Annotated in this window: 186 protein-coding genes, 1 tRNA gene, 2 pseudogenes and 1 other annotated feature; of the genes and pseudogenes, 119 read left to right on the top strand and 70 right to left on the bottom strand. The window is 42.5% G+C overall.

Features of this window, described 5'->3' with window-relative positions:
• The 18 genes from NZ900_02430 to dnaA all read right to left on the bottom strand — a co-directional run.
• Positions 1 to 545, bottom strand: a 545-nt coding sequence (locus tag NZ900_02430) for an acetyl-CoA hydrolase (protein MCS7232951.1), incomplete at its 3' end; no start/stop codon positions are given.
• Positions 546 to 695: 150 nt separating this feature from the next.
• On the bottom strand, positions 696 to 1,028 hold the full coding sequence (locus NZ900_02425) for a DUF3870 domain-containing protein (GenBank protein ID MCS7232950.1): 333 nt from the start codon (positions 1,026 to 1,028) through the stop codon (positions 696 to 698).
• Between the two features lie 3 nt (positions 1,029 to 1,031).
• The gene (locus NZ900_02420) at positions 1,032 to 1,496 is read right to left on the bottom strand and encodes a chemotaxis protein CheW (GenBank protein MCS7232949.1); all 465 of its coding nucleotides are present in this window, start codon (positions 1,494 to 1,496) and stop codon (positions 1,032 to 1,034) included.
• Positions 1,497 to 1,508: 12 nt separating this feature from the next.
• The gene (locus tag NZ900_02415) at positions 1,509 to 1,985 is read right to left on the bottom strand and encodes a ribonuclease H-like YkuK family protein (protein MCS7232948.1); all 477 of its coding nucleotides are present in this window, start codon (positions 1,983 to 1,985) and stop codon (positions 1,509 to 1,511) included.
• 24 nt (positions 1,986 to 2,009) lie between these two features.
• Complete coding sequence (locus tag NZ900_02410) at positions 2,010 to 2,576, bottom strand: hypothetical protein (GenBank protein MCS7232947.1); 567 nt, start codon at positions 2,574 to 2,576, stop codon at positions 2,010 to 2,012.
• On the bottom strand, positions 2,577 to 3,482 hold the full coding sequence (locus NZ900_02405) for a bifunctional enoyl-CoA hydratase/phosphate acetyltransferase (GenBank protein MCS7232946.1): 906 nt from the start codon (positions 3,480 to 3,482) through the stop codon (positions 2,577 to 2,579). It lies immediately after the preceding gene.
• Position 3,483: 1 nt separating this feature from the next.
• Entirely contained in the window at positions 3,484 to 4,584 is a 1,101-nt protein-coding gene (gene buk / locus NZ900_02400; protein MCS7232945.1) for a butyrate kinase, read from the bottom strand.
• On the bottom strand, positions 4,550 to 5,434 hold the full coding sequence (ilvE, locus tag NZ900_02395) for a branched-chain-amino-acid transaminase (GenBank protein ID MCS7232944.1): 885 nt from the start codon (positions 5,432 to 5,434) through the stop codon (positions 4,550 to 4,552). Before ilvE ends, buk begins: the two co-directional genes overlap by 35 nt.
• Positions 5,434 to 6,195, bottom strand: a complete 762-nt coding sequence (locus tag NZ900_02390; protein ID MCS7232943.1) for a creatininase family protein — start codon at positions 6,193 to 6,195, stop codon at positions 5,434 to 5,436. The genes ilvE and NZ900_02390 overlap by 1 nt, the downstream gene beginning before the upstream one ends.
• Positions 6,164 to 6,883, bottom strand: coding sequence for a CDP-diacylglycerol--serine O-phosphatidyltransferase (gene pssA / locus NZ900_02385; protein MCS7232942.1), 720 nt, complete (start codon positions 6,881 to 6,883; stop codon positions 6,164 to 6,166). Before pssA ends, NZ900_02390 begins: the two co-directional genes overlap by 32 nt.
• Complete coding sequence (locus NZ900_02380; protein MCS7232941.1) at positions 6,837 to 7,508, bottom strand: phosphatidylserine decarboxylase family protein; 672 nt, start codon at positions 7,506 to 7,508, stop codon at positions 6,837 to 6,839. The genes pssA and NZ900_02380 overlap by 47 nt, the downstream gene beginning before the upstream one ends.
• On the bottom strand, positions 7,489 to 9,852 hold the full coding sequence (gene gyrA / locus NZ900_02375) for a DNA gyrase subunit A (protein MCS7232940.1): 2,364 nt from the start codon (positions 9,850 to 9,852) through the stop codon (positions 7,489 to 7,491). Before gyrA ends, NZ900_02380 begins: the two co-directional genes overlap by 20 nt.
• Positions 9,849 to 11,741 (bottom strand): DNA topoisomerase (ATP-hydrolyzing) subunit B, encoded by a 1,893-nt coding sequence (gyrB, locus tag NZ900_02370; GenBank protein ID MCS7232939.1) that lies wholly within the window; start codon positions 11,739 to 11,741, stop codon positions 9,849 to 9,851. Before gyrB ends, gyrA begins: the two co-directional genes overlap by 4 nt.
• On the bottom strand, positions 11,734 to 11,970 hold the full coding sequence (locus NZ900_02365) for a hypothetical protein (protein MCS7232938.1): 237 nt from the start codon (positions 11,968 to 11,970) through the stop codon (positions 11,734 to 11,736). The genes gyrB and NZ900_02365 overlap by 8 nt, the downstream gene beginning before the upstream one ends.
• A 4-nt stretch (positions 11,971 to 11,974) precedes the next feature.
• Positions 11,975 to 12,265, bottom strand: a complete 291-nt coding sequence (locus tag NZ900_02360; protein MCS7232937.1) for a DUF721 domain-containing protein — start codon at positions 12,263 to 12,265, stop codon at positions 11,975 to 11,977.
• Positions 12,237 to 13,274, bottom strand: a complete 1,038-nt coding sequence (gene recF, locus NZ900_02355; GenBank protein MCS7232936.1) for a DNA replication and repair protein RecF — start codon at positions 13,272 to 13,274, stop codon at positions 12,237 to 12,239. Before recF ends, NZ900_02360 begins: the two co-directional genes overlap by 29 nt.
• A complete protein-coding gene (gene dnaN, locus NZ900_02350) occupies positions 13,264 to 14,370 on the bottom strand; it encodes a DNA polymerase III subunit beta (protein MCS7232935.1) in 1,107 nt (368 codons plus the stop codon). The genes recF and dnaN overlap by 11 nt, the downstream gene beginning before the upstream one ends.
• A 186-nt stretch (positions 14,371 to 14,556) precedes the next feature.
• Positions 14,557 to 15,888 (bottom strand): chromosomal replication initiator protein DnaA, encoded by a 1,332-nt coding sequence (dnaA, locus tag NZ900_02345; GenBank protein MCS7232934.1) that lies wholly within the window; start codon positions 15,886 to 15,888, stop codon positions 14,557 to 14,559.
• A gap of 210 nt (positions 15,889 to 16,098) precedes the next feature.
• On the opposite strand from dnaA, the gene rpmH reads away from it, so the two are divergent.
• The 16 genes from rpmH to NZ900_02265 all read left to right on the top strand — a co-directional run bounded on the left by rpmH (position 16,099) and on the right by NZ900_02265 (position 28,533).
• Positions 16,099 to 16,233: a 50S ribosomal protein L34 gene (rpmH, locus tag NZ900_02340; protein ID MCS7232933.1), complete on the top strand. Its 135-nt coding sequence runs from the start codon at positions 16,099 to 16,101 to the stop codon at positions 16,231 to 16,233.
• On the top strand, positions 16,223 to 16,600 hold the full coding sequence (rnpA, locus tag NZ900_02335; GenBank protein ID MCS7232932.1) for a ribonuclease P protein component: 378 nt from the start codon (positions 16,223 to 16,225) through the stop codon (positions 16,598 to 16,600). Before rpmH ends, rnpA begins: the two co-directional genes overlap by 11 nt.
• A complete protein-coding gene (gene yidD / locus NZ900_02330) occupies positions 16,572 to 16,781 on the top strand; it encodes a membrane protein insertion efficiency factor YidD (protein ID MCS7232931.1) in 210 nt (69 codons plus the stop codon). Before rnpA ends, yidD begins: the two co-directional genes overlap by 29 nt.
• A 15-nt stretch (positions 16,782 to 16,796) precedes the next feature.
• Positions 16,797 to 17,582: a YidC/Oxa1 family membrane protein insertase gene (locus NZ900_02325; GenBank protein ID MCS7232930.1), complete on the top strand. Its 786-nt coding sequence runs from the start codon at positions 16,797 to 16,799 to the stop codon at positions 17,580 to 17,582.
• Positions 17,509 to 18,081, top strand: a complete 573-nt coding sequence (locus NZ900_02320) for a KH domain-containing protein (GenBank protein MCS7232929.1) — start codon at positions 17,509 to 17,511, stop codon at positions 18,079 to 18,081. The genes NZ900_02325 and NZ900_02320 overlap by 74 nt, the downstream gene beginning before the upstream one ends.
• Positions 18,078 to 19,457, top strand: coding sequence for a tRNA uridine-5-carboxymethylaminomethyl(34) synthesis GTPase MnmE (gene mnmE, locus NZ900_02315; protein MCS7232928.1), 1,380 nt, complete (start codon positions 18,078 to 18,080; stop codon positions 19,455 to 19,457). The genes NZ900_02320 and mnmE overlap by 4 nt, the downstream gene beginning before the upstream one ends.
• Positions 19,454 to 20,152, top strand: a complete 699-nt coding sequence (gene rsmG / locus NZ900_02310) for a 16S rRNA (guanine(527)-N(7))-methyltransferase RsmG (GenBank protein MCS7232927.1) — start codon at positions 19,454 to 19,456, stop codon at positions 20,150 to 20,152. The genes mnmE and rsmG overlap by 4 nt, the downstream gene beginning before the upstream one ends.
• A 14-nt stretch (positions 20,153 to 20,166) precedes the next feature.
• Positions 20,167 to 21,051, top strand: coding sequence for a ParB/RepB/Spo0J family partition protein (locus NZ900_02305; protein ID MCS7232926.1), 885 nt, complete (start codon positions 20,167 to 20,169; stop codon positions 21,049 to 21,051).
• A complete protein-coding gene (locus NZ900_02300) occupies positions 21,020 to 21,793 on the top strand; it encodes an AAA family ATPase (GenBank protein ID MCS7232925.1) in 774 nt (257 codons plus the stop codon). The genes NZ900_02305 and NZ900_02300 overlap by 32 nt, the downstream gene beginning before the upstream one ends.
• 3 nt (positions 21,794 to 21,796) lie before the next feature.
• Entirely contained in the window at positions 21,797 to 22,642 is an 846-nt protein-coding gene (locus NZ900_02295) for a ParB/RepB/Spo0J family partition protein (protein MCS7232924.1), read from the top strand.
• Between the two features lie 64 nt (positions 22,643 to 22,706).
• Positions 22,707 to 23,144 carry a polymer-forming cytoskeletal protein gene (locus tag NZ900_02290; GenBank protein ID MCS7232923.1) on the top strand — a complete coding sequence of 146 codons (438 nt, stop codon included), beginning with the start codon at positions 22,707 to 22,709 and terminating at the stop codon, positions 23,142 to 23,144.
• A gap of 51 nt (positions 23,145 to 23,195) precedes the next feature.
• The gene (locus NZ900_02285) at positions 23,196 to 24,209 is read left to right on the top strand and encodes a DUF3084 domain-containing protein (GenBank protein MCS7232922.1); all 1,014 of its coding nucleotides are present in this window, start codon (positions 23,196 to 23,198) and stop codon (positions 24,207 to 24,209) included.
• Positions 24,210 to 24,273: 64 nt separating this feature from the next.
• On the top strand, positions 24,274 to 24,810 hold the full coding sequence (locus tag NZ900_02280; GenBank protein ID MCS7232921.1) for a sigma-70 family RNA polymerase sigma factor: 537 nt from the start codon (positions 24,274 to 24,276) through the stop codon (positions 24,808 to 24,810).
• Complete coding sequence (locus NZ900_02275; GenBank protein ID MCS7232920.1) at positions 24,785 to 26,515, top strand: cache domain-containing protein; 1,731 nt, start codon at positions 24,785 to 24,787, stop codon at positions 26,513 to 26,515. The genes NZ900_02280 and NZ900_02275 overlap by 26 nt, the downstream gene beginning before the upstream one ends.
• Positions 26,516 to 26,548: 33 nt before the next feature.
• Positions 26,549 to 27,574 carry a phosphoribosylaminoimidazolesuccinocarboxamide synthase gene (gene purC, locus NZ900_02270; GenBank protein ID MCS7232919.1) on the top strand — a complete coding sequence of 342 codons (1,026 nt, stop codon included), beginning with the start codon at positions 26,549 to 26,551 and terminating at the stop codon, positions 27,572 to 27,574.
• Entirely contained in the window at positions 27,571 to 28,533 is a 963-nt protein-coding gene (locus NZ900_02265) for an L-threonylcarbamoyladenylate synthase (protein MCS7232918.1), read from the top strand. Before purC ends, NZ900_02265 begins: the two co-directional genes overlap by 4 nt.
• A gap of 45 nt (positions 28,534 to 28,578) precedes the next feature.
• Here the strand turns inward: NZ900_02265 and NZ900_02260 are convergent, their stop codons facing one another.
• Together NZ900_02260 and NZ900_02255 are read right to left on the bottom strand one after the other, a co-directional pair.
• Complete coding sequence (locus NZ900_02260; GenBank protein ID MCS7232917.1) at positions 28,579 to 30,318, bottom strand: cache domain-containing protein; 1,740 nt, start codon at positions 30,316 to 30,318, stop codon at positions 28,579 to 28,581.
• Between the two features lie 248 nt (positions 30,319 to 30,566).
• Positions 30,567 to 31,796: a diguanylate cyclase gene (locus tag NZ900_02255; protein ID MCS7232916.1), complete on the bottom strand. Its 1,230-nt coding sequence runs from the start codon at positions 31,794 to 31,796 to the stop codon at positions 30,567 to 30,569.
• Between the two features lie 87 nt (positions 31,797 to 31,883).
• Between NZ900_02255 and dctP the strand changes: the two genes are divergently transcribed.
• Genes dctP through NZ900_02240 form a run of 3 tightly spaced genes read left to right on the top strand, consistent with a single transcriptional unit; the run spans position 31,884 to position 34,671 of the window.
• Positions 31,884 to 32,906 carry a TRAP transporter substrate-binding protein DctP gene (gene dctP / locus NZ900_02250; protein ID MCS7232915.1) on the top strand — a complete coding sequence of 341 codons (1,023 nt, stop codon included), beginning with the start codon at positions 31,884 to 31,886 and terminating at the stop codon, positions 32,904 to 32,906.
• Positions 32,907 to 32,908: 2 nt separating this feature from the next.
• Positions 32,909 to 33,382, top strand: a complete 474-nt coding sequence (locus NZ900_02245; GenBank protein ID MCS7232914.1) for a TRAP transporter small permease — start codon at positions 32,909 to 32,911, stop codon at positions 33,380 to 33,382.
• A complete protein-coding gene (locus NZ900_02240) occupies positions 33,379 to 34,671 on the top strand; it encodes a TRAP transporter large permease (protein ID MCS7232913.1) in 1,293 nt (430 codons plus the stop codon). The genes NZ900_02245 and NZ900_02240 overlap by 4 nt, the downstream gene beginning before the upstream one ends.
• On the opposite strand, the gene pdxA is transcribed toward NZ900_02240, so the two are convergent.
• Complete coding sequence (pdxA, locus tag NZ900_02235; protein MCS7232912.1) at positions 34,663 to 35,679, bottom strand: 4-hydroxythreonine-4-phosphate dehydrogenase PdxA; 1,017 nt, start codon at positions 35,677 to 35,679, stop codon at positions 34,663 to 34,665. The genes NZ900_02240 and pdxA overlap by 9 nt on opposite strands.
• 200 nt (positions 35,680 to 35,879) lie before the next feature.
• On the opposite strand from pdxA, the gene NZ900_02230 reads away from it, so the two are divergent.
• The 6 genes from NZ900_02230 to NZ900_02205 all read left to right on the top strand — a co-directional run bounded on the left by NZ900_02230 (position 35,880) and on the right by NZ900_02205 (position 40,150).
• On the top strand, positions 35,880 to 37,091 hold the full coding sequence (locus NZ900_02230; GenBank protein MCS7232911.1) for a Glu/Leu/Phe/Val dehydrogenase: 1,212 nt from the start codon (positions 35,880 to 35,882) through the stop codon (positions 37,089 to 37,091).
• Positions 37,092 to 37,239: 148 nt separating this feature from the next.
• On the top strand, positions 37,240 to 37,413 hold the full coding sequence (locus NZ900_02225; protein MCS7232910.1) for a hypothetical protein: 174 nt from the start codon (positions 37,240 to 37,242) through the stop codon (positions 37,411 to 37,413).
• A complete protein-coding gene (locus NZ900_02220; GenBank protein MCS7232909.1) occupies positions 37,410 to 38,882 on the top strand; it encodes a sodium:solute symporter family protein in 1,473 nt (490 codons plus the stop codon). Before NZ900_02225 ends, NZ900_02220 begins: the two co-directional genes overlap by 4 nt.
• Complete coding sequence (locus NZ900_02215; protein MCS7232908.1) at positions 38,851 to 39,339, top strand: transcription repressor NadR; 489 nt, start codon at positions 38,851 to 38,853, stop codon at positions 39,337 to 39,339. The genes NZ900_02220 and NZ900_02215 overlap by 32 nt, the downstream gene beginning before the upstream one ends.
• A gap of 50 nt (positions 39,340 to 39,389) precedes the next feature.
• Positions 39,390 to 39,466: transfer RNA gene (locus NZ900_02210), tRNA-Arg, on the top strand.
• A gap of 69 nt (positions 39,467 to 39,535) precedes the next feature.
• A complete protein-coding gene (locus NZ900_02205; GenBank protein ID MCS7232907.1) occupies positions 39,536 to 40,150 on the top strand; it encodes a protein-L-isoaspartate(D-aspartate) O-methyltransferase in 615 nt (204 codons plus the stop codon).
• Here NZ900_02205 and NZ900_02200 read toward each other — a convergent pair.
• The 7 genes from NZ900_02200 to NZ900_02170 are packed head-to-tail and all read right to left on the bottom strand — an operon-like array spanning position 40,147 to position 47,136.
• The gene (locus tag NZ900_02200; GenBank protein MCS7232906.1) at positions 40,147 to 40,767 is read right to left on the bottom strand and encodes a V-type ATP synthase subunit D; all 621 of its coding nucleotides are present in this window, start codon (positions 40,765 to 40,767) and stop codon (positions 40,147 to 40,149) included. The genes NZ900_02205 and NZ900_02200 overlap by 4 nt on opposite strands.
• Positions 40,764 to 42,137, bottom strand: a complete 1,374-nt coding sequence (locus NZ900_02195) for a V-type ATP synthase subunit B (GenBank protein MCS7232905.1) — start codon at positions 42,135 to 42,137, stop codon at positions 40,764 to 40,766. The genes NZ900_02200 and NZ900_02195 overlap by 4 nt, the downstream gene beginning before the upstream one ends.
• Before the next feature lie 4 nt (positions 42,138 to 42,141).
• The gene (locus NZ900_02190; GenBank protein MCS7232904.1) at positions 42,142 to 43,938 is read right to left on the bottom strand and encodes a V-type ATP synthase subunit A; all 1,797 of its coding nucleotides are present in this window, start codon (positions 43,936 to 43,938) and stop codon (positions 42,142 to 42,144) included.
• A gap of 3 nt (positions 43,939 to 43,941) precedes the next feature.
• Entirely contained in the window at positions 43,942 to 44,523 is a 582-nt protein-coding gene (locus NZ900_02185; GenBank protein MCS7232903.1) for a V-type ATP synthase subunit E family protein, read from the bottom strand.
• Positions 44,524 to 44,530: 7 nt separating this feature from the next.
• Positions 44,531 to 44,851 (bottom strand): V-type ATP synthase subunit F, encoded by a 321-nt coding sequence (locus NZ900_02180; protein ID MCS7232902.1) that lies wholly within the window; start codon positions 44,849 to 44,851, stop codon positions 44,531 to 44,533.
• Positions 44,848 to 45,288 carry an ATP synthase subunit C gene (locus NZ900_02175; GenBank protein ID MCS7232901.1) on the bottom strand — a complete coding sequence of 147 codons (441 nt, stop codon included), beginning with the start codon at positions 45,286 to 45,288 and terminating at the stop codon, positions 44,848 to 44,850. The genes NZ900_02180 and NZ900_02175 overlap by 4 nt, the downstream gene beginning before the upstream one ends.
• Positions 45,289 to 45,303: 15 nt before the next feature.
• Entirely contained in the window at positions 45,304 to 47,136 is a 1,833-nt protein-coding gene (locus tag NZ900_02170; GenBank protein ID MCS7232900.1) for a hypothetical protein, read from the bottom strand.
• 255 nt (positions 47,137 to 47,391) lie between these two features.
• On the opposite strand from NZ900_02170, the gene NZ900_02165 reads away from it, so the two are divergent.
• From NZ900_02165 to NZ900_02150, 4 genes are read left to right on the top strand one after another with little or no spacing between them, the layout of a single operon-like run.
• A complete protein-coding gene (locus NZ900_02165; protein MCS7232899.1) occupies positions 47,392 to 48,306 on the top strand; it encodes a bifunctional 3-deoxy-7-phosphoheptulonate synthase/chorismate mutase in 915 nt (304 codons plus the stop codon).
• Entirely contained in the window at positions 48,270 to 49,544 is a 1,275-nt protein-coding gene (gene aroA / locus NZ900_02160; GenBank protein MCS7232898.1) for a 3-phosphoshikimate 1-carboxyvinyltransferase, read from the top strand. The genes NZ900_02165 and aroA overlap by 37 nt, the downstream gene beginning before the upstream one ends.
• Before the next feature lie 6 nt (positions 49,545 to 49,550).
• Complete coding sequence (gene aroC / locus NZ900_02155; protein ID MCS7232897.1) at positions 49,551 to 50,666, top strand: chorismate synthase; 1,116 nt, start codon at positions 49,551 to 49,553, stop codon at positions 50,664 to 50,666.
• The gene (locus NZ900_02150; GenBank protein ID MCS7232896.1) at positions 50,642 to 52,231 is read left to right on the top strand and encodes a bifunctional shikimate kinase/3-dehydroquinate synthase; all 1,590 of its coding nucleotides are present in this window, start codon (positions 50,642 to 50,644) and stop codon (positions 52,229 to 52,231) included. Before aroC ends, NZ900_02150 begins: the two co-directional genes overlap by 25 nt.
• Here the strand turns inward: NZ900_02150 and NZ900_02145 are convergent.
• Entirely contained in the window at positions 52,134 to 52,799 is a 666-nt protein-coding gene (locus tag NZ900_02145; protein MCS7232895.1) for a ThiF family adenylyltransferase, read from the bottom strand. The two genes, NZ900_02150 and NZ900_02145, sit on opposite strands and share 98 nt — an antisense overlap.
• 1 nt (position 52,800) lies before the next feature.
• Positions 52,801 to 53,082 (bottom strand): MoaD/ThiS family protein, encoded by a 282-nt coding sequence (locus NZ900_02140; GenBank protein MCS7232894.1) that lies wholly within the window; start codon positions 53,080 to 53,082, stop codon positions 52,801 to 52,803.
• Positions 53,083 to 53,135: 53 nt separating this feature from the next.
• On the opposite strand from NZ900_02140, the gene NZ900_02135 reads away from it, so the two are divergent.
• A complete protein-coding gene (locus tag NZ900_02135; protein MCS7232893.1) occupies positions 53,136 to 53,681 on the top strand; it encodes a type 1 glutamine amidotransferase in 546 nt (181 codons plus the stop codon).
• Here NZ900_02135 and NZ900_02130 read toward each other — a convergent pair.
• From NZ900_02130 to NZ900_02070, 13 genes are all read right to left on the bottom strand, one after another.
• Positions 53,652 to 54,488 (bottom strand): ABC transporter permease subunit, encoded by an 837-nt coding sequence (locus tag NZ900_02130; GenBank protein ID MCS7232892.1) that lies wholly within the window; start codon positions 54,486 to 54,488, stop codon positions 53,652 to 53,654. The genes NZ900_02135 and NZ900_02130 overlap by 30 nt on opposite strands.
• 3 nt (positions 54,489 to 54,491) lie before the next feature.
• Positions 54,492 to 55,574, bottom strand: a complete 1,083-nt coding sequence (locus NZ900_02125) for an extracellular solute-binding protein (protein ID MCS7232891.1) — start codon at positions 55,572 to 55,574, stop codon at positions 54,492 to 54,494.
• 15 nt (positions 55,575 to 55,589) lie between these two features.
• Positions 55,590 to 56,657: an ABC transporter ATP-binding protein gene (locus tag NZ900_02120; protein ID MCS7232890.1), complete on the bottom strand. Its 1,068-nt coding sequence runs from the start codon at positions 56,655 to 56,657 to the stop codon at positions 55,590 to 55,592.
• A gap of 7 nt (positions 56,658 to 56,664) precedes the next feature.
• A complete protein-coding gene (locus NZ900_02115; protein ID MCS7232889.1) occupies positions 56,665 to 57,486 on the bottom strand; it encodes an ABC transporter permease subunit in 822 nt (273 codons plus the stop codon).
• Between the two features lie 9 nt (positions 57,487 to 57,495).
• On the bottom strand, positions 57,496 to 58,653 hold the full coding sequence (locus NZ900_02110) for a YibE/F family protein (GenBank protein MCS7232888.1): 1,158 nt from the start codon (positions 58,651 to 58,653) through the stop codon (positions 57,496 to 57,498).
• Positions 58,654 to 58,690: 37 nt separating this feature from the next.
• Positions 58,691 to 60,280, bottom strand: a complete 1,590-nt coding sequence (locus tag NZ900_02105) for an alkaline phosphatase (GenBank protein MCS7232887.1) — start codon at positions 60,278 to 60,280, stop codon at positions 58,691 to 58,693.
• A gap of 91 nt (positions 60,281 to 60,371) precedes the next feature.
• Positions 60,372 to 62,255, bottom strand: a complete 1,884-nt coding sequence (feoB, locus tag NZ900_02100; GenBank protein MCS7232886.1) for a ferrous iron transport protein B — start codon at positions 62,253 to 62,255, stop codon at positions 60,372 to 60,374.
• The gene (locus NZ900_02095) at positions 62,227 to 62,790 is read right to left on the bottom strand and encodes a FeoA domain-containing protein (GenBank protein MCS7232885.1); all 564 of its coding nucleotides are present in this window, start codon (positions 62,788 to 62,790) and stop codon (positions 62,227 to 62,229) included. Before NZ900_02095 ends, feoB begins: the two co-directional genes overlap by 29 nt.
• Before the next feature lies 1 nt (position 62,791).
• Entirely contained in the window at positions 62,792 to 63,028 is a 237-nt protein-coding gene (locus NZ900_02090; GenBank protein MCS7232884.1) for an Lrp/AsnC ligand binding domain-containing protein, read from the bottom strand.
• Between the two features lie 8 nt (positions 63,029 to 63,036).
• Positions 63,037 to 64,179: a cation:proton antiporter gene (locus NZ900_02085; protein ID MCS7232883.1), complete on the bottom strand. Its 1,143-nt coding sequence runs from the start codon at positions 64,177 to 64,179 to the stop codon at positions 63,037 to 63,039.
• Position 64,180: 1 nt separating this feature from the next.
• Entirely contained in the window at positions 64,181 to 65,347 is a 1,167-nt protein-coding gene (locus tag NZ900_02080) for a cation:proton antiporter (protein ID MCS7232882.1), read from the bottom strand.
• 6 nt (positions 65,348 to 65,353) lie between these two features.
• A complete protein-coding gene (locus NZ900_02075) occupies positions 65,354 to 65,920 on the bottom strand; it encodes a CBS domain-containing protein (protein ID MCS7232881.1) in 567 nt (188 codons plus the stop codon).
• On the bottom strand, positions 65,907 to 66,653 hold the full coding sequence (locus NZ900_02070) for a TSUP family transporter (GenBank protein ID MCS7232880.1): 747 nt from the start codon (positions 66,651 to 66,653) through the stop codon (positions 65,907 to 65,909). The genes NZ900_02075 and NZ900_02070 overlap by 14 nt, the downstream gene beginning before the upstream one ends.
• A gap of 145 nt (positions 66,654 to 66,798) precedes the next feature.
• Between NZ900_02070 and tsaA the strand changes: the two genes are divergently transcribed.
• Together tsaA and NZ900_02060 are read left to right on the top strand one after the other, a co-directional pair.
• Positions 66,799 to 67,233, top strand: coding sequence for a tRNA (N6-threonylcarbamoyladenosine(37)-N6)-methyltransferase TrmO (tsaA, locus tag NZ900_02065; protein MCS7232879.1), 435 nt, complete (start codon positions 66,799 to 66,801; stop codon positions 67,231 to 67,233).
• Between the two features lie 7 nt (positions 67,234 to 67,240).
• Positions 67,241 to 67,552, top strand: coding sequence for a divalent-cation tolerance protein CutA (locus tag NZ900_02060; protein MCS7232878.1), 312 nt, complete (start codon positions 67,241 to 67,243; stop codon positions 67,550 to 67,552).
• An 81-nt stretch (positions 67,553 to 67,633) separates the two neighbouring features.
• Here the strand turns inward: NZ900_02060 and NZ900_02055 are convergent, their stop codons facing one another.
• Complete coding sequence (locus tag NZ900_02055; protein ID MCS7232877.1) at positions 67,634 to 68,677, bottom strand: metallophosphoesterase; 1,044 nt, start codon at positions 68,675 to 68,677, stop codon at positions 67,634 to 67,636.
• A 197-nt stretch (positions 68,678 to 68,874) separates the two neighbouring features.
• Here NZ900_02055 and NZ900_02050 point away from each other — a divergent pair, with 197 nt between their 5' ends.
• The 10 genes from NZ900_02050 to NZ900_02005 all read left to right on the top strand — a co-directional run bounded on the left by NZ900_02050 (position 68,875) and on the right by NZ900_02005 (position 78,220).
• Positions 68,875 to 69,906 carry a zinc-binding alcohol dehydrogenase family protein gene (locus NZ900_02050; protein ID MCS7232876.1) on the top strand — a complete coding sequence of 344 codons (1,032 nt, stop codon included), beginning with the start codon at positions 68,875 to 68,877 and terminating at the stop codon, positions 69,904 to 69,906.
• A 25-nt stretch (positions 69,907 to 69,931) separates the two neighbouring features.
• Positions 69,932 to 70,933, top strand: coding sequence for a C4-dicarboxylate TRAP transporter substrate-binding protein (locus NZ900_02045; protein MCS7232875.1), 1,002 nt, complete (start codon positions 69,932 to 69,934; stop codon positions 70,931 to 70,933).
• 79 nt (positions 70,934 to 71,012) lie between these two features.
• Entirely contained in the window at positions 71,013 to 71,483 is a 471-nt protein-coding gene (locus tag NZ900_02040; GenBank protein MCS7232874.1) for a TRAP transporter small permease, read from the top strand.
• Complete coding sequence (locus NZ900_02035; GenBank protein ID MCS7232873.1) at positions 71,483 to 72,775, top strand: TRAP transporter large permease; 1,293 nt, start codon at positions 71,483 to 71,485, stop codon at positions 72,773 to 72,775. The genes NZ900_02040 and NZ900_02035 overlap by 1 nt, the downstream gene beginning before the upstream one ends.
• A gap of 7 nt (positions 72,776 to 72,782) precedes the next feature.
• Positions 72,783 to 73,571, top strand: a complete 789-nt coding sequence (locus tag NZ900_02030) for an IclR family transcriptional regulator (GenBank protein MCS7232872.1) — start codon at positions 72,783 to 72,785, stop codon at positions 73,569 to 73,571.
• A 69-nt stretch (positions 73,572 to 73,640) separates the two neighbouring features.
• Positions 73,641 to 74,111, top strand: coding sequence for a TRAP transporter small permease (locus NZ900_02025; protein ID MCS7232871.1), 471 nt, complete (start codon positions 73,641 to 73,643; stop codon positions 74,109 to 74,111).
• Positions 74,112 to 74,113: 2 nt separating this feature from the next.
• Positions 74,114 to 75,397 carry a TRAP transporter large permease gene (locus NZ900_02020; GenBank protein MCS7232870.1) on the top strand — a complete coding sequence of 428 codons (1,284 nt, stop codon included), beginning with the start codon at positions 74,114 to 74,116 and terminating at the stop codon, positions 75,395 to 75,397.
• 18 nt (positions 75,398 to 75,415) lie between these two features.
• Positions 75,416 to 76,405 carry a TRAP transporter substrate-binding protein gene (locus NZ900_02015; GenBank protein MCS7232869.1) on the top strand — a complete coding sequence of 330 codons (990 nt, stop codon included), beginning with the start codon at positions 75,416 to 75,418 and terminating at the stop codon, positions 76,403 to 76,405.
• A 63-nt stretch (positions 76,406 to 76,468) separates the two neighbouring features.
• A complete protein-coding gene (locus tag NZ900_02010) occupies positions 76,469 to 77,233 on the top strand; it encodes an SDR family oxidoreductase (GenBank protein MCS7232868.1) in 765 nt (254 codons plus the stop codon).
• A gap of 3 nt (positions 77,234 to 77,236) precedes the next feature.
• Complete coding sequence (locus tag NZ900_02005) at positions 77,237 to 78,220, top strand: alcohol dehydrogenase catalytic domain-containing protein (GenBank protein ID MCS7232867.1); 984 nt, start codon at positions 77,237 to 77,239, stop codon at positions 78,218 to 78,220.
• Positions 78,221 to 78,268: 48 nt separating this feature from the next.
• Here NZ900_02005 and lysA read toward each other — a convergent pair whose 3' ends face one another.
• Positions 78,269 to 79,531: a diaminopimelate decarboxylase gene (gene lysA, locus NZ900_02000; GenBank protein MCS7232866.1), complete on the bottom strand. Its 1,263-nt coding sequence runs from the start codon at positions 79,529 to 79,531 to the stop codon at positions 78,269 to 78,271.
• A gap of 127 nt (positions 79,532 to 79,658) precedes the next feature.
• Here lysA and NZ900_01995 point away from each other — a divergent pair, with 127 nt between their 5' ends.
• The 17 genes from NZ900_01995 to NZ900_01915 all read left to right on the top strand — a co-directional run bounded on the left by NZ900_01995 (position 79,659) and on the right by NZ900_01915 (position 97,384).
• Positions 79,659 to 80,219: a type II secretion system protein GspG gene (locus NZ900_01995; protein ID MCS7232865.1), complete on the top strand. Its 561-nt coding sequence runs from the start codon at positions 79,659 to 79,661 to the stop codon at positions 80,217 to 80,219.
• Between the two features lie 5 nt (positions 80,220 to 80,224).
• Complete coding sequence (locus tag NZ900_01990) at positions 80,225 to 81,481, top strand: 3-isopropylmalate dehydratase large subunit (GenBank protein ID MCS7232864.1); 1,257 nt, start codon at positions 80,225 to 80,227, stop codon at positions 81,479 to 81,481.
• A gap of 13 nt (positions 81,482 to 81,494) precedes the next feature.
• The gene (locus tag NZ900_01985) at positions 81,495 to 82,007 is read left to right on the top strand and encodes a 3-isopropylmalate dehydratase small subunit (GenBank protein MCS7232863.1); all 513 of its coding nucleotides are present in this window, start codon (positions 81,495 to 81,497) and stop codon (positions 82,005 to 82,007) included.
• Positions 82,008 to 82,091: 84 nt separating this feature from the next.
• Positions 82,092 to 82,694: a prepilin-type N-terminal cleavage/methylation domain-containing protein gene (locus tag NZ900_01980; GenBank protein ID MCS7232862.1), complete on the top strand. Its 603-nt coding sequence runs from the start codon at positions 82,092 to 82,094 to the stop codon at positions 82,692 to 82,694.
• Between the two features lie 60 nt (positions 82,695 to 82,754).
• Positions 82,755 to 83,014, top strand: a binding site (T-box leader).
• A gap of 36 nt (positions 83,015 to 83,050) precedes the next feature.
• Positions 83,051 to 84,268, top strand: a complete 1,218-nt coding sequence (locus NZ900_01975) for an argininosuccinate synthase (protein MCS7232861.1) — start codon at positions 83,051 to 83,053, stop codon at positions 84,266 to 84,268.
• Positions 84,249 to 85,643: an argininosuccinate lyase gene (argH, locus tag NZ900_01970; GenBank protein MCS7232860.1), complete on the top strand. Its 1,395-nt coding sequence runs from the start codon at positions 84,249 to 84,251 to the stop codon at positions 85,641 to 85,643. Before NZ900_01975 ends, argH begins: the two co-directional genes overlap by 20 nt.
• Before the next feature lie 38 nt (positions 85,644 to 85,681).
• Positions 85,682 to 85,852, top strand: a complete 171-nt coding sequence (locus NZ900_01965; protein MCS7232859.1) for a hypothetical protein — start codon at positions 85,682 to 85,684, stop codon at positions 85,850 to 85,852.
• Between the two features lie 96 nt (positions 85,853 to 85,948).
• Entirely contained in the window at positions 85,949 to 87,565 is a 1,617-nt protein-coding gene (locus NZ900_01960; protein ID MCS7232858.1) for an AarF/ABC1/UbiB kinase family protein, read from the top strand.
• A 6-nt stretch (positions 87,566 to 87,571) separates the two neighbouring features.
• Positions 87,572 to 88,789 carry a phenylacetate--CoA ligase gene (locus NZ900_01955; protein MCS7232857.1) on the top strand — a complete coding sequence of 406 codons (1,218 nt, stop codon included), beginning with the start codon at positions 87,572 to 87,574 and terminating at the stop codon, positions 88,787 to 88,789.
• Positions 88,786 to 90,942 (top strand): heavy metal translocating P-type ATPase, encoded by a 2,157-nt coding sequence (locus tag NZ900_01950; protein ID MCS7232856.1) that lies wholly within the window; start codon positions 88,786 to 88,788, stop codon positions 90,940 to 90,942. Before NZ900_01955 ends, NZ900_01950 begins: the two co-directional genes overlap by 4 nt.
• A gap of 1 nt (position 90,943) precedes the next feature.
• Positions 90,944 to 91,150 (top strand): heavy-metal-associated domain-containing protein, encoded by a 207-nt coding sequence (locus tag NZ900_01945; GenBank protein MCS7232855.1) that lies wholly within the window; start codon positions 90,944 to 90,946, stop codon positions 91,148 to 91,150.
• Between the two features lie 445 nt (positions 91,151 to 91,595).
• The gene (locus NZ900_01940; GenBank protein MCS7232854.1) at positions 91,596 to 91,925 is read left to right on the top strand and encodes a hypothetical protein; all 330 of its coding nucleotides are present in this window, start codon (positions 91,596 to 91,598) and stop codon (positions 91,923 to 91,925) included.
• 13 nt (positions 91,926 to 91,938) lie between these two features.
• Complete coding sequence (locus tag NZ900_01935; GenBank protein ID MCS7232853.1) at positions 91,939 to 92,940, top strand: D-glycerate dehydrogenase; 1,002 nt, start codon at positions 91,939 to 91,941, stop codon at positions 92,938 to 92,940.
• A 3-nt stretch (positions 92,941 to 92,943) separates the two neighbouring features.
• Positions 92,944 to 93,921, top strand: coding sequence for a D-glycerate dehydrogenase (locus tag NZ900_01930; GenBank protein ID MCS7232852.1), 978 nt, complete (start codon positions 92,944 to 92,946; stop codon positions 93,919 to 93,921).
• Positions 93,922 to 94,026: 105 nt separating this feature from the next.
• Positions 94,027 to 94,935 (top strand): DUF523 and DUF1722 domain-containing protein, encoded by a 909-nt coding sequence (locus tag NZ900_01925; GenBank protein ID MCS7232851.1) that lies wholly within the window; start codon positions 94,027 to 94,029, stop codon positions 94,933 to 94,935.
• A 5-nt stretch (positions 94,936 to 94,940) separates the two neighbouring features.
• Complete coding sequence (locus NZ900_01920) at positions 94,941 to 96,323, top strand: deoxyribodipyrimidine photo-lyase (GenBank protein MCS7232850.1); 1,383 nt, start codon at positions 94,941 to 94,943, stop codon at positions 96,321 to 96,323.
• Between the two features lie 5 nt (positions 96,324 to 96,328).
• Complete coding sequence (locus NZ900_01915; GenBank protein ID MCS7232849.1) at positions 96,329 to 97,384, top strand: EAL domain-containing protein; 1,056 nt, start codon at positions 96,329 to 96,331, stop codon at positions 97,382 to 97,384.
• On the opposite strand, the gene NZ900_01910 is transcribed toward NZ900_01915, so the two are convergent.
• Together NZ900_01910 and NZ900_01905 are read right to left on the bottom strand one after the other, a co-directional pair.
• Positions 97,379 to 98,128, bottom strand: coding sequence for a TIGR03915 family putative DNA repair protein (locus NZ900_01910; protein ID MCS7232848.1), 750 nt, complete (start codon positions 98,126 to 98,128; stop codon positions 97,379 to 97,381). The two genes, NZ900_01915 and NZ900_01910, sit on opposite strands and share 6 nt — an antisense overlap.
• A complete protein-coding gene (locus tag NZ900_01905; GenBank protein ID MCS7232847.1) occupies positions 98,109 to 99,380 on the bottom strand; it encodes a putative DNA modification/repair radical SAM protein in 1,272 nt (423 codons plus the stop codon). Before NZ900_01905 ends, NZ900_01910 begins: the two co-directional genes overlap by 20 nt.
• Positions 99,381 to 99,480: 100 nt before the next feature.
• Between NZ900_01905 and NZ900_01900 the strand changes: the two genes are divergently transcribed.
• From NZ900_01900 to NZ900_01870, 7 genes are read left to right on the top strand one after another with little or no spacing between them, the layout of a single operon-like run.
• Positions 99,481 to 100,155: a PAS domain-containing protein gene (locus NZ900_01900; GenBank protein ID MCS7232846.1), complete on the top strand. Its 675-nt coding sequence runs from the start codon at positions 99,481 to 99,483 to the stop codon at positions 100,153 to 100,155.
• Entirely contained in the window at positions 100,152 to 101,123 is a 972-nt protein-coding gene (locus NZ900_01895; GenBank protein ID MCS7232845.1) for a TAXI family TRAP transporter solute-binding subunit, read from the top strand. Before NZ900_01900 ends, NZ900_01895 begins: the two co-directional genes overlap by 4 nt.
• Before the next feature lie 21 nt (positions 101,124 to 101,144).
• Positions 101,145 to 102,995 (top strand): TRAP transporter fused permease subunit, encoded by a 1,851-nt coding sequence (locus NZ900_01890; GenBank protein MCS7232844.1) that lies wholly within the window; start codon positions 101,145 to 101,147, stop codon positions 102,993 to 102,995.
• A gap of 4 nt (positions 102,996 to 102,999) precedes the next feature.
• On the top strand, positions 103,000 to 103,914 hold the full coding sequence (gene dapA, locus NZ900_01885; protein ID MCS7232843.1) for a 4-hydroxy-tetrahydrodipicolinate synthase: 915 nt from the start codon (positions 103,000 to 103,002) through the stop codon (positions 103,912 to 103,914).
• 14 nt (positions 103,915 to 103,928) lie between these two features.
• Positions 103,929 to 104,306 carry a DNA-binding protein gene (locus NZ900_01880; GenBank protein MCS7232842.1) on the top strand — a complete coding sequence of 126 codons (378 nt, stop codon included), beginning with the start codon at positions 103,929 to 103,931 and terminating at the stop codon, positions 104,304 to 104,306.
• A gap of 12 nt (positions 104,307 to 104,318) precedes the next feature.
• The gene (locus NZ900_01875) at positions 104,319 to 105,464 is read left to right on the top strand and encodes a PatB family C-S lyase (GenBank protein ID MCS7232841.1); all 1,146 of its coding nucleotides are present in this window, start codon (positions 104,319 to 104,321) and stop codon (positions 105,462 to 105,464) included.
• Positions 105,465 to 105,487: 23 nt separating this feature from the next.
• Entirely contained in the window at positions 105,488 to 106,729 is a 1,242-nt protein-coding gene (locus NZ900_01870) for a dicarboxylate/amino acid:cation symporter (protein MCS7232840.1), read from the top strand.
• A gap of 19 nt (positions 106,730 to 106,748) precedes the next feature.
• Here the strand turns inward: NZ900_01870 and NZ900_01865 are convergent, their stop codons facing one another.
• The gene (locus NZ900_01865) at positions 106,749 to 108,023 is read right to left on the bottom strand and encodes a DJ-1/PfpI family protein (GenBank protein MCS7232839.1); all 1,275 of its coding nucleotides are present in this window, start codon (positions 108,021 to 108,023) and stop codon (positions 106,749 to 106,751) included.
• Positions 108,024 to 108,601: 578 nt separating this feature from the next.
• On the opposite strand from NZ900_01865, the gene NZ900_01860 reads away from it, so the two are divergent.
• From NZ900_01860 to ilvD, 25 genes are all read left to right on the top strand, one after another.
• Positions 108,602 to 109,756 carry an iron-containing alcohol dehydrogenase gene (locus tag NZ900_01860; protein MCS7232838.1) on the top strand — a complete coding sequence of 385 codons (1,155 nt, stop codon included), beginning with the start codon at positions 108,602 to 108,604 and terminating at the stop codon, positions 109,754 to 109,756.
• A 77-nt stretch (positions 109,757 to 109,833) separates the two neighbouring features.
• Complete coding sequence (locus tag NZ900_01855; GenBank protein ID MCS7232837.1) at positions 109,834 to 110,838, top strand: tripartite tricarboxylate transporter substrate binding protein; 1,005 nt, start codon at positions 109,834 to 109,836, stop codon at positions 110,836 to 110,838.
• A 92-nt stretch (positions 110,839 to 110,930) separates the two neighbouring features.
• A complete protein-coding gene (locus NZ900_01850) occupies positions 110,931 to 111,401 on the top strand; it encodes a tripartite tricarboxylate transporter TctB family protein (GenBank protein ID MCS7232836.1) in 471 nt (156 codons plus the stop codon).
• Positions 111,402 to 111,428: 27 nt separating this feature from the next.
• Positions 111,429 to 112,916: a tripartite tricarboxylate transporter permease gene (locus NZ900_01845; protein ID MCS7232835.1), complete on the top strand. Its 1,488-nt coding sequence runs from the start codon at positions 111,429 to 111,431 to the stop codon at positions 112,914 to 112,916.
• On the top strand, positions 112,903 to 113,661 hold the full coding sequence (locus tag NZ900_01840; GenBank protein MCS7232834.1) for an SDR family oxidoreductase: 759 nt from the start codon (positions 112,903 to 112,905) through the stop codon (positions 113,659 to 113,661). Before NZ900_01845 ends, NZ900_01840 begins: the two co-directional genes overlap by 14 nt.
• Positions 113,658 to 115,166 (top strand): gluconokinase, encoded by a 1,509-nt coding sequence (locus NZ900_01835; protein ID MCS7232833.1) that lies wholly within the window; start codon positions 113,658 to 113,660, stop codon positions 115,164 to 115,166. The genes NZ900_01840 and NZ900_01835 overlap by 4 nt, the downstream gene beginning before the upstream one ends.
• Before the next feature lie 12 nt (positions 115,167 to 115,178).
• The gene (locus tag NZ900_01830; GenBank protein MCS7232832.1) at positions 115,179 to 116,066 is read left to right on the top strand and encodes a dihydrodipicolinate synthase family protein; all 888 of its coding nucleotides are present in this window, start codon (positions 115,179 to 115,181) and stop codon (positions 116,064 to 116,066) included.
• A gap of 19 nt (positions 116,067 to 116,085) precedes the next feature.
• Positions 116,086 to 117,738 carry a dihydroxy-acid dehydratase gene (locus NZ900_01825; protein ID MCS7232831.1) on the top strand — a complete coding sequence of 551 codons (1,653 nt, stop codon included), beginning with the start codon at positions 116,086 to 116,088 and terminating at the stop codon, positions 117,736 to 117,738.
• 70 nt (positions 117,739 to 117,808) lie between these two features.
• A complete protein-coding gene (gene thiS / locus NZ900_01820) occupies positions 117,809 to 118,009 on the top strand; it encodes a sulfur carrier protein ThiS (GenBank protein ID MCS7232830.1) in 201 nt (66 codons plus the stop codon).
• Between the two features lie 24 nt (positions 118,010 to 118,033).
• Complete coding sequence (locus NZ900_01815; protein MCS7232829.1) at positions 118,034 to 118,237, top strand: 4Fe-4S binding protein; 204 nt, start codon at positions 118,034 to 118,036, stop codon at positions 118,235 to 118,237.
• The gene (locus NZ900_01810) at positions 118,237 to 119,382 is read left to right on the top strand and encodes a 2-oxoacid:acceptor oxidoreductase subunit alpha (GenBank protein MCS7232828.1); all 1,146 of its coding nucleotides are present in this window, start codon (positions 118,237 to 118,239) and stop codon (positions 119,380 to 119,382) included. The genes NZ900_01815 and NZ900_01810 overlap by 1 nt, the downstream gene beginning before the upstream one ends.
• Complete coding sequence (locus NZ900_01805) at positions 119,375 to 120,208, top strand: thiamine pyrophosphate-dependent enzyme (protein MCS7232827.1); 834 nt, start codon at positions 119,375 to 119,377, stop codon at positions 120,206 to 120,208. Before NZ900_01810 ends, NZ900_01805 begins: the two co-directional genes overlap by 8 nt.
• A 1-nt stretch (position 120,209) precedes the next feature.
• On the top strand, positions 120,210 to 120,767 hold the full coding sequence (locus NZ900_01800) for a 2-oxoacid:acceptor oxidoreductase family protein (protein ID MCS7232826.1): 558 nt from the start codon (positions 120,210 to 120,212) through the stop codon (positions 120,765 to 120,767).
• A gap of 3 nt (positions 120,768 to 120,770) precedes the next feature.
• Entirely contained in the window at positions 120,771 to 121,922 is a 1,152-nt protein-coding gene (locus NZ900_01795) for an acetate--CoA ligase family protein (protein ID MCS7232825.1), read from the top strand.
• Position 121,923: 1 nt separating this feature from the next.
• A complete protein-coding gene (gene sucD, locus NZ900_01790; protein MCS7232824.1) occupies positions 121,924 to 122,787 on the top strand; it encodes a succinate--CoA ligase subunit alpha in 864 nt (287 codons plus the stop codon).
• Positions 122,788 to 122,800: 13 nt separating this feature from the next.
• The gene (locus NZ900_01785) at positions 122,801 to 123,796 is read left to right on the top strand and encodes a hydroxyacid dehydrogenase (protein ID MCS7232823.1); all 996 of its coding nucleotides are present in this window, start codon (positions 122,801 to 122,803) and stop codon (positions 123,794 to 123,796) included.
• 13 nt (positions 123,797 to 123,809) lie between these two features.
• The gene (locus NZ900_01780; GenBank protein MCS7232822.1) at positions 123,810 to 125,696 is read left to right on the top strand and encodes an aldehyde ferredoxin oxidoreductase family protein; all 1,887 of its coding nucleotides are present in this window, start codon (positions 123,810 to 123,812) and stop codon (positions 125,694 to 125,696) included.
• A gap of 13 nt (positions 125,697 to 125,709) precedes the next feature.
• The gene (locus NZ900_01775) at positions 125,710 to 126,015 is read left to right on the top strand and encodes a UxaA family hydrolase (GenBank protein MCS7232821.1); all 306 of its coding nucleotides are present in this window, start codon (positions 125,710 to 125,712) and stop codon (positions 126,013 to 126,015) included.
• A 2-nt stretch (positions 126,016 to 126,017) separates the two neighbouring features.
• A complete protein-coding gene (locus tag NZ900_01770; GenBank protein ID MCS7232820.1) occupies positions 126,018 to 127,175 on the top strand; it encodes a UxaA family hydrolase in 1,158 nt (385 codons plus the stop codon).
• Between the two features lie 14 nt (positions 127,176 to 127,189).
• The gene (locus NZ900_01765) at positions 127,190 to 128,239 is read left to right on the top strand and encodes an Ldh family oxidoreductase (GenBank protein MCS7232819.1); all 1,050 of its coding nucleotides are present in this window, start codon (positions 127,190 to 127,192) and stop codon (positions 128,237 to 128,239) included.
• A 94-nt stretch (positions 128,240 to 128,333) separates the two neighbouring features.
• A complete protein-coding gene (locus tag NZ900_01760) occupies positions 128,334 to 129,347 on the top strand; it encodes a TRAP transporter substrate-binding protein (GenBank protein ID MCS7232818.1) in 1,014 nt (337 codons plus the stop codon).
• 70 nt (positions 129,348 to 129,417) lie between these two features.
• The gene (locus tag NZ900_01755; GenBank protein MCS7232817.1) at positions 129,418 to 129,924 is read left to right on the top strand and encodes a TRAP transporter small permease; all 507 of its coding nucleotides are present in this window, start codon (positions 129,418 to 129,420) and stop codon (positions 129,922 to 129,924) included.
• A gap of 29 nt (positions 129,925 to 129,953) precedes the next feature.
• On the top strand, positions 129,954 to 131,237 hold the full coding sequence (locus tag NZ900_01750) for a TRAP transporter large permease (protein MCS7232816.1): 1,284 nt from the start codon (positions 129,954 to 129,956) through the stop codon (positions 131,235 to 131,237).
• 39 nt (positions 131,238 to 131,276) lie between these two features.
• Positions 131,277 to 132,560 carry a nickel-dependent lactate racemase gene (larA, locus tag NZ900_01745; GenBank protein MCS7232815.1) on the top strand — a complete coding sequence of 428 codons (1,284 nt, stop codon included), beginning with the start codon at positions 131,277 to 131,279 and terminating at the stop codon, positions 132,558 to 132,560.
• A gap of 13 nt (positions 132,561 to 132,573) precedes the next feature.
• Positions 132,574 to 134,250: a dihydroxy-acid dehydratase gene (ilvD, locus tag NZ900_01740; protein ID MCS7232814.1), complete on the top strand. Its 1,677-nt coding sequence runs from the start codon at positions 132,574 to 132,576 to the stop codon at positions 134,248 to 134,250.
• Here ilvD and NZ900_01735 read toward each other — a convergent pair.
• Positions 134,237 to 135,400, bottom strand: coding sequence for a hypothetical protein (locus tag NZ900_01735; GenBank protein ID MCS7232813.1), 1,164 nt, complete (start codon positions 135,398 to 135,400; stop codon positions 134,237 to 134,239). The genes ilvD and NZ900_01735 overlap by 14 nt on opposite strands.
• A gap of 346 nt (positions 135,401 to 135,746) precedes the next feature.
• On the opposite strand from NZ900_01735, the gene NZ900_01730 reads away from it, so the two are divergent.
• The 5 genes from NZ900_01730 to NZ900_01710 all read left to right on the top strand — a co-directional run bounded on the left by NZ900_01730 (position 135,747) and on the right by NZ900_01710 (position 141,169).
• Positions 135,747 to 137,747, top strand: coding sequence for a methyl-accepting chemotaxis protein (locus NZ900_01730; protein ID MCS7232812.1), 2,001 nt, complete (start codon positions 135,747 to 135,749; stop codon positions 137,745 to 137,747).
• Between the two features lie 86 nt (positions 137,748 to 137,833).
• Entirely contained in the window at positions 137,834 to 138,301 is a 468-nt protein-coding gene (locus tag NZ900_01725; GenBank protein MCS7232811.1) for a cyclophilin-like fold protein, read from the top strand.
• A 47-nt stretch (positions 138,302 to 138,348) separates the two neighbouring features.
• On the top strand, positions 138,349 to 139,305 hold the full coding sequence (locus tag NZ900_01720) for a DUF362 domain-containing protein (GenBank protein ID MCS7232810.1): 957 nt from the start codon (positions 138,349 to 138,351) through the stop codon (positions 139,303 to 139,305).
• Complete coding sequence (locus NZ900_01715) at positions 139,298 to 140,206, top strand: permease (GenBank protein MCS7232809.1); 909 nt, start codon at positions 139,298 to 139,300, stop codon at positions 140,204 to 140,206. The genes NZ900_01720 and NZ900_01715 overlap by 8 nt, the downstream gene beginning before the upstream one ends.
• 135 nt (positions 140,207 to 140,341) lie before the next feature.
• Positions 140,342 to 141,169 carry a DUF4198 domain-containing protein gene (locus NZ900_01710; protein MCS7232808.1) on the top strand — a complete coding sequence of 276 codons (828 nt, stop codon included), beginning with the start codon at positions 140,342 to 140,344 and terminating at the stop codon, positions 141,167 to 141,169.
• 13 nt (positions 141,170 to 141,182) lie between these two features.
• Here NZ900_01710 and NZ900_01705 read toward each other — a convergent pair whose 3' ends face one another.
• Positions 141,183 to 142,151 (bottom strand): WD40 repeat domain-containing protein, encoded by a 969-nt coding sequence (locus NZ900_01705; protein ID MCS7232807.1) that lies wholly within the window; start codon positions 142,149 to 142,151, stop codon positions 141,183 to 141,185.
• Entirely contained in the window at positions 142,148 to 145,303 is a 3,156-nt protein-coding gene (locus tag NZ900_01700) for an EAL domain-containing protein (protein MCS7232806.1), read from the bottom strand. The genes NZ900_01705 and NZ900_01700 overlap by 4 nt, the downstream gene beginning before the upstream one ends.
• A 167-nt stretch (positions 145,304 to 145,470) precedes the next feature.
• Here NZ900_01700 and NZ900_01695 point away from each other — a divergent pair, with 167 nt between their 5' ends.
• From NZ900_01695 to NZ900_01650, 10 genes and pseudogenes are all read left to right on the top strand, one after another.
• Positions 145,471 to 145,983 carry a rubrerythrin family protein gene (locus NZ900_01695; protein MCS7232805.1) on the top strand — a complete coding sequence of 171 codons (513 nt, stop codon included), beginning with the start codon at positions 145,471 to 145,473 and terminating at the stop codon, positions 145,981 to 145,983.
• Between the two features lie 29 nt (positions 145,984 to 146,012).
• The gene (locus NZ900_01690) at positions 146,013 to 146,453 is read left to right on the top strand and encodes a ferritin-like domain-containing protein (protein ID MCS7232804.1); all 441 of its coding nucleotides are present in this window, start codon (positions 146,013 to 146,015) and stop codon (positions 146,451 to 146,453) included.
• A 215-nt stretch (positions 146,454 to 146,668) separates the two neighbouring features.
• A complete protein-coding gene (locus NZ900_01685) occupies positions 146,669 to 147,745 on the top strand; it encodes an iron ABC transporter substrate-binding protein (GenBank protein ID MCS7232803.1) in 1,077 nt (358 codons plus the stop codon).
• Positions 147,729 to 148,772 (top strand): iron ABC transporter permease, encoded by a 1,044-nt coding sequence (locus tag NZ900_01680; GenBank protein ID MCS7232802.1) that lies wholly within the window; start codon positions 147,729 to 147,731, stop codon positions 148,770 to 148,772. Before NZ900_01685 ends, NZ900_01680 begins: the two co-directional genes overlap by 17 nt.
• Positions 148,759 to 149,511 (top strand): ABC transporter ATP-binding protein, encoded by a 753-nt coding sequence (locus NZ900_01675; protein ID MCS7232801.1) that lies wholly within the window; start codon positions 148,759 to 148,761, stop codon positions 149,509 to 149,511. Before NZ900_01680 ends, NZ900_01675 begins: the two co-directional genes overlap by 14 nt.
• 86 nt (positions 149,512 to 149,597) lie before the next feature.
• Positions 149,598 to 150,188: pseudogene (gene cbiM / locus NZ900_01670) on the top strand (cobalt transporter CbiM).
• 550 nt (positions 150,189 to 150,738) lie between these two features.
• Positions 150,739 to 151,395 (top strand): cobalt ECF transporter T component CbiQ, encoded by a 657-nt coding sequence (cbiQ, locus tag NZ900_01665; protein MCS7232800.1) that lies wholly within the window; start codon positions 150,739 to 150,741, stop codon positions 151,393 to 151,395.
• Positions 151,367 to 152,026, top strand: coding sequence for an energy-coupling factor ABC transporter ATP-binding protein (locus NZ900_01660; protein ID MCS7232799.1), 660 nt, complete (start codon positions 151,367 to 151,369; stop codon positions 152,024 to 152,026). The genes cbiQ and NZ900_01660 overlap by 29 nt, the downstream gene beginning before the upstream one ends.
• Entirely contained in the window at positions 151,992 to 152,942 is a 951-nt protein-coding gene (locus NZ900_01655; protein MCS7232798.1) for a hypothetical protein, read from the top strand. Before NZ900_01660 ends, NZ900_01655 begins: the two co-directional genes overlap by 35 nt.
• Positions 152,939 to 153,511, top strand: a complete 573-nt coding sequence (locus NZ900_01650) for a DJ-1/PfpI family protein (protein ID MCS7232797.1) — start codon at positions 152,939 to 152,941, stop codon at positions 153,509 to 153,511. The genes NZ900_01655 and NZ900_01650 overlap by 4 nt, the downstream gene beginning before the upstream one ends.
• On the opposite strand, the gene NZ900_01645 is transcribed toward NZ900_01650, so the two are convergent.
• The 5 genes from NZ900_01645 to NZ900_01625 are packed head-to-tail and all read right to left on the bottom strand — an operon-like array spanning position 153,508 to position 158,887.
• The gene (locus NZ900_01645; GenBank protein ID MCS7232796.1) at positions 153,508 to 153,672 is read right to left on the bottom strand and encodes a hypothetical protein; all 165 of its coding nucleotides are present in this window, start codon (positions 153,670 to 153,672) and stop codon (positions 153,508 to 153,510) included. The two genes, NZ900_01650 and NZ900_01645, sit on opposite strands and share 4 nt — an antisense overlap.
• On the bottom strand, positions 153,669 to 155,081 hold the full coding sequence (locus NZ900_01640; GenBank protein MCS7232795.1) for a hypothetical protein: 1,413 nt from the start codon (positions 155,079 to 155,081) through the stop codon (positions 153,669 to 153,671). The genes NZ900_01645 and NZ900_01640 overlap by 4 nt, the downstream gene beginning before the upstream one ends.
• A gap of 18 nt (positions 155,082 to 155,099) precedes the next feature.
• Positions 155,100 to 155,708, bottom strand: a complete 609-nt coding sequence (locus NZ900_01635) for a class II aldolase/adducin family protein (protein ID MCS7232794.1) — start codon at positions 155,706 to 155,708, stop codon at positions 155,100 to 155,102.
• On the bottom strand, positions 155,699 to 157,438 hold the full coding sequence (locus NZ900_01630; GenBank protein MCS7232793.1) for an aldehyde ferredoxin oxidoreductase family protein: 1,740 nt from the start codon (positions 157,436 to 157,438) through the stop codon (positions 155,699 to 155,701). Before NZ900_01630 ends, NZ900_01635 begins: the two co-directional genes overlap by 10 nt.
• A gap of 3 nt (positions 157,439 to 157,441) precedes the next feature.
• Complete coding sequence (locus NZ900_01625) at positions 157,442 to 158,887, bottom strand: hypothetical protein (protein ID MCS7232792.1); 1,446 nt, start codon at positions 158,885 to 158,887, stop codon at positions 157,442 to 157,444.
• A 103-nt stretch (positions 158,888 to 158,990) separates the two neighbouring features.
• Between NZ900_01625 and pdxS the strand changes: the two genes are divergently transcribed.
• From pdxS to NZ900_01580, 9 genes and pseudogenes are all read left to right on the top strand, one after another.
• Positions 158,991 to 159,980 carry a pyridoxal 5'-phosphate synthase lyase subunit PdxS gene (gene pdxS, locus NZ900_01620; GenBank protein ID MCS7232791.1) on the top strand — a complete coding sequence of 330 codons (990 nt, stop codon included), beginning with the start codon at positions 158,991 to 158,993 and terminating at the stop codon, positions 159,978 to 159,980.
• Positions 159,977 to 160,570 carry a pyridoxal 5'-phosphate synthase glutaminase subunit PdxT gene (gene pdxT / locus NZ900_01615; GenBank protein MCS7232790.1) on the top strand — a complete coding sequence of 198 codons (594 nt, stop codon included), beginning with the start codon at positions 159,977 to 159,979 and terminating at the stop codon, positions 160,568 to 160,570. The genes pdxS and pdxT overlap by 4 nt, the downstream gene beginning before the upstream one ends.
• Before the next feature lie 75 nt (positions 160,571 to 160,645).
• Positions 160,646 to 161,623, top strand: coding sequence for a KpsF/GutQ family sugar-phosphate isomerase (locus NZ900_01610; GenBank protein MCS7232789.1), 978 nt, complete (start codon positions 160,646 to 160,648; stop codon positions 161,621 to 161,623).
• Positions 161,624 to 161,625: 2 nt separating this feature from the next.
• A complete protein-coding gene (locus NZ900_01605) occupies positions 161,626 to 162,843 on the top strand; it encodes a 3-deoxy-D-manno-octulosonic acid transferase (protein MCS7232788.1) in 1,218 nt (405 codons plus the stop codon).
• The gene (locus tag NZ900_01600) at positions 162,836 to 164,014 is read left to right on the top strand and encodes an iron-containing alcohol dehydrogenase (GenBank protein MCS7232787.1); all 1,179 of its coding nucleotides are present in this window, start codon (positions 162,836 to 162,838) and stop codon (positions 164,012 to 164,014) included. The genes NZ900_01605 and NZ900_01600 overlap by 8 nt, the downstream gene beginning before the upstream one ends.
• Positions 164,014 to 165,219, top strand: coding sequence for a DegT/DnrJ/EryC1/StrS family aminotransferase (locus NZ900_01595; protein ID MCS7232786.1), 1,206 nt, complete (start codon positions 164,014 to 164,016; stop codon positions 165,217 to 165,219). The genes NZ900_01600 and NZ900_01595 overlap by 1 nt, the downstream gene beginning before the upstream one ends.
• Positions 165,216 to 166,229 (top strand): glycosyltransferase family 9 protein, encoded by a 1,014-nt coding sequence (locus NZ900_01590; protein ID MCS7232785.1) that lies wholly within the window; start codon positions 165,216 to 165,218, stop codon positions 166,227 to 166,229. The genes NZ900_01595 and NZ900_01590 overlap by 4 nt, the downstream gene beginning before the upstream one ends.
• Positions 166,204 to 167,061, top strand: a complete 858-nt coding sequence (locus tag NZ900_01585) for a lysophospholipid acyltransferase family protein (protein ID MCS7232784.1) — start codon at positions 166,204 to 166,206, stop codon at positions 167,059 to 167,061. Before NZ900_01590 ends, NZ900_01585 begins: the two co-directional genes overlap by 26 nt.
• A 73-nt stretch (positions 167,062 to 167,134) precedes the next feature.
• Positions 167,135 to 167,926, top strand: a pseudogene (locus NZ900_01580) (hypothetical protein).
• A gap of 89 nt (positions 167,927 to 168,015) precedes the next feature.
• On the opposite strand, the gene NZ900_01575 reads toward NZ900_01580, so the two are convergent.
• From NZ900_01575 to NZ900_01560, 4 genes are read right to left on the bottom strand one after another with little or no spacing between them, the layout of a single operon-like run.
• Positions 168,016 to 168,906 carry a lysylphosphatidylglycerol synthase domain-containing protein gene (locus tag NZ900_01575; protein MCS7232783.1) on the bottom strand — a complete coding sequence of 297 codons (891 nt, stop codon included), beginning with the start codon at positions 168,904 to 168,906 and terminating at the stop codon, positions 168,016 to 168,018.
• Positions 168,882 to 169,841, bottom strand: coding sequence for a glycosyltransferase family 2 protein (locus tag NZ900_01570; GenBank protein MCS7232782.1), 960 nt, complete (start codon positions 169,839 to 169,841; stop codon positions 168,882 to 168,884). Before NZ900_01570 ends, NZ900_01575 begins: the two co-directional genes overlap by 25 nt.
• Complete coding sequence (locus NZ900_01565; GenBank protein MCS7232781.1) at positions 169,838 to 171,217, bottom strand: glycosyltransferase family 39 protein; 1,380 nt, start codon at positions 171,215 to 171,217, stop codon at positions 169,838 to 169,840. Before NZ900_01565 ends, NZ900_01570 begins: the two co-directional genes overlap by 4 nt.
• On the bottom strand, positions 171,205 to 171,714 hold the full coding sequence (locus NZ900_01560) for a phosphatase PAP2 family protein (GenBank protein MCS7232780.1): 510 nt from the start codon (positions 171,712 to 171,714) through the stop codon (positions 171,205 to 171,207). Before NZ900_01560 ends, NZ900_01565 begins: the two co-directional genes overlap by 13 nt.
• 539 nt (positions 171,715 to 172,253) lie before the next feature.
• On the opposite strand from NZ900_01560, the gene NZ900_01555 reads away from it, so the two are divergent.
• Positions 172,254 to 173,750, top strand: coding sequence for an S-layer homology domain-containing protein (locus tag NZ900_01555; protein MCS7232779.1), 1,497 nt, complete (start codon positions 172,254 to 172,256; stop codon positions 173,748 to 173,750).
• Between the two features lie 80 nt (positions 173,751 to 173,830).
• Positions 173,831 to 175,276 (top strand): S-layer homology domain-containing protein, encoded by a 1,446-nt coding sequence (locus tag NZ900_01550; protein MCS7232778.1) that lies wholly within the window; start codon positions 173,831 to 173,833, stop codon positions 175,274 to 175,276.
• 43 nt (positions 175,277 to 175,319) lie between these two features.
• Here NZ900_01550 and NZ900_01545 read toward each other — a convergent pair whose 3' ends face one another.
• The 10 genes from NZ900_01545 to NZ900_01500 are packed head-to-tail and all read right to left on the bottom strand — an operon-like array spanning position 175,320 to position 184,706.
• Positions 175,320 to 175,745 carry a prepilin-type N-terminal cleavage/methylation domain-containing protein gene (locus tag NZ900_01545; protein ID MCS7232777.1) on the bottom strand — a complete coding sequence of 142 codons (426 nt, stop codon included), beginning with the start codon at positions 175,743 to 175,745 and terminating at the stop codon, positions 175,320 to 175,322.
• A complete protein-coding gene (gspG, locus tag NZ900_01540; protein ID MCS7232776.1) occupies positions 175,742 to 176,167 on the bottom strand; it encodes a type II secretion system major pseudopilin GspG in 426 nt (141 codons plus the stop codon). Before gspG ends, NZ900_01545 begins: the two co-directional genes overlap by 4 nt.
• 28 nt (positions 176,168 to 176,195) lie before the next feature.
• Positions 176,196 to 177,389 (bottom strand): type II secretion system F family protein, encoded by a 1,194-nt coding sequence (locus tag NZ900_01535; GenBank protein ID MCS7232775.1) that lies wholly within the window; start codon positions 177,387 to 177,389, stop codon positions 176,196 to 176,198.
• Positions 177,390 to 178,874, bottom strand: a complete 1,485-nt coding sequence (gene gspE / locus NZ900_01530) for a type II secretion system ATPase GspE (GenBank protein ID MCS7232774.1) — start codon at positions 178,872 to 178,874, stop codon at positions 177,390 to 177,392.
• Positions 178,871 to 180,736: a type II secretion system secretin GspD gene (gspD, locus tag NZ900_01525; GenBank protein ID MCS7232773.1), complete on the bottom strand. Its 1,866-nt coding sequence runs from the start codon at positions 180,734 to 180,736 to the stop codon at positions 178,871 to 178,873. The genes gspE and gspD overlap by 4 nt, the downstream gene beginning before the upstream one ends.
• The gene (locus NZ900_01520) at positions 180,721 to 181,641 is read right to left on the bottom strand and encodes a PDZ domain-containing protein (GenBank protein MCS7232772.1); all 921 of its coding nucleotides are present in this window, start codon (positions 181,639 to 181,641) and stop codon (positions 180,721 to 180,723) included. The genes gspD and NZ900_01520 overlap by 16 nt, the downstream gene beginning before the upstream one ends.
• Positions 181,642 to 182,211 (bottom strand): hypothetical protein, encoded by a 570-nt coding sequence (locus NZ900_01515; protein MCS7232771.1) that lies wholly within the window; start codon positions 182,209 to 182,211, stop codon positions 181,642 to 181,644.
• Positions 182,204 to 182,665 (bottom strand): type II secretion system protein GspM, encoded by a 462-nt coding sequence (gspM, locus tag NZ900_01510; protein ID MCS7232770.1) that lies wholly within the window; start codon positions 182,663 to 182,665, stop codon positions 182,204 to 182,206. The genes NZ900_01515 and gspM overlap by 8 nt, the downstream gene beginning before the upstream one ends.
• Positions 182,665 to 183,864: a hypothetical protein gene (locus tag NZ900_01505; GenBank protein ID MCS7232769.1), complete on the bottom strand. Its 1,200-nt coding sequence runs from the start codon at positions 183,862 to 183,864 to the stop codon at positions 182,665 to 182,667. Before NZ900_01505 ends, gspM begins: the two co-directional genes overlap by 1 nt.
• A gap of 8 nt (positions 183,865 to 183,872) precedes the next feature.
• On the bottom strand, positions 183,873 to 184,706 hold the full coding sequence (locus tag NZ900_01500; protein ID MCS7232768.1) for a general secretion pathway protein GspK: 834 nt from the start codon (positions 184,704 to 184,706) through the stop codon (positions 183,873 to 183,875).
• A gap of 406 nt (positions 184,707 to 185,112) precedes the next feature.
• Between NZ900_01500 and NZ900_01495 the strand changes: the two genes are divergently transcribed.
• Both NZ900_01495 and NZ900_01490 read left to right on the top strand, forming a co-directional pair.
• Complete coding sequence (locus NZ900_01495) at positions 185,113 to 188,055, top strand: hypothetical protein (protein MCS7232767.1); 2,943 nt, start codon at positions 185,113 to 185,115, stop codon at positions 188,053 to 188,055.
• A gap of 265 nt (positions 188,056 to 188,320) precedes the next feature.
• On the top strand, positions 188,321 to 191,353 hold the full coding sequence (locus NZ900_01490) for a choice-of-anchor D domain-containing protein (protein MCS7232766.1): 3,033 nt from the start codon (positions 188,321 to 188,323) through the stop codon (positions 191,351 to 191,353).
• The last annotated feature ends 657 nt before the right edge of the window (positions 191,354 to 192,010 follow it).

The raw sequence follows: 192,010 nt of genomic DNA, 5'->3' as shown, positions 1-192,010 counted from the left end.
TATATATCATGCATGCCTTCAAGATCTAAAGGCTGAGTGATGTTAACCTCCACAATAACCCTCTTAGCCATCTTAACAAAGGTAGGAGAATTGCCAACAGAGGTAGAGGGAACTATGCCTCCACCCTCGTTTATAGCCACAGCTTCCACTATAGCGAAATCTATTTCACCAAGAAAGCCGTGCCTTATCATCTGAGGACATTGAGAAAGATGAATGTCTATGTAATCTACCTCCCCAGAGTTTATCTTGCACCTTAATAAATCATCAGTCTGATAAGGAAGCCTTCTTTTTATAGCACCAACCTCCGCTAAAGCCCCATCAAGCTCTGGCCCAACAGAAGCACCAGTCCATAGGCTGAGCCTTAAAAGCTCACCTTCCTTAACCCTTTCCGCCAAAGCCAAAGGAACCGCCTTAGGATAACCAGCAGGAGTAAAACCGCTACAGGCAATTACCATCCCATCACCTATTAAAGAAGCAGCCTCCCTAGGAGAAGTTACCTTAGAATGTAATTTTCCATCCCTTATCCTACTTTTAAGCTCAGTCAAAGCCTCCACCCCGCTTTAATAAAATAAAGGCTACCTCCCCATATTCCAGGAGGTAGCCTTTAATCTTTCACCCTAAAAAGAAGGCCACTCTCTTCCCTCTTCAACCCTCTCTCAGATGATGTAAGGGTATGTCAACAACACACCACCCTTTTAAGAGAGGGTCTCTTTCTCCACTATCTTCTTTCTATCTATGAAGCGCTGGCGGGCAGCATTTAAAGCCGCTATAACCGCCCCGCGTGCTTCACCATGATATCTTCTGTAAAGCTCCTTCTTTATCAAATCTAGCTCGTTTAACAAGCTCTTTCCTTTCATGCATTCGCTTAATATCCTTCGTCCGATGCTACTTGCCACACTAACCTCTACATCCATTATTATACCAGACTCTTCGTCAACTTCAAGAAAAAGACCTAAAACTTTATAAAGTTCATAAGCGGTTATATCTTGAGGAAGACGAGCATAAGCTGCTATAAAAAGGGTAGGCAACTTCTACTCTTTTGCCTCCTCACCCACCAGCTCTCCTAATTTAAGGGCCTTTTCAAGGTCAAGAAGGATTATCAGCTTGTTCTGAAGCTTTCCAACTCCCCTTATGTAAGCGGCCTCTATCCCACCCATAGCTATAGGTGGAGGAGGCTCTATATCGCTCTTAGAAAGCCTTATAACCTCTGAAACCGCATCCACCACTATGCCAAACTTAACCCCTTTTATATCAAAGACGATAATCCTAGATTGATCCGTTGCCTCTTTTGAAGGAAGAGAGAAACGCTTTCTTAGATCTATAACTGGTATAACGTTGCCCCTTAGATTCATGACCCCCTTTATGTAATAGGGCGCCTTTGGAACCCTCGTTATATCCCTCATCTTCACTATCTCTTGGATTTGAGAGACATCCACACCATACTCCTCATTTCCAAGCTTAAAGGCAATTATCAACTCCTCCAAGGTTGCAACCAAACTTAACACCTCCTAAACGTATTTATCAGCGACCTTAGTCGCCCCAAAGGAGTCAGGCTTAATCTTAGCTTCAAATCCATTACCAGTAACATAGGATATGACGCTTGCCACGATCTCCCTCGTCCTACCTTCAGGCCCCACATCTAAATGAATCTCCAGATGAGGATATTCCTCGAGCTCGATCTTTGAAAGCGCATGGCTTATCCTGCTTGCTACATCTAAACTTAAATGAGTTTCATAGAATATCCTTCTTTTAAAACCCTGATTACTTTCTTCCCTTAACCTTCTATAGAAATATATTCCTCCCTTTCCAACTCTATAAAGTACAACAGCGGTGACGAAAACGGTCTCCCCCTCTCCCTCCGAGGAATCTGTGCCTATTATAAGACGATAGGATCCATTATTCTGAGATATATAGTTCACTATAACGTTCATCATATCATCAAAAGTTAGAGCACCTTTTGTTGGACTATAAAAAATCTCTCCCACAAGCACATCACCATTAAGATTTTATCATTTTATTTTTTCGCTTTCAAGGATAAGGAGAAAAGAAAGGTAGTCTTTGAGCCTCTTAACAACAAAATCATGTCTAATCCATGGTCCGCCCAAAATAACGCCGTCAGGCTTACCCTTTAGAACGCCAGCCATGCCTCCAATACCTTTAGCCACCCAATAAAGAAAAACCTCTAAAGGTAATTCACCCTCTCTTTTAGAAAGCTCCTCTATATCCTGGATCCCATAATAGGCCTTTAGTCCTCCCTCACCATGAATAAGCTCCTTTATTTCCTTCAAAGACTTTCCCATCTCGTAATAAAGAGAAAGAGCTCCAGAGTTTGGAAGCCATCCTGAAGATACAACCCCCATAGGAGAATCCCCAGTCAAGTAGTTATCCGCATCTATAAGATGACCATCTCTCCAAGCGACTATAGAAGTTTCTAACCCCATGTAAACCGTTATCAACCTATTTGCCCCAGGAATCCTCTCTAATATCTCCTCATAAAGAATTAAATGCTCCCTCTCATGATAGAAAGGGCTTCTCTCTATCCAAGGCAACCCCGATAATCGAGCCTCATCTATCACTCAGTTCATCCTCCCTACTAAAAATACCCCTAAAGCTATAGAAAGAAGCCTGCTTTCCACATTCTGAGCCCTCGAAGTCATAACTATAGGCTTTAAAGCACCCATAACCACACCTGCAGCCCTTCCTCCTCCAGCTTGAATCAGAGCCTTACCCATCATATTGCCTGCCTCCACGTTTGGAACAATAAGCACATCAGCGTTACCAGCTACAGGGCTTCTAACTCCCTTTATCTTAGCACATCTTTCATCTATAGCAACATCAAGAGCCAATGGTCCATCGATAATAGCCCCTTTTATCTGACCCCTTAAGCCCATCAAGGTTATGGCAGCCGCCTCCACAGTGGTCGGCATAGCAGGATTAACGGTCTCAATCGCTGCAAGGAGAGCTACCTTTGGCTCTTTAATTCCCAAGTAATGCATTAGATCTATAGCATTCTCTATTATCTGTACCTTCTCAGGAATCCCAGGAGAAACTACTATAGCGGCATCGGTCAAAGCATACCATCTTCTTTTTCGAGGAACTTCAACCAAAAAAATATGACTCAAAAGCTTTCCAGTCCTAAGGCCGATCTCCTTATCCAAGACCACCTTAAGAAGATCCGCAGTCTTAATGAGCCCCTTCATTAAAAGGTCTACCTCGCCACTTCTAACCATCTTAACTGCCATCTGAGCCGCAGAAATAGAGTCACTTGTTCCCAAGATCTCCATTCCTTCTAGGTTAAAATTCCTTTCCTTCGATATACTCCAAATTTTATCTTGATTACCTAACAGTACAACGCTAGCGATCCCCTCTCTTACCGAAAGATATGCCGATTCAACGACATCCTCATCCTCCGCAGCAACTATAGCTATCCTTCTCTTACCGACATCTCTCGCCATGTTAAGCAATTCGCTTAAATCTTCCACTTCAGCCTACCTCCTTGTAAAGCCTCGCCTTTTCCTCCCCCTTGAGAACTCTCAAAGCCCCAAAGGCTAAAGCCTCCATCTCAAACTCTCCCTTATAAACTAAGACCTTGGAAAGCCATCCAATAAACTCCCCAAGGTCTTTTATCAGCTCTTCATCGTTAGCCATACCACCTGTTATAACTATAGCATCAATGTCTCCCTTTAAAACTGCGGTCATGGCTCCTATCTCTTTTGCTATCTGATAGACCATCCCCTTATAAACTAATTTAGCGTAATCATCCCCCTTTTTTATCCTCTCTCTTACATCCCTTAAGTCGGTAGTACCAAGATAGGCTTTAAGTCCTCCCTTGCCTCCAAGAACCCTTTTTATCTCAGACAGAGAGAGCCCGCTTTCTGAGGCATACTTAATCAGAGAAAGTGGGGGAAGGCCACCGCTTCTTTCAGGAGAGTACGGTCCCATATCGTTAGCCACATTCGCATCTATTATCCTACCGCCCTTAACTGCAGCTATAGAAAAACCTCCTCCGAGATGAGCAACAACAAAACTGGTTTCTTCAAGCTTTTTCCCTATATCCTTAGAGGCTTTTCTCGAAACAGCCTTTATATTTAAAGCATGAACAAGGCTTACCCTCCTTACGAAGGGTAAGCCTGTATAATAAGCAAGTTCTTGAAATTCATCTACAGAAACAGGATCCACTATGAAGGCAGGTTTTCCAAATTCGCTCGCAAGCTCAAAAGCTATTATTCCTCCTAAGTTAGATACGTGCTCCCATGGACCTCCTCTCTTTAAATCCTCAAGAAGCTTTGGAGTTAAAAGATAGGTTCCACCCTCTACCGGATCGATAAGACCACCTATCCCCACAAAGGCATCATAATTAGATAGGCTTTCACCCCTTCTATCCAAAAGCTTACAAATAAGATCCTTTCTAAAATCCCTTTGCTCAATAAAACCCTTAAATTGCGAAAGCTCTTCCTTAGAGTGATATATAACTTCACGCCAAGCTTCCTTCTCATCTATAAAAGATGCTATCTTTGTAGAAGTTGATCCTGGATTTACTACTAATATCTTAAAGGTATATCTCCACCCCCTCCTTAGAAACAAGCTCCCTAAATCTATTCATTATTTCCCGGGTAATAGGCCCTGGTTTTCCATCCCCTATAATCCTTCCATCTACCTTAACCACAGGAACAACCTCAGCCGCAGTACCACAAAGGAAGCACTCATCAGCCACATAAAGGTCGTACCTTGTAAAAACATCCTCTATAATGTCTTCCACTTCTTCTATATCCCATGCTATTTCAAGAACGGCTTCCCTTGTTATTCCCTCCAATATCCCTACCCAGGAAGGGGGAGTTATCAGGCATTTATCCTTAACTATAAAGATGTTTTCCGCCGAACCTTCCGTAACGTATCCCTCTCTTGAAAGGAGAATGGCTTCTGCCACACCGGCCCTCGTCGCTTCCCATTTAGCTAATATATGAGAAAGATAGTTTAAGCTCTTTATCTGAGGTGGAATAATATCCCCATAAGAGGCCCTTATGGATGAAGTTATCACCTCTATTCCCTTCTCATATATCTCCTTTGGAAAGAGAGCTATCTCATCAGCTATTATAACAACCGTAGGATTTTTGCATTTAGTTATGTCAAGCCCTAAGTCCCCTATACCTCTTGTTACGATCAGCCTTATATAAGCATCTTTTAGATTATTTCTTTTCACCGTTTCTATAACAGCAGCCCTCATCTCCTCAAAGGACAAGGGTATGTTTAAAAGAATAGCTTTAGCAGACTTATAAAGCCTAACTAGATGCTCATCAAGCCTAAAGATCCTACCATTATAAGCCCTTATTCCTTCGAATACGCCATCTCCAAAGAGAAAACCCTTATCGTAAACGGAAACCTTGGCCTCCCTTGCCGGTAAAAACTCTCCATTAACATAAACAAGTCTTTCCATCATTTCACCCCCCTTATACGCTCTATAAGCTCAACGAGCCTATTCACAAGATGTTCATGGTACTTCATCCCAATTTCCAATGAGGCCTTTGAAGGTCTACCATTAACTCCCCCAGATTCTCTTGCAAGCTCTTCCATACGCTTTCTTGAAGGAATGTAACACAAAGTATCCTTTAAAGAGGCAGGATCAAAGTGATATAAAAAGGTCTCTTTGGGAGAAGAGTCAACGATCTTGTCTTTCCTTAAAAGCTCGGGTCTTAATACCATCATGTGTGAAGTTTCTATTTCCTCCGCATGACCCAACTCTCCAATGCCTAACTCTTTAGAGACATAAGCAGGATCGAAGATGTAAACCTCAACATCGAAATCCTCCTTTACCCTGGAGGCAGCAAGCTGAATCCAAGGGACATTAACCACCCTATGTCCATTTATCACTATAAAATGCTTAAATCCGTGTTCAGAAAGAGAGGCCATTATGTCATATAAAAGCTCCTCAAGCACCTCTGGCCTCACTGTTACAGTTCCAGGTAAAACCATGTGATGAGGAGACCATCCATACCATAAGGGAGGAGCCACAGGAACGCCTGTTCTTCTAGAGGCTTCTTCCGCAAGCCCTATGGCAACCATAGAATCCGTCCCTAAGGGGAGATGCCTTCCGTGCTGTTCCACACTTCCAACAGGTATAATCACAATTCCCTCTTCTCTTTCAACATCCTCCCATGTTAACTCCTCAAGCCTCTTCGCCCTCTTCACCTTCCTCATCCCCTTCCCCTCTTTTCGCCAAGATCTTACCCCAGTTTATTCCCAAGGGACCGCTTAAAACATATATTGTCATAGCTACAAAGGGAGCTATCCGTAAGGATAAAACTGAAAGGCTACAAAATCCAAAAAGAAGGAAAAGAAAAACCCTCATATTAAGCTGATTTAACTTTGATATCTTTTTCAAGTTACCATATTTTATTTTGCTAACCATTAAATAAGAAACTGCAAGAATTATGGCAATTAAAGATTCGGCAGGAAAGGAAATGCCCGAGATAACGATGCTTGATATGAACCCACCTGCTGCAGTTATAGGTAAACCCAAAAAGTAAGGCCTAGATTTCATAAGGTTAAATCTCGCAAGCCTTAAAGCCCCACAGATAACGTAAATCACCCCTACCATAGCCCCGAATAGAGCATACATATTAAGAGAATAAACATACATTAATATTGCAGGAGCAGCTCCAAAAGAGACGATATCCGCAAGAGAGTCAAACTCCTTACCAAAATCTCCACTTACTCCCAACATCCTCGCTATCTTTCCATCGAGAAAGTCGAAAGCTATAGCGATAAGTATGAGTCCGCTAGCAGCCATAACATGCCCTTGCGTAAGCAATATCAGCGCTAAAACCCCACACATTAAGTTACCGCTCGTTAGAAAGTTCGGCCACCTTTCTTTCTTCATTTTCATCTTTATTTATCACCCCCAATATCGTTTCTCCTGCTTTTACCCTATCTCCCACTTTAACGAAAAGCTCAACAGAAGTAGGAAGATAAAGATCCACCCGGGATCCGAACTTTATTATACCTATTCTATCTCCCTTCCTTAGAAAGTCTCCTTCTTTAGGATAAGTCACTATTCTGCGAGCTACGAATCCAGCCACCTGGACCAAGAGAACCTTTATCTTTCCCTCTATTCCTAAATAGCTTCTTTCGTTTAGCTTAGAGGATTTAGAACCAAAGGCCATCTTTTTAAAGCCTCGAACGTAATCACGATAAACCACCTTTCCATCTATAGGAGAACGATTCACATGGACATTAAGTAAGCTCATAAAAATGCTTACCTTCTTTGCCTCAGATTTTAAAAATCTATTATCATAGGATTCTACTACCTCCAATACCCTTCCATCGGCAGGAGAAAGAATTAAATTGTTATCCTGAGGTATCTCTCTTTCTGGGTCCCTAAAGAAATAAACCAAAAAGAAAAAGATTACTAAAAAGGGAATAGAAAACAAAGGGTGAATAAGGGATAAAAAAACAAATATAGCAAAGCTAAAATAGATTAGCCTCCTTCCCTCAGGCGCTAAATAAAACATCAACTATCTCATCCCCCTCCTCAAGCTCAAAGAGCCTTTGACCCTTTTTCTCCCTTGTCAAAATGGGAATATCCTCAGCCTTAATCTTAAGTATAACCCCTTTTCTGCTTATTGCTAAAATTTCAGCATCGTGGCCAAAGCTCCAGCATCCTATAACCCGGCCATGCTTATCACTCGGCGGATAGATATAGGCTCCTCTTCCAGGTCCGCTTCTGAATGGTATCTCCTCAATGGGAAGCCCTTTAACATACCCGTAAGAGGTAACCACTAAAACCTTATCACCTTTTAGGATATCAGCTCCTACAAGCGCTTCTTCTTCCGATAAAACCATGGCTCTGACGCCACCAGTTGCAGGATTTGAGGCCCTTATAAAAGAAGTCCTTATCCTGAACCCTTTGCCGGCACTCGAAAGAAGCACCATCTCCTCAGAATCTCCTCCAAACCTAACTCTAACTATCTCGTCACCCTCATCAAGCCTAATTAACCTCCTTCCCGACCTTCTTTTCATATCACCAAGAAGGGTTACTTCTATCTTCTTCACCAACCCCCTTTTCGTGAAAAGATAGATATACTCTCCCTCTCTTAAAACCTTGAAAGCCACAGGTCTGTCATCCCCAAGATCGAAGAGAACCCTTAAGTTTATCCCCCTTCCACTAAACGCCTGTAAGGGAATTTTTTCATCAAGCTCAAGAGAAAACACCTTCCCCGCGGAGGTAAAGATCAAAAGCTTATCACCCGTCTCAGCGCCCGTTCCCATAAGAGGAACATCTCCCTCTATAAGCTCAAGCTTCATTCTTCCTCTTCTTTCTCCCTCTTCTCTAAACCTCAGGTACCCTTCACGAGAGAGCGTCACTATAAACTTCTTAGCGGGAATCTCCGGCTCCTCAGGAACAAATTTCAAGATCTCCGTCCTTCTTTTATCCCCATATTTACCCTTTATTTCGAGAAGCTCCTCCTTTATCAAAGAAAGAAGCTTGCTTTCGCTTTCAAGAATGCCTTTAAGCTCTGCTATAAGCTTCAGCTTCTCCTCAAGCTCCTCCTCTATCTTACTTCTTTCCAAGTTAGTCAATCTACCTAAGGGCATCTTAAGTATCTCCTCTGCCTGAAGCTCGCTCAGACTTAGACGCTCCATAAGCTTCACCTTAGCTTCCTCCTGAGTCTGAGAGCCTCTTATAAGAGAAATAACCAAGTCTATATGGTCAAGCGCTATCTTAAAACCCAAAAGTATATGGGCCCTTCTTTCCGCATTTTTGAGCCTAAAAGAGGTCCTCCTTCTTACAACCTCTTTTCTGTGATCGATATACACCTGCATCATGTCCTTTATTCCCATCACTCTTGGAGCGTTATCAACTAGAGCGAGATTTATTACTCCAAAGGTGGTCTCAAGTTGAGTATGTTTGTAGAGAAAGCCAAGAATTGCCTCAGGCGAGGCCCCCTTACTAAGCTCGATAACTATACGCATACCTCTTCTATCGCTTTCATCCCTTAGATCAGATATTCCCTCTATCTTCTTCATCTTAACTAAATCAGCAATGCTTTTTATAAGCAAAGCTTTACTTACATTGTAAGGTATCTCGGTTATGACTATCCTGTTAACTTTTCCTCTCTCTATGTGAGCTCTTCCCCTTAAAAGGATCTTCCCCCTACCCGTTTCCATGTACTCTTTAATACCCTCAACTCCACAAACTATTCCTCCCGTTGGAAAGTCCGGACCCGGAACAAATCTCATAATCTCGTTTACAGTGGCTTGGGGGTTATCTATAAGATAGATTAAAGCGTCTATAATCTCTCCCAAGTTATGAGAGGGGATGGAAGAGGCCATCCCTACCGCTATACCCGATGTACCATTGACCAAAAGATTGGGAAACTTAGCGGGTAAGACCGACGGCTCCTCCAAAGAACCATCAAAATTCGGCATCCAATCAACGGTCTCCTCCTCAAGCTCTCCTAGAAGCTCCATACCAAGGGGGGAAAGTCTCGCCTCCGTATATCTCATAGCTGCAGGAGGATCCCCATCAATCGAACCGAAGTTTCCCTGCCCATCAACAAGAGTATAACGATAAGAAAAGTCCTGGGCCATCCTCACCAAAGCCTCGTATACTGAAGCATCTCCATGAGGATGATATTTACCTAAAACCTCTCCAACTACGCGAGCGCTCTTTTTAAAGGGAGAGCCTGGCCTTAAGTTTAGCTCCTTCATAGCAAAAAGTATTCTTCTTTGAACAGGTTTAAGGCCGTCTCTCGCATCGGGGATCGCTCTCCCAACGATTACGCTCATCGCATAGTCAAGATAGCTATATTTAAGTTCATCTTCAAAACCTAAGCTTAAAACCCTCTCCATCATATGTCGAGATTCCTAACCTCCTTTGCATGCTCTTGAATAAACCTTCTCCTAGGCTCAACCCTATCCCCCATTAAGATTTCAAGAAGCCTTTCTGCCTCAATAGCATCTTTAATAGTAACCCTATATAAGGACCTCATCCCTGGATCCATCGTCGTCCTCCAGAGAGTCTCTGGGTTCATCTCTCCTAAGCCTTTGTATCTTTGAACCAGCAACTTCTCTCCATCACACTCTTTCAATAGCTTCTGAAGCTCCTCCTCTTTATATAAGAATCTCTCGCTTTTACCTAGCTTAACATAATAAAGAGGAGGCTGTGCTATATAAAGATGCCCCTTTTCTATTATCTGTCTAGCATATCTAAAGAAAAAGGTAAGTAAAAGAGCCCTTATGTGAGCACCATCTATATCCGCATCAGTCATAAGTATTATCTTGTGATATCTAAGCTTATTAATATCAAAGTTTTCTCCAATGCCCGTACCAAGAGCCGATATCAAAGCCCTTATTTCTTCGTTATTCAATATCTTAGAGAAAGTAGCCTTCTCTACATTTAAAATCTTTCCCTTTAACGGCAATATCGCTTGAAAGGCTCTATCTCTTCCCTGTTTTGCTGAACCCCCAGCAGATTCCCCTTCCACTATGAAAAGCTCAGCCTTTTCAGGATCTCTAGTCTGGCAATCAGCGAGCTTACCTGGTAAAGAGTCGCTTAAAAGTAAGCTCTTTCTTCTAACGAGATCTCTCGCCTTCTTGGCTGCCTCTCTCGCTTGATGACTTCTCAGGGCTCTTGATACGATCTCAGATAAAATCTTAAGGTTTCCCTCAAAAGCAAGGGTTAATTTATCTTTAAGAACTTCCTCAACTATTGATCTCACATTTGGGTTTCCAAGCTTAGTTTTAGTCTGCCCCTCAAACTGGGGCTCGGGTAACTTAATGGAAACTACTCCTACTATCCCCTCTTTCAGATCCTCCCAACTTAGTTTAGGATCTTTCGCCTTAAGTATCTCGTGAGTTCTCGCTAAATCGTTTACTACCTTAGTCAAAGCTGACTTAAAGCCTATAAGATGGGTTCCTCCTTCCACGTTTTTTATAAGATTAGCAAAGGCATAAATCCTCTCTTCTACGTCATCTACGTGAGTGAAAGCTACCTCTATCTCTACATCTTCCTTCTCACCAGAGAGAATCAGTGGAGCATAAATCTCCTCCTTATCCCCACATAGAAACTTTACAAAGCTATGTATTCCTTTCTCCTCATAAAAGGTTTCCTCTTTTCCTGCCCTTTCATCCTTAAGGGATATCTTAAGGCCCGGAACCAAGAAGGCTATCTCACGAATCCTTTCACTCACAATGTCATAATCGAAGCTTAATCCCCTTTCAAATATCTCCGGATCTGGCTTAAAGGTTACTTCCGTCCCTGTTTGAGCGGAGAAGCCAACCACTTTAAGCTCTTCGATCGCCTTCCCCCTTTTATACCTCTGCATAAAGACCTTTCCTTCTCTAAAAACCCTAACTTCAAGCTCCTCGCTCAAGGCGTTAACGACAGATACGCCAACGCCGTGAAGTCCTCCCGAAACCTTATAAACCTTTTTCGAAAATTTTCCTCCCGCATGAAGATAGGTTAAAACGGTCTCCAAGGCAGACTTTCCCGTCTTAGGATGTATATCTACAGGTATTCCTCTCCCATTATCAAAAACGGTTGCCTTGCCATCCTTTCTTAAAACCACTTGAATGAAACTACAATAGCCTGCCAATGCCTCATCTACAGAGTTGTCAAGAACCTCGAAGAGAAGATGATGATACCCCCTCTTACCGGTATCACCTATATACATCCCAGGACGTTTTCTTACAGCCTCTATACCCTCAAGAACATCTATCTCCTGTGCGGTATACTTAGACATTTTCCCCTTTCCTCCACTTCCTTATTCTATTTAAGATGGTCGAGGTCATGGAATTTGTATAAATACCCCTTCCATCCACAGTTATAACAAGCGTCCTTGGAATCATCCCCTCAGGGTCTTCCTCTATCTTTAACCCTTCCGGAACTACAAAATTACACCTTTTAAGATTTATTATCATCAAGATGTCATCAGAAGAAAGAACGTTTCCCCCTCCCAAAATGACATACATAGTTTTACACCTTCCTCCCTAAAAAGAGCTTAGGCATTGGGAAAAACCTTATCTTATTTATATCATATCCTTTCAGCATATCCAAGAACTTCTCCTCCCTTAATTGGAATTCCTTGGCCCATGCCCCATCAGGAACAGCAACCTCAAGACATCCATCCTTTAGCTCTAAAGGCTGCGTCCTTCTAGCAAGATCTTCTCCCACAAGCTTAGGCCATTCAATCTTAATTCTTTCTTTTTCTATTCTCTTCTTATGTTGTCTTAATATGTTATCTATTATACTTCCTAACTTCTCCATTTTCCACCTCAAACAGCTCAAAATCATCGCCTATTAGATCCTTGCTTAGGGTTGTTACGAAAATCTGAACATCTAAGGAGCTTATATCCTCTCTTAAAGCGGATATCTTAGATTGATCAAGCTCCGATATTATTTCGTCAACTAAAAATATTGGCAACCTCCTGGAACTCTTAAATAGGGCTATAACCTTATTAAAAAGCTTCCACATAAGCCATTTTTTCTCTCCCCTTGAGCTGAATCTCCTGTAAGAAAATCCCTCCTTTTTAAATATCTCAAACTCATCAAGATGAGGACCAAATAAGGCAAAACCTCTTTTAATTTCTTTCTCTCTGAGAGAGCTAAAGGCCTTTTTTAAAGCTTCGTAATCAAGCTCAAGCCTTAAGCCTGAGGGCTTATAAACTATGCTTATTTCATCATCGCTTAAACGATCAAGCAGCCTTTTTCTGCTTTCCCATATATGGAGGGAGACCTTTAAAAGCCTCTCATTTAGGAAATCCAATACCTTCGAGATCCTTTCTCCCTTAGATAATGCGGCATTTTTCTCTTTCAATATCTTTAAGTAAATCCTGTAGTTAGATAGATATCCTTCTTCTAGCTGAGATAAAACTCTGTTTAAGAAATCCCTTCTAAGCTTAGGCGGTCCATCAAGCATAGAAAGCTCATCAGGAGAGAGAAAAAAAACCGGAATTTCTCCTATAAGCTTTAAGCGAGCTATATTCTTTCCATTAACCTGAAGCTTCTTAGCAGAAGAGGAGATAGAAAGCTTTACATTAAATATCTCCTCTCCATCAAAATCCCCTTCAAGAAAGGAGGATCTTTCCCCCCATCTTATAACTTCGCTATCCCTTGAAGTTCTAAAGGATCTTCCCCAACATAGCATATACAAAGCCTCTAGGATTGTCGTTTTTCCCGACCCATTTGGACCAAAGATGAGATTCCTTTCGCCAAATTCAAGTTCGATGGTCTTAAATCTTCTAAAGTTAACTGCATTAAGAGCTTTAATCTTCATCAGGGATAGCTACTGGCATTAATATATAGAGAAAGTCATCTTTCCCCTCCCTCGTTATCAACGCCTGCTCTAAGGGCCCTCTAAAAGCCATAGAAAAATAGTCAGCATCTACATGTCTCATCATATCTAAAAAGAATCTAACATTAAAGGCGATCTTTAACGGCTCGCCATCGAACTCAACGGGAATCCTTTCCTTTCCGGAACCAAGCTCAGGTACATCTCCGCTTATTAACATCTCTCCCTTTTCTATCTCGATCTTTATTATATTTCCCCTTTCCTTAACTAAATAGCTCATCCTTTCCATAGCAGATTCGATTTCCTCAGCTGGTACTACTATTTTGGTTATCCAGCTAGTAGGTATAACTTTTTCATAGGGAGGAAACTCCGCATCGATGAGCCTGGTCCATAATACAGCATCTTCCCATTTAAATACCACTTCGCCTTTAGATTCATACATTTCTATTTTACCAAGGGTCATTATCCTTCTTAACTCTTCAAGAGTAGTTATAGGAACTAAATACTTTCCCGTTTTATACGTATTAACGGGCATCTTAGACAAAGCAAGCCTTTTAGCATCAGTAGAAACTAAACGAAGCTCTCCTTCCCTAACATCAAATAAAGTTCCTGCAAGGTACGGTGGAATTTCATCATGAGGAGAGCCAGCAAAGATCGTTTCTCTTATCATCTTAGAGAAGAGATCACATTCGGTTCTAAAGACAAGATTAGCTTGCTCTAACTTTGGAAATTCAGGATAATCCTCCAAAGAATAAGTAGAAAAGCTATACTCTATGCCATGACTTTTTAAGTAAAGAATATTATCTTTTGTTTCAAGCTCCAGGGGCTTTTCAGGAAGCCTTCTTACTATATCATAGAAGTTTTTCAAGGGTATAATAGCTTTCCCTACTTCGTCAACTCTCATAGGTCTTATGTCCGTTTGAACACCTATCTTTAAGTCAGTTCCCTTTAAGCTTATCTTATTTTCATCCGCTTCTATAAGGCTTCCAGACAGAATAGTTATTGAGCTTTTAGGATTTATAGCTCTCGCTACAAGCTGAAGCCCTCTTAAAAACTCATCCCTTTCCACAGTAACCTTCATAATCTATCCCTCCTATCTTAAAGCCTAGAATATAGAAGTAACTGTAGTAGATAAGGTGAATGATGTGAAAATAAAACTTTTTCCTTTTTTCTCTAAGATCATTTTTTCACAAGCTCTGTGAAAGACCCTGGCTGACTTATCCACATTTTACACAAAACCTTTATCTGCCCCTAATTCATCCACATCTCATATACCCAGCTTTCCACAGATTCTTTCAATCTTTCTCTTAACTTCTGGGTTACTCTTTATCAGTTGCCCGATTTTCCTATGAGCGTGTATTACAGTCGTATGATCCTTTTTTCTAAACTCTTTTCCTATTTGTTGAAGAGATAGATTCGTATACTCTCTTGCTAAGTACATCGCTATCTGTCTCGGTAAGGAAAACTCCTGGGCTTTCTTTTCGCTTACTAAATCTCCTAAGGAGATCTCAAACTCTAAGGCTACCGCATTTTTAATATCCTCAATGCTTAAGGTCTTCTTCTTAACGGGAAGTATATCTCTAAGGATTCCTGCTGCTTTTTCCACTGTAATATCCTCATCCTTATGAAGGGAGAAATGAGCTACCACTTTTATTAAGGCTCCTTCAAGCTCTCTTATGTTTGATGTAAAATTCTCTGCTATAAATATTACTACATCTTCGGGAAGATAGATCTTTTCAAGCTCCATCTTCTTTTTGAGTATTGCTACCCTCGTTTCAAATTCTGGAGGCTGTATATCAGCTAGTAATCCCCATTCAAACCTCGATACAAGCCTATCCTCTAGATCAGGGATCTCCTTAGGTGGCCTGTCACTTGATATAACGATTTGCTTATTTGCTTCATAAAGGGTGTTAAAGGTGTGGAAGAATTCCTCCTGCGTTCCCTCTTTTCCCGATAGAAATTGTATGTCATCAATAAGCAAGATATCCACATTTCTATACTTCCTTCTAAAGGTGTTGGTACTATCGTCTCTAATAGCGTTTATAAGCTCGTTTGTAAACTTCTCTGAGGAAACGTAAACGACCTTCGTTTTTGGATTTCTCTTAAGTACGTAATGGGCAATTGCATGCATTAGGTGAGTTTTCCCTAGACCTACACCCCCATAGATGAAAAGAGGATTATAAGCTCTACCAGGAGATTCTGCTACAGCTAAGGCTGCTGCATGAGCAAGCTTGTTACACTTCCCTATTACAAACGTTTCAAACACATACTTTGGATTTAAGCCATAGTACTGGTAGTCTATCTCCTCCTTGAAACTATCTTCGACTTTCGCTTCGTTTTCTTCCTGGTGCCCCTCAGCTATATGGACCTCGATGTTTACGCTCTTACCTAATAGGTCGTAAAGCACATTTTCTATTATCTTTGCAAACCTTCTTTTGACATGTTCAGCGGTAAACCTATTAGGTGCTTCCAGAATAAGAGAATCTCCTTTTAATTCTAAGGGCTTTAAGGTTTTTATCCACCCTTCAAAACTTGGTTTAGATACCACCTGTTCGATTTTTTTTAGGGACTTTTGCCATATTTCCTCTGCATCAGGCATATTCATCACCATCCACAAATTGATATCCACAATATTCACAGGGTTATGTGGATAAATTTCCTATGGAAATTAAGGAACATCCGGTTAATTTTATCCACACAGATATCCACATGTGGATAAAGCTAACCTTATCATAGCAAAAGGCTTACCTGTTGACAAGGTGCAAAGAAACATGTATAGTTTAAAAGGCAAGGAAGGAGGGAGGAAAGCATGAAGAGAACTTATCAACCCCATAATTTGCCTAGAAAAAGAACCCATGGTTTTCTTGTTAGGATGTCAACACCAAGCGGTCGTAAGATAATCAAAAGGAGAAGAAAGAAAGGCCGTTGGCGCCTTGCGGTTTAAATTTCCAAAGGAGGTGAGGCTGAACAAAACTAGAGAGATAATAGAGGTTATTAGGAAGGGGAGCGTTATTAAAGAGGAGGATTTTAATTTCTTTTATCTTTTCAAGGGTAGTGGAAGCTCTAAGTTCGGGTGTATAGTTCCCAGGAAGGTTGGAAACGCTCCAAGGAGAAACAGAATAAAGAGGATTTTAAGGGAAGTTTTCAGGTTGAATAGGTGGCGATTGAAAGAAGGTTTTTGGATGATAGTTTTAGTTAAGCAAAGTAGGGGCGATGACACTTTTAGGAACTGGTGTGATAGGCTTGAAAAGATTTGGAGAAAGGCAGGGGTGATAAGAGAGGATGAAGATAGCAATACTTCTCTTTCTTAAGTTTTATAGGAAATTTATCTCCCCTCTTTATCCTCCTGTTTGTCGATTCAGGCCTACGTGTTCCCTTTATGCCTATGAAGCTATAGGTAAATATGGGGTCTTAAAAGGGGGATATCTGGCGTTAAGAAGGCTCTTTCGCTGTCACCCCTTTCACCCAGGAGGCTATGATCCAGTTCCTTAGGAAGGAGGGAAAGCATTGGGTAGCTTATGGCAAGCTGCAAGCGACCTTGTCCGAAGCGCTCTTGTATATTTCTATAACCTTACAGGAAATGCTGGACTGGCGATAATTCTTTTAACTATAGTGGTTAGGCTCTTGTTATATCCTCTTATGCATAAGCAGCTTAAATCCATGCAGCAGATACAGAAGCTTCAACCCCGCATAAGGAGACTTCAGGAGAAGTATAAAAACGATAAGGAGAAGCTGAATCAAGAGCTTATGAAGCTTTATAGGGAAGAGGGAGTTAACCCTGCTTCAGGCTGTCTACCCCTTTTAGCTCAGATGCCTATTTTAATCCTACTTTTTAATGTTCTTATGAACCATAGGTTCGAAAACCCTTCCTTTCTGTGGATTAAAGATCTAAGTAAACCAGATATAGTTTTGCTTGTACTTGTTGTTTTGGAAACTTTCCTCCACCAGAAGTTTACAGCTACTGTTGAAGCTAATCCTCAAGCGAAGATGATGAATTGGATAATGCCTATATTTATCCTGTTAATAGCTTATAACCTTCCTGCGGGTGTTCTTCTTTACTGGCTCGTTTCAAGCCTTATAGGATTGGGGCATCAACTTTACGTTATGAGAAAATTTAGTGCTGATGAAGGTACGAAGGTTAAGCTTTATAAGGAACCGCCTCGTAAGGTGAAGGAGGGACCACAGGATGAAGGAATGGTTGGAAGCGGAGGGGAAAACTTTGGAGGAAGCGAAAAAGAAAATCTTGGAAGAGCTGAGGATGAAAGAGGAGGAGGTAGAGTGGGAAGTGGTTGAGGAGGAGAGGAAGTTTCTTGGGCTTTTAGGACAAAGAGTTAAGGTTCGTGGAAGACCTAAGTACAGCCCTCATGTGATTCAAGCGAGAAACATTCTTAAAGATTTGCTGAATCTTATGAAAGTTGATGCATCAATAAAGATAGCAGATGGTAACGTGATAACCATAGAGGGTAAGGATGCGGGCCTTCTTATAGGTAAAAGAGGAATAACCTTGCGAGCTCTTGAGGAATGGATCAATATGGCGATCTCTAAAGAGCACTACCCTAAACGGGTTGAGCTTGATGCGGGTGGATATAAGGAGAAAAGGAAAAAGAAGCTGAGGGAAGTGGCTTTGAAGATAGCGAGAAAAGTAGAAGAGGAAAAGAAACCCTTTACCTTAGAGCCCATGCCTGCATGGGAAAGAAGAATAATACATATGACTCTTAAGGATCACCCGCGAGTTTATACAATGAGCGTGGGAGGGGAACCTTATAGGAAGGTAGTGATAGCTCCGAAGTGAGAGAAGGAGACACAATAGCTGCTATAGCGACGCCATGGGGAGAAGGCGGTATCGCTATAGTTAGGCTAAGTGGCCCTCAAGCTATAGAGATAGCGGATAAGGTATTCAAAGGAAAGAGAAAGAGCTTGAAAAACATGCCAACCTATACCATGGCTTACGGGCATATAGTTAATCCGTCGACGGGTGAGGAAATAGATGAGGTAATAGTCTCTCTTATGCGGGCTCCTTATAGCTATACTAGAGAGGATGTAGTGGAGATAAACTGTCATGGTGGAACATTGGTAGCGAGCAGGGTTTTAGAGTTAGTTTTAGCGGCGGGTGCTCGCCTGGCTGAACCAGGTGAGTTTACCCGCCGTGCTTTTTTAAATGGCAGGATAGATCTAATACAAGCTGAGGCTGTCTTGGAAATAGTGAGGGCAAAAAGCGAAGAAGCGATAAAGATAGCTAGCCGTAAGCTTAAGGGAGAGTTCGGAAAGAGGCTTTCTTCCTTGAGAAATAAGCTTTTAAATTTAGCATCTTGGGTGGAGGCCTCATTGGATTTTCCTGAAGAGGATATTCCTCTCATATCTCCTGAAGATGTGGAAGAAAGGCTTAAGGAAATTTTGATCGATCTTAATAAGATAATAGCCTCTACAAAAGCTGGTTCCATATACAGGGAAGGAGTAAGGGTTGTAATATGTGGAAAACCAAATGTAGGAAAATCCTCCTTATTGAATGCTTTGCTTCAAGAAGCCAGGGCCATAGTAACCTCTATTCCTGGTACTACAAGGGATCTTATAGAAGAGGTTCTAAATATTAAAGGGGTTCCTATAAGGTTAGTAGATACAGCAGGAATAAGAAGAGCGAAGGATGAAATTGAAAGGGAAGGGATATCGAGAAGCCTTTCTCAGATAGAGAACGCAGATATAGTCCTTTTGGTTTTAGATTCAAGCGTTATCTTAGAGGAAGAGGATATATCTATAATTGAAAAATTAAATGGTAAAAGGGTTATAGTGGTTTATAATAAAAAAGATCTTCCTAAGAAGATCGATCCTGCAGAAGTAAGAGCTCTTCTCCCTTCAAGTAAGGAAGTGTGGATTTCTGCTCTTTACGAAGAAGGGATAGATCAGCTGAAAGAGATTATACTTATGGAAATTCAAGAAGGAATGGATTTAAGCGGTGAAGTTTGGATGACTTCCATGAGAAACATGGAGTATTTAGAGAGAGTTAGCTCTTCTTTAAAAGATTCCATTGAGTCTTTAAGGAAAGGGTTGCCTTATGATGTTGTCTCTGTTGGAATTCAAGAAGCTCTACGCTCTATAGGTGCAATTACGGGAGAGGAGTGGACTGAAGAGATGTTAGATATAATCTTCTCTCAGTTTTGCATAGGAAAATGATAGAGGTTTTCAAGGAGGAGGGCTTTTTTTTAACACCTCAAGAGGAGAAAAAATTCTATAGGTATTTAGAGCTGATTCTTTCAGCCCCTTTTAACATTACCTCGATTTCCTTAAGGGATCCCAAAGCTATAGCTTATAGGCACTTTATAGATTCGATTCAAATAGTTAAGTTTCTTGACCTTTCTTCACTTAATAGCCTTCTTGATGTTGGTACTGGTGGAGGTTTTCCAGGTATACCCATAAAAATATTAAAACCTCATTTAGAGCTTCTTCTCTTAGAGTCGGTGGAAAAGAAGATCTCTTTCTTAAAGGAAGTAGTTTTAGAGCTTTCGCTTCCTAATGTTAAAATTCTTTTAGGTAGGGCTGAGGAGCTTGGGAGGCAAAAACAGTTTAGGGAAAGCGTAGATATTGTAGTTTCAAGAGCAGTTGCATCGCTTAATGTTTTGCTAGAGTTAACGATTCCTTTTTTGAAAATAGGAGGCTTGCTTGTAGCTTATAAAGGGAAAAGGGTTTTTGAGGAAATTGATGAGGCTCAAAATGCTCTTAATTTGCTTAACTGTGAGTTGGAAAAGGTAGAAGAGTATTATATAAAAGCTATTGACTTTAAGGGTTATTTAGTGTTTATTAGAAAAAGGGGAGAAACTCCTGCTAAATATCCAAGGAAAACGGGGATCCCATTTAAAAGACCGTTGTAAGGAGGTGATAGTTTGTGTGGTTTGGGAAAGCCAAGGGAGAGAAAAAGGAAGATCTTAGTCAGTCGTTACAGGCTCTTAAGGTCGAAAGGACGGAGGGAGAGAAAGGGGTAAGAAGCATTTCCATCGACTCGATAGTCCTTAATCCTTATCAGCCAAGGAAGAATATAGATGCTGAGTCTTTAGAGGAGCTTGCCTCTTCGATAAAGGAAGTAGGGGTTCTTCAGCCTATTATCGTAAGGGAGATAGGGGAGAATAGATATGAGCTAATAGCTGGTGAAAGAAGATGGAGGGCTGCAAGGTTAGCCGGGCTTTCTTACATTCCTGCCATGGTGGTTGAGGCAACGGACAAGGAAGCACTCTCTTTCGCTCTTGTAGAAAACCTTCAAAGATCAGACTTAAATCCAATAGAGGAAGCTTATGGATATAAGAGGCTGATGCAAGAGTTTGACTTAACTCAAGAGGAAATAGCGCAGATGGTAGGGAAAAAGCAATCTACTATAGCAAATAAGCTTAGATTGTTAAGGCTTCCACTTGTTGTTCAGGAAAAACTGATGGATGGGACCATAACAGAGAGACATGCGAGAGCCCTGTTAAAGCTTTCCTCTGAATCAGATATGATCAAAGCGTTAAAGCAGATAGAACAGAGAAAGTTAAATGTTAATCAAACGGAAGAGTTGGTAGATAAAATGCTAGGTTTAATTTCCCGGGAAATGAAGGAGAGAGAATCTACACCTCAAACGCTGGAAGATTTGTATAGTATTATTTCTAAAACACTTTCGAAGTTTAAAAAATATGGTTTAACTTTTAACGTGATTTTGGATGAGGAAAGGAATGAGCTGAGGATTTCTTTTTTAAGGGGTGAAGGAAATGAAGAGTGGCAGGGTAGTGGCTCTCGCTAATCAAAAGGGTGGTGTTGGAAAGAGCACTACTGCAGTGAATCTATCTTCGGCGATCGCTTCCTTAGGGAAGAAGGTGCTTCTTGTAGATGTGGATCCTCAGGGAAACGCTACAAGTGGATTGGGTATAGAGAAGGAGGAGATTAAAAATAGCTTGTATGATGTCCTTCTGGGAAGGATTAAGGCGGAAGAGGCTATAATTAAGGGGGTATATAAAAACCTCGATCTTATCCCTTCCAACATAGATTTGGCGGGAGCCGAGATAGAGTTAGTTAACGCTGTTTCACGTGAAACGCGTCTAAAGAGAGGTTTGGAGGGACTAGTAGATAGGTATGATTATATATTTATGGATTGTCCTCCTTCTCTGGGGCTTTTAACTATAAACGCTTTAACGGCTGCTGATGGGGTTGTTATACCTATTCAATGTGAATATTATGCCCTTGAAGGATTGGGTCAGCTTTTAAAGACTATAGATTTGGTAAAGGAGTATCTCAATCCTAAGTTAGAGATTTATGGGGTTCTTCTAACGATGTTTGACTCGAGAACGAAACTTGCTCAGCAGGTTGCGGATGAAGTGAGAAATTATTTTAAGGATAAGGTATACAAATCTATCATACCCAGAAGCGTGAGGGTTAGCGAGGCTCCAAGTTATGGAAAGCCTGTAATATACTATGCTCCTCAATCTAATGGGGCACAAGCCTATATTTCGCTTGCGAAGGAGTTTGTAAGGGGAAGGAGAGGATAAAGGATGCCTCTTAAGCCCACAAGGGGAGGGCTAGGCAAAGGGTTAGGTGCTCTTATTCCAACCGGTCCCGAGAAGGAAAGGCTTATTGAAATTCCGATAGAGGAGATAGTTCCTAATCCTTATCAGCCTAGGAAGATTTTAGCGGAAGAGTCGCTTGAGGAGCTCGCTAACTCTATAAAACAGCATGGCCTTCTTCAACCAATAATCGTTCGTAAGGTTGATAGGGGATATGAGATAGTGGCAGGAGAAAGACGTTATAGGGCTGCCCAAAGGGCTGGTTTTCAGAAGATACCTGCTATAGTTAAGGATATTTCCGATGAGGAAAGCATGGAGTATGCCTTGATAGAAAACCTTCAGAGGGAAGACTTAAACCCTATCGAGGCTGCAAACGCTTTAAAGCTTTTGATGGAGAGATTTGGTTTAACTCAAGAGGAAGTGGCGGATAAAATAGGAAAAGATAGATCTACTGTGGCAAATTTATTAAGGCTCTTAAGGCTTCCTGAAGAGCTACAGAATATGGTTTCTGAGGGAAGGTTAACCATGGGACATGCTAGAGCCTTATTATCCTTAAATGATCCTGAGGAGCAGAAAAGACTTGCCTTAGAGGTAGTTAATCGTTCTTTAACCGTTAGAGAAGTGGAAAGGGAGGTTTCAAGAAGGGTAAAGGGGATAGAAAGGGATAGAGAAATAGAGAGAAGGTTTTTGGAGACCTATAATGCGAAAGTGAGAGTTAAAAGAGGCGTTAAGAATAGCGTTGAGCTATTGTTTGACAGCGAATCGGAGATGGAAGATTTTCTTCAGAAGTTAGAGAGACTCTTATCTCAAGATTCTAAATTGCCTGGGCAATAAGCCTAAAATTTGGCAGCAAAATTTTTTATATGCTGAGTTTTTAGTGTGTTAGGAGGTGGGCATGATGGTTTTTGGGCGGTCAGAGGTTAAGCTTGCCGAAAAGGAAAAGTCCGAGACCCTTGTAGGGGGTGGGACGGAGATAAGGGGGACCATGAGGGCAGATGGTACGGTAAGGATAGATGGCTTCTTTGAGGGGGAGATATTCGCTGAAGGGGATGTCGTGATTGGAGAAAAGGGAACCGTAAAAGCAACTCTCGTTGCCAAGAACATCCTGATAGCAGGTAAGGTAGAGGGGAATGTGGAGGCAAGGGAGAGACTCGAGCTTGTCGCTACGGGACGGTTAATAGGTGATATAAAGACACCCAATTTGGTTATAGCCGATGGGGCGATATTTATAGGGAGAAGCGAGATGGTTCTTCCTCAATCTGGTAAAGAGGAGTTCTCTTACGAGGTTGTTAAAAAGGGGGAAGGTAAGAAGGGAGAGAATCCCGAACCTAAGTAGGTTATGGGGTTATGATGTGTTCCACGTGGAACACTCCCTAGGAGGGATGGGATGGTTTTCTTTAAGGAACTTAATTGGCCGCTCTTCTTGATAATAATAGGATTAAGCGCTTTTATAGCCTTCGTGGGGGATAAGGTTGGATGGAAGCTGAGCAAGAAGAAGTTAACCATTTGGGGTTTAAGGCCACGGCATACCACAAGCTTAATAACGATATTCACTGGATTGACGGTTGCGCTTGTTACCATGATGGTCCTGTCCTTTACCGTGCCTTCCGTTTACAGGGCGCTTTTAGGCATGAGGAGCCTTCAACAGGAGATAAAGGCCTTAACCGATCTGTTGAAGGAAAAGAGCAAAGAGCTTGAGGAAAAGACACAGAGGGTGAGAGAGCTCGAAAGCAGGATAGAGGAGCTTCGAGAGATAGCAAGGAGGCTGAATCTGAGCATATCGGCTATAAGGGGTAGAACGATAATATATAGAGCGGGCGAGCTCGTTTATCAAAAGGTGATAAAGGTTAAAAATGACGAAACCTATCTTGAGCGAGAGCTTGGGAAGGCTCTAGAGGAGGCAGATCCCATAGTTAGGGAGAGAGGGGCGGAGCCGCCCCTTGCCGATATGAGAGCGATATTGGTTCATCCTGATGAGGTCGGCAAAGCGATCTCTCAGCTGAAGGAGATCAGGGAAGAAGCGGTAGTAAGGTTTATCGCTGGGGCTAACGTGGTTGTGGGAGAGTGGGTTCCCGTCAATATAGAGATCTATCCTAACAAGCTTATCTTTAAGAGGAACGAAGAGATATATTCCGAGGAGATCGATGGATCTTTGACCGAGGATCAGCTTGAGTATAAGGTTACGATGGTCCTAAGCAAGGTTAAAGAGATAGCCTTAGGTAAGGGGGTGTTGCCTGAGCCCCTCTATCATAGGGTGGGCGTTATAACTGCGGCGGAGTTTTACGATACTATCGGTAAGATAAAGGAAATAGGAAAAAAGGTGCGTTTAGAGGTGATATCTAAGAAGGATATTTACACGATCGGCCCCTTAGAGGTTTATTTTAGGATTTCTGAGGGTTGAGAGGAAACCGCTCCTAAAATATTCTATAGTAAAAATTTTTACTATAGAAAGGAGTGGTTTTCTCTTGTCCTTAGAGGAATTGGTTTTAGCGGTTCAAAGCGGGCAGACCTCCTTTTTAGTTGAGATCGTGGAAAGGTTTCGTCCCCTTGTTGAATCTCTAGCTAGAAGGTATTCTCTTAAAGGGGGAAGCTATGAGGACTTAAGACAAGAGGGCTATCTTATACTTATAGGGCTAGTTTATAGATATAGGAAAGGGACCGTTCGCCTTGAAGGCTATGTTAAGGGGAGCCTTGAGATGCATCTAAAGAGCTATTGGCTTAGGGAGCTTAACTGGAATAAAGGGGTAATCCTAAACGATGATTTGTCTTTCGAGGAAAGCTCCCTGGTGGAGGATGTGGATCTTCCTGTCTCGAGTGAGGATAAAAGCCTCCTTGAACTTTACTACCTTTGGGGTTATAATGACAAGCAAATATCGGAAAGGCTTAATAAATCAAGAAGCTGGGTGAACTTAAGGAGAAGAAGGATAGTGGATAAGCTTAAGAGGGAATTCTCTAGTAACTTTAGCTTAAGGAGGGATGAGGTTGTCTCAAATGGGGCTTAAGATTAGGATTTTTTCTCTAACTCTTTTGATTTCCATTACCATTTTAAGCTTCTTTTATATTAATAAGCTTGAAAGAGATTTAAGGGAAAGAGAGATTTTAGGTGCATCGGTTTTAGTAGATACCGTAACCTTTCTCTTTAGAAGCAGGATTCAATCCCTTACGGTCATGCTCCACTCCCTTAACTATATTCAATTGCCCGCTTTGGAGGACAATTCTTTAAGAGACTGGCTCCTTATCTTTTACAGGGCTTATGAGCCCTTTGTTTACCTGTCTGGTTTCGTAGATAGAAATGGGAAGGTATTGATGACCTACCCTAAAGATGATGCCCTTGAGGGTAAAGATATAAGCTCTTGGAGATCCTTCAAAACGGTTAAGGCTGCTAGGATAGGGTTTATAGGGGAGACCATAACTACATCTAGAGGGGATAAGGGAATAGGAATTTTCGCTCCTGTCTTTGATGAGGGCAAAGGCTTTAGGGGGGCCTTCTTTTATGTATATAATTATCAGGTTTTAATAGATGCATTAAGTAGGTATCTTAAGGCCCTTAAGGTTCCTTGGAATCCTCTTTTGGTGGATAGCGATGGCAATGTGATTCTCGGAGATGAGAAAGTAGCTAAGGTTTTACTGGAAGAAGCTATGGAAAAGGTGAAAAGTACGAAGCTTGACGGAATTGAGTATATTTCGGTTTACAGTCATGTCCCCCTAGGTGTAACATTGGATTGGCATTTTTTCCTTTACGCTCCGCTTTCCTCGTTGGGGAGGGAGTTAAGACCCTTTTCCCTTTTTCTTAAAACATCCCTTACTCTCGTTACGGCTATCATAACTGCGGTGGTTTTGATCTTCCATAGAAGAAGGGAGAGGGAAAGCGTATCCTTTCCAGAGATTGTTGAGCTTAAGGAAGAGGTTAAGCCTGTTGAGCTTGAGGAATCAAGGGATAGGGATCCTTTGGAGGAGTTAAGGGAGCTTTTCCCTGGTGTGATTATAGAGCTTGATAGGACTCTTGATGTAGTTTCTATCAAGGGGGAGCATATTCCTCCTGAGGGCCTTGATAAGGAGGAGATTAAGCGACTAGTTAAGAAGGGTGAGGGTACTCTTAGGGTTGGGGAGAGGGTTTTTCTTCTCAGGGTGGCTCCTCTTAGAAGAGGGGGCTTTCTTCTCTTCGGAGAGGATAAGACCAAGGAGGAGGCTATCTTTAAGGCGATCGAGGATAATTTGGTATACTTCCTTTCAGGAAGGTTTTTAAAGGAGGGTAAAGACTCTGAAAGGATTAAAGAGGTTATACTCTCTGAAAGGGATAGCTTTGGCAGAGTTAGCTTAAACAAGCTTCTTCTTGATCTTAAAGATAAGCTTTCTTTCGAAGAGCTTGAGCTTCGCCTTGAAGATTTTCTACCTTCTCCTTGGATAAACCCTCTTTATCTTAAGGGGGTCATTTTAGCCCTTCTTCTTAAAGTTATGGATGGTAAAGGAAAGCCCATAATAGAGACTAGGTATCTTAAGGAAAAAACTATGGTATCATTGAAGCTTTACGCTCAAGGCATCTTTAAGCTCTTTGGGGAAAGGGATCCGGAGTTTTTCATTTTAAGCAGTTTTGCTCTTAAAGGAGGAATGAAGCTCAGGCTTTTAGAGAGACCGGGGGAGGAGACATGTGTTGAGATTGAGCTACCTATATATCCTTTCTTAGATGAAGAGGGAAATGAGGGTTGATTTTAGTTATTTCCTTAAGGGAGGTAGAGGTAATTGGGAAGCGTTAAGGATTTAATTGTCTTGAGGGAAGCCAGGGTAGATGAGCCTGGTATAGGAAGGTTTGTCTTTTCAGATAGATATTCGGTTTTTGATTGGGGAGAGATGCCGGATCATATAAGGGGTAAAGGAGCATCTATTTGTATAGTTACTGCCTTTTTCTTTGAAAAGCTTGAGGAAATGGGAGTGAGGAGTCACTACTTAGGCATTGTTGAGGATGGAAGGCTTAAAAGGCTTAAGGAGCTTAAATCCCCTCAGAATACCCTTGAGTTTAAGCTTTTGAGGGTTGTAAAGCCTCGATTAGAGGGGGGTAGATACGATTACTCGGTGTATAAGGATGAGAGAGGAAACTTCCTAATTCCATTAGAAGTGATATATAGAAACTCCCTTCCAGAGGGCTCTTCCGTTTTTAAAAGGCTAAGAGAGGGAAGCCTTAGGCTTGAGGACATAGGGCTGCGCGAGATGCCTAAGCCTGGAACTATACTTGATAAACCTATACTTGATGTATCAACTAAACTTGAGGCCACGGATAGATATTTAAGTTGGGATGAGGCTAAGGAGATCTGTTTCCTAAGCGATGGGGAAGTGGAGAGGATAAGGGAGGTTACTCTTCTTATAAACGAGCTTATAACGAAAGAGGCTAAAAGGCTGGGATTGTTTAACGAGGATGGTAAGGTGGAGTATGGTTTTGATGAGGGAAGGGATATAATATTAGTTGACGCTCTTGGAACGCTTGATGAGTGTAGGTTTAGTTACGAGGGGTTACCTGTGAGTAAAGAGATAGCGAGAGTTTATTATCGTAAGACCGATTGGTATAAGGATGTAGAGGCTGCTAAGAAGAGGGATAGAGTTAATTGGAAGAGCCTTGTGACTTCTAAGCCGCCCAAGCTTCCCCCTGAGTTGGCTTCTCTTATTTCAGGGATCTATATGGCTTACGCAAATGAGATAACCGGAAGGGAGTGGTTTAAGGTTCCTTCCTTAAGGGATATACTAACCGAGCTTAAGGGGCTTTTGGGGCTATGACGGAGGTAGTTAGGGCAACGAGCGAGGGAGTTAATAAAGCTGCTGAGGTGATCAAAAAAGGGGGGCTTGTGGCCTTTCCTACAGAGACCGTTTATGGCCTTGGGGCCGATGCATTAAACCCAAAGGCAGTAGTTAAAATATTCGAGGCCAAGGAAAGACCGTTTTTTGATCCTTTAATAGTTCATATAGCTGATATCGATGAGCTTGAGAAGTTGTGCCTCTATGTAGATGAAAGGGCTAAGGCCCTAATAGAAAGGTTCTGGCCCGGCCCCTTAACTATAGTGCTTTTAAAGAGAGAGATAGTTCCAGATATAGTTACAGCTGGCTTAGATACGGTTGCGGTAAGGATGCCATCTCACCCTGTGGCCCTAAGTTTAATAAGGGCGTCTGGAACCCCTATAGCGGCTCCAAGCGCAAACCGTTTCGGACACTTAAGCCCTACTGAGCCGGAGCATGTGTTAAGTCAGCTTATGGGTAGAATAGATTTGCTTTTAGATGGAGGTAAGTGCCCTATAGGTGTTGAATCTACGATAATAGATTTAACAGGGGAGCCAACGCTCTTAAGGCCTGGTGGCCTCCCTTTAGAAGAGATAGAAAGTATAATTGGAAAGGTTAAGATCTTGCAGAAAAGTGAGAAACCCCGTTCTCCTGGGCAGCTTCCGCGTCACTATTCTCCAAGGACCCCTTTGAGAGTGATCGAGAGCAAGAATTTCAAGCCTCCTCAGGGTGTAAGGGCAGGTCTTTTGGCTTTCAATGGCCCCGCTCAGAGGGAGGGTTTTGTTATCGTTCAAGTTCTTTCGCCCTCTGGGGACTTAAGGGAAGCGGCTTGTAACCTGTTTAGCTGTTTACACAGGCTTGATAGCGCTAACCTTGATGTTATCTATGCTGAAGCTCTTCCTGAAGAGGGGCTTGGGAGGGCCATAATGGATAGGCTTCGTAGGGCTGAAGGATTAAAATAAAAGGGGCTTACCTCTTATTAAAGGGTAAGCCCCTTTTATTTTAACTTAAGCTGGAGCTATTGCAGTTACTTCCTTAGAAAGCTTGAATACGGATATAGATTCCTGAAGCCTATTTGCGATGTGAGCGAGTTCCTCAGTGTTTTTAGCGATTTCTTCCACAGCCTTGGCTTGTTCATTGAAGCTTTCATTTATCTCTCTTATGCTTTCGCTAACTTTGGTCACGGCTTTTGCTAAGTTATCTGCTCCAGCTGCCATTTGTTCCGTTGAGGCTGACTGACTCTCAACTGCTGAGGATATATCTTTCACTCTATGAACCATCATTTCTATGGATTTAACTATGCTTTCTATCTGAGAGTCTACATCCTTAGCTATGCTTACGCTTGTTTTAACGGAGTTTTGAGCCTCTTTGACGGTTTCAGCTGCTATCTTTGTCATCTCTTGAATCTTACCAACTATGGAAGCGATTCTTCTTGCTGCATTGGCGGTCTCCTCAGCGAGCTTTCTAACCTCATCCGCTACAACTGCAAAGCCTCGTCCTGCTTCGCCGGCTCTGGCGGCCTCTATAGCGGCATTAAGGGCGAGTAAGTTGGTCTGCTCTGCTATGCTCGTTATGGCGTTGGTTATCTCTCCTATCTCGCTAGAGGCTCCCTCGAGGTCCTTCATTACCTTGACGGTTTTTTCCGCTACATCCGCTACAGAGTTGATGGAGGAAACGACGCTTTGCATTCCCTTCCTTCCTTGAAGGGCGGCCGCCCTTACATCTTCAGCCTCTTTGGCTACGCTTGAGGCCTGATCTGCAACCGTTTGAGCTCCGCTTGCTATCTCCTCGATACCCGCATTAAGCTCCTCTATAGCTGCAGCTATGCTTTCGATTTCTTCCCTTATATTGGAGACAGCATTTACTATCTGAGCTGAGGTAGCGCTTGTCTGCTGAACTGATGCTGCAACCCCTTGCGCTACTACGTTTGTTTTATCTCCTTGAGCATGGATCTCCCTAATCACCCTTTCAAAGGCATCTATCATGGCATTAAACTCCCTAGCTAGCTTTTGAAACTCTTCCCCACCTTTAGCTAACGCTCTTGTGGTCAGATCCTTTGTTTTAGAGAGCCTTTCAACCGTTTGAACTAATACCGTTAGCGGCTTTCCGAAAAAGCTCTTTAAGAAGATATATAAGACCGTGGCTAAGGCGCCTATGGCTATTGCAAAGGTAGTTAACGCTTTCTTTCTCTGGGCAGCTAGAGCGGCTTCAATATCGTCGATATAAAAGCCCGTTCCTATTACCCATCCCCAAGGTTGAAAAAGCTTAACGTAAGATAGCTTTGGAATCGGTTCGTCGAAGCCTGGCTTCGGCCACATGTACTCGACGAAACCCCCTCCCGCTCTTCTACATATATCAACCATCTCTCTAAAGAGGAACTTACCCTTAGGATCCCTGTGATTGCTTAAATCAGTGCCATTAAGCTCCTTCTTTATAGGATGCATAACCATTATGAGGTTCATATCATTGATCCAGAAATAGCCATCGGATCCGTATCTTAGATCCCCTATTAGCTCTTTTGCTAATTCCTTGGCCTTTTCCTCGCTTATCTTACCTTGTTTAAAGTCCTCATAGGCTGAGCTTATTAGCGAATAAGCGGTTTCAACAAGCTCCCTCGCCTTAAGCTGTCTGTCCTCTATCAGGTTCTCTTTAAGCAAGGAGTGAGATTGATAGATAAAAAGCACGCCTGAGAGGATAAGCAGGGAGACCCCTATTAGTATCACCCTTGTCTTAACACTTCTTAACATTAACTTAACACCTCCGGTAAAGATTAACTTTAAAGAGTAGATATTTTAATCTTAGTCCAGAGATTTTCTGCTGTCAATGCCTTTAAAAGCTATTTTTTTGTATACATTAGTTTACAAATGCTTTTATGGTCGGTGCAAGCTTTTAAAGGGATTGATGTATTATGCTAAAAATTAAAACGTGGATAATACCAGGCGCGCGAACAGGTTACCGAGTGAATTTGTATACAAGGGGATGTCTGTTAATCTAGCTATTTTTCGCTTTTAAGCTTTTCCTTTTCCTCATACATTCTCTTATCCGCTATCTCTATAAGGTTTTCGAGCCTTTCTGGGTGGCTTTTGGTTGCCTCAACCGTCCCTATAGATAGGCTAACGGGGAAGCCAAACTCGTCAGAGAGCTTTGAAACGGAGCTTTTTATCCTTTCAATTATCCTTGAGGACAATTCACTGTCACAGTCTACTAAGAATATCAGAAATTCGTCTCCTCCATATCTTATTACTATATCCCCAGATCTTAAGGAGTTTCTTAAGGTTTCCCCTACTCTCCTTAACACCCTATCTCCAACCAGGTGGGAGTAGGTATCGTTTATGTTTTTAAAGTTGTCTATATCTGCCATAGCTATGGTGACCGGGACCCCATCCTTAAGAAGGTTATAAATTGTATATTTTGCCTTTTCCTCGAAAAAAGCCTTGTTGTAAACCCTAGTTAACGGATCTCTTACCGCAAATTCCTGATATTTCTTGACCTCAAGGTCGAGCTTTCTATAAAGGGTTTTAAGCGGCTCGGTTATGCTTATATTTATTATACCTACTAGTATAACTAGGTAAGATATGAACCTAAAGAGATGTCCAAGCATGTTAAAGAAGCCGTAAACATCGGTGTAAAGGGTGAAAGAGACTTCAGCTAATATCGTAAATATAATAGCTAAGATTAAAGGGCTCTTGTAAGAGGATATGTCTGGGTCCTTGGATCGATGAACGAAGATCGCAAGGGGAATTAGCAAAAATATAATAATATATTCTACAGCTATCTTAAAGAGGGTTAGCCCCTTGCCCTCTATAAAGCAGTCTGGAAAGCCGCCTCTGAAGATCAGGTAGATCCCAAGGAAGCTTACTACTGAAAAGGCTACGAGGAAGATCTTAGGGTTAATTTTTTTAGAGGCAATGGAGACGAGGCCTATCGTTTCTAAGGATCGTCCTAAGATCCAAAATTGCGTTGGATGGTTAGCGGAAAAGGATGGGAAAACTCCCATGCCTTTGAAGGCTAGCGTATGTAAGAAGTCTATAACTATTACGTTTAGGTAAGTTATGGCTAGGTTATCTAAAAAGTAGGGTCTATGACCTTTAGGGATCGAAAGGGCAAATATGGATAGGGTTGCCCCTACAACTACAGCTAACATCTCAATAATTGTATGAAAAACAAGATAGTTGAACCTTGAAAGCCCCCAAAGGGGTAAGAGGCTTATTAAGGATATAATCATTACCTTCCTCATGGTTTATATTTTATCACGTGTCTTAATTTTATTGTGATATAATTTAAATAGAGTAAAAACTAAGGGGGTGGGGTTATGTATAAGAAGCTAGCGTCAGCGGTTGCTTTGTTGGTCTTGGTTTCATCGGTCGCTTTGGCCTCTGATGTTTTTGAGCTTAAGATATCCTATAATGGGCCACCTGATCCTGAAAAGAACGCGGTTCACTCCTATGTTATAAAGCTTCAGAAGTTCATCGAAGAGGGGACACAGGGAAAGATAAAGTTCGTTCTCTTCCCTAATAGCGGGCTTGGAAAGGAAGAGGAGAGAATGGATCTAACTAGAAACATGCCCATAATGAATGTGGCTTCCTATGCGGGTATGGCTCCCATATTCCCCGAGCTTTATGCTGCTGCAATTCCCTTTATGTTTGATAGCTTTAAGGCAGCTCACCTTTTCTTCGATGAGAGCGAGTACTGGAAGAAGGCCCAGGAGTTGTTTAAGAAAAGAAGCGGAGTGGCTCTTCTTGAAGCTGTTGAGGAGGGTGGCTTTTTAGCTTTCACCAATTCTAAGAAGGAAATTCGCTCTCCCAAGGACTTTCAGGGGATGAAGTTCCGTGCTATGGATGAAGGACAGATAATAATTTACAAGGCTATGGGGGCATCTGCGGTGCCCATTCCTTGGACTGAGCTTTACATGGCCTTAAAGACGGGCGTTGTTGATGGTCAAATGAATCCCCCGATGTACATAGTTATGGGTAGCCTATATGAGGTTCAGAAGTATATGTGCATGGCAAACATTCAATACTCTGATCAGTTCCTAGTTGTTAATGCTAAGTGGTTTGATGGTCTTCCTCCAGAGACCCAGAAGCTGATCGTTGAGGCTGCGAAGAAGGCTAACGTTCTTAATAGGCAAGAGGTAGAGGCTATGGAAGATAAGCGTGTTGAGTTCCTCAAGGAGAAGGGAATGCAGGTTTATTACCCCACCAAAGAGGAGATGGAGGAGTTTAGAAAGGTCGTTCAGCCAGCCTATGTTGATTGGTTGAAGAAGAAGGTAGGAGAGGATTGGCTTAACCTTGGACTTCAGTGCGCAAAAATAGCTAACGAGAAGGCTTCCAAATAATCATGAAGGTTAGAACTCTTTCCCAGCTGCTCAGCGGCGTCTGCCTCTGGGCAGCTGGGATTATTTTAATAGCTAACGTGGGTAGCATGGCGGTTAACATATTTCTAAGATATTCTTTTAAGTATTCCTTCACCTGGGTTGAGGAGTTTGCTCGCTTTTCCCTTATATGGGTGGTGATGCTTGCAGCAACCCCCGCTTTATATTATGGAGATCACATGTTTATAGACTTCGTCGTTAAGAGATTGCCCCCCTCTTTTAGGCTTCCCATGCTCTGGTTTAAGAGGGTGGTGGTCTCTTTTATCCTTATATTAATGATATATTATGGCGTTAAGTATGCTATCGATGTTAAGATGTTTATAACCTTGGCGATGAACATATCTAAAGCTATACCTGTTTCTGCTATTCCCATTGGGAGCGCCTTGGCCCTTTTAGAGTTTATCTTGCTTGAGTTTGAAAGGAGTGTTGGAAAGCCGTGAATGCTTTAATTATGATGATCGTCTTTTTCCTCATGATGGTTAGCGGTATCCCCCTCTTTGTTTCCCTTCTTGCTGCCTCCTTTGTGGGTTTCGTTCTTTTGGGTGATATCTCCATGTTGCGTATGATGGTTCAGCAGTTCTTTTCAGGCATGGATGTTTTCTCTTTAATGGCTATACCTTTTTTTATTCTTGCTGGGACATTGATGAATTCCTCTGGGCTTACCGATAGATTGCTCGAGTTCACTCAGCTTATAGTGGGAAGGGTTAAGGGGGCTTTGGGTTACGTTAACGTAGTTGCAAGCATACTCTTTGCTGGAGTTAACGGTTCTGCCGCTGCCGATGCTTCCGCCTTGGGCTCTATACTCATACCTGCCATGAAGAAGGAAGGGTATGATCCCGTTTACTCTGCGGGTATAACTGCAGGTAGCTCCTTAGTCGGTCCTATAATACCCCCAAGCATATTCATGATTCTTTATGCTGCGATGACGAATACATCTATCGGAGGGTTGTTCGTGGCCGGCTTTATACCGGGTCTAATATTGGGAGGAGCCTTTCTTATAATGAACTACTTTTATGTGAGGAAGAGGGATTTCTTGAGGGTTGAATACAACTTGGAGGGATCTAGGCTTAAGAGGATCCTTCACTCTTCTCCTGCGCTTATAGCTCCCTTAATAATAATAGGTGGTATCGTTACTGGGGTAGTTACTCCAACCGAATCTGGGGCCCTAGCTGTAGCCTATGTGGCCTTCGCTGGCTTTTTTATAACAAGGGAGCTGACCCTTAAGGGTTTTATGAACGCTATATTTGAAACGGCACGACTAACGAGCGCCATATTCTTGATAATGGGAGCGGCCGCGGTTGTGAGCTGGATCCTAACGTGGGATAGGGTTCCTCAGAAGTTTGCGGAATTTCTGTTACATCTTGGGGTTGCTAAGGATCCTGTCGTTCTCATGCTCGTTTTAAGCGGGATAACCTTTATCGTCGGAATGTTCATGGAGGAGGTTGCAACTTTGACCCTTCTTACTCCCATATTTGTTCCCTTGGCCAAGATAGCAGGTGTGGATCCTCTTCACTTTGGAATAGTTATGACCTTAAATGTAACTATAGCCTTAATTACTCCTCCGATGGGTGCATGTATCTATATAGTATCAGCCATAGGAAGAATAGATATTGGGGAGATGTTTAAGGGCATATGGCCCTTTGTAGCTGTAGCTATGATCGTTCTTATTATAATAATTCTATTTCCTGCCCTTACTACGACCCTTCCAGCGCTTGTAGGGTTATATTAGTTTCTCTTGTTTGTAAATCTCTGCATAGCTTGCGGCAACCTTTATCGCTTCAATCATGCTTATGGCGTTTGCTATTCCCTTACCTGCTATATCCATGGCGGTGCCATGGTCAACCGAGGTTCTCAAGAAGGGTAATCCTAAGGTTACGGAAACGGTTTTGTAGAAGTCTAAGGTTTTTGCTGCGATGTGCCCTTGATCGTGATATAAAGATAAGACTGCATCGTATTTTCCTGATAGGCAGGCCCAAAATACTGAATCGGCAGGTATAGGCCCGTAAGCGTTGAAGCCCCTTTCGTTGGCCTCTTTAATCGCGGGTTCGATCTCCTTCATCTCTTCGTCTCCGAAGAGGCCGTGTTCCCCTCCATGCGGGTTTAAAGCTGCTACCGCTAAACGAGGATTCTCTAATCCCAGAGACCTTAAGGCCTTCGTGCATCTTTCTATATAATCGAGGACCCTTTCTTTCTTGATCATATCGCAAGCTTTCCTTAAAGATACGTGTCTCGTTAGAAAGAAAATCCTTAGGGAGTTTACTTGAAACATGGTTAACGGGTCGTTTATTCCGGTGAGATCACCGAGCATTTCTGTGTGACCTATGTGAGGTACTCCTGCAAGCTTCCAAGCCTCTTTGTTTATTGGCGCTGTGGCTATAGCCCTTACCTCCTTAGCTTTGGCCAGCTCTACCGCTTTCTCTATATACTTGGCGCTGGAGGACCCAGCCTTTGCGCTTATCTTTCCCGGCTCGATCTCCTTAAGATCTTCTATCTCACCAAGGTCGATGAGATCTATATTACCGTATTCAAAGATCCCATCGCTTGGTTTCGTTACCGCGTTTACTTTAACATTTAAGCCCAATAGCTTTACATAGTGCTCGATTACTACTTTATCTCCGACAAGAATGGGTTTACAAACCTCATATATCTCTAGATCGCTTAAGGCTTTAACGCTTATCTCTGGGCCTATGCTTGCGGGGTCTCCCATTGTTATTGCTATTATTGGGCGTTCTTTCATATATCCCTCACCTTAAAGAAGTATACCACTTTAAAACTCTACAGTCAACTTAGATGAGACTTTTAAGGGTTTCTTTATTTACTTTTAAATATTTTTACGTTATAATGTATACTGGGGAGTAAGTTTTTAACTCTTATAAGGAGGGGGGATGGAGCGTGTGTGAGCGTAAGCCCACCCTTTTCGATCAAGTATTGGAGTTTATGGAGGTGGCGAGGCCCTACCTTAAGGATGTTGAGGAAGGCTTATTCGAGGCTATAAAGTATCCTAGAGAGGTTCTCGTTCTTCATCTTCCTATTAGAATGGACGATGGAAGCATAAAGGTATTTAAAGCTTACCGTTCTCACCATAACAATGCCCTGGGTCCTTATAAAGGTGGAATTCGTTATCATCCTGATGTCACTCTTGAGGAAGTTATGGGGCTTTCTGCATTAATGACTTGGAAGTGCTCAGTTGTGGGTCTTCCTTACGGCGGCGGCAAAGGGGGCATAGCCTGTAATCCGAAGGAGATGTCTAAAGGTGAGATAGAGAGATTAAGTAGATCTTATGCTCTCGCTATCTCTCGCTTTACCGGTGTGGACTATGATATTCCTGCTCCCGATGTTAATACCGATGCGCAGGTTATGGCCTGGTATGTGGACACCTATGAGAAGGTCAAGGGGTGGAATGAGCCTGGAGTTTATACAGGTAAGCCTTTGATAATCGGTGGATCTGAGGGTAGGGGCGATGCGACATCGAGAGGCGGAGCTTATGTGACTAGGGAGGCAATGAAGGTTTTTGGTATAAAAGAAGGCGCTACCTGTGCCATCCAAGGTTATGGTAATGCGGGGGTCTTCGCTCATAAGCTTTACACTGAGCTTCTTAAGCTTAAGGTGGTCGCGGTGAGCGACTCTAAGGGGGGAGTATATAATCCTAACGGTCTTGATTACGAAAAGGTGATGAAGGTTAAAAGGGAAACCGGATCCGTGTTTAACTATCCTGAGGGCGATAAGATAACGAATGAGGAGCTTTTGGAGCTCGATGTTGATGTCCTTGTACCTGCGGCCCTTGAAGGCGTTATTAATGAGGGGAACGCTTCGAGGATAAAGGCAAAGATCGTCTCGGAGCTTGCTAATGGTCCTGTCACTCCCGAGGCTAATAATATACTCTTCGATAGGGGTATAATCTGTCTGCCTGATATTTTAGCTAACTCTGGTGGCGTTACTGTTTCTTACTTTGAGTGGATTCAGAACAGAATGGGGTATTATTGGACAGCTCAGAAGGTCTATGAGGAGCTTGATAGAATGATGACCAATGCCTTCTATAAGGTATATGAAACTCATAAGAAGTTTAACATAGATCTTAGGACTGCCGCTTTCGTGGTCGCTATTGGTAGAGTAGCTGAAGCTACAAGAGTTAAGGGGATTTGGCCTTAAAGGTTAATTGGCGCTTAGCTTAACATTTAACCTTAGGAGGGAGCCCCTCCATATGGAAGGGCTCCCTTAAGTTTTTTATTTTCTTGACATCTTTTTACAGAGCGAGTAAAATCTTGTAAGAAATCGGTCTTTGGAAGGGGGAAGAATCATGAAGGGCTTGCTTTGGTTTATCTTTTTGCTGATTCTTGATATAGTTATCCCTTATGGTTTTCTCTCCAATGTTCATAAGATAACAGGGGCTTTTACCTTTTGGGTGGTATGGGGGATTATAGCGGTGATCTCCATCTTCTGGATGAGCAGAAAGTGGGGTGAGGAAGGATGAAGTTTTGGGTCATCTTTGCTGTATCGCTTTATCTTTTGGTTGGTACTCTTCTTGCCTTCGTATCTAAGAAGGGTAAGAGCATGGCGGATCTTGAGGAGTTTTTCTTAGCTAAAAGGACATTGGGTGGAATTTTATCTGCTTTAACCTATAGCGCAACCACATACAGCGCTTTCATGATGATAGGGCTCGCGGGATTAACCTATACAGGTGGGGTAGGAAGCTTGGGATTTGAGCTTACCTATCTTGCGGGTCTGGTTTTAGTGGTTTGGTTTGGACCGAAGTTTTGGAGCTTCGGTAAGAGATATGGAGTGATATCTCCCGCTGAGATGCTTGGAAAGATATACGAAAGTAAGAGGGTGTCCATTGCCTTTGCCTTAGTTTGCCTTGTCTTTCTCGTTCCTTATTCTGCTGTTCAGCTTATGGGCATAGGATACTCCCTTGAGGTGATGACTAAGGGGATCATACCCTTCACGGTAGGGATAATCATAGCCGCTATTGTCGCCATAACATGGTCTTTTACAGGGGGTATGCGCTCTGTTGCATGGACTGATGCCTTTCAAGCAGGGATAATGCTTTTCTCTTCCTTGGTCGCTCTTTTGTTTATAGTCTATAAGGGGTTTTGCGGCTTTGGAGAGTTCTTCTCGATCCTTGAGACTAAATATCCTCATTATCTTTCCGTTCCAGGGCCGGGCTTCTTTAAGTTAAGTAATTTTCTTGGTTTAACTATTCCCTGGTTTTTCTTCTCCATATCTAATCCTCAGGTTAGTCAGAGGCTTTTTGTCCCTAAAAATTTAAAAAGCTTAAGAAACATGCTTTGGGGATTTTTAGTGTTCGGCTTTCTTTACACTGTCATAGTGATTCTCTGGGGTTTTGCTGCTCGTGCTTTAATCCCTTCCTTGGATAAGCCTGATTTAGCTACTCCCACCTTACTTTCTCTTCCTATAGTACCTGTTCCCATAGCGGTGTTGGTGATGCTGGGGGTCATGTCTGCTGCCATATCTACGATCGATTCAGTCCTTTTAACCCTTTCCTCTATGGTTAGTAAGGATCTCTTTGGAGGTTTTCCTGAGAAAAGGCAGGTTTTCATAGGGAAGCTTTCTCTATTTGTTTTAACTGGGGCTGTTCTTGCTTTCGCCTATATGAGGCCTAGCATGATAGTTATCCTCTCCGTTTCCTCTTCAGCCGGGCTTTTAGTTTTGGTCCCATCTATAGTTGGGGCTTTCTATTGGAGGAGATCTAATGAGAGAGGCGCGTTTTGGAGCATAACCTTGGGGGCAATTATTACTGGGCTTCTTTTTGCCTTTAAAATTAATCCTTTGGGTTTGATGCCGGGTATATGGAGTATTATAATAGCAAGTGGAATATTTGTGATCCTGAGTTTAGCATCTTCTTCAGGAGGGGAAAGGGAATTAGGCTATGGACCCGATAGGGAAAAAGGTGCTAGAGATCTTAGAGGAGGCTTATCCTGAGCCGGTTAGGGGTGGAGATATAGCTGCTCGTTTAGGCTTAAGCAGACAAACCATCGTGAAGATTATCGCTGTTTTGAGATCCAGAGGGGAGAAAATTTTGGCGACGCCAAGGGGCTATGTGCTTGATAGGGGTGAGATGGTGGAGGAGATTATAGCGGTAAAGCATGGTGAATTTGATATCGAGGAGGAGATATCTATAATAGTTGAAGAGGGGTGTATAGTAGCTGATGTTATAGTGGAGCATCCCGTTTATGGGGAGTTAAGGGGAATTTTGGATATAAGAAGCAAGGGGGATCTAACGAGGTTTTTGGCAAGGATGAGGAGCTTTGGAGCGAAGCCTCTTTTAACTCTTTCCGAGGGAATCCATCTTCACACTATAAGGGGATTAAATAGGGAAAACATAGAGAACGTTAAGAGGCGTTTAAGGGAGAGGGGCTTTCTCCTGGAGTTGGTTTGAGGGTATTGCATTCGGTATCGTTTTTTGATAATATTATCTTGAAAGAGGGTGCGGTTGTAGCTCAAGAGGACAGAGCGCTGGCCTCCTAAGCCGGAGGCTGCGGGTTCGAGTCCCGCCAACCGCGCCATTTTTAATTTTGGGGGGATGCGTCCTTTTGAGGAGGGAAGAACCTAATTGGGATTTGTTAAGGGAGAGGATGATAAAGGAACAGATAGAGGCTCGCGGACTCAAGGATGAAAAGATCCTTAACGTAATGAGGAAGGTTCCCCGTCATCTTTTCGTCCCACAAGCCTATCTTAGCGAATCTTATGATGATCATCCTTTACCTATAGGGGAGGGACAGACCATATCTCAGCCTTACATGGTAGCTCTGATGACTAGCTTACTTGATCTTAAGGGAGATGAGAGGGTTTTGGAGATAGGAACTGGATCGGGCTATCAGACAGCTATCTTAGCGGAGCTTGCAAAGGAGGTTTTCTCTATAGAGAGGATCGAGTCGCTGGCGAAAAGCGCTGAAGAGAGGTTAAAGGCTCTAGGCTATAAAAACGTTAGGATCAAGGTTGGTGATGGTAGTCTAGGCTGGGAGGAGTATGCCCCCTATGATGCTATCATAGTTACCGCTGCTGCTCCTAAGGTTCCAAGCCCTCTTACGAAACAGCTTAAAGTGGGAGGAAGGATAGTGATCCCTATAGGGGATAGGTTCTTTCAGAACCTTCATAGGTATGTTAAAAAGGGTGAGGAGACTCTTGAGGGACACGACTTTGGTGGATGCGTTTTTGTCCCCTTAAGGGGTAAGGAAGGTTGGGATTAACGGCCTTTTTTGAGCCTCTTTAACTTGAAAAACTCTTCCCTCTCTCTTTCCTCTAAGTGGCTTTCTATTCGTTTCTTAGTTTTCTCAAGGTCAGGAATTATAACCTGTTCCAAGGCGTTTGCTCTTTTTCTAGTGATGTTTATCTCCTTAGCTAGCCTATATATGGTTGTTTCAACCTCAGCAAGGAAGGTTATAAGCTTAAGAAGCTTTCTAAAGCTAAGGACCGCATTATCAAGGGCCATATTGGTCCTATATGCGCTATAAAAGGGGGTGAATTTTTCGCTTTCCAGGTCATCTCCCTCGATCGCTAGTGTGGGTATGGGGACACCTAAGACTCCCCTTTCGAATATCTCTACGCTTATTTTCTCCTCAGCGCCCTTGGCAATCTCCTCTATGCTTTCGATACCAAGGAGGGTTGCTGCTAATGTTAAAGCTTCGTAGGCTCTTTGGGATTCTCTAACTATCCTTTCCTGGAGCTCCCTTGCATTTTCAAAGTACTTCATTATTTCGGAGATTAGTATGCTTCTTTTTTGATCCATAAGTTTATATCCCTGTCGAGCTAGTGAGAGAAGCTCTTTAACTTGGAGGAGTCCGCTTTTGGTTAGCTCTATGTTCAAGATCTCTTAAACCTCCTGTAATAGCTTTCTATCTCTTCGCTTGTTACTCTGTGTAGCTCCTCTTCTGGAAGTATCGTTAATACCTCCCAGCCGAGATTTAAGCTTTCCTCTATGCTCCGTTCCTCATCGAAGCCTTGCCTTATAAATTTATTTTCAAACTCATCAGCGAACCTTAGATAGAGCCTCTCAAGGCTTGATAATTCCTCTTCTCCAACTATCGATGCTAGGTTTCTGACCCACACTGCGTGAGAGTAAGAAGCATAAAGCTGATCTGAAAGATGAGAGTGATCCTCCCTTGTCTTTCCTTTTCCTATTCCGCTTTTCATCAATCTGGAGAGCGATGGAAGAATGTTTATGGGAGGATATATTCCCTTTCGATAGAGCTCACGGCTTAAAACTATCTGCCCTTCGGTTATGTAGCCTGTTAGATCTGGTATGGGGTGAGCCATGTCATCCTCAGGCATGGATACTATCGGTATCTGAGTTATGGAGCCGTTTCTTCCTCTTATCTTTCCAGCCCTCTCATATATGGATGCAAGGTCGCTATACATGTATCCAGGATATCCCTTTCTTCCTGGTATCTCTCCCCTTCTTGAGGATAGCTCCCTTAAAGCCTCACAGTAGTTGGTCATATCAGTTAGAATCACTAGTACATGTATATCGAGGTCAAAGGCTAAATATTCGGCTACCGTTAAGGCGCACCTTGGTGTTATTAGCCTCTCTATTACTGGGTCGTTTGCTAAGTTTAGAAAGACCACCGAGTTTCTTATCGCTCCGCTTTTTTCAAAATTCTCTATAAAGAATCTTGCTACGTCGTTTTTAATTCCCATAGCTGCGAAGACTATAGCAAACTCCCCATCATGGATCTTGGCTTGACGGGCTATTTGAACGGCGAGCTCATTGTGAGGTAGCCCGCTTCCTGAAAATATGGGAAGCTTTTGCCCCCTTGTTATTGTCATTGTCACATCTATCGCTGATATTCCCGTTTGCACGAACTCTCTTGGATAGCTTCTCGAGACAGGATTAATAGCGTAGCCATTTACGTCAAGGTAGCTTTCAGCCAATATCTCTGGTCCACCGTCTATCGGTTTTCCTACGCCGTTAAATATCCTTCCGATAACTCCTCTTGATACACCGAGCTTGAAGGTGTCTCCTGATAGTCTTATCTTCGTTCTTAATGGGCTTAAACCGGACGTTTCCCCAAACACCTGGATTACCGCAAAATCCTCAGAAAGCTCTATAACTTTTCCTAACCTCTCCTCTCCATTAGGAGCAAATATCTCTACTATCTCTCCATAGAGCAGTTCTGGTATAGATTCTATAAATATCAAGGGCCCGCTTATCCTCTTTACTCCTACATATTCAAGCATGGGGCTATCTCCTCCTATAGCTTAGGACTTTCTCATAGCTCTTTTCAAGGTCGGCGAACTCTCTCTCGAGCTCTTCGGTGAAGAAGGAGAAATCCTCCTCTATCCTTTCTTCCGGGATGCTAAAGGGAATCCTCATTATCCTCGAGGTTATAGGTAGTTCTTCTATCTTTTTGGCTAATACGCCCTTTTTGATGAGATTTGAGGCCTTACTATGATACATCTTTATAAGCTTCAGTATTAGATAGCCCTTCCTTAAGGAGCAATAGGTATCAATGGGGTCGTAAGCGTTCTGTCTTAAGAAGCCCTCTCTAATGATTTTCGCCGTTATAAGGGTAAGCTTTTGGGGTTCAGGTAGGACTCCCACTCCCACAAGCTGAGCTATCCTCTGAAGATTGCTCTCTTCTTGAAGCAGGCTTATTGCCCATTCTCTTAATTTCAGAAAATCCTCGGCCACGTTGTGTTTAAACCATATCTTTAAATCCTCAAGGTATTCGCTATAACTGTTAAGCCAATTTACTGATGGGAAGTGCCTTGCGCTTGCGAGCTCCTTATCAAGGGCCCAGAAGCACCTTATAAATCTCTTGGTATGCTGGGTTACCGGTTCTGAAAAGTCTCCTCCAGGTGGAGATACCGCTCCTATTATGCTTATGGAGCCCCTTCTGTTTCCTAGGGTAACGAAGTTTCCAGCCCTTTCGTAAAACTCGGCCAGTTTCGTTGGAAGGTAGGCTGGGAAGCCTTCCTCTGCCGGCATTTCCTCAAGTCTGCCTGAAATCTCTCTTAAGGCTTCCGCCCATCTTGAGGTAGAATCTGCCATTATCGCTACGTCATATCCCATATCTCTGAAATATTCTGCTATCGTTATACCTGTAAATATGGAGGCTTCCCTTGCTGCAACCGGCATGTTGGATATATTGGCTATAAGTACCACCCTTTCCATTAAGGGTTCACCGGTTTTAGGATCCACAAGCTTCGGAAAGTCCTCAAGGACCTCGGTCATTTCGTTTCCTCTTTCTCCACAGCCTATATAGATTATTACATCTGCATCCGCCCACTTGGCAAGCTGATGCTGAGTTACCGTTTTTCCCGTTCCAAAGCCCCCAGGGATAGCTGCCGTTCCTCCCTTAGCTAAAGGGAAGAGGAAATCTAAGACCCGTTGTCCCGTTAATAGGGGCTCCTCAAAGGGGATCCTTTTAAGAACGGGTCTCGGATTTCTTATTGGCCAGCGTTGAAAGAGCTTTATCTCATGTATCTTCCCCTCTTTTGATCTTACAGTTGCAATGGTGGTATCCAGTGTATAATCTCCGCTTTCTTTGGTTTCGATGATCGTTCCGCTTACTCCCGGCGGGCAGAGCACCCTATGCTCTATAAGAGGAGTTTCCCTTATGCGGGCAACTATATCTCCCGGGTTTATCATATCCCCCTCTTGAACCTCTATCTTAACGTGCCAGATTCTACCTAAAGGTAAGGATGGCAGGCTAACCCCCCTTAGGATAAAGTCGCCAATCTTATTCTTTATCTCCAGAAGAGGTCTGCCTATGCCATCGAAGATCCCCCCTATTAAGCCTGGGCCAAGGTTTATCGAGAGAGGCTCTCCTGTTCCTATTACTTCTTCACCAAGCTTTAATCCTTCTGTTTCCTCGTAAACCTGTATTATAGCTTCGTTTTCACTAGTTGATATGACCTCGCCTATAAGCTTAAGTCTTCCCACTTTGACCATTTCAAAGAGCTTTATATCCTTCGTTGCTTTGATTTTGACGACAGGGCCGCTTATCCACTTTATGTAGCCTATAGTACTATCCATCTTCTATTCGAAGAGCTCCTTTAGCACCTCCATCTGTATCTCTCTTTTCTTTCTCTCCCATCTTCCCTCTAGTGTATTATCTATGGCTCTTTTACCTGACCAGGCCTTAATTCCTCCTATTATTTTAGTATCCCCTTGGATTTTAATATCTATGTTCAACTCCTTGGCTATATCTCTAATGAGTTCTATATCTCTAGGGTTTACGAGGACGGAAAAGCTATTTCCCAAGTATTCTATACACTCTTTAGTGAGCTTTATGAGCCTCTCCCTATAATCCTCCTTGGATTCTACTATGCTAAAGATCCTTTCCTTTGCTCTTTGGAGCGTCTCCTGTAGTATTAGATCTCTTTCTTCAAGAACTATCTTTCTCCCGGTGAATATGGCGTCTGCTACCTCCCTTGAGATAAGCTCCTCAGCCTTCATTTGGGTCTCTTCAAGCATCTTTAAGGCTTCCCTTTCTGCCTTAAATCTTGATTTTTCCCAGTCTTCAGACTTTTTTCTTTCAAACTCATCCCATAGCTTTCTTCTTTCTATTTCAGCCTCTTTCAAAATCTCTTCCCTAAGAAGCCTTACCCTTTCCTCCAAAGCCTTATCACCCCTTAAGCCCTAAACCTAAAGCCTCTCTTATGGCTCTTTCTAGATAATCGTGGTGTTTCTCCTTCCATCCCCCTTTTCCTGGTATCTCTACTATAATAGGGTAAAGTTCCTTTGACTTTACTTCTTCGATCTCTTCTCTTATCATGGAGGCTATCTCTTCCGTTATTATAAGTAAGGCATATTTACCGGAAGAGAAAACGTTATGGAAAGCCTTAATCGCAGACTCCTTATCTTCTGGCGTTTCTCCGCTTATTCCGGCTAATTGGAAACCTGTAACCGCTTCCTTGTTTCCTAAGACGAAGATCTTTCCTTTCATAAGGTGGCTATTATCATTATGGCGATTACCATGCCATATATAGCTATTCCTTCAGCTAGGGCAACCACTATAAGGGCTCTTCCTATGAGTTCCGGCTTTTCCGCCATAGCTCCTATCATGGCGCTCCCAGTTGATGAGACGGCTAAACCTGCACCGATCGTTGCGGCTCCCACCGCTATTGCGGCTCCTAGGTATCCTGCAGCTCTATCCAATCCTTTAGGTGATGTTATAGCTTCCTTTTCGCTTCTCCCTTCCGATGGCATACCAGGCGTTGGGATTAAAAACAGAAGAAGTAAGGAGGCCAAAATGGCCATAGAAGATAGGAAGATAATCCTTTGGGCGAAGGTCTTATAGTCCTTTCTTTTCCTTATGGTTAAGCCTCCGTAAATGGTTAGGATAACAGCTCCTGTGGCTATAAGGATGGGCAAGATAATCATAGATTAACCTCCTTTCTAATCGAAACCTAAATTCTTTGGGCTTAGGGGTTTAAACTCCTTACCCTCGCCCTTAAAGAACTTGGAGAAGAACTCATAAAGGTTAAGTCTGAGAGCCTGAATTCCCACAATTAGGCCTTCAAGAGCTATGATTAGGATGTTACCTAAAACCACCATAATTATACTCCCAAGGCTTCCTAAGAAGGAGTCCTTAAGCATCTCTCCCATCATGAAGAAGGACATAAATAGAAGGGAGTGATTTAAAGCAAAAGCTCCAAGTCTTACGAAAGATATAACATTGCTGAAGCTTTCTATGAGCATTATAATGGGGGAGAAAATCCCCTCCATAGGGTTTTCCTTTCTTAAGCCTAGGTAAATCATTAAGGCGAAGGGTATAGGAAATAGTATAGATAAGCCTCCTATCTTCCTCCAAAGTAGGAAGATGGAAATAAAGGATAGGAAAAACAATAGCCCTGCTACTCCATGCTTATCTAAAAAGAGCTTTTTGCTGAAACCGTAAGCCTTATACAAAGCTACTATAGAGATTATATAACCTAGGCTTATTAAAGCTATTCCTATGGCTATAGAGCTTACTATCATAGAGTGAATATCGTGCATCGGAGAGAGTATTATAGGTTTAATTATGTCGGAGAACCCGAAGAAATGTCCATAGAGTATTCCGAAGGCTATGGAGGATAGGGAACACCACTTTGCAAGGTGAGCTACGCTAGCTAAGGAGGGAAACCTGATCTTTGCTATGCTACTTAATATATATAAGACTATTCCCTGACCGACATCTCCGAACATAAAGCCAAAGAAGAAGGGATAGATTAAAGCGATAAATGGGGTTGGATCTATATCTTTGTGTCCCGGAGTACCGTATAGCCTAACTAGGGTCTCAAAGGGCTTAAGTAAGGGACTGTTCTTAAAGAACGTTGGGGGTACGAGCTCTCCACTCAACTTGCTCGAATCTACCCACTCATATACCACCTTATTTTCACATACCTCATCTATGACTCTTTCCACCTCTTTTACCCTCTCTTCAGGTACCCATCCTGATAGCGCTATTAGCGATCCCATGCTTCCGCAGAGCTTTTTAATTTGAAGGGATAAATATCTCCAATTGATTCTTTGCCATAGGGCGTTTAAAAGACCTTCCCTTTCCTGGAGGAAACTTTTAGCCTTAGCGTTTAAGTTTCTCATGGCTATATTAAGCCTTTCCATTTCAAGCTCTATAAGCTTTGCAACCCTCTCTGGTTCTCCATGGTACTTAATGGGGAGCTCGAGCTTCTCAAAGAATACGCTCTTTAATATGTCTTCTACCTTATCCTTATCCTTTCTTAAGCAAAATATGAAAAGGTGCTCTCCGCTTACTGGGATAAGGGCATGCGGTAAGCTCTCTAGGCTTCTTGTTAATCTAGGCATTTGAACCGAGGGTACTATCCCAAAGGTGTAGTAAAGATACTTCAGGTTCTTAAGCTCCTCTATTTTCACATCTAGCCCGAATAGGTTTTGAACTTTAAAGAGGTATGTTTTTATTCTTTCTTTGCTTTTAAGAATCACCTTTCTGGTTACCCCGATGCGATTTGCCTGGGATTCGATTTCTTCGAGGAGTTTTGATTCTTCAGGGGAAAGCACTTCTCCGTCGAAATTAGGAGGTTCCTCGCTTAATGGAGGAGGTTGGGCGTCAAGGTTTTCAAATATCCTTAAAAGCCTTCTCTTTATCGAGGCTAGTTCTTCTTCCTCTTTCTCGTTTATTCTCGCTGTTATTAAATACCCCTTTTTGTAGAGAGGGGTCTTCTTAATATCGCATAGTTCTATGGCCTCGATAGAGCAAAGCTTGGCGAGCAACTTTCTTGAGTATTTCTTATGGGTTATACAGTTTAGAAGATACATCTTTGTGAGCGGCATAAGCTTATTATAACATAAAAAATTTTTTTTAAGGAGTATTGCATTATACGGATTCGATGGTATAATTTATAACTAAATAGCCATGAATATATGGGCAGATAGAATAAGGGACTTCGGGTATTATTACTTCTTCTTTGAATAGGGGTGTTTACCCGCGGAGGGTTAAGGGCCTCCGGGTAAATACCCCTATTCGGTATTTACCCGGAGGCCCTTTTTTTTATACCCACATGGGAGGTGGTTAATTTGGGGTTAAGGCTTGTTTCAAGGGAGGCTCGAAAGGAGGATACTCTGATATGGATAGGTGATATTCCGGTAGGAGGAAACTTCTTAAACATTATAGCTGGACCTTGTTCCGTTGAGTCTGAGGAGCAGATAAACGAGACTGCGAGAGCGCTTGCGGGTTTGGGTATTAGGTTGCTTAGAGGAGGGGCTTTCAAGCCTAGGACCTCTCCTTACTCCTTCCAAGGGCTTGAAGAGCTTGGCTTAAGGATGCTTAGGGAGGCTGCAGATAGCTATGGTATGAAGGTAGTTACGGAGGTTATGGATACAACCATGATAGACCTTGTATATGAGTATGCTGATGTTCTTCAAGTGGGGACTAGAAACATGTTTAACTATGCTCTCCTTAAGGCTCTTGGTAAGGTGGATAAGCCTGTTCTTCTTAAGAGAGGTTTTATGGCTACCATAGAGGAATGGTTGCTTGCAGCTGAGTATATCGCTTGTCATGGAAACGAAAGGATAATCTTATGCGAAAGGGGTATAAGGACCTTTGAAAGAGCCACAAGAAATACTTTAGATCTCTCGGCGGTTCCTGTGGTTAAGGCTATGGCTCATCTTCCAGTCTGTGTGGATATAAGTCACGGAACCGGAAGGAGAGACCTTATTCCGCCATTGGCTAAGGCGGCTGTTGCTGCCGGAGCTCATGCCATAATGATAGAGGTTCACCCTAAGCCGGAGGAGGCCCTATCCGATGGTTATCAGAGCCTTAACTTTGAGGAGTTCGCCTTGGTTTTATCAGGAATATCTAATCTCTGTGAGGTAGAGAAAAAACGTTTAGTATTGGGGGGAATAAAATGGAACTTGGAAGAGCTCAAAGAGTTAGGGGTGTAGTAAGGGTCTCGCCCGATAAGTCTATAAGTCACAGGGCTTTGTTTTTTTCATCCTTGGCAAAAGGTGAGTCTGAAGTAAGGAACATCCTTGAGGCTGATGATGTAAAAAGAACTTTTAATCTTTTAAAGGCTTGCGGTATTGATTTTGAAGGTGATTTCAAAAGGCTTGTGATCAAGCCTCGTCCGTTCAAAGAGCCTTCAAAGCCGTTGTATTGTGGTAACTCCGGGACTACAGCTCGGATTGGTATGGGGCTTTTGGCCTCAAGGAAAGGGACTTTTACCCTTTATGGGGATAAGAGCCTAAGCAGAAGACCTATGATGAGAGTGGTTAAGCCCCTGAGAGAGATGGGTGTGAGCATTTTAGGAAGAGAAGGGGGAGCTTATCTTCCTATAACGTTGAATGGTGGTGAACTTAAAGGTATAGATTATGAGGCCCCCATTCCAAGCGCTCAGGTGAAAAGCGCATTTATCTTAGCCTCCCTTTTTGCCTCTGGTAGAAGCCGGTATAAGGAGCCGAGAAAGAGCAGGGACCACACTGAAAGGATGTTAAGGAGCATGGGGGTCGATTTAAGGGAAAGGGATGGCTTTATAGAGATCGATCCTGTTGATAGTCTTTATCCTTTAAAGATAGAGGTTCCGGGGGATTTCTCCTCCGCTGCGTTTTTCATAACCCTTGGGGTTATTCACAGGGATGCGGATATAGTAATTGAGGATGTTAATTTGAATCCTACGAGGATAGGCCTTTTAAGGGTACTTGAGAGGATGAGGGCTAACGTGGAGGTAAAGGTTGAAAGGGATGATTTTGAACCTATTGGGAAGGTGAGAGTTTCTACATCTAAGCTTTTAGGAACGGTAGTTTCTCCTGATGAGACTCCTCAGATGATAGATGAAATTCCGTTAGTTGCTCTTCTTGGGGCTTTCGCGGAAGGGGAAACGGTTGTAAGGGGAGCTCAGGAGCTTAGAGTTAAGGAGAGCGATAGGATTGCCTCTGTTGTCTCTGAGCTCAGGAAGATGGGCGTTAACATCGAAGAGCTTGAGGATGGATTCATAGTTAAAGGTAAGGCAAGCTTAAGATCCTCTACTAGGCTTAACTCTCATGGTGACCATAGGATAGCTATGCTATTAAGCATAGCCTCCCTTTGTGTTGAGGACGACGGTCCATCAAAGATAATGGGGGCTAATTGGGTTAAAATATCTTTCCCAAACTTCTTCAACATTTTAGAGGACCTTACGAGGTGATTTAAGATGCTCAGGATGATTACCGCTGGTGAGTCTCACGGAAGTAAGATATCAGGGATACTCGATGGTATGCCTGCGGGCTTGAGGATAGATATGGATTACTTAAGGGCCTTTATGGCTAGGAGAAGGGGAGGATATGGTAGGGGGAAAAGGATGGAGATGGAGCTTGATGAACCTGTTATATCTGCTGGTATCCATGAGGGGTTTACGACCGGAGCTCCTATATCAGTTGAGCTTGTAAATAGAGGGAATAATCCTAATCCAGGATTTAGGACCGTTCCAAGGCCAGGGCACGCCGATTATGTGGGGCATATAAAGTATGGGCTTAAAGATCTAAATGTGGTTGCGGAAAGAGCAAGCGCAAGGGAAACGGCCATAAGGACCCTTCTTGGAGCCATATGCTCCCTTGCCTTAAGGGAGCTTAAGGTGGAGGTTTTCGCTTTCACAAGGAGTATAGGAAGGGTTTCCCTGGATAAAAGTTACCTAGAGATAGAGAATTTGATCCTTAAAAGAGATAGCTCGCCTATTTACTGTCCTGATGAGGAGACTACGGAGCTGATGTTGAAGGAAATAGAGGAGGCTAAGTCTAAAGGGGATAGCCTGGGAGGTAGCTTTATAGTTATAGCTAAGAACGTCCCGCCTGGCCTTGGTAGCTATGTTCAGTGGGATAGAAGGCTTGATGCAGCATTGGGTTTTTCCCTTCTTTCTATTCCGTCCGTTAAGGCTGTTGAGATAGGAGAGGCTATATGTGGCTCTAGGAAATCAGGTAGCGAGTTTCAAGATCGCTTTGTAGTTAAAGATGGGGTGATAAGAAGAAGCTCTAACCGTGCTGGTGGAATAGAGGGAGGGGTCTCGAACGGTGAAGATATAGTCTTGATCGCTTACCTTAAGCCCATACCTACTTCCCATGCGTTAGATAGCTCTATAGATCTTGAAACCTTAAAGGAGTGTCCCCTTCCTTATATTAGATCAGATGTGGTGGTCGTTCCTGCTGCCTCAGTTGTAGGTGAGGCCATGGTTTCCTTTACTATACTTAACTTTATTTTGGAGAAATTTGGGGGAGATAGGATTTCAGAGGTGAAGGAGAGGGTAGAGTCATGGAGAAAAGAACTATCACGATAGTGGGATTATCCGGTTCTGGGAAGAGCACCGTAGGAAAGCTTTTGGCGGATGCTTTGGGGTTATCGTTTACGGATACGGATAAGGAGATAGAGAGAGAAACCGGAATGTCCGTTCCCGAGATATTTGATAGGCTTGGGGAGAAAGCTTTTAGGGAGATAGAGAAAAGGGTTGTTCTTCGTTCGATAAGAAAGGGAGGAGTTGTATCCTTAGGGGGAGGAGCGATACTCGATCCTGAAAATAGAAAGGCAATTCTTGAGGATAGCGTATCTTTCTATATAAAGGTCTCGATAGATGAGCTTGAAAGAAGGCTAAGGAGGGAAGCGGAGGATAGGCCGCTTTTAAGAGGAAACTTAAGGGAGCGTTTGGAGAGTTTGTATGTGGCGAGAAAGGAGCTTTATGAGATGGCTCACTTTACCATAGAAGGGGATAACCTTTCCCCTGAGGAAGCTTGTGCATTAATGGTCTTTAACCTTAAAGGGGTATTTGAGGAGGATGTAATCTACTCTTCCCTTCATGATGTTCACGTAAAGAGGATCTGTTGGGAAGAGATAGGCTGCTTTCCGGTATTAACCACTAGTAGCGTCTATAGGATATATAGGCCCTTCATTAAAGAGGGGGGTAAGCTTCTTATAGCTCCCGATGGGGAGGAAGCCAAAGATTTAAGCTTTATTGAGAGGCTTTATAAGACCTTTATAGATTGGGAGATAGAGAGGAAGGATACTGTGGTAGCCTTAGGGGGAGGGGCATTAACCGATGCGGTTGGTTTTGCTACAGCTACCTTTAAGCGAGGGTGTGAGTTCCTAAGCGTTCCCACTACCTTGCTTGGACAAGTAGATGCCTCTATAGGTGGCAAGACCGCCATTAACTTAGGGGAGATTAAAAACGTGATAGGGGCCTTTAAGGTTCCTAAGCTTGTCCTTATAGATCCAACCTTCGTCCTTTCTCAAGACCCTAAGAGATTTTCCGAAGGATTGGTAGAGGCTATAAAGATAGCCTTGGTGGCTTCAAGGGAGCTCTTTGAATTCATAGAGGATAATATAGATAGAATTAAGAAGAGGGACTTAAGGACGCTTTTTAAGCTTATAAAAACATCAGTCGAGCTTAAGCTTAGGATAGCGGAAAGGGATTTATTCGATAGATCCTTAAGACAGATCTTGAACTTTGGGCATACTCTGGGACACGCCATTGAAAGCGCTTATAATATGAGCCATGGTGAGGCGGTAAGTTTAGGTAAAAGCTTCGCCTTAAGGCTTGGGGAGTTTTTAGGTATTACCGAAAGAGGGATATTAGATAGGGTATTAAATCTCCTTAAGGCTATAGATATGCCGGTTGAGCTAAAGGATTTAGACTTAAACAGGGTCTATGCTAAGCTGGTGCAGGATAAGAAGATTAAAAATGGCAAAGTTAATTTCATCTTGGTTAAGAATATAGGGGAATCTATCATCTATCCGATAAGCCTTCCTGAGCTTACCTCTTACATATCTCGACTATCTCTAACGAGGGCTCCCATAGATCTAGCACAAGAAGCTTACCGAGCAGGCGAGGTCTTCCAAGGAGAGCGTTGACCGTCTCCCATACCTGAAGCGATGCTAAAGCTATAACTAACGGTGGATAGACCTGTAGGTTTCTTTCTTCTTTAACTTCGCCGAATATCTCTCTTAAGGATGGGGTTTCAGGATACATTAGGGTAGTTATCTGCCCATACATCTCTTTGACGCCACCATGGACCAAAAATAGCTCCCTTTCTCTTGCTAAGTTCTCAAGCTTAAACCGGCTCTTCCAGTTATCTAGGCAATCGACTATTCCCATTATGTCCTCAGGTAGGGTGAAATCATCGCTGTTTATGTCTTTAAATATTCCATCTAAAACCGTTTCTTTAGATATTTCAGATAGCTTTTCTATAGCTGCTTGAACCTTTTTCTTCCCCAGATCTTTACTGTCGTAAAGTATCTGTCTATTTAGATCTGGTTTATCTACGATCCCGTTATCTACTATGTATATCTTTCCGATCCCAAGCCTTACAAGGAGCTCTAAAACCGTAGATCCTAGACCTCCTGCTCCAGCTACGAGTAAGGAGGCGCTTCTTAAGATTCCCATCTCAACAAGCTTCTCATGCCTTAGCCATATGTTCAATTTATCCACCTCCAGCAGGTGGGAATATTGCCACTTCCCCGCTTTCTACGATCGTTTCAGCTCCGTTTAAGTAAATGGCATTTCTTCCGTTTATTAGCACCATGAAGCCGTCTTTAATTTTCCCATCTTTAATTAGCTTTCCCTCGAGGTCTAAGTTTACCTGAGAGGATGCTTCCCTTAAGAGCTCTCTTAGTGTTACGGGCCCGCTTAAGGTGACCTCAATGGAGCTCTTTTTTGTCAAGGCTTTAAGGCCTGCGAAAAATTTAATTTTTACTTTTATCAACTTTCATCACCCTCCAGATTATATTATAATTTAAAACCAAGGGGGTGATAAATATGGAGAGGTTAAAGGGTAGAAGGATAGCTATTCTGGTTGAGGACACGTTTGAGGACCTTGAGCTGTGGTATCCCCTTTTAAGGATGAAGGAAGAGGGAGCGGAAGTAGTATTAGTTGGCCCTGAAAAGAGAACCTATAAGGGAAAGTATGGAGTTCCCGCTGAGGCGGATATAACGAGTGATCAGGCTAAGGCTGATGACTTTGATGCGGTTATAATTCCCGGTGGATATTCTCCTGATAGGATGAGAAGGGATCCCAAGCTTGTGAATTTCGTTAAGGAGGCCGGTGAAAAGGGCAAAGTGGTCGCAGCTATATGTCACGGTCCGTGGATGCTTGCTTCTGCTAACCTTCTTAGAGGGAGAAAAGCAACCGCCTTCTTTGCTATTAAGGATGATGTGGTTAACGCTGGAGCGGAGTTTGTGGATGCGGAGGCCGTAGTCGATGGTAACATAATAACCTCTCGTACCCCGAAGGATCTACCAGCCTTCTGTAAAGCTATAATAGAGGCTCTTCTTTCAGGTTCTCCTTATTCTCCTTATAAATAGCCTTTCGTATACAACTATTATGGATGTGGTTAGAAGCGTTAGAATGACCGCTAAAGCATCTGCTCTGCCTAGCTCTATTCCTACCTCAGATATGTGAGTATAGATAAGTAGCGGTACTATGTTGACTCCAGTTCCAGTTAAGGCGAAGGCTGTTCCAAAGGCTCCCATGCTTACTGCAAAGAGGAGGGAAGAGCCTGCTATAACTGATGGAGCTATTAGGGGAAGAATAACCTTTCTAAAGGCGAAGGAGTAAGATGCGCCTAAGCTTATGGCTGCATCCAAAAGGTTCCAGTTGAAGGTTGACCAGGCAGCTATCATCGTTAAGACCATCCTGGGTATTAAGAAGTATAGATAGGCGATCATCAATCCTTTCCATGTGAATAAGAAGGCGGAGAACTCTATAGGGTTTATCCCAAATAGCATCTTAAAGAGTAAGGTTATAAATCCGCTTCCGCCTAGGAGAACGATGAAGGAAAAGCCTACCACAAGTCCGCTAAAAACCAAGGGAATGGAGTTAAGTGAAAGAAGCATATCCCTTGCAAAGCTTCCCTTTTTATATATTAAATAAGATAAAGGTATACCTAGGGATGTGCCTATGGCTGTGGTAGCTAAGGAGAGGGCTAAGCTCGTTTTAAAGGAGTTTATATAGAGCCTCTTTGTGAATATGGCGTAGTAATTAGAAAGGGATAGCCTTCCTTCGACCAGAAGGCTATCCCTTAAAACGAAAGCAAGGGGTATAAACAGGAAAAGAACGATTATAGCGATTAAGGGTATAAGGAAAAGAAGAAGATATTTTCTTTCCCCCATAGATTACTGTCCTAAGACCTCAGCTGCCCACATATCAGCGGCTTCCTTCTGAACCTTATGAGCTTTGACCCAGTCTACATCTATAGCTCTTGCATAGTCTTCCTTAGGTAAAAACTTATCCTTTACCTCTGGAGGCAGCTCTATGTCTGGGAGTATAGGTCTCGTAAATCCCTTAGCGAAGATTCTTTGACCTGCCTCAGACATTATAAAGTTAAGCCAAAGCTTGGCAGCGTTCGGGTGAGGAGCTCCCTTGACTAGGCTTATAGCGTAAGGAGCGGTTATCGTTCCCTCTTTAGGTATAACTATCTCTACATCATCACCTAATCCTCCGATGTATTTGGCTCTATAGCCGTTCCAGTCGTAGGTGATCCATATGGGTATCTCACCCTTGACAAACTTGTCATATTCGGTCGTCTTCTCTATCATTCTCACGTTTCCCGCCTTTTGAAGCTTAGCAAGGTACTGAATGCCAGGCTTTAAGTTGTCTATGCTTCCCCCATGAGCGTAAGCTGTGGCCATTACTATCGCATATCCTATTCCCGTAGTTCTTGGATCAAGGTACACTATGCACTTGCTGTACTTGGGATCCAAGAGATCTGCCCAAGACCTCGGTACATCCTTTACGAGCTTTTTGTTGACTACAAATACAACTGTCCCCTTATGTATAGAGAACCAATGTCCTTCTGGGTCTTTCAATACATCCGGAATCTTATCGAAGTTAATAGGCTTAAATCCCTCGGTTAAGCCCTTTTCCTTAGCTAATTGTCCGAAGGGCATGAAGTAGTAAGCTGTGTCAGCCTGAGGATTGTTTTTCTCTTTCTCAAGCCTTGCTACGGTTGCTGCGCTTCCTAAGTCGTTCCACTCTAGCTCTATGCCGTACCTTTCCTTGAAGGCATCAAACAGGCCCTGCCAGTTTGCCCAAGTTGGTCCTGTGTCGTAGCTGAATAGCCTTCCCTCTTTTTTGGCTGCCTCATAAAGCTGTTTTTCTCCAGGGTAAAGCTCATCTTTAAGCTCTGCGCCAATGGAAATGCCTCCTATGAGAAGTACTAGAAGACCGCAAACTGCTAAAATCCTCTTCACTCTCATTTTTCCTTACCTCCCTTATCTTATTATTTTTGCTTTCGATGTATCTATTTTCACTAAAACTTCCTCTCCCTCCCTGAGAGAGAAGGTCTTTTCCGATGTCAGGGTATCAGAAAGAATGGTTTTCCCTCCCACCTTGATCGCTATCCTCGTTATCGGTCCCAAGAATATCTTTCCGGAGACGATCCCCTTAAATAGGTTTACCTCCTCGACTGAGCTGATTTCGCTTAGTCTGAATATATTTATGTCTTCCGGTCTTATCACTAAAAGGACCTTTTCCTTTGGTGGTAAGGCTATGTGGGTTTTAAAGCTTAGCTTTCCTCCCTCCCAAAAGGCCTCACCGTTACCGTTAGACACTATGTCTAAAAAGTTGTTTACTCCAACGAAGTCAGCCACAAACTTGGTTTTAGGATTAAGGTATATTTCATCTGCCCTTCCAAGTTGTTCTATCCTGCCCTGATTCATAACTGCGATTCTATCTGATATGGAGAGGGCCTCTTCCTGATCGTGAGTTACGTATATCGTTGTTACTCCGCTTTCCTTTTGAATCCTTTTTATCTCAAAGCGAAGCATATTTCTAACTTTAGCATCGAGTGCGGAAAGGGGCTCGTCAAGTAAGAGCACGCTTGGCTGTATAGCTAAGGCTCTTGCTAGCGCTACCCTCTGTTGTTGTCCTCCTGATAGCTCCGATGGAAAGGAGTAGGCCTTGTCCTCTATTCCGGTCATCTCGAGCAGCTTAAAGACCTTATCTTTTATCTTGCTTTCCTCTTCACCTCTTGCCCTTAAACCGAAGGCCACGTTTTCAAAAACGCTTAAGTTTGGGAAAAGGGCATAGTTTTGAAATACTATGCCGATTCTTCTATCTCTCATCTTCATGCTTAAGGCGTTTTTTCCATCTATGTATATCTCCCCTGAATCTGGTTTCAGGAAGCCTGCTATTAGTCTTAAGGTGGTGGTCTTACCGCAGCCTGAAGGGCCAAGCAAGGTTAAAAGCTCTCCCTTCTCTACAGATAGGCTTAAATTGTCAACCGCTACTATTTTTCCAAACCTTTTAGAGACGCCCTTAAGCTCTATATAGCCTCCCAACCCTCTTTTATCCACCTCCCATTCCTATATAGGCTTTTTCTGGGGTGGCCTTAATGAGTTTGCTCATGTAAACTATTCCTAGAAGGGAAAATATGCTCATCCATACGAGTAGGCTAGTTGCAGCGCAAGCTAAACCTGTGCTCACGTAGAAAGCCTGATATAACACTACGGGATAAGTTTGACTTTTTGAGCTCGTTAAGATTACAGCTAACTGGAACTCCCCAATTGACATGGCGAAGGTCATTATGGAGCCAGCGATTATTCCGGGAAGGAGATTCGGTATGAGAAGCTTTCTTATGATGTAAAGCACATTGGCACCAAGCGAATAGGCTGCTTCCTCCATCGTCTTCCAGGATAGCATCTCGAGGTTAGCAACGATCGGCTTTAAGGTAAAGGGAAGAGTATATATGCATTGTGCTAAGATTAGGCCCTTTAGGCTTCCTATCAGCTTTAACCCTGGGATGTTGTAAGCTTCTATGAAGCCTAAGCCTAAAACTACTGGGGGTATAGCTATTGGTAAAAGTATTATGAAGTTATATAGGCTTTTAAGTAATCTATTTTCGGAGACCACGATGGAGTAGGCGGCGGGGATGCTCACTGCGAGGTTTATAATTATAACCAAGGCTGCAACTATAAGGCTTCTCATTAGGGCCTCATAGTACATTCTTTGGGTAAAAAGCTCTCTATACCATCTTAGGGTAAACCCTTCAGGCAAAAGGGTTCCAAACCATTTCTGCCCGAAGGCCCCAAGAGAGATTAAAAGTATAGGCAAGAAGATGAATGACATATAAAGTATTAGAGCAGAAAAAGATAACCCTTTTTTCCACATATCTTCAAGTTAAATTATAGTATATTTTTTGGTAAATATAAAGCTACCTATTAGTGCGGTAAGGGGTGCAACCATCGTCATACCTATGCTTCCAACTAAGGTGTGTAAAATCTCGGCCGAAACGTATCTTAGGTTAACTATGTTTATTGTGGGGATACCGAGAGCGCTTAAGGTTAAAAGCAATCCCATGTAGCCTCCAGAGTAGGCTAAAAGTAGAGTATTGGACATGGTTCCTATAACGGATTTTCCGACCGAAAGTCCGGAAAAGAGCAGCTCCCTCTGGGGTATATTGGGATGTACCCTCACTATTTCGTCCTGGGAGGCAGATATATCTATGGCTACGTCCACTATTGCTCCGCTTGAGGCGATAAAGGTGCTTGCTAAAAATATGGAGGTTATATCAAGGTGGGTAAATCCTGCATAAAGAAGGCTTTCTGTGAAGGGCATTACGGACCCATGTAGCTTAAGCCTCATACCGAAGGCTAAAGCTAAAAGGCATGTTAGTCCGATACCTGAGGCACAACCTAATAAAGCTGTAAAGCCCCTTTTAGATATTCCACCTGCTGAAAGGCATGCTGAAATCGCTACAAGTAGCGTAATCCCAAGGGATACCGGTATGGGGTTAGCTCCTAGAAGGAGCATCGGTACCAGTCCCTTCCATATAAGGAGGACTACGAAGGCGAAAGAGACGAGAGCCTTAAGGCCTGTCCAGCCAGCGAAAAGCAGGAGAACCCCACAGAAGATCAAGAATAAGGCTAGCATGTAAGGCAACCTGTAGTGATCTACAGTGTTAATATGTATTATCCTATCTCCAGCGTGATTTATAACCACTAAGGCGGTATCTCCAACCTCAAAAACCTTGTCTATTTCCATTATTCCTTTGAAGTGATTAACAGCATGGCTAATCGTTCCTTTAAATGGCCCGTTAAGTATCTTGACCTTTAGTCCTTGGCTTCCTATCTTAACTAGGCCTACCTGATGGAAGTTAGAGTTGTCTACCTCTATAATTTCCGCTTTCGCTCTAATTGTGTCCTTCAGATTGGGATTTTTATAGGGGGAGGGGAGGAGGGCGAGGGTGGCGGAAAGCAGTAGGGTTATAACTATCAAGGATATATCTTTACGGGGATTCTCTATTTTCCAAAGCTCTCGCAAATATTTTATTATCAAGGTGCCTTTTCCCTCCTCGCCTCTTAAATATTTATTATTACGCGGCTAAGGCTTCTACATATCTCACTGGCAGTATAGATATTATGTTACCCTTAGATATATCTATTTTCATAACTTTGCACATTTTGTAGAAGAGATCCGTGTTGTCGTAGTAGCCTTTAAACTCTTCAGCACCAAAACCTATTGCGTATACGGGAACGGGCAGTGCGGTGTGAGAGTAGCTTGTCCAGCCTATTCCGGCTTTTTGGTTAAGTATGTGAGTAACTTTCACAGCCAAGGGCTCATATCCTCCATATAGCCTGTAGGTGATCTCATCTTTCGGTCTTTCCTCCCTTGGTAGCATGCTCATGCTGAAGGCTTTTCTTAGCTCATTTATTTCATCTTCCGTTAGGGCTAAGTGGAGCTCCATAGCGGCGTTGATGTCTCCAGATTTTGCCTTTTCCTCTAAAGCCTTTCTCTCCTCAGGGGTTAAGAGCCTTAATCCGAAGAGCTTTTCTATTTCTGGTAAGAGATCCTCAAGCTTGGCCTTATCCTTCGGAGTTTGCTCTCTGTATTTGGATACAAGCTTTGTGAACTCATCGTAAGATATCTTCTGCTTTTCAAGGATCTTTAAGTAGGTTTCGTATCTCGTTCCGGCGAATCCCATGGACATGCCTCCGCATTCATGGTCGCCGGTGACTATTATCAAGGTTTCATTGGGATACTTCTCGTAAAACTTCAAGGCCTCCGCTATGGCGCTTTCGAAGTCTAAAAGATCGTATACCGCTGAAGCTGCATCGTTAGCGTGACATGCCCAGTCCACTTTTCCGCCTTCAACCATTATGAAAAATCCATTTGGATTATTAAGCATCTCTATAGCTTTCTTTGTGAACTCCGCTAAAGAAACCCCAATATCCATTCCGTTCTTTCTATTTATCGCATAGGGTAAGGCGGCCTCTCTATCTAACACGGGATTAATAGCTACAACCTTACCATCTTCGGATTTAAGGGCCCTTATTTCATCAGCCTTTTCTACCACCTTATAGCCCTTCTCTTTTAATATCTCTCTTATATCCCTTTGCTTTCCATCCTTGCCTTTAGGCTGTCTAAAGCCTCCTCCTCCGAAGAAGTCGAATCCGCTATTTGCTAAGTCTAAAGCTATCTCATAATAGTTGTTTCTACTTGGGTTTCTTGCGTAAAACCCTGCAGGTGTGGCGTGATCTATGGATACGCTTGAAATTATCCCTATCTTCATGCCTTTGTCTTTAGCAAACTCAGCTATAGTTTTATACTTAACCTTCTTTTCCGGATCCATGTTGATAACGCCATCGCTAGTCTTATGTCCTGCAGCCATTGCGGTTATTGCTGAGGCTGAATCGGTTATGTAGCTATCGGCTGCATGGGTTGTCATCATGCCAAAGACCGGGAACTTCGTGAAGTTGAGGGTCTTTGGATTTGGGGTTTTGCTTTCTAGGGAGCCAAGATACATCTGAGCGGCCGAAACTTGGGGAATGCTAACGCCGTCGCCTATGAAGAGAAAGACGTACTTTGGAGACTGAGCCATCGCTATTGAGAAAGCGGGAAGGATTAGAAGAGCTAGGATTAAAGCCAATATAGGAATAGCCCTAAACCTCCTTAAAGAACTCATGCTTATCCCCTCCTTTAGTTTTTTCTGCTTAGAATTTTAGGAGGGGAGCTTTAAGGAGGTTTAAAGGAATTTTAAAGAAAAGTTAATAAAGCTAGAGGAGAAGGCCGACGATTCTGCTAACGATTCCAGTTAAAAGCATTCCATAAGTGAAAGCTGATATCTCTATGATGAGGGCTCTTCTTATCCCCAGCTCTCTTATAAGCATCAAGAGAGCTATCATACAAGGGATTTGAAACACGCAGGCTAAGCCGAAGGTGAATATCTGAAGCTTACTCATGCTTAATGTTATATCTATCGTGCCCATGGCGTTAATTAACATTGCAGGTACTAAGTCTTTTTGGATGAATCCATAAATTATAGGTATAGCGGTCTTTTCAGGAAGTTGAAGCCAATGCACGGTTAGAAATCTTAAGGGTTTGACAATCGGTTCTATCATGTTAAAATGCGATAGTATCCCATAAAGGAATCCTCCTAGGGCCAAAAGCGGTATGGCCACATATACGAAGTCCTCTGCCTTAATCCATGCTTTTAAAAGCAGGTTTTTAATTTGTGGTTTACGGTATCGAGGTAGCTCCTCTATTAAGGGTAGGGGATCGCGCGGTATTATGATGCCCATTACCTTTGCTGTAATTATAAAAACTAAAAGTGCGGTAAGGTATATTCCTAAAGCGTATCTTAATCCCGCGTAGTAGCCCACTATGCCGAATACTATTGCAGCTCTTGAAGAGCAAGGTATAGTCATGTAAAGTATCGATACCCTCAATCTGTCCGTGAAGCTGGGCAGGATTCTCGTTGATCTTATGGCAGGAACAGCACATCCTAATCCCAAAAGGGCCGGTATTATCGCCTTCCCAGGTAAGTTAAGGGAATTCATAACCTTGTTTAAAGCCACTATGAACCTTGAGAGCAGACCGCTGTCCTCAAGCAGGCTCAGAATAAAGTAGAATACGCCCACGTAAGGGATAGCTATGCTTACCCCGGCTGATACCCCTATAAATATATTCCTCGTTACTATATTGAATGGCTCTCCCATGGACTTAAGGAAGGGGGTTAAAGCCTCTAATAGGGTTTCCGATAGGAAAGATAGGTTTTCCTGAAGCCAACCTCCTATGTAGAAAAGCGATAGAAATATTAAGATAAGGGTTCCTATTGAGAACATTAGGCCTCCTATTGGAGTATCTATTATAAATCTATCGATGGCAGGAAGACTCCTAAACGATGTTGAAGTTATCTTTAAAACTTTACTCCCTATGTATACCGCATATCCAGATCTTGAAATAGTTATGTCGCTTTCCATATTTGGATGAAAGCTTTTAAGGAGATCTTTTATCTTGCTTAGCTTCGCTTCCTTGAGGAACTGCTCCATAAAGGGGCTTCCCTCGAGGAGTTTAACTGCAAGGCCTCTTTTAAGTAGCTTTCCGGAGTAGTTCAGCTCTTGCTCTAGCTTAGTTATCCCCTCTTCTATGTGATCATCGTATCTGATCTTGAATTTTGATCTTTTAGCCTCCTTTATCCTATCTATGAGCTCTTTCGTGTCCCCCTTAAGGGGGTTTATCCTGACTGCCGGGACGCCTAAAATTTCTTCAAGAGCCTTAAGATCTATTATCACTCCGCGCTCCTTTGCCTCATCATAGAAGTTTACAGCCATTATGAAAGGGACACCAAGCTCAGCAAGCTGTAATGTGGTTATTAAGCTCCTTTCTATCGCTGTTCCATCAACCACTTGGATGATGAAATCGTAATCGCCCTCGAGGATGAGTTTCTCCGTTACCTTTTCCTCTTCGCTTGAGGAAGTTAAGCTATATACCCCTGGCGTATCCAGGAAGATATAGCTGTCTCCTTTAATTGTTGCTTTTCCCTCAGTTACATCAACGGTTGTTCCAGGATAGTTCGATATTTCTACCTTAGCTCCGGTGAGAGCATGCAACAATGTGGATTTGCCTACGTTAGGTTGTCCTACTAGTAAGACCTTCATTCCTCTCTACTCCTAAGAGGCTTTTACTTAAAGCTCTATCTAAGGCTATTAGCCTTCCCTTGCTTTCAAGAATAATAACATCGTCCCTTAGCTTTAACACTTTAAAGCTTGCTCCAGGGATCAAGCCTATTCCTATTATCCTTGACAGCGTCTTAGGATTCTCAACCTTTATAGCTGATATGATGCCCTCTTCCATCTCTTCTATAGGCTTTGCTTCTCCCTTTATAATCTTTACTCTTTCCCTTACATCTTCCTCAAGGTGTTCTATAGAATGAGCCACTTCATGGCTAAATAAGCTTTCTATAGCCTTATGATAGTCGTAAATCCTCTTGGCGGTTTCCTCCCCCTCTTTTGTTAAAGAGAGGCAACCCTTCTCCTCTTTAACCAGATTCTTCTCTTTAAGCTTTTCTATCGCTTCTCTTATATCGCTTATTTCGCTTTTAGTGTCAAGCTCTATCTCTCTTATGCTTAGAGGTTTATCTTTCTCCTTTAATAATCTTAATATATCTTCTATAAGTATCTTAAGCCAATCCATCTTATACCGCTATAAGCGTTGAGGTTAGTTGGATCTCTGGCATCTTCCTTATCTTGCCCATTATTATGTTATCAAGCCCCTTTAAGGTTTCGGATTCAACCTTTAAAAGAAGATCGTACTCTCCATATACCATATATGCTTCCTTTACCTCTGGCATTTCTTTGAGCTTTTCCAATATTTCTCTTTCCTTTCCTGCTGTTACAAGAACCAAAACGAAGGCAGTTACCAATTTTTCCACCTCCTTAATTAACCTTTTGAGAATGTCCACTTAAGAAGCGGTGGGGTTATTATCGTGGTTAATAATGTCATCGTTACCGCCGTGGCAAAAGCCGAGTCATCGAAGATCCCCTCCAGCAGAGCCATGTTTGCTATGACCAACCCCACTTCCATGCGTGGTATCATACCTACGCCTATCTTTAAGGCTTCTTTAAAGGTAAAGCTTTTAGTTATTAAAGCTCCAACCCCACATCCTGCTATTTTAGTTAAAACTGCTATGATGAAATATATTATCGTAAAAGCACCCGTCTTAGATAAAGAGTAGATATTGGTGCTTGCTCCTATTCCCACAAGAAATGTCGGTACGAATAAGGAAAAGGCCAGGGTGTTTATCTTGTCCTCTACCCTTCGCGCTTCTGGAGTTTTGCTTATTATGAGACCTGCAAGATATGCTCCTGTGATGGCAGCTATCTTAATTCCCTCAGCTAAATATGCAAAGATTAGCATTAAGGCTATTATCACCGATGTTAAAACCTCCGGTAGATCAAGCTTTTCCATGAGCTTTAATGTTTTTTTAATCAGAGGAGAGCCTAAAAGGTAGCTTAAGAGAAAATAGACTCCCACCTCTCCTGATAAAAATGATAGTTCCTTTAGGCTCACATGTCCACTTTTCTTTATAGCTATTATTATCGCTAGTACCATTATTCCCAATACATCGTCTATGATGGCTGAGGCTAAAATGGCGGTTCCTTCCTTAGTGTGAAGCTTTTTCATCTCTAAAAGAATGCTTGTAGTTAGCCCTACGCTTGTAGCTGTTAGTGTTCCACCTAAAAATAAGGCGGTTATCTTAGGATATCCATAAAGTAGCGATATCCAATATCCTACGAATAAGGGGACTATTACTCCTGCTGAGGCTATTACGAAGGATGGGATTCCGACTCTCCTTAGCTCTTCTACATTAGTTTCAAGGCCAGCTAAGAAGAGTAAGAAAACCACACCTAAGTCAGCTAATATTCTGATTTCCCCAGAGAGCTCCACGATGCCTAATATAGGACCTATAATTACTCCTCCTAGCAAGGCCCCGAAAGCCTCTGGAAGTTTCACTCTTGTAGCTAGATATCCACAGAACCTGGCGGATAAAAGGATCACAGCTATCTTAAGAAATATATTCATTTTAGGCTTTTAAGGATGCTTCTTGAGCGGCCCTTGAAAAGGCCCATTTAAGAAATATCGGAGCTGCTATCGTAGTTAGTAGAATCATAGTTATCGATGCTGTAAATATGGACTCATCGAAGATCTTTCCTATTAGAGCCGAGTTAGCTACCACTAAACTTACTTCCATACGAGGTATCATCCCTAAGCCGACCTTTAAGGCCTCTTCCAGCGTAAACCTCTTCGTTATAAGCGCGCCGATACCGCATCCCAGCGTTTTGGTTAAGATGGCTATTCCGAAAAACACTATAGTGAAGCTTCCTGCTTTGATCAAAGAGTTGATATTAGTGTTTGCTCCTACTCCTACAAGGAATGCTGGGATGAATATGGAAAAGGCGATAGTGTAAACCTTATCCTTTATTCTCTGGGATTCGGGAGTTTTACTAATTATAAGCCCTGCGAGGTAAGCCCCGGTTATGGATGCTATTTTCACCTCTTCAGCTAAGTAAGAGAAGATAAGCATCAAAGCTATCGCTACCGCGGTTAAAGCCTCGGGAACATCTATCCTTCCTGCGATTTTCAGGGCTCCTTTAACTAAGGAGGATCCCAAAAGATAGCTTAAGGTGAAATAGGCTATTATTTCAGCTAATAAAATCACTATTTCTCTCACCTCTATATGTCCGCTTTTGCTTATCGCTATTATTATAGCCAAAGCTATTAATCCTAAAATATCATCTATAACCGCTGAAGCCAATATGGTGGTCCCTTCTTTCGTATGAAGCTTTTTCATCTCTATAAGCACGCTTGTGGTTAATCCTACGCTTGAGGACATTAGGACTCCTCCCAGAAAAAGGGCGGTAATCCTTGGATATCCGTAAAGTATCCCTATCAAATAGCCTAAAGCTATTGAGAGAGCTAAGCCTCCTACCGCTATTATGAATGGAGAGATTCCCACTCCCTTTAATTCTTCAAAGTTAGTTTCAAGCCCAGCTAAGAAGAGGAGAAAGATCACTCCTAGGTTTCCGAAAAGGCTAACATCCTCAGAAAAGCTCACTATCCCGAGCATAGGGCCTATTATTATCCCACCAAGCAACGCTCCAAAAGCCTCAGGTAGCTTTATTCTTATGGCCAGATATCCGCAGAACTTAGCGATTAGAAGGATTATGGCTATCTTAAGTAGGATATCCATGATGCACTACCAGGTTAGCCTTATGAATCTTATGATGTCCTTAACTTCAAGCAGCCCATGTACCCTTCTTTCCTTATCTATGACCGGTAAGTGGTGTTTTCCCGTTTCCAGTATCACCCTTATGGCTTGGCCGAGATTATCATCGATACCTATGGTTATGGGATTTTTAACCATTAGGTTTTCAACGGTGCAACCCTTACTTAAGGTGGGGCATTTTAGCAAGTTTAGCCCTACTATGGAGTATCTCTTAGGGGGACTGAAGAAGCGGAGAAGATCTTTCATAGTTATAACTCCTAAAAGTTTATCTCTTTCATCCACTATTATTGCAGCTGTTTCCTCCTGATCGAAGCTGTTAATGAGTATGCTTATGGTGTCTTGAGGCTTAAGTTTTAGAAAATCTCTATCCATAACTATCTTGACGGGTACGTTAAAGAGATAGCTTGAGATATAACTTAAAATATCTTCCCTCTTTCTCTCCTTTATCTTATGGAGCTTGAGAAAATGTCTCTTTTTAAGAACCCTCTCTAAATTATCTATGTTATCGACCCCCTTAAGGAAATTATACCACCACATCCATGAGCATCTTCGTGGCGCTTACAGCTATCATGATAAGAAGGGCTAGCCTTAAGAATCTATTCCCTTTGCTTATGGCGGTGTGTGTTCCGATATATGCTCCTAAGACGTTTCCCGCTGAAAGTATGACCGCCGGCCAGAGCTCTATTATCCCATATGCCCAGAATAGCGCTACGCTTATCACCATGTAAGACAACACTATAGCCATCTTTATGGCATTGGTGGTTAAAAGATCAAAGCCTCCTATAGTTACTAAGGCAAATATAAGGAAAAAGCCAACCCCTGCTTGAAGGAATCCCCCATATATTCCTATGAGGAAGAAGGATAGCCATCCTATCCATTTAGGTAGCTTAGTATCCCTCTTTACCTGTCCTAAATCTGGTTTGAGAGCTACCAATCCTCCTATTGCGAATATCATTAGGGCTATGATGATCTGAAGCGTTTTCTTATCTATGCTAATCATTATGAATGAGCCTATAAGGGATCCAATTAAAGCTGGCCCAAGAAAAGGGAATATCTCCTTAAGCCTTAAAACTCCCTTTCTTTTAAACTCTACTACCGCGGCCAAGCATTGAAATAAGACTGCAACTCTATTCGTTGCGTTGGCCACATCCACAGGAAGCCCCGTTAGGTATAGGGCAGGTATGGTTAAAAAGGATCCCCCTCCCGCGAGAACGTTCATGAAACCGGCTAGAATGCCACTAAGGAAGACTAAGATCAAGGTCCAAGTCATGTCACACTAACCCTCCTTAATTTTTTGCTTTTAATGATATCAAAAATTTTGCGATTTTGCTAAGGGGTTTCAGATTTTTCTTGAAGCTTAGTGGTATATACTGATATAATCGTGCCACAAGGTTGGTTGAAGGAAGGTGGATAACGTGAAGCTATTCTATGTTAAGCCTATAGGGATTATAAGGTCTCCCTACAAAGATAGAAACTCTGCCCCCTTTCAGGGTAGATTTTCAAGCGAGATATGTGAGATAGAGATCTTTAAGGAGTACGAGGAGGGTTTAAGGGACATAGAGGAGTGCACTCATCTTATAGTCTTATACTGGCTTCACCTTTCCGATCGGGATAAGCTCATAGCTATCCCCCCTCATGATGGGAAAGAGCATGGGGTCTTTGCAACTCGCTCTCCCAATAGACCTAACCCTATAGGTTTTTCTGTAGTTAGACTTGTTGAAAGAAGCGGTAGAATACTTAAAGTGGTGGGTTTAGATGCGATCGATGGAACGCCTCTTTTGGACTTAAAGCCTTACTCTTCGGAAATTGACTCGGTCCCTGATGCTAAAGTAGGGTGGATGAGGAGGTGAGGCCTTGTTGGAGGGTTACTATGTTATCTTCATAACGGTCCCTAAGGATAAATCTCAGGAGGTGGCAGATTTTATCGTAAGGGAAAAACTTGGCGCTTGTGTAAATATAGTTGAAGAAGTAAATTCCATTTACTGGTGGAAAGGGAAGATTGAGAAAGATAAGGAATCGCTCCTTATAGTTAAAGCTAGGGCCGCACGCTTCAAGGAGCTTCTTTATAAAGTGAAAGCTATTCACCCTTATACCGTCCCAGAGATAATAGCTTTACCCATAGTTGCAGGTAACCCCGATTATCTCAGGTGGATAGAGGAGGAAGCTTAAGGATTGCCTAATTTGATGGCGACAGGCCCCTTTTGTAACTTGATCTTTTAAAAGGGGCCTGTCGCTTAAGGCTATTTTTACTTACTTTTTCTTGAACCTAACAGGCATACTGAATTTCATAAATTCCTTTGCTTCGTAATAGGCAAGGGTTTCCTCAACCGTTGCATCCTTATGGGGCTTCCACCAGGGGTCTTCGCCCATGGTCTTTCTGGCTACCTCCCAGATATCTTTTGTGGCTTCAAGCCTTATTACCTCATATTTCAGCTCCTCAGGGGTAAGGGTGTATATTGTAATTGACATCGGATAAGTTAGTGTAGAAGCGTTTACTATATACCATATGCCGTTTTTCTCAACCGGAACGGTGCTAACGTGACGGTGTCCGCATAGGTAGAAGGAAACCTGAGGATACCTTTCGAATAGCTTGATGACCTCCTCAGCGTTATCTAAATAAAAGTTTTTCCACTCGGGCTTTAACTCTTCTTTTCTGAAGGGAACTAAAAGATGGTGGCCTATAACTATGGTAAGCTTATCTTTGTTTTTATAAAGCTCCTTATCAAGCCACTCAAGTTGAGCCTTTGATAACTTTCCACCCCAGCTTCCTATCTTAGTAGTATCTAATCCGATAAGGTAGAGACCCGGTATAGGCTCAGCGCTCCAGTAGCTTCTTGGGCCATTGAATCCGTAACCCTGTAATGCCCAAATGATGGTGTACTTAGAATCGCCTATAAGGGAGGCTAAACTGGGATCCTTGCCCTTTACCGGTAACGGGCTTACCTCATGATTTCCGAGCACGGCGAAAACCGGAACATTGACCTCTTCAAGCATTTCCCTTAATAGGTCTATGTTCCATGGCTCCACATCCTTCGTTAGATCGCCAGTAAGTATTACGAAGTCTAAGCCTGAAATTGAGTTAATCTTATTGATGGCTTCTCTAAAAAGCTCAACGGATGAGTCTTCCATCTTGACCTTGTTTTCAGTATTGGCTACCGGAAGGCTCAGATGAGGATCGGAGATTACCGCGAATTTAACCTCCTTGAAGGCTAAGGCTATCGAGGGAACGATTAAAAGGAGGACGAAGGCAAATATCAAGAACCTCGAGAAAAGACTCCTGCCTCTCTGGTACATTAAAAAACACCCCCTCTAGAGAATTTCGATTAAAGTGTATCTAGATGATGTTAATACTGAATAAAGCTTGATTAAAGTTTTTTTAAAGATTGACACTTAACGATTAAGCCCTTATAATTTGTTAAGGAATACGAAACGCAGTTTCATATTGTGGAATACATGAGTGCAAGAATACAAGCATACAAGGAGGAATTCGTATGAAGGCCATCGTTTTAAGGAAACCCGGAGAGCTTAGCCTTGAGGAGGTTAGCCTTCCTGATAGGGATGGTAAGGTTTTTGTGAAAGTAGCCTCGGTTGGCATATGTGGCTCTGATGTTTCCGCTTATAAGGGGACCTCTCGCTTAGGAGTTTTCCCAAGAATACTTGGGCATGAGGCGGCAGGCGTGGTTGAAAGCCTTCCTGAAGGGTTTAAAGACCTCAAGGTTGGAGATAGGGTTGTGATAGAGCCTTACAGATATTGTGGTAAATGTTATCCCTGTTTGATCGGTAGGACCAACTGCTGTGAGAACATGAGCGTCATAGGCGTTCATCAGGATGGTGCCTTTGCTGAGTATATAGCTCACGATCCACACTTAGTACATAAGGTCCCAAGCGATATAAGCTGGCAAAAGCTTACCCTCGTTGAGCCTTTAACAATATCTATGCAAGCGGTCAAAAGGGTTGGAGTTAAAATGGGGGAACATGTGGTTGTTATTGGAGCTGGAACCATAGGGATCTTAGCTGCCCTTTATGTTAAACACCTTGGAGGAGTTCCCATAGTTGTTGATCCAGTCGATTCAAGGTTGGAAATAGCCAAAAGGGGCGGAATAGGATATACTATAAACCCTCAGAAGGAGGATCCCTTTAAGCTCGTGAGAGATATTACTGGCGGTAGGATGGCTGAAGTTGTAATAGAGGCCTCTGGCTCTGAGAAAGCGGTTAGAGATACTATAGATTATGTTTCTTATGCGGGAAGGATCTCCTTGGTTGGTTATCCCTTTAACGATGTTTCTCTTCCCACATATCTGATAACTAAGAAGGAGCTTGATGTTAAGGGTTCAAGAAACAGCGTTGGATTATTTAAGGAAGCCATTGAGCTGGTTAGTAAAGGGCTTATAGATGTTGAGATAGTTATCTCGGCTATAGTTAGCTTTGATGATATTCCTCGCTATATAAAGGAGCTCGTTTCAAACCCGGGCGGCTATCTTAAGGTGATAGCTCTGTTGGATGAAAGTGCCAAGGGCACATAAATAAAAGCGAAGGGAGGTATATCTTATGAAGAAGCTCTCTTTAGCGGTATTTGTCTTATGCTTTGTAGTTTCTTTACTTGGTTTTGTCCCGATCTGCGGGGCTCAAACGAAACCACTAACTATCATGATAGGCTACGAGAATCATCCTGGTGAGCCTGTTGATCTTGGTTGTAATCACTGGAAGAAGTTAGTTGAGGAAAGAAGCAATGGTACGATCAAAGTTCAGCTTTATCCTTCAAGCCAGCTTGGTTCTAAGAATGAGCTTATAGATCAGATGTTAGCTGGTATACCTGTTATAACCTTAGCAGATGGAGCTTTCTATGCGGATAGAGGCGTTCCTGACTTTGGAATAGTATTCGGTCCCTATCTTTTTGATAGCTGGGATGACTGTTGGAAGCTTGTAAAGAGCGACTGGTGGAAAGAGCAGTCTAAGAAGCTTGAGGAAAAGGGTTTAAAGATATTAACCGCTAATTGGATCTATGGTGATAGACAGCTCCTTGTTAAAAAGCCCGTTAGAAAGCTTGCTGACCTTAAGGGGATGAAGATTCGCGTTCCTAATAACACTATTCAGATAAAGGGATTTGAGGTCTTAGGAGCTGTTCCGACTCCTATGCCCTTGGGTGAGGTTTATACAGCCTTACAACAAGGTGTTGTCGATGGTCTTGAGAATCCGATACCGGTTCTTTATAAGGGCAAGTTTGCTGAAGTAGCTAAATATTTAGTTTTAACCGGTCACGTTAAGAACTTTACTACTTGGATCTGTGGAACTAAGGTATTTAATTCCCTTACTCCTGAACAGCAAAAGATAATAATGGAAGCAGGGGATGAGGCTGGGAAATACAATAACTCTCGCTACTTTGATCTTGAGAAGGAAAGCTTAGAGAAGATGAAGGCAGACAAGGTAGAGGTAATTCAAGTGGATTTGACGGAGTTTAAGGAGGCAGCTAAGAAGTTCTATGAGCTTCCAGAGATAACATCTAGGTGGTCTCCAAATCTTTACCAAACCGTTAAAAACGCTATGAAATGAAATAGATTTTTAAAAAGGGGTAGGAAGAGAGAAATCTTCTTACCCCAATTCCTTTGTTTAGAAAGGAGTTAGGGGGAAAGTGATTAGGGGTTTTTTAAAGCTACTTAAACTTTCAGATTCTTTCATATCGGGATTAACGCTAATAATTTTGGTCGCTGTTACCTCTTCAGGAGTTTTAATGAGATATGTTTTTAACCGGCCCTTCTCCTGGCAGGAGGAGGTTCAGCTTTGGTGCTATGTATGGCTAAGCTTTTTTGGAGGAAGCGTTGCCTTTAGGCATGGTGGTCATGTAGCCATAGAAGTATTGGTTGATATCTTTCCTAAACCTCTGCAGAAGATCGTTAATATATTTGTATATCTTGTGGTTTCCTTTCTCCTTCTTTACCTTGCTTTTTATGGATTTAGCTTCGTTGGTCTTCAGCGTGAGATTCAAAGGACTACTAACGTTTTGCATGTTCCTTATTATTTAATTTGCCTTGCCTTACCGATAGGTTCCATATTGATGTTTTTAAGCTGGACACTCTCTTTCTTTAAGGGTGGTGAGGAGTAATGCATCTTGATCTTGCTCTCTTTTCAGCTGTGGTTGTTTTCACTTTAATGTTTCTTAAGGTGCCCGTTTTCGCATCAATACTTGCTGGTTCCGCCATTTACTTTGCCTTTAATCCAGCTATTCCACCTTACATAATAGCTCAAAGGGTTATTTCTGGGGTTGAAAGCATTCCTCTTCTTGCCATCGCTTTCTTTATATTCGCTGGGATAATCTTTAACTATTCTGGGGTTACCAAAAGGATAATGGACTTCTGTGAAGTAATGGTTGGTAGGATGCCTGGCGGGTTAGCGCAAGTTTCCGTTCTCCTTTCTACCGTTATGGGAGGATTGTGTGGCTCCAACTTAGCTGATGCAGCTATGGAGGCGAAGATGCTTGTTCCAGAGATGGAAAAAAGAGGAATCCCCAAGGCCTTTGGTACCGTTATAGTTGCCGTTTCAGCTATAATAACTCCTCTTATTCCTCCAGGCATAGCCATGATCATATACGGTTCGGTTACTAATACATCCATAGGGAGGCTCTTTATAGCTGGGATAGGGCCGGGGTTGCTATTATGCTTTCTTTTAATGATTCTCGTTTGGTTTATATCTAAGAAAAGAGGCTATAGGCCTCTTTATGAAAGGGAAAGGAGCTTAGGCGAGTTTTTGAGGGCCTTTAAGGAAGCGTTCTGGGCTTTAATATTGCCAGTGGTTATAATCGGAGGAATTCGCGTTGGAGTTTTTACCCCCACTGAGGCTGGAGCCATTGCTATAGTTTATGCGTTCTTTCTAGCTTTGATGTATAGGGAGATGAAGATAAGGGATTTGCTTCAGGCGATTAAGGAAACCATTATTACTACCTCTTCTATAATGCTCATCATAGCTGCCGCTTCTACTTTCGCCTGGATATTAACTAGGGAGAGGGTGCCTCAGGAGATAGCTAAGTGGATTTTAGCTAATATACCTGATAAATATATGTTTCTTCTTGCTGTAAATATCTTTCTTCTTATAGTAGGAATGATTATGGAGGGGAACGCGGCCATAGTTATTCTCGCTCCCCTTTTGGCTCCCGTTGCTGCTAAATATGGTATAGATGATATCCACTTTGGTATGATATTCATATTCAACTTAGCCATCGGTTGTTTAACTCCTCCTGTTGGTACGCTTATGTTTGTTTCCTGTGGAATAACTAAGTGTAAGACCCGTGATTTTATCATAGAGGCCATTCCATTTTATGGGCTTCTACTTTTTGAGCTTGCTATAATTACAGTTTTTCCGGTTTTCACGACTGGTCTAGTTAATCTCCTATGGAGGTAAGGGTAAATTGGAAAAAGAAAAGATAGTTCAATCGGTTGAGAGAGCTTTAAGTATTATAGAGGAGCTGGCTAAGGAAAATGGGGAGCTCGGGGTTACAGAGCTCTCTTATAGGTTGAACTTAAACAAAAGTACAGTTCATCGCATCTTAAGCGTCCTTTTAAAGTTTAAATATGTGGACAAAAATCCCCAAACTAGAAAGTATCGACTTGGTATGAAGCCCCTTTATCTGGGAGGAGTGATATTAGATAGGTTGGACTTAAGGCGAGAAGCTCACGACCTTCTAAAGAGGCTTGCTCAAGAGGTGAACGAGACGGTTCACCTTGTTATACCAGATAATGATATGGGCCTTTATATTGATAAGATAGACAGCAACCAAACCTTTAGGATGCGCTCTCAGATTGGATGGTATGTTCCACTTCATGCTACTGCCGTTGGTAAGGCGATACTTGCCTTTTCCCCTAAGGAGTATGTGGAGAGGATAGTATCTAAGGGTCTTAAGAGCTATACGGAAAACACGATAACCGATCCCAAAAGGCTGATTGAGCATCTTGAGAATGTGAGAAAGCTTGGCTATGCGGTGGACAACGAGGAGAACGAGCCTGGGGTAAGATGCGTTGCTGCTCCTATATTTGATTATAGAAATAAGGTGATAGCGGCTTTAAGCATATCAGGCTCGGTTTTAACGATAACCAATGAGAGAATACCCCTATTGGCTAAAAAGGCAATGGAGTATGCTTCGGAAATATCGAGTAGGATGGGTTGGCGCGGGTCGCAGTTCTCTGCTAGAAGAACATGAGTTTTTAAAAAAACTTGTTTAAAATGAAAGTTTATTTCTTAAAAATAAAATGCGGAGGAGGGGTGGCTTGTGGAGAAGGTAGACCTCTTTTTAAGAAAGATAGAGGGGAGGGTAGTGGTCGTATTAACCTGCTTTATGCTCGTTTTAGGTTTCTTACAGGTTTTTAGCAGGTACGTTATAGAAAGCCCTATCCCTTGGAGTGAGGCTCTCTTAACTTATATGTTTGTATGGTTTAGCTTTATAGGGGCAAGTTTAGCGGTAGCTGAGGGAGCTCACTTTTGTGTAGAGATATTTTTCGTTCGCTTTCCACCTCGTATGAGATACTATGTTGAGTTAATTATCTACGCTCTCATAATGCTTATAGCTTTCTTGATGATCTATAAAGGGATGGTGCTCGTTTGGGCTAATAGAACTCAGCTTATGACCATACTTCCTTTCACCATGAGCTGGCCTTATTTAGCCTTGCCTACAAGCGGTGCTCTGATCTTCGTTCATTCTCTTTCTCACGCTCTTACGTTGTTTAAAGAGGGGAGGAAGTAAGTATGGCTTTTATATTGTTTCTTGTTTTCGTTATTACTCTGATTCTTAAGGTTCCCGTATCTTTTAGCTTAGCGATAGCTGCCTTAGCTGCCTTAAGCTACGCTGGGCATATAGATACCGCTGTTATAGTTCAGCGTATGTATACCGCCTCAGAGTCTTTCGCCCTTATAGCCATTCCCTTCTTCATATTAGCTGGAGGCTTTATGGAGTCAGGGGGCATATCTCGTAGGATCGTTAACTTTGCTTCAAGCTTGGTAGGCCATATTAGGGGTGGCTTAGCTATGGTTAGCGTAGTAGCATCTATGTTTTTCGCAGGTATATCTGGTTCTACCGCTGCAGATACTGCAGCTATAGGAAGCATTCTTATTCCTGCTATGAAAAGCAAGGGTTACGGGAAAGACATGGCTACAAGCGTTCAGGCAACCGCTGGCTCTATAGGTATAATAATTCCTCCGAGCATTCCAATGGTCATACTTGGCATAACTGCGGGTATATCCATAGGTGGTCTCTTCCTCGGGGGGTTTATCCCTGGGGTTTTGATGGGAGTTGCCCTAATGATAACGAGCTACATATTAGCTCGCCAAAGGAATCTTCCGGCTGAGCCTCGCGCTCCATTTAAACAGGTTTTAAAGAGCTTTTTAGACTCTATACTTGCTTTAATGACCTTGGTAATAATAATGGGTGGTATACTTACAGGCGTTTTCACTCCCACAGAAGCCTCCGTTATAGCTGCCATTTATTCTTTCATAATTGGCTTTTTTGTCTATAGAGAGCTTAAGCTTAAGGATATTCCAAGGATAATGGTTAAGACCGCTATAACTACCGGCATAGTCGTTTTCTGTATAGCCTCTGCTTCGAGCTTCGGTTGGATAGTGGCTGCAGAGAGGATTCCTGCAAAGATAGCCGAGGCTATTCTTTCCTTTTCCACAAATAAATACGTGATACTTACCTTGTTTAACTTACTTATGCTCTTTCTAGGAACTTTCCTTGATGTTACACCAATAATAATCATTGTAGTTCCAATAATATTCCCCATAGCTATGAAGCTTGGCGTTTCCCCAATTCACTTCGGATTGATGATCATAGTGAACATGGCTATAGGCCAGTGTACGCCTCCTGTGGGGGTTTCACTCTTTGTAGCCACGGGTATAGCTAAGGCCTCTTTAGGAGAGATACTAGGCACATACATGAAGTATATCTTAGCTATGATAATAGTGCTTTTCATCATTACCTTTATTCCTCCCCTTGTTACCTTTATCCCCAGCTTAGTGATGGGGATAAAATAATATAAGGAGGGATGCAGTATGTCAAAGAAGTATCTTGGTTTATTGGTTTTGGGGCTTTTCGCTGTGGTGCTTTTCTTCGGGAGCTTTAATGCTTTAGCTGCTCCAAAAGTTTTGAAGCTTTCATCGGTTCTTCCTGAGGGACATCCTACTCATCAGGCTATGGTTTTCTTTGCTAACTTAGTTAAGGAGAGGACGAAGGGCGAAATAGAGATAAGGGTTTTCCCCAGCAGCCAGCTTGGCGAACAGAGAGATGCCTTAGAGGGTATGAAGGTTGGAACGCTTGAGATGGCCATGGTTGCTGCTGGTCCCTTAGGGCAGTTTGTTCCTCAGGTTGATGTTTTGAACCTGCCTTACATGTTCCGTAATTTAGACCATCTTCATAAGGCCTTGGATGGGGATGCTGGGAAAAAGCTCATAGGTTATATCAATCAGGCGGGTTACGAGTTTCTCTTTTGGATGGATGCCGGATCGAGAAACGTAATAAATAACAAGAGACCTATTTACAAGCCTGACGACCTTAAGGGTTTAAAAATAAGAGTTATGCCCAATAAAATCATGGTAGATACCTTGAATCTTATGGGAGCTATAGCTACTCCTATGGGACAAGGCGAAGTTTATAGCGCCTTACAGCAGGGGGTTATAGATGGATGGGAGAATAATCCTCCTACTCTTTTAACCTTAAAGCTTTATGAGGTTTCTAAGTACTTCTCTTGGACTCGCCACTTTACCGTTCCTGATGTAGTTTTGATGAGCAAGAAGGTTTACGATAGTTTAACGCCCGAGCAGCAGAAGATTATAAAGGAAGCCGCTGTCGAAGGAATGGCTAAGCAGAGACAACTTTGGGCAGACTTTGAGGGCAAGGCTGTTGAGGAGCTTAAGGCTAAAGGTATAGCTTTCAACGATGTTCCAGATCTTACGCCTTTTGCTGAAAAGGTTAAGCCCGTTTGGGAGGGTTATATAGGTAAGTTCGGTAAGGAGCTTATCGATGCGATTCAGGGTGTAAAATAGTTTAAAGGAGGGGCGGGTTTCATCGCCCGTCCCTTATAACGTCATAGGAGGTGTTTGCTTAAAATGGATGTTCTTTCTCTTTTCAGTCTTAAGGATCGTACAGCTATCGTTACAGGTGCGGGAAGCGGTATAGGGCAGGCTATCGCTTTAGGTTTCGCTCAGGCAGGGGCTAAGGTTCTTGCCGTGGGCCATAGCAGCATAGAGGAGACCAAGGAGAAGGCTAAGGCCCAGGGGCTTGATATCATTACCACTACGGCGGATCTTAGCAAGGAAGAGGAAATTAGAAGGGTTGTTGAGTTCGCTTTAAGAGAGATGGGAAGGATAGATATACTCACTTATGTTTCTGGAACTATACGGAGGTCTCCGGCGGAAAAGCATTCTCTTGAGGACTGGGATACTGTAATGAGTCTTAATTTAAGAGGCGCCTTCTTGATGAGCCAGCTTGTAGGTCAAGATATGCTTACACGGGGATATGGCAAGATAATACATATAGCTTCCATGCTTTCCTTTATGGGCGGGTTGAACAACGTTTCTTACACCGCATCAAAGTCCGGCATAGCAGGTTTAGTTAGAGCTTTAGCTAATGAGTGGGCAGGACGAGGTATAAACGTTAACGCCATAGCTCCCGGATGGATAAAGACGAAGCTTACCAAAGCCCTTCAGGAAGATCCAAATCGTTACAACACTATACTTGCGAGGATTCCGGCTGGGCGTTGGGGTGATCCTGAGGACCTAATTGGTGCAGCTATATTCCTTGCCTCTCGCGCTTCTGACTATGTTAACGGTCATATACTTGCGGTAGATGGTGGGTATTTAGCAAGGGGGTAGACTATGAGGGCCTTAGTTTACGAGGGGCCTAATGATGTTAAGGTTGAGGATATTCCGATTCCCAAGCTTAAAGAGGGCGAGGCCTTAATAAGGGTGGCTTATGCTGGCATATGCGGTAGCGATCTTATGATTTCCGCAGGTAAGCATCCAAGGGCTCGTCCACCGCTTGTTTTGGGACACGAGTTTTGTGGCGAAGTTGTTGACGTTTATGATGATGAAGATAGGCATTGGATCGGTAAAAGGGTTGCTGTTGAGCCCTTGATAAGCTGTGGGAAGTGTAGACCCTGTCTGGAGGGGAACTACCATGTTTGTGAGAGGCTCGGCTTTTACGGTATAGATGCTCCTGGGGGAATGGCTGAGTATGTTGCTGTTTCTACAAATAGGCTTTATGATGTGGGGGAACTATCTTTTGAGGATGCTGCTATAGTTGAGCCCTTAGCTGTAGCCATTCATGCAGTTAGACGCTCTAACTTTAAGATAGGCGAAAGCTCCGTTATACTCGGAGGAGGTGCCATAGGAAACCTCTTAGCGCAAGTTCTAATCTCTTCTGGTGCTTCTGAAGTTATAATATCAGAGGTTAGCTCCTATCGAAGGGATTACCTTAAGAAACTTCCCGTTAGGGTGGTAAGTCCTGAGGATGGCATCCTTAAGGAAAACATGGCTGATGTTGTCTTTGAGGCAGCTGGTGTTCCAGAAACGGTAGAGCAAGCTTTAAACATAGCTCGCGTTAGAGGAAGCATTGTTCAGTTAGGTTTGCCTAAGGCTCCCGTTCCCTCTAATCTGGTAAAATTGGCTTTCAAAGAGATAACCTGGATCGGATGTAGGGTATACAATAAATGGGATTACCTTGCCTCTATAAATCTTCTTCGTCAGGGTAAGATAAACAAGGAAGCTCTGATAACTCATGTGCTTCCCCTCGAGGAGGGAGCTGGTGGAATAAAGATGCTTAAGGATGGCATTGGCATAAAAATTCTCTTAAAGCCCTAGTTAAGGGGATAAAAGGGTGGGACCGGATCTATATCCCACCCTTTGCTTTTAAAAGAGCCACTCTGGGATTCTCTGTCTGAGTAATAGATCTGAGGTGCTTTCCCTTTCCCTTATGATTTCCCACTTGTTACCGCTTACTAATACTTCAGGGCACCTAGGGCGACCATTATACTGACTACTCATGGCGAATCCATAGGCCCCTGTGTCAAAGAGGGTTATAATATCTCCTTTTTCGACCTTGGGAAGCTTTCGATCCTGAGCTAAAATATCCCCACTTTCACAGATGGGTCCCACTATCGTATAGACCTCTTCCTCGGGTTTATCCATCTTATTAGCAACTGCTACCCTGTGATATGATCCGTAAAGGGTTGGGCGTATAAGAAGGTTAAACCCTGCATCTACTGCGACGAACTTCTTAAAGGCGTTTTTAACTAGATTAACTCTCGTTAGTAGTATAGTGGTATTGCCCACTATGCTTCTTCCTGGCTCAAGATGTAGTTTTGGCCTTGATTTCTTTAACTTTGAGCATATCTCCCTAAATATCGGTATAACCCTGGAGGCCAACTCCTTAGGGGTTGGAGCACCGCTACCGTTATAGTCTATTCCAAGTCCTCCACCTATATTTATAAACTTGAGCTCTATACCCATCTCTTCAAGCTTTGTCGGAAGGTCAAAAATTCCAGTAAGCGCTGCCTCGTAAACTGAAAGATCGAGTATCTGACTTCCCACGTGGAAGTGAATTCCCACGGGCTTTAAGCCTAACTCTAATGCCTTCTTATAAGCCTCTTTAGCTTGTTCGATGGGTATACCGAACTTGGACTCCCTTAAACCGGTTGCTACCTTTGGGTGAGTCTTCGGGTCAACCCCTGGGTTTATTCTACAAGCTATTTCTGGAACCTTACCTTCCTCTTTAGCTATCTCAGAGATGTTTTCAAGCTCTTCGATGCTATCTACGCTAAAGGTTACTCCTGCGGATATAGCTAACCTTATCTCTTCGGGACTTTTTGAGTTTCCGTTAAAGAAGATCTTTGAGCTATCAAATCCTGCTAAAAGCGCTAAGTATATCTCTCCGCTACTGAAGACCTCAGCTCCAAAGCCTTGCTTCTGTATGATCTTCATTATAGCTAGATTGTCGTTTGCCTTCACCGAGTAGAAAACTAAAGCATCAGGAAATGCTTCCTTGTAAGCCTTTAAGTTCTCCTCAAGCTGAAGCTTAGATGTTACATAAAGTGGAGTTCCCAGCTCCTTTACGAGCTCTAATGCGGAAACATCCTCAATATATAAGATCCCGTCTCTGCTTGAAAATACCATGGTATCTCTTCCCCCATTCTATTGTGTTTTAACTTTTGTATGCAATATAACATGTGGTAAGGTAAAAGTCAATTAGGAAGACGATTTAGTATAATCTAAGTAAGGAGGCTAAAGGGGTGATAGTCCTATGAGGTTGAGATGGCGGTACGCCTTTACCGTGGTTGAGCTTTTAGTGGTTATAGCTATAATTGGTGTTATAGTTGCCTTAATTTTGCCTAACGCTTTTAAGTCTATAGAGAAAGCTCGAATATCTCGTCTTTTGGCAGAGGTTAAAGCTATAAAAACAGCTGGCTATCTTTACTATGCTGATACTGGTGACTGGCCCAAGTGGGGTGAAGAGTTTTACGATCCAGGGGTTAATGATGATTACGGTTTTAAGTACTTCATGGAGCCGGATAATAGCGGTAGATGGAATGGTCCTTATCTTGAAAAGCTTCCCACCTACACCCCATGGGGAGGTAGATATCGCTATTGGAAAAGTAGAATTACCGGGATCGTTTATGATATGGCACGGAACCCGATTCCCGTTAACAATACTAAGTGTGCTGTGGTAACTATTGGGGGGTTTAAGAGCGCTGAGCTTCGTGATACTGTGGATCAGCATATAAGGGAAAGCATCGGTTACTCCTATGTTGGTGAGGAGGGCGGAACTTACTACATATCTGTGATAATCTGGATGGAGAGGTGATTTTTATGCACGCGATAGAAAAGATATTAGCGGTTGCTTCTGGAAAGAGGGAGGTTTCCCCAGGAGAGATAGTTTTCGCGAGGATAGATGTCGCTGAGGTTAATGATCTTTATCTTCAGGTGATTAAATCCTTTATTGAGATAGGCGGAGACAGGGTGTACGATCCTGACAGAATCGTATTCGTGTTTGATCACTATAGCCCAGCTCCCACTATTAACTCCGCTGAAAATCATAAGAAGATGAGGGAATTCTGTAGGAAAAGCGGGATTAAAAATCTCTTTGATGTTGGGGAAGGTATCTGTCACCAGGTCTTAATTGAGGGAGGCTTTGTGGGGCCTGGTAAGGTCATAGTTGAAACCGACTCGCATACGACGACCTTGGGTGCCTTGGGAGCCTTTGCTACGGGGGTTGGCTCTACCGATCTTGCCTTGGTTATGAAAACTGGAAAGCTATGGTTTAAGGTTCCACAGGTGATGAGGATAAAAATAAGTGGTAAGCCGGTTCCTGGCATAATGGCTAAGGATGTAATACTTTACATATTAGGTAAGTTAAAGCAAGACATAGCGATATATAAGGCGATAGAGTTCTGTGGCGAGTTTGTGGAAGGTCTATGCATGGATGAAAGGCTTGTTTTGTGTAACATGGCTGTTGAGATGGGAGCAAAGACCGCTTATATTCAGCCTGACTCTGAAACCTACAATTACTTGAAAGGTATGGGGATCTCCTCCGATGGCTTTATAGAGTATAAGACCGATCCAGATTATGAATATGCTTCTTATTATGAGTTTGATGTTAGCTCGTTAATTCCTCAGGTTTCTCTGCCTGGGAGCGTCGATAATGTAGTAGACGTTTCCTCTTGTGAAGGTGTGGAAATAGATCAGATTTTCGTGGGAACGTGCACAGGTGGAAGGCTGAATGACATAAGGGTTTTATCGGAAGTTTTGGATGGTAATAAGGTAAAGGATGGTGTAAGGCTGATAGTTATCCCTGCCTCTAAGAGGATCTTCATGGAGGCTTTAAAAAGAGGATATGTGGAAAAGCTTCTTAATGCTGGTGCTATATTTGCCACGCCCGGTTGCGGCCCTTGCTTGGGTGCTCATGCGGGCGTTTTAGCTTCTGGAGAGAGATGCCTTTCTACATCAAGTCGAAATTTCCCTGGAAGGATGGGAAGCGTTGAAGCTAAGATATACCTTTGCTCTCCTATGGTTGCAGCCTTCTCTGCCCTATATGGTAGGATAACGAACCCCTTAAGGTTTCTATAAGGAGGTGTTGGCCTTGAGCTTAATAGAAGGTGTAGCCTTCGTTTTTGGGGATAATATAGACACCGATCAGATCTACCCTGGCAGATATCTTGATATATCTGATCACATTGAGATTGCTAAGCATGCTATGGAAGGTGTGGATCCGAACTTCGCTAAAAAGGTTTCCTTGTCTTCTGAAGGTAAGCCCATATTGATAGCAGGTAGAAACTTCGGTTGTGGCTCCTCAAGGGAGCATGCTGTAATAGCGTTAAAGGGTATAGGCGTTCAGGCTGTGGTTGCAAGGTCCTTTGCCAGGATATTTTACAGGAACTCCCTGAATCAAGGATTGCTTTTAATTGAAGTACCTGATCTTGACGTTGGGAAGGTTAAGGAGGGTATGAAGGTAAGGATAAGCTTAAAGGACGGTATCTTGGAAGTAGGGGAAATTAGCCTTAAGTTTAAGCCCTTTGAGGAGAGATTGCTTAAGATCTTCTTAGAGGGAGGGGTAATATCTTACATTAAAAAATACGGAAGCTTTGATTTTTAATGTCAATAGATTATGTTCTCCTAGGGTTACCTTGTACGGATAAGGGGTTTTTAGTTTAGCTATTTAGAGGTGGTGATTGTTTTCATGAAGCGCAGAGCTTTTACTCTTGTTGAGCTTTTAGTGGTTATAGTGATAGTTGGGATACTTTTGGCTATACTTTATCCAAGTTTTCATAAGGCTATTTTAAAGGCTAAGGTTTCTCGCGTCTTAGCGGACATATATGCCATAAAGTCTGCTGCTTTAGTTTATTATGCAGATACGGGTAGGTTTCCACCTGATGACGATCCTTATAGAAATATAGGCTTAATTTATCACGGAATAGACTTTCTAGAGAACCGGGCTGGAGTTACGGGATGGAATGGACCTTATCTCGATAAATGGCCTAAGAATCCATTCTGTGTGAGGGTACCTACAACGTATGAATCTGGCTATCAATGGGAGGGTATTTGGGTTCCCCCTGGCTGCCCTGATGTTACTACGCATGGTTTTGACTTCGGTAATGGGAACGAACCTTGCATAGAGATAGGAATACTTGACTTGAACCTTGAGGATAGGATGCGAGTCCATCTTATGATTGATAAGGCTATAGATGATGGCAATCATACCGCTGGTAATTATAGAGTTAGAGTTGAGCCTGGTAATGAGTGGTACTGGGGCTATTATAGGGTTTCGATCAATCCAAGGTAAATTATTTTTGATTGACTTTTCCCCTTTTTTGCTCTATAATTCAAATAAACTTAATATCGTCTAAAGGCTGTGAAGGGGTGAAGTAGGCTTCGCTTTACCGACAGAGAGGAGGCGTCAGGCAGGCTGAGAGCGCTTCTCGGTTTTAAGGCGAGGCTGAAACGGGCTCCTGAGCTGAGACCCGAAGAAAGGAGCTTATCCAAGTAGGGTTCTCCGGGTGGCTCCGTTATAGGCCAGCGAGCGGGTAGGAAAGAGATTAATATCTTTCCTATCAAGGAGGGTGGCACCGCGAGGCTTCATTGATAAGAGGCCCCGTCCCTTTGTTTAAAAGGGACGGGGTTTAAAAATTTTTGATGGGGGTGGTAATTTTGAAGGTTGTTTTAGCATATTCAGGGGGTCTTGACACATCAGTTGCGATTAGGTGGATTCAGGAGGAATATAATGCTGAGGTTATAGCCCTAACCGTTGACGTAGGACAAGGGGGAGATTTTGAGCTTATAAGGCAGAGGGCCCTAAAGGCTGGGGCATCTAAAGCTTACGTGGTTGATGCTAAAGAGGAGTTCGCTCGCGATTTTGTTCTCCCAACGCTTAAGGCTAACGGATTATATGAGGGTAAGTATCCTCTACTTTCCTCCCTATCGAGGCCGCTTATAACCAAGCACCTGATAGAAGTTGCTGAAAGGGAGAAAGCTGAGGCAGTGGCTCACGGTTGCACAGGGAAAGGTAACGATCAGGTTAGGTTTGAGGTAAGCGCTATGTATCTGAAGCCATCTATTAAGGTTGTAGCTCCTGTGAGAGAGTGGAACTTTAAGTCACGTGAGGAGGAAATAGAGTATGCTGAAGAGCACGGAATTCCGGTCCCAGTTACAAAGAAGAAGCCTTACAGTATAGATGAGAACCTTTGGGGTAGAAGCATAGAGTGTGGTGTTCTTGAGGATCCTTGGGTAGAGCCTCCTGAGGATGCCTTTGAGATTACGGTTCCAGTGGACAAAGCTCCCGATGAGCCGGAATATATAGAGATAACCTTTGAGAGAGGGGCACCGGTTGCCATTAACGGTAAGAGGTATGAGAAGTTGTCTGAGTTGATAATGGATTTGAACAAAATTGCTGGAAGGCATGGGGTTGGTAGAATAGATATGATAGAGGATAGACTTGTGGGTATAAAGTCTCGTGAGGTTTACGAGACTCCCGCCGCTAAGGTTTTGATCGAGGCTCATAAGGATCTTGAGATGCTTACGCTTCCGAGGGAGGTAATGGAGTTTAAACCTATAGTAGATAAAAGATATGCGGAGCTTGTCTATTACGGTTTGTGGTATTCTCCCTTGAGGAAGGCCTTCGATGCTTTCATTGATAGCCTTCAGGAAAGGGTTTCAGGAACCGTAAGGGTTAAGTTATGGAAAGGTAACTGTGTAGTTGTCGGAAGGAAGTCTGAATATGCTATGTATAGGTATGAGCTTGCAACCTATGATAAGGCTGACAAGTTTGATCACAAGGCGGCCAAAGGGTTCATAGAGCTTTGGGGTTTGCCGCTTAAGGTTTACTCGATGGTGGAGAAATATGCTGAGAGGAAGGTTTAACCGAGAGCCGTGTAACTTACTTTTAGACTATACCGTTGATTTAGATATAGAGAAAAAGCTTGCTCTTTATGACCTTAAAACTAATATTGCCTATGCTAAGGCCCTTAATAGGGCTGGAGTATTATCTGAAGAGGAGTTAAAAGCTATCCTTAACGGCCTTAAGGAGATAGAGGGGGAGCTCCTTAACGGGAGCTTCCCTTGGAGAAAAGAGCTTGAAGATGTTCATATGAATATCGAGAAAAGGCTTGCTGAAAAGGTTGGCGACATCGGATACAAGATACACACTGGAAGAAGCAGAAATGAGCAAGTTTTGACAGACTTAAAGCTTTTACTTAAGGATGAGCTTAAGATCATATCTTGCGCCTTGCTTCATCTTTTAGATACCCTTTTAGATATCTCTAAAAGGTATATAGGGGTAATTATGCCGGGTTTCACTCACTTTCAACCTGCCCAGCCGGTCCTTTTTTCTCATTGGCTTATGTCTTATTTTTGGGGTTTTGCTAAGGATGCTAAAAAGCTCCCCCTATTTTATGAGGAGATAGATTCTCTTCCTCTTGGCTCTGGAGCCTTAGCGGGGACTGCTTTTCCATTGGATAGAGAGCTTTTGGCTGAGGAGCTTGGCTTTTCTAAAATTTCGGAGAATAGCTTATATGAAGTAAGCTTCCGAGATTTTCTCTTAGATCTTCTTTATCTTTTCTCTTCCTTGATGATGAGATTCAGCAAGCTCTCAGAGGAGCTCATAATATTCTCTAATCCGGCTTTTTCCTTTATAGAGCTTTCCGATGCCTTTACCACAGGAAGTAGTATGATGCCTCAGAAGAAGAATCCGGATATAGCTGAGCTTGCTCGTGGAAGAAGCGCTAGAGTTTTAGGTGCTTTAACCTCTATGTTTACTCTGCTTAAAGCTCTTCCCTCTGGTTACAACAGAGATCTTCAAGAGGATAAGCCCATATTCTTTGAGGCCCTTAAGGTTACTAAGCTTACTCTTCAGGTTTTTCCAAGGATGCTTCTTGAGATGAAAGTTAAGGAGGATAGAATTTCAAGCTCTCTTGATGAGTTTCTTCTTTCTACGGACTTGGCTGATTATCTAGTTTTAAAGGGGCTTCCCTTTAGAAAGGCTCATGAAATAATAGGTTCCATCGTTAGATATGCCATAGATGAGGGTAAGAAGCTCTCTCAATTGACCTTGGAGGAGTATAAGCGGTTTTCGGAGCTTTTCGACGAGGGGCTCTATAAGTTTTTAGATTTCAGTTTCAGCGTTAAAAGAAGAGATGTCCCGGGAGGGACCTCTCAAGAAAGCGTAAGAAGGCAGTTGGAAAGCGGAGAAATTTTTATAAATGAGCTAATTAAAGTTAAGCCCTTTTCCGATATATAAGCGGGAGGACCTTCCAGGGAAGGGCAGGTGATCTAAGGATGGACGGTATAGAAGGGATAATTAGCTCTAAGTTAGCTATGGATAATTTGAAGCTTTCTTTAAGTGTACAAACAAACTTGTTGAAGAAGGAAATGGAGCTTCAAGAGGAGATAATGAGGATATTGCTTCAATCCATGGGCATAGGAGGGAATATTGACATAGCTGCCTAAAGATAGGTATGGAGGCCTTCCGGAAGGGGATGCCCTTTAACTTAAGGGGCATCCCCTATTTTATTTTTCGCTCTTTGTGATATACTTTAATACGCAATGCTAAAGTATAGGAACCTCAAGAGATATAGGGAAATAGCTCAGGTTTTGTTTAAATATGGTTTTGGATATGTGGTTGAAAGGGTGGGGCTTTCTCGCTTTTTTAGAGGAAAGAGGGAATTCGTAGCCTATCCTAGGCTCTCCGGTCCTGAGCGAATAAGGAAAATGCTTGAGGAGCTGGGACCAACTTTCGTCAAACTGGGTCAAGTCCTAAGCGTCAGACCGGATTTGATACCCTTTGAGTATGTGCTTGAGTTTAGGAAGCTTCAGGATCACGTTTCTCCCTTGCCCTTTGAAGTTATAAAGGAGGAGATAGAAAGAGAGCTTAAAAGGCCCATTGATGAGCTTTTCGAGTGGATAGATCCCGTTCCTATAGCTTCTGCCTCAATAGCGCAGGTCCACAAGGGAAAGATAAGGGATACGGATAAATTCGTTGTTCTTAAGGTTCAACGTCCGGGTATAGAAAGGATCGTTGAGTCTGATTTGGATATAATGTACCACTTTGCAAGCTTGATAAAGAGGCACTTTTCTGAGGAGCTGACCTTTGATCCTGAAGAGGTTGCGGATGAGTTTGCTAACGCCATAAGGAAAGAGCTTGATTTCGATAATGAAAAGAGAAATATAAAGAGGTTTGCGAGGTTTTATGGGGATGATCCATATCTTGTGGTTCCGAACGTCTATGAGGAGCTTTCCACCAGTAAGCTTCTTGTTATTGATTACATAGATGGGATTAAACCTGAAAGCAGGGAGGTTCTTATTAAGCACGGTATCGATCCAGATGAGGTAGTAAGAAGAGGAGCTCATCTTGTATTCAGGCAGATATTTGTTGTGGGCTTTTTTCACTCTGATCCTCACCCTGGTAACATCCTTGTTCTTAAGGATGGTAGGCTTGCCTTTCTGGATTTCGGCCAGATGGGTAGAGTTCACGAGGATTTGGTTAGTAGCCTATGCGATGTGTTAAGCGCTTTCTTAAGAAAAGATACTGCTGGCATAATAGATATACTGATTGAAATGGGCGTGATGAAAGCAATTCCCCCAACCGGCTTGAGGACAGCCTTAAGGGACTTTATTGAGGATTACTATGATATTCCCCTAGGAGAGATAAAGTTAGGCAAGCTTATCGATGAGATGAACGAGATCTCTCTTAAATACGGATTAAGGCTTCCTAAAGAGCTAGTTTTGCTTTCCAAGGCTATTGCTACCTTAGAGGGAATGGGCGCCAACCTTTCCCCTAGCTTTAACTTCCTTGATGCTGTAAAAGGTGAAGTATTTGAGCTATATAAGAGAAGGTATTCTTCTTTTAGGGTATCTTCCTTATGGAAACACGGTTTAAGGGAGCTTGATAAAGTTTTTTTAAAATTTCCCTATGCTTTAAGCTCTTTGCTTAAAGTTTTAGAAGGTGGTAAAATAACAGTGAAGTTGGAATCAGATGGAAGAGATGAGATAGCCGAGGGCCTTAAGACCCTCTCAAGAAGTGTGCTCTTAGGTTTTTTGTTTTTAGGCTTTATTTATCTTCTTCCTAGGATTTCAAGAAGTGATCTGAAAAGCTGGGCAGTGTTGTTTTTGTTCTCTCTCGCTGGCTTTATCCTAGGGCTAATAGTTAAAAGAGGAGGCTGAGACGAGATGCTTGAGGAACTCAAAAATTTAATTGAAAGGGCAAAAGAGAGAATCCCCTTTTACAGGGAGCGTCTAAAGGATGTTGATCCCTCAAAGATTAAGGCTCTCTCCGATTTAAAGTATATCCCTTTCACCACTAAGGAGGATTTAAGGGAGAGGCATTTTGAGGATTTTCTTGCTGTTCCTGAGGAAGAGGTGGTAAGGATTCACTCTACTTCTGGTACCACTGGTAGGCCTGTTATCATAGCTTACACTAAGAGGGATGTGGAGGATTGGACGGAGATGATGGTTCGCTCCTTAAGGCTTGCTGGTGTGACCCCTAAAGATAGAATTCAAATAACTCCTGGATACGGGCTTTGGACTGCAGGGATAGGGTTTCAGAGTGGAGCTGAGGCCTTAGGGGCCTGGGTTATCCCTATGGGGCCAGGTAATACGGAGAGGCAGATAGAGTATATGATGATGATGAAGACCACGGTTATAACGGGAACCGCATCTTATGGGCTTTTCTTAGCAGAGGAGATAAATCGTAGAGGCCTAAGAGATAGGCTTCACTTGAGGAAAGGTATCTTTGGGGCAGAGATTTGGGGAGATAAGAGGAGAAAGAAGATAGAGGAGTTATTAGGTATTGAGAGTTTTGATATATATGGTATGACGGAGGTCTATGGTCCTGGAATAGGTATAGATTGTCAGCTTCATGAGGGTATACATTATTGGTCTGACTACTTAGTGTTTGAGGTGATAGATCCTTCAACAGGTGACGTTCTTCCCCCCGGAGAAGAGGGGGAGATTGTAATAACTACCCTAAGGAAGGAAGCCATGCCCTTAATAAGGTTTAGAACGAGGGATATAGGGAGCTTAATCCCTGAACCGTGTAAATGCGGTTTTCCGTTTCCAAGGATATCTAGGATAAGGGGTAGAACTGATGATGTAATAACCTTTAAGGGCGTTAAGATACTTCCCTCTTTATTTGAAGAAGTTATATCTGCAGTTGATGGAGTGGACAGCGAATATGAGGTCCACCTTTATACCGATAAGGGCATGGATAAGATGCTAGTTAGGGTAGAGATAAATGATGGAAGAGATCCTAGGGAGATAGAGAGGGAGCTTGAGGATCTCTTTAGGAAAAAAGCGGGAGTAAAAGCGGATTTCGAGCTTCTTCAAGCCGGGACTCTGCCTAGGTATGAGAAGAAGGCGAAAAGGATAATAGATAGGAGAGAGCAGTGAAAGGGGATTTTAAAAAGAGCTTTACCGTAACAGGTATGACTTGCGTTAACTGTGCGAGGATTGTGGAGAGGGCTCTCCTTAATATCCCTGGTGTGAGCTTCGCATCAGTTAACTTAGCAACGTCTTCCGCTTTCTTAATTTCTGAAAGGGAAATATCTTTCGAGATAATCAAAAAGGCTGTAGAGGATGTGGGATATGGGGCTTCTGAGGAGCCAGTTGAGGAGCTTGAGTCAAAGCGCTACAAGGAAGCGAAGAGGAATCTACTTTTAGCCTGGTTGCTTACTATCCCGCTAATGCTCTTTATGATTCATCATATGTTTGTTGGTCATAGTAAGAGCTTCATCTTATTCGAGAGTGTAGCGGTTCCTCTTATCATTTTTGGAGCTGGTAGAGGTGCCTTAAGGGGTGCTTGGATAGCCATAAGGCATGGGCATGCTAACATGGATACGCTAATAGCAGTGGGTGCTCTTTCCTCATGGTTAACCTCTCTATTAAACTTATTTGCGTTTAAGATAAACCCCTTTGGTACCATAGGCGCTATGGTGATAACTCTTCATGTAACTGGTAGATTTATAGAATCTCGCTTGAGAGATAGGGCTACTAAGGAAGTAAAGGGTCTTCTTAAGCTCAGAAGTAAAGAGGCAAGGATATTGCTTAATGATGAGGAGATCACCCTTCCTGTAGAGGCATTAAAGGAAGGGTTTTTAATTTTAGTTAAGCCTGGGGAAAGGATACCTGCCGATGGGGTTATAGTTGAGGGAAGGTCCTCGGTTGATGAATCTTTCATAAGCGGTGAGGCTATGCCTGTTTTAAAGGGTGAGGGAGACGAAGTTATAGGTGGCTCCTTAAATCTTTTAAGGCCCATTAAGATTAGGGTGAGTAAGGTGGGTGAAGATAGTTTCTTAAATCAGATGATAAGGCTCATAGAGGAGGCTCAAGGTAGCAAGATTCCTATACAGGCTTTGGCTGACAGGATAACCTATTTCTTTGTTCCCCTTGTTTTTTCTCTTGCGGTGATAAGCGCTTTCGTTTGGTTTTTTAGCTTTGAAAGCTTGCTTCCATTTCTTAATTGGCTTAGGCGCTTCTTCCCATGGAGCGTGCCAATTCAGGACCCTTTTAGCCTCTCTATATTCGTTTTTATAGCTACCCTTGTAATAGCTTGTCCTTGCGCCTTAGGTCTTGCTACTCCCATGGCCTTAGCTGTGGGAAGCGGGCTTTTAGCGAAGAGAGGCCTATTGGTGAGAAATGCTGAGGCGATTCAGACCTCAAAGGATGTGAAGGCTCTCTTAGTTGACAAAACTGGGACTTTAACCTTAGGGAAGCCGACCGTTGTATTTCATAATCTAGATGCAGAAACCATGAAAATAGTCTCGAGCATGGAAAAAGCCTCATGTCATCCATTGGCTCAGGCTATAGCTTCATTGCATCCTGATAGCTTAGCTTTAGATTTAAAGGATGTAAGGGAGATCGCCGGTGAGGGAGTATCAGCCTTTCTTAACGGTGATGAGTACTTTGTGGGAAGGCCGGCAGATTATTCCCTCTATGATAGATATTTGATCGATGGTAAGACCGTGGTCGAGGTTAGGAAGAATAATAAGCCTATAGGCTTTATAGTAATTGAGGATCCTATAAGGGATGATTCCTTCGAGGCCGTTCAGAGGCTTAAAGGGATGGGCATTAAAGTGGTAATGGTGACCGGAGACGGTAAAAGGACCGCTCAAGCTGTGGCAAGAAAGGTTGGCATAGATGAAGTTTGGGCTGAGGTTAAGCCCTCTGATAAGCTTAGCATAGTTAGAAGGTATCAGGTTGAAGGGCTTAAAGTTGCGATGGTGGGAGATGGGATGAACGATGCTCCTGCCCTTAAGGGTGCGGATATAGGTATAGCTATGGGCTCTGGGGTAGATTTGGCTATAGAGGGCGCCGATGTGGTAATTATAGGTGGGGGGATTTCTAAGGTTGTTGACTTAGTTAGCATATCCAGTAAGATCTTTAATATCATAAAGGGTAACCTCTTTTGGGCTTTCTTTTATAACTTAGTTGCTATCCCCATGGCTATGATGGGGCTGCTTCACCCTGTAGTGGCTGAGGTTGCCATGATATTGAGCTCCATAACTGTGATAGCTAACTCCTTAAGGATAAGGGAGGTAAGTTAAGATGAAGTATATTCTTAAAGTTCCTAATATCTCTTGCGATCATTGTAAGAAGAGGATAGCGAAGGCTCTGGAAGAGCTAGGTTTAAAGGATTTCAATATAAGCGTCGAGGAGAAAAAGATCGAGCTTAACACCGAGAATATAGAGCCTATTCTTAAAAAGCTTAGTGATATAGGATATCCTGCTTCATACTCTTTCAAATGTGGTTAGTAGTTTTTCGCTAAGGGGGGCTACCTTGAGGATATCGCTAAGCGCGGTTTCTATAATGGCTTGTCTTTTAAGCTCTTCGGTAGCTTTTGGAGCTATCCCAGGGGTTCTTACGATCGCTGATGGATCTATCGTTGGCGAATAGTATACCCCTTTAGTAGGCTATGGGGTAAGTTTAGATTATAAAATGAATGCTAAATCTTATAAGGCTTTTACTAAGGATACGATGATCGAAGATGTAATACGAGAATTATCTGAAAGAGCGTATCGTATCTGGAGAGACCGTTTTCTATGATATTTATTCTGATGAGGAAAAATTACGGGATCTGGTGTTCAGAATGCCTGCAAGGACCTTGCAAGAGCAATTGCTTTTCTTCATGAAAATGCTAGCAAGCTTGGGATGGATATTAAGGGATACTCTCTATGGGGAGGATCCGCAGGCGCACGTATGGTAGCATGGCTTGGAAGCTATGGCACTGGGAGTTTTGGGGAAAAGAGGTATCCACGTCCTGCTGTTGTGATTATGCAATATACTGCTTTATCAGAGGTTACAGGGAAAGAGCCCCCAACATTTGCATGTGTGGGGACTAATGATAAATTTGCACCTTACAAAGTAATGGAGGATAGGCTTAACAGAATCAAGGCTAGCGGGATCGATGCGGAAATAAGGATATTTCATGGACTTTCACATGGGTTTGGCCTCGGTGAGGGAACTATTGCGGAAGGATGGATAGATGACGCTATAAAGTTTTGGGAAAAGCATATTGTAAAAGAGTAAGGAGGGAAGAGCCATGGCCAAGCTTAAGCTTTTTATGTCAAGAAAGCTTTTTCCAGACATAATTAAGAAGCTCTATGATTACTACGATGTCGAGATCTGGGATAGGCATGAGGAGATACCCTATGATGTGCTTTTAACTAAGGTCAGAGATATAGATGCCTTTGCCTCTCTACTAAGCGATAGGATAGATTGTAATTTGTTAAATGAGGCCAGGAACCTTAAGATAATCGCTCAATATGCTGTGGGATATAACAACATAGATTTAGAGTGTGCTACTAGGAAAGGGATTTATGTAACCAACACCCCTGATGTTTTAACCGACGCTACCGCTGAGCTCACATGGGCTTTGCTATTAGCTACTGCAAGGAATATAGTGGTTGCGGATCACTTTGTCAGATTTGGAGAGTGGGATAGGGGGAAGGTCGCCTGGCATCCAGAAATGTTTTTAGGACATCAGCTATCGGGTAAGGTTTTGGGTATAATAGGTTTAGGTAGGATTGGAAAAAGGGTTGCGGAGTATGGCAAGGCCTTTAGAATGAAGGTAATCTACCACAATAGAAAGAGGGATGAAAAGGCCGAAAGGGAGTTAGGTGTGGAATATAAGGCCTTAGATGAGCTCTTATCCTCTTCTGACTTTATTACCATTCATACTCCATTAACGCAAGAGACCTATCATATGATAGGTGAGCGTGAGCTTAAGCTCATGAAGAAAACTGCGATACTGGTTAATGTGGCAAGAGGTCCTGTGGTCGATACTCCCGCCTTGGTTAGGGCTTTAAGGGAAGGATGGATAGCCGGTGCTGGCCTTGATGTCTTTGAGGAGGAGCCCCTGCCGGCTAATCACGAGCTCACCTCTTTGAAAAACGTGGTTATGGTTCCTCATATAGGCAGCGCTACTTACGATACAAGAAGGGCCATGGCCCAGCTTGTGGTTGATAACTTGATAGCTTTTGCTAAGGGTGAGATTCCTCCAACTCTCGTTAACAAGGAGGTTCTCAAAGCGAAAGGGGGATAGCTTATGAGAGTTTTGGTAACCTATAGGATACCTGAGGTCGGTCTGAAGGCTCTAAGAGAGAGATTTGAGGTGGACTTAAACGAGGAGGAGAGGCTTTTAACTAAGGAGGAGCTTCTTGAAAGGATCAGGGATGTGGATGGGGTTGTAACTATGCTCGCTGACCCTGTGGATAAGGAGTTTATTGATGCTGGAAAGAAGCTTAAGGTCATAGCTAATTATGCTGTAGGATACAACAACATAGATGTGGGATATGCTACGCAGAAGGGGATATATGTGACCCATACGCCTGGCGCTATGACGAATGCCGTTGCGGAAGTCACCTTAGCCTTAATGCTTGCCGTTTCAAGAAGAATAGTTGAAGCGGATAAGTACGTAAGGGCTGGCAAGTTTAAAGGATGGAAGCCTGGGCTTTTCCTTGGGCCTGGTCTTGCTGGGAAGACCCTTGGCATAATAGGCCTCGGAAGGATAGGAAGAGCTGTAGCAAGAAGGGCTAAAAGCTTTAACATGAAAGTTCTCTATTATAGTAGGACAAGGCTTCCTGAAGACTTAGAGGGAGATTTAGGTGTAAAATACATGCCTCTTGAGGATCTCCTTAAAGAGTCCGACTTCGTTACTCTTCATGTTCCTCTAACTCAGGAGACTCATCATCTTCTTGATGAGAGAAGGCTTTTCATGATGAAGAAAGGAGCTTTTCTTATAAACGCCTCTAGGGGACCTGTAGTTGATGAGAAGGCCTTAGTGAAGGCCTTAAAGGCAGGTCATCTCGGTGGAGCTGGGCTCGACGTTTACGAAAGGGAACCCCAGATAGAGCCGGAGCTTTTAGAGATGGATAATGTGGTTTTGCTTCCTCATATAGGTGCTGCCTCCTCTGATGCTATGGATAGGATGGCGATAATGGTAGCTGATTGTGTAATAAAAGCCTTAAGCGGAGAGAAACCCGTTTATCTAGTTCCCGAGCAGAAGAAGGTCTTCGGAAGCTAAATAATTGGGGGACAGCTGTGTATTATTAAGCTACCCCCAAAATATTATCAATTTATTGACAAGATTAGGGTTGGTGAGGCGAAAAGCGCTTGGCAAGCCATGAGCATGCCTAGGGTTTTAATAAGTAGGTGTTTCTTTGAGCCTGTGCGCTATGATGGAGGAGAGGTAAGAGATTCTATAGTTGATAAGATAAAGCCTTTTATTGATCCTATTATCTTTTGTCCCGAGGTTGAATTAGGTTTGGGTATTCCTCGCCCCAAGATAATCCTGGTAAAGGAAGGCTCTGAAAAGAGGCTCTATCAGCCAGATACGGGCAGGGATCTGACCAAGGATATGAGGGTGATGATCAGGGAGTTTCTATCTACGATCGGAAAGCTTGACGGAGCTATTTTAAAGAGCAAGTCTCCATCCTGTGGTGTTGGATCGGCTAAGCTTTATAAGGGGAATATAGTTATAGGTAAAGCTGATGGCTTTTTGGTGGATGGCTTAAGGGAGTTGTTTTCAGGATTGCCCATTGAGGATGAGGGAAGGCTCAGAAATAAAAGCTTTTATCATCATTTCCTCACTCAGATCTTCGCTTTAGCAAGGCTAAGAGGTCTTCTTGAAAATCCATCCCCAGCTGGGCTTGTTGAGTTCCATACCTCTTATAAGTTTATTTTAAAGGCCTGTAATGAGAGACTTTATAGGGAGCTTGGACGAATTGTGGCGAATGGAGATATGCCCTTTGAAGAGAAGTTGAAATTATACTCAGATCTCTTTAAGGAGACGCTGACGCGTAAACCCACTCGCCCTAGGCATGCTAATATTCTATATCATCTCGCTGGATACTTTACTAAGAGGATTAAGCCTAAGGAGAGAGATCATCTATTAGGCTTGATAGAAAGGTATAGAGCTGGTGAGATAGATTTAAGAACGCCCCTTGAGGTTATAAGAAGCCTTGCTATTCGCTTTGAGGAGAGTTATGTTCTCGGTCAGATGTATCTAACCCCTTTCAAAGAAGATCTATGGGGTTGAGGTTTATGAGTATCTTTCCGCCATTCATCAGAAAGGAAAGAATTCACTTGATTAAAGATGCCTGCTTAAATATCGATGGTAAATATGTCCTTTATTTCATGGAAGCAAGCCAAAGATCGAAGGGAAACTTTGCGCTTGAAACTGCTATATATATCGCTAACGGTTTAAGCAAGCCCCTTTTGGTTTACTTTGGCATAACTGACAGATATAGATACTCTAACGCTCGATACTACACCTTTATGCTGGAGGGATTAATTAAGCTTAGGGATTCGTTTAAAGACAGGGGTATCAAGTTGATTATAAGAAAGGCTGATCCTCCCATTGGTGCTGTAGAGCTTTCTAAGGACGCGGCTCTTCTGGTGTGTGATGTAGGTTATCTCAGGCATCAAAGGCTGTGGAGACAGCTCTTGCTGGAGAGGGTAAATGTTCCGATAATATCGGTCGAGGGGGATGTGATCTGCCCCCTTAATGCTATTTCAGGGAAGCCAGAACCTTATGCGAGGACTATAAGGCCGAAGCTTTATAATGCTTTCTTATGCTTTCTTGAGGATTTACCTGAACAGGAAGTAAAGCTTAGCTCTCTTTCGATAGAAGTAGAGTCCTGGGATGAGACATCGGTAGAGGGGTATATTTCGAAACTTAACATAGATAAGAGCGTTTCCCCTGTTACCGATCACTTTAAGGGAGGGGAGGATGAGGCCCTAAAGAGGCTTAATATTTTTGTTAGCGAAAGGCTTCCTCTTTATGCTAAGTATCGATCTGACCCTGGTTTTAAAGTTACATCGGAATTGAGTCCTTACCTTCGCTTTGGCCAGATTTCTCCTGTTCAGATTATAAGGAGGATCCTTAAAGAGGCCCCTTTAGAGGATGAAAATGTGAGAAGCTTTATAAATGAGCTTATGGTCTGGAGAGAGCTTGCTCGAAACTATGTCTGGTATAACCCGCTTTATAATCAATATGAGGGTCTTCCGCTATGGGCAAGGGATACCTTAGAGAGGCATGTTAAGGATAAAAGACCTCAGCTTTACCCCTTAGGGGACCTTGAAAGGGCAAAAACCGATGATCCTTATTGGAACTCAGCTCAGAGGGAGCTACTCCTTACAGGTAAGATTCATAACTATGTCAGGATGTACTGGTGCAAGAAACTCCTTGAATGGACCTCTCATCCTAAGGAAGCTTTTGATATAGCTTGTTACTTGAATGATAAGTATGCCTTAGATGGTAGGGATCCTAATGGCTATGCGGGTATAAGCTGGTGTTTCGGGGCCTTTGATAGGCCGTTTCCAGAAAGACCGATTTTTGGAAGGGTCAGAAAGATGGGCCTAAGAAGCCTGATATCTAAAGAGGGTATTTCCACATATCTTAAGGTTTTTAATGTGAGGGGGTAAGAAGCATGATGAGTAAATGCCATAAGTGTCAAACTCTTCCTATGATACCCTCTGATGAAGCCAAGGTGTATATCATCTTCGAACACGAGCTCCTTCTTCAAAAGATGAGGGAGTTACTTAAGGTTTTAGGTTATAAGTATTCAGAAGAGGAAGATGCTATTATCATAGAGTGCAGTAATTTTAGGCTTTTCCTGGAAAACTTGTACGAAAGGTCTAATTTCTCCAGCCCTGAGAGGAATGGCATCTTGGTCTTGGTTTTAGGCAAGGATGAGAAGCTGACGATCGGATCCTTTAAGAGGGCCAAGCCCTTGGATACATGGTTTTCAATTATTGAAGCAGAGGAGTATCTCAGCATATTGGAAGAGGGAAGACTGGTGGTTTACTTTCAGCCTATAGTTTCATACGATCTTAAGGTTATAGGGCAGGAGTGTTTGATTAGGGGCGTTAAAAGTGATGGAAGTCTCCTTCCTCCGCTCACCTTATTTAGGCTTGCGGAGAAAACTAACACCTTATTCTACCTGGATAGAGCTTGTAGAGAGGCTTCAATTAAGACTGCAGCCTTAAAATCCCTATACGATCTTATGATCTTCATAAACTTTACCCCATCAAGTATATACGATCCTGCCTTTTGCCTGCAAACCACTGTAAGTTGGGTTAACCATTTCGGATTTAATCCCTCGATGGTGGTATTTGAGGTCGTAGAAAGCCAAAAGATCGAGGATGTAAAGCATTTAGGTAATATCTTGGATTATTATAGACAGAATGGTTTCAGGGTAGCTCTTGACGATGTAGGATCTGGTTACTCGAACCTCGAGATGCTCGTTAACTTGAGGCCCGATATAGTTAAGATAGAAAAGGAAATAGTGAGAAACGTAAACTATGACTCTTTAAAGCAGAGCATAGTTTCTGCATTAGTGCGCATATGTAAAGAGGCTAATATTAAATCCCTTGCTGAGGGAGTGGAAACTAAAGACGAGTTTGAGTATCTTAAGGATAAGGTGGATTATTTTCAAGGCTTCCTTATTTCCAAGCCATCTTCTGAGCCTGTAAGGGTTTTATAGGGTTAGGTCTTTCCACGTTTCAGGTAGAAACCTTCTAGCTCGTAAGGGAAGCTTGCTTTTCTGCCTTTCGGTATTTATTCTCTCAGGTATAGCTATCTCTTCAAAGTAGCGTTTCCATAGGTAGATAAACGGATCCGTAAGGGAGGGCTTGATATCGAGGTTATCAATCCACAAAAGCTCGCCTTTCCCCCACATGTGCTTAAATAGAAGCTTTCTTAAAGAATCGTAAATCATGAAGTTCTCGTTCGGAAACCTTCCTTTAAAGTGATTCCAGATCCTAGGTAGAACGTTAAATTTAGGTTCAAATTTAGCGAAAAGAAGCCTTTCATCGATTTCTACAAATCTTAAGAGGCCTAGCCATCTGTGTCTTTCGCGGTTGAAGGCTCTTTCAGCTTGATAAAGCTTAATAGCCTCATCTGACGTTATATTCCTCCATGCGTTTGGATCAGAGTCTATTCTCTTAATTAGCTTAGTAAGCGGTAGCTCGAGCTTAGCGGTATCACATAAGTAGTAGATATATATCTTCTTGAATAGCTCCTCTGGAAGCTTTTCCCTTAGTTGTTTATAAAAGCTTTTTGCTAAAGTAATATCGGTTTGTATTTTCTCTGAAAATAAGCCTTTGCTAAGGGGAGAAAGCCTTTCGTTTTCTACTCCTATTTCATGTAAGTTTAGATCCGTTTGGAGCAATTTGTATATAAGGCACAGGAAACCCTCGAAGGTTCCATCATAGGTATAGGATACCATTGGTGACCTCAAAAAGGGAGAGCTGTCTGTTTTCTAAGGCCTTTCTCTCCCTGGGAGAGGGTTTGGCTAACTCCTTACCTCTAATAGTTATGAAAAATCTTGCCCTCTTTAAAGGTATTCTAAGTTTCTTTAATGTTTCCTCTGAAAGATTGCCGTATCTTCTTGCCTGTATTATCTTTTTGGCCGAGGTGGGACCTATACCGGGAATTCTTATCAGTGCCTCGTAGTCCGCTTTCGTAAGTTCAACCGGGAAGAAATCGAGGTGCCTTAAAGCCCATGCGAGCTTTGGATCTAACTCCAGTGGCAGATTTTCTCCATCTTCGAAGAGCTCATCTAATCGGAAGTCGTAAAATCTGAGCAGCCAGTCCGCTTGGTATAGTCTGTGTTCACGTAAAAGTGGAGGCTCATTGATCATAGGTAGATCGGAATCGTTATTAACGGGAATATAAGCTGAGTAATACACCCTTCTTACGATCTTTTGCTGATATAGGCTATCTGCTAGACTTAATACGGTTTTGTCTGTGTCAGGTGTTGCTCCTATTATAACTTGGGTTGAGGCTGGTGCCTTAAGTCTCTTTTCCTCGTACACCTCTCTTACTATTTTTAGAGGTTGAAATAGCTTTTTCAATTCCTTATCGGGGGCTAATCTTTTTAAGCTTATTTCAGTAGGTAGCTCTAAATTTGAGCTAACCCTATCGGCTAGTCGGAAGGCTTCCTCTACAAGCTCCCTTGAGGCTCCCGGGATAAGCTTTAAGTGTATATATCCATTAAAGTAATATCTATTTCTTAATATCCTTGCTGTCTCGAGCATTAGCTCCATTGTGTAGTCGGGATCTTTATATATTCCAGAGCTTAAAAATAGTCCCTCTATGTAGTTTCTCCTGTAGAACTCTATCGTTAGGTTTGCGATCTCCTGAGGGGTCATTATCGCTCTCGGCACATCGTTTTTTGCCCTATTTATGCAATATTTACAGTTGTTATAGCAAAAGTTGGTCATGAGAATTTTAAGTAAAGATACGCATCTTCCATCGGATGACCAAGAGTGACATATTCCGCTTAAGTAGGAGTTTCCCATTCCATAAGGATGCGTTTCCCTTTTCCCCCCAGAGCTGCTACAGGAATTATCATATCTTGCGGATGCGGAAAGGATAGAAAGCTTTTTAAGAGAATCGCTCTCTTTTATTTGAAAAACCGGTCCCTTAAGCATGCTTGTTATCCTTTCCTTCATGTAAGAGTGAAACCTCGCTCTCATTATATATTTTCTCTAAAAATTCTGTCAACAGGTGGTTGACATCCCTTATCTTATACAATAAAATTGTTGTAGAATACAATTTATTTGTGTGGGGGTGGTGATGATAAAGACGTCGGAGAAGGATGTTATACTTAAGGCTTTATCAGGCATTTTAGATGATTTGAGGATGGCTATAGGTGAGGATTGTGAGCTCGTTCTTCACGATCTATCTAAGCCTGAGAGCTCCGTTATAAAGGTCAGTGGTAACCTAACTGGTAGGAGGGTTGGTGCCCCGTTAACCGATCTCGTTTTAAGACTTTTAAGAAAGGGAGAGCCTATAAAGAGCATCTTGAACTACAGAGCTACTACCCCTGATGGTAGGCTTCTTAAGTCTTCGACGCTTTTTATTAGAGATGGTAAGGATAACGTGATAGGCTGTCTCTGTATAAATCAAGATATATCTTTCTGGATTAAGGTGAGCGAGGCTTTATCTCAGAAGATCGGAAGCGTTAAGGAGGATATAGAGACTCATGAGAGGTTCTTTGATAGCCTGAGCTCTCTTCTTTCGAATGTGGTTAGTAACGTTCTCGCTAAGATAGGTGTGCCCGTTTCAGAGATGGGGAAGAAGCAGCGTATCGAGGCCTTAAGGATGCTTGATCAAGAGGGGGTCTTTTTAGTTAGAGGAGCTGTTGAATATGTTGCAAGGAGGCTTGGAATATCTAAGTACACCTTGTATAGTTATCTTAAGGAAATAAAGTCTCAATTAAATCTGGAAGAAGGAGGGATGGAGTCATGAGGTTACTAAAGATGGTTTTTGTAATAGCTTGTATTTTCATCTCCTCGGTAGCTTTCGCAGCTGTTCCGGAGTTTCTTACGATTGCTGGTGGCCCTGTCGGTGGTGAGTGGTATATCCTTGCTGGGACGCTAGCTGATCTTCTTCAAAAGGAGCTTCCGAATACTAAGATAAACGTTACAACTGGTGGAGCGATTGCCAACCTTACCAATGTTCAGAGAGGAAAGGCGGACATAGCTACAACTCAAGACCAGCTTCTTTACGCTGCTAGAAATAAGATGGATGCCTTTAAGGATCTTGAACCTCATGAGGATGTTATGGGAGTTGCTTACCTTGCTGAGATTTATATGGCTGTCTTCTTGGTTAGGGACGATTATAAGCTTGATTCTATAAAGGAGATAGCTGAGAAGAAGCTCCCCATAAGGATAGTTACTGCTCCTAAGGGCTCTTCTCCATCTTTGGCTACGGAGAGGCTTCTTAGTGAATATGGAATAACCCCGGAAAGCCTTTCTCAAGCAGGCGGTAGGATAAGCTACGTTCCCTATGCTGAGGCTGCCTCGCTTATAGCTGATGGGCATGCGGATGCCTACTGTGGTCCTATTATGCCCGCCATAATTGAGCTCTCCTTAAAGAGAAAGCTTAGGGTTATACCTGCCGATGAAAGCGTATTGAAGGCCTTAAGAGAGAAATACAAATATGGGATAGCTAAGATACCTGGTGGTTCCTACGACTTTATACCTAAGGATGTGGTTACGATAACGGAAACACCAATACTTGTAGCTAATAAGAAGCTTGATGAATCTGTAGTTTATAAGCTTGTTAAGGTTATGGCTGAGAATCCTGATAGGATTAGAGCGGTTGGGGCTACCTATGCTAAGTTTAAGCCAGAGGATATGCCTAACATAGTTGGTGGGCCGATTCACCCTGGGGCTTTAAAGTATTACACTGAAAAGGGATGGATTAAGAAATAGGGTTTTTTAAAGAGGCTTAAGATGCATTTTTTAAGAAGGCTACTTATAGTATCTATATCTTGTGTTTTCGTTACCTTTCATCTTTATACCGCTGCCTTTGGTAGCGCTGCTGTTGAGTTTCAGAGAAGCTTTCATCTTGCCTTGGCCTCCACATTGGGCTTTTTAATATACTCTTTTAAGGGAAAGAGTAAAAGTTCAAGCGTCTTAGATTTAGGATTATCAGCTCTTTCTGCCTTAAGCCTTGGTTACATAGCTTTAAGCTCAAGCAGGATAGCGGTTAGGATACCTATGATAACCCCCTTAAGTGGTCTTGACCTTTTCTTTGCTTTTGTTTCTTTGATCCTTCTTCTTGAGCTTATAAGGAGGATCGCAGGATTAGCGCTTGTGGGTGTTATAGCTGTGCTTCTTCTTTACGCTTACCTTGGAAGATATATGCCAAGGCTTATAGCTCATCCTGGTTTTTCTTTCAAGGATATACTTGATTTTGAGTTTTATAGTCTCGAAGGGGTTCTTTCCTCTCCCTTGGGCATATCCTCCACATACATAGTTTTATTTATCATACTTGGGGTTTTGCTTGAGCGCTCTGGGACCGGGGATTGGTTTATAGAGTTGGCAAGCGCTATCTCTGGAAAAAGCAGGGGAGGCCCAGCAAAGATAAGTTGTATATCCTCTGCGCTGTTTGGTTCTATTTCTGGAAGCGCGGCGGCAAACGTTTATGCTACTGGTACCTTTACTATACCGATGATGAAAAAGGTTGGTTATTCGCCTGATTTTGCTGGTGCGGTTGAGGCGGTGGCATCCACTGGCGGACAGCTTATGCCTCCCGTCATGGGTGCCGCTGCCTTCCTTATGGCTGAGCTCTTAGGAATTCCCTATCTTAAGGTTTGCAAGGCTGCTTTGATTCCTGCTTTATTATGGTATATAGCCTTATTTTTCGTCTTAGATTTCGAGGCTGGAAAGCTTAACCTTAAAGGGCTTCCTAAGGAGGAGATTCCTGAGCTTAAGGGAGTATTAAAAAGGTTCTATCTTATTGTTCCCGTATTCGTTTTGGTCTTTATGCTCGTTCGGGGTTACAGCCCTTCCATGTCCGTATTTGCCTCAATAGTTGTTGCCTTTGCCCTGATGTTATTTTCCTTAAGAAGAGAATTAAACGTTAAACTGCTTTTGGATATTATAGTTAGCTCGGCTGAAAGGTCAATTTTAATAGCTGTTACCTGTGCTGGTGCCGGTATGGTTATAGGCGTTATCACCCAAACGGGCTTGGGGCTTTCCTTGACAGGGATCTTTACGAGACTAGGTGGTGGATACTCTATCCTTACCCTTTTAACTATAGCTATCTCAAGCATAATCATGGGTATGGGGACTCCTACAACAGTAGCTTATGTTATAGTCGCTACTTTAGGTGTTCCAGCCTTACTAAAATTAGGTTTCGACCCTTTAAGCTCTCACATGTTCGTTTTTTACTTTGGTGTGCTATCTATGATAACTCCACCTGTTGCTATAGCGGCATATGCAGGTGCTGAGATAGCTGGTGATGCTCCGATGAGAACCGGTCTTAGGGCCGTTGGGATCGGGTTTCCCATATTCGTAATTCCATTTATGTTTATGTACAATAGAGAGCTTCTCCTTTTTGGCGATTGGGGAAGTATAGTATTAAAGTTCTTTTTTGCGGTGGTTTCGGTTATATGTTACGCTCTCTTTTATGTGGGATGGTTTGGCGAAAAGCTGAGCTTTCGTTTAAGGTTGCTTTTCTTAGTATTATTTGTTTTTGGGGTATTTCCTAATCTTTTTATATCTTTTCTCTCAACCTCTTTAGTTATCCTGCTTATCTTTTACCTAAGGAGTTTTTCAAAGATTAAGAAGGGGGTGTAGAATTTTGAGTTTGGTTAGGCCGGTTGGCTCTTGGGTTGCGTTGGTTACGCCCTTCACGGATAAGGGCGAGGTTGATATGGATGGATTTAAAAAGCTTGTTGACTTTCATGTGAGAAACGGAAGCGATGGAGTGATCTTCATGGGCTCAACTGGGGAAGCCACCTCTCTTTATATGGAGGAGAGGAGAGAGATAATAAAAGAGATGGCCCCTTATTGCAAGGGAAGGATAAGGGCTTTCTTTGGAACGACCTGCTCAACTACCAAGGAGACCGTTGAGCTTTCTCAGCTTGCTGAAGAATACGGTGCGGATGGTATTCAGCTTGTTGTACCACCTTATATACTTCCTCCCCAGGAGGCAGTGTATGAGTTTATAGCTACGGTTGCGAAATCCATATCTATAGCGGTTACAATATATAACAACCCATCGAGAGTAGTCACTAACATAGATCCCTCTACGATAGCTCGCTTAAGGGATATTCCCAACATAGTGGCCATAAAGGAGGCTTCACCAAGCTTGTCTCAGCTTATAGGTGATGTGGAGGTAGCTCAGGGTAAGATGAACGTTCTTTGTTGTGATTCTCCTAAGTTTGGTCTTGTAATTCCGCTTATGGCTATGGGAGGTCACGGGACAGCAAATGTAACCGGAAACGTTTTGCCTAAAGAGTTTGCTCTCCTATCTAAGCCCTGGGAGTCCTGGGAGGATGCCTTAAGATGTAGAGAAATGTTCTTTAAGTATAAACCGGTTATGGAAGCGGCATATCTTTTAACTAATCCAGTAGGTATAAAGGCGATGATGAAGCTTTTGGGCATGCCTTCAGGTGATCCTCGTCCGCCTCTCCAGCCCTTATCTGGCGCTCTTTTAGATAAGGTTAAAGAGGTGATAGATAAGTTTAACCTAAGAGAGAAGTGCGCTTTGTAGAAGGAGGTATGAGCTTGAATTTAGCCAGTTTTGATGGGAGGCTTTGCGTTTTAACCCTAGATAGGGGAACAGATGTGCTAAGGGGCCTTGAGGAAGCCTTCTTATCCTCAGGTTGGAACGAGGCTATTATATTGAATGGAATAGGCTCTCTTGAGAGGGTGGTGGTTAGCTACCCGGAAGATAAAAGTTTCCCGCCTAAGGTTTTAAGATCCGAATATGAAGGACCTTTCGAGGTTTGCTCCTTAGTGGGAACTATTGCTAAGAAAGAGGGTAAGCCTCTTTCTCATTTACATATATCTGTAACTAATAGGGGAGAGAGATTTTATGGTGGAGGCTTGCAGGAGGGGAGCATAGTATATAGATCTCTTCAAGTATTTATTCTTGCTAAATAGGGAGGGAGTAAAATGAGCTTACGCTTCGTTGACAGAAGAGGCTGGGATTGTAAGAAGTATGACCTTATTCAAAAGAATTACGGTGAGGATGTATTACCTGCATGGATAGCGGACATGGATTTGGCTACCGCTCCAGCTATTATCGAAGCCCTTCTTAAGAGGGTTGAGCATGGCGCCTTTGGTTACACCTTTCGCTCTGAGGAGTTCTACGAGGCTATAATTAGTTGGTATAGAAGGAGATATGGCTTTGAAGTTAAGCGTGAGTGGATAGTTGATGGCGTTGGAGTCATGCCCATGATGGCGATGTTAATTAACGTCTTAACTGATCCTGGCGACAAGGTAATAATTCAGACCCCAGTTTATCCGCCCTTCTTTGGCGTGGTTCAAAAGAATAAGCGGGTTTTGGTTGAAAACCGCTTGGTTAAGGTCAATGGAGCCTTTAGAATGGACTTAGATAGCCTTAGAAAGCTAATAGATGAACGTACTAAGCTATTAATTCTTTGTAATCCTCATAATCCGGTTGGTAGAGCGTGGACTTTAGATGAGCTTAAGGCTCTTTACGATATTGCGCTTGAGCATAACTTAATAATTATAAGCGATGAGATCCATGGAGATATAGTATACGATCCTAATAGGTTTACCACTATGCTTAAAGCGGGATTAAAGAATACCATAGTCTTACATTCCCCGGGCAAAACGTTTAATATTCCCGCTTTAACCATTTCTTACGGGATAATACCTGATGAGGGTTTAAGGCAGAGGTACATAGAGTCCTTTGAGGCTCTCGAATTAACTACTGGGAATGTTTTTGGTATTTTAGCGCTTAAGACCGCTTATCTTCATGGCGAACCCTGGCTTGAAGAGCTCTTAAGAGCGCTTAAATCTAATAGGGATATGGCCTATAGCTTCTTAAGGGAAAACTGCCCATTGATAGATCCTACCTTACCTGAGGCTACCTTCTTGATGTGGCTTGACTGTAGCAAGCTAGGCCTTAAGAACCCTCAAGAGTTTTTCTTAGAGAAAGCAAGAGTCTATATGAATAACGGTGGAGATTTTGGTGACCCTAATTGCGTTAGACTTAACTTCTCTTGCGATAAAGATACACTTAAAGAGATACTATTGAGAATTAAATACGCTTATGATACCATTGAAAAGTAAAATTTGTTTAAGGAGGGAAGGATATGGCTGAAAAAGAGAAGGGAGGTTTGTGGCGTTCTTATAGGTTTTCCCTTATCCTTCTTTCTTCGATCATTATAGGTAGCTTGCTTGGCCTAGCTTTGGGGAAGAAGGCTACCGTTTTAACCCCTTTAGGAGATATATTTCTTAACTTAATGTTCACTATTGTCGTCCCATTGGTTCTTATAACTGTCACGAGTGCAGTTGCAAGTATCGCTAACCTTAGAAGGCTTGGGAAGATCATAGGTACGATGATAGCTATATTCGTTATAACAGGAGTGATTGCTGCTGCGATCACTACCTTTGTGGTTGTAGCTTTCCCACCGGCTCAGGGAGTAAAGCTTGAGCTTCCCAAGCCTGAGGAGTTAAAACCCTTGAGCACAGCCGAACAGGTGGTTAAAGCCTTTACCGTTTCCGACTTTCGTGATCTTCTTTCTCGAAGGAATATGATGCCCCTTATAATCTTCTCAATAATTCTGGGATTAAGCATAAGCCTTCTTGGGGAAAAAGGCGAGCCCCTTGTTAAGCTCCTTAACCTGCTTTCAGATGCGATGCTTAAGATGATCTCGGTAATAATGTACTATGCTCCTATAGGTCTTGGTGCTTACTTCGCCTCTCTTGTTGGAGAGTTTGGCCCCCAGCTTATAGGCGCTTATGGAAGAGCGATGCTTATTTACTATCCTCTTTCCATAGCCTACTTCTTCATAGCCTTTGCTATTTATGCTTACCTTGCGGCTGGTGGAGAGGGAGCTAGGAAGTTCTTTAAAGTCATATTTGAACCTGCCATAACCGCTTTAGCTACGCAAAGCAGTTTGGCCACTTTACCTGTTAACCTTAATGCTGCTTACAGGCTTGGTATACCTAAGGATATAAGGGAGATAGTCTTACCCGTTGGCGCTACAGCTCACATGGATGGTTCTTGTATAAGTGCGATCTTAAAGATCTCCTTCCTATTTGGTATATTTGGTATGCCCTTCGAGGGAATTGGAACTTACTTAACCGCTTTTGCCATAGCCGTCTTAAGCGGTGTTGTAATGTCCGGGGTTCCAGGCGGAGGTCTTATTGGTGAAATGCTTATAGTTAGCATGTATGGCTTTCCTCCCGAGGCTTTCCCTATAATAGCTACTATAGGATATCTTGTTGATCCTCCAGCGACGATGGTTAATGCCACTGGGGATACGGTTGCCGCCATGATGGTTGCAAGAATACTTGAGGGTAAGGACTGGATGAGGAAGGGGAGCGCTTAAGCGCTCCCCTTAGTTTAAATTATTTCCTTAAGAGAGCTGCAGTACAAGCATCTACGAATTCTGGAACCTCTGGGGGTGTCCTTCCGCTAACGATGCGTCCGTGAATGGCTGCCGCCCAATCGGGGATGAATTTGCCACCCATTATCTCTATGGAGTGTTCGCAGGCAAGCCACCCAGCGAGCTTTTTATCCTTTACTAAATCCGCTGCGGCAACGGGAATTGGACCATGGCAAATAGCGGCGATGATTTTCCCAGCATCATGTGCATCTTTTAGAAACTTGGAATGTAGGGCAGCGATATGAAGTGGGTTCATCGCTCCAGGGATCAAAATGAGGTCAAAATCGCTCATCTTTAAGTTTTCAGCTTTAACGATTTTATAGTAGTTCTCTGGAATCTCTTGGAAGGGAACGCTTACTCCGAAGTTTCCCATCCTTACATCAAGACCAACCAAAGGAGGCCTTGACTTAATATAAGGCTCAAAGAGACCAACTATTATCTCTGCACCCCTGTACATGAGTTCTAATACGGGAGCGCAAAGCTCTATGTCCTCGAAATCATCTGCAACCATGATCATAACCTTTTTGCCCTTGAGAATATCTTTGTGTATATCCTTGAAATTGGGGTCGAAGACTTTGCAAAGCGCTCTTAAAAGTGCTGGTGTATCTATGGTATCTCTGGCGGTAATGAGTTTTCCATCGACTACAACTGGCTCGTCTTTAAATTCAGCTATCTTCTGAAGCATGTAGCTAACTACCTTATTGCCGGTGACCTTTTTACCTTTAACCGTTCCAAGCTTGATTAAGGGTAATATCCCTTCGCCTATGGCTGCTACAGGAACGCCACGGTCAACGACTGCCTTTATGAACTTTATAGCCACATCATCAGCATACATTATGTCTCCTGCCCATCCGCCTAGGATGATGATAGCATCGTAATCCGCTGGATTAGCTACGGGAAGATTTGCGACATGTCCTTTACCCTGTTGCATGAGCACAGGTGGAAGAAGCCTTGTTCCGTTTAGGCCAAGCCCATCAAAACCGGCAGTGCAAGTTAAACCCCATCGTCCGGTTGGTTCAACAGGTGCTCCAGATCCAAAGAGGTGTCGTGAAACCTTCCATAAGTGATTGTTGTCAAGTATGAACTGAGGTGTTCCCCCAAACTCTCCTATGAAATCTGCTAAGTAATATGCCTGCCAGTCGCTGAAGTCGCATCCCACTACAATACCGATTTTCTTCCCTGCTAGTGGACCATTGGGTTTGATTTTTCCACCGTATGGTCCGGTCCATGCAATCACATCGTCCTTCTTCTCGATGGTAATTCCCGTTTTTGAGGCCTCTTGGAGGAAGGAGTTAAAGTCCATTGCCATTACGCTCGAGAGGGTCAGCATTAAGATCCCTAACGCGCTTAAAACTCCCAACTTAAACCCTCTCATCTCCCTCCCTCCTTTAAGAGAGAATTAAGCCACCCTTAAGTGAAACTGGTATGATGTTCTGCCACCTTTTAATTTATTATTTAAAATACGATAATAGTTTGTATATGGTATGGTGGACTAACCAAATATATATTATAAAAACTGTTTGCTTTTTTTGTCAAGAATTTGTAGCATTGTTTTTAGATGAATCGTTTAGGTAAGATTCTAGAGCCTCTTTGCAATTGGACATGGGCTCCCTTGACTGGATCTCCTGTTTGTGATAATCTTAAAATGGAATACTGAGCATACCTATTCTTAGAAAGTATGCTCAGAATCTAATTTTTTTTCATACGAGAAGGTAAGCTGGTCTTTCCTCTCAGATTTTAATTTTTATTCTACCTTGTAAGTCAATGTTCAAGATAGTAGAAAGGCTTTGCCTTTCTCGAAAAGGAGGGGGTAAGATGTTTGTTAAGCCCTTTGTTTGGCAGATTCCAACGAAGCTATACTTTGGAGTTGGAGAGGCAGAGAAGATAGTAGATAGGGTAAACGAGCTTGGTGGTAAAAACGTTCTTATAGTTACCGATACTGGTGTCTTGCGCACAAATATAGTGGAGAAGATCAAAGGGAAGCTTGATGCTGCTGGTTTCAAAACCGAGGTTTTTTCTAAGGTTGAGCCTAACCCCACAGTTGAGATAGTGGATGAGGGCGTGAAGGTAGCTAAAGGGTTCGGTTGTGATCTTTTAGTTGCAGTTGGTGGAGGAAGCTCAATAGATACCGCTAAGGCTATCGGACTTCTTCTTACGAATGAAGGAGAGATAGGCTATTTCTGGAAGAACCCCCCAAAGAATAAGATCCTTCCGTTAATAGCTATTCCAACGACCGCTGGAACAGGAAGCGAGATAACATGGGTAACGGTTATAAAGGACACAAATAAAAAGGTTAAGATGGGGATAGGAAATCCTAAGCTTGCCCCTTCTATAGCTATATGTGACCCCCTCTTGACCGTTAGTATGCCTCCAAGCGTTACTGCGGCAACCGGTCTTGATGCCTTAACCCATGCTATAGAGTCTTATACGAATGTAATTACTGAACCTATATCGGAATCTATAGCTTTACATGCTATTTATCTTATAGGAAAATATTTAAGGGCTGCTTATGCAAAGGGAGATAACCTTGAGGCTCGCTATAACATGCTTCTTGGTAGTACCATGGCTGCTTTAGCCTTTGCGAACACCAAGCTTGGTGTGGTTCACGCTATAACTGCGGTCATGGGAGGATACTTCGATGTTCCTCATGGAGTTATAAATGCGATACTTCTTCCTTATGGTATGGAGTTTAATCTAATAGGTAACGTTTCCAAGTTTGCTAAGATAGCTGAGGCCCTTGGTGAAAATACTTGCGGTCTTACTGAGATCCAAGCTGCAAGGAAAGCGGTGGAAGCGGTTAAGGAGCTATGTAGGGATGTGGGTATACCTTCGAGCCTGAAAGAGGTTGGGATTAAAGAGGAGGCCCTTGAGGATATATGCCGTGAGGCGATGAATAACGTTGGTATCCCCATAAATCCAAGGACACCTACGGTTGAGGATCTTATCCGCATATGTAAAGCCGCTATGTGAAGGAAGGAGGTGGTATTTTATAACCGAGTATAAAGGTGAATCTGTCAAAAAAATTTAATTAGAAGGAGGGAAGAAAGATGAAGAAGTTTCTGGTTTTGTTGGTGATGGGGTTACTTGTTGTTGGATTAGCGGGCGGAGCGCTTGCTGCATATCCAACGAGGCCCATAACAGTGATCGTGCAGTTTGGCGCTGGTGGAGCGACCGATCAGGTTAACAGAGCCTTGGCAGCAGAGATGCAGCAGATATTGAAGGTTCCCATTAACGTTATTAACATGCCTGGCGCTACCGGTGCTGTAGCTACAGCTTATGTTATGGGTCAACCTCATGATGGTTATATCTGGCTTGGTCTTTCTGATAATATAAGGATGTATCAAGTTATGGATCTTGGTCCCTTCTCTTATAAAGATTTTCATATGTGGATCGCTGCCGCAGGTGTAGCTACCATATGCGTTAAGCCCGACTCTCCTATAAAGACGATGGATGACTTTATAAAGGCGATGAAGGAGGTAGGCAAGGACTTAACACTTGCTAACTCTGGTATAGCTAATGGCTGGCATATAGCTTTGGAGATGCTTAAGAAGGAAGTAGGAGGAGACTTTAAGATAGTGGTTTATCCAAGCGGTCGTGCGGCGGCAGCAGCTGCTGTAGCTGGGGAAACGAAGGCTGGTATACCTGGCTTAATGGAAGCCGTAGACTTGATTAAAGGCGGTCAACTTAAGATACTTGCACACTTTAACGATGAGGATATCGAGATAGAGGGTGTAGGTAAGATTCCCACAGTGGCAAAATGGGCTCCTAACATAAAGAAGTACCTGCCTTTCGGTGGTTGGTGGGGCATAGCTGTACCGAGGGATGTTCCACAAGAGGTTGTTGATGCTATAGATAAGGCTTATGCTCAGGCTGTTCAGTCTCCGAAGTTCAAGGAGTTCATCCAGAAACAGGCAATGATATATCTTGGTTATGACAGGAAGAAGTCTGAAGAGTGGGCAGCAAGGGAAACCTCTTTAGTTAGTTGGCTTTTGCATGATCTTAAGCTTGCCAGAAGATCTCCTGAGGACTTTAAGATTCCTAAGCCGGAGTAATAGTTCTATCTAGAAGGGTAATTGACGGCAGGTGGTTTTAAGGCCACCTGCCTTTTAAAGCATACTAAGATGATGGAGGCGATCCTTTTAAGATGGATAAGAGGAGATTCTTTTGGGAAATCGGTATATGTATTTCCGTTTTCTTGATAGGACTTTATGGCTTGCTCGAGTCTTTGAAGATGCCAAAGGGTACCCCTCATGATTCCCCTGGACTGACTCCCGCCTTTTTATCTGCCGTTCTTATGCTTCTTTCTTTAAGCCTTATTTTGTATCTTTTTATTAAAAGGGTGAGGGTAAGTGTTTTTCAAGTAAAGGAATATACATCTGAAAAGGATCTTGAGAAGATAAAAACCAGGAGACTTTTGATGTTTATAGTTTTAACAATTGCCTATGTTGCAGTTTTAGGCAAGATACCTTACACTTTGGCTACCTTTTTGTATCTAATAGGTTCCTATATTTATTTTAAAAGCACGAAGCTTTATATGGCTGTTGGTATAGCGGTTTTAGTAAGCTTAGGATTAGCATACTCCTTTGGAAAGCTCTTTGCGGTGAGGTTGCCCTAATGCTTAGTTGATAGGGGGGATGGGGTTTTGGAGAGCTTAGTCAGGCTTTTTGATGGTTTTATAAGCATGTTTGAGCCAAAGTTGCTGTTTTTAATGTCCATTTCATCTATTCTTGGAATAATAATCGGTGCTTTGCCTGGTCTTACAGCTACCATGGGTATAGCGCTTTTAAGCGGGATAACTTATGGATTAGCTCCAAAATATGCCATTCCAATGCTTGTTGCCTTGTATTGTGGTGGTATATATGGCGGTTCTAATAGCGCTGTTTTACTTAACATCCCTGGGACACCATCTGCAGCAGCAACCGCTATAGATGGATATGAGCTTGCTAAGAAGGGAATGGCTGGTGAGGCTTTGGGTTACGCTCGTTTAGCCTCCTTCTGGGGAGGGCTTATCGGGGTTTTAGCGCTGGCAGTTGCTACTCCTCTTCTTGCTAAGATAGCGCTTAAGTTTGGATCTTGGGAGTTCTTCGTCTTAACTATAATGGGTGTAATGATATGCGGTAGCTTAACCATGGGGGAGCTTCAGATTAAGGGATGGATCACTGGCTTTTTAGGCCTTATGACCGCTATGATAGGGATGGATAATATGACCACTTATCCTCGCTTTACCTTTGGTAGCTTGAACCTGTTAAGCGGTATATCTCTAATTCCGGCTTTGATCGGTCTTTTCGGCTTGACCGAGGTCTTCTGTGTTATGAGGGAGCCTGGTCAGGGAAAGCTTATGGTTGATCCTAAAAAGCTTAGGGTTACAGTTCCTTTACTTGGCGTTTTTAAATATTGGAAGACGACTATAAGGGCATCCATAATTGGAATAATCATAGGGATAATTCCAGGGGTAGGTGAAGATGTAGCTGCTTGGGTTAGTTATGGCACTGCAAAGAATGTAGGGATGGAAAGGGAGAAGATAGGAAAAGGCAGTCTTGAGGGGGTCATAGCTGCTGAGACCGCTAATAACGCTTGCATAGGTGGGGCCTCCATTCCTATGATAGCCCTTGGGATACCTGGTAGCGGTGCAGCGGCTGTGCTTTTAGGTGGTATATTACTTCACGGTATAAGGCCTGGACCTCTCATCTTTATTGAAGCTCCTCAATTCTTCTTTGACTATGTTGCCATGCAGGTTATGGCTAACTTTATGCTTCTTATCTTTGGTCTTCTTATAAGTAACATGCTTATAAAGATACTCCTTGTTAAAAAGGATGTGTTGATGCCTATTGTTGTTACTCTATGCGTCATAGGTGCTTATGCTGTTAACCATTCCATATTTGATGTCTATGTAACATTAGTTTTCGGCGTTGTTGGTTATATTTTGAGAAATAATGGATATCCTCTTGCTCCGTTTACCTTAGGTTTGATCTTAGGTAGGATGGCTGATGAGAACTTAAGGAGAGCCTTAACCTTAAATGAGAGTATAATTCCATTCCTTACAAGGCCTATTTGTATAATACTATGGGTTTTAATAATACTTATGATTCTTGGAAGAAGGAGGATAGAAAAAGCCCATGTTCGAGCTTAAAGGGATGGTCTCTCTTGTTACAGGTGGCTCAAGAGGTATAGGTAGAGCGCTCGCTGAGGGTTTAGCTGAGGCTGGAAGCGATATAGTATTGGTTAGTAGAACTCAGGAAGAGGTTGAAAAGGTAGCGCTTGAGATCTGGGAAAAATATAGGGTTAAATCGGTAAGCCATGTATGTGACGTTTCCAACCTTGAGAGCGTAAAGAGGATGATTAACTGGGTGGAAAAGCACTATGGAAAGCTTGATGTGGTAGTAAATGCGGCCGGCATAAATAAAAGATACCCTGCTCAAGAGTTTCCAGTTGAGGATTTTAAGGAAATCATAGAGGTTAATCTCTTTGGAGTGTTTTACGTTTGTAAGGAGGCTTTTAATCTTCTAAGGAGATCCTCTAATCCATCGATAATTAACGTCTGCTCGCTTACGGTTACGGAAGTAACCGTACCTAATATATGTGCCTACGCTGCCTCAAAAGGGGCTGTTGCCTCTCTTACCAAAGCCCTTGCTAAAGAGTGGGGGGCTTATGGTATAAGGGTGAATGCTATTGCACCCGGCTGGTATGAGACGAAGATGACAGAGGCCGTCTTTAAAGATAAAGAGAGATTAGAGCATATGGTTAAAAGGATCCCCTTGGGTAGGTTCGGTGTCCTGGAGGATCTAAAAGGGGTTGCTGCTTTCCTTGCCTCTAAGGAGGCTCGTTATATAACAGGTCAAATAATATTCGTTGACGGAGGTTGGACCGCTGCTTGAACAAAAAAATAGCCTTTGCTGGCGTTGACATAGGCACTACAGGTGCAAGGTGTTGTATTTTTGACGGCAATGGCGTTCTTTTATCTACCGCTAAGAGAAACTATAGGATGATTCAGCCTAAGATCGGCTGGGTGGAACAGAATCCCGATGAGATCGTAAGCGCTGTTTATACTTCTATGAGTGAAGCGTTATCTCAGCTTAAAGGCGGTTATGAGATTGAAGCTATCGGCTTAAGCAGTATATTTCATAGCATAATGCTTGTGGATTCAGAGATGAAGAAGCTTACAAACTTGATCATCTGGGGTGATAACAGGTCAACGGAGCTTCTTAAGAGGTATGCTAAAGCTTTTGATCATCTTTATGATCTTACAGGTTGTCCTCTTCATGTTAATTACCCCTTATCAAAACTCGTGTGGTTTAGGCATGAAGCTCCCGACCTCTTAGAAAAGGCCTCCAAGATAGTAATGATAAAAGAGTATATTTTATGGAACTTATCGAAGGTTAACGCTATTGATATATCCGTAGCTTCAGGAAGCGGTCTTCTTAATATACGAGAGAAGACATGGGAGAAAAGCATATTTGATGAACTTAAGATAAGCATGAATAAGCTTAGCCCTGCGGTTTCACCCTTAACCGTGATTGGCAAGATGGTCAGTGAATCAAGCTTTCAAACCGGCTTCAAGGAGGGTACTCCTATAGTTATAGGTGGTGGGGATGGTGCCTTATCCTCTCTTGGCTCTGGATCTATAGCTCGAGGAGTTATGGCCGCTATGCTTGGGACAAGCGGGGCTGTTAGAATGGCTGTGAATAAGCCTCTGACAGATAAGAGGCGAAGAACGTGGTGTTATATCCTAGATGATGAGACCTGGATAGTGGGATGTGCTATAAACAATGCTGGCCTTGTTATGGCTTGGTATTTAGATAATTTCTATCCGGAGCTGAAAGGGGAAGAGGATCCCTATAGGGAAATGGAAAGGTGGGCTTCTGATGTTGAAGCGGGATCCTCTGGTCTTTTATTTTTACCTTTCTTAACCGGTGAGAGATGCCCCTTCTGGAACGCTAATGCAAGGGGCGTTTTGTTCGGGCTTGCTCTTCATCATGATAGGCGACACGTTTCGAGGGCGATAATAGAAGGAGTTGCCTTTAGGATGAAGAGCATATATGAGGCTGTTTCTGAAGTAGCTGAGGTTCCTAAGGAGATAAGGGGAACAGGTGGATTGATGAGGTTCAGTTTATGGGCTAAGGTGCTTTCAAGCGTATTAGGAAGGCCTATAAGTAGAGTGAATATAGAGGAGGCTTCCTCTTTCGGTGCGGCGATAATGGCTATGAGAGGAGTTGGTTATATAAGTAGCTACTCGGAAATCTTGAACAAGGCTTTAGAGATCGTTGATGAAATCGTTCCAGAAAGCTCTTGGTTCGACTTATATAATAAATTATATGAATTATATAAGAGGCTCTATTGGAAGCTTCAGGAAGAGTTCGATGAAATCTGTACCTTTCAGTAAGGGGGTGTTTTAATGAGGTTTAAGTATCTTGAGGGAGTTATACCCCCCATGATAGTTCCCTTTGATGAGCATGGCGAAATAGATGAGAGAGCCCTGAGGGAATTTACAAGGTTTCTTTTAAGAAGCGTTGATGGGCTTTTCATATTGGGAACATACGGGTGTGGACCGCTTTTAAGAGTAGAGGAAAGAAAGCGGGTTGCAGAGGTTGTTGTTGAAGAGGTTAATGGGAAGGTCCCTGTTATAGTTCATGTGGGAAGCATAAGCACAAGGGATGCCCTTGAGCTCGCTAAGCATGCTGAGGCTATAGGGGCTGATGCCATATCTTCCGTACCTCCCTTCTATTATCACCATGCAGAGGAAGATGTATTTTACTACTTTAAGAGATTGCTTGATGCGGTGAGTATTCCTGTATATGTCTACAACAATCCCAAGACTGTAGGTTATGGGGTCAGTGTAAGCCTTCTTAAAAGGTTAGCGGAAGAGGGAATATATGGTGTTAAGGATAGCAGTTTCGATATCATGGTTTTATCCGACTACAAGAGGAAAGTGAATAAAGAGGGCTTCGATGTAGTAATAGGGACCGAGGCGTTATTTGTACCGGCTGCTTCCCTTGGCGTTAGAGCCTTCATACCGGGCTTAGGCAATGCCTTTCCTGAGCTCTGTAAAGAGCTTTATAATGCTGTTATAAATGGGTCTCCAAGGGAGAAGGTTATAGAAATTCACAATAGGGTTTTAGCGGTAAGGGATTTAATGAGGCTCGCTAATACCACTACGGTTGGGGCTTACACTATGGTTAACTTAAGAGGTATCAAGATGTATCCTAGGGAGCCATTTAGGCCAGCTAATGAGGAGATTAAAGAGAAAATGAGGGAAGCTTTAAGGAAATTAGGGCTTATTTGAGGAAAGGGGTTTTAATAATATGAATAGATTGAATCGTTTTCCGCGTTATGTGAAAGAGCTGATAAAGGGGCATCTTCTTTCAAACGGGTTTTCTCGTGATGATCTTGATAAGCCTATAGTGGGGATAGTTAACTCCTGGAATGAGATTGTTCCTGGTCATTATCCGTTAAGGGATTTAGCTCAAAGGGTTAAGGAGGGGGTTTATAAGGCTGGTGGGCTTCCCATAGAGTTTAACACCATAGCCATATGTGATGGTATAGCTCAGGGGCATAAGGGGATGAACTATAGTCTTCCAAGTAGGGAGCTGATAGCTGATTCAGTGGAGGCCATGGTTAAAGGGCACGATATATTTGATTCTCTTGTATTTTTGTCTTCCTGTGACAAGATAGTCCCTGGCATGCTTATGGCTATGGGGAGACTTGATATACCATCGATATGGCTCGGAGCTGGTCCGATGCATAACTTAATTAAGCCCAAAGACTCAAAAGGGGCAAGGAGAGCCTTCCTTGAAGGTAAGATATCCTCTGATGATCTCCTTGATGTTACTCAAATGTACTATCCTTGTCCTGGGATCTGTCCTTTCCTTGGGACGGCCAATACGATGTGTATAGTGGCTGAGGTTTTAGGTATGGGATTACCTGGCTCTGCCCTTTCTCCCTCGGGGAGTTCAGAGAGATCGCAACTGTCAAGGTTAACCGGGGAGGTAGCGGTTCGCTTAGCTAAGGAGGGACCAAAGCCATCGGAGATATTAACAAAAGAGGCCTTTGAGGATGCTATAGCAGTTTTGATGGCCTTAGGCGGCTCTCTAAATGCGGTTCTGCATATTCCTGCTATTGCCTATGAGCTTGGTATAGATATCAGTATGGAGGACTTTGAGAGGATAAGCGAGAAGGTTCCATTGATAGCTGAGATAACTCCAAACAGCGATGAGAATACGGTTATAGACCTCTACTTTTCTGGTGGAGTTTCTGCGGTTATGAGAGAGCTTTCTTCCATTCTTCACCTTGATAGGATAACCGTTTCTGGCAAAAGCTATAGAGATATCCTGAAAGAATATAGGGGTTTAAAGCCCATAAAATCCATAATAAGGAATTTAAGCGATCCAGTTTCTAAGGGAGGATCTATAAAGATTCTTAAAGGAAACTTAGCTCCTCAAGGTGCTTTGCTTAAGGTTTCTGCATTAAAGGAGAGCTTCGTCGAGCGATTCGAGGGGGTTGCTAGAGTCTTTAACTCCGAAGATGAATTTATGGAGTATGCTTCTAAGAATGCTCTTAAGGAGGGAGAGGTAATAGTTATTCGCTATGAGGGGCCTCGAGGGGGCCCAGGTATGAGGGAGCTTCATCGCTGTGTTGAGATAATAAATAGATATAAGAATGTGGCTTTGATAACAGATGGAAGGTTAAGTGGTGCATCTTATGGAATATCTGTAGCTTACGTTTCGCCTGAGGCTGCCGCTCGCGGTCCAATAGCTGTAGTCCAGGATGGTGATCCTATAAGAATAGATATCAAGGATAAAAGGGTGGATCTTTTGATATCTGAGGAGGAGTATAGAAGAAGGATGAGCGATTTCACTCTATCCATCGAGCGTGGCTTTATTCATAAAAACAGTTACTTGAGGTTTTATGAAAGATTTGCGGAAAGCGCTTCTAAGGGAGCGGTAAGAAAAATTTGAGTTTTATAATTGAATGTAGTTAGTATACTTGGTATAATGTGGTTAATTCTGTGGCAAGGGGGAGCGCTTCATGTTTGTCAAGGTCAATAATAAAACGATTGAAATATCTAAAGATATTAGTATAGGGCAGTTTTTAGAGAGCCTTGGATATGATGTGTCCTCTAACACGGTAATGGTGAATGGAGATGTTTTACCTAGAGATGAGTATTATAGGAGGCTAGTTAAGGAGGGGGATGAGATAGTAGTTATCTATCTTATGGCGGGTGGTTAGACCTTCGTAAAAGAGGTGGTAATTTTGCCGAAAAAGTTTAAGGTTAATCTTAACCCGAAGTGGTGTAAATCTTGCGGCATATGTGTGGAGTTCTGTCCTAAGAGAGTTTTTGAGTTTTCTAAGGATGGAAAGGTTAGGGTGGTACGCGAGGGGGATTGTATAGGTTGTAAAAACTGTGAGCTAAGATGTCCTGATTATGCGGTTGAGGTCTGGGAGGAGGAAGCTTAATGGGTGATAAGAATAGGATCATGTTCATCCAAGGTAATGAGGCGATAGCGGAAGCGGCTATAATTGCGGGTGCGAGGTTTTTTGCCGGTTATCCTATAACACCAGCCACCGAGATAGCGGAAGTCTTGGCTTACAGGATGCCCCAGGTGGGAGGGGTTTTTATACAGATGGAAGATGAGATAGCAAGCATAGCTGCGGTAATAGGTGCATCTATGGCGGGCTTTAAAGCTATGACTGCAACGAGCGGTCCTGGCTTTACCTTGATGCAGGAAAACATTGGCTATGCGATAATGGTTGAAGCCCCCTGTGTAGTGGTTGATGTTCAGAGGGGTGGGCCGAGCACAGGATTGCCTACTTTGCCTGCGCAGGGAGATGTGATGCAATCCAGGTGGGGGACCCATGGGGATCATCCCATTGTTGTTTTAAGCCCAGCAACGGTTCAGGAAGCCTTTGATCTAACCATTAAAGCCTTCAACATATCTGAGCTTGTACGGAACCCTGTTATACTTCTTACAGATGCGGTAGTAGGGCACTTGAGGGAAAAGATGATTATAACTGATGAGGGTGAGATAGAGATAATAAATAGGAGAGAGACGAAGCTTCCCCCTGAACAGTATAAACCCTGTAAGGGTGGGGTAGATTTCGTTCCCGATTATGCTCGTCCTGGTACCGGTTATAGATATCATGTTACGAGCAATGTTCATGACGAGGAAGGCTTTCCGGCGACTTATAGCCACAAGGCGGCTGATGAGCTTATAAAGAGGCTTCACAAGAAGATAGATTATTACAGAGATAAGCTTACCTATTATAAGAGCTACTATGCTGAAGATGCAGATGTCTTGATAATTACCTATGGTTGTACCGCTCGCTCTGCTAAGGATGCGGTGAAGATCTTAAGGGATAAGGGAGTCAAAGCTGGGCTTCTTCAGCTTCAGACTATATGGCCCTTCCCTTATGATGTGGTTGAAGGGTATGCTAAGAAGGCTAAGCTTGTGGTTGTCCCTGAGATGAACATGGGACAGCTGATAGGGGAGATCGAAAGGGCTATTAAAAGAGAGGCTCTCGGTGTAAATAGGGCAGATGGAAAGATGATCTCTCCCGCTGAGATAGTGGGTGCAATTAAAGGGGTGCTTAAGGATGGTTAACATAAAGAATTACCTTAGGTTAAACAAGCTACCTCATATATGGTGTCCGGGATGTGGAAATGGCACGGTTGTAAGAGCTCTGATCACTGCTATAGATAAGCTTGGCTTTAAGAAAGATGAGATAGTTGTTTTTACTGGAATAGGTTGCTCCGCGAGAACAAATGCTATTCTTGATTTTAACACCATTCAGACTACTCACGGTAGGACTTTGGCTTTTGCGACCGGCTTTAAGCTTATGCGTCCTGAGATGAAAGTGATAGTCATTACTGGGGATGGTGATGGTGCAGCAATAGGGGGAAACCACTTGATACATGCCGCAAGGAGGAACGTGGATATAACCACCATATTGATAAATAACAGTATATATGGGATGACCGGTGGGCAATATTCTCCTTTGAGCCCTCAGGGAGCATATGCTACTACCGCTCCTTATGGAAACATTGAACCGCCCTTTGATATATGTGAGCTTGTTAAGGCGGCAGGTGCTACCTTTGTTGGAAGAGGAACCGTTTACCATATTCACTTGACCATTGATCTTATAACAAAGGCTCTTTCTCATAAGGGCTTTAGCTTCGTTGAGGTTATATCTCAATGTCCTGTAGGTTACGGAAGGAGAAACAACATGAGAAGCCCATATGAGATGCTTTTGTGGCAGAAGGAACATGCGATTATGGTTAAGCAAGCTGATAAGTACTCTAAGGAGGATTTAAAGGATAAGTTCTTGATAGGCGAGCTTTGGGTAAATCATGAAAGGACTGAGTTTATGGATTCCTATAATGCCTTGGTAAAGAGGCTCTCTGAAGGGATGAAGGGTGGCGAAGTGTAATATGAGGAAAGAGATATTGTTAAGCGGTTACGGTGGGCAAGGCTTGGTATTAGCAGGGATCATACTCGCTGAAGCTGCTGTTCTTTATGAGGGTAAGAACGCTACGCATAATCAATCCTATGGCCCTGAAGCAAGGGGTGGAGCAAGCAGGTCAGAGGTGATAATAAGCGACGAGGAAGTAAACTACCCTGAGATAGAAAGCCCTGATATACTTCTTGCGATGACTCAGGATGCCATAGATAAGTATGGGGGTAGCGTGAAAGAGGATGGAGTAGTGATTGTCGATACTCTCTATGTTAAAGATTTGAATCCGGTTTCGAAAGTTAAGTCGATTTATAAGTTTCCTATAACTGAGCTTTCCATAAGGGAAACGGGTAAACCTCTTTCAGCGAATGTGGTTGCCTTAGGCATACTCGTTGAGGCTACAAAGATAGTCAAAAGGGAATCCTTGGAGAAGGCGGTCTTAAATAGGGTTCCACCGGCAACAAGGGAAGTAAACTTAAAGGCCTTGAGAGCTGCCTTTGAGCTCTTTAATAAGGGGTATCAGGAGGGGGGTTAGGCTTTGAAGCTTCTTGAATACCAGGGCAAGGAATTCTTAAGCTCATTGGGCATTATCGATGTTCCTAAAGGGATGGTTGTTCAAAGTCCAGAGGAGGCTCAAAATGCCGTAAAGGAGATAGGGAAAAAAGCGGTTCTTAAAGTTCAGATTCCCACTGGTGGAAGGGGAAAGGCTGGGGGAATAAGGCTTGTTTCTGATCCGGAAGAGGCTAAAAAAGTGGCTTCCGAGCTATTAGGAAGGGATATAAGAGGCTTTAAAGTTAATAGACTTTTGGTTGAGGAAGCGCTTGAAATAGAAAGAGAGATGTATATTGGTGTAACCATAGACCCTCAAAAGGGAAAGCGCGTTTTTATGTTTTGTGATTCTGGTGGTATGGATATAGAGGAGATAGTCAGGCTTTATCCTCAGAAGCTCTTAAGGATAGATAAATATCCAAGTGAGCCTTTTAGAGAATACGAGGTAAGGAGCTATTTAAGGGAAAGAGGTTTTAGTGGAGAGCTTCTGGTTAAGCTTTCTAAGTTAGCTTATACGATGTTTGAGGCCTTCGTTAAATCAGATTTATTAATCTTAGAGATTAATCCCTTGTGCCTTTTAAGGGATGGTAGGTTAGTTGCTGCTGATGCTAAGGTTGAGGTGGATGATAACGCCTTATTTAGGCAGAAGCGTTTTCTTGAGTTTGAAACATCTAGCTTTGAGGATGAGATGGAAAGGGAAGCTAAGGAAGTAGGGGTAAGCTATGTAGGTCTTGATGGTGATATCGGGCTCATATCAAGCGGTGCTGGCTTGGGCATGTGTACGGTAGACCTAATGGCCGATGAAGGATTAAGGCCTGCTAATTTTCTTGAAACTGGTGGAGGGATAACCGCTAAGCTTCTTAGAGATTCCATAAGATTGCTTTTAAAAAGAGGTAACATAAAGGCTATCCTTATTAACCTTTATGGTGGGGTTAACTCTCTTATAGAGGCGGCAAATGGGATTAAAGAGGCGAAGGAGAGCTTCGCTAAGGATATTCCTATAGTGGTCAAGGCGATTGGAAATCAGGAGAAAGAAGCTTGGGAGATATTAAGGAGTGCTGGCGTTCACCTTGTCTACACCTTTCATACGGAAAGGTTGGTTGATCTTTTGAAAGAGGTTTTAACGAAGCGAGGTGAGTAATTTGGCTATTCTTTTAACTCGTGAAACTAAAGCTATAGTTCAGGGTATAACTGGAAGGGTTGGAAGCATCCAAACGAGGTGGATGGTTGAGTACGGTACCAATATCGTAGCTGGTGTAACCCCTGGAAGAAAAGGGGAAGTGGTTTATGGGGTTCCAGTCTTTGATGATGTTAAGGAGACAGTTGAGCTTTTTGGAGCTAATGCTTCTGTGATCTTTGCCCCACCTTTTGCGGCTAAAGATGCGGTTTTTGAGGCTATAGATGCGGGAATAAAGCTTGTAGTTGTCGTTCCTGAACATATTCCTGTGGCTGACACTATGGAGATGCGCGAGATGGCAAAAAATAGAGGAGCTTACATGCTTGGTCCTACTACTCCTGGGGTTATAACCCCTGGTGTGGGTAAGCTTGGCATAATGCCTGGTAATATGTTTAAGCCCGGAAGAATTGGCGTTATATCAAGGAGCGGAACGCTATCTTATGAGGTCTCTGGTTATTTGAATGAAGCTGGCTTTGGTGAAAGCACCGTTGTAGGTATAGGAGCTGATCCTGTCACTGGTATGGATATGTCAGAGATACTTGAGCTCTTCGAGAAGGATGAGGATACCGAGGCTGTTGTTATAGTGGGGGAAATAGGAGGGACCCGCGAGGAGGAAGCAAGCGAATTTATAAGGAAGATGAGTAAACCTGTTATAGCATACATTGCTGGTAGGTTGGCTCCTCCTGGTAAGAGAATGGGGCATGCTGGTGCGATAATCCAGGGTGAATCAGGCAGCTTCCGTAGCAAGATAGAAAAGCTCGAAGGGGCAGGTGTTAAGATAGCTTTCAAGCTTTATGAGGTTCCCCATATATTAAAGAAGCTACTTTAGAGGAGGGCTTTTTATGGAAAAGAGAAAGTTATTACTTATGCAAGAGATTCACCCTGATGGCCTTAAAATGCTTGAGGAATCTGGCATAGATTACGAAGTATCTTCAAGCTTAAAGGAAGACCACATTCTTAATGTAGTTGGGGAATACGATGGTATAATAGTTAGAGTTACTCCTTATATATCTAGAAGGATTATTCAAGCTGCTAAAAGGTGTTTGGTAATAGGTAAGCATGGAGCTTTGGTTGATAATGTGGATCTGGATGCTGCCAATGAATTTCGTATTCCTGTGGTTTATGCCCCTGGATCTAACGCTAACGCTGTAGCGGAGCATACAGTTGCCCTGATGTTAGCTGTGGCTAAGCACATATGGGATGCTAATGTCGAATTTAGATATCATGGGAACTATAGCTATAGGCTTCAGGTTAAAAGTATAGAGCTTTTGGGAAAGACCTTGGGTGTTATAGGCCTTGGTAACATAGGTAGAAAGGTAGCCAGAATATGCAGGTATGGTTTTTCCATGAAGGTCATCGGTTATGACCCTTATATAACAGAGGAAATCCTTGAAAGGGAAGGCTTAAGAGATGTAGAGCTCACTCAAGATCTGGATTATTTGCTCAGGACCTCGGATTTTGTTACCATACATATACCTGCCGTTAAGGAAACGGAAAAATTTATAGGTGAAAGGGAATTATCCTTGATGAAGAAGAGCGCGATATTGATTAATACTGCAAGGGGTTCAGTAATCGATCAGAGGGCGCTTTATAACGCGCTTAAAGATGGAGTTATAGCTGGAGCCGGTCTTGACGTTTATGACCCTGAGCCTCCTTCAGCTGATGAGCCCTTGCTTAAGCTTCCAAATGTGGTTGCAACTCCTCACATGGCTGCTCATACGGAGGAGACCTTATCTAACATGGCGAGAATGGTCTGTAAGAATGTTATTATGGTACTGAAAGGTGAAAGGCCAGATAATATAGCTAATCCTCAAATTTGGGAAATAAGAAAAAGATAGGAGGGTGATAAGATTGGCTTACGGTTTTTGGAACAGGATAGCTCTTGTGGATCTTTCCAATATGACTGTGGAGTATGAAAGTCCGGGAGAGGCTTTCTTCAGAAGGTATATGGGTGGAGGATGCTTGGGAAGCTATTATGTAGCTAAGCTTGCCAAGCCTGGTACTGATGCCTTTTCTCCTGAGAATGTGATAGTTTTCGCTCCAAGTGTTGCTACAGGTGTTCCTGTCCCTGGCTTTGCAAGGCACTCTGCCACTGCGATATCTCCCTTAACAGGTGGGATCTCAGATAGCGAGGCTGGTGGCTTTTGGGGTGTAGCTTTAAAGGGCGCTGGTTTAGATGCGATAGTTGTTAAAGGGTGCGCTTCTAAGCCGGTTTACCTTTTCGTTAAGGATGGGAATGTAGAGATAAGGGATGCGTCTCATCTTTGGGGTAAGCTCAATGGCGATGTCCTAAGAGAGGTGGAGGCTGAGCTTGGTGAAAAGGGCTTAAGAATACTTGGGATAGGCCCTGGTGGAGAGAACCTAGTTAGATTTGCTTGCATAATTTGCGACCTTCATGATGTGCATGGAAGAGGCGGCTTAGGTGCTGTAATGGGCTCGAAGAAGTTAAAGGCCATATTGGTGAAGCCTACTAAGAAGATTCCTTTCCACGATGAGGAAAAGCTCAAGAGCATAGCTAAAGCCTTTGCCGGTAGGTTCAAGGATATCCCGGGGCAGTTAAGGCTTTATCAGTGGGGAACCACAATGGCACCTAAGATGTATAGCACTGCTGGTATGCTTCCAACCTATAATTGGAGGGCTGGTGTTTTCGAGGGAGCGGAGAAGATATGCGGTGAGCATATAAGCACTATAATGTCTTTTGAAAAAACCGGTTGCTATGCTTGTCCAGTTAGGTGTAAGAGATTGGTTAAGGAAAGCGAACCTTTCGAGATAGATGAGGAATATGGAAGCATTGAGTTTGAATCCTTAGCTGCCTTAGGTTCTTACACTGGCGTAAGCGATCCTCATGTGGTTTGTAAGGCTATAGAGCTTGCTAATAGGTATACAATAGACACCATATCCTTAGGCGGTACAATAGCCTTCGCTATGGATTGTTACGAAAATGGAATACTAACGAAGGCAGATACGGATGGGCTTGAGCTTAAGTTTGGAAATAAGGATGTAATAATTCCCTTAATTGAGAAGATAGTCAAGAAAGAGGGCATAGGAAAGATATTGGCCGAAGGTTCAAGAAGGGCCGCTCAGATAATAGGCAAAGGCGCTGAAAAGTTCGCTGTTGAGGCCAAGGGAGTGGAATATCCTGCTCATGAACCGAGAGTTAAAAGGTCCTTAGCCTTAGTTTATGCCGTATGTCCTATAGGTGCGGATCACATGGCGAGTGAGCATGAGCCAAGCATAGGCCCGGATGCTACGGATGCAAGTCTCGCAAGGTTAGGAACCTTTGGCTTCGTGGAAAGGCTTCCTTGGACCGATCTCGGTGAGAAAAAGGTTAGGTTTGTATATTACACGATGATGGCTTACAGCATGCTTAACTCTCTTGATATATGTATGTTCTGTATGGCCCCTACGAGAACCCTTACCTATAAAGAGGTGGTTGAATCAGTAAGTGCTGCTACCGGTTGGGAGGTTAGCCTCTGGGAGCTAATGAAGGTTGGAGAAAGAAGGCTTAACATAATGAGAACCTTTAACGTTAGAAGCGGTATAGATTCCAGAGAGGATAGGCTTGCTGACAAGATGCTTTTACCCTTAGAGGGTGGTGGACCTCATCAAGGTAAGTTCGTTACCAGGGAAGAGTTTGAAAAGGCTAAGAAGGTCTACTACAGGATGTCTGGCTGGGACGAGAACGGGGTTCCCTATCCTTGGAAGCTTCAAGAGCTTGACCTAGATTGGTTGCTTTAATGGTGGTGAGTTGATGAAAAAGGTCATAGTTATGAGTGAGCTTGATAATGTTGCCACAGCTCTTGAGAGTATAGACTTGGGGGAAGGGATCTCAGTAGATATATTCGGAAGGGGATGGGAGCTTAAGGCTAAGGCTCCCATCCCCTTTGGTCATAAGATAGCTATAAGGCCTATTAAGAAGGGCGAGAATGTCATAAAGTATGGTGAGGTAATAGGGGTAGCGACTGAAGATATAGATATTGGGGATTGGGTCCATGTTCACAATGTAGCGAGCTTAAGGGGAAGAGGAGACTTGATTGAAAAGGAGAGAAGGGGGTAGTGATGACTCTTTGGGGTTATATAAGACCAGATGGTTCCGTTGGTATCAGAAATCATGTATTGGTTATCTCAAGCGTCGTATGTGCAAATGAGGTAACCTCTTCGATCTCAAACAGCGTCCCTGGTACAGTTTACGTTGTCCATAATGAGGGATGTGGGCAACTTGGCATCGATTATGAACAGACTTTAAGAACCCTTATAGGCTTTGGTAGAAATCCGAACGTTGCTTCTGTTTTAGTAATAGGGTTAGGTTGCGAAAAGCTTGATCCGCGGGTTTTAGCGGATGGAATATCTTCCTCAGGTAAAAGGGTTGAGGTTTTGGTTATTCAAGAGGAAGGTGGTACGATCAAAGCTAAGGAAAAAGGGATAAAAATAGCGGAAGAGCTCGTCTCAGAGGCTTATAAGATGAAGAGGGAGCCTATAGATCTTTCCTCTATAGTTTTAGCCTTGGAGTGTGGCGGTTCTGATGCTACCTCTGGAATAGCAGCTAATCCTGCCATGGGGTTTGTCTCCGATTACGTAGTTAAGGCTGGTGGAACCTCTATATTATCTGAGACTCCAGAGTTTATAGGAGCTGAGCATATACTTGCTAAGCGTGCCATAAGTGAAGAAGTGGCAAGAAAGGTTTTTGAGATAGTGGAACGAGCCGAAAAAAGCGCCTTGGCTATGGGTGTAGATCTAAGGGGTACTCAACCTACGCGCGGTAACATAGAAGGCGGTATAACCACGATCGAAGAGAAATCCTTAGGCTGTATATATAAAGCTGGAAAGTCCCCCATTCAAGGGGTAGTCGAATACGCTGAACCTCCGAAAGGTAAGGGTCTATGGATAATGGACACACCTGGACACGATGTTCAATCTATAACTGGTATGGTTGCTGGAGGTGCTCAAGTAGTTTTATTTTCCACTGGGAGAGGCACACCTGTGGGATGTCCCATAGCTCCCGTTATAAAGATAACGGGAAATCCCATGACTTACGAGAAAATGAGGGATAACATCGACATTAACGCTGGAACGATAATTTTAGGCTTAGAGACTATAGAAGATGTGGGTCTGAGGATATTGGAAGAGCTATTTTTAGTTATAAACGGGAAGATGACGAAGGCCGAAGCCTTAGGACATAGGGAATTTGCCATTACAAGGATTGGGCCAACAATGTAAAAAGGGAGGATACCATGCCCCTTTTAGTTTCCTATGAAAGGTTAAAAGACATAGCGATCCAGGTACTAAGACAGCTTGATGTTCCCTATGAGGATGCTTTAACCACGGCTGAATCTCTTCTTTCAGCAGACTTAAGAGGGATTGATTCTCATGGTATATCAAGATTTCCTACTTACGTTAAAAGAATTAAATTAGGTCTTATAAGGGCTAAGCCTAACATAAAACTATTAAGAGAGTCTAAAACTATCGCTCTTCTTGATGCAGATAACGGTCTTGGGCAGGTTGCAGCTAAGCGCGCTATGGAGCTTTGTATAAGGAAGGCTAAAGAGAGCGACATTGCGGTTGTGGGTGTGAGAAACTCTAACCATGTGGGTATAGGAGCCTATTATGCTATGATGGCCCTAAAAGAAAGCATGATCGGCTTCTTCGCTACTAATACTGCAGCCTTAATGGCTCCTTATGGAGGGTGTGAGCCTATCCTGGGTACGAACCCTTTTGCTCTTGCTATACCTGCTGGGGAGGAGATTCCCATAGTCCTTGATATGTCTACTAGCGTGGTCCCAAGGGGTAAGATTGAGCTAGCCTTAAGGGAGGGCAGAGATATACCGGAAGGCTGGGCTATAGATAAAGATGGTAATCCTACTACTAATCCGGAAAAGGCCTTAGCTGGTGCTTTGCTTCCTCTCGGGGGTCCAAAGGGTTATGGTTTATCCGTAGTTATAGATATACTTTCCGGATTGCTCATGGGATCCTCCTATGGAAGAGAGATAAAATCTATGTTTACTGATTTTACGAGACCTATGGGTGTTGGGCACTTCATGATGGCTATAAATATAGATAGCTTTATGCCTATTGAGGAATTTAAAAGAAGGGTTGATGATTACATAAGGGTTATTAAGGGTTCTAAAAAAGCAAAAGATGTGGAAGAGATCCTTCTTCCTGGTGAGAGAAGCTACAAATTAATGCAAAAAAGATTGAAAGAAGGAATACCGATAGATGAGAAAACTATGGAGGCTATAAGGGAAGCTTTATGTATAGTGGGGTTGGATTTTAGAGGCTTATAGGTGTATTAAGGATAGCCAAAAGGAGGTGAATACTGAGGTCAAATCTTTAGCTGAGCTGAGGGGGGTAAAATTTAACGTAAAGGAGAGGAGAAAGATGAAGAAGCTAATTTCATTAGTATTGTTGATGGGGTTCGTTTTTATTGCTTTTCCGAGCTTGGTATTAGGACAACCTATAGAGATTAAAGTAGCTAGCGTTCTACCACAGGGGCACTGTCTTGTTGATGCTTGCTTTAAGTTTAAAGAGGAGATTGAGAAGCTCTCAGGTGGCAAGATAGTGGTTAAAGTCTTTCCAAGTGGTCAGTTGGGCAGTGGACGTGAGTTAATCGAAGGTGTACAGATGGGTTCTATTCAGATGTGTGAACATTCATTAGCTCCCTTATCTGGTTTTAGCAAAACGTTCCTTGTATTTAATTTGCCGTATTTATTTAAGACAAGAGAGATTGCATATGAGTTTTTAGATAGCCCTATAGGGGAGGAAATGAAGAGACTTGTTGAAAAAGATGGGATTCTTGTTCTTAGTTTCTGGGAGAACGGTTATCGTCATGTGACAAATAGTAAGCGCCCAATTAAAACTCCTGCGGACCTTAAAGGCTTGAAGATAAGAACTATGGAAAACCCTGTGCATATGGAGGCTTTCAGGCAGATGGGAGCTCTTCCAACCCCTATGGCTTTCGGAGAGGTCTTTACAGCTTTACAGCAGGGTGTTATCGATGGTCAGGAAAACTCCTATTCTAACATGTATGTTATGAAGTTCCATGAGGTACAAAAGTACATTACAGATACTAGTCATTTTTATGATGTGACAGGTTTTATGATAAATCCGAAGTTTTTCTATAGTTTGTCTCCGGATCTTCAGGAGGCTGTTAAAAAGGCAGCTAAGACCGCAACTACCTTCCAGAGGGAAAGAGCTATAACTGATGATGATAAGTTTAGGAAGCTTGTGGCTGAGAAATTGCAGTTTACAGAGCTAACCCCTGAGGAAAGGGCGAAGTTTGCAGAAGCATCGAAAGGCACATATGATGTGTTTAAGAAGGAAATAGGAGAAGAGAATCTTAATAAGATACTAAATGAGTTGAAGAAGATAGAAGAGGCAAGGTCCAAGAAATAAATATCCAGAGGTGAGAGCTGGTGGCCTTCCCCCAAGGGGAGGCCACCCTTTTATCTGGAGGGGAAGTGAAATGAGATCGATGAAGGCTCTTTTAGGGTATTTAGATAATATCGAGGAGTTTTTAGCAGTGACCTTTTTAGCCACTATGTGTGTTTTTATAGGATTACAGATAATATTTAGATATATTTTAAACTGGCCTCTTGCATGGACGGAAGAGCTTGCAAGATATTTATTCGTATGGGTTATCTATCTTGGAGCTAGTATGGCTGTGAGAAGAAAAAGGCACTTAAAGGTAGATATAGTTTTGCTTCTTTTAGGGGAAAAGGGAAAGTTTGTGCTTCGATTGGTATCAAATATGTTATTTTTGTTTTTCTGTGTAGTTATGGCTTATGAGGGAGCTTATCTTGTTTATTCTCTGCAGTTTATTCGACCTCAATATTCCCCAGCAGTGAGGTTTCCTATGTCCTTGGCTTACTTGAGTGTCCTTGTAGGAGTCGTTTTAATGGGCATAGCGTTGATAAGGGATACCGTTTCGTTGGTTAAGGAAAGGAATCTGACCGCAAATTGTAAGAAGTAAGAGCCTTAACCTGGGAGGGGATAGGGAAAATGGTTTTATGGGTGTTGTTAGGGGGGATGGGTTTATTTCTACTGTTAAATGTGCCTGTTGGGATATCTATAGCTTTGGCTGTCATGCTTTATATCTACTTTTTGGGTTCTGTTCCTATGAAGTTTTTGGCTCAAAATCTTTTCACTGCTTGTGACTCTTTCCCCTTGATGGCCATACCGTTTTTTATACTTGCTGGTTCGCTAATGAAGGAAGGAGGGCTTTCTAAAAGGCTTGTGGCCCTTGCGGAAGCCCTTATAGGGTATGTGCCAGGCGGATTTGCATTTGTGACGATCCTTTCTTGTATGTTTTTTGGAGCGGTTTCAGGATCAAGCCCTGCTACCGTAGCTGCAATTGGCTCCATCATGATCCCTGCTATGGTAGAAAGGGGTTACTCCAAGGAGTTTGCAACCGCTCTTGCTGCAGCATCTGGAGGATTGGGAGTAATAATTCCTCCGAGCATCCCGATGGTTGTATATGGAGTGGCAACAGGGGCTTCCATAGGAAAAATGTTTTTAGGGGGATTCGGCCCTGGAGTTGTATTTGGTGGAGCATTAATGGTTTTATCTTATTTTGTTGCTAAAAAGGCAGGCTATGTGGGGTCAGGAGAAAAGTTTAGTATAAAGAAGGTGCTAATTGCTTTTAAAGACGCGATATGGGCTTTAATGATTCCATTGGTTATTTTAGGAGGAATATATAGTGGGGTATTTACTCCTACAGAGGCATCTGTTGTTGCGGTTTTTTACGGTTTCTTTGTGGGTAAATTCGTTTACAAAGAGCTGAGTTGGAGAGATACTATAGAGGCGTTAAAGGATACTGCTGTAATGGTGGGAACTATATTGATAATATTAGGTGCGGGAACCGCTTTTGCTAAGGTGCTTACAATCGAAGGGATTCCTGATAAGATCGTTGCTATGTTTCAAGCATTGACTCAGAATAAGCTTGTCTTGTTGTTATTGATAAATATCTTGTTACTAATTGTTGGTTGTGTTATGGAGACTCTTTCAGCTATACTAATTTTAGGGCCCATTTTGTACAAGGTTGTTGAAGGGTATGGCGTTGATCTAATTCACTTTGGCATCATCATGGTTGTTAACCTGGCGATAGGGTTTATTACTCCTCCTGTAGGGGTAAACTTATTTGTTGCTTGTGGCCTTACAGGTATGAGCTTTGATGTTCTCTCTAAAGCTATATTCCCCTTTGTAATAGCTTTAATCTTTGCTTTGTTTGTTATTACTTACGTTCCATCGATTACCATGTTTATTCCTAAGCTATTGGGTTATTAGGCTTAATTTTTAAGAAGTTTTTAGAAGGAGTGAGTTAACTTGCTTATTAGTCTTCCTGTTAGGAAGGATTTCTTAAATTTTGAGATTCCGGACAGAAACTTTCTAGGGATGATATCCTCCAAGGAGTATCCCCCTATCGAGAACCTTCCTTCTGCTATTCGGGATGCCATAGATAGCCCAATAGGTTGTAGTCCCTTAAGGAAGCTTGTGAAGCCTGGTCAAAAGGTTGTGATAGTAGCTACAGACATAACTAGATATGCCTGTGAGGAGATCATTTTACCTATTTTGCTTAATGAGTTAAATGAATCTGGTATCCCTGATAAAGATATAACCATAGTTGTAGCTACTGGTACTCATAGGCCTAATACTATGGAAGAGTGTGCCAAGATGTATGGTGAGGAAGTATTAAGGAGAGTTAAGGTTATAAACCACTCTCCTTATGATCCTTCATCTTTGGTCTATCTTGGAGAGACGCCTACTTCTCGCATACCTGTGGAAGTAAATAAGTTCGTCTTTGAGGCAGACTTTAGAATAACTACCGGTGTTATAGAACCCCATCTTTTTGCTGGATATAGTGGTGGTATAAAGAGCATAGCCGTTGGTGTTGCTGGCGTTCGAACCATATCTGCTACACATAACATTTCCATGCTTGATCACCCAAAAACTCGCCTTGGTGTAATTGAGGATAACCTCTTTAGAAAGTTTTTGGATGAGGCAGCATGCTTTCTTGGGGTTGACTTTATTATAAATGTCGTTTTAGATGATTATAAAAGGCCTATAAGGATTGTAGCCGGTCATCCTCAAGAGGCTTATTGTGAAGGGGTAAACTTCGCCAAGAAGGTATATGAGGTTGAGGTTAAGGAGCAATCTGAGATAGTTATAGCGATACCTAAATATCCTAAAGATAGGGATCTATATCAGGCAACGAGGGCAGTTAATAATGTTCTTTTTGGCCCTGTTCCCCTAGTTAGAAAGGGGGGCATTATAATTATCCCGGCTCTTTGTGAGGATGGTATAGGACATGAAGGGTATCACATATGGATGAAAAGCGTTAAAACTCCAGAAGAGGCTTTAGAAAAGGCCTACCGTGAGGGATTTGAGCCTGGAGAGCACAAGGCCTTTGTTTTAGCTAAGGCATTAAACTGGGCTGAGATAGTTATGGTTGGTACTAAGGTACCTGAGTTCATATTAAGGGAGCTACTTCTTGAGTATAGACCTACTATGGAAGAGGCTTTAAAGTATGCTTTTAATAAGCTTGGTAAGGATGCCAAAGTTTGGGTTATACCCAATGCTTTGGTAACCATTCCCGTTGTTAAGTTTTAAGGGGGTATGCAAGTTGGAAAAGCTAAGAAGTAGGGTAGTAGTCGAAGGTATAGAGAAGGCCGGTATGAGAGCTTTACTCAAAGCCTGTGGCCTTATAGATGAGGAGATGACCCGTCCCTTTGTTGGTGTCGTTAACTCTTGGAATGAGATGCATCCGGGACATAAGGGATTTCGTCAGATCGCTGAAGCTGTTAAAGAGGGAATAAGGCTCGCTGGTGGGGTTCCCTTTGAATTTAACACTATATCCATATGTGATGGAATAACTCAGGGACACAAGGGAATGTGTTATGTTCTCCCAAGTAGGGAGGTAATAGCGGACTCTATAGAGCTTGTGGTTGAGGCTCAACAGTTGGATGGCTTGGTTTTTATAGCGGCCTGTGACAAGATAGTTCCTGGAATGCTTATGGCGATGATGAGGATTGATATACCTTCGATAATGGTTACTGGCGGTCCCATGGTTCCTGGAAGCTTCAAAGGGAGGAGCTTAGCGGTTTATGAGATAAGAGAGGCTGCAGGGCTATTAAAGCGTGGACTTATGACAGAAGAGGAGTTCAGGGAGATGGAGGAGTGCATATGTCCCACCTTTGGATCATGCTCTATGATGGGTACGGCCAATACCATGTCCTGTGTAGCTGAGGCTTTAGGTTTAACTTTGCCAGGCTGTGCTACAACTCATGCTGTTTATTCAAAAAAGCTTAGAGAAGCTAAGCTTTCTGGAATTCAAGTTATGAAGCTTATAGAAAGCGGCATTAAGCCATCCGATATAGTAACTCAGAATTCCTTTGAGAATGCTATGAGGGTGGTAGTTGCCGTTGGAGGATCGAGCAACTCTCTTCTTCACATACCTGCGATAGCTCGTGAGAGAGGCTTTAGAATTACCCCAGATGATTTTGATAAGATAAGCAAAACTACTCCTCACTTAGTTAACACGAAACCTTCTGGTCCCTACACCCTTAAGGATTTAGATGATGCCGGGGGGATACCTGCGATTATGAGAGAGCTTTCTCCGCTACTTCACTTAGATGAGAGGAATGTTACCTTATCTACCTTGAGAGAGGTGCTTGAGAAAGCTCAGAATCGTAATAAGGAAGTTATACGCTCCCTTGATAATCCGGTTCATAAAGAGGGAAGTCTAGTCATACTTAAGGGCAATTTAGCTCCCAACGGAGCGGTAGTTAAGCAGACGGCTGTATCACCATCTATGAGGGTTCACACGGGTCCAGCTAGAGTCTTTGAGTCTTGTGAAGATGCGGTTCAAGCTATCCTCGGTGGAAAGATAAAAAGGGGAGATGTGATAGTTATTCGCTATGAGGGGCCTCGTGGCGGACCTGGGATGAGAGAGATGCTTTCCGCTACCGCTGCTTTAGTGGGAATGGGATTGGGTGATAGTACTGCCTTGGTAACCGATGGCAGATTTTCGGGTTCCACAAGGGGGCCATGCGTCGGACATGTCTCACCTGAGGCAGCCTCAGGAGGCCCAATAGCTATAGTTCAAGATGGTGACCTTATAACCATAGATATAGATAGAAGAAGGCTTGATCTTAATCTGAGCCCTGAGGAGATAAAACGAAGGCTCGAAAGTTGGAAGCCACCTGCCCCTAAAATTACTAAGGGATATTTAGCTTTATATTCTCAGCTTGTGACTTCAGCTGATGAAGGAGCCGTAATAAGAGTTTCTAAGACGACTTAGAGCCAGTTTTTTCCTTTAAAAGAAACTCCCACCTATAAATGTCATCTTTACACTCTCTTGCGTCTTGGGCATCTGGAGAGAGCTCTAAGTAATAGCTCATATTTTCTATAGCTTGTTCATAGAGTTCAAGAGCACCGTAACATTTCGCAATGCCCTTAAAGGCTATAGGTGTAAAGGGTGCTACATGTAAGGCCTTTTTGCACTCTTCTAGAGATTCTTTAAACCTTTTCCTTTCGAATAGCATGCTTGCAACTACAATGTGCTTTCTTGCTTCCTCTGGTAGCTCTCTAAGTTTAGGCTCCTTTTTAAATATGGAGCTTACGCGAGATATGATTTTCTTCCTTTCGCTGATATTACTTAGGTTAAAGACAGCTTGGTATATTTTTAGCGCTTCAGATAGCTTATTCGCTTTTTCAAAGCTATAGGCTCTATCTAAATCCTTAGCTAAATAGGGAGTTAGTGATGCTTCAAAAGCTTTAATTAGATCCTGAATAAATGCGCTTTTTGATCTCAAGAGCTTGTTTGATATCCTTTCGTATGCCTTTCTTGAGCTTTCTATATCTCCTGTTTTTGCGTAGGCTATTGCTATTATGAGATTGTCCATATCGTCATCATCCTCTGAGAGCTCTTTAAGCGCATCTTTATCAAGTAGTATAATGGCTGAGGCTCTCTTAAACCAGATATCGCTTTCCTTCGCCTTCAGGATAGTTTCCTTTGCGATTTCATTTTCACCTAATAGAAAGTATAAGATGCTCTTAAGACCTGAGTTATCTATCTTCTTTAGAGCCTCTTTATATTGTCCTTTATTCAGCTCTTCAATGGAGAAAATGTCGATGGTTTCTCCTTTTAAGAACTTCCTCATGTCCTTTATTCGGGTTTTAAGCCTCTTTTTAAGCTCCTCAGGTAGGTTTTCAAAGTCAGCTTTTCCATAAAGCTCATAGTTTTTATCCAACGCTTTCTTATGCTGCTCTGATGGAAGATAATAGTGTTCTAATACCTCTCCTGATGATGAGATCGTTAGTACGAATCCATCTGGAAAGTAAGCTTTGAAAAACCCGTCGCTTACCTTAAGCCTTTTACAGGACTCTTCAGCTATCGAGCATGGAAAGTATGTAATTACGACTTTCTCTTCCGGTACGAACTTCCACATCGCTGCCTCTTTCAGAACTTGGGGGTTTTGAGAGGTTGATTGTTGGGCAAAAGCATAGATGATATTTACGCCTAACGATAACGTTAACATTAGCAAGCAAAAAAGCTTTTTAATCTGTCTCACCCCTTTTTATTGTTTTTTAAGTATGATATCACAAGTTAAGTTGGCTTTAAATCCGATCTAATCGGTTTAGAAAATTTTTTTAATAAATCGCCGTTTTAATAAGCATCCCAAGTCCTTTAAGCTTCCCGTTCGTATTGAAATTATAAGTTTGATCCATTATAATTACCATAAATAATTATAATAATATTGAATTGATTCCATAGCTGAGAGGAGATGGGCTTTGATGAGTTTGAGAAATAAGATGCTTTTGAGCGTATTGGCACCGGTCGCAGTCCTGCTAGTTATAGTGGCCATTTTCATTAATTATGGGGTGAAATCCTCTATGGTTGATGTCTTAGAGAAATCTGCCATAAAGGTGGCTGTCTCTTCCGCTGGTCTTATAAGCGAATGGATTGACGGTATAGTTAAGGAGACAAGGCTTTTCTCTCAAAGAGCTGTAGTTGTAAATGCTCTTAAGACGGGAGAATATAGGGATTTGATTGAGAAGGATTTGGCTGTCAGAGCTAAAGAAAGGCCCTACATAGATTCTTTTCTGTTAGCTTATCCGGATGGCAGTGCCATAGATACCTTTGGAGGTGAAGTTAATGTAGCTGATTTAACCTGGTTTATAAAGACCGTGCGTGAGGGCTTAGATATTTTTGTGAGCGATGCCTTTACGTCAAGAGGTACTGGAAGGACGATATTTGCGGTAGCTGCATCGGTAAAGGATGAAAAAGGTAAGATAATAGGAGCTTTTAGATCGGCAGTTCCAATTGATAGTCTTAGGCGATTTTTAGAAGAGGCCCGTATTACTAAAAATACATTGGTATGGTTAATCGATTCAAGTGGAAGCGTGATCTCAGATACATCTGGCGTTTATACCTTGAAGCTGAATATTAAGTGGGCTTCTAGAGAGGGCCTTGAGGAACTAGAAAAGGTTTCGAGTAAGCTTTTATCTGGAGATATCGGATATATCAAATTAAAGATGCCGGATGGCTCAGCAGGATATTGTTTCTATTCACCTGTTAAGGCTGTGAAAGGTTGGACTTTAACTGTTCTTATACCAGAGGAAGAGGTGATGTTAGAGGCTAATAAGCTTAATAGAACTATTATTGTAGCCTTCGCTGTGCTTTTGGCTTTGATATCGGTAGTATTATTCTTTATAAGCTCGTCAATAGCTAAACCTATTAGAGTTCTTGTTGAAAAGATTCTTCAGTTTGGTAAGGGTGATCTCACAGTTAAATTTGAGACCAAGGGTAGCGGTGAAATTGCTAAATTAGCCATTGCCTTGAATCAAATGTCTGATGCTCTTAAGGAATACTTAAGGAATATAAGTGAAGCTTCCAGGAAAATAGATAGTTTCTCGCAGACGCTTAAGGATGTATCTCATCAGATAGTTAGTTCGGCTCAAGAGGCATCCTCGCAAGTAGAAGAGGTAAACAAAAGCATTCAAGACATTTCGGCTTCTGTGGAGGAGGTTACGAGTGGGATAGAGCAGGTTGCGGCTAGTGCTCAGAATGTTTCTAAGGCGGCTCAGGAGCTTTCTGAGAGGTCTAATGAGGTTAGTGGTGCTGCGAGGGAGGGTGACACACTTATAAAGAATGTAGCTAATATGATATTGCAGGTGAGGGAGAAGATAGAGCAGACTGCCAAGATAATGTCTGGTTTAAGTGAGAAGGCGAAGAATATAGTGGTTATAGTAGGTACTATAAACTCTATAGCGGAGCAGACCAATCTTTTAGCTTTGAATGCTGCGATAGAGGCTGCTAGGGCTGGGGAAGCTGGGCGTGGTTTTGCTGTTGTGGCGGATGAGATTAGGAAGCTTGCTGAAAGTAGTAGGGAGGCTACTAGCAGGATTGCGCAGATACTGAATGAGGTTAGTCAGGGTGCTCAGGTGGCTGATGGTTCTATAAGGGAGACTGTTTCAGTTTTTGAGAGGGTGGTATCTCAGTCGGAGCAGGTGTTGAGGCAGTTTAATAGGATCATGGATGAGATAAGTAGGATTGGATCTCAGATAGAGAGCTTAGCGGCTGCTGCTGAGGAGCAGAGTGCTGCATCTCAGGAGATGTCGAGTGCTATGGATACTTCGACGAGGTCTATAACGGATATAGCTCAGCAGGTTGAGCAGATAGCCAGATTTGTTGGGGAGCAGGCTAAGGAGATACAGAGTTTAGCTGATCTTTCTGTGGAGCTTTCTTCTATAGCGGATAATTTATCTGATTTATTGAGGAAGTTTAAGGTTTGAGTATTTCCTAATTATTAGTGATTATTGTAAACTTTTGTGTTTATGTGTTAGAATATTTGTTAGGTTTACTGTGTGTGGTGAGTTTGATGTCTTACCGAGTATTGTTTTTAGTTGTTTTGCCTTTGGTTATTACTTTAGCCTTTTTTGAATTGCCATCTATGTGTGAAGGGGAAACCACTTTAAGGGTGCGCATAGGAGCGGGTGATAAGTTTTTGTTCTTTGAGCTTAATGATAGCCCTATGGCAAAGGAATTTTACTCTCTTTTGCCCTTAAAGGTGAAGGTAACAGATTTCGCCGGTAAAGAGAAGATCTTTCAATTACCCAGAAAGCTTAATACGCAGGGTGCTCCTGAAGCTAAGCCTGTTGTTGGAACGATCGCTTATTATGCTCCATGGGGCAATATAGCTATATTTTATAGTGATTCTAACCCTGCAAGTGGGTTGTTTGAGCTTGGGCGTTGTGTTGCGGGAACGGATTACATAAGGGATCTGGAAGGAACGATCGTAGTGGAGAGGGTAGAAACTTTACCAGATAAGTATATGTGTCCAAGATAGAGATAGAGGGGGTCCCCTAGGGTGGGCGAAAGGGGTGAGGTATGACTATGAGGGGTAAAATCTTTATTGCAACTATTCTGATTATAGTAGCCTTCTTTGCTTTTACAGTATATGGTAGCGATGTTAATTTACCAAGAGTATATATGACTACCGATATTAGCCCGAAGGGTTTAATGGCTATTTATAAAGCTTTAGGACGTGAGGCGAAGGGTAGGGTAGCTGTTAAGATCCATATGGGGGAACCAGGAAACAAGAACTTTCTATCTCCTAATTTAATAAAGGATCTAGTTCAGCATGTTAAGGGCACGATTGTAGAGTGTAACTCTGCCTTTGGTGGGCCTCGCGCTAGCACGATGACACATCTTCAAGTTGCTAAGGATCATGGATTTTCTGCTATTGCCAAGGTGGATATTATGGATGCTGAGGGGTCTATAAGTTTACCCGTTAAGAATGGGAAGCATCTGGATGAGATTCTTGTAGGTTCGCGCTATAAAAATTATGACTTTTTTATTATCCTATCTCACTTTAAGGGACATCTAATGGCAGGTTTTGGCGGTGCAATAAAAAACATGGCTGTGGGTATTGCTTCAGCTCCAGGAAAGATTATGATCCACACTGCTGGAGCATCTAAGAGGACTGCAGGATTTGTTTTCAGCTTAGTTACATCGCAAAATTCCTTTCTGGAATCTATGGCTGAGGCTGCTAAGGCCATAGCTGATGACCTTGGAGAGAGGGTAGTATATATAAACGTGATGAATCGTTTATCTGTAGATTGCGATTGCTTTTCAAATGCCTCAGAGCCAGATATGCATGATATAGGTATACTTGGGTCGCTTGATCCTGTAGCTTTAGATAAGGCTTGTGTGGACCTTGTTTTTTCGGCACCTGATGGGCAATCGCTTGTTAGGCGCATTCAATCTAGAAACGGTACCTATATGTTAGAGTATGCGGAGAGGATAGGGTTAGGTAGTCAAAAATATGTGTTAGTGAGAATTGATGGCTGAAATACTTGAGCGAGAGTTTATCTATCTATGGTATTACTTCCTCATTATGTTCGAGCAGATAGCCCCTTACTGGCTTTTCGGTATCATTACAGGATCCTTTATTTCATCTTTCGGTGGGGAAAGGGTTCACCAGTTGCTTTTGGTTTTGCAAGGTAGAAGAATTGGAATATCAGGTCTAATTTTAGCGAGCCTGCTTGGAATAGCATCACCTATATGTGCTTATGGAACCATTCCCATTTTGGCTTCGCTTTCCAGAAAGGGTTTAAGGGACGATTGGCTTGGAGCTTTCATGATGAGCTCTATTTTGCTTAATCCCCAGCTTCTTGTTTATAGCATAGTTCTTGGTAAAGCTGTGCTTATCACACGTTTTATATCCTGCTTTACTTGTGGGGTTTTAATGGGGCTTTTAATTAGGTTTCTTTATAGATATGATAAATTCTTTAACTTTTCTAGCTTTTTGGAACCCGTGGGAGGATGTAAAAGCTCTAGTGGGGTATTTCTATTGCTTAAAAACGTTTTTAAGAACGTTAAAGCAACCTGGCTAAATCTTCTTATTGGTATATTCCTTTCCGTGCTTTTTCAGCTTTATGTGCCGAAGGAGGATTTTGCCAACCTTTTTGGGAGCTATAGGGGCTTTGGGGTTTTAATGGCTGCAGGGCTTGGCGTTCCTCTTTATATATGTGGTGGGGGAACCATTCCGCTGATAATGGAGTGGCTGGATAAAGGTATGAGCTTGGGAGCAGTTACAGCCTTCATGATAGTTGGTCCAGCTACGAAGTTTACTAATCTCGGAGCGATCAAGGTTATATTGGACGCTCGGCATTTTATGATTTATCTGTTGTACGTTTCCTTATTTGCCATTCTATCAGGTTTATTGGTAAATAAGCTTTTAATTGGATAAACGGTCGAAAGTTAAGCGATCGCTTGCTAACGTTCCCTCAAATTAGCTTAATCTAAAAGATACTTGACACCTCTCTCTTTAGGTTGTATGATAACACATGATTAATCAAAGGTAGCACTAAAGGAGGGGATCAATATGAAAAGGCTTTCGGTTGCGTTATCTTTAGTGGTAATCTTATCTTTTGCTTGTCCCTCATTTGCTCACTTTCAGCTCTTAATACCTTCTAAGGTTTTTGTTGAGGGTTCTCCCCAAAAGTTAGAGTTTTTTATGCCCTTTACTCATCCTATGGAGGGCGGTCCTATAATGGATGTGGAAAGGCCGGCCGAATTTGGGTTCTCTCTTAAGGGTGAAAGAAAGGTTTTGAAAGACGCCATTAAAGCTGTTGAGGTTGAAGTTTTTCCCTCTTGGCATCCTGACTATAAGGATAATAGGGGGAAGAAAGCCCGAGCTTATAAGGCTGAGGTTTTGATCGATAAGCCTGGTGATTATATCTTTTATCTTATTCCTCAACCCTATTTTGAATCGCAGGAGGGACGCTTTATCTGGCAAATTACAAAGGTGATTGTTAATGCCTTCGGTGCCGAGGAGGGATGGGATAGACCTCTGGGGCTTAAAGCTGAAATAGTTCCATTGGTTAAGCCTTATGCTCTATGGGTAGGTAATGAGTTTAAGGGGAAGGTTTTGATAGATGGAAAACCCGCCTCTAATATCGATGTGGAGATTGAGTATTATAATGAGGATGGAAAGATTAAGGATATTCCGTCGGATGCCTTTGTAACGCAGGTAGTAAAGACCGATGAAAATGGTATCTTCTCCTATGTGATTCCATGGGCAGGTTGGTGGGGTTTTGCTGCGATAGGTGAGGGTGGAGAGAGGGAACACCAAAGCAAAAGATATCCTATTGAGCTTGACGCGGTTATATGGATTAAAGCTTTCCCGGTTCCTGAAGGGGTTAAAAGGTAATGGAATTTTAACTTTACCTTACTTTCCACATCTTTATAGTTTTGTAGTCACCGCCTGAAACTAGGTATTTTCCATCAGGGGATATGGCTATAACGTTTATGGGCTCTCCATGTTCTATTATATAGGAGATTTTCTTGGTCTTTGGATTCCATAAGGTGATCTTTCCTAAGTCATCTCCTGAAGCTATATAGGTTCCATCAGGAGACATGGCTAAGGATATTATGAATATGTCTTTCTCTTCAACCTTCAGGGAAACCGTTTCTTTTCCTGTCTTAAGATCCCAAACTTTTATAACTCCATCCTCATAGGCTGAAAGAGCGTATCTCCCATCTTGAGAGAAGGAAAGGGCGTAAATATCCTTGGGGCCTAACGAAATGCTTAGGATTTCCTCTCCCTTCTCTATACTCCAGATCTTTATATATTGATTGTTTCTTAGAAAGCCTCCGGAAAGTATATATCTTTCATCAGGTGAGAACGCTAAGGCTACAAATTGAGCTCTATGATCGGAGAAGCTTCTTAATTCCTCTCCTGTTTGAACATCGAATAATCTCACCTTTCCATCGTAATAGTCGCTTGTTAAGGCGTATTTGCCGTTTGGGGATATAGATACCCCGGATACGGAAGATACATGTCCCGTTAGGCTTTTTATCTCTTGTCCTGTTTTTAAGTCTATTATTTTAGCGGTCTTTTCGCTAGCTACAATTACATACCTTCCATTTTTGGATACCGCAAGGCTGTTAAAGCTATTGCTTTTAACATTAAACCTGTAAATCTCCTTTCCCTCTATGATATCCCATATCTTAAGTGTTCCATCCCTACCGCTTGATATAAGTAATCTACCCTCCGGAAAGAAGGCGATAGATGTTACCCCATTATCATGTGCCTTAACGGTCTTGATTTCTTGGATTGTCTGTGCATTAACCTCGAAAGCCATCCCTATTACTGCTAGAAAAAACGCGATTAAAAACAACCTTTTTCTCATGTTTTTAATCTCCTTTCCAATAGGAGTTTTTCTACCTCCTCTTCTGTCAAGGGCTTTGAGAGTAAGAAGCCTTGGACGTAGGTGCAACCCATTTCTTGAAGTATCTCAAGCTCTTTTTGAGTTTCTACTCCTTCTGCGACAGTCTCAACTCCTAGGTCCTTAGAAAGGTTTATCACGTTTTTAATTATTATCCTCTTTCTAAGGTTTTCTGTCAAACCGCTAACGAGGGAGATATCAACCTTCAGTATATCTATGGGTAGGCTGGTTAACTGCGCTAAGGAGGAGTATCCAGTTCCAAAATCATCTAAAACTAGTTTTATATTTTCACATTCTCTGAGCCTTTTGTGGATAGTGGAAAGCGTAGCGTAATTTTCAACGAAGGCTCTTTCCGTAATTTCTATGTTTATGGGTGATATATTGCACACCTTTAACAGCCTTTCCCAGAATTCCCAATCATCTAAGGTTTTAGCGGAGATATTTACTGAGATGGGAAGATTCCATTTTTGAGTTCTCTTCATTGCTTCCGTAATAGCCCAGTCTTCAAAGGGTCTTAGGAATCTGCTATTTTCGAGATAATCTATGAACATCCTCGGACTATATATGGTTCCTTTTTCGTCCTTTATTCTAACTAGGGCTTCGAAGCCAGATAAGCTTAAATCCCTTGCTCTGTAATATGGTTGGTAATGGAATATGAAAAGCCCTTTGTTTATAGCTTTTTCAACTAATCTTGATGCGGAAAGATACTCCTTTACTTTATCTTCAAGGCTTGGTTCAAAGAATCTTATTTCCCCTTCACCAGCCTTTTTCGCTTCAAGTAGCGCTAAGCTTGCTTTTTCTATTAGCTCCTCAATAGTCCTACCATCCCTTGGATAAAGGACAGTACCTATGTTAGTGGATAGGAATACTTCCTTACCTTCCATATCGAAGGGTTTAGAAAAGGTCTCATTAATTTTTTCTATCGTTATTATCGCCTCTTTCTCTTCCTTTAGAGGACCGCATATTATTCCAAAGCTATCGGCTGATATTCTTGAGATTATTCCTCTATTTTTTATCTCCTCTTTTAATCTTTCTCCCACTTTTTTAAGCAAGACATCCCCGCTTTCTATGCCGTAGATCCTATTTATTGAGGAGAAGTTATAGAGATCTATTATCGCTAGGAAGTAGATATCGGAGTTTCTTAAAAGCTCTTTTCCTCTGATAAGGAAGGTCTTGTTGTTAAATAGGCCGGTAACCGGATCGTAAAGAGTTAATCTCTCTAAGTCTGAGGATAGCATGACCTCGCGGGTTACATCTAGCCCTACGCTTATGAATCTTAATGTTCCATCTGGGAGCTTAAGGGGATATATGGTTTGTTCAAGGTGGAATATCTCTTTCCCCTTTTTTCTGTTTATGAATGTGCTGTGAAAGGTTTTTCCAGATAAAATCTTTTCCCATAGCTCTTGGTAGAATTCCTTCGAGTGGTATCCAGACTTAAATATGTTGGGCTTTTCTCCTAGTAGTTCTTCTTTACTATAGCCAGATATTTTAGAAACAGCATCATTCACATATATAATTTTTCCTTCCTTATCAGTGATCATAACCCAAGATGCGTTTTCTAAGGTTTTAATGGCAAGCAGGCTCTGCCTCAGCTCTTCCATTCTCTTTAAAGCAAACTCGATGTCTGATTTTATTTCCTCCAGTACAGCTTTGTTTTCCTCCTCAAAGAAGAGAGGCTCTGAAGCATAGAGATTTAAGATGTAGGATACTTTGTTGTCCTTCTTAATAGGGATCGCTACTGATGAGAGATACCCTCGCTTAAGCATGCTTTCTTTCCACTGGGTTGTTATATATGCCTTTCTTGTATCGGGGTTTATAACAATCCTATTCTCTTTATACGCTATACAGGTAACTCCTTCATCCTCTTCTCTTATTGATATCTTTAGCTCTTGTAGGTAACCATCCTCATATCCGTAATGATATATCGGATTTATGATTTCACTCTCTGCATCATGTACTCCTATCCAAACGAATCTAAGCCCCATGTCATATACCAGGGTCCTACATACCCTTTCAAAGAGCTCTTCCTCTAAGATAGACTCTGTGATTATCTTGTTTATGCTCTTTAAAAGGGTGTAAAGGTTCTCGAGCCTCTTTCTTTTCGTTATATCAATAAGCAGTGCTATTTTGTAGTAATCGCCATGGTAAAGTATGTCCTCTATGAAGGTTAAGGTCCAAAGGGTGGTTCCGTCGCCTTTTAAAAGAGGGATCTCTAAGGGGACGATCGATCCCTTTTTGTTGCCTGACATCGCTCTTTCTATAGATGTTCTTATAATCTCCCCATATTCTGGGGCGATCAATTTCTCCGCTACTTTAGTCGTTTCGGCTCCTAATATCTCCTCTTTCTTATAACCGGTTAGCTTGAGAGCGCCTTCGCTTGCATATACGATCTTATCCTTATATATTAATATTCCTATTTGAGATGTTTTATCAAGGGTTTTCGCTATGTTTGAGTAAGACCAAAGCTTGATAAACTTGTCAAACTCATCAAAGAGCTTTAAAGAGCTGCTTATGTCTTTTTCCTGAAGCTCTTCTATATCTTCGAAAGAAAGCAAAGCCTCTTTTATGCTTTCATAAAGTTGGGGACGCACTACAAACATGTGACAGCTCTCAAAAATGTAGCTCTTGATGATCTTAAAATCTCTTTTTTCTTCTTCCTCTATTTCTTTCCAAGTTTCATCGTACATTACGCTTGCGTGAACTTTGCCATTTTTAAGGAGGAGAAAAGCATCGTAAAAGTTGTTTGTAAAGATCAGCTTTATGTTTTCTATATCTAGGCTTAAAAGAACGTAACCCGCTGGCCTTAAAAAAGGAAGGGCTACTAAGATTTCTCCTTGCGGTGGATCTTCCTTCATTATTAGAAAGAAGCTATCCCTCTGCCCTTTAAACTTTGCTACAGGAATATACCCTTGACTAAGGAAGCTCTTGATATAACGTGGACCTGTATAGTAAAGATCGTGCTCTCCTTTTTCGAGGTACCTATCCCATTCTTTAAAGCTCTGGGTGATTTCAAGGTTTACCGGTTGCTTTACTTTTTCTTCAAGCTCTTTTGCAAACCTTTTCCACTTCTCTATTCCTTTTGATATATCGTGAGGACATACACTAAGCCTTATCATGTTCTTTCCCTTTAGATATCAATGCTATTTTATTTTAAAACACCTTGTTTGTCAATGAAAGACAGCCTTCTCTTATGAGGATCTTAAGGAGTTTAGGTTTTATATCAATTTAAATTAAATTTTATGTTATAATACTGCTAAAGGTTTCTACAAGGGAGGTGTTTGCCTTGAGGGAAATGACCAAGAAGTTTCTTCACGATGCCTTTGCTGGTGAGAGTATGGCCCACATGAAGTATCTCATCTTCGCTGATGAGGCTGAAAAGAGAGGCTTAATTAAGCTGGCTAATCTTTTTAGGGCCATAGCTTATGCGGAGTATGTTCATGCAAGGAATCATTATAGGGAACTGGGCTTAATTTATCAAAGTATGGGTGATAACGTTCAGCAATGTATAGATGGGGAGACCTTTGAGATAGAGGAGATGTATCCTGTTTATAACAATGCCGCTTTATTCCAAAATGAAAAGGGTGCGGAAAGGAGCACAAGATTTGCTTGGGAGGCTGAAAAGATTCATGCTGAGATGTATAAGAGGGCAAAAGATCTTATACTAAAGAACGAGGATTATACCGCATCTAAGGTCTTTATATGTCCTGTCTGTGGTCATACGGTGGAGGATGCTCCTCCGGAGAAGTGTCCTGTGTGTGGTGCTGACAAGTCCTTATATAAGGGGTTTGCAATTTAAGTTAAAACTCATTAGCGGAGGTGAGGTTAATGTCTGTCAGAGAGGAAGTAATAAAGATGTTAAACAGGGCGTTGGAGCTTGAGCATGCTGCGAGGATACAGTATCTGGCTCATGCGGAGCTCGTTAAGGGAATAAACGCTGAGCCTATAATTGAGAGGCTTAAGGAGATAGCAAGTGACGAGCAGAAGCATGAGGATATCTTCAGAACCTTAGTTGGGAGCTATTTGGGTGGCGTTCCATCTATGGGATTAGCTGAGGTATATGAGGCTAAGGATATAAAGGAGATACTCGAAGTGAACTTAAAGGGAGAGAAGGAAGCTATCGAATATTATAAGGAGATATATAAGAAAGTAGTCGAAAATAAAGGTGCTTTCCTTTATGAATTTGAAACTTTGGAGCATCAGATTAGACATGTTATCATTGACGAGCAAGAGCATGTGATGGAGCTTTCTACATTGCTCGGCCTGTAAGGTTTGCTTTTTTTTCAGCGAGCTTAAAGCCCCGAGGGTTAAGTAACCCTCGGGGCTTTAGTTTTACTTCCACCTGAAATTATTGACATCAGCAAGTAGCCTGTGCTATAATAACACGAGTTTATAAAAAAGTAGCATGAAAAGGTAATACCGTCTGAAGGGTCTTTTTTAAAGGTAAATTAGAAATTACGTTGTGGAAATGGAGGTGTTTAAATGTGAAGAAGTTTTTTGTTTTTCTGCTTTTTATCTTGTTAGCCTTTTCATCGGCTTTTGCCTCTGAGAGGGTTAAAGTAGCTGATCTATATGGTAGGGAAATCGAGGTTTCAAAGGAGGTAAATAAGGTAGTCGCCATCGGTCCAGGAGCTTTGAGGCTTGTGTGTTACCTTCAAGCGCTTGATAAGGTTGTTGGTGTTGAAAATGCTGAAAAAACTTGGGAGGTATATACTCGTCCTTATAGGCTTGCGAATCCTAGGTTGGGTGAGCTTCCCACGATCGGTGTTGGAGGGCCGGATGATCCTAAGCCTAACTTGGAGGAAGTAATCAGGCTTAAGCCCGATGTCATATTTGCAACTGTTAGGCCCGAATATGCTCAGGGGTTACAAGATAAGCTTGGGATACCTGTTATTGCTATAAACTATGGAACGCTTGGAAACTTCAGAACTTTAGAGCTTTTTCAATCTATAAGGCTTATGGGTAAGGTTTTAGGAAGAGAGAGGAGGGCGGAAGAGATAATAGCCTTTATAGAGGGGGTGATTAAAGATCTAGATTCGAGAACTAAAAACGTGAAGAAGCCTTCTAAGGTATATGTGGGAGGACTGGGTTTCAAGGGACAGCATGGAATAACCTCGACTAACCCGGAGTTTCCGCCCTTTGAGGTTAACAATATTAGAGATGAAAATATAGCTCGCAAAGTTAAGCTCTCCGGACATGTTTTTGTAGATAAGGAGTTTCTCTTAAAGGAACAGCCTGAGGTAATATTCCTTGATCTTGGGAATCTCAGTCTTGTTAAGCAGGATTATGAAAAGGACAAGACCTTTTATCAATCCTTAAATGCCTTTAGAAACGGTAAGGTTTACGGAATATACTCCTTTAACTTCTATAATACCAATGTGGAACAAGCCCTTGTTAATAGCTACTGGATTGGTAAGGTTTTAATGCCTGAAGCTTTTAAGGATGTGGAGATAAAGGTTAAAGCTAATGAGATATACAGATTCTTCTTGGGTAGGGAGCTTTATGATGAGATAGCCTCAAGGTACGGAGAGCTTGGAGTTATAGATGTTACTAAGTGGTGAGTATAAGAGGCTTGTTAAAAGTAGGATAACTTTTGGAATAGCGCTTCTTACTGGATTGATCTTTCTTGCCCTTATCTCTTTAGGTTTAGGTAGTTATAGGATGTCTTTGTTAGATCTTGTGGAGGGTCTTTTCAATAGACATCCTGTTTTATGGAACGTTAGGCTTCCAAGGATAGCCTCCGCAATCGTTGTGGGGGGAAGCTTGTCCTTGTCTGGTGCGGTTATGCAATGCATATTGAGAAACCCTTTGGCTTCTCCATTCACTCTTGGAGTATCTCAAGGGGCGGCCTTCGGGGCATCCTTAGCAATAATATATTTGGGGGCAGGGCATGTTCATCGTGTTGGTGAGGCTTTAACCATATTTGATCCGTACGTTGTCCCCATTTTCGCTTTCTTGGGAGCTCTTTTAAGCGCCTTCGTTATACTTGCTTTATCTAAGCTTAAGAATTTCACTCCAGAAGCCATGATACTTGCTGGGGTAGCTATGTCCGCCCTTTTTCAAGCCGGGGTCATGTTAATCCAATACTTTACTACTGATGTTCATGTTGCATCCATAGTTTTTTGGACTTTTGGTGATGTGGGAAGGACAAACTGGAACGAGATTCGTATAATGTTGATTTTATTTTTACTCTGCTTCATATACTTCTTCTATCGAAGATGGGACTATAACTCTATTCTCATGGGCGATGAAACGGCGATGTCTTTAGGGGTTAAGCCTAATAGAGTTAGGCTTGAAGGGATGATAGTCTCTTCCTTGTTAACGGCTTTATGTGTTTCGTTTACTGGGGTTATAGGTTTTGTAGGGCTTGTTTCCCCCCATATTTTGAGATTGGTTATAGGTGGAGATTATAGATTTCTGATACCGTTAAGCTCAGTGGTGGGAGCTATCATGCTCTTGGTTTCCGATACCATTGGAAGAACTATATTATCCCCTGTGATAATACCGGTTGGAGTTATAACCTCCATAGGTGGTGCGCCTCTTTTTATATATCTTCTTCTAAAGGGTGGTAAGGGTGTTAAAGGTTAACGATTTATCTTACTCTTATGGTGGGGTAGAGGTTTTAAGAGATATAGGCTTTTCGATCGGAGATGGTGAGCTTCTTTTCATACTTGGTCCTAACGGAAGCGGGAAGACTACCCTTTTGAAGTGCTTAAACGGTATATTGAGCCCTAAAGGATCGGTTTATTTAGATAAGCTTGATTTAAGAGAACTTACTCTAAAGGATATATCCAGGATCTTTGGTTATGTTCCTCAAAGAGGAGAGATAAACTACTTGACCGTCTTCGACACTATATTGCTTGGTAGAAGGCCTTATATAAATTGGGAGGCTAAGGATTATGATATAAGGGTTGTCGAAGAGATCATTAGTCTTCTTAATATGGAGAAGATCGCCTTTAGAAGGCTTAACGAGTTAAGCGGGGGAGAGCTTCAGCTTGTTTTGATTGCCAGGGCTTTCGCTCAAGAGCCAAGGTATCTCCTTCTTGATGAGCCAACTAATAACCTCGATATAAGAAATCAGGTAGAGGTGATGAATTTATTAAAGAGCATCGTTAAGGAGAAGGGAATGTCAGCTATAGTTACAATGCATGATATTAATCTTGCCTTAGGTTACGCTGATAGGGTTCTTTTATTAAAGGATGGAAAGATCTATGCCTTCGGTGGCAAAGAGGTTGTTAACGAAAAGGCTGTTTTTGAGGTTTATGGCATAAGGGTGGATATATTGAAACTTAACGGAAGAGTTTTGGTCATCCCTAAGGTGGTGTAATTTAAAAGTGTCAATTTTCCCTTTGCCTTGACAGGTCTACTTTTATGGGATATGATAACACCAAGAAGATAAGAGGTGATACCGAAATGCACATTTCAGAGGGAGTCTTATCAGCGCCAGTTTTGATATCTGGGGCTATTTTAACTATAGGAGGCACTTACTTGGGATTAAAAAAGGTTACTGAAAGGGATATACCTAAGGTTGGGATATTATCTTCTGCCTTTTTTGTTGCCTCTTTAGTTCATGTTCCCCTGGGCCCAACGAGCGTTCACCTTATCTTAAATGGGTTAAACGGTCTTCTTCTTGGCTGGATGGCTTTCCCGTCCATCCTAGTTGCCCTGTTTCTTCAAGGTATTTTATTTCAATTTGGGGGATTAACCACCCTTGGGATCAATACCTTTAACATGGCCTTTCCTGCGGTTCTATCCTATTTTTTCTTTAGAAGATTGGTGCTTTCCGATAGAAGCCTCTTAAGCTCCCTTGGAGGCTTTCTTATAGGTGCCTTTTCGGTTGCCCTTGCGGGGTTCCTTGTGGCCTTAGTCTTAGCTTTAAAGGGAGAGGGCTTTTTGGCTCTTGCTAAGCTTGTATTTATAGCTCATCTTCCAGTTATGGTCATCGAAGGATTGATAAGCTCTGTGGTTTTGCTATTTGTAAAAAGGGTTAATCCTAAAGTTTTAGCATCGGTTTTAGTTTTTCTTTTAGTTTTCTTCTCTTTAAGCGATTCCTGTCTTGCCCATAAGGTTAAGACCTTTGCCTATTTAGATGATAGTGGAAAGGTAATCACAAGGACCTATTTTAGTAGCGGTGAAGGCGTTAAGGGCGCGAGGGTTTGGGTTTACGATAACGTTAAAGGAGAGCTTATCCTAGAGGGGAAAACGGATGAAGATGGAAACTTTGCGTTTAATCCTCCCCCTGGGGTTTCGGAGATTAAGATAACGGTTGAGGCGGATCTTGGGCATAAATCGCAAGCTCTCTTATCACTTAATGAGGGTAGATCTTTACCATCTGGCTCTTCCGAGGTTAAGATCCAAAATCCTGAAGAGCTTTCTAGGCTGATAGATGAAAAGCTAAAGCCTATAAGGGATAGCCTATTTAAGATAGAGGAAAGGCTGTCTAAGCCCTCTATAACCGAAATAGTAGGTGGGATAGGCTATATATTCGGTGTTTTTGGCATCTTAGCCATGGTTTTAGCAAGAAGGAGGGGAAATTAGGACCAGGTTAGATAAAATGGATGCAAAGTTTAAATTGGTTTTCCTCTTTGGTTTTGCAACGGTTATTGCTATATCCAAAGGATGGCTAACTCTTCTTGTAGGTTTTCTTTCCCTGCTTCTATTAGGCCTAATATATCATATTAATATTATAAGTAGTTTTAGGAAGGTAGTTTTCCTTGAACTATTTCTCTTAGGAGTGGTTTTCTTTCTTCCCTTTACCTATCCAGGTACTCCCCTTTTAGAGATAGGTCCTCTTTTTATAAGTTATGAGGGTTTAAGGGAAGCCCTTTTTATTTTTTCCCGATCTTCTATAATATTGTTAGGGGGTTCTATGCTTATAGGTTCTTCAGATCCCATTGAAGTAGTTCGTGCTCTTTATGGGCTTGGCTTTCCTCCTAAGCTTGTGGAAATAACATTTCTTGGTTTAAGGTATATAAGCGTCATAGAATCTGAGTATAGAAAGCTTAAGAAGGCGATGAAGGCTCGTGCCTTTAAACCGAGGACCGATCTTCATACCTATAAGATCTATGGATATCTTATAGGTATGCTTCTTGTAAAAAGCTACGTTAGAGCAGAGAGGGTTTATAAGGCTATGTTAGCGCGTGGCTTTAACGGTAAGATACTTTTTGGGGGTAATAACTCTTTTGAGAGAGCCTTTGATAAAGTTAGTTGATATTCACTTCTCTTATGGGGATAAACCTCTTTTAAGCGGAGTTAATCTTGAGCTCTTCCCCGAAGATAAAATAGGGATCACCGGACCTAATGGGGCTGGGAAGACTACTTTAGCTGAGATAATAATGGGCTTTATAACTCCTCAAAAGGGAAAGCTTCTATTTAAAGGTAAGGAGTTAAGAGACGAAAGAGACTTTTACGAGCTTAGAACAAAGGTAGGATATGTTTTTCAAGATCCTGATGATCAGCTTTTTTGCCCTACCGTATTTGAGGATATTGCTTTCGGTCCGTTAAACTTGGGTTTAAGGGGTAAGGAGCTTGAGGATAGGGTTAATGGGATCTTAAGCTGGCTAAGCATATCTCATCTTAAAGATAAGATAACTTATAAGCTTTCGGGTGGGGAGAAAAGAATCGTTTCCATTGGCGCGGTTTTAGCTATGGAGCCAGAAGGCCTTATATTAGATGAGCCGTTAAATGGGCTTGATGAGAGATACTCTTTGAAGGTTGAAAGTATCATAAAAGGCCTTAATAAGGCTATAATATTAATAGCTCATGACTTTTCCCTTTTAAAAAGGGTTTGCCGGAGGGTATATAAGCTTGAGGGCGGAAGATTGGAGGAGCTTCATCTATGAGCTTCCCGAAGGCCTTAACCTATCTATATCCTCTGATGTTAGAGAGGAGAAAGATCTCCTAATCGATAGGTTATCTTACGATAGCCCCTATAAAAGCCCCTATGAGGTAAATAATAGAGTCTATGTGGATGTTTTTATTCCTAAGGAGAAGAGATTTAACTCTTTTTTGCTTTTCATTCATGGCTTGGGGATATCCAAGAGGAAAAAGCTTCTTTACTCTTTGCTTCCTAAGAAGCTCGCTCATCTTGGTGTAAAGAGTGCCTTTTTGACCCTTCCTTATCACCTTGAAAGGACTCCTCCGGGAAAGTCAAGCGCTATATGGTTTAGGGACTTTAATGATGTAGAGACAGCCGCCTTTTTTCATCAAGCTGTTTTGGATGCTCGAGTTGCTTTAAGGCTTTTAGGGAAAGAGGGCTTTTCCTTCGTAGCTGGGGTAAGCCTTGGTGCTATGATAGCCATTATAACCTTGGCGGTTGAGAATAGCTTAAGGGGAGGATTTCTCATATTAGGAGGAGGGAACCTTGAAAGAATCGTATGGAAAGGCTTAGTGAGGCTCTTTATGACCGAGGAAGGGTGTGGAAGAGGGATATGCCATAGGCTTTATAGAGAGTATCCTAGCTATCTTGAACGGATTAAAAGGGCTGGTTCCTGGAAAGAAGTAGAGCTTCCAAAAATATGTTTTCTGTTTGACCCATTGACTTTTGCTCCTTTCGTTAAGAATAAGAAGATAGTTATGATAAACTCTCTTTTCGATATGGTCATACCATGGGCTTCCGCTTTGGAGCTTTGGGAGGCATTGGGAGAGCCTGAGATACACTGGCTTCCTTCCACTCACGGTTTAACTGTATTTTTTGGCAATAAGATATCCAAGCTAATTTTTGATAAAATAAAGGGGGAGGAGGTGAGTAGGGGATGAAAGAGGTCATCGTTACATGTTTAGCCTTGGCTTTGCTTCCAAGCATATGTTACGCTTTAGAGGGCAAGGTGTTGCTAGTTGTAGCTAATAACTATAGGGATGAGGAGTTTGAGGCATCCTATCAGGCTGTAAAAGAGGCGGGGTTAACGCCGGTCATAGCTTCGAAGAGCAAGGGTGAGCTTAAGGGTATGCTTGGTGGAAAAGCTCAGGCTGAAATAGCCCTTAAAGATGTTAATTCTAAGGACTATAAGGCTGTTATCTTTGTTGGCGGTGTCGGTGCCGATGTTTTCTGGGATGACCCTGAGGCTCACAGGATAGCTAAGGAGATCTACAATCAGGGGAAACTTGTATGTGCTATATGTATAGCTCCCGTTACTTTGGCTAAGGCAGGTTTGCTTAGGGGAGTTAAGTCAACTTGCTGGCCAAGTGTGGCCCCAACCTTGAAGATGTTAGGGGCTCACTATTTAGATGTGCTGGTTATAGAGGATAAGGGAATAATAACGGCTAATGGTCCCCAAGCTTCACAGAAGTTTAAGGAAGCGATAGTAAGAAAGCTTAAGGGAAGCTAATTATCCTCTTCCCCATTTCCCTTTATTTCTACTTCTATATCTAAAGATATGAAGAAGGGCTCTATCAGGGTTCTTCTAAAGGTATCTTTATCTATGCTCAATTCCTCTTCATCGTATTCTCCCTTATATAGATTAAAGATATAGCTTGCCGGTTTAATCACAATCTTTCACCCCCGAGCTCCTCTTTCAAGAGGGGAGTGAGCTTTTTTATCTCACTTAAAGTTATCTTCTTTCCCTTCTTGGATATGAGCATAAATAGGAGTTTTTCTACAGCTCTTTCAAGGCCATCCAAGGTATATCCGCCCTTGATGCTCTGTCTTTCCTTTAGTATATCTATTAAGAAATCCCCTGCCTCCTTTTCTTTTAAGGGTTCAAGGATCTTTCTATAGCTTGCCTTCATCTTGGATATAACCTTTGGCAGGATGTAATCTGAGAGTATGATGTTAAACTCCTCGGGTTTAAAGGGAGGCAGTTCGTAAACATCCACGTTGCTTTTGAAGCTTGGATGGTCGAATTTTTTGTTTAGCTTCGTTCCCACTAGAAATACCGGAGCCTTCCCTAAAAATAGTCTTATCTTTGTGAAGCGGTCTCTTATTTCCTGTCTATTATACGGATCTACTATCTGAAATAGGAACTTTTCTGCTTTCCTGCTTGGTGTCTCTATATCCTCAAATATCATGCAAGGGTTTATTACTCCGCAAGAGACCGTTCCCTTAAAAAGCAGGCCCGGTTCTTTATGGCTTCCAAATAACTCATCTAGTGTTCCGGGCGAAAGAGAGATGGAGAAGAAAGGCCAACCGCTCTCCTTTAAAAGAGAGCTTATCAAGGTGCTTTTACCTACTCCTCTTTGGCCTATTAGAGCAAGCGCTCTTCCTTCATCGCTTAGGGCGCTTAATCTAAACAGTATGGCTTTTGAGAGCTCCTCCCTATAGCTGTTTAAAAAGATCTTTCCCTTAAGCTTGTTGATTATTTTATCTACGCTCTTATTCATCTCGAATTCAACTAGGTATGGATAAGAAAGTATGCTCTTAACTCTAGGATCCTCAAGGCTTGTTCCGAAGTCTATCAGGAGGAAATTACCTGAGGAAAGGCATCTTTTTACCTCCTCAACCGCTTCCGCATCAGCTAAAGCTAAAAACTCTATTAGTCTAACCATTTCACCAGGTGAGCTCTTAAGAAAGAAGCTAGCGTTTATTCCCCTTGAGATAAGTCTCCTTACTATCATTCCCTTGAAAGGATGATACCTCAAGATCATGTAAAAGATCAGAAGCTTATCTACCTCTATAGATAATGGTAAGGATTTATCCTCTTCATCTTCCCCGATCTCCTCAAATTGCTCTTGGGGGAATGCATAGCTTACAAGGGGAAGGACATCCGATGGGAAAATATCCCCACCTAGCTTATCCTTTAGCTCCCTCACGTAAAGATCTATTCTTCTGTAAGAGCCCCTATTTAAGAAGGGAATGGATTCTATCTCCTCCTTTATCTTGTCAAGCGTTTCCTTAGTTCCCGTGTAGGTATTACAGATATACTCCTCTGACTTCATTCCCGCTTTTATAAAATCAATCAAATTTTTCGCCTCCTTAGGTTACCACCTCTTTAAACCTTCAGGCTGGTATTTTCTTATGTCCTCACCAGCCTGGATTAACAGCATAGCTATTTTTGCAGAATTTTCAAGAGCACTACAATAGTAGAAAGCCTCCTCCAGGGTTTCTCCAACTGCGAAAGCACCATGCCCCTTAACCATTACTATAGGGTAATCCTTTAAATAGATCGGTAAAGTTTCTGCCATCTCCCTTGAGCCCGATCCTAGTTCGAAATGCAAGACCGGGACCCTCTTTATGTGATATGCTCCTTCTACGTCTACGGGAATTATTTCATCGTAAAGCAGGGATAAGGCTGTTGCAGCTATAAGGTGAGCGTGAGCTACTGCTAAGGCATCCGTCTTTCTATATATCTCTCTATGTATATGAAACTCCGTTGAGGCTATAGCCATCATTCCATCTTCCTCATCTATAGACATTTCCACTAGATCATCTTCCTCAAGGAAACCAAGCATGGAGCCTCTTCTGGTTATTATCATTCTATTTCCTAACCTAACGCTTAAGTTTCCGCTATGAGAGTTTTGTAGCCCTGCTATATACATTCCCCAACCTGTCTTCTTAAACTCCTTAAGGATTTCCTTACTTATAGCCATTCGAGATTCTCTCCCTCAAAAAGCTCCTTGATCTTTCCTTCCTTAGGGAATCCTTCCTCGTCCCAGCCTCTATATTCGTAATACTCTTTTAGCATTTCGTCAAGGGGTATTTCTCTCTTGATTCTCTCTGGAAGGGAATCGTCTTTCGATGAAAAGCCGAGTTTTCTATTTATTAATCTCTCTAGGTTGAAAATTCTCTCACCTATCTTTTGAAGATCTGAGGCTGTATAGTCTGAACCAGTTAAGGTGTTTAAGGCTCTTGCCCAGTGATGAAGGGATGTGGAAAGGAGAGCGAACTTACACACTATTAGCGAGTCGACTATCGCTCCTATATCCTGGGCTCTTGCTACATGCGCTCCCTTTCCTGCGGAAGCGAGCCTATCAATCCTCTTTGGTACCCCGTATATTTCAAAGGATACGGAAAAGCCTCCCCTTAAATGGCATGCGCCTCTGTTTGATGTAGCGTACCCCAAACCCATTCCCAAGCTTCCTCTTGGATCATAGGCGGGAAGCTCAAGCCCCTTGACATGCATAGCGAACTCCTCTCCTCCCAAGATTTTCGATGCCTCTTTTACTCCAAGGGAGAGGATCTCACCTTGTCCTCTTTTTAAAGCTATATTCTCGGTTAGCTCAAAAACTCCATTGGTTTCACCAAAGCTAACCCCCAAGTCGGCTATCCCTTTCTCCTTTAGCTCCATGGCGAAAGCTAAGACTCCACCTAAGGAGATGGTATCAAGTCCCAAAAGATTTGCCCTCTCATTTAAATCTACGATGAACCTGAGATCGCTTATAAAAAGGTTTGCACCAAAGGCCCAGAGGGTTTCGAATTCTGGGCCTACGGTTTTTCTTCCATCTATCTCACAAACTCTTTCGCACAGGATCGGGCAGCCAAAACATCCGCTTTTGCCTTTAAGAAACCTCCTTTTGAGCTCCTCTCCACCTATCTTCCAGGCTTCTGGAAAGTGCTTTTCCTGAAAGTTCTTTGTTCCCAAAGCTTTAAAGGAGTTTATAACCCTCATCGTCCCTGCCGTTCCGAGTTCTGGAAGTAGCTTTGATGTTAAGGGATGTGTGGTTAAAGGCCTTATTATCTCATATTTAGCGCTTGAAAACCTTTCCTTATCGTGTATCTCGATATCTTTATCCCCTGTTACTGCTATCGCTTTAAGCTTCTTTTCTCCTAATATTGCTCCCGTTCCACCCCTTCCAAAGGCTCTTTTACCGTCTTCCATTATATTTGCAAATCTTACTCCCTTTTCTCCCGCAGGGCCTATGGAGATAACGGATAGCCTTTTACCGTAGATTTCTTTTATCCTTTCTGAAGTTGTTAAGGTATCTAAACCCCATAAATTTGAGGCATCCTCTATTCTGACCGATTTATCAGTTACAAGTAGATAAACAGGTGAGCTCGCTTTTCCTCTGATTATCAAGAAGCTATAGCCTGTCCTTCTTAAAAGGGTTCCGAAGTTTCCACCTATGTTTGAATCAAGGATGGTCCCTGTTAGAGGTGAGCGGGTTGTAAGGCTTGCCCTACCTGTGGAGGGTAAAGGCGAGCCTGTTAAAGGCCCTAGGGCTATTATTATAGGTTCCTCCTCATTTTCCTTCTCTTTAAGATAGAGATAGGCTCCTATACCCCTTCCCCCTATATACCTTAGAGCTACTTCACCTGGAACGTACTCTTCCTTTATCTCTCCCCTTGATAGCTCTACCTTTAATCCTTTGAGTTCTTTCATAGTCTAATATATTATCCTTATTTCCCCCCTTCTCTGATCTAAGCTTCTTCCGATTATTTCTTTCCAAGGAGGTATAACAAGCAGAAGCTTTTCAGTTTCCTCTGCGTCTTTCTCCCCAGAGAGATTTTGAATAGGCTCTAATAATTTGTTTAAGGAAGTCTTTAACTCGCTTATATTTATATAAAGGAAAGATAAATTTGAAGACTTAAGTATATCTTCAACATGGCTTGCCAGCTCTACCTTTGAGGATAAGGTTTCAGGGGAAACTATACCAATTATTATCTCTCTTCCCTTTAGGCCTATCATAAGATCCATTGGCAGGTTTGATGTGCATAACGCATCCCATCCAGGCATATTATCTATCTTTATAATTCCCTCTAAGCCTAGGTTCCCCATAATTCCCCCCATTACCTTCTTAAAGATCTGCGATAGCTCCTCTGGGGGAAGATCGCTTAGAAAGTAAAGGTATAGTCCTATAGAAGGGATCTCAAAGATCTTGCTCTCTCCGCCTATCACTAAGTATAATCTTCCTGTTAATAGCTTGGTGAGCTCATCTTCAGTTATTGATAAAGGAGTAAGCATGGCTGGTATCGTTATCGGGGGGAGAGCCAACTTAAGCATGGAGATTATAACGCTCCCATCTAAAGAGAGAGCTCCCAAGATAAGGGGTTTTCCCTTTCCAGGTATCTGAGTATAGAGGGGTCGAGGATTAAAAGCTATTGGAGTAGTGCCTCTTTCCTTAACGTTTACATTTAATACAAAAGAGCTCTTCTCTGCCTTTCCAAGTATCTCTATATGCTCTTTTAATAGGTTCTTATCTTTAGGAGCTTTTATAAAGGCGTAAAGATCCCCTTTCTCATGTTTTGGGATCGGTATAGTAGTATCCTCCTCCCATATCTTTAGGAGCTTGAGCCTTATGGGGCTAACTAACATTTTAAGTGCTGCTTTATCGTTACTAATTATTGCATAGCTTTCATCTAAGTAAGCATAAAGCGTATATCTTTCTAAGTTGAATTTGCCTATGTTTCCCTCTTGCTCTAACTTCATATCTAAGGCTTTAACTATCACTTTAGGATTGGTTTTGGTGCGAAGTATTGTAAATACCTTTGCTTTTACGTTTCGCTCCTTCCCCATAAGGTTTATCTCTGGTGATTTGAGATAAGCTACTATGGAGGCTTCCTTCAGGAACGTTCTTAAAACTCCTATAGCTGCATGAATGGCCACTATGTCTTCCTCCTTGAGGTCTCCAAGGTTAACTAAAAGGTTATGAAACCATTGCCCCTCTGATATATCTAGGAAGAAAGAAAAATTATTTATCTCAAGATATAGTAGAAACTCATCTCCTTTAGGTTGGGGGAAAAAGGCCAGCGGATCCTTTGGAGGGGTCGATCCAATGGCAGGTCCGCAAGCCAGTAAAATCGTTACTGCTAAAATTATAAGGCGTTTCATATTCCCCACCTCCTTAAGGGTATTATAACATAATTGTGTTATAATCTCGCTTAAAAGGGATAATATAGAGGGTGGAGGTGATGTAGCATTGAAATTTAGAGTTATAGAAGAGAAGGGAACCGAAAGGCTTAAAAGAGGATTCGCTAAGATGGTAAAGGGTGGAGTGATAATGGATGTCACTGATGCGGAACAGGCGCGCATTGCTGAGGAGGCCGGAGCGGTTTCTGTTATGGCTCTTGAGAGAGTTCCTGCGGATATAAGAGCTGCTGGCGGTGTGGCGAGGATGGCTGATCCGAAGAAGATCAGAGAGATAATGGATGCGGTTACCATTCCCGTTATGGCTAAGGCAAGAATCGGACATTTTGCTGAAGCTCAAGCTCTTGAAGCTCTTGGAATTGATATGATAGATGAAAGCGAGGTTTTGACTCCGGCTGACCCGTACTTCCATATAGATAAAAGGAGCTTTAAGGTTCCTTTTGTTTGTGGAGCGAGAAACTTAGGAGAGGCCACAAGAAGAATATGGGAAGGGGCTGCGATGATAAGAACCAAGGGTGAGGCCGGAACAGGTAATATAATTGAGGCTGTTAAGCACGTTCGTTTGATGAACGAGAACATAAGGCTTATAAGAAGGATGACTGATGAACAGCTTTGGGGAGTGGCTAAAGCGTTTGCTGAACCATACCTTAGGCTTGCCCTTGAGATTAGGGAAATTAGCGGTTTGGAGAGGAAGGTCCTTGATAATGAGCCGATCTATGGTGAGTACACCTATGAGGAGATAGTGGAGGGCCTTTACGGCATACTTCTTGAGATAAAGGAGCTCGGAAGGCTTCCTGTGGTTAACTTCGCTGCGGGAGGAATTGCTACTCCTGCTGATGCCGCTTTGATGATGCAGATGGGAGTTGATGGAGTATTCGTCGGAAGCGGTATATTCAAGAGCTCAGATCCTGAGAAGATGGCAAGGGCTATAGTTGATGCGGTAAATCATTACGATGATCCTGAGATTTTAGCAGAGGTGAGTAAGGGATTAGGTGAGCCGATGAGAGGACTTGAGATAGAGAGATTAGCGGTGAGAATGGAGGAAAGAGGTCTATGAGGTTAGGGGTTCTTGCGCTTCAGGGAGATGTGACTGAGCATATAGATATTACCTTGAGAGCCTTAAGGGAACTTAAAATAGATGGAGAGGTCTTCCCTTTTAGGAAAAGGGAAGACCTTCATGGATTAAAAGGGCTTATAATCCCTGGAGGTGAAAGTACAACCATTTTCAAGCTTCTTTTAAGGGATGGTTTGTTTGATAGATTGAGAGAGCTTATCCTTGGGGGCCTTCCCGTTATGGGTACGTGTGCAGGGGTAATAATGCTTGCAAAAGAGATAGAGGGAGGAATAGATGGACAGAAGACCTTTTCCGTCCTGGACGCAAAGGTTGGTAGGAACGCTTATGGTCGTCAAGTAGATAGCTTTGAAGCTCCTCTTAAGCTTTCTTTTGATGAGAGACCCTTTAAGGGAGTCTTCATCAGGGCTCCTAAGATATTAAGCTTTTCTGATAGGGTTAAACCTATAGCTTTCTTAGAGGAAGAGGTTGTTGGGATAGAGCAAGGAAACTTAATAGGCTTGACCTTTCATCCTGAGTTAGCTGATGATACTAGGCTTCACAGATATTTTTTAGAGAAAGTTTTATCTTTTTGATATAATCGATGTAGGTTGATCAAGGGGGAATGTCTGATCTGAAAAATTAATATTAGCGGGGGAGGATAAGGAAGCTTGACTATGGATGAATTAAAGTTCCTTGAAGAGGCTAAAAGGGTTTTGGAACTTGAGGCTCAAGAAATATTAAACTTAAGAGCAAGGCTTGGGGAGGAGATAGTTAAGGCGGCAAAGTTGATATATTCCTCCTCTGGCAGGGTTGTGGTTATGGGTATGGGGAAGTCAGGGCTTATAGGAAGAAAGATCGCTGCTACGCTATCTTCTTTAGGTACTCCTTCCTTTTTTCTTCATCCTGCTGAAGCGCTTCATGGAGACTTAGGTATGGTTAAAAGAGAGGATATATCTTTGATACTTTCTAATAGCGGTGAAACTAGGGAAGTTCTGCTTGCCATTCCCTATTTTAAGAGAATTGGGACTAAGATAATAGCTTTCACCGGTAAGATGACATCCACCTTAGCTAGGGAGGCAGATGTGGTTTTAGATACCTCCGTTACTCAGGAGGCCTGTCCCTTGGGGCTTGCTCCTACCTCTAGCACAACGGTTATGCTCGCTTTAGGAGATGCTTTAGCGGTACTTCTAGCGAGGATGAGAGGATTAAGTAAAGAGGACTTTGCTATGTTTCATCCCGATGGGAGCTTAGGTCGCAGGCTCCTTCTTAGGATTGAGGATGTAATGCATACTGGCAGGGAGATTCCTCTAGCTAAAGAGCATACCTTGTTAAAGGATGCTTTGTTTGAGATGACCTCCAAAGGCTTTGGAACTATACTTGTGGAAAGGGAAGGGAAGCTGGCTGGCATACTCACGGATGGAGACTTAAGAAGGCTTCTTGAGAGGTTCGGGTATTCTCTTCTTGATAAGAAGGTTGGCGAGGTTATGATAGGGAATCCAAAGAGAATACTGGTGGGTAAGCTTGCCGCTGAGGCTTTAGCCCTTATGGAGAAACACGAGATATCCGTTCTTCCCGTAGTTGATGGGGATAATAATATCGTGGGAATAGTTCATATTCATGATCTTTTAAAGGCGGGGATAGCTTAAAGATGCTTTTCTATTCTCTTTTAGGAAGCGCTCTGTTTTTGCCTCTTTATCCTTACTTAAGAAAGCGTTACTCTCAAGGGTTTGAGGAGAGGATGGGGAATGTCTCCTTACCGCCCCCGAAAGGGAAGAGGATATGGGTACATGCTGTTTCCGTCGGGGAGGTTAAATCTGCTCTGCCTTTGCTTAAGAGACTTAAGGAGGTTTGCCTATCTGTAACTACCCCAACCGGATACTCTGTGGCTAAAGATAGCGGAGTTAAGGAGATATTTTTTTACCCCTGGGATTTCCCCTGGTCTGTCAAAAGAGCCATAGATAGGATAAAGCCTTCCCTTTATATAGTTATGGAGACGGAGCTTTGGCCCTTAATGATAACCACCTTAAAGAAAAGGGGAGTTAAGCTTATCCTTGCCAATGGAAGGATATCTGATAGATCTTACGGTAGCTACAAGCTTATTTCTTCCTTATTAGGGAAGGTTCTTTCCTCCTTTGACTTTATAGGTGCTATAACTCAGAAGGATAAGGATCGGTTTATTGAGCTTGGCGCTAGCCCTAATCGTGTTGAAGTTATGGGAAATTTGAAGTATGATACCGTTTTAGAAGAGATGAAAGATTCCTTTCCAGAGGAAATGAAAAGGGTGATATCCCTTGCTGATGAGCCCTTATGGGTTTGTGGAAGCACCCATGAGGGCGAAGAGGAGGTAGTTATAAGGGTTTACAAGAGGCTTTTGGAGGAATTTCCTAACCTTAGGTTAGCCTTAGTACCAAGACACATAAGAAGGGTTCCTGAGGTAGCAAGGCTTCTTTCAGAATATGGTTTAAGCTTTTCCTTAAGGAGCGTTAACCCTAGCTCGAAGGTTGTCTTATGGGATGTTATGGGTGAGCTTTTTAAGCTTTACTCTGCTGCTACAGTTACCTTCTGCGGTGGAAGTTTGGTCCCCTTAGGAGGACATAATCTTATTGAGCCCGCTTGTTGGGGGAAGCCTGTTCTTTATGGTCCTTATGTTAACGATTTTCTTGAGGAAAGCCAATTTCTTCAGGAGATCGGTGCGGGCTTTCCCGTTAAGGATGAGGATGATCTTTATAAGAAGGTTAAGGCTCTACTTCTTGATAGAGATAAGCTTAAAGAGATATCTTCCTCCTTAAATGGAGCTTTAAGCTCCTTTAAAGGGATCGCGAATAAATATTTGAGTGTTGTAAATGAGCTTATAGGAGGTGTTTGAGATTAAACCCTTTGTCTTTAAGACGGCTGGTAAGGTGGTCTTTGGGACAAGGTCTTTAAAGAAGCTTCCCGAGGAGCTTAAGAGTTTTCCTCCTGGCAAGGTGTTAATAGTAACCGATGAGAATTTAGCTAGAAGTGAGATAGTTGAGGACCTGATTAAGGAGGTTGAAAGATCAGGCAGAGAATATCTTATCTATGATGGGGTTACTCCTGAGCCTCGCGTGGAGCAGGCGGATAAGGCTGGCGAGTTAGCTAAAGAGTGCGTCCTAGTTATAGGTATAGGTGGAGGAAGCTCCATAGATGTGGCTAAAGGGGCAAGCGTGGTAGCCTCAAGCGGTGGTAAAGCTCGAGACTACATCGGTGTAAATAAAGTTCTTAGAAAGGGTCTTCCCATAGTAGCGATACCTACAACGGCTGGGACGGGTAGCGAGGTTACACCAACCGCAGTTTTTATATTCGACGAAAGGAAGAAAGGCGGTATAAACAGCCCGTACATAATTCCTGATCTTGCTATACTTGACCCTGAGCTTACCATATCTTTGCCGCCCTCTCTTACTGCTTCAACGGGTATGGATGCCTTAACTCACGCTCTCGAATCTTATGTTGCTAAGTCCTCTAACATGATGAGTGAGTTATTCTCTCTCGAGGCTTTAAGGTTCATCTCTCAGAATATAAGGCTCGCTTACTCCGCCCCGGATAACCTTGAAGCTCGGGAGGGAATGCTCTTTGGAAGCTTCCTTGCAGGTATTGCTCTATCTCATGCAGGTGTTGGAGCTTGTCACTCTATGTCTTATCCTTTAAGTGCCTTTTATGGTATAGGGCATGGTCTTGCGAACGCCGTTTTGATTCCTCATGTATCTTTGTATAACGCTATAGCTTCGCCTAAGAAATACGCTACCGTTGCTTCCATACTAGGTGAGAACGTGGAGGACATGTCACCAAGAGATGCTGCCTTTGCAGTTTACGATGCTTTACTTAAGCTTCTTTATGACTTAAACATTCCAGTTAATCTTGCCTCTTTAGGTGTTCCTGAAGAAGACCTTCCAAGGTTGGCTGCTTCTGCTCTTGAGGTGGATCGACCCTTGGCCAATAACCCTCGTAGAATAGGTTACGAGGAGATATACAATATCTATCGTGATGTTTACAACTTCGGAAGGGAGGAGGGATTTTAATGCCTGGTAGCGAGTTCTTTGGCAAAGAGGAGATAGTGGAAGTAATAAAGGTACTTGATAGAGGGATATTACACAGGTATGCTTCTGAGCAGATGCTCGGTGTCTCTGCGGTTAAGGAGTTTGAAAAGAAGTTTGCTGAATATATGGGCTCGAAGTATGCTTTAGGCGTTATGTCTGGGACCGCTGCTTTGAAGGTTGCATTAGCCGCCTTGGGAATAGGTCCCGGCGATGAGGTCATAACGAGTTGTTTCACTTTCGTTGCTACACCTGAGGCTATACTTGATTGTGGAGCTATTCCCGTTTTCGTAAACATAGATGAAACCTTAAACATCGATCCGGATGATATAGAGAAGAATATAACCGATAAGACTAAAGCGGTTATAGCGGTTCACATGACTGGGGTTCAGGCTAAGATAGATAGGATAAAGGAGATAACTGATAAGTATGGCATTTATTTGATAGAGGATAACGCCCAGGCCTGCGGTGCCACCTTTAAAGGGAAAAAGCTTGGGACCTTTGGCCATTTTGGGACATTTAGCTTTGACTTCTATAAGCCCATAACTACTGGGGAGGGAGGAATGGTAATAACTGACGATTACGACTTGTTCTTTAAGGCAGATTGCTATCACGATCATGGCCATGTACACGATATGAGCGTCCCAAGGGCTTTGGAAAAGCGATACTGTATAGGTTTCAATTTTAGGATGAATGAGCTTCAGGGGGCTTTAGGGTTAGCTCAGATATCTAAGATGGATGAGGTTATAAGGAGACATAGGGAGAATAAAAAATACCTTAAGGAGAGAATAGCTGAGATAAAAGGGATTTCCTTCAGGGAGATACCCGATCCGGAGGGTGAGATAGCTTCCACTTTGACCGTCTTCCTGCCCTCAAAAGAGAAGGCCTTAGCCTTTAAGGAGGGCTTATCCAATAGGGGAATAGGTACCGCTCACCTTGGTTCTAATCGTTGGCACTTCGTTCCTAATTGGGAGCATATGAGGGAGCAGAAGAGTATGTTTGCCTATAAGTGTCCCTTTGGCTGTAAGTTTAACGAGCTTCTGAGAAAAGACTATTCGCCTGAAAAATACGCTCGCTCAAGCTCTATACTTGATAGGGCCTTAAGCCTTGATATAAGCGCTAAGATGGATAGAGCAAAGCTTGATAAGATAGTTACCTCTTTCATGGAGGTGGCTAAAGAGGTTCTTTGAAGGCCTTAGTTTTAAAGCTTAGCTCCTTTGGGGATATAGTTCACTCCTTCCCTGCTCTTGAGGTTTTAAGTTCCATTGATGGAGTTGAGGTTTACTGGGTGGTAGATGAGGCCTTTCGAGCGCTTCTTGAAGGAGATCCGAGGATAAAGAGATTAATAGAAGTTAAGAAAGGCCACTTAAAGCTGCTTTTAAAGAGCTTTAGGTGGTCTTTCTTCCTAAGAGGTGTAAGGGAGCTTATAAGCGCCTTAAGGGTTTTAGATGTGGATGTTCTCTTTGACCTCCAGGGGGACTTGAAGAGCGCTTTAATTTCCCTTTTTATTAAGTCTCCTGTGAAGCTCACCTTTCCTGATGCCTCTGAGGGTAACCCGTTGCTTTTAAAGAGGGTTCCATCAAGGCCTGAAAGCGTTCACGTTGCTGAAAGATATCTCGATGTTATAAGGTTTTACTTTACTAATCTGAGTATCCCTAAAGCTCCATTTGCAGGACCTCATGTTCCTCAAGAGGTCAGGGAAAGGGTTTTAAGAGATTATGGAGAAGTCCTATCTCGAAGGGTTGTGGCCTTAATTCCAGCAACTACCTGGAGCTCCAGAACCTGGCTCTTGGAGAGGTGGGAGAGGCTTTCTAAGGCTCTTCTCGATCTCGGATTTTATCCTGTTATAATAGGTGGAAGCGATGCGATGAATTTTAACATCCCAGGTGTTTTAAACCTTGGGGGTAGGCTTTCTTTAGCTGAGGCTTGTGCTTTCTTAGGCATGTGTACTCTTGCCATAGGGGTTGATACCGGCCCAACCCATCTTTCCGCTTCCCTAGGTATTCCAACTATCTCTCTTTTCGGTCCAACTCCTCCTTGGAGGAACTCTCCCTGGGGCCCGAAGGTTAAGGTAATACACAACCTAGTTGGTTGTAATCCCTGTAGGAGAAGGTCCTGTCCGTCAAAGTTATGCATGCTTTCTATATCCGTTGAGGAGGTGCTTCAGGCTGTAAATGAGCTTTCTCCATTGGCTTTTTAATAGGGTTAGAGAAAGGGCTTTAAGGTCTACCTTTGAGGAAAACCAAAGATATGGACAAAGGTTAGGAAGGCTATTTTATTATCTTCCCCTATTTTTGAGAAGAAAGAAAATAGCTCTGGAGAATATATCTTTAGCTTTTGGTGGGATTCTTAGAGATAGGCGGTTTGAAATCCTTAAAGGATTGTTTGAGCACTTGGGAATGAGCGTTCTTGAGGTTATGAGCCTCGAGAGGATGAAGGCCGAGGAGCTTCAGACGCTTTATATCTTAGAGGGGTTGGAGCACGTGAAGGGCGGAGGAATAATGGTTTCTGCCCACTTTGGAAACTGGGAGCTTACCTTGGCCTATCTTTCTTCCCTTGGTCTTCCCATAAACGTTATAGTTAGGCCTCCGAGCGACCCGTTCTTCGCTGAATACATAGGGAAGATTAGAAAGAATTTTGGGGCCAAGCTTATCCCTAAAGATGGCATGTTAAGGCAGTGTGTAAGATGCCTTGAAAAGGGTGAAATTCTTGTTATACTAGTGGATCAAGATGAAGGTCCTCAAGGCATATTCGTTCCCTTTATGGGTAGGCTTTCCTCAACTCCTCGAGGCGCTTTTACTCTATCCTTAAGGCTTAACGTTCCGCTAATTCCCTTTTTTACCTATAGAGAGGCCTCTTTATATCATGTAGCTAAGTTTTATCCTCCTATATATCCTGTAGGTAAAAATGAGCTTGAGCTTGCTCTTACTATAAGCTCAATGATAGAGGAAGAGATCCTAAAGCGTCCCTCTCAATGGCTTTGGATACATAGGAGGTGGAAAAGCAAGCCTCGTGAAGATACTCGTGGTTGAGCTCGCTCATATAGGAGATTTTGTAGTTTCAACAAGCGTAATGGGAGCGTTAAAGAGAGCGTTTCCTGACTCGATGATAGTGGCTGTAGTTGTGGGAGAGGTTAAAAGCGTGGCGAAGCTTTGTCCTTATGTTGATGAAGTTGAAGTTTACGACTATAAAGGAGAGCACAGGGGATTAAAGGGATGGCTTGATATAGTTAAGAGGTTAAGGAAATATGGTTTTGACCTTGGAGTTGCCACTAATTTTTCCTTCAGAGAGGGATTATTGCTTTATCTTGCGGGATGTAAAGATAGATTGGGTTCCCCCACTCAGGGTAGGGGAATCTTTTTAAATAGGAAGAGCGAGTATATGCCTCGAGAGGTTATGTTCGGCTTTAATAATAAATATGCCTTTAATTCTATGAGCTTAATAAGAGCTAAGGTTCTTGAGCCCCTTGGAATAAGGGAAATTCCTTATCCTTGCCTCTATATTCCCGAGAATCTTAAGTCTGCGGTATATGAGAAATTCTTAAAGAACCCTGAAAGACCTATCTTTTCTATTGGCGTTTCAGGGGATGGAGTAATAAAGCGATGGGGGATAAAAAGCTGGAAGCTTTTAGGGGATAGGATACGTGAAGCTTATGGTGGTAGCTTTCTTATAATAGGTTCTTCCAGCGAGGTTGATTATGCTGATGCCCTAGGCAGGATTCTCTATCCTTCTATAAATACCGCTGGTAAAACTTCTGTCGAGGAGTTTATAGCCTTGCTCTCTCTTGTTGACATTCACATAGGTGTTGATGCCGGTCCTCTTCATGTTGCCTCTGCTTTAGGTAAAAGGTGTGTCGGTCTCTTTGGATTAGCGAATCCGTTTCGCTGGATACCCTTCGCCCCTCCAGGCATGGTTAAAGGAATATATAAGTTTTTACCCTGTTCACCCTGTTATTATAGGGATCGCCCCTGTTTCGCTATTAAGCCTTATGGTGTGCGTCCATGCATGTCTTCTATATCTGTTGATGACGTTTTCAAAGAGGTTAGCGAGCATATGATGGCTATGATGATCGAGGATAAGATCAAAAACGAATGGGCAAAGAAAGCCTCCTCAAGCTTGCTTCCGGAGGCTATGATCCAGCCAAGCTCGTAGTTTCCAAGCCCTAAAAAGCCAGAAAGGGGGATCAAAAAGGAGCATTCAGCTCCGATTGAGCCTTTAAAAGCTTGAAAGAAGTTTAATCTCCCTGATGAAGCTAAGAGACAGGCTATTCCAGCCCCCTTTGCAACCCATATAAAATAGGTCAAACCCAAGGCTCTAAGGAGATCCTCTTTGCCGAACCTTTCCCAGCCCTTAGAGTAGACTTCTTTAAGCTTTGGTACAACTAAAACCGCTTTAAATAGCCTCTCGATGGTTCTAAATCCCCAGAAAGTGAAGCCAAACTGAAAGGAGATCAGGATAGCTCCTAGCGAAGGATAAATTATTAAAATTAAAAGGCTTAAAAGGCAAAGCGCATCCATCCCCCTTGCTAATAGAAGGAGGCTTCCGCTTACTATTAGTCCAACTCCCTTTCTTTTAAGTAATGCAGGAAATGCAAGCTCACCTAATTTGGCGGGAAGAATATTAGCGAATGCGGTATGAACAGCCACTATATTGAAAAGCTCCCTTCCTTTAATCTTTTGCGGTAGAAGAACCCTCCATCTTTCTGCCCTTAATAGGTAAGTTATAATATAAAGTACAAAGGCTGGAATGATACCTTTTATTCCGGAAAGCCTCCACAACCTTAAAGCATCTATTAAGGTCTTCTCTTCTAGCAAAAAGTACAGCGTTATTGCGGTTATTCCTATACCTGATGCTATGTAAAGTCCTTTCTTTCGCAACTTAATATCTCCTTGATCTGGTAAGGTTTTTTCCCTTGAGATTCGTAATAGGTCCTCATAAGCATCTCCGCTATCAGGCCCGTTGAAATGAGCTGAATTCCCGCTATCATGAGAAGCACCGCTAAAAGTAGCATAGGTCTTCTTGATAACTCTATTCCCCAAAATAGCTTTTGAATGGAAAGGTAAAGCGCTATTAGGAAACCAGCAAAGAAGCCTATTAACCCCCAACCGCCTAAAAGGTGAATAGGTCTCGTTCTATAGCTTAAAAGAAATTTAACCAGAAGGGTATCAAGTAGGACCTTGGGGATCCTTTCAAGGCCGTATTTTGACTTCCCTCTCTTTCTCGGATGATGTTTTACAATGACTTCTGTAACCTTGGCTCCGTTCATGGAGGCCAAGGCGGGAATGAACCTGTGTAGCTCCCCGTAAAGGCTTAGATCTTCTAAAATTTCCCTCCTATATGCCTTTAGAGTACATCCATAATCGTGGAGTTTAACCCCGGTTATCCTCGATATTATCCAGTTAGCTATACTTGATGGAAGCTTTCTCTTAAGGAAATGATCCTTTCTAGCCTTTCTCCAACCGCTTACTACATCGTATCCTTCGTCTATCTTTTGAAGCAGTAAAGGTATATCCTCTGGATCGTTTTGAAGATCTCCATCCATAGTTATAATTACATCTCCTTTGGCTATCTCAAACCCTGCCGATAGGGCAGATGTCTGTCCGTAGTTTCTCTTAAGGATTACTCCCTTAACCCTTTCGTCCTTTAATGCTATATCCCTTATAATCTCTGTGCTTCCATCCTTGCTACCATCATCAACGAAAACTATCTCGTAGTTAAGACCGGATAGAGCCCCCTTAAGCCTTTCATAAAGCTCCCCTATGTTTTCCCTCTCATTATATATTGGTATAACTATTGATGTGAGCCCTCTCATTGCTTTTCGAATATCCTGAGCTTAACCCACTTACCGTTATATAATGAGAATCCTTCACTTTCGAAAATAACCTTATATCCCTTTATTTCATTTTCGTAGCTTAATATCCACTTTCCTTCCTTGTTAACAGGGATATCCCTACCATAGTAGAATACTGTGGAGGGAGCTAATGCTTCTCTTTTTGCGGTAAGTTCAATTCCTTTTTCCTTCGCGAAAAGCCCAGCTTGATAGTGGGGATAAAAGTTCTTAAAGGGGTTTAAAACGAGTATCGCGAGGGATAAGGCGAATAAACTTGAGATAAGCCTCCTTAAATCCTTAAAGTAAAAGCTTAATCCCCATACAGCTAAAATCGCGAAGATGCTCATAAAGAGCCCTCTCTTAAGCTCCCCTGGTAGGTTTTCCTTAAAGTAGTACATTATAAAAAGCGGAATAAGGATTAAGATTCCACCTGAGAGCCAATCGATTAGCCCTTCCCTCTCTCTTTCCATCATTAATGCTAAGGCTGGAAAAGCCGGCAGTATATAATGAGGTAATTTGGTCTGGGCTATCGTAAACATTACCATTGTAGTTAAAAACCATATATAGAATAAGGCGTTTTCTTCGTTCCAATAAGATAGACTCTTAAATAGCCTTCCCATATTAGGTATAACTCCTAAAAGCAGAACCGGAATGTAGTAGTAAAGCGGTCCCGTGTGCCCCTCAAGCCCGGTTTTCACTCTCTCTATATTTTCGTGAAGCAAAAAGTGCTTAACCACATCCTCCATACCTTTTAAGTAAAGTAGAGCGAACCAACTTCCTCCAACCAGTATGGATAGGAAACCAGAGAGTACTATTCCCTTAAGGGCCTTTCTGTCGTATAAAATCGAGTAGATTAAGAAGCTTACTCCCCATATTATGAGAACTACAGGTCCTTTTGAAAGTATTCCAAGTCCTAAAGATATTCCTGCTAAGGTCCATCTCCTTCTATGTCCTAGAAAGAAAGCTAAGGTTAAGAAGAACACCATTGGAGCATCCATTCTTCCTACGCAAGCTATTAAGACAGGTAAAAGGGAGGAAAGATATATAAGGTGCGCTTCTACTTTTCTTCTCTCGCCCCATATATAGAGAAGATATGCAGTAAGTAAGGTGAATATAAGCGAGCCTATTCTGGCTCCCCACTCGCTTTCTCCGAAAAGCTTAAAGATTCCTCCAGTTATCCAGAACCATAAGGGTGGCTTTGTGGGAAAGATTTCTCCGTTGAAGTTTGGTATAAGCCAGTTTCCAGTTTTAGCCATCCTCAAAGATACGCTTGAGTACCAGGCCTCATCCATGTCTAAAACCGGGTAGAGCGTTATCGTTGCTATAATTGCTACCGTTAAAAAAATTATTTTCCACACCATCTTTCTCCTCCCTTCGCTATTAAAAAGCCTAAAATAAGAGAGAATATCACATCGCTGGGCCAGTGAGATAAGGTCATTATCCTGCTTAAGGCGGTTAGCACAGGAGGCACTAGAAAGAATAACTTTAGAGCCCCTCTAAATTTTAAATATAGTGAGAAGGAGGCGCCAGCCGCAAGAGCCGTATGACCTGAGGGGAAGGACCAGTATTCAGAATCTGGGAATCTATCATAGTTGAACCAGCTAAAGGGTTCGCTAACTCTGGGTCTTCCTCTTGAGGTCCCCACCTTTATCACATCAGCTATTATACCTGAAAGCGCACCTGATATTAATGCCTCCTTTAGAGCGTCACCTGCTTTATTTAAGTTTAAAAGGTAGCTTGAATAGGTTAAAGTAGTTAAAGTTGGTATTAGGTAGTTTCCGTTCCCGATCTTTTCTCCCACTTTAATTATGATTTCACTCTTATACATCAAGGGCTTTCCATCAACTAGGATCAAGGCGATTAACGCCCCTAAAAGGAGCGTTATCCACCCTCTCCTATCTTTTAAAAAATTTAGCGTTATCCTCTTGAGTTTTTTTCTTTCTTGGTATATAAGTATAATAAAGAGGAGGTAGAGTAAAGCGAGATATAGTTTCTCCATGTTTTAGATTATATCAAAAAACTTTTTAAGCGATGCCCCTTGTCAATTTGGAAATCTTTAATTATAATAGAGATGGTTAAAAGCTATACTTAAAGTATGCACCTTGAAAGCTCAAATAAAGGAGAAAGGCCTATCTCCTTGCTTTTCCTTCCGCTAAGCGGAAAGGAGGTGAAGCTTCTTTCAAAGCTTTACAGGAGGGGAAAGGGAAAGGAGATTTAAGGCTTTTAAGCTGTCCCTCTTTAGAGGGCTTCTTTAAAGGAAGCAGAGAGGGTGGATTTAAAAGAGGAGGAAGCAAGGAAACAGGGGATACTTGCTTTCTTTTCCTCCCGGAACTGCTCCTTAGAGGAAGCTCTAAAGAGGGAGAAGCAAAAATCGAGAAAAAGGAGGGTGCGTGGATGAAAAAGTATACTGTTGTAGCCGTTTTGGTGGCTGTCTTAGCGTTGGCAGTTCCGGCACTAGCTTCTAACCCCTTTGTCGATGTTCCTTTGAATCACTGGGCATATGATGCTGTGAAGAAGCTTTCTGCTGCTGGAATAGTCGTTGGTTATCCCGATGGGACCTTCCAGGGAACGAAGCCCATTACCCGTTACGAGATGGCAATGGTCATAGCGAGAGCTTTGGCGAAGGTTGATGAGACGAAGGCCTCTAAGGAGGATCTTGCTCTATTGAAGAAGCTTGTCGTTGAGTTTAAGGATGAGCTCAATGCCCTTAACGTTAAGGTTGACAAGATCGACAAGAGATTAGCTACCGTTGAGAAGAACTTGAGCAATTTCAGATTTAGTGGAGAGTTGAGGGTTGATTTTGTATGGAATAGTGGAGATTGGTATGATGCTCTGCAGCAAAATAACTATCAAGATGCTTTTGTTCACAGGGCGCGTCTTTGGGTTAGAAAGCAGGTAGATGATAATGTGGGTATAGCTTTCCGTTTTGATGCTCATAGGACCGTTGGAGGAACGGCTAACGTTGTAGCTGCAGACAGAGCTTGGGCTGATATTAAGCTTCCATGGGATGTTATGATGACCTTAGGTAAGTACCTGGATGACTGGGAGGGAGCCCTTGGTTTATACTTTGATAACGATGCTGTGGTAAGCGATCGCCTTTGGAACCCAGTTATCATGTTAAAGAAGGACTTTGGTATAGCTAAGGGAATGGTTTACTATGCTTATGATGATGGTAATGAGACTGCTGAATATGCCGGACGTCTGGATCTCTACTTTAATGATAAGATAAGAGTGGGTCTTCTTTACTTGGGTTGGATAACGGATGCCGATAGATTCCCATTGGTTGATAATCCTTATCTTTACGGTATAGATTTCACCGTTAACTTCATGAAAGGCTTTAGGGTTTATGGTCAATACTTCAATGAGGACTTAGGTGGCGCATTTGTTATAGGAGGAGAGAGCGTTGACAATGCTACCATTTACAAGGTAGGCGTTAGTATAGATCAGAGCGTCATAGGATTCACATCCTTGGTTGCTGAGTACTTCCATGCTGATAAGGGTGCATTTGCCAATACTCGTATATATGGTGGAGCTCCTGGTGCTGGGAATGACTGGAACGGCGTTGGCGTGTTCAGGCAGGACTTCTTGCAATATGGCTATAAGCAGGGAACTACTGATGTTATATGGAATAGGGCGTTGAAGGACGATGTGGATATTCTCTTCCTCAGGCTTATGCAGAAGTGGAGCGACAAGGTAACGACGATCGAGCGCTATTATGCCGTTGACTATGATACTCTTCCAGATGTTACTGCTTTCTCCGTTGCTTTAAGGTACCAGTATACTCCTTCTACTGCCTTTGAATTTATCTACTCTTCTGCTGACTGGAGCGAGAATAAAGCTGGCCTCTTAGATGAATCTCACTTCCGCTTCAGGACCTATATCACATTCTAAGCGCGAAAGCTTTTTGAAAGATCCAAGGGGCGCTTCTTTTAAGGAGCGCCCCTTTTTTTGAGTGTTTGGAGGGATGTGGGATGAGGCGTTTAATACCTATTATGCTGATTCTGTCACTGTTTTTAATAGTAACCCCTCTTTACGCTTCTAACCCCTTTGTTGATGTTCCCTTGAATCACTGGGCATATGATGCTTTAAAGAAGCTTTCCGCTGCCGGAATAGTCGTTGGTTATCCCGATGGGACCTTCCAGGGAACGAAGCCCATTACCCGTTACGAGATAGCGATGGTCATAGCGAGAGCTTTGGCGAAGGTTGATGAGACGAAAGCCTCTAAGGAGGATCTTGCTCTATTGAAGAAGCTTATCGTTGAGTTTAAGGATGAGCTTAATGCCCTTGGCGTTAAGCTTGACAAGATCGACAAGAGATTGGCTACCGTTGAGAAGAACTTGAATAACTTTGCCTTTAGCGGTTCTCTGGAGCTATATTTCTACTGGAATAGCGGAGACTACTTTAATTTAACAAAAGACTATCAGACGGCCCAGTTTGATGAAATTTACCTTTATGCTAGCAAACAGGTCGATGACAAAGTCTCCGTAACCTTCCGTTTTGAGGGCGAAACAGGTAGGGTCGTTGTGGGAAGAGCCTATGCAGATATAGCTCTTCCGTGGAATATTAACATGACCATAGGTAAGTGGGTCTTGGACTGGGAAGGGGAGAGAGGACTTTACTCTGATAACGATGCTATTTTAACCGACAGGGTTTATGCTCCTATAATATACTTCAATAAGAAGAGCGGTTCCGTTGACATCGCTTTATACTACGCTTACTCCGATGGTGATGAGGTTGCTGAGTATGGTGGTCGCTTAGACTTCTTCATGGGCGAAAAATTTAGGCTTGGCTTGTTCTATATGGGCTGGAAGACTGCTCCTGGTATAACTCTTGATCCCTATGCTTATGGAGTTGATTTCACCTTCAATCTTACTGAAGGCTTTAAGCTTTACGGGCAGTATATCTCCGAGGACCTCGGCGGAAGGGTTGATGTCGCTGGAGTGTATGTTGATAAGCCGATTATATACAAGCTTGGTCTTTCGCTAGATCAGAGCCTTCTTAAGTTCACATCTTTAACTGCTGAATATATGCATATGGATAGGGGAGCCTTCTATACTGACAGGACAAGCCAACCTTACAGCTACTTAGAGGCTCAGGGGTTCTTAATTGATACGAGTGAAATCAATGGGGTTAGCTCTCCCGTTTTAAGCGGATATGTGGCTGATGATGTAAATGTATTCTTCCTCAAGTTAACCCAGCAATGGAGCGATAAGGTATCAACTACGCAGAGATATTATAACGTTAACTATAAGGGCGAAAACCTTCCCGATGCTACTTCCTTTTCCTTATCCTTCCTCTATCAATATACTCCTTCTTTGAGCTTTGAGTTTGGTTTCCAAAGGGTTAATTGGACAAGCGGATTTGATATTCGTCAGAATGAATCTCGCTTCAGCTTCACCACATACATAACCTTCTAAGGGGTTAGTTATAGAAGGGCGCCTTTATATAAAGGCGCCCTTTTTATTTTATCTCATAGCTAACTATGCCTAGAATGGGGTTGACTATCTTAAATTCGATGCTTTTACCTTCATAGAATAAAAGGGGGATTTTCCCGCTTATCTTCCCAAGCTCATCTATGTAAACCCGCTCTTCTCCCTCCATTTTAAAGCTTGCTCCTTCTAAAGTGATGCTCTTTATAGTATCTTCATTTCCACCGCTTTTTATCGCTTTAACCTCGTTCTCTTTGAAAATTAACTCTATCTTAATACATTTATTGACTGCTTCCTCTCGAGCAAACTCTATAAAGGCCTTTATCATCTTTGCCTGGGACTCAAGACGGCTTTCGCTTAAGATCCCGCTCCAGTTTGCGATTAAAAGATGTAAAAACAGCCCCATTATGAGTAAGGCTATTGTGATCTCAATTAGCGTGAAACCATTTCTTTTCACCAATTGGTTATATCTGCATTGACCCCCTCTCCGCCCTCTTTTCCATCTGCCCCATAGGAGAATAGGTCGTAACTATCCTTGTTATGCTCCCCTGGGCAAAGATATACATATGGCCTCCCCCATGGATCTAAGGGTATCTTTTTTATGTATCCTCCCTCTCTCCACCTTGGAGGTATGGGCTCGCTTGTGGGCTTTTGAACGAGGGCCTCAAGCCCCTGCTCGGTAGTTGGGTAAAAACCGTTGTCAAGCTTATAAAGCTCAAGGGCAGTTTCTATCTCCTTTATCTGCATCTTAGCTATTTCAACCTTTGCTTCCTCTCCTCTTCCTACCAGTCTTGGTATGACAAGTCCAGCTAAGAGACCGAGTATAACTATAACGACCATAAGCTCGATTAGGGTAAACCCCTTTTTTCTTTTCTTCAAATTTAACCACCCCTTATCGTCTATTCTCTTACCTTATCAGCCTGCTTATTTCGAATATGGGAAGAAGTATAGCTATGACTATGAATCCTACAACTCCACCTAAGGCTAAGATCATAAGCGGTTCAAAGGCGCTTGTCATCTTAGATAGGGCCGATGATAGATCCCTATTGTAGTTTAAGGCTAAGTGCTTTAAGCTCCTTTCTAACTCTCCGCTTTCCTCCCCTAGCGCTATTAAGTATACCATATCTGGAGGAAAGACCCTGCTTTCTCTTAAGGATAGCGCTAACTTTTTCCCTTCCTTGACATCTTCTATCGTCTTTTCTATTGCTTTTCTGAAAATGGAATTACTGAAAACCCCCTTAGCTATTTCAAGAGCTCTTAATATGCTCATTCCGCTTTCAATCATGATTCTGAGCGTTTCACAAAAGAGAGAAAGGTTGTAAAGCGTATGAACCCTCTTAAAGAAAGGTATCTTAAGCTTTAGTGAGTCTAAGCGCTCCCCTATCTTGGAGCTTCTAGCGCCAAATCGAACCGTTAAAAGCAAGCCAAGTAAAATAAGGATAAGGTATAAACCGTTTTCATTGAAGAAAGAGGTTACAAAGAGCAGAAGCCTCGTTATCGCTGGAAGACGAGCTCCGCTTTCCGTAAATAGGGTAACCACCTTGGGAACAACGAAGGCTAAGAGAAAGGAGACAACCCCTATTCCTACAACAAGCATTATCATCGGGTAAACGAGAGCGCTGGTTATCTTCCTTACCACATCTATCTCTCTTTCTCTTAATTCAGCTATTCTCTCAAATACCTCATCTAAGGAGCCGCTTTCCTCACCAACCCTTATCAATCCAACGGTGCTTTCATCTAAGTTTAGGTGGTTGCTTAGGCTTTCATAGAGCCTCTTTCCTCCGGAAACATCTTCCCTTATAGATATTAAAGCGCTTCTTAAGTTCTTCGATGGTGTCTGCTCTATTAGTATATTTAAGGCCTCTATAAGGGGGATTCCTGCCCTTAGGTGAGCTCCGAGGCCGTGGGCTAAGTTCAAGATCTCTTCCTTGTTAGGGGTAAGCTTCTTTCTCTTTTCTACTCTCCTTGTCTCCTTAAGCTCAACTACTACTAAGCCATCCCTCTTAAGCTTGCTTAGTGCTTGGCTTTTTGATTCTGCCTCTATCGTTCCCTTTATTCCTCTTCCGTCTCTTCCATAAGCTTGATACTCAAAGACTGCCATTTATCTTCCCGCAACCCTTATTACCTCAGAGAGTGTGGTTATCCCTTTAAGGGCCTTAAGTACCCCATCTTCCTTTAGACTTCTCATTCCCTTTTCTATCGCTATCCTTCTTAAAACGCTAGCATCCTGAGTTCTTATAAGCTCCCTTCTTAAGTCTTCGTCAAAATCAAGCTGTTCAAAGAGAGCAATTCTTCCCCAATATCCCGTATTTAAGCAGTTTGAACAACCCTTGCCCCTGTAAAGCTTAACTCCCTTTTCGATTCGCATTTCCCTTAATACCTCTGGATCCTCCTCATAGCTTTCTCTGCATTTTCCGCATATTCTCCTTACCAATCTCTGAGCTATCACCCCTATTACTGATGAGGATACCAAGTAAGGTTCTATTCCCATATCTACAAGCCTTGTTACCGCGCTTGGGGCATCATTTGTGTGAAGGGTGGATAGGACTAAGTGACCCGTTAAAGCTGCCTGAACCGCTATCTCTGCCGTTTCCCTATCTCTTATTTCTCCTACCATTATTATGTCTGGGTCATGCCTTAATATGGAGCGAAGACCCGATGCGAAAGTTAACCCAGCTTTCTCGTTAACCTGTATCTGGCTTATTCCCTCAAGCTCGTATTCAACCGGATCCTCTATAGTTATTATATTTACCTCTGGCGTTTTAAGCTCTTGCAGGATAGCGTAAAGGGTTGTAGTCTTTCCGCTTCCCGTAGGCCCTGTGACGAGTATTATCCCGTAAGGGGTTGATATAAGCCTCCTTAACTTCTTTTCCCCATCCTCGTCAAGACCAAGCTCGCTTAAGGTTATCAATCCCTGCTTCTTATCAAGAAGCCTTAAGGTAACCCTTTCGCCGAATTGCGTAGGTATAACCGCCACCCTTATATCTATCTCTCTATCGGTTAGCTTTACTCCTATTCTTCCGTCTTGTGGTATGAAGTGCTCCGCTATGTCTAGTTTCGACATAACCTTGATCCTGGAAAGTATAGGGGGGTGAAGCTTCTTGGGTAAGGATAATCTATCGTAGAGTATTCCGTCTATCCTATATCTTATCCTAAGCTCTCTCTCGTAAGGCTCAAGATGAATATCCGAGGCTCTCTCTTTAATTGCTTGAAATATTAAGGAGTTCACAAGCTTTATTATCGGAGCGGAGTCCTCAGAGGTTATTATATCCTGCCTTTCCGATAGCTCCTCGAGGGAGATTCTCTCCTCATCGAGCCTTTCAACCTCTTGAAGGGTGCTTTTAGTGGTTGCATCGTAAAGCCAGCTTATTGCGTTAAGTATCTCTTTCTCATCTATTAAGACAGGCTCTATTTCTAAGTTAAGCTCAACCCCTAAGCTTTTGGCTGCCTTAAGTCCCTCGAAAGAGCTTATAGCTACCTTTAAAGTCCCATCCCTCAGGGATATGGGGCATATCTTATTTTTCTTTAAGAAATCTATAGAGAGCTTAAGGTGTAGTATCCCCTCAAGTTCCTTATAATCTATCATTTATCTCTTATAACCCCTTGCTTTTTTAACCATTCTTCGATTCTTTTAACATCCTCCTGTTCAAGGAGGCTTTCCTGTGTTAGCTTCTGTAGATCTTCAGGCTTCTCTATTATGTAAGGGGTCATAAATACTATAAGGTTCACCTTCTCAAACTGGGTTATCTTGGTCTTAAATAGCTCTCCAACTAACGGTATATATCCTAAAACGGGAGTCCTTCTTTCCACTCTCTTCGTGGCGTTTTGAATTAGCCCTCCGAGCATTATAGTCTGTCCGCTTCTTACAACCGTTGTCGTGTTTATCTCTCTTTTCGTGGTTACTGGTGTTTCTGATGTTATTGGACTTATCACATCTTCTATTATCTGCTTTATATCAAGCCTCAGGGTCTCTTCACCAGATATATGGGGGGTAACCTTAAGTATTATACCCACATCTTTATATTCATAAACCTTATTTATCGCCGTTGGATCCTCAACCTTGCTTGCTGCCGACTTAATCTGTGGTATAACCTGGCCCACTTGAAGGCTTGCCTCTTGGTTTTCCGTGCATAGAAGGGTTGGCATAGACAGTATATTTAGTGCATTATATTTCTTAAGCAGGTTTACTATGGCATAAACTATTCCAGTTGCTTTCTTCTCTTGAGCCAAGCTTATGGCTTCACTTGGTATTCCTCCCTCACCCATAGATATGGATGCCCCATACAAAACGCCGCTTTCAATGATCCCGCCTATGGTTGCCCAATCTATTCCCTTGTGCTCAAGCCTGGTCATGTTGACTTCCGCTATAAGCGCCTTTATTAGGATTTGCTTTCTTGGCTTGTCTAGCTCTTGAATTAATGGTAGAAGCATTCTGAACCTTTCAGGTGATGCCATTATTATTAAGGAGTTAGTTTCCTTGCTTGGGGATATGATTACCGCATCCTGAGGATCTGCTCCCTTTTCTACTGTAGCCTTGACTATGCTTTCCAAGGTTTTCGCTACCTCTTCAGCCTTTGCATTCTTAAGTCTATATACGTTAAATAGGTTAGAGCCGGCCTCAGCGGGCTTATCAAGGTCAGGAAGTATTTGCTTTATCCTTTGAAGTTGTGCAGCGCTTCCAAGAAGTATAAGCGAGTTTGTCCTTTCATCAGGCATTACCATCGCCGTGTTAAGGGCAAACCTGGTCTGGGTTTTATCCTCCTTTATGATATTTAATAGCTTCTTGGCCAAGCTGTTTGCTCCTGCATATTTTAGTTTATACACCTCAAGCTTTCTTTCCTCCTCTGGAGTATCTATAACCTCAAGCGACCTTACTATTCTTGATACCACCGAAGAGCTATCGCTTACAACTATCGTGTTCGTTGGAGGATATATCCCTATTCTTCCTACAGGAGATAGAAGGACCTTAACCATTTCGGCTGCAAGCTTTGCATCCACATAGTTTAAGGATACAAGCTGTGTGATAAGCTCATCACCTGGCTCTACCTTTATTTTTCCCTCTAGGAAATCTCCCAATTCCGCTCTCGCATCTTTAAGGGGTATTATCTTTATAAACTCGCCCGACTTAACCGCGGTAAATCCGTTAAGCCTCAAGATAGAGAGAAATACATCGTATACGTTCTTAATCGGAATGGGTTTAGGGGATATCACGGTTACCTTTCCTCTTACCTCAGGCGAAAGTATTATATTCTTTCCGGTTATCTCTGCTACGAATTTAATGAATACCTCTAGATCGATATCTTTAAAGTCAAAAGTTACCCATCCTGTTCCTTTGGCTTTCTTCGCTTCTTCCTTAACTTCAAAGCCTGTTCCTCCAGGTATGGCTAATGTCTCAAAGGCGAATAGCGTCAAAAAAAGAGCCATCAATAAGGCTATCTTATTTCGCATCCTATATCGATCTCCTTTCCTTCCCTTTCTATCGTTATGGTTAAGTTTTCCCCCTGGGTTACAGATCTTATAGCGTTATAGTAATCTGTCACGTTATTTATCTCTATTCCGTTAACCTTCTTAATAATATCTCCTCTTTTGATTCCTATCTTGGCTAATATGTGCTCATTCGTTATGTTTCTCACTATGAAACCATTAGGCTTATTGTCCTTAAAGTTAGGCCCTATGAATATACCTTTCAGGAAGTTTTGGGGACTCATCAAAAACTCATTCACTGTATCCCTTGATATCACAGTTTTCCCTTCGGCTGTTTTAGTAACATCAGCTTCCGCCTTTTTCTCCTCCTTAGGCGGTTCAGGAGATGTTGCAGAAGCGGTAGGTTGGCTTGGCTTTTTAATCTCTTGACTCACTTGGGCTCCGCTATATTGGAAGGATATCAAAGCTTCCTCTCCATTATCTTTTTGAAGTATAACCAAGTCTCTCTCTATCTTTTTAACCTTATATCCCATTACATCGTCTCCAACCTTTATCCTTTTAATTCCGCTTCCATCTGATATAACCGCTTCTTCCGTAGCCCCAGTTACGATCCCTAAAAGCCTAACGTTAAGTGTTCTAACCTCCTCCTTTTTAGCCTCTTCCTTCTTGACCTGAGTCGCTTCTTTCTTCTCCTGTGGCGTTATATCAAGTATGTTTCTCGCTAATGTCCTTTTCCCCTCTAAGTACTTACCAAGGTCTTCCTTCTTCTTATCCCTTTCTTTCGAGGTATCAAGCTTAATTTCCGCTTTTATATCCTCTTCGGCAAAAACCTTATCCACATAGCTTAAAAACAGGTTTGAAAGCTCCATTCCCGTTAATACAAGTATCCCTAAAAACAACAAATTCAAAACCATCTTCCATAATCTCATTTATATCTCACTCCTTAAATTATAGAATCCCTCCTTATCCTTCTGAAGGAGCCTTAAAAAGGGCGCTAGGCTCTTTTCAACCCCTCCCGAGGGCTTTATCCTCAGGTTATACTTTTTACCGTCTATTTCGCCCGTTATCAATATCTCCGAACCTCTTATATAAAGCTCACCTATCTTTAAGCTGTTTTTCCCTCTTTCTAAAACCGCTCTTCCCTCGTTAAAGGGTATCTGTATGCCGGGGATTGCAGGAAGGGTTATATCTCCGCTTGAAAGCTTTAAGTTTACCGATACCTTGAAATCAAAGATAAGCTCACCCACTGAGAGCCTTCCTTCAAGGCTTTTAGCCCTTAAGTTAAATAGATTAGTTACTATATTAGCATCGTTAAAGGTAGCCTTAAGCTTAAAGGGCTCAACGTTAGCTTCACTATAGCTTATCTTAACTCCTCCCTTTTCAAGGCCCTTTAAGGCCTTATCAAGGAGCCTTTCGTAGGGAAACCTTAAAAGCGTGAAGATTAGAAAAGAAAGCAGAACTATGGTAAAGCTTAAAAATAGGATCTTTATTTTACTCAAGCGTTGACACCACCAAAGATAAGGATGCCCTTCTTGGATTTCCGCCAGACTTTATGTCCGCCTCCCTTATAATCGCTATTCCATCTTTCTCAAGCTCAGATAGATACCTGACGAGCTCCTCATTAGTGAGCCCTTCAAGCTTAAGCTCGTATCTCTCTCCCCCTAGAGGCTTTATATATATAAGCTTTTCAGCTATTCCAAGCTTCTGAGGAAGAGCGCTTAAATAGGAAAAAAGGCTCTCCACCTTTTTCTCTCCCCCTAAGGTGCTTTTCGAAAGATACAAATATCTCTCACCTAAAGCTATTATCTGTTTAAGCTCCTCCTTCTTAATTTCTATTTGAATCTTTGCATCCTTTAGCTTAAGATGCATGGGGTATAAAAGAAAGTTAAAAATAAGTATCAAAGCTACTGCTATTCCACCGTATATTAAAGCTTTCCTTTCCCTCTCTCCCATTATATCATCTCCTTAAACTTAATACCGAAGTTAACGCTTCTTCCATCAGCGCTTAATCTTGCGTAGCTAACCTCAACGCCTTTAAAGGACTTCTCAAGGGCCTTTTTAAGCCCATCTACCTCCTCAAAGCTTTTTGCCGTTCCCTCTATCTCTATACCGTTTGTCATAATGTGTATCCCGTTAAACTTAACCTCTAAGCTTGAAGGGATGCTTTCGCTTATCTTTTCAAGTACAAGAAGCGGTAATACTCCCGCTGAGCTTCTTTTCTTTAAGTTTAGCTCAAGCTCCTCTACCTTTCTTTTGGCCTGAAGGACTGGGTTAACTACCCTTCCCTCACCAAAATATCTTTTATAGCTTTCTGTGATTTCCCTCTCAACCTTTCTTAACTCACTTATAGTATTCTTGTAGTCGACCCCCCAGCTTAATCCCCATGCGAAAAGAAGAAGGATCAAGGCCAGGGTAACCCTTCTTATCTCTCTTTGATTTTCCTTTAAGAACTTGTTCCAGCTTCCGCTTTCCTCAAAGAAGTTAAGGTGAGCGAATATCTCAGGCTCAAGGGCCCCAAGCGCTGCGCCCCTAGCTATCATAAAGGGATCTTCGAAGAATCTTACCTCCCTAACCTTTTCTCCCAGGAGCTTTCTTGAAAGCTCGCTTTCACTTTCTATTCTCAAGGGTGAAACAGACCTTTCGAAGACTATCTCCCTTCCCTTGGCTAAAAGTATCAACCCTTCATTTTCACCTTTAAAGCAGTATAGTATATCATCGCTTAAAGCTCCTCTCTCAAGAAGCGAATTTAAGAAGGCAGTGCTTGAAGATGTAACCTCAACCTTTCTTGCTCCAAGCTTTTTAACTTCGCTTTCGATAGTTTCCCTCTTTGCTCCTCCTCCAACTATCTTAGAGGAGCCTTTGACCCTATTTATAAAATAAAAGGAAAAGAGATACTCGCTTGGTTCTCCTGCAAGCTCCTCCGCCATCTCAAACGGTAAAGCCCCCCTTATCCTTCCAGGATCGCTTAAGGGTAGCTCTATGCTCTTTAAAAAGGCTAACCTCGCGGGTAGCGCAAAGACCACCCTTTCGTTTCTACCTACCTTAAGCTCTTTTACCTTTACCTCCTCTAAAAGGCTTTTCCCTTTAAATCCCTTATCCCATCTTGATATGTAAAATCCATCCTTGCCCTCATATACTCCGCATACTCTCAAGTCTTAATTCACCAGCCCTCCCTCTCATATATTATCCTTCCATCGCTTACCACTACTTCGGTTTTAAAAATTGCCTCTTCAACCTTAACTTCAACTTTCAACCTATAGTACTTGCTATCGAAACATATAACCTCTGCCACTTGGGGTATTATCTTCTCAGGAAAACCAGGTATCTTCTTTAAGTCCGAGGCCCTCTCAATCTTCTCTCCCCTTCTAAACTCTATTATAGCATCGGCAACCTCTTCATCTATCTCTTCAGATAAAGCCATGAGGACCTCCTTTGGTGCCGTATTTATATTAATCCTCCCGCTGGAGACCGCCGTGAAGTATTTTGAGAAGACCTTGTCGTAAAGCTCCTTATTTAAATCTCTCATCCTTAATATCTCCTCTAAGAGATAAAGCCTTCTATTTAAGTTCTCCTCTCCCTCGTATCCTCCTAAGCGAGCATCTTTATCCGTGTCTATAAAGTCACATATCTTTGGTAACAGATCTATCGGAGCACCGGCTAACCTTAAGATCCTTTCAAAAATTTTTTCCCATTTTATGTCAAGGGTCTTGCCATCTGGCAAAATTATGGTATTTATATTTATGTAACGCTCTAAGTCTTCCGATTCTACTCTGATCCATCTTTTCGGGCTTAACTCATAAGGTGGAATGGATATAGGGTTTGTTTTCAAAGCGTCTATTATGCTCCTTGAAAGAATGCGAGCCTCGCTTCTATATCGGAAATTATAGCTTTTATTAATCTCTACTCTTGCAAAGTAATTTAGCGCTATGCTTAAAGCTATGGCGATACTTGTCCCTAAAATCACGCTTAAAAATATCGAGCCCTTCTTACTCATCTTTAAAGCGATTATATCACAAATTTTAAGCTTTTCCCCTTGTCAATTAAGGTTGCTTTGGTTATAATAATACTGAAGTTAAATAACGGACCTTGAAAAGGAAATAAGGGAAGGGGTCTCTTTTGGAAGCCTCGCCTTTAAACGAAGGCAGGGGCGCTAAGCTATCCCAGGGAGGAGGTGAAGATCTTTTATTGGGAGAAGCGCTCTTAAAGGCTTCTAAGGGGGATTGTTTTGTTTTCTCTTCCTCTTAAGCTTCTATCTTAAGCCTCCGTTAAGGGTGATCTTTCCGACAAGGAAACGTAGGATACTTGTTGGGAAAAGAGTGCCCTGGGAGGTAGTAGTGGATGAAGCTTTAAAGAGGAAGAGGTCGATCTTCTCTTCAAAATCTGAAATGGAGGTGAAATGAATGAGTTTCTCTAAGAAGTTAAGCGTTCTGGGAACGGCGCTATTAGTCATGCTTCTTTTTGCTCTTCCTGCCTTTGCAGCATGGCAGAGTACGCCTATCCAAAGCGTCACCTTTAAGGAGACCATACCTCAAAATGCAATAGTCATTGATGGTAATAAAGCTTATGTTGCTGCTCATGATGGTCGCAGATTGGTAGTATATAGGTGGGATTTAGCCACTGGCAGTGAAAAGATCGATGGTATATGGCTAATCGATGGTAACTTGGTTTCTGGCTCTGCGGGAGCTTACCCATCTATGGCACTTTATAATTATGACAAGAAGTTTATAATCTTATCTTACATTTCTGGTAATTCCCTTAAGGCTGCTTTGTTTGATGGTTCAAATTGGTATGTGCATACTGTCCCCTGTGCTGATCTTCAAAATCCCAGGTACACTTCCGTTGCTGTAGGTTATGCTACCGGCGCTTTCACTAACGGTGCTACCGTTGCCGCTATAGCTGTTGGTGGAGATAGCGGTGTTTACCTTGCTACCTTAAATATGGCTGAAGTTGCTGCTGATAGTGCAACTCAGGCTGAGTTTGAGGCTAACCTTAATTGGGAAGTAAGTAAGATAACTAGCTATGAGGCGACTGGTGTTGATGTTTTCGTTACTCCTCAGAATTTTGCTGGGAATTGGGCTGGTTTGATATTTGTATCCTATATTGCTAGGAAGTATGGTCAATCGGGTTCTGGTCTTTACTTAGCTGTATCTAAGGATGGTAAAAGCTGGAGTGGAGCTAAAGGTTGCGTAGCTTTAGTTGATTCTGATCCTAACGTTGTTGTGGATGCTTGCACTGTGGGTGCGGATACTTCGCTATGGGTAGGAAGTTATACTGCTACTGAGGCTGCAATAGGTATAGCTTATGTTACGAAGGGCGGAAATATTCTTTTCACTTCCTTTGCCACATCGGCTACCTGGGATATCATAGGACAGCTTCCTCAAGTGGCTCAAAGTGAGTTTAAGAAGAATGTTGTGGTTCAAAAGAATGCTAGGCCTTGCAATATAGATATGGGTATAACTGGCCTTGCTTCTCAAGCGACGGTCGCTATAGCTTACTTTGATACTCGCGATCCGGATTTAGGTGGTGGAGCATGTGTTGTTTATGCAACTAATGCTGCTTTAGGCGGTACTATTAATTGGTTATATTATCAAGTTGATAAGGGTGGCTATGGTGCTATAACGCTTGTTAGCGATACTGGCTACTACTACTACTCTTGGGCTACAGCTGGTGATCTCTTGAAGCTTGCAACTGCTTCTGCTGACAACCTTAGAAGCTGGACTCCTGCTAGTGGTAGAACGCTTGCTAATGCCTCTCTATTTGGTATGGGTTACAGTGTAGCTGGAAGCGGTGATTACCATGCCAGCTTCTATGATGCGATTCTTAGGACTCTTAACTATGTGAAATTTGGCTCCGATTATAAGGTGCTTGCAGATGCTACTACCTTAATTAATCGTGGTGCTGCCAATAAGCCTGGTTGGTTCGAAATAAAGGGTGAAGCTTTAGGGGTTAAAATACCAGATTACCTTGATGCTGGTTGGAATACTGATATAGATCTTGATTCTAAGGGTGCTCCTCATATAGTCTTTACATCGATTCTTTCTGGCTCGGCAAGTAACTTAGATAGCGCTGTAAATCCTGCTACTCCTGCCACAGTTAGTTATGTTACTGCTATAACCGATGGTTGGACTACAGGGCCTGAAATTGTTTCATATGACTACAATGTTCGTGATGTTGATATCGAGCTTACTTCTGTTGGTGACATGAAAGATGCGATCCATGTGGCATGGGTAACTGTGAATAAGGGTGTCTTCTACAGGCAGAAGAAAGGCGCTTCCTGGCAGACGATCAAATCAGTAGATGGCTTAGAGAGTGTTAATATACTTGCTGATGGTAATCTTGATATGAAAGTTCTTGTCCTTTCCAATGGTGATGAGCTTATGGGACTTGCAATAGGCTATAATACAACCTCTAGTTCTTATGTCTACTATGCTTGGAAAGAGGCTAGCGAGCAGACGTTCTCTCATGTGTTCAAGGTTGAGACCTTCAGCGGCTATGAGGAGATGTGTGAGGTTGCTCTTGCCCTTTACAGTGACAAAGCCACGGTAGTTTACTCTTCTCCTGGTGGTAGAGGCTCCTTAATGTACGAGGAAGATGTAGCTCAAGTTTCTGTAGATAACGGATGGAAGGGTACTAGGAAGGAGATCAATGATGGCGGATGCCCGCTTTGCGAGCGTAAAGATCCATTTGCTGTGGCAGAGGGCGGTAAAGTCTATGTCCTTTACAAGTACCTTGATTACCCAACAGCAACGAAGTATTACTTCAGGTTTGGCGATGTTGCTGGAACGCCTGAGTATGTAGTGGTTGGCGGGAATAAGCAGGAATCTAAACCTGTATTTGCTAACGCATCTCGTACGGAAGCCTTGATGAGCAAGGCATTGTTCTTCTACAAGGGTGCTGCTGGTGTGGCTAACGCTATGGTAAGCGAAGTTCCTCCACCTGCTCAGGTTACCGTGGATGTGAATCCTGCTTCTCTCAGCTTCGGTGAGGTTAACGTGGGTGACACTAAGGAGCTTACTCTTACTGTTGTAGTTGATAACCCGACAGCTGCTGCTGTTAATGTAAGTGTAAGCGCACCTACTGGCTTTAGTGTAACACCTGCTTCATGGCAAGTTGCTGCTGGTGCTCGTGACTCGAAGACCGTTAAAGTTACCTTTGCTCCTACTGATGATATATCCTATAGTGGAAGCATAACTATAACTGTCGGTACCGTTAGTAAGACTGTCTCTGTGAGTGGAACTGGTAAGGCTGTTGGTGGCGGAGGTTGTAGCGCGGCTGATGTTGGCTCGCTTGGATTGGCATTGCTCTTAATTGGTCCTGCTATCCTTGCGTTGAGGAAGAAGTAAACGAAGCTTAAAGATCCTATAGATTAAAAGGGCTAGGGGTTTAAAACCCCTAGCCCTTTTAATTTTCTTTTTTGTTTTTTCTTGGATGAGTTGCAAGGTTGAGAAGCTTTGTGATAAAATAAAGCAAAGTTTATTTGGTATTTTATAGTATAATTAGAATGGGATTATTTGTCTTTGTCGCAGTAAGGAGGTGATGTCGTATAGGATTGAATCCCAAATAGGAGTTTTGGGTTTTTAGAAACCTTTAAAGGAGGTGAAAATTAAGGTGAGAAACTTTAGAGCGGTTGCACCAGCATTGATAGTGGTCGGATTGATTGGTGTTCTTTCCTTTGTTCTTCCTGCCTTTGCTTCCCTTGGCTGGAAAAATGCCTTCATCTGGGGTGGCTCAAATCATGACCTTTCTAACTGGTATCCAAACAGGGCTTTAGTTCCATTAAGCGGTGATAGGTTTTATGTTGTGTATGAGGATGCATTTTTTAACAATGGAGCTAATACCTTCCAAAGGATCTGGGGGATAGAGGGAAGAGTTGTTCAAAGCGGAGCAGAGTATTATGTAGAATGGAAAGCTCCTGAGGAGATAGACGTGGTTGAGCAGGTTTCTTATAAACTAGGATGTGTTTCAGCAGTTGTAAGCGGAGAAGAGATTCATATAGCTTACTATAAGCAGGTTTCTACAACATCTTACAAGCTAATTTATGCTAAAAGAAGCTCCTCAGGGGTATGGAGTAAAGAGATTGTGGGAAATTCTACAGGAACGCTTAATAAGAACCGTACTCCTTCTATAGCTATATCTGGTAACACCGTTTATATAGCTTATTATGATGATAGCAATAAGCTTGTTTCTGTTAGTAAAAGCTCTGGAAGCTGGAGCACACCGAGCATTATCTCTAGTGCTGCTTCATCTCGCCCCTCTTTAGGTATAAGAGCTGGTTCTCCTGTGGTTGCCTATATATCATCTAACGGAGTTCAATATGCATATGGTGCTCCAAGCTGGGTTTCCACTACAGCTACTACTTCTCCCTCTACTGGTAAGTTTATAGCCTTAGGTTTTGATGCCAGTGGCTATCCTCATGTTGCCTTCGCAAGTGAGTCTGGAGTCTTTGTCGCTTACTCCACAACTCCAAATACAGGTCCCTGGTTTGTTCGAAATTTGAAGGCACCTTCTGGAGATGCGGAATGGGTTGACATATATAGCGCTACAGTGGGAAATTCTGTAAGGATGTTTGCCTTCTATGCTACTGGTGCTACGGTTGCTGTTTCTTATTTCCCACCATTACCTTCAGATGCAGCAAGCGTTTCTACAGCAACCTTAATTCCAAGCACGTTAGCAACTGAGGCAGTGGTCTTTGCCTTCCATAACTCAAGTGCTTCTACCCTTAATGGCTTAATGGTTCATATTCTTGGGACTGATAATAGCAACTTGCACTATTGGCATGCCTTTAATATAGCTTCTGGGACTACCCGATCGCCTGATAGTTTCCCGATAATTAGGGAGGTTGACTTTGGTAAGAATGTCGCAGGTATTATGTCTGGTGGAGTATTTCATGCTGTTGCTTTTGCAACAAATAGTTATGAGATATGGTATCTGAGAAGAAGTGATGACGGTTACTGGATGGCTGAGATGGTAACTCAGGCGACCGCTTCCGCACTTGGTATAACCCTTTCAGGTGGAACACCTCACATAGCCTATATAGCTACCAGCTCTGTATCAAAGCTTTATTACTCTTACAGAATAGGCTTTGAAAGCTGGAGCGGTCCTACCGATATCGCAGAGGTTTCAACTCCAGCCACTAGCTCAAGAGGGGTTGCTATAGCGGTAGATTCGAGCGATGGTAATAGGCCGTATATAGCCTATATAGACAAAGATAAGATCTATCTCTTTAGAAAATCTAACACAGGAGGCTGGATAGATGTATTAAGCGGTAGTACCGCTCCTACTGTGCCGCTTGCCTCTGCAAGCTCCTCTATAGACTCGATAAGCATGAAGATAGTGAATGGGGATCTTTATCTTTCTTATGGTAAGGATTCTCAAGAGGTACACTGGATTTGGAGAGACAACCTTAAGAATATGGACAACCAAGATACCCAAAGAACGGATACCATTGTGGAGTATTCTACCGTGCCTTACTCTCCGGTACACACCGATATATTTGTTGACCCAGCTCGCGACCGTGCTTATATAGTTTACAGGGCTGGTCTTGAAGATCTTAAGGAAGCAAGATATGTATCTTCTACTTTAACCTTTGAAGGAAGAAAATTTGTAGATTCTCAGGGAGTATTCGAGTGGCCTTCATCTATTGTGGTTAATAACTCTTTGGTTGTAAGCTATTATCAATATAGCCAGGCTACCGCAGGCGATGTTAAAGGCTTGAAGGTTGCTTACGAAGGAAGCCCATATACTCGAGACGAGGTTGATGGCTGTGATAGTGCCGCTTACGATGTTGGTCAGTACTCACAGATTGGTACTGACGGAAACAAGCTTTACGTCCTTTCCTACGATGCTACTAACAAGGCTCTAAAGATTGCAGTTTCAGATAGCGTTCCCTATATAGCTCCTCCTTCTCCACCGGGCACCTTAGATGTTTCACCTAAGAGTTACGACTTTGGTAATGTATTGGTTGGTTCCTCTGCGAGTGCTAACTTTACCTTAACTAATACCACTTCATCTAATATAAGTGTGAGCATATCTTCTAGTGATAATGCCTTCGTTCCTGCAGTTTCTGCAACCACTGTCCCAGCTAATGGAAGCGTTTCCTTTGCTGTTAAGTTCTCACCAACCCAGGACAAAGGTTACTCTGGAACTGTAACGATAACTGGTGGAGGTTATACCCTTTATGTAGCGGTATCTGGAAAGGGTTATGTTCAGCCTCCTCCAGGGCAAGTTACGCTTACAGTTGACACTTCAGATATGAACTTTGGTGAAGTTTTCGTGAACGAATCTAAGTTGCTTAGAAGAAATGTAATTGTTTCTAATGGGACAAACAATGATGTTAATGTTAATATAGCTATCGCTGGTGCTGGTGCTTCCGCATTTACTATATCTAATACGACCTGGACCGCTCCTGCGAATAAAATATATGAGAAAGAGGTCATAATTACCTTTGAACCTACCGATGGGAAAGATTATGAAGCAACAGTCACTGTAAGTGCTGGTAATCAGAGTAAAAGCTTCAAAGTTAAAGGAAAAGGTGTTTTCAAAGTTGGTGAAGGCGGCGGTTGTAGCGCATCGGTATCTGGTTCGATTGGATTAGCGCTACTTTTAATTGGTCCTGCGCTTCTCCTTTTAAGGAGGAAGTAGCTATAAAGCTTAAAACCCCTTAGGATAGAGGGCTGGAGTCTTTTAGACTCCAGCCCTTTTTATTTTTTGTTTTTTCCGCTTTGTGGAAGTATTTTCCAAATTAACTATTGACTATCAATTTATGGAGTGCTATCCTTTATATAAGAAGTTCAATCCTTTAAAATAGCATGGAATTTTAGATGGAGAATAATTATAGTTACTATTTGGGAAAAAAGAAATGTTTATTAAAAACTTGTTTACATTTAAGTTAGTAACTTGTGGTTGATATGTTAAGATTTTTTAAAGTAGAATATAATTTGCTATTGTAAATTGCTTGTTTATAAAAACCTGACATACAATTTTAAAAGCACTTTATTAAAGTATGAAAAGGTTTAGGGATAAGCTGATTTTTGCAGACTGCCCTGGGGGTGCTTAATCGCTTTATAGGAGGTGAAATTGGAGTGTTAAAATGAAAAGCATCCCAGGGTCTTTTGAAAAATATAGTAGCTAGGTAGCATTCCTTGGTGTATCAGGGATTAAAAATGGTTAATTTGTTAGCTCAAACTATATTGTTTATGAGGAGGTGAAAGAATGTTTTGTCTCAGGGGGATAAGTGCTACATGTATAGTTTTATTAGTTGCTTTACTTTTTACTTCTCCGGTTTTAGCGCAGGGGTAT

It is taken from the genome of Synergistota bacterium, from assembly GCA_025060595.1.
Taxonomy (GTDB): Bacteria; Synergistota; GBS-1; order GBS-1; family GBS-1; genus 42-11.
The sequence above is the reverse complement of the archived record's forward strand: the minus strand, read 5'-3'. Positions and strand labels throughout refer to the sequence as shown.

Excerpts from the sequence above, each read along its gene's own strand:
- NZ900_01520 (MCS7232772.1), bottom strand. The coding sequence starts at position 181,641 with ATGAGATTATGGAAGATGGTTTTGAATTTGTTGTTTTTAGGGATACTT.
- NZ900_02300 (MCS7232925.1), top strand. The coding sequence starts at position 21,020 with ATGAAGAGTGGCAGGGTAGTGGCTCTCGCTAATCAAAAGGGTGGTGTT.
- NZ900_01595 (MCS7232786.1), top strand. The coding sequence starts at position 164,014 with ATGCCTGGTAGCGAGTTCTTTGGCAAAGAGGAGATAGTGGAAGTAATA.
- dctP (MCS7232915.1), top strand. The coding sequence starts at position 31,884 with ATGTATAAGAAGCTAGCGTCAGCGGTTGCTTTGTTGGTCTTGGTTTCA.
- dnaN (MCS7232935.1), bottom strand. The coding sequence starts at position 14,370 with ATGAAGGTTACTGTGGAAAGGGATGAGTTTTTAAGAGGGCTTCAGCTT.
- NZ900_02075 (MCS7232881.1), bottom strand. The coding sequence starts at position 65,920 with ATGTGGTGGTATAATTTCCTTAAGGGGGTCGATAACATAGATAATTTA.
- NZ900_01705 (MCS7232807.1), bottom strand. The coding sequence starts at position 142,151 with ATGAGAAAAAGGTTGTTTTTAATCGCGTTTTTTCTAGCAGTAATAGGG.
- dnaA (MCS7232934.1), bottom strand. The coding sequence starts at position 15,888 with ATGCCTGATGCAGAGGAAATATGGCAAAAGTCCCTAAAAAAAATCGAA.
- NZ900_02295 (MCS7232924.1), top strand. The coding sequence starts at position 21,797 with ATGCCTCTTAAGCCCACAAGGGGAGGGCTAGGCAAAGGGTTAGGTGCT.
- NZ900_01500 (MCS7232768.1), bottom strand. The coding sequence starts at position 184,706 with ATGAGTAAGAAGGGCTCGATATTTTTAAGCGTGATTTTAGGGACAAGT.
- NZ900_01630 (MCS7232793.1), bottom strand. The coding sequence starts at position 157,438 with ATGAAAGAACTCAAAGGATTAAAGGTAGAGCTATCAAGGGGAGAGATA.
- NZ900_01910 (MCS7232848.1), bottom strand. The coding sequence starts at position 98,128 with ATGGTATCCTATACCTATGATGGAACCTTCGAGGGTTTCCTGTGCCTT.
- rsmG (MCS7232927.1), top strand. The coding sequence starts at position 19,454 with ATGATAGAGGTTTTCAAGGAGGAGGGCTTTTTTTTAACACCTCAAGAG.
- NZ900_02195 (MCS7232905.1), bottom strand. The coding sequence starts at position 42,137 with ATGCTTGAATATGTAGGAGTAAAGAGGATAAGCGGGCCCTTGATATTT.
- NZ900_02070 (MCS7232880.1), bottom strand. The coding sequence starts at position 66,653 with ATGACTTGGACCTTGATCTTAGTCTTCCTTAGTGGCATTCTAGCCGGT.
- NZ900_02360 (MCS7232937.1), bottom strand. The coding sequence starts at position 12,265 with ATGGAGAAGTTAGGAAGTATAATAGATAACATATTAAGACAACATAAG.
- NZ900_01750 (MCS7232816.1), top strand. The coding sequence starts at position 129,954 with ATGGTTTTATGGGTGTTGTTAGGGGGGATGGGTTTATTTCTACTGTTA.
- NZ900_01730 (MCS7232812.1), top strand. The coding sequence starts at position 135,747 with ATGAGTTTGAGAAATAAGATGCTTTTGAGCGTATTGGCACCGGTCGCA.
- NZ900_01890 (MCS7232844.1), top strand. The coding sequence starts at position 101,145 with ATGCATTTTTTAAGAAGGCTACTTATAGTATCTATATCTTGTGTTTTC.
- NZ900_01680 (MCS7232802.1), top strand. The coding sequence starts at position 147,729 with ATGTTACTAAGTGGTGAGTATAAGAGGCTTGTTAAAAGTAGGATAACT.
- NZ900_01990 (MCS7232864.1), top strand. The coding sequence starts at position 80,225 with ATGCACGCGATAGAAAAGATATTAGCGGTTGCTTCTGGAAAGAGGGAG.
- NZ900_02275 (MCS7232920.1), top strand. The coding sequence starts at position 24,785 with ATGAGGTTGTCTCAAATGGGGCTTAAGATTAGGATTTTTTCTCTAACT.
- NZ900_02390 (MCS7232943.1), bottom strand. The coding sequence starts at position 6,195 with ATGAGGAAGGTGAAGAGGGCGAAGAGGCTTGAGGAGTTAACATGGGAG.
- lysA (MCS7232866.1), bottom strand. The coding sequence starts at position 79,531 with ATGGTATTTTCAAGCAGAGACGGGATCTTATATATTGAGGATGTTTCC.
- NZ900_01935 (MCS7232853.1), top strand. The coding sequence starts at position 91,939 with ATGGCCAAGCTTAAGCTTTTTATGTCAAGAAAGCTTTTTCCAGACATA.
- NZ900_02180 (MCS7232902.1), bottom strand. The coding sequence starts at position 44,851 with ATGAAAGGAAAGATCTTCGTCTTAGGAAACAAGGAAGCGGTTACAGGT.
- NZ900_01900 (MCS7232846.1), top strand. The coding sequence starts at position 99,481 with ATGATAAAGACGTCGGAGAAGGATGTTATACTTAAGGCTTTATCAGGC.
- yidD (MCS7232931.1), top strand. The coding sequence starts at position 16,572 with ATGAAGATAGCAATACTTCTCTTTCTTAAGTTTTATAGGAAATTTATC.
- NZ900_01550 (MCS7232778.1), top strand. The coding sequence starts at position 173,831 with ATGAGGCGTTTAATACCTATTATGCTGATTCTGTCACTGTTTTTAATA.
- NZ900_02285 (MCS7232922.1), top strand. The coding sequence starts at position 23,196 with ATGGTTTTCTTTAAGGAACTTAATTGGCCGCTCTTCTTGATAATAATA.
- NZ900_02035 (MCS7232873.1), top strand. The coding sequence starts at position 71,483 with ATGCATCTTGATCTTGCTCTCTTTTCAGCTGTGGTTGTTTTCACTTTA.
- NZ900_01855 (MCS7232837.1), top strand. The coding sequence starts at position 109,834 with ATGAAGAAGTTTCTGGTTTTGTTGGTGATGGGGTTACTTGTTGTTGGA.
- NZ900_01555 (MCS7232779.1), top strand. The coding sequence starts at position 172,254 with ATGAAAAAGTATACTGTTGTAGCCGTTTTGGTGGCTGTCTTAGCGTTG.
- NZ900_02380 (MCS7232941.1), bottom strand. The coding sequence starts at position 7,508 with ATGTTTTATTTAGCGCCTGAGGGAAGGAGGCTAATCTATTTTAGCTTT.
- NZ900_02125 (MCS7232891.1), bottom strand. The coding sequence starts at position 55,574 with ATGAGAGTGAAGAGGATTTTAGCAGTTTGCGGTCTTCTAGTACTTCTC.
- NZ900_01650 (MCS7232797.1), top strand. The coding sequence starts at position 152,939 with ATGAAAGAGGTCATCGTTACATGTTTAGCCTTGGCTTTGCTTCCAAGC.
- NZ900_02055 (MCS7232877.1), bottom strand. The coding sequence starts at position 68,677 with ATGTACCAGAGAGGCAGGAGTCTTTTCTCGAGGTTCTTGATATTTGCC.
- NZ900_02365 (MCS7232938.1), bottom strand. The coding sequence starts at position 11,970 with ATGTATGTCATTTTGGGAGGGGGAAACGTTCTTTCTTCTGATGACATC.
- NZ900_01805 (MCS7232827.1), top strand. The coding sequence starts at position 119,375 with ATGGTTAACATAAAGAATTACCTTAGGTTAAACAAGCTACCTCATATA.
- NZ900_01940 (MCS7232854.1), top strand. The coding sequence starts at position 91,596 with ATGGTAGCATGGCTTGGAAGCTATGGCACTGGGAGTTTTGGGGAAAAG.
- NZ900_02085 (MCS7232883.1), bottom strand. The coding sequence starts at position 64,179 with ATGAATATATTTCTTAAGATAGCTGTGATCCTTTTATCCGCCAGGTTC.
- NZ900_02130 (MCS7232892.1), bottom strand. The coding sequence starts at position 54,488 with ATGGGGGAAAGAAAATATCTTCTTCTTTTCCTTATACCCTTAATCGCT.
- NZ900_02150 (MCS7232896.1), top strand. The coding sequence starts at position 50,642 with ATGGAGAAAAGAACTATCACGATAGTGGGATTATCCGGTTCTGGGAAG.
- NZ900_02095 (MCS7232885.1), bottom strand. The coding sequence starts at position 62,790 with ATGGATTGGCTTAAGATACTTATAGAAGATATATTAAGATTATTAAAG.
- NZ900_01785 (MCS7232823.1), top strand. The coding sequence starts at position 122,801 with ATGGAAAAGAGAAAGTTATTACTTATGCAAGAGATTCACCCTGATGGC.
- NZ900_01945 (MCS7232855.1), top strand. The coding sequence starts at position 90,944 with ATGAAGTATATTCTTAAAGTTCCTAATATCTCTTGCGATCATTGTAAG.
- NZ900_02080 (MCS7232882.1), bottom strand. The coding sequence starts at position 65,347 with ATGGATATCCTACTTAAGATAGCCATAATCCTTCTAATCGCTAAGTTC.
- NZ900_01925 (MCS7232851.1), top strand. The coding sequence starts at position 94,027 with ATGCCTAGGGTTTTAATAAGTAGGTGTTTCTTTGAGCCTGTGCGCTAT.
- NZ900_01960 (MCS7232858.1), top strand. The coding sequence starts at position 85,949 with ATGCTAAAGTATAGGAACCTCAAGAGATATAGGGAAATAGCTCAGGTT.
- NZ900_01690 (MCS7232804.1), top strand. The coding sequence starts at position 146,013 with ATGTCTGTCAGAGAGGAAGTAATAAAGATGTTAAACAGGGCGTTGGAG.
- NZ900_01755 (MCS7232817.1), top strand. The coding sequence starts at position 129,418 with ATGAGATCGATGAAGGCTCTTTTAGGGTATTTAGATAATATCGAGGAG.
- NZ900_01920 (MCS7232850.1), top strand. The coding sequence starts at position 94,941 with ATGAGTATCTTTCCGCCATTCATCAGAAAGGAAAGAATTCACTTGATT.
- NZ900_01700 (MCS7232806.1), bottom strand. The coding sequence starts at position 145,303 with ATGATAAGGCTTAGTGTATGTCCTCACGATATATCAAAAGGAATAGAG.
- NZ900_02230 (MCS7232911.1), top strand. The coding sequence starts at position 35,880 with ATGGAGGTGGCGAGGCCCTACCTTAAGGATGTTGAGGAAGGCTTATTC.
- NZ900_02220 (MCS7232909.1), top strand. The coding sequence starts at position 37,410 with ATGAAGTTTTGGGTCATCTTTGCTGTATCGCTTTATCTTTTGGTTGGT.
- NZ900_01955 (MCS7232857.1), top strand. The coding sequence starts at position 87,572 with ATGCTTGAGGAACTCAAAAATTTAATTGAAAGGGCAAAAGAGAGAATC.
- NZ900_02105 (MCS7232887.1), bottom strand. The coding sequence starts at position 60,280 with ATGAGTTCTTTAAGGAGGTTTAGGGCTATTCCTATATTGGCTTTAATC.
- NZ900_02265 (MCS7232918.1), top strand. The coding sequence starts at position 27,571 with ATGACGGAGGTAGTTAGGGCAACGAGCGAGGGAGTTAATAAAGCTGCT.
- NZ900_01930 (MCS7232852.1), top strand. The coding sequence starts at position 92,944 with ATGAGAGTTTTGGTAACCTATAGGATACCTGAGGTCGGTCTGAAGGCT.
- thiS (MCS7232830.1), top strand. The coding sequence starts at position 117,809 with ATGTTTGTCAAGGTCAATAATAAAACGATTGAAATATCTAAAGATATT.
- NZ900_01605 (MCS7232788.1), top strand. The coding sequence starts at position 161,626 with ATGCTTTTCTATTCTCTTTTAGGAAGCGCTCTGTTTTTGCCTCTTTAT.
- NZ900_02190 (MCS7232904.1), bottom strand. The coding sequence starts at position 43,938 with ATGGATAGTACTATAGGCTACATAAAGTGGATAAGCGGCCCTGTCGTC.
- NZ900_02135 (MCS7232893.1), top strand. The coding sequence starts at position 53,136 with ATGGAGAGGTTAAAGGGTAGAAGGATAGCTATTCTGGTTGAGGACACG.
- NZ900_01715 (MCS7232809.1), top strand. The coding sequence starts at position 139,298 with ATGGCTGAAATACTTGAGCGAGAGTTTATCTATCTATGGTATTACTTC.
- NZ900_01535 (MCS7232775.1), bottom strand. The coding sequence starts at position 177,389 with ATGGCAGTCTTTGAGTATCAAGCTTATGGAAGAGACGGAAGAGGAATA.
- NZ900_01840 (MCS7232834.1), top strand. The coding sequence starts at position 112,903 with ATGTTCGAGCTTAAAGGGATGGTCTCTCTTGTTACAGGTGGCTCAAGA.
- NZ900_02010 (MCS7232868.1), top strand. The coding sequence starts at position 76,469 with ATGGATGTTCTTTCTCTTTTCAGTCTTAAGGATCGTACAGCTATCGTT.
- NZ900_01635 (MCS7232794.1), bottom strand. The coding sequence starts at position 155,708 with ATGGCTATAAGTAAGGAAATCCTTAAGGAGTTTAAGAAGACAGGTTGG.
- NZ900_01770 (MCS7232820.1), top strand. The coding sequence starts at position 126,018 with ATGACTCTTTGGGGTTATATAAGACCAGATGGTTCCGTTGGTATCAGA.
- NZ900_02050 (MCS7232876.1), top strand. The coding sequence starts at position 68,875 with ATGAAGGCCATCGTTTTAAGGAAACCCGGAGAGCTTAGCCTTGAGGAG.
- NZ900_02175 (MCS7232901.1), bottom strand. The coding sequence starts at position 45,288 with ATGATTATCTTGCCCATCCTTATAGCCACAGGAGCTGTTATCCTAACC.
- gyrA (MCS7232940.1), bottom strand. The coding sequence starts at position 9,852 with ATGATGGAGAGGGTTTTAAGCTTAGGTTTTGAAGATGAACTTAAATAT.
- NZ900_02115 (MCS7232889.1), bottom strand. The coding sequence starts at position 57,486 with ATGTGGAAAAAAGGGTTATCTTTTTCTGCTCTAATACTTTATATGTCA.
- NZ900_01765 (MCS7232819.1), top strand. The coding sequence starts at position 127,190 with ATGCCCCTTTTAGTTTCCTATGAAAGGTTAAAAGACATAGCGATCCAG.
- NZ900_01895 (MCS7232845.1), top strand. The coding sequence starts at position 100,152 with ATGAGGTTACTAAAGATGGTTTTTGTAATAGCTTGTATTTTCATCTCC.
- NZ900_01965 (MCS7232859.1), top strand. The coding sequence starts at position 85,682 with ATGGACGGTATAGAAGGGATAATTAGCTCTAAGTTAGCTATGGATAAT.
- NZ900_01830 (MCS7232832.1), top strand. The coding sequence starts at position 115,179 with ATGAGGTTTAAGTATCTTGAGGGAGTTATACCCCCCATGATAGTTCCC.
- NZ900_01585 (MCS7232784.1), top strand. The coding sequence starts at position 166,204 with ATGAGCTTTCTCCATTGGCTTTTTAATAGGGTTAGAGAAAGGGCTTTA.
- gspM (MCS7232770.1), bottom strand. The coding sequence starts at position 182,665 with ATGGGAGAGAGGGAAAGGAAAGCTTTAATATACGGTGGAATAGCAGTA.
- NZ900_01875 (MCS7232841.1), top strand. The coding sequence starts at position 104,319 with ATGAGCTTACGCTTCGTTGACAGAAGAGGCTGGGATTGTAAGAAGTAT.
- pdxT (MCS7232790.1), top strand. The coding sequence starts at position 159,977 with ATGAGGTTAGGGGTTCTTGCGCTTCAGGGAGATGTGACTGAGCATATA.
- pssA (MCS7232942.1), bottom strand. The coding sequence starts at position 6,883 with ATGAAAATGAAGAAAGAAAGGTGGCCGAACTTTCTAACGAGCGGTAAC.
- NZ900_01810 (MCS7232828.1), top strand. The coding sequence starts at position 118,237 with ATGGGTGATAAGAATAGGATCATGTTCATCCAAGGTAATGAGGCGATA.
- pdxA (MCS7232912.1), bottom strand. The coding sequence starts at position 35,679 with ATGAAAGAACGCCCAATAATAGCAATAACAATGGGAGACCCCGCAAGC.
- NZ900_02225 (MCS7232910.1), top strand. The coding sequence starts at position 37,240 with ATGAAGGGCTTGCTTTGGTTTATCTTTTTGCTGATTCTTGATATAGTT.
- cbiQ (MCS7232800.1), top strand. The coding sequence starts at position 150,739 with ATGGATGCAAAGTTTAAATTGGTTTTCCTCTTTGGTTTTGCAACGGTT.
- ilvE (MCS7232944.1), bottom strand. The coding sequence starts at position 5,434 with ATGGAAAGACTTGTTTATGTTAATGGAGAGTTTTTACCGGCAAGGGAG.
- NZ900_01720 (MCS7232810.1), top strand. The coding sequence starts at position 138,349 with ATGAGGGGTAAAATCTTTATTGCAACTATTCTGATTATAGTAGCCTTC.
- NZ900_01625 (MCS7232792.1), bottom strand. The coding sequence starts at position 158,887 with ATGAAACGCCTTATAATTTTAGCAGTAACGATTTTACTGGCTTGCGGA.
- NZ900_01725 (MCS7232811.1), top strand. The coding sequence starts at position 137,834 with ATGTCTTACCGAGTATTGTTTTTAGTTGTTTTGCCTTTGGTTATTACT.
- gspE (MCS7232774.1), bottom strand. The coding sequence starts at position 178,874 with ATGATAGATTATAAGGAACTTGAGGGGATACTACACCTTAAGCTCTCT.
- NZ900_02045 (MCS7232875.1), top strand. The coding sequence starts at position 69,932 with ATGAAGAAGCTCTCTTTAGCGGTATTTGTCTTATGCTTTGTAGTTTCT.
- rpmH (MCS7232933.1), top strand. The coding sequence starts at position 16,099 with ATGAAGAGAACTTATCAACCCCATAATTTGCCTAGAAAAAGAACCCAT.
- NZ900_02205 (MCS7232907.1), top strand. The coding sequence starts at position 39,536 with ATGATAAAGGAACAGATAGAGGCTCGCGGACTCAAGGATGAAAAGATC.
- NZ900_01995 (MCS7232865.1), top strand. The coding sequence starts at position 79,659 with ATGAGGTTGAGATGGCGGTACGCCTTTACCGTGGTTGAGCTTTTAGTG.
- NZ900_02290 (MCS7232923.1), top strand. The coding sequence starts at position 22,707 with ATGGTTTTTGGGCGGTCAGAGGTTAAGCTTGCCGAAAAGGAAAAGTCC.
- NZ900_01850 (MCS7232836.1), top strand. The coding sequence starts at position 110,931 with ATGGATAAGAGGAGATTCTTTTGGGAAATCGGTATATGTATTTCCGTT.
- aroC (MCS7232897.1), top strand. The coding sequence starts at position 49,551 with ATGCTCAGGATGATTACCGCTGGTGAGTCTCACGGAAGTAAGATATCA.
- argH (MCS7232860.1), top strand. The coding sequence starts at position 84,249 with ATGCTGAGAGGAAGGTTTAACCGAGAGCCGTGTAACTTACTTTTAGAC.
- feoB (MCS7232886.1), bottom strand. The coding sequence starts at position 62,255 with ATGAAGGTCTTACTAGTAGGACAACCTAACGTAGGCAAATCCACATTG.
- NZ900_01760 (MCS7232818.1), top strand. The coding sequence starts at position 128,334 with ATGAAGAAGCTAATTTCATTAGTATTGTTGATGGGGTTCGTTTTTATT.
- NZ900_02260 (MCS7232917.1), bottom strand. The coding sequence starts at position 30,318 with ATGTTAAGAAGTGTTAAGACAAGGGTGATACTAATAGGGGTCTCCCTG.
- NZ900_01870 (MCS7232840.1), top strand. The coding sequence starts at position 105,488 with ATGGCTGAAAAAGAGAAGGGAGGTTTGTGGCGTTCTTATAGGTTTTCC.
- NZ900_01570 (MCS7232782.1), bottom strand. The coding sequence starts at position 169,841 with ATGAGAGGGCTCACATCAATAGTTATACCAATATATAATGAGAGGGAA.
- aroA (MCS7232898.1), top strand. The coding sequence starts at position 48,270 with ATGGAACTTGGAAGAGCTCAAAGAGTTAGGGGTGTAGTAAGGGTCTCG.
- recF (MCS7232936.1), bottom strand. The coding sequence starts at position 13,274 with ATGAAGATTAAAGCTCTTAATGCAGTTAACTTTAGAAGATTTAAGACC.
- NZ900_02255 (MCS7232916.1), bottom strand. The coding sequence starts at position 31,796 with ATGATTATATCCTTAATAAGCCTCTTACCCCTTTGGGGGCTTTCAAGG.
- NZ900_01800 (MCS7232826.1), top strand. The coding sequence starts at position 120,210 with ATGAGGAAAGAGATATTGTTAAGCGGTTACGGTGGGCAAGGCTTGGTA.
- NZ900_02015 (MCS7232869.1), top strand. The coding sequence starts at position 75,416 with ATGTCAAAGAAGTATCTTGGTTTATTGGTTTTGGGGCTTTTCGCTGTG.
- NZ900_01915 (MCS7232849.1), top strand. The coding sequence starts at position 96,329 with ATGATGAGTAAATGCCATAAGTGTCAAACTCTTCCTATGATACCCTCT.
- NZ900_01905 (MCS7232847.1), bottom strand. The coding sequence starts at position 99,380 with ATGAGAGCGAGGTTTCACTCTTACATGAAGGAAAGGATAACAAGCATG.
- gspD (MCS7232773.1), bottom strand. The coding sequence starts at position 180,736 with ATGCGAAATAAGATAGCCTTATTGATGGCTCTTTTTTTGACGCTATTC.
- NZ900_02245 (MCS7232914.1), top strand. The coding sequence starts at position 32,909 with ATGAAGGTTAGAACTCTTTCCCAGCTGCTCAGCGGCGTCTGCCTCTGG.
- NZ900_01735 (MCS7232813.1), bottom strand. The coding sequence starts at position 135,400 with ATGTGGAAGTTCGTACCGGAAGAGAAAGTCGTAATTACATACTTTCCA.
- NZ900_01860 (MCS7232838.1), top strand. The coding sequence starts at position 108,602 with ATGTTTGTTAAGCCCTTTGTTTGGCAGATTCCAACGAAGCTATACTTT.
- NZ900_01980 (MCS7232862.1), top strand. The coding sequence starts at position 82,092 with ATGAAGCGCAGAGCTTTTACTCTTGTTGAGCTTTTAGTGGTTATAGTG.
- NZ900_02020 (MCS7232870.1), top strand. The coding sequence starts at position 74,114 with ATGGCTTTTATATTGTTTCTTGTTTTCGTTATTACTCTGATTCTTAAG.
- NZ900_01825 (MCS7232831.1), top strand. The coding sequence starts at position 116,086 with ATGAATAGATTGAATCGTTTTCCGCGTTATGTGAAAGAGCTGATAAAG.
- NZ900_01710 (MCS7232808.1), top strand. The coding sequence starts at position 140,342 with ATGAAAAGGCTTTCGGTTGCGTTATCTTTAGTGGTAATCTTATCTTTT.
- NZ900_01495 (MCS7232767.1), top strand. The coding sequence starts at position 185,113 with ATGAGTTTCTCTAAGAAGTTAAGCGTTCTGGGAACGGCGCTATTAGTC.
- NZ900_01775 (MCS7232821.1), top strand. The coding sequence starts at position 125,710 with ATGAAAAAGGTCATAGTTATGAGTGAGCTTGATAATGTTGCCACAGCT.
- gyrB (MCS7232939.1), bottom strand. The coding sequence starts at position 11,741 with ATGTCTAAGTATACCGCACAGGAGATAGATGTTCTTGAGGGTATAGAG.
- NZ900_02005 (MCS7232867.1), top strand. The coding sequence starts at position 77,237 with ATGAGGGCCTTAGTTTACGAGGGGCCTAATGATGTTAAGGTTGAGGAT.